Annotated in this window: 213 protein-coding genes, 3 tRNA genes and 1 pseudogene (1 of these 217 cut by a window edge); 116 read left to right on the top strand and 101 right to left on the bottom strand. The window is 69.4% G+C overall.

Annotated features, from left to right (window positions below; translation table 11 throughout):
* Positions 1 to 492 carry the 5' portion of a helix-turn-helix domain-containing protein gene (locus Ate02nite_RS39240; RefSeq protein WP_203812974.1) on the bottom strand. Its footprint begins 645 nt before the window's first position, so the window shows 492 of its 1,137 coding nt (coding positions 1–492); its start codon is at positions 490 to 492; its stop codon lies beyond the left edge, outside the window.
* 158 nt (positions 493 to 650) lie between these two features.
* Between Ate02nite_RS39240 and Ate02nite_RS39235 the strand changes: the two genes are divergently transcribed.
* Entirely contained in the window at positions 651 to 1,214 is a 564-nt protein-coding gene (locus Ate02nite_RS39235) for an NUDIX hydrolase (protein WP_203812973.1), read from the top strand.
* Between the two features lie 24 nt (positions 1,215 to 1,238).
* Here Ate02nite_RS39235 and Ate02nite_RS39230 read toward each other — a convergent pair whose 3' ends face one another.
* The 6 genes from Ate02nite_RS39230 to Ate02nite_RS39205 form a co-directional block, all read right to left on the bottom strand.
* Positions 1,239 to 1,478: a hypothetical protein gene (locus Ate02nite_RS39230; protein WP_203812972.1), complete on the bottom strand. Its 240-nt coding sequence runs from the start codon at positions 1,476 to 1,478 to the stop codon at positions 1,239 to 1,241.
* Between the two features lie 34 nt (positions 1,479 to 1,512).
* Positions 1,513 to 2,634, bottom strand: coding sequence for an outer membrane protein assembly factor BamB family protein (locus Ate02nite_RS39225; RefSeq protein WP_203812971.1), 1,122 nt, complete (start codon positions 2,632 to 2,634; stop codon positions 1,513 to 1,515).
* 118 nt (positions 2,635 to 2,752) lie between these two features.
* On the bottom strand, positions 2,753 to 3,355 hold the full coding sequence (locus Ate02nite_RS39220; protein WP_239148032.1) for a DUF305 domain-containing protein: 603 nt from the start codon (positions 3,353 to 3,355) through the stop codon (positions 2,753 to 2,755).
* Positions 3,340 to 4,137, bottom strand: a complete 798-nt coding sequence (locus tag Ate02nite_RS39215; protein WP_203812970.1) for a lytic polysaccharide monooxygenase — start codon at positions 4,135 to 4,137, stop codon at positions 3,340 to 3,342. Before Ate02nite_RS39215 ends, Ate02nite_RS39220 begins: the two co-directional genes overlap by 16 nt.
* A gap of 44 nt (positions 4,138 to 4,181) precedes the next feature.
* Positions 4,182 to 5,450 carry a sensor histidine kinase gene (locus Ate02nite_RS39210; protein WP_203812969.1) on the bottom strand — a complete coding sequence of 423 codons (1,269 nt, stop codon included), beginning with the start codon at positions 5,448 to 5,450 and terminating at the stop codon, positions 4,182 to 4,184.
* Positions 5,447 to 6,133, bottom strand: coding sequence for a response regulator transcription factor (locus Ate02nite_RS39205; RefSeq protein ID WP_203812968.1), 687 nt, complete (start codon positions 6,131 to 6,133; stop codon positions 5,447 to 5,449). Before Ate02nite_RS39205 ends, Ate02nite_RS39210 begins: the two co-directional genes overlap by 4 nt.
* 36 nt (positions 6,134 to 6,169) lie before the next feature.
* On the opposite strand from Ate02nite_RS39205, the gene Ate02nite_RS39200 reads away from it, so the two are divergent.
* On the top strand, positions 6,170 to 6,754 hold the full coding sequence (locus Ate02nite_RS39200) for a DNA mismatch repair protein MutL (RefSeq protein WP_203812967.1): 585 nt from the start codon (positions 6,170 to 6,172) through the stop codon (positions 6,752 to 6,754).
* A gap of 19 nt (positions 6,755 to 6,773) precedes the next feature.
* On the opposite strand, the gene Ate02nite_RS39195 is transcribed toward Ate02nite_RS39200, so the two are convergent.
* On the bottom strand, positions 6,774 to 8,675 hold the full coding sequence (locus Ate02nite_RS39195) for a carbohydrate-binding domain-containing protein (RefSeq protein WP_203812966.1): 1,902 nt from the start codon (positions 8,673 to 8,675) through the stop codon (positions 6,774 to 6,776).
* 215 nt (positions 8,676 to 8,890) lie between these two features.
* Here Ate02nite_RS39195 and Ate02nite_RS39190 point away from each other — a divergent pair, with 215 nt between their 5' ends.
* Entirely contained in the window at positions 8,891 to 9,301 is a 411-nt protein-coding gene (locus Ate02nite_RS39190) for a phage holin family protein (protein WP_203812965.1), read from the top strand.
* The gene (locus Ate02nite_RS39185; RefSeq protein WP_203812964.1) at positions 9,298 to 9,879 is read left to right on the top strand and encodes a DUF3618 domain-containing protein; all 582 of its coding nucleotides are present in this window, start codon (positions 9,298 to 9,300) and stop codon (positions 9,877 to 9,879) included. Before Ate02nite_RS39190 ends, Ate02nite_RS39185 begins: the two co-directional genes overlap by 4 nt.
* A 25-nt stretch (positions 9,880 to 9,904) precedes the next feature.
* On the opposite strand, the gene Ate02nite_RS39180 is transcribed toward Ate02nite_RS39185, so the two are convergent.
* On the bottom strand, positions 9,905 to 11,080 hold the full coding sequence (locus tag Ate02nite_RS39180; protein ID WP_203812963.1) for an acyltransferase family protein: 1,176 nt from the start codon (positions 11,078 to 11,080) through the stop codon (positions 9,905 to 9,907).
* Between the two features lie 173 nt (positions 11,081 to 11,253).
* On the opposite strand from Ate02nite_RS39180, the gene Ate02nite_RS39175 reads away from it, so the two are divergent.
* From Ate02nite_RS39175 to Ate02nite_RS39160, 4 genes are read left to right on the top strand one after another with little or no spacing between them, the layout of a single operon-like run.
* On the top strand, positions 11,254 to 11,820 hold the full coding sequence (locus Ate02nite_RS39175; protein ID WP_203812962.1) for a hypothetical protein: 567 nt from the start codon (positions 11,254 to 11,256) through the stop codon (positions 11,818 to 11,820).
* Positions 11,820 to 13,817: a flotillin family protein gene (locus tag Ate02nite_RS39170; RefSeq protein WP_203812961.1), complete on the top strand. Its 1,998-nt coding sequence runs from the start codon at positions 11,820 to 11,822 to the stop codon at positions 13,815 to 13,817. Before Ate02nite_RS39175 ends, Ate02nite_RS39170 begins: the two co-directional genes overlap by 1 nt.
* Positions 13,814 to 18,616 carry a DNA repair ATPase gene (locus tag Ate02nite_RS39165; protein ID WP_203812960.1) on the top strand — a complete coding sequence of 1,601 codons (4,803 nt, stop codon included), beginning with the start codon at positions 13,814 to 13,816 and terminating at the stop codon, positions 18,614 to 18,616. The genes Ate02nite_RS39170 and Ate02nite_RS39165 overlap by 4 nt, the downstream gene beginning before the upstream one ends.
* Before the next feature lie 24 nt (positions 18,617 to 18,640).
* Entirely contained in the window at positions 18,641 to 18,970 is a 330-nt protein-coding gene (locus Ate02nite_RS39160; protein ID WP_239148031.1) for a cupin domain-containing protein, read from the top strand.
* On the opposite strand, the gene Ate02nite_RS39155 is transcribed toward Ate02nite_RS39160, so the two are convergent.
* Entirely contained in the window at positions 18,958 to 19,341 is a 384-nt protein-coding gene (locus Ate02nite_RS39155) for a MerR family transcriptional regulator (protein ID WP_203812959.1), read from the bottom strand. The two genes, Ate02nite_RS39160 and Ate02nite_RS39155, sit on opposite strands and share 13 nt — an antisense overlap.
* Positions 19,342 to 19,401: 60 nt before the next feature.
* Here Ate02nite_RS39155 and Ate02nite_RS39150 point away from each other — a divergent pair, with 60 nt between their 5' ends.
* The gene (locus Ate02nite_RS39150; protein WP_203812958.1) at positions 19,402 to 20,097 is read left to right on the top strand and encodes an SDR family oxidoreductase; all 696 of its coding nucleotides are present in this window, start codon (positions 19,402 to 19,404) and stop codon (positions 20,095 to 20,097) included.
* Here Ate02nite_RS39150 and Ate02nite_RS39145 read toward each other — a convergent pair.
* A complete protein-coding gene (locus tag Ate02nite_RS39145) occupies positions 20,094 to 21,929 on the bottom strand; it encodes a glycoside hydrolase family 30 beta sandwich domain-containing protein (RefSeq protein ID WP_203812957.1) in 1,836 nt (611 codons plus the stop codon). The genes Ate02nite_RS39150 and Ate02nite_RS39145 overlap by 4 nt on opposite strands.
* Positions 21,930 to 22,026: 97 nt before the next feature.
* Here Ate02nite_RS39145 and Ate02nite_RS39140 point away from each other — a divergent pair, with 97 nt between their 5' ends.
* The gene (locus Ate02nite_RS39140) at positions 22,027 to 23,049 is read left to right on the top strand and encodes a LacI family DNA-binding transcriptional regulator (RefSeq protein WP_203812956.1); all 1,023 of its coding nucleotides are present in this window, start codon (positions 22,027 to 22,029) and stop codon (positions 23,047 to 23,049) included.
* A 107-nt stretch (positions 23,050 to 23,156) separates the two neighbouring features.
* Positions 23,157 to 24,419, top strand: coding sequence for a ThuA domain-containing protein (locus tag Ate02nite_RS39135; protein WP_239148030.1), 1,263 nt, complete (start codon positions 23,157 to 23,159; stop codon positions 24,417 to 24,419).
* On the opposite strand, the gene Ate02nite_RS39130 is transcribed toward Ate02nite_RS39135, so the two are convergent.
* From Ate02nite_RS39130 to Ate02nite_RS39065, 14 genes are all read right to left on the bottom strand, one after another.
* Positions 24,416 to 25,231: a phosphate ABC transporter ATP-binding protein gene (locus Ate02nite_RS39130; RefSeq protein ID WP_438871318.1), complete on the bottom strand. Its 816-nt coding sequence runs from the start codon at positions 25,229 to 25,231 to the stop codon at positions 24,416 to 24,418. The two genes, Ate02nite_RS39135 and Ate02nite_RS39130, sit on opposite strands and share 4 nt — an antisense overlap.
* 14 nt (positions 25,232 to 25,245) lie before the next feature.
* Positions 25,246 to 26,187, bottom strand: coding sequence for a sortase (locus Ate02nite_RS39125; RefSeq protein ID WP_239148029.1), 942 nt, complete (start codon positions 26,185 to 26,187; stop codon positions 25,246 to 25,248).
* Positions 26,188 to 26,192: 5 nt separating this feature from the next.
* Complete coding sequence (locus Ate02nite_RS39120) at positions 26,193 to 26,999, bottom strand: hypothetical protein (protein ID WP_203812954.1); 807 nt, start codon at positions 26,997 to 26,999, stop codon at positions 26,193 to 26,195.
* Between the two features lie 13 nt (positions 27,000 to 27,012).
* The gene (locus Ate02nite_RS39115) at positions 27,013 to 27,663 is read right to left on the bottom strand and encodes a hypothetical protein (protein ID WP_203812953.1); all 651 of its coding nucleotides are present in this window, start codon (positions 27,661 to 27,663) and stop codon (positions 27,013 to 27,015) included.
* Positions 27,656 to 28,633: a WxL protein peptidoglycan domain-containing protein gene (locus tag Ate02nite_RS39110; protein ID WP_203812952.1), complete on the bottom strand. Its 978-nt coding sequence runs from the start codon at positions 28,631 to 28,633 to the stop codon at positions 27,656 to 27,658. Before Ate02nite_RS39110 ends, Ate02nite_RS39115 begins: the two co-directional genes overlap by 8 nt.
* A 66-nt stretch (positions 28,634 to 28,699) precedes the next feature.
* A complete protein-coding gene (locus Ate02nite_RS39105) occupies positions 28,700 to 30,277 on the bottom strand; it encodes an Ig-like domain repeat protein (RefSeq protein ID WP_203812951.1) in 1,578 nt (525 codons plus the stop codon).
* Between the two features lie 22 nt (positions 30,278 to 30,299).
* Entirely contained in the window at positions 30,300 to 31,280 is a 981-nt protein-coding gene (locus tag Ate02nite_RS39100; RefSeq protein WP_203812950.1) for a hypothetical protein, read from the bottom strand.
* A gap of 103 nt (positions 31,281 to 31,383) precedes the next feature.
* Positions 31,384 to 33,795, bottom strand: coding sequence for a hypothetical protein (locus tag Ate02nite_RS39095; protein ID WP_203812949.1), 2,412 nt, complete (start codon positions 33,793 to 33,795; stop codon positions 31,384 to 31,386).
* Positions 33,792 to 35,411 carry a phosphate ABC transporter substrate-binding protein PstS gene (gene pstS / locus Ate02nite_RS39090; protein WP_239148028.1) on the bottom strand — a complete coding sequence of 540 codons (1,620 nt, stop codon included), beginning with the start codon at positions 35,409 to 35,411 and terminating at the stop codon, positions 33,792 to 33,794. The genes Ate02nite_RS39095 and pstS overlap by 4 nt, the downstream gene beginning before the upstream one ends.
* Entirely contained in the window at positions 35,404 to 36,564 is a 1,161-nt protein-coding gene (gene pstA / locus Ate02nite_RS39085) for a phosphate ABC transporter permease PstA (RefSeq protein ID WP_203812947.1), read from the bottom strand. The genes pstS and pstA overlap by 8 nt, the downstream gene beginning before the upstream one ends.
* A complete protein-coding gene (gene pstC / locus Ate02nite_RS39080) occupies positions 36,564 to 37,559 on the bottom strand; it encodes a phosphate ABC transporter permease subunit PstC (RefSeq protein WP_203812946.1) in 996 nt (331 codons plus the stop codon). The genes pstA and pstC overlap by 1 nt, the downstream gene beginning before the upstream one ends.
* A gap of 132 nt (positions 37,560 to 37,691) precedes the next feature.
* Entirely contained in the window at positions 37,692 to 37,994 is a 303-nt protein-coding gene (locus Ate02nite_RS39075) for a hypothetical protein (RefSeq protein WP_203812945.1), read from the bottom strand.
* Between the two features lie 149 nt (positions 37,995 to 38,143).
* The gene (locus tag Ate02nite_RS39070; protein WP_203812944.1) at positions 38,144 to 40,006 is read right to left on the bottom strand and encodes a primary-amine oxidase; all 1,863 of its coding nucleotides are present in this window, start codon (positions 40,004 to 40,006) and stop codon (positions 38,144 to 38,146) included.
* Between the two features lie 145 nt (positions 40,007 to 40,151).
* On the bottom strand, positions 40,152 to 41,597 hold the full coding sequence (locus Ate02nite_RS39065; RefSeq protein ID WP_203812943.1) for an aldehyde dehydrogenase family protein: 1,446 nt from the start codon (positions 41,595 to 41,597) through the stop codon (positions 40,152 to 40,154).
* Between Ate02nite_RS39065 and Ate02nite_RS39060 the strand changes: the two genes are divergently transcribed.
* From Ate02nite_RS39060 to Ate02nite_RS39050, 3 genes are read left to right on the top strand one after another with little or no spacing between them, the layout of a single operon-like run.
* Positions 41,579 to 41,821 (top strand): hypothetical protein, encoded by a 243-nt coding sequence (locus Ate02nite_RS39060; protein ID WP_203812942.1) that lies wholly within the window; start codon positions 41,579 to 41,581, stop codon positions 41,819 to 41,821. The genes Ate02nite_RS39065 and Ate02nite_RS39060 overlap by 19 nt on opposite strands.
* Before the next feature lie 10 nt (positions 41,822 to 41,831).
* Complete coding sequence (locus Ate02nite_RS49755; RefSeq protein WP_307873299.1) at positions 41,832 to 42,359, top strand: DUF2752 domain-containing protein; 528 nt, start codon at positions 41,832 to 41,834, stop codon at positions 42,357 to 42,359.
* A gap of 14 nt (positions 42,360 to 42,373) precedes the next feature.
* Positions 42,374 to 42,952 carry an RDD family protein gene (locus Ate02nite_RS39050; protein WP_203812941.1) on the top strand — a complete coding sequence of 193 codons (579 nt, stop codon included), beginning with the start codon at positions 42,374 to 42,376 and terminating at the stop codon, positions 42,950 to 42,952.
* 37 nt (positions 42,953 to 42,989) lie between these two features.
* Here Ate02nite_RS39050 and Ate02nite_RS39045 read toward each other — a convergent pair whose 3' ends face one another.
* The 4 genes from Ate02nite_RS39045 to Ate02nite_RS39030 are packed head-to-tail and all read right to left on the bottom strand — an operon-like array spanning position 42,990 to position 47,037.
* Positions 42,990 to 43,799 (bottom strand): carbohydrate ABC transporter permease, encoded by an 810-nt coding sequence (locus tag Ate02nite_RS39045; protein ID WP_203812940.1) that lies wholly within the window; start codon positions 43,797 to 43,799, stop codon positions 42,990 to 42,992.
* Positions 43,796 to 44,650, bottom strand: a complete 855-nt coding sequence (locus tag Ate02nite_RS39040; RefSeq protein WP_203812939.1) for a carbohydrate ABC transporter permease — start codon at positions 44,648 to 44,650, stop codon at positions 43,796 to 43,798. Before Ate02nite_RS39040 ends, Ate02nite_RS39045 begins: the two co-directional genes overlap by 4 nt.
* Positions 44,647 to 45,918 carry an ABC transporter substrate-binding protein gene (locus Ate02nite_RS39035; protein ID WP_239148026.1) on the bottom strand — a complete coding sequence of 424 codons (1,272 nt, stop codon included), beginning with the start codon at positions 45,916 to 45,918 and terminating at the stop codon, positions 44,647 to 44,649. The genes Ate02nite_RS39040 and Ate02nite_RS39035 overlap by 4 nt, the downstream gene beginning before the upstream one ends.
* Positions 45,919 to 45,927: 9 nt before the next feature.
* A complete protein-coding gene (locus Ate02nite_RS39030; protein ID WP_203812938.1) occupies positions 45,928 to 47,037 on the bottom strand; it encodes an LLM class flavin-dependent oxidoreductase in 1,110 nt (369 codons plus the stop codon).
* A gap of 147 nt (positions 47,038 to 47,184) precedes the next feature.
* Between Ate02nite_RS39030 and Ate02nite_RS39025 the strand changes: the two genes are divergently transcribed.
* The 10 genes from Ate02nite_RS39025 (at position 47,185) to Ate02nite_RS38980 (ending at position 57,962) form a co-directional block, all read left to right on the top strand.
* Positions 47,185 to 47,883: an energy-coupling factor ABC transporter permease gene (locus Ate02nite_RS39025; RefSeq protein WP_203812937.1), complete on the top strand. Its 699-nt coding sequence runs from the start codon at positions 47,185 to 47,187 to the stop codon at positions 47,881 to 47,883.
* A complete protein-coding gene (locus tag Ate02nite_RS39020; protein WP_203812936.1) occupies positions 47,880 to 48,215 on the top strand; it encodes a PDGLE domain-containing protein in 336 nt (111 codons plus the stop codon). The genes Ate02nite_RS39025 and Ate02nite_RS39020 overlap by 4 nt, the downstream gene beginning before the upstream one ends.
* Positions 48,212 to 48,961, top strand: coding sequence for a cobalt ECF transporter T component CbiQ (gene cbiQ / locus Ate02nite_RS39015; protein ID WP_203812935.1), 750 nt, complete (start codon positions 48,212 to 48,214; stop codon positions 48,959 to 48,961). Before Ate02nite_RS39020 ends, cbiQ begins: the two co-directional genes overlap by 4 nt.
* Positions 48,958 to 49,704, top strand: a complete 747-nt coding sequence (locus tag Ate02nite_RS39010; RefSeq protein WP_203812934.1) for an energy-coupling factor ABC transporter ATP-binding protein — start codon at positions 48,958 to 48,960, stop codon at positions 49,702 to 49,704. The genes cbiQ and Ate02nite_RS39010 overlap by 4 nt, the downstream gene beginning before the upstream one ends.
* A 113-nt stretch (positions 49,705 to 49,817) precedes the next feature.
* Positions 49,818 to 51,470 carry a DUF4331 domain-containing protein gene (locus tag Ate02nite_RS39005; protein WP_203812933.1) on the top strand — a complete coding sequence of 551 codons (1,653 nt, stop codon included), beginning with the start codon at positions 49,818 to 49,820 and terminating at the stop codon, positions 51,468 to 51,470.
* Positions 51,471 to 51,527: 57 nt separating this feature from the next.
* A complete protein-coding gene (locus tag Ate02nite_RS39000; protein ID WP_203812932.1) occupies positions 51,528 to 52,781 on the top strand; it encodes a tetratricopeptide repeat protein in 1,254 nt (417 codons plus the stop codon).
* A complete protein-coding gene (locus tag Ate02nite_RS38995) occupies positions 52,778 to 54,208 on the top strand; it encodes a hypothetical protein (RefSeq protein WP_203812931.1) in 1,431 nt (476 codons plus the stop codon). The genes Ate02nite_RS39000 and Ate02nite_RS38995 overlap by 4 nt, the downstream gene beginning before the upstream one ends.
* A gap of 128 nt (positions 54,209 to 54,336) precedes the next feature.
* Positions 54,337 to 55,191: an SCO6745 family protein gene (locus Ate02nite_RS38990; protein WP_203812930.1), complete on the top strand. Its 855-nt coding sequence runs from the start codon at positions 54,337 to 54,339 to the stop codon at positions 55,189 to 55,191.
* Between the two features lie 278 nt (positions 55,192 to 55,469).
* On the top strand, positions 55,470 to 57,083 hold the full coding sequence (locus tag Ate02nite_RS38985) for a glucuronyl esterase domain-containing protein (protein ID WP_438871322.1): 1,614 nt from the start codon (positions 55,470 to 55,472) through the stop codon (positions 57,081 to 57,083).
* A 198-nt stretch (positions 57,084 to 57,281) separates the two neighbouring features.
* Positions 57,282 to 57,962, top strand: a complete 681-nt coding sequence (locus Ate02nite_RS38980; protein ID WP_203812928.1) for a hypothetical protein — start codon at positions 57,282 to 57,284, stop codon at positions 57,960 to 57,962.
* 57 nt (positions 57,963 to 58,019) lie between these two features.
* Here Ate02nite_RS38980 and Ate02nite_RS38975 read toward each other — a convergent pair whose 3' ends face one another.
* Positions 58,020 to 59,099 (bottom strand): glycoside hydrolase family 19 protein, encoded by a 1,080-nt coding sequence (locus Ate02nite_RS38975; RefSeq protein WP_438871317.1) that lies wholly within the window; start codon positions 59,097 to 59,099, stop codon positions 58,020 to 58,022.
* 155 nt (positions 59,100 to 59,254) lie between these two features.
* Between Ate02nite_RS38975 and Ate02nite_RS38970 the strand changes: the two genes are divergently transcribed.
* Positions 59,255 to 60,961, top strand: coding sequence for a RyR domain-containing protein (locus Ate02nite_RS38970; RefSeq protein ID WP_203812927.1), 1,707 nt, complete (start codon positions 59,255 to 59,257; stop codon positions 60,959 to 60,961).
* Between the two features lie 3 nt (positions 60,962 to 60,964).
* Here Ate02nite_RS38970 and Ate02nite_RS38965 read toward each other — a convergent pair whose 3' ends face one another.
* Positions 60,965 to 61,504, bottom strand: coding sequence for a CueP family metal-binding protein (locus Ate02nite_RS38965; protein ID WP_203812926.1), 540 nt, complete (start codon positions 61,502 to 61,504; stop codon positions 60,965 to 60,967).
* A gap of 124 nt (positions 61,505 to 61,628) precedes the next feature.
* On the opposite strand from Ate02nite_RS38965, the gene Ate02nite_RS38960 reads away from it, so the two are divergent.
* Complete coding sequence (locus tag Ate02nite_RS38960; RefSeq protein WP_239148054.1) at positions 61,629 to 62,237, top strand: DUF6518 family protein; 609 nt, start codon at positions 61,629 to 61,631, stop codon at positions 62,235 to 62,237.
* Positions 62,238 to 62,266: 29 nt separating this feature from the next.
* Here Ate02nite_RS38960 and Ate02nite_RS38955 read toward each other — a convergent pair whose 3' ends face one another.
* Positions 62,267 to 64,006, bottom strand: a complete 1,740-nt coding sequence (locus tag Ate02nite_RS38955) for a hypothetical protein (protein WP_203812924.1) — start codon at positions 64,004 to 64,006, stop codon at positions 62,267 to 62,269.
* 101 nt (positions 64,007 to 64,107) lie between these two features.
* On the opposite strand from Ate02nite_RS38955, the gene Ate02nite_RS38950 reads away from it, so the two are divergent.
* Together Ate02nite_RS38950 and Ate02nite_RS38945 are read left to right on the top strand one after the other, a co-directional pair.
* Positions 64,108 to 64,488 (top strand): PPOX class F420-dependent oxidoreductase, encoded by a 381-nt coding sequence (locus Ate02nite_RS38950; protein ID WP_203812923.1) that lies wholly within the window; start codon positions 64,108 to 64,110, stop codon positions 64,486 to 64,488.
* Between the two features lie 116 nt (positions 64,489 to 64,604).
* Complete coding sequence (locus tag Ate02nite_RS38945) at positions 64,605 to 66,602, top strand: YncE family protein (protein WP_203812922.1); 1,998 nt, start codon at positions 64,605 to 64,607, stop codon at positions 66,600 to 66,602.
* Positions 66,603 to 66,624: 22 nt separating this feature from the next.
* Here the strand turns inward: Ate02nite_RS38945 and Ate02nite_RS38940 are convergent, their stop codons facing one another.
* A complete protein-coding gene (locus tag Ate02nite_RS38940) occupies positions 66,625 to 67,791 on the bottom strand; it encodes a WD40 repeat domain-containing protein (protein WP_239148025.1) in 1,167 nt (388 codons plus the stop codon).
* 118 nt (positions 67,792 to 67,909) lie between these two features.
* Between Ate02nite_RS38940 and Ate02nite_RS38935 the strand changes: the two genes are divergently transcribed.
* Positions 67,910 to 68,773 (top strand): alpha/beta fold hydrolase, encoded by an 864-nt coding sequence (locus Ate02nite_RS38935; protein WP_203812921.1) that lies wholly within the window; start codon positions 67,910 to 67,912, stop codon positions 68,771 to 68,773.
* Here Ate02nite_RS38935 and Ate02nite_RS38930 read toward each other — a convergent pair.
* Complete coding sequence (locus Ate02nite_RS38930) at positions 68,770 to 69,216, bottom strand: hypothetical protein (protein WP_203812920.1); 447 nt, start codon at positions 69,214 to 69,216, stop codon at positions 68,770 to 68,772. The two genes, Ate02nite_RS38935 and Ate02nite_RS38930, sit on opposite strands and share 4 nt — an antisense overlap.
* 239 nt (positions 69,217 to 69,455) lie before the next feature.
* On the opposite strand from Ate02nite_RS38930, the gene Ate02nite_RS38925 reads away from it, so the two are divergent.
* Positions 69,456 to 70,172 (top strand): hypothetical protein, encoded by a 717-nt coding sequence (locus Ate02nite_RS38925; protein ID WP_203812919.1) that lies wholly within the window; start codon positions 69,456 to 69,458, stop codon positions 70,170 to 70,172.
* An 88-nt stretch (positions 70,173 to 70,260) separates the two neighbouring features.
* Positions 70,261 to 72,561 (top strand): S8 family serine peptidase, encoded by a 2,301-nt coding sequence (locus Ate02nite_RS38920; RefSeq protein WP_203812918.1) that lies wholly within the window; start codon positions 70,261 to 70,263, stop codon positions 72,559 to 72,561.
* A gap of 50 nt (positions 72,562 to 72,611) precedes the next feature.
* Here the strand turns inward: Ate02nite_RS38920 and Ate02nite_RS38915 are convergent, their stop codons facing one another.
* The 5 genes from Ate02nite_RS38915 to Ate02nite_RS38895 form a co-directional block, all read right to left on the bottom strand.
* Positions 72,612 to 73,184 (bottom strand): hypothetical protein, encoded by a 573-nt coding sequence (locus Ate02nite_RS38915; protein WP_203812917.1) that lies wholly within the window; start codon positions 73,182 to 73,184, stop codon positions 72,612 to 72,614.
* Entirely contained in the window at positions 73,177 to 73,707 is a 531-nt protein-coding gene (locus Ate02nite_RS38910; RefSeq protein ID WP_203812916.1) for a sigma-70 family RNA polymerase sigma factor, read from the bottom strand. The genes Ate02nite_RS38915 and Ate02nite_RS38910 overlap by 8 nt, the downstream gene beginning before the upstream one ends.
* Positions 73,708 to 74,088: a hypothetical protein gene (locus Ate02nite_RS38905; protein ID WP_203812915.1), complete on the bottom strand. Its 381-nt coding sequence runs from the start codon at positions 74,086 to 74,088 to the stop codon at positions 73,708 to 73,710. It abuts the gene before it with no gap.
* Positions 74,089 to 74,617: 529 nt separating this feature from the next.
* A tRNA-Arg gene (locus tag Ate02nite_RS38900) sits at positions 74,618 to 74,690 on the bottom strand.
* Positions 74,691 to 74,726: 36 nt separating this feature from the next.
* Positions 74,727 to 74,817, bottom strand: a tRNA-Ser gene (locus Ate02nite_RS38895).
* Positions 74,818 to 75,451: 634 nt separating this feature from the next.
* On the opposite strand from Ate02nite_RS38895, the gene Ate02nite_RS38890 reads away from it, so the two are divergent.
* Positions 75,452 to 76,699, top strand: a complete 1,248-nt coding sequence (locus Ate02nite_RS38890) for a hypothetical protein (protein ID WP_203812914.1) — start codon at positions 75,452 to 75,454, stop codon at positions 76,697 to 76,699.
* Here the strand turns inward: Ate02nite_RS38890 and Ate02nite_RS38885 are convergent.
* The gene (locus Ate02nite_RS38885; RefSeq protein ID WP_203812913.1) at positions 76,696 to 77,463 is read right to left on the bottom strand and encodes a CPBP family intramembrane glutamic endopeptidase; all 768 of its coding nucleotides are present in this window, start codon (positions 77,461 to 77,463) and stop codon (positions 76,696 to 76,698) included. The two genes, Ate02nite_RS38890 and Ate02nite_RS38885, sit on opposite strands and share 4 nt — an antisense overlap.
* A gap of 133 nt (positions 77,464 to 77,596) precedes the next feature.
* Here Ate02nite_RS38885 and Ate02nite_RS38880 point away from each other — a divergent pair, with 133 nt between their 5' ends.
* Positions 77,597 to 78,712 carry a globin domain-containing protein gene (locus tag Ate02nite_RS38880; RefSeq protein WP_203812912.1) on the top strand — a complete coding sequence of 372 codons (1,116 nt, stop codon included), beginning with the start codon at positions 77,597 to 77,599 and terminating at the stop codon, positions 78,710 to 78,712.
* Here Ate02nite_RS38880 and Ate02nite_RS38875 read toward each other — a convergent pair.
* On the bottom strand, positions 78,709 to 80,241 hold the full coding sequence (locus Ate02nite_RS38875; RefSeq protein ID WP_203813097.1) for a peptide deformylase: 1,533 nt from the start codon (positions 80,239 to 80,241) through the stop codon (positions 78,709 to 78,711). The genes Ate02nite_RS38880 and Ate02nite_RS38875 overlap by 4 nt on opposite strands.
* A gap of 353 nt (positions 80,242 to 80,594) precedes the next feature.
* Here Ate02nite_RS38875 and Ate02nite_RS38870 point away from each other — a divergent pair, with 353 nt between their 5' ends.
* Positions 80,595 to 81,314 carry an IucA/IucC family C-terminal-domain containing protein gene (locus Ate02nite_RS38870; RefSeq protein WP_203813096.1) on the top strand — a complete coding sequence of 240 codons (720 nt, stop codon included), beginning with the start codon at positions 80,595 to 80,597 and terminating at the stop codon, positions 81,312 to 81,314.
* Positions 81,315 to 81,405: 91 nt separating this feature from the next.
* Here Ate02nite_RS38870 and Ate02nite_RS38865 read toward each other — a convergent pair whose 3' ends face one another.
* Complete coding sequence (locus tag Ate02nite_RS38865) at positions 81,406 to 82,386, bottom strand: aldo/keto reductase (RefSeq protein ID WP_203812911.1); 981 nt, start codon at positions 82,384 to 82,386, stop codon at positions 81,406 to 81,408.
* Positions 82,387 to 82,456: 70 nt separating this feature from the next.
* Here Ate02nite_RS38865 and Ate02nite_RS38860 point away from each other — a divergent pair, with 70 nt between their 5' ends.
* Together Ate02nite_RS38860 and Ate02nite_RS38855 are read left to right on the top strand one after the other, a co-directional pair.
* A complete protein-coding gene (locus Ate02nite_RS38860) occupies positions 82,457 to 83,002 on the top strand; it encodes a hypothetical protein (protein ID WP_203812910.1) in 546 nt (181 codons plus the stop codon).
* Positions 83,003 to 83,403: 401 nt separating this feature from the next.
* Entirely contained in the window at positions 83,404 to 84,102 is a 699-nt protein-coding gene (locus Ate02nite_RS38855) for a Crp/Fnr family transcriptional regulator (RefSeq protein ID WP_203812909.1), read from the top strand.
* Between the two features lie 8 nt (positions 84,103 to 84,110).
* On the opposite strand, the gene Ate02nite_RS38850 is transcribed toward Ate02nite_RS38855, so the two are convergent.
* Genes Ate02nite_RS38850 through Ate02nite_RS38835 form a run of 4 tightly spaced genes read right to left on the bottom strand, consistent with a single transcriptional unit; the run spans position 84,111 to position 89,619 of the window.
* Positions 84,111 to 85,490: a DUF4407 domain-containing protein gene (locus Ate02nite_RS38850; protein ID WP_203812908.1), complete on the bottom strand. Its 1,380-nt coding sequence runs from the start codon at positions 85,488 to 85,490 to the stop codon at positions 84,111 to 84,113.
* Entirely contained in the window at positions 85,474 to 86,892 is a 1,419-nt protein-coding gene (locus Ate02nite_RS38845) for a hypothetical protein (protein WP_203812907.1), read from the bottom strand. Before Ate02nite_RS38845 ends, Ate02nite_RS38850 begins: the two co-directional genes overlap by 17 nt.
* 11 nt (positions 86,893 to 86,903) lie before the next feature.
* Positions 86,904 to 88,991: a hypothetical protein gene (locus Ate02nite_RS38840; RefSeq protein WP_203812906.1), complete on the bottom strand. Its 2,088-nt coding sequence runs from the start codon at positions 88,989 to 88,991 to the stop codon at positions 86,904 to 86,906.
* Positions 88,984 to 89,619 (bottom strand): hypothetical protein, encoded by a 636-nt coding sequence (locus tag Ate02nite_RS38835; RefSeq protein WP_203812905.1) that lies wholly within the window; start codon positions 89,617 to 89,619, stop codon positions 88,984 to 88,986. Before Ate02nite_RS38835 ends, Ate02nite_RS38840 begins: the two co-directional genes overlap by 8 nt.
* Positions 89,620 to 89,961: 342 nt before the next feature.
* Between Ate02nite_RS38835 and Ate02nite_RS38830 the strand changes: the two genes are divergently transcribed.
* Entirely contained in the window at positions 89,962 to 90,552 is a 591-nt protein-coding gene (locus Ate02nite_RS38830) for a Pycsar system effector family protein (RefSeq protein WP_203812904.1), read from the top strand.
* Between the two features lie 102 nt (positions 90,553 to 90,654).
* On the opposite strand, the gene Ate02nite_RS38825 is transcribed toward Ate02nite_RS38830, so the two are convergent.
* Complete coding sequence (locus Ate02nite_RS38825) at positions 90,655 to 92,640, bottom strand: DUF6311 domain-containing protein (protein ID WP_203812903.1); 1,986 nt, start codon at positions 92,638 to 92,640, stop codon at positions 90,655 to 90,657.
* Positions 92,641 to 92,905: 265 nt separating this feature from the next.
* Here Ate02nite_RS38825 and Ate02nite_RS38820 point away from each other — a divergent pair, with 265 nt between their 5' ends.
* Positions 92,906 to 93,619, top strand: coding sequence for a class I SAM-dependent methyltransferase (locus tag Ate02nite_RS38820; protein WP_203812902.1), 714 nt, complete (start codon positions 92,906 to 92,908; stop codon positions 93,617 to 93,619).
* A 61-nt stretch (positions 93,620 to 93,680) separates the two neighbouring features.
* Here the strand turns inward: Ate02nite_RS38820 and Ate02nite_RS38815 are convergent, their stop codons facing one another.
* Positions 93,681 to 94,211 carry a YbhB/YbcL family Raf kinase inhibitor-like protein gene (locus Ate02nite_RS38815; RefSeq protein WP_203812901.1) on the bottom strand — a complete coding sequence of 177 codons (531 nt, stop codon included), beginning with the start codon at positions 94,209 to 94,211 and terminating at the stop codon, positions 93,681 to 93,683.
* A gap of 352 nt (positions 94,212 to 94,563) precedes the next feature.
* Here Ate02nite_RS38815 and Ate02nite_RS38810 point away from each other — a divergent pair, with 352 nt between their 5' ends.
* Positions 94,564 to 95,748 (top strand): GAF domain-containing sensor histidine kinase, encoded by a 1,185-nt coding sequence (locus Ate02nite_RS38810; RefSeq protein ID WP_239148023.1) that lies wholly within the window; start codon positions 94,564 to 94,566, stop codon positions 95,746 to 95,748.
* 88 nt (positions 95,749 to 95,836) lie between these two features.
* On the opposite strand, the gene Ate02nite_RS49220 is transcribed toward Ate02nite_RS38810, so the two are convergent.
* From Ate02nite_RS49220 to Ate02nite_RS38790, 4 genes are all read right to left on the bottom strand, one after another.
* Positions 95,837 to 96,616: a C40 family peptidase gene (locus Ate02nite_RS49220; protein WP_239148022.1), complete on the bottom strand. Its 780-nt coding sequence runs from the start codon at positions 96,614 to 96,616 to the stop codon at positions 95,837 to 95,839.
* 431 nt (positions 96,617 to 97,047) lie between these two features.
* Positions 97,048 to 98,010, bottom strand: a complete 963-nt coding sequence (locus Ate02nite_RS38800) for an NAD(P)H-quinone oxidoreductase (RefSeq protein ID WP_203812899.1) — start codon at positions 98,008 to 98,010, stop codon at positions 97,048 to 97,050.
* Between the two features lie 136 nt (positions 98,011 to 98,146).
* On the bottom strand, positions 98,147 to 99,556 hold the full coding sequence (locus tag Ate02nite_RS38795; RefSeq protein ID WP_239148021.1) for a ricin-type beta-trefoil lectin domain protein: 1,410 nt from the start codon (positions 99,554 to 99,556) through the stop codon (positions 98,147 to 98,149).
* A complete protein-coding gene (locus Ate02nite_RS38790) occupies positions 99,553 to 101,403 on the bottom strand; it encodes a ricin-type beta-trefoil lectin domain protein (RefSeq protein ID WP_203812897.1) in 1,851 nt (616 codons plus the stop codon). The genes Ate02nite_RS38795 and Ate02nite_RS38790 overlap by 4 nt, the downstream gene beginning before the upstream one ends.
* Before the next feature lie 217 nt (positions 101,404 to 101,620).
* Between Ate02nite_RS38790 and Ate02nite_RS38785 the strand changes: the two genes are divergently transcribed.
* Positions 101,621 to 101,705 (top strand) — tRNA-Ser (locus tag Ate02nite_RS38785).
* Positions 101,706 to 101,821: 116 nt separating this feature from the next.
* On the opposite strand, the gene Ate02nite_RS38780 is transcribed toward Ate02nite_RS38785, so the two are convergent.
* From Ate02nite_RS38780 to Ate02nite_RS38770, 3 genes are all read right to left on the bottom strand, one after another.
* Positions 101,822 to 102,109 carry a helix-turn-helix domain-containing protein gene (locus Ate02nite_RS38780; RefSeq protein ID WP_203812896.1) on the bottom strand — a complete coding sequence of 96 codons (288 nt, stop codon included), beginning with the start codon at positions 102,107 to 102,109 and terminating at the stop codon, positions 101,822 to 101,824.
* Between the two features lie 76 nt (positions 102,110 to 102,185).
* A complete protein-coding gene (locus Ate02nite_RS38775) occupies positions 102,186 to 102,419 on the bottom strand; it encodes a GntR family transcriptional regulator (protein ID WP_203812895.1) in 234 nt (77 codons plus the stop codon).
* Between the two features lie 353 nt (positions 102,420 to 102,772).
* On the bottom strand, positions 102,773 to 103,945 hold the full coding sequence (locus tag Ate02nite_RS38770) for an MFS transporter (protein WP_203812894.1): 1,173 nt from the start codon (positions 103,943 to 103,945) through the stop codon (positions 102,773 to 102,775).
* Positions 103,946 to 104,050: 105 nt separating this feature from the next.
* Here Ate02nite_RS38770 and Ate02nite_RS38765 point away from each other — a divergent pair, with 105 nt between their 5' ends.
* The 4 genes and pseudogenes from Ate02nite_RS38765 (at position 104,051) to Ate02nite_RS38755 (ending at position 106,282) form a co-directional block, all read left to right on the top strand.
* Positions 104,051 to 104,953, top strand: a complete 903-nt coding sequence (locus tag Ate02nite_RS38765) for a helix-turn-helix domain-containing protein (protein WP_203812893.1) — start codon at positions 104,051 to 104,053, stop codon at positions 104,951 to 104,953.
* A gap of 40 nt (positions 104,954 to 104,993) precedes the next feature.
* A pseudogene (locus tag Ate02nite_RS49900) lies at positions 104,994 to 105,164 on the top strand (NAD(P)-binding domain-containing protein); the annotation flags it as partial.
* A gap of 39 nt (positions 105,165 to 105,203) precedes the next feature.
* A complete protein-coding gene (locus Ate02nite_RS38760; protein WP_239148020.1) occupies positions 105,204 to 105,602 on the top strand; it encodes an NADPH-dependent F420 reductase in 399 nt (132 codons plus the stop codon).
* Positions 105,599 to 106,282 carry an SDR family NAD(P)-dependent oxidoreductase gene (locus Ate02nite_RS38755; RefSeq protein WP_203812892.1) on the top strand — a complete coding sequence of 228 codons (684 nt, stop codon included), beginning with the start codon at positions 105,599 to 105,601 and terminating at the stop codon, positions 106,280 to 106,282. Before Ate02nite_RS38760 ends, Ate02nite_RS38755 begins: the two co-directional genes overlap by 4 nt.
* A 4-nt stretch (positions 106,283 to 106,286) precedes the next feature.
* On the opposite strand, the gene Ate02nite_RS38750 is transcribed toward Ate02nite_RS38755, so the two are convergent.
* Both Ate02nite_RS38750 and soxR read right to left on the bottom strand, forming a co-directional pair.
* Entirely contained in the window at positions 106,287 to 108,167 is a 1,881-nt protein-coding gene (locus tag Ate02nite_RS38750) for a hypothetical protein (RefSeq protein ID WP_203812891.1), read from the bottom strand.
* 94 nt (positions 108,168 to 108,261) lie between these two features.
* Complete coding sequence (soxR, locus tag Ate02nite_RS38745) at positions 108,262 to 108,702, bottom strand: redox-sensitive transcriptional activator SoxR (RefSeq protein WP_203813093.1); 441 nt, start codon at positions 108,700 to 108,702, stop codon at positions 108,262 to 108,264.
* Between the two features lie 46 nt (positions 108,703 to 108,748).
* Here soxR and Ate02nite_RS38740 point away from each other — a divergent pair, with 46 nt between their 5' ends.
* On the top strand, positions 108,749 to 109,435 hold the full coding sequence (locus Ate02nite_RS38740) for a thiamine pyrophosphate-binding protein (protein WP_203812890.1): 687 nt from the start codon (positions 108,749 to 108,751) through the stop codon (positions 109,433 to 109,435).
* Positions 109,435 to 110,304, top strand: coding sequence for a transketolase family protein (locus tag Ate02nite_RS38735; RefSeq protein ID WP_203813092.1), 870 nt, complete (start codon positions 109,435 to 109,437; stop codon positions 110,302 to 110,304). Before Ate02nite_RS38740 ends, Ate02nite_RS38735 begins: the two co-directional genes overlap by 1 nt.
* Before the next feature lie 6 nt (positions 110,305 to 110,310).
* Here the strand turns inward: Ate02nite_RS38735 and Ate02nite_RS38730 are convergent, their stop codons facing one another.
* On the bottom strand, positions 110,311 to 110,748 hold the full coding sequence (locus tag Ate02nite_RS38730) for a hypothetical protein (protein WP_203812889.1): 438 nt from the start codon (positions 110,746 to 110,748) through the stop codon (positions 110,311 to 110,313).
* Positions 110,749 to 110,837: 89 nt separating this feature from the next.
* On the opposite strand from Ate02nite_RS38730, the gene Ate02nite_RS38725 reads away from it, so the two are divergent.
* The gene (locus tag Ate02nite_RS38725) at positions 110,838 to 111,290 is read left to right on the top strand and encodes a PH domain-containing protein (protein ID WP_203812888.1); all 453 of its coding nucleotides are present in this window, start codon (positions 110,838 to 110,840) and stop codon (positions 111,288 to 111,290) included.
* On the opposite strand, the gene Ate02nite_RS38720 is transcribed toward Ate02nite_RS38725, so the two are convergent.
* Together Ate02nite_RS38720 and Ate02nite_RS38715 are read right to left on the bottom strand one after the other, a co-directional pair.
* Positions 111,246 to 112,157, bottom strand: coding sequence for a rhomboid family intramembrane serine protease (locus Ate02nite_RS38720; protein WP_203812887.1), 912 nt, complete (start codon positions 112,155 to 112,157; stop codon positions 111,246 to 111,248). The genes Ate02nite_RS38725 and Ate02nite_RS38720 overlap by 45 nt on opposite strands.
* 15 nt (positions 112,158 to 112,172) lie before the next feature.
* Positions 112,173 to 112,703: a peptidylprolyl isomerase gene (locus tag Ate02nite_RS38715; protein ID WP_203812886.1), complete on the bottom strand. Its 531-nt coding sequence runs from the start codon at positions 112,701 to 112,703 to the stop codon at positions 112,173 to 112,175.
* A gap of 163 nt (positions 112,704 to 112,866) precedes the next feature.
* Between Ate02nite_RS38715 and Ate02nite_RS38710 the strand changes: the two genes are divergently transcribed.
* Positions 112,867 to 113,454 carry a hypothetical protein gene (locus tag Ate02nite_RS38710; RefSeq protein ID WP_239148019.1) on the top strand — a complete coding sequence of 196 codons (588 nt, stop codon included), beginning with the start codon at positions 112,867 to 112,869 and terminating at the stop codon, positions 113,452 to 113,454.
* Positions 113,455 to 113,531: 77 nt separating this feature from the next.
* Here Ate02nite_RS38710 and eccB read toward each other — a convergent pair whose 3' ends face one another.
* From eccB to Ate02nite_RS38695, 3 genes are all read right to left on the bottom strand, one after another.
* Positions 113,532 to 114,914, bottom strand: coding sequence for a type VII secretion protein EccB (eccB, locus tag Ate02nite_RS38705; RefSeq protein WP_203812885.1), 1,383 nt, complete (start codon positions 114,912 to 114,914; stop codon positions 113,532 to 113,534).
* Positions 114,915 to 114,957: 43 nt separating this feature from the next.
* Positions 114,958 to 116,079: a magnesium and cobalt transport protein CorA gene (locus Ate02nite_RS38700; protein ID WP_203812884.1), complete on the bottom strand. Its 1,122-nt coding sequence runs from the start codon at positions 116,077 to 116,079 to the stop codon at positions 114,958 to 114,960.
* Positions 116,080 to 116,176: 97 nt separating this feature from the next.
* Positions 116,177 to 117,271 carry an aminotransferase-like domain-containing protein gene (locus Ate02nite_RS38695; RefSeq protein ID WP_203812883.1) on the bottom strand — a complete coding sequence of 365 codons (1,095 nt, stop codon included), beginning with the start codon at positions 117,269 to 117,271 and terminating at the stop codon, positions 116,177 to 116,179.
* 125 nt (positions 117,272 to 117,396) lie between these two features.
* Here Ate02nite_RS38695 and Ate02nite_RS38690 point away from each other — a divergent pair, with 125 nt between their 5' ends.
* Genes Ate02nite_RS38690 through Ate02nite_RS38680 form a run of 3 tightly spaced genes read left to right on the top strand, consistent with a single transcriptional unit; the run spans position 117,397 to position 119,877 of the window.
* Complete coding sequence (locus Ate02nite_RS38690) at positions 117,397 to 118,128, top strand: phosphocholine cytidylyltransferase family protein (protein ID WP_203812882.1); 732 nt, start codon at positions 117,397 to 117,399, stop codon at positions 118,126 to 118,128.
* The gene (locus tag Ate02nite_RS38685; RefSeq protein WP_203812881.1) at positions 118,116 to 119,177 is read left to right on the top strand and encodes an iron-containing alcohol dehydrogenase family protein; all 1,062 of its coding nucleotides are present in this window, start codon (positions 118,116 to 118,118) and stop codon (positions 119,175 to 119,177) included. Before Ate02nite_RS38690 ends, Ate02nite_RS38685 begins: the two co-directional genes overlap by 13 nt.
* Positions 119,152 to 119,877 (top strand): CDP-alcohol phosphatidyltransferase family protein, encoded by a 726-nt coding sequence (locus Ate02nite_RS38680; protein ID WP_203812880.1) that lies wholly within the window; start codon positions 119,152 to 119,154, stop codon positions 119,875 to 119,877. The genes Ate02nite_RS38685 and Ate02nite_RS38680 overlap by 26 nt, the downstream gene beginning before the upstream one ends.
* 1 nt (position 119,878) lies before the next feature.
* On the opposite strand, the gene Ate02nite_RS38675 is transcribed toward Ate02nite_RS38680, so the two are convergent.
* The 3 genes from Ate02nite_RS38675 to Ate02nite_RS38665 all read right to left on the bottom strand — a co-directional run bounded on the left by Ate02nite_RS38675 (position 119,879) and on the right by Ate02nite_RS38665 (position 122,424).
* The gene (locus tag Ate02nite_RS38675) at positions 119,879 to 120,277 is read right to left on the bottom strand and encodes a DUF732 domain-containing protein (protein ID WP_203812879.1); all 399 of its coding nucleotides are present in this window, start codon (positions 120,275 to 120,277) and stop codon (positions 119,879 to 119,881) included.
* A gap of 269 nt (positions 120,278 to 120,546) precedes the next feature.
* Complete coding sequence (locus Ate02nite_RS38670) at positions 120,547 to 121,119, bottom strand: hypothetical protein (protein ID WP_203812878.1); 573 nt, start codon at positions 121,117 to 121,119, stop codon at positions 120,547 to 120,549.
* Between the two features lie 138 nt (positions 121,120 to 121,257).
* Positions 121,258 to 122,424, bottom strand: coding sequence for a glycosyltransferase family 4 protein (locus Ate02nite_RS38665; protein ID WP_203812877.1), 1,167 nt, complete (start codon positions 122,422 to 122,424; stop codon positions 121,258 to 121,260).
* Positions 122,425 to 122,449: 25 nt separating this feature from the next.
* Here Ate02nite_RS38665 and Ate02nite_RS38660 point away from each other — a divergent pair, with 25 nt between their 5' ends.
* The 3 genes from Ate02nite_RS38660 to Ate02nite_RS49895 all read left to right on the top strand — a co-directional run bounded on the left by Ate02nite_RS38660 (position 122,450) and on the right by Ate02nite_RS49895 (position 125,324).
* Positions 122,450 to 123,310 (top strand): Fpg/Nei family DNA glycosylase, encoded by an 861-nt coding sequence (locus Ate02nite_RS38660; protein ID WP_203812876.1) that lies wholly within the window; start codon positions 122,450 to 122,452, stop codon positions 123,308 to 123,310.
* 159 nt (positions 123,311 to 123,469) lie between these two features.
* On the top strand, positions 123,470 to 125,059 hold the full coding sequence (locus Ate02nite_RS38655) for a sugar transferase (RefSeq protein ID WP_203812875.1): 1,590 nt from the start codon (positions 123,470 to 123,472) through the stop codon (positions 125,057 to 125,059).
* A gap of 64 nt (positions 125,060 to 125,123) precedes the next feature.
* Positions 125,124 to 125,324 (top strand): SbtR family transcriptional regulator, encoded by a 201-nt coding sequence (locus Ate02nite_RS49895; protein WP_354263823.1) that lies wholly within the window; start codon positions 125,124 to 125,126, stop codon positions 125,322 to 125,324.
* On the opposite strand, the gene Ate02nite_RS38650 is transcribed toward Ate02nite_RS49895, so the two are convergent.
* Positions 125,315 to 126,193 carry a dienelactone hydrolase family protein gene (locus Ate02nite_RS38650; protein WP_203812874.1) on the bottom strand — a complete coding sequence of 293 codons (879 nt, stop codon included), beginning with the start codon at positions 126,191 to 126,193 and terminating at the stop codon, positions 125,315 to 125,317. The two genes, Ate02nite_RS49895 and Ate02nite_RS38650, sit on opposite strands and share 10 nt — an antisense overlap.
* A 149-nt stretch (positions 126,194 to 126,342) precedes the next feature.
* Between Ate02nite_RS38650 and Ate02nite_RS38645 the strand changes: the two genes are divergently transcribed.
* From Ate02nite_RS38645 to Ate02nite_RS38600, 10 genes are all read left to right on the top strand, one after another.
* A complete protein-coding gene (locus Ate02nite_RS38645; RefSeq protein WP_438871321.1) occupies positions 126,343 to 127,533 on the top strand; it encodes a sensor histidine kinase in 1,191 nt (396 codons plus the stop codon).
* Complete coding sequence (locus Ate02nite_RS38640; RefSeq protein ID WP_203812872.1) at positions 127,530 to 128,273, top strand: LytR/AlgR family response regulator transcription factor; 744 nt, start codon at positions 127,530 to 127,532, stop codon at positions 128,271 to 128,273. Before Ate02nite_RS38645 ends, Ate02nite_RS38640 begins: the two co-directional genes overlap by 4 nt.
* Before the next feature lie 248 nt (positions 128,274 to 128,521).
* Positions 128,522 to 129,202, top strand: a complete 681-nt coding sequence (locus tag Ate02nite_RS38635) for a response regulator transcription factor (RefSeq protein ID WP_275422990.1) — start codon at positions 128,522 to 128,524, stop codon at positions 129,200 to 129,202.
* Positions 129,199 to 130,209: a HAMP domain-containing sensor histidine kinase gene (locus Ate02nite_RS38630; protein WP_203812870.1), complete on the top strand. Its 1,011-nt coding sequence runs from the start codon at positions 129,199 to 129,201 to the stop codon at positions 130,207 to 130,209. Before Ate02nite_RS38635 ends, Ate02nite_RS38630 begins: the two co-directional genes overlap by 4 nt.
* A gap of 66 nt (positions 130,210 to 130,275) precedes the next feature.
* Entirely contained in the window at positions 130,276 to 131,937 is a 1,662-nt protein-coding gene (locus tag Ate02nite_RS38625) for a DUF4153 domain-containing protein (protein ID WP_239148018.1), read from the top strand.
* 30 nt (positions 131,938 to 131,967) lie between these two features.
* A complete protein-coding gene (locus Ate02nite_RS38620; RefSeq protein ID WP_203812868.1) occupies positions 131,968 to 132,351 on the top strand; it encodes a DUF485 domain-containing protein in 384 nt (127 codons plus the stop codon).
* Positions 132,348 to 133,970 (top strand): sodium/solute symporter, encoded by a 1,623-nt coding sequence (locus tag Ate02nite_RS38615; protein ID WP_203812867.1) that lies wholly within the window; start codon positions 132,348 to 132,350, stop codon positions 133,968 to 133,970. The genes Ate02nite_RS38620 and Ate02nite_RS38615 overlap by 4 nt, the downstream gene beginning before the upstream one ends.
* 81 nt (positions 133,971 to 134,051) lie before the next feature.
* Positions 134,052 to 134,711, top strand: coding sequence for an SCO2207 family protein (locus Ate02nite_RS38610; protein ID WP_239148017.1), 660 nt, complete (start codon positions 134,052 to 134,054; stop codon positions 134,709 to 134,711).
* Between the two features lie 33 nt (positions 134,712 to 134,744).
* A complete protein-coding gene (locus Ate02nite_RS38605) occupies positions 134,745 to 135,524 on the top strand; it encodes an ABC transporter ATP-binding protein (RefSeq protein WP_203812866.1) in 780 nt (259 codons plus the stop codon).
* Positions 135,515 to 137,113, top strand: a complete 1,599-nt coding sequence (locus Ate02nite_RS38600) for an ABC transporter permease (RefSeq protein WP_438871316.1) — start codon at positions 135,515 to 135,517, stop codon at positions 137,111 to 137,113. The genes Ate02nite_RS38605 and Ate02nite_RS38600 overlap by 10 nt, the downstream gene beginning before the upstream one ends.
* Here the strand turns inward: Ate02nite_RS38600 and Ate02nite_RS38595 are convergent.
* The 4 genes from Ate02nite_RS38595 to Ate02nite_RS38580 form a co-directional block, all read right to left on the bottom strand.
* Positions 137,097 to 137,468, bottom strand: coding sequence for a VOC family protein (locus Ate02nite_RS38595; protein ID WP_203812865.1), 372 nt, complete (start codon positions 137,466 to 137,468; stop codon positions 137,097 to 137,099). The two genes, Ate02nite_RS38600 and Ate02nite_RS38595, sit on opposite strands and share 17 nt — an antisense overlap.
* 19 nt (positions 137,469 to 137,487) lie before the next feature.
* On the bottom strand, positions 137,488 to 137,928 hold the full coding sequence (locus Ate02nite_RS38590; RefSeq protein WP_203812864.1) for a PIN-like domain-containing protein: 441 nt from the start codon (positions 137,926 to 137,928) through the stop codon (positions 137,488 to 137,490).
* Entirely contained in the window at positions 137,925 to 138,596 is a 672-nt protein-coding gene (locus Ate02nite_RS38585) for a DUF433 domain-containing protein (protein WP_203812863.1), read from the bottom strand. Before Ate02nite_RS38585 ends, Ate02nite_RS38590 begins: the two co-directional genes overlap by 4 nt.
* Before the next feature lie 152 nt (positions 138,597 to 138,748).
* Positions 138,749 to 138,976 carry a hypothetical protein gene (locus tag Ate02nite_RS38580; RefSeq protein WP_203812862.1) on the bottom strand — a complete coding sequence of 76 codons (228 nt, stop codon included), beginning with the start codon at positions 138,974 to 138,976 and terminating at the stop codon, positions 138,749 to 138,751.
* Positions 138,977 to 139,117: 141 nt separating this feature from the next.
* Between Ate02nite_RS38580 and Ate02nite_RS38575 the strand changes: the two genes are divergently transcribed.
* The 9 genes from Ate02nite_RS38575 to Ate02nite_RS38535 all read left to right on the top strand — a co-directional run bounded on the left by Ate02nite_RS38575 (position 139,118) and on the right by Ate02nite_RS38535 (position 146,927).
* On the top strand, positions 139,118 to 139,603 hold the full coding sequence (locus Ate02nite_RS38575) for a flavin reductase family protein (protein WP_203813088.1): 486 nt from the start codon (positions 139,118 to 139,120) through the stop codon (positions 139,601 to 139,603).
* Between the two features lie 120 nt (positions 139,604 to 139,723).
* Positions 139,724 to 140,086, top strand: a complete 363-nt coding sequence (locus Ate02nite_RS38570; RefSeq protein ID WP_203812861.1) for a DUF485 domain-containing protein — start codon at positions 139,724 to 139,726, stop codon at positions 140,084 to 140,086.
* Positions 140,086 to 141,768, top strand: a complete 1,683-nt coding sequence (locus Ate02nite_RS38565) for a monocarboxylic acid transporter (protein WP_203813087.1) — start codon at positions 140,086 to 140,088, stop codon at positions 141,766 to 141,768. The genes Ate02nite_RS38570 and Ate02nite_RS38565 overlap by 1 nt, the downstream gene beginning before the upstream one ends.
* Before the next feature lie 101 nt (positions 141,769 to 141,869).
* Positions 141,870 to 142,946 carry an LCP family protein gene (locus Ate02nite_RS38560; protein ID WP_203812860.1) on the top strand — a complete coding sequence of 359 codons (1,077 nt, stop codon included), beginning with the start codon at positions 141,870 to 141,872 and terminating at the stop codon, positions 142,944 to 142,946.
* Between the two features lie 21 nt (positions 142,947 to 142,967).
* On the top strand, positions 142,968 to 143,303 hold the full coding sequence (locus Ate02nite_RS38555) for a rhodanese-like domain-containing protein (protein WP_203812859.1): 336 nt from the start codon (positions 142,968 to 142,970) through the stop codon (positions 143,301 to 143,303).
* A complete protein-coding gene (locus Ate02nite_RS38550; RefSeq protein ID WP_203812858.1) occupies positions 143,300 to 144,082 on the top strand; it encodes a glycerophosphodiester phosphodiesterase in 783 nt (260 codons plus the stop codon). Before Ate02nite_RS38555 ends, Ate02nite_RS38550 begins: the two co-directional genes overlap by 4 nt.
* Before the next feature lie 84 nt (positions 144,083 to 144,166).
* On the top strand, positions 144,167 to 145,303 hold the full coding sequence (locus Ate02nite_RS38545; RefSeq protein WP_203812857.1) for a sensor histidine kinase: 1,137 nt from the start codon (positions 144,167 to 144,169) through the stop codon (positions 145,301 to 145,303).
* A 38-nt stretch (positions 145,304 to 145,341) separates the two neighbouring features.
* Positions 145,342 to 146,211, top strand: coding sequence for a DUF5926 family protein (locus Ate02nite_RS38540; protein ID WP_203812856.1), 870 nt, complete (start codon positions 145,342 to 145,344; stop codon positions 146,209 to 146,211).
* A complete protein-coding gene (locus tag Ate02nite_RS38535) occupies positions 146,208 to 146,927 on the top strand; it encodes a glycoside hydrolase family 16 protein (protein WP_203812855.1) in 720 nt (239 codons plus the stop codon). Before Ate02nite_RS38540 ends, Ate02nite_RS38535 begins: the two co-directional genes overlap by 4 nt.
* On the opposite strand, the gene Ate02nite_RS38530 is transcribed toward Ate02nite_RS38535, so the two are convergent.
* A complete protein-coding gene (locus Ate02nite_RS38530) occupies positions 146,920 to 148,116 on the bottom strand; it encodes an arginine deiminase (RefSeq protein WP_203812854.1) in 1,197 nt (398 codons plus the stop codon). The genes Ate02nite_RS38535 and Ate02nite_RS38530 overlap by 8 nt on opposite strands.
* A gap of 273 nt (positions 148,117 to 148,389) precedes the next feature.
* Between Ate02nite_RS38530 and Ate02nite_RS38525 the strand changes: the two genes are divergently transcribed.
* From Ate02nite_RS38525 to pheA, 5 genes are all read left to right on the top strand, one after another.
* Positions 148,390 to 149,124 (top strand): hypothetical protein, encoded by a 735-nt coding sequence (locus Ate02nite_RS38525; protein WP_203812853.1) that lies wholly within the window; start codon positions 148,390 to 148,392, stop codon positions 149,122 to 149,124.
* A gap of 90 nt (positions 149,125 to 149,214) precedes the next feature.
* Positions 149,215 to 149,673 carry a PAS domain-containing protein gene (locus tag Ate02nite_RS38520; protein ID WP_203812852.1) on the top strand — a complete coding sequence of 153 codons (459 nt, stop codon included), beginning with the start codon at positions 149,215 to 149,217 and terminating at the stop codon, positions 149,671 to 149,673.
* Between the two features lie 73 nt (positions 149,674 to 149,746).
* Positions 149,747 to 150,136: an ACT domain-containing protein gene (locus Ate02nite_RS38515; RefSeq protein WP_203812851.1), complete on the top strand. Its 390-nt coding sequence runs from the start codon at positions 149,747 to 149,749 to the stop codon at positions 150,134 to 150,136.
* Between the two features lie 25 nt (positions 150,137 to 150,161).
* Entirely contained in the window at positions 150,162 to 150,740 is a 579-nt protein-coding gene (locus Ate02nite_RS38510) for a hypothetical protein (protein WP_203812850.1), read from the top strand.
* 13 nt (positions 150,741 to 150,753) lie between these two features.
* Positions 150,754 to 151,701, top strand: a complete 948-nt coding sequence (pheA, locus tag Ate02nite_RS38505; RefSeq protein WP_203812849.1) for a prephenate dehydratase — start codon at positions 150,754 to 150,756, stop codon at positions 151,699 to 151,701.
* Here pheA and Ate02nite_RS38500 read toward each other — a convergent pair.
* From Ate02nite_RS38500 to Ate02nite_RS38490, 3 genes are all read right to left on the bottom strand, one after another.
* Positions 151,698 to 152,435, bottom strand: coding sequence for an AIM24 family protein (locus Ate02nite_RS38500; RefSeq protein WP_203812848.1), 738 nt, complete (start codon positions 152,433 to 152,435; stop codon positions 151,698 to 151,700). The genes pheA and Ate02nite_RS38500 overlap by 4 nt on opposite strands.
* A gap of 76 nt (positions 152,436 to 152,511) precedes the next feature.
* Positions 152,512 to 152,874 (bottom strand): metallopeptidase family protein, encoded by a 363-nt coding sequence (locus tag Ate02nite_RS38495; protein ID WP_203812847.1) that lies wholly within the window; start codon positions 152,872 to 152,874, stop codon positions 152,512 to 152,514.
* 92 nt (positions 152,875 to 152,966) lie between these two features.
* The gene (locus tag Ate02nite_RS38490) at positions 152,967 to 153,395 is read right to left on the bottom strand and encodes an OsmC family protein (protein WP_203812846.1); all 429 of its coding nucleotides are present in this window, start codon (positions 153,393 to 153,395) and stop codon (positions 152,967 to 152,969) included.
* A gap of 66 nt (positions 153,396 to 153,461) precedes the next feature.
* On the opposite strand from Ate02nite_RS38490, the gene Ate02nite_RS38485 reads away from it, so the two are divergent.
* From Ate02nite_RS38485 to Ate02nite_RS38470, 4 genes are all read left to right on the top strand, one after another.
* On the top strand, positions 153,462 to 154,247 hold the full coding sequence (locus Ate02nite_RS38485) for an MATE family efflux transporter (RefSeq protein WP_203812845.1): 786 nt from the start codon (positions 153,462 to 153,464) through the stop codon (positions 154,245 to 154,247).
* A 55-nt stretch (positions 154,248 to 154,302) separates the two neighbouring features.
* Positions 154,303 to 155,565, top strand: a complete 1,263-nt coding sequence (gene serS / locus Ate02nite_RS38480; RefSeq protein ID WP_203812844.1) for a serine--tRNA ligase — start codon at positions 154,303 to 154,305, stop codon at positions 155,563 to 155,565.
* 107 nt (positions 155,566 to 155,672) lie between these two features.
* Positions 155,673 to 156,485, top strand: coding sequence for an HAD-IIB family hydrolase (locus Ate02nite_RS38475; RefSeq protein ID WP_203812843.1), 813 nt, complete (start codon positions 155,673 to 155,675; stop codon positions 156,483 to 156,485).
* Positions 156,485 to 157,282, top strand: a complete 798-nt coding sequence (locus tag Ate02nite_RS38470) for a Cof-type HAD-IIB family hydrolase (RefSeq protein WP_203812842.1) — start codon at positions 156,485 to 156,487, stop codon at positions 157,280 to 157,282. Before Ate02nite_RS38475 ends, Ate02nite_RS38470 begins: the two co-directional genes overlap by 1 nt.
* Here Ate02nite_RS38470 and Ate02nite_RS38465 read toward each other — a convergent pair.
* Both Ate02nite_RS38465 and ddaH read right to left on the bottom strand, forming a co-directional pair.
* Positions 157,279 to 157,845, bottom strand: coding sequence for a bacterial proteasome activator family protein (locus Ate02nite_RS38465; RefSeq protein WP_203812841.1), 567 nt, complete (start codon positions 157,843 to 157,845; stop codon positions 157,279 to 157,281). The genes Ate02nite_RS38470 and Ate02nite_RS38465 overlap by 4 nt on opposite strands.
* A gap of 34 nt (positions 157,846 to 157,879) precedes the next feature.
* Positions 157,880 to 158,707, bottom strand: a complete 828-nt coding sequence (gene ddaH / locus Ate02nite_RS38460; protein WP_203812840.1) for a dimethylargininase — start codon at positions 158,705 to 158,707, stop codon at positions 157,880 to 157,882.
* Positions 158,708 to 158,774: 67 nt separating this feature from the next.
* Between ddaH and Ate02nite_RS38455 the strand changes: the two genes are divergently transcribed.
* Together Ate02nite_RS38455 and Ate02nite_RS38450 are read left to right on the top strand one after the other, a co-directional pair.
* Positions 158,775 to 159,233, top strand: a complete 459-nt coding sequence (locus Ate02nite_RS38455) for an Lrp/AsnC family transcriptional regulator (protein ID WP_203812839.1) — start codon at positions 158,775 to 158,777, stop codon at positions 159,231 to 159,233.
* Positions 159,234 to 159,267: 34 nt separating this feature from the next.
* Positions 159,268 to 161,013, top strand: coding sequence for a beta-propeller domain-containing protein (locus Ate02nite_RS38450; RefSeq protein ID WP_203812838.1), 1,746 nt, complete (start codon positions 159,268 to 159,270; stop codon positions 161,011 to 161,013).
* Here the strand turns inward: Ate02nite_RS38450 and Ate02nite_RS38445 are convergent.
* The 3 genes from Ate02nite_RS38445 to mobA are packed head-to-tail and all read right to left on the bottom strand — an operon-like array spanning position 161,010 to position 162,968.
* Entirely contained in the window at positions 161,010 to 162,095 is a 1,086-nt protein-coding gene (locus Ate02nite_RS38445) for a T3SS (YopN, CesT) and YbjN peptide-binding chaperone 1 (protein WP_203812837.1), read from the bottom strand. The two genes, Ate02nite_RS38450 and Ate02nite_RS38445, sit on opposite strands and share 4 nt — an antisense overlap.
* A 37-nt stretch (positions 162,096 to 162,132) precedes the next feature.
* The gene (locus tag Ate02nite_RS38440; protein WP_203812836.1) at positions 162,133 to 162,372 is read right to left on the bottom strand and encodes a DUF6457 domain-containing protein; all 240 of its coding nucleotides are present in this window, start codon (positions 162,370 to 162,372) and stop codon (positions 162,133 to 162,135) included.
* A complete protein-coding gene (gene mobA, locus Ate02nite_RS38435) occupies positions 162,369 to 162,968 on the bottom strand; it encodes a molybdenum cofactor guanylyltransferase (protein WP_239148016.1) in 600 nt (199 codons plus the stop codon). The genes Ate02nite_RS38440 and mobA overlap by 4 nt, the downstream gene beginning before the upstream one ends.
* 109 nt (positions 162,969 to 163,077) lie before the next feature.
* Between mobA and fdhD the strand changes: the two genes are divergently transcribed.
* Complete coding sequence (gene fdhD / locus Ate02nite_RS38430) at positions 163,078 to 163,905, top strand: formate dehydrogenase accessory sulfurtransferase FdhD (protein WP_203812835.1); 828 nt, start codon at positions 163,078 to 163,080, stop codon at positions 163,903 to 163,905.
* Positions 163,906 to 163,938: 33 nt separating this feature from the next.
* Here the strand turns inward: fdhD and Ate02nite_RS38425 are convergent, their stop codons facing one another.
* The gene (locus tag Ate02nite_RS38425) at positions 163,939 to 165,021 is read right to left on the bottom strand and encodes a DUF4192 domain-containing protein (protein WP_239148015.1); all 1,083 of its coding nucleotides are present in this window, start codon (positions 165,019 to 165,021) and stop codon (positions 163,939 to 163,941) included.
* 58 nt (positions 165,022 to 165,079) lie between these two features.
* Entirely contained in the window at positions 165,080 to 165,583 is a 504-nt protein-coding gene (locus Ate02nite_RS38420) for a GNAT family N-acetyltransferase (protein WP_203812834.1), read from the bottom strand.
* Positions 165,584 to 165,639: 56 nt separating this feature from the next.
* On the opposite strand from Ate02nite_RS38420, the gene Ate02nite_RS38415 reads away from it, so the two are divergent.
* Positions 165,640 to 166,521 (top strand): fructosamine kinase family protein, encoded by an 882-nt coding sequence (locus Ate02nite_RS38415; protein ID WP_203812833.1) that lies wholly within the window; start codon positions 165,640 to 165,642, stop codon positions 166,519 to 166,521.
* Between the two features lie 105 nt (positions 166,522 to 166,626).
* Here Ate02nite_RS38415 and Ate02nite_RS38410 read toward each other — a convergent pair whose 3' ends face one another.
* Positions 166,627 to 167,379: a class I SAM-dependent methyltransferase gene (locus Ate02nite_RS38410; RefSeq protein ID WP_203812832.1), complete on the bottom strand. Its 753-nt coding sequence runs from the start codon at positions 167,377 to 167,379 to the stop codon at positions 166,627 to 166,629.
* Between the two features lie 237 nt (positions 167,380 to 167,616).
* Between Ate02nite_RS38410 and moaA the strand changes: the two genes are divergently transcribed.
* From moaA to Ate02nite_RS38390, 4 genes are all read left to right on the top strand, one after another.
* Positions 167,617 to 168,624, top strand: a complete 1,008-nt coding sequence (gene moaA / locus Ate02nite_RS38405; protein ID WP_203812831.1) for a GTP 3',8-cyclase MoaA — start codon at positions 167,617 to 167,619, stop codon at positions 168,622 to 168,624.
* Positions 168,621 to 168,869 carry a MoaD/ThiS family protein gene (locus Ate02nite_RS38400; RefSeq protein WP_203812830.1) on the top strand — a complete coding sequence of 83 codons (249 nt, stop codon included), beginning with the start codon at positions 168,621 to 168,623 and terminating at the stop codon, positions 168,867 to 168,869. The genes moaA and Ate02nite_RS38400 overlap by 4 nt, the downstream gene beginning before the upstream one ends.
* A 125-nt stretch (positions 168,870 to 168,994) precedes the next feature.
* Positions 168,995 to 170,236 (top strand): metallophosphoesterase, encoded by a 1,242-nt coding sequence (locus Ate02nite_RS38395; RefSeq protein WP_239148014.1) that lies wholly within the window; start codon positions 168,995 to 168,997, stop codon positions 170,234 to 170,236.
* A gap of 105 nt (positions 170,237 to 170,341) precedes the next feature.
* Entirely contained in the window at positions 170,342 to 173,500 is a 3,159-nt protein-coding gene (locus Ate02nite_RS38390; RefSeq protein ID WP_203812829.1) for a UvrD-helicase domain-containing protein, read from the top strand.
* On the opposite strand, the gene Ate02nite_RS38385 is transcribed toward Ate02nite_RS38390, so the two are convergent.
* Entirely contained in the window at positions 173,486 to 174,175 is a 690-nt protein-coding gene (locus Ate02nite_RS38385) for a prepilin peptidase (RefSeq protein WP_239148013.1), read from the bottom strand. The genes Ate02nite_RS38390 and Ate02nite_RS38385 overlap by 15 nt on opposite strands.
* A 137-nt stretch (positions 174,176 to 174,312) precedes the next feature.
* Between Ate02nite_RS38385 and Ate02nite_RS38380 the strand changes: the two genes are divergently transcribed.
* The 4 genes from Ate02nite_RS38380 to Ate02nite_RS38365 all read left to right on the top strand — a co-directional run bounded on the left by Ate02nite_RS38380 (position 174,313) and on the right by Ate02nite_RS38365 (position 178,243).
* Positions 174,313 to 174,969 (top strand): LppU/SCO3897 family protein, encoded by a 657-nt coding sequence (locus Ate02nite_RS38380; protein ID WP_203812828.1) that lies wholly within the window; start codon positions 174,313 to 174,315, stop codon positions 174,967 to 174,969.
* Between the two features lie 100 nt (positions 174,970 to 175,069).
* Positions 175,070 to 176,275: an ATP-binding protein gene (locus tag Ate02nite_RS38375; protein WP_203812827.1), complete on the top strand. Its 1,206-nt coding sequence runs from the start codon at positions 175,070 to 175,072 to the stop codon at positions 176,273 to 176,275.
* A 28-nt stretch (positions 176,276 to 176,303) separates the two neighbouring features.
* Positions 176,304 to 176,849, top strand: coding sequence for a DoxX family membrane protein (locus Ate02nite_RS38370; protein WP_203812826.1), 546 nt, complete (start codon positions 176,304 to 176,306; stop codon positions 176,847 to 176,849).
* Positions 176,850 to 176,959: 110 nt separating this feature from the next.
* Positions 176,960 to 178,243 carry a glycosyltransferase 87 family protein gene (locus tag Ate02nite_RS38365; protein WP_203812825.1) on the top strand — a complete coding sequence of 428 codons (1,284 nt, stop codon included), beginning with the start codon at positions 176,960 to 176,962 and terminating at the stop codon, positions 178,241 to 178,243.
* Here the strand turns inward: Ate02nite_RS38365 and Ate02nite_RS38360 are convergent.
* From Ate02nite_RS38360 to moaC, 4 genes are all read right to left on the bottom strand, one after another.
* Positions 178,230 to 178,655 (bottom strand): molybdenum cofactor biosynthesis protein MoaE, encoded by a 426-nt coding sequence (locus tag Ate02nite_RS38360; protein WP_203812824.1) that lies wholly within the window; start codon positions 178,653 to 178,655, stop codon positions 178,230 to 178,232. The two genes, Ate02nite_RS38365 and Ate02nite_RS38360, sit on opposite strands and share 14 nt — an antisense overlap.
* Entirely contained in the window at positions 178,652 to 179,875 is a 1,224-nt protein-coding gene (locus Ate02nite_RS38355) for a molybdopterin molybdotransferase MoeA (RefSeq protein WP_203812823.1), read from the bottom strand. Before Ate02nite_RS38355 ends, Ate02nite_RS38360 begins: the two co-directional genes overlap by 4 nt.
* Positions 179,876 to 180,004: 129 nt before the next feature.
* A complete protein-coding gene (locus Ate02nite_RS38350) occupies positions 180,005 to 180,502 on the bottom strand; it encodes a MogA/MoaB family molybdenum cofactor biosynthesis protein (RefSeq protein ID WP_203813082.1) in 498 nt (165 codons plus the stop codon).
* The gene (moaC, locus tag Ate02nite_RS38345) at positions 180,475 to 180,963 is read right to left on the bottom strand and encodes a cyclic pyranopterin monophosphate synthase MoaC (protein ID WP_203812822.1); all 489 of its coding nucleotides are present in this window, start codon (positions 180,961 to 180,963) and stop codon (positions 180,475 to 180,477) included. Before moaC ends, Ate02nite_RS38350 begins: the two co-directional genes overlap by 28 nt.
* Before the next feature lie 505 nt (positions 180,964 to 181,468).
* Between moaC and Ate02nite_RS38340 the strand changes: the two genes are divergently transcribed.
* Genes Ate02nite_RS38340 through Ate02nite_RS38330 form a run of 3 tightly spaced genes read left to right on the top strand, consistent with a single transcriptional unit; the run spans position 181,469 to position 185,679 of the window.
* Positions 181,469 to 183,979, top strand: coding sequence for a putative bifunctional diguanylate cyclase/phosphodiesterase (locus Ate02nite_RS38340; RefSeq protein ID WP_354263802.1), 2,511 nt, complete (start codon positions 181,469 to 181,471; stop codon positions 183,977 to 183,979).
* A gap of 27 nt (positions 183,980 to 184,006) precedes the next feature.
* Positions 184,007 to 185,224, top strand: a complete 1,218-nt coding sequence (locus Ate02nite_RS38335) for a glycosyltransferase 87 family protein (RefSeq protein WP_203812820.1) — start codon at positions 184,007 to 184,009, stop codon at positions 185,222 to 185,224.
* A 23-nt stretch (positions 185,225 to 185,247) separates the two neighbouring features.
* Complete coding sequence (locus tag Ate02nite_RS38330; RefSeq protein WP_203812819.1) at positions 185,248 to 185,679, top strand: TFIIB-type zinc ribbon-containing protein; 432 nt, start codon at positions 185,248 to 185,250, stop codon at positions 185,677 to 185,679.
* Positions 185,680 to 185,737: 58 nt separating this feature from the next.
* Here Ate02nite_RS38330 and Ate02nite_RS38325 read toward each other — a convergent pair whose 3' ends face one another.
* Positions 185,738 to 186,892, bottom strand: a complete 1,155-nt coding sequence (locus Ate02nite_RS38325) for an SUKH-3 domain-containing protein (RefSeq protein WP_203812818.1) — start codon at positions 186,890 to 186,892, stop codon at positions 185,738 to 185,740.
* 213 nt (positions 186,893 to 187,105) lie between these two features.
* Between Ate02nite_RS38325 and Ate02nite_RS38320 the strand changes: the two genes are divergently transcribed.
* Together Ate02nite_RS38320 and Ate02nite_RS38315 are read left to right on the top strand one after the other, a co-directional pair.
* Positions 187,106 to 187,393 (top strand): hypothetical protein, encoded by a 288-nt coding sequence (locus Ate02nite_RS38320; RefSeq protein WP_203812817.1) that lies wholly within the window; start codon positions 187,106 to 187,108, stop codon positions 187,391 to 187,393.
* Positions 187,390 to 189,594 (top strand): toxin glutamine deamidase domain-containing protein, encoded by a 2,205-nt coding sequence (locus Ate02nite_RS38315; RefSeq protein ID WP_203812816.1) that lies wholly within the window; start codon positions 187,390 to 187,392, stop codon positions 189,592 to 189,594. The genes Ate02nite_RS38320 and Ate02nite_RS38315 overlap by 4 nt, the downstream gene beginning before the upstream one ends.
* A 1-nt stretch (position 189,595) precedes the next feature.
* Here the strand turns inward: Ate02nite_RS38315 and dnaB are convergent, their stop codons facing one another.
* Entirely contained in the window at positions 189,596 to 191,053 is a 1,458-nt protein-coding gene (gene dnaB, locus Ate02nite_RS38310; protein WP_203812815.1) for a replicative DNA helicase, read from the bottom strand.
* A 511-nt stretch (positions 191,054 to 191,564) separates the two neighbouring features.
* Here dnaB and Ate02nite_RS38305 point away from each other — a divergent pair.
* The gene (locus Ate02nite_RS38305) at positions 191,565 to 196,691 is read left to right on the top strand and encodes a hypothetical protein (RefSeq protein WP_203812814.1); all 5,127 of its coding nucleotides are present in this window, start codon (positions 191,565 to 191,567) and stop codon (positions 196,689 to 196,691) included.
* A gap of 79 nt (positions 196,692 to 196,770) precedes the next feature.
* On the opposite strand, the gene rplI is transcribed toward Ate02nite_RS38305, so the two are convergent.
* The 5 genes from rplI to Ate02nite_RS38280 form a co-directional block, all read right to left on the bottom strand.
* On the bottom strand, positions 196,771 to 197,220 hold the full coding sequence (gene rplI / locus Ate02nite_RS38300; RefSeq protein ID WP_203812813.1) for a 50S ribosomal protein L9: 450 nt from the start codon (positions 197,218 to 197,220) through the stop codon (positions 196,771 to 196,773).
* A gap of 14 nt (positions 197,221 to 197,234) precedes the next feature.
* Positions 197,235 to 197,474, bottom strand: coding sequence for a 30S ribosomal protein S18 (gene rpsR / locus Ate02nite_RS38295; protein ID WP_007073789.1), 240 nt, complete (start codon positions 197,472 to 197,474; stop codon positions 197,235 to 197,237).
* A gap of 36 nt (positions 197,475 to 197,510) precedes the next feature.
* Positions 197,511 to 198,077 carry a single-stranded DNA-binding protein gene (locus Ate02nite_RS38290; RefSeq protein WP_203812812.1) on the bottom strand — a complete coding sequence of 189 codons (567 nt, stop codon included), beginning with the start codon at positions 198,075 to 198,077 and terminating at the stop codon, positions 197,511 to 197,513.
* A gap of 65 nt (positions 198,078 to 198,142) precedes the next feature.
* Entirely contained in the window at positions 198,143 to 198,433 is a 291-nt protein-coding gene (rpsF, locus tag Ate02nite_RS38285; protein ID WP_202998188.1) for a 30S ribosomal protein S6, read from the bottom strand.
* A 291-nt stretch (positions 198,434 to 198,724) separates the two neighbouring features.
* The gene (locus tag Ate02nite_RS38280) at positions 198,725 to 199,693 is read right to left on the bottom strand and encodes a hypothetical protein (protein WP_203812811.1); all 969 of its coding nucleotides are present in this window, start codon (positions 199,691 to 199,693) and stop codon (positions 198,725 to 198,727) included.
* Between the two features lie 108 nt (positions 199,694 to 199,801).
* Between Ate02nite_RS38280 and Ate02nite_RS38275 the strand changes: the two genes are divergently transcribed.
* Together Ate02nite_RS38275 and Ate02nite_RS38270 are read left to right on the top strand one after the other, a co-directional pair.
* Complete coding sequence (locus Ate02nite_RS38275; protein ID WP_203812810.1) at positions 199,802 to 200,578, top strand: deoxyribonuclease IV; 777 nt, start codon at positions 199,802 to 199,804, stop codon at positions 200,576 to 200,578.
* Positions 200,579 to 200,809: 231 nt separating this feature from the next.
* Positions 200,810 to 203,113, top strand: a complete 2,304-nt coding sequence (locus tag Ate02nite_RS38270; protein WP_239148011.1) for a hypothetical protein — start codon at positions 200,810 to 200,812, stop codon at positions 203,111 to 203,113.
* 99 nt (positions 203,114 to 203,212) lie between these two features.
* Here the strand turns inward: Ate02nite_RS38270 and Ate02nite_RS38265 are convergent, their stop codons facing one another.
* From Ate02nite_RS38265 to Ate02nite_RS38255, 3 genes are all read right to left on the bottom strand, one after another.
* The gene (locus tag Ate02nite_RS38265) at positions 203,213 to 204,760 is read right to left on the bottom strand and encodes a glycosyltransferase family 87 protein (protein WP_203812809.1); all 1,548 of its coding nucleotides are present in this window, start codon (positions 204,758 to 204,760) and stop codon (positions 203,213 to 203,215) included.
* 132 nt (positions 204,761 to 204,892) lie between these two features.
* Positions 204,893 to 207,343: a transglycosylase domain-containing protein gene (locus Ate02nite_RS38260; RefSeq protein ID WP_239148010.1), complete on the bottom strand. Its 2,451-nt coding sequence runs from the start codon at positions 207,341 to 207,343 to the stop codon at positions 204,893 to 204,895.
* Positions 207,344 to 207,754: 411 nt separating this feature from the next.
* Complete coding sequence (locus Ate02nite_RS38255) at positions 207,755 to 208,222, bottom strand: DUF5318 domain-containing protein (protein WP_203812807.1); 468 nt, start codon at positions 208,220 to 208,222, stop codon at positions 207,755 to 207,757.
* A gap of 170 nt (positions 208,223 to 208,392) precedes the next feature.
* Between Ate02nite_RS38255 and Ate02nite_RS38250 the strand changes: the two genes are divergently transcribed.
* The 3 genes from Ate02nite_RS38250 to Ate02nite_RS38240 all read left to right on the top strand — a co-directional run bounded on the left by Ate02nite_RS38250 (position 208,393) and on the right by Ate02nite_RS38240 (position 210,800).
* Positions 208,393 to 209,022, top strand: coding sequence for a PadR family transcriptional regulator (locus tag Ate02nite_RS38250; RefSeq protein ID WP_203812806.1), 630 nt, complete (start codon positions 208,393 to 208,395; stop codon positions 209,020 to 209,022).
* A gap of 20 nt (positions 209,023 to 209,042) precedes the next feature.
* The gene (locus tag Ate02nite_RS38245; protein ID WP_203812805.1) at positions 209,043 to 210,122 is read left to right on the top strand and encodes an inositol-3-phosphate synthase; all 1,080 of its coding nucleotides are present in this window, start codon (positions 209,043 to 209,045) and stop codon (positions 210,120 to 210,122) included.
* 150 nt (positions 210,123 to 210,272) lie between these two features.
* Positions 210,273 to 210,800: a peptidoglycan-binding domain-containing protein gene (locus tag Ate02nite_RS38240; protein ID WP_203812804.1), complete on the top strand. Its 528-nt coding sequence runs from the start codon at positions 210,273 to 210,275 to the stop codon at positions 210,798 to 210,800.
* A 62-nt stretch (positions 210,801 to 210,862) separates the two neighbouring features.
* On the opposite strand, the gene Ate02nite_RS38235 is transcribed toward Ate02nite_RS38240, so the two are convergent.
* Both Ate02nite_RS38235 and Ate02nite_RS38230 read right to left on the bottom strand, forming a co-directional pair.
* Positions 210,863 to 211,318, bottom strand: coding sequence for a methylated-DNA--[protein]-cysteine S-methyltransferase (locus tag Ate02nite_RS38235; protein WP_203812803.1), 456 nt, complete (start codon positions 211,316 to 211,318; stop codon positions 210,863 to 210,865).
* Positions 211,319 to 211,327: 9 nt separating this feature from the next.
* Complete coding sequence (locus tag Ate02nite_RS38230; protein WP_203812802.1) at positions 211,328 to 212,758, bottom strand: CCA tRNA nucleotidyltransferase; 1,431 nt, start codon at positions 212,756 to 212,758, stop codon at positions 211,328 to 211,330.
* Between the two features lie 57 nt (positions 212,759 to 212,815).
* Between Ate02nite_RS38230 and Ate02nite_RS38225 the strand changes: the two genes are divergently transcribed.
* The 8 genes from Ate02nite_RS38225 to Ate02nite_RS38190 all read left to right on the top strand — a co-directional run bounded on the left by Ate02nite_RS38225 (position 212,816) and on the right by Ate02nite_RS38190 (position 221,575).
* Positions 212,816 to 213,688 (top strand): hypothetical protein, encoded by an 873-nt coding sequence (locus tag Ate02nite_RS38225; RefSeq protein WP_239148009.1) that lies wholly within the window; start codon positions 212,816 to 212,818, stop codon positions 213,686 to 213,688.
* Positions 213,689 to 213,737: 49 nt separating this feature from the next.
* Positions 213,738 to 215,504, top strand: coding sequence for a murein biosynthesis integral membrane protein MurJ (gene murJ / locus Ate02nite_RS38220; protein ID WP_203812801.1), 1,767 nt, complete (start codon positions 213,738 to 213,740; stop codon positions 215,502 to 215,504).
* Between the two features lie 153 nt (positions 215,505 to 215,657).
* On the top strand, positions 215,658 to 217,229 hold the full coding sequence (locus tag Ate02nite_RS38215) for a protein kinase family protein (RefSeq protein ID WP_203812800.1): 1,572 nt from the start codon (positions 215,658 to 215,660) through the stop codon (positions 217,227 to 217,229).
* Between the two features lie 23 nt (positions 217,230 to 217,252).
* Positions 217,253 to 217,906, top strand: coding sequence for an RNA polymerase sigma factor SigM (gene sigM, locus Ate02nite_RS38210; RefSeq protein ID WP_239148008.1), 654 nt, complete (start codon positions 217,253 to 217,255; stop codon positions 217,904 to 217,906).
* Complete coding sequence (locus Ate02nite_RS38205; protein WP_203812799.1) at positions 217,903 to 218,868, top strand: RsmA family anti-sigma factor; 966 nt, start codon at positions 217,903 to 217,905, stop codon at positions 218,866 to 218,868. The genes sigM and Ate02nite_RS38205 overlap by 4 nt, the downstream gene beginning before the upstream one ends.
* A 119-nt stretch (positions 218,869 to 218,987) precedes the next feature.
* Positions 218,988 to 219,947, top strand: a complete 960-nt coding sequence (gene trxB / locus Ate02nite_RS38200; protein ID WP_203812798.1) for a thioredoxin-disulfide reductase — start codon at positions 218,988 to 218,990, stop codon at positions 219,945 to 219,947.
* 15 nt (positions 219,948 to 219,962) lie between these two features.
* Positions 219,963 to 220,286 carry a thioredoxin gene (gene trxA, locus Ate02nite_RS38195; protein WP_203812797.1) on the top strand — a complete coding sequence of 108 codons (324 nt, stop codon included), beginning with the start codon at positions 219,963 to 219,965 and terminating at the stop codon, positions 220,284 to 220,286.
* A 140-nt stretch (positions 220,287 to 220,426) separates the two neighbouring features.
* Entirely contained in the window at positions 220,427 to 221,575 is a 1,149-nt protein-coding gene (locus tag Ate02nite_RS38190; protein WP_203812796.1) for an N-acetylmuramoyl-L-alanine amidase, read from the top strand.
* Here the strand turns inward: Ate02nite_RS38190 and Ate02nite_RS38185 are convergent.
* On the bottom strand, positions 221,572 to 222,240 hold the full coding sequence (locus tag Ate02nite_RS38185; protein WP_203812795.1) for a GNAT family N-acetyltransferase: 669 nt from the start codon (positions 222,238 to 222,240) through the stop codon (positions 221,572 to 221,574). The two genes, Ate02nite_RS38190 and Ate02nite_RS38185, sit on opposite strands and share 4 nt — an antisense overlap.
* 219 nt (positions 222,241 to 222,459) lie before the next feature.
* Between Ate02nite_RS38185 and Ate02nite_RS38180 the strand changes: the two genes are divergently transcribed.
* From Ate02nite_RS38180 to Ate02nite_RS38170, 3 genes are read left to right on the top strand one after another with little or no spacing between them, the layout of a single operon-like run.
* On the top strand, positions 222,460 to 223,770 hold the full coding sequence (locus Ate02nite_RS38180; protein WP_203812794.1) for an aminotransferase-like domain-containing protein: 1,311 nt from the start codon (positions 222,460 to 222,462) through the stop codon (positions 223,768 to 223,770).
* A gap of 8 nt (positions 223,771 to 223,778) precedes the next feature.
* A complete protein-coding gene (locus Ate02nite_RS38175) occupies positions 223,779 to 224,735 on the top strand; it encodes a D-alanine--D-alanine ligase family protein (protein ID WP_239148007.1) in 957 nt (318 codons plus the stop codon).
* Between the two features lie 40 nt (positions 224,736 to 224,775).
* The gene (locus tag Ate02nite_RS38170; protein ID WP_203812792.1) at positions 224,776 to 225,567 is read left to right on the top strand and encodes a class I SAM-dependent methyltransferase; all 792 of its coding nucleotides are present in this window, start codon (positions 224,776 to 224,778) and stop codon (positions 225,565 to 225,567) included.
* The last annotated feature ends 1,069 nt before the right edge of the window (positions 225,568 to 226,636 follow it).

Genomic DNA, 226,636 nt, shown 5'->3' with positions numbered 1-226,636 from the left:
CAGCGACAGGTCAGCGTGGCCGAGGTGCACGAGAGTGCACGCGGCGATCTGACATGCCTCGGCGAGCAGATCCTTCGAGGGCAGAGCCCGGCTACTGCCGATCACGCCCGGCAGGAACGCGGACAGCAGGTCGTAGTCGCCACTCCAATAGGCCGACCACGCCTCGCCGAGTTGGGCATGCAGGTCTTCCAGATCAGCCGGCTCTCCAGGTTCGTCGACGACCGGGGTCAGGGCTCGCCGCAATGCCAGCAAGCCACCGTCGACCGGCACCGTTTCCAAATGAGTCGGCTTGCTCAGCAGTGACGACAGGTCGACGTCGAGGGCCGTGGCGATCGCCGAAAGCGTGCGGATTCTCGCGGTGGCCTTGCGGCCCTGCTCCAGCTTCTGGATGACGTCGACGCTCACGCCAGCGCGCTCGGCCAGTTCGTGCTGGGTCAGGCGGGGGATGCGCTCGGTGCGCAGCTCGTGAATACGCTGCCCGATCTCGGACATCTGGGCTCCCTGGTAGCGCGGTCAGGGTAGGCCGCCAGTCGATACAACTGACGCCACTCGACGGTATCCCGATGCTGCGTCGACGCCGACCCCCGGTCGGCTAAGCGCCCTCGTTCGACGCGGCCGGGCCCACGAGGTTCAGAGGCTATGGTGCGAGCATGACCGCGGAGCCGAAACGGGCCAGCGAATGGACCATTCACGGCGAGCGGGTCATCGATGATTCGCGGCGGGCGGTTCTGAGCATCGCTGACGTGGAATTGCCCGACGGTGTGCGATTCGAGCAGTACGTTCTCCGCGTGCCCGGTGCCGCAATGGTCATCGTTGTCGACGATGACGAGCGGGTTCTGATGATGTGGCGGCACCGATTCATCGTGGATCGCTGGGTTTGGGAGTTGCCTGGCGGCTATCTCGACCCGGCTGAGGACGCTATGGCCTGCGCGACTCGCGAGGTCGAGGAGGAGACGGGCTGGCGTCCGCGCCACCTGGAAAAGTTGGTCACCTTCCAGCCGATGGTGGGCACCATCGACCAGGAGAACGTCGTCTATATCGCACGCGGAGCTGATTACATCGGTTCCGCCCCGGACATCAACGAGGCCGAACGGCTCGGGTGGATTCCGCTCGACCAGGTCCAGGAATTGACTGACGCTGGGGCGATCGTCGGTGCCGGCTCGATCTCCGGGTTGCTGGCCGTGCTCCTGCTGAAGGCGACCGGAAAGCTCTAGCACTCCAGCAGGAGTTCACGGGTTTCAAGGCAGGCGAGTCGGGTCGCCGGGTCCATTGGGTAGCGGCCAGAGGACGTCGTATGCGTCTTCGGTGCCTGGAGGGCACTGTCGACTGATGTCGATGAACACCGGGCCATACTGCGTTGCGACCCGCCAATGCTCGAACTGGTCCAACTCTTGGTCCGCGTAGCGCGCGAGCAGCCTGGCGAGTTGATGAAACTCCGCGTCGGTCATGCGATCTTGGGTGGTTTCCTCGGCGGCCATGCCGTCATTTTGCTTCACCAGATCGCGGTGAGCGCTACGGCGCGAAGTTCGACAGCGTTCCCTCTTTCACCGTGTAGAGGTGGCCGCCTGTGGGGATCTGGCGGCCGGCCAGGGGCTTGGCCTGGTTGAGCACGGCGCCTGAGGTCGGGGACAGAACTGGGCCGCCCGTGTAAAGCAGGCCACCTGCGCGGATGGGCTGGGCGCCCTCGGCGGGCAGGGCTCGGGACCACAGCGTGCGGCCGCTGTTGATGTCCAAGGCCTCGGCCGTGTGGTCGTCCATGCGGTAGATGCGGCGGCCGTCTGTGGCCAGCAAGTCGGAGGCCTTGTTGGGGGCGGTCCATAGGACGGCGCCGGTGGTGGCCTTGATTGCGGACATTGCGGTGCCGTTTGTCACCAGGAAGCGGTCGGCGTTCGGGGTTGCGGCCTTTGCCTGCCACAGCGATGGCTTTGTCCACAGCGGAGCACCCGTCGTGACCGAGACGGCTGACGTGGTGTTGCCCTTGTTTACCAGGACGTAGCCGTTTGCGGAGACGCTTGAGCCCTCGTAGTCGACCTTTCGCCAGGCCTGTTTGCCGTCTGCTACCCGGTAGGCGACTACGGCCTGCTCGTCTGACGGGGATTCGCCGGAAACGACGACCATGCCCTTGTCGACCACCACGGTGTAGATGGGCATATCCGAGTCCACCCACCAGCGCACCTTGCCGGTTGTCAGGTCTAGGGCCCGCAAGCTTCCGTCTGGGTCGCTGTTGGAGTTGCAGTCGCCGTTTGCGGCGATCACCGTGCTGCCTGACGCGGCCAGCACCGCCGTGTCCGCGTCGCCTGGGTCTGGCCAGTTGAAACTCCATGCGGGCGCGCCCGTTGAAGCCTGGTACGCCGAGATTCCCAGCTGGTCGGTCGCCACCACTCGGCCGCCGGTGACGATCGGGGCGCCGAAGCCGCCGCAGGAACCCTCGTGCTTGCGCAACGTCACTGACCAGCGCTTGGTCAGCTTCGCGATGGTGTTCGCGTTGATTACTGACTCGCCGGGGTTGTAGTAGCTGTCCTCGGCGTCGTAGCCGGGGTGGTCCCAACCTGCGGGGGCGGCGGCGGCCGAACCGCCCGAAAGACCAACGGCAAAGACAACGGCGATGCACAAGGTACGGCGTAAAGCAGTCACAGCGCGGCCCCCGGAATGTGGTGATTTGCGCACGTAACTTATGCATGTCGGGTGCGCAGCGGGTGGCGAAACGCCGAAAGGGTGGCCCAACGGGCTGGGCCACCCTCGAACGGAGGAACTAGCTGTTCATCAGCTTGAGCAGCTGCTGGACTTCGGCCTGGCGGGACTCTCTTACCCGTACGGCGAAGGCTTTGGCCTCTTTGTTCTGGCCCTGGGTTGTCTCCAGGTGGGCCATCTCGATGGCGTTGTGCTGGTGGGCCAGGAACAGGTTGAGGAACGCCGTGTCGAAGTCGGCCGCGGACGCGGTCTTCAGGGCCTTGATCTCGGCCGGGCCCGTCGCGGGCAGGCCGCCGTGGTCGGCGTGCAGCGACGCGGCGGTGTCGACCTCGGTGGCCTTGCCCCACTGGGTCAGCCACGCCTGCATCATCGACAGCTCGTCCTTCTCGGTGGCCTGCACGGCCTGGGCCAGCGTCTTCAGGTCGGCGTTCGTCGAGCGCGACCCCGCGGTCGCGGTCATCTCCAGGCCCTGCTTCTGGTGGTAGGCCAGCATCTGCAGGAACATCACGTCCGTGTCGTTGTAGTCGTCGCCGGCCTGGATCTCGGCGACGCTATTCGCGGTCACCGTCTCGGCCGGCGTCGGGGTGGCGGCCGTTCCGCAGGCGGCCAGCGCCAGCGGCACGATCAGCGCGACGAGGAAAAGGCGCTTCACAGCGGGAGCCACAGCGCGAGCGTGTAGATCGTCGGCTCCCAGGTGTTGATCGAGGTGTGCGACTGGCGGCACTGGTAGCGCACGCCCTTATAAGTCACCACATCGCCCGTTTTATACGAAACGCCAGCCGCCCAAGCGGAACCGGAAGCGGCGGGCGGCGCGGTGGTGGCGGGCGCCGTGGCCGTGGCCGTGGGAGCAGTAGGCGCGGTGGTGGCGGGCGCGGTGGTCGGCGCTGCGGTGGTCGGCGAAGTGGCCGGCGCAGAAGTCGGCGTCGACGCGCCGCCGCCCACGTTCAGGTCTACGCAGCTGTAGAAGGCGTTTGCCGTATCCCCGATGTTCCAGACGGCCAGGACCGTGTGCTTGCCCGGGAACTTGCTCAGGTCGATCGTGTGCGACACCACCGCGTCGGGCTGGGCATTTCCGCCGTCTACCGTCGCGATTTTGGTGCCGCCGATGAAGTACTGCCAGTCCGCGGTGCGGTGCCGGGCGGTCATCACCCAGGTGAAGGTCACCGACGAACCGACCGCCTTGGCCGGCCAGTTCCGCGACTCGTCCGACAGCACCGACCAGGTGGAAACTCCGCCGTCGCAGGACTGCCTGCCCTTCGGGGCCTCGACGCTCTGCGGCTCGAACTGGATCTGCCCGCAGTCGGTCACCGCCCCGGACGCACACAACGCCTGCCGGGACGGCGGCGTCGAGACGTATCCGTGCGCGAACGCGGGCGTCACCACCGCCAGGCTCGAGCCGACCGTCACGCCTAGGGCAACCAGGGGATAAGCAATTTTCCTGCGCATGCGGAGCACGGTAGGGAGCCCGACCATAAAGGCTCCTTAACGGATCATGAAACCGCGAAAAGAATGCCCACCCGGGCGCCGCCCAGCGGGGAGCGGGCGATCACCAACTGGCCGCCGGACTCGTCGGCGGCCCGGCGCACGATGTCCAGGCCAAGTCCGGTGGAGCCGGCCCCGCTGACCCCGCGCTGCACCGCCCGGGCCGGGTCCGCGATGCCCGGGCCGGCGTCATCGACAAGCAGGCCGTCCGGCGAGATGTGTACGCGGAACGCCGTCTTCTCGGGCGTGTGCGAGAAGACGTTGCCCAGCATCGCGTCGACCACCAGGATCAGCTCGCTGTGCGACTGGGGCAGCATCACCGGCACGTCGCCGCCGATGACCTCCCACGGCCGTTCCTGATCTTCGGCCAGCACCGACCAGAAGGCGAGCCGGTCGGCCAGCACCTCGACCAGGTCGGTTTTCTCCGGGCCGCGCGCCTGCGAACCCCTCCGGGTGCCGGTGATGATCGCTTCCAGCTCGGAATCGAGCAGGTCACAGGCCTGCCGCATCCGGTCGGCGACCGGGCCCGGCGGCATGGCTTCGGCGTCCAGGCGCAGGGCGGTCAACGGCGTACGCAAGCGGTGCGAAAGGTCGGCGGCCAGCTCGCGTTCGCGTTCCATCAGGCTGCGGAGGTCGTCGGCCATGGTGTTGAAAGCGTTCGCGGCGTCCTGCAGTTCGCGCGGGCCCATCGGCTCGACCCGGGTGGCCAGGTCGCCGCCGCCCAGCCGGCGGGTGGAGCCGGCCAGCTGCCGGGTGGCCTTGACCAGCTGGCCGCCCAGGCGGTCGGCCAGCAGCACCGAGCCGGCCACCAGCAGCACCGCCAGTCCACCCAGGACGAACCACGCGGTCAGGACACCGCGCTGCATCTCGGAATCCGGCACATAAACCTCGACCACCACGGTGCGGCCGTCGGTCAGGACCGTGGGCTGCAGGTAGGCGACGCCGTCGGGGGCCGGCGCCAGCACGGACCTTCGGTCCTGGGCGGCGATCGAGATCTGGCCGGCGTCGATGTGCGAGACGCCGATCGGGTCGGCCTCCGGCAGGTGTACGGCGAGCCGGCCCGCGCTACCGGCCGTGGTGCTGGCCACGGCGTTGGTCAGCAGGGTCGGATCGGCGTCCACGCCCAGCACCGTGACCAGGGACGTTGCCTGCTGCCGGGCGTCGCTAACGGCGCGGTCGTGGGCGATCTGGCGGGTGGCGACCGCCAGCGGTACGAGGAAGGCGAGCGCGACCATCGACGTGATCGCGAGCGCCAGCCGGTTGAGCGCCCACCTCACCGGGGATCGACCATCATCACGCCCACACCCCGTACGGTGTGCAGGAATCGGGGTTGGGCCGCCGTCTCCCCCAGCTTGCGGCGCAGCCAGGAGATGTGCACGTCGATGGTCTGTTCCTCGCCGATCCGGGCCTGGTTCCAGACCTCGTTCATCAGCTCGCGCCGGCTGATCACCTGGCCGACCCGTTCGGCCAGGTAGGCGAGCACGTCGAACTCGCGGCGGGTGAGTTGCAGCGGCTGGCCACGCAGTTCGGCCCGGCGCTGTCGCGGGTTGATGACCAGCTCGCCGACGACGATCTCGGGTGGGGCCTGGTCCACCGCGGAGCGGGCCCGGCGCAGCACCGCGTTGATCCGGGCCAGGATGTGCCCGCCGGAGAACGGCTTGGTCACGTAATCGTCGGCGCCGGCGCTGAGCAGGCTGATGATGTCGGCCTCGGAGCGGCGCGCGGTGGCCACGATGACCGGCACGTCCGAGACCGAACGCATCATCCGCAGCGCGTCGGTGCCGTCGATGTCGGGCAGCCCGAGGTCGAGAATGACCAGGTCGGGGCGCTCCTCAGTGACGATCTTCAGGGCGTCGGCGGCCCGGCCCACCGGCCGCACCACATGCCCGGCGTCGGTCAGCGCCCGGGACAGTGCGGCCGTGATGATGCGGTCGTCCTCGACCAGCAGGATCAGCGCCATGCGGTGCAGCATAGGTGTAGGTGAGATTATGGCCGCGTGCGATCTTCCCGGTGGGCTCCGATAGCGGGCTGGGCGGCCGCTACGGCGACCAGCATTGTGCTGGCCAGCGTGGCGATTCTTCCGGTGCTGCGCACCACCGCGCCGCAGGACGGCGCCCTGGCTCAGCTGCCGGCCGGCAAGACGGTCAGCTTCCCGGCGCCGCTGCCGGCGGTGACCGAGTCGAAAGCGCCGGAGGAAACCGCGCCGACGACGCAACGGCCGCGCACGACGGCTCCGACCAAGACCACCAGCAAGCCGGCCACCAACGCGCCGACCACGAAGGCGACGACCCCGCCGACCAAGACCGAGGACGGCTGGACGGTCACCACGGCCGACGACGGCCTGCGCACGTACGTGCGGTCATTCCAGGTGGAGGGCGGCCAGGCGGTCATCAAGATGACCTCCGACAGCGTGGTCACCCTGGTCACCGCAACCCCAGCCGAGGGGTACGCGGTGCAGAAGGTCCAGGATTCCCCGGACAACATGGCCGTCTACTTCAACGAGACGAACCACAGCTTCATCATTCACGCCACGTGGTGGGACGACCGCCCGTTCGCCGAGGTCAGCGAGATCGGTCAGTAAGCGGTCGCCCCACCGCAAATCAGCTGCTGGAAGGCACCGGCTCGCTGGGAACGGGATCCGGGCTGCTGGGCACCGGGTCGCTGGGCACCGGACCGCTCGGCCAGGGGCCGCTCGGCCACGGACCACTGGGCCGGGGACCGCTCGGGCGCGGACCTCCACCTCCGCCCGGGCCACCTCCCCCACCGGTGTTGCCGGCCGCGGTGCCCGAGGTCAGCTCGATGATCGGCGTCGCGCCGGTCAGGTCGCCGCCGCCGGACAGCCCCTCACCGAGCGGCGTCCCGGTGGCCGCGCCACCGGTGTAGAGCAGGTAGTGGGTTCCGGTCGCCACGTCGGCGGAGGAGAAGAGCACCGCCTGGAACGCCTTCGAGGTCTCGTAGGCCAGCAGCGGCGTCCCGTCGGCGGCGGCCAGCTGCACCAGCGTGCCAGCCGGCTGCCCGGCGGCGAAGCCGTAGAGCACCCAACCCTGCCCGGTGCTGGGCAACCGGCTGGTCACGGCACTGACCCCGGTCGACACGACAGTGCCACCGCTGAAGGTGAGCGCGCCGTTGGAGTCGAGACCGCCCTCGCCACCACCCCGGGTGGCTGAGCCCTTCACGACGACCACCCCGCCGGCGATGGTGAGCGCGCCGTTCGAGTCGAGTCCGTCGGTGCCACCGTCGACGATCACCGTGCCGCCGGTGATCTCGATGAGAGCGTTCGGCGCGGGTTCCATCTCGCCGACGCCCTCCTCGACCGCGTTGACCGCGTCGTCGGTCTGCGAGGTAGCTCGCACGATGCCCCCGCTGACCAGGATCTTCAGACCTTCGATCCCCTCGTACGAGCGGTTCACGCGGACCTCGCCCGCGCTGATCGTCACCACGCCGTCCGCGTGCACCCCGTCGTCGCCGCTGGCCACCGTGACGCTGCCGCCGTCGACGGTGACCGTGTCGTCCGAGTGCACGCCGTCGTCGACCGCGTCGATGGTGACCACGCCATCGCTGACCACCGCCGACTTGCCGGCGTTGAGGCCCTTGCCGGCGCTGCCCACGGTGATCGCACCGCCGTCGACAAGCACGTCGGTCTCGGCGTCGAGCCCGTCCCCGCCGGTCGAGGTGGCATTCACGGTGCCGCCGTTGACCGCGATGTAGCCGGCCGTGGCGTCGTCCTTGTTGTCGGACTTCAGGGCGTCGCCGCCGGACGTCACCGCGAGGGTGCCGCCATTGACCACCAGGTAGTCCTTGCCCCGCACCCCGTCGTCGACGGCCTGCACGGTGATCGCGCCGCCGTCGATGACCAGCCCGTCCTTGCTGGTGATGCCGTCGTAGGCGTTCCCGGTCACGGTCAGCGACCCGGACCCGCCGATGGTCAGGTCGGCCGCGCTGAACAGGGCCGCATTCGGCTCATCGACCCCCTCCGGGTAGACGTAGGTGGTCGCGTCGGACAGCACGTTCTGCGAGCCCGGCGCGAGCACCACCTCGGCCTCACCGGCCGCCAGGATGGCGATCGGCGCGCTGGTGGAGCTGCTGATGTCCACCCCGTCGAGGATCAGCCGGACCAGACCGGCGTCGGCGCTGTTCACCACGAGCTGGCCGTCGCTCAGCTTGCCGCTGATCCGGTAGGTGCCGGGCGAGCCGATGGTCACGGTCGCGCCGGCCACGGTGACGCCGGGGCCGGTCGCCCGGGCGCTGCCCCCGGTCAGCCGGATCCGGCGCTCGATCGGCCGAGGCCGGTGCCGGTCGTCCGGGCGGTGGCTGTCGTGGTCGGGGCGGTTGAGGGCTCGGGCCGCCGCCGCGGCGGTGCCGGGCGGGGCGGCCGAGTGGTGCGGTGCGGCGGCGGTTTTGGCCGGTGCGGCCGCAATCGCCACCGCCGAGGCGGCCACCAGGGTGATGGTGAACGCCACGGTCGCCGCGGGCATGGCGGCCCGCGGGATTCTGGGGGTCATGGATGGGTCCCTCCGTGAACGCCTGGTTACTCGAAGGCAAAATCGAAACCTATCAATGCATAAGAGCCGGGTACGGCGTTCCGAAGCTCAAGGTTTCCCGAGAGTTGACTATGAATTGACTGTGTTCGATCTGGATGCCTCGAAGCGGTGACTTCGCAGGTCAGGCGATTACCTGCGCCGCCTGCGGGTATGTGCTGGGCTAGGAGGGAGCACGCATGACGACGCATACCGAGCAACAGTCGACCGGTGATCTTGTCCGGCAGATGAGCGAACAGGTCTCCACCCTCGTACGGGAGGAACTCACCCTCGCCCGGATCGAGATGGTGGAGAAGGGCAAGCGGGCCGGGCTCGGCGCCGGCCTGTTCGGCACGGCCGGGGCTCTGGCGCTGTACGGGCTCGGCGCGCTCTTCGTCACCGTGGGTGCCCTGCTTGCCCTGGTCATGCCGGCCTGGGCGGCCGCACTGATCGTCACCGTGGTGCTGTTCGCCGCGGCGGGGGTGGCCGCGCTGATCGGCAAGAACCAGGTGAGCCAGGCACTGCCGCCCGAGCCGGAGGCCGCGATGGCCAGCGGCCGGCGTGATGTCGAGACGGTCAAGGACGCGATCCGGGAGGGACGGCACGCATGAGCGGCGATAACAGGACCGCTGACGAGGTTCGGGAGTCGATCGAGGAGACCCGGGCTGACCTCGGCGAGACGGCCGCCGCGCTGGCGGCCAAGGCTGACGTCAAGGCGCGGGTAAAGAACGCCGCGGCCGACAAGAAAGCCGAGATCAAGCAGGCGACCGTGGAGAAGACCCAGGAGCTCAAGGCCGTCACCACGGAGAAGGCCGCCGAGTTCCGGGAGTCCGCGGCGGAGAAGACGCAGGAGCTCAAGCGCGCCGCGGACAAGGCCAAGGAGGCCGCCGCGGTGAAGGCGGCCGAGGCGAAGGAAGCGGCCGCGATGAAGGCCGCGCAGGCCAAAGAGGCAGCCGCGGTGAAGGCCGCGCAGATCAGTGAGCAGGTGAGCGAGGTGCAGCAGACTACCGCGCAGGCCGCGGGCCGGGTGGCGAGCCAGGCCGGCGAGGTCGGCGACCAGGTCCGGCATCAGTTCACCGACGGTTCGCCGACCGACGTGGCCCGCCGGCCGATTCCGCTGGCCGCGGTGGCGGCCGTGGTTCTCGGTGCGGCCGCGATCGTGGCGACGGTGCTGCGCCGCCGGCGCTGACCAGCGACTCGGAAGACGGCACGCCCTACGGCGTGCCGTCTCCGGCTGTCCGGATGGCCACGGTGCTGGTCCGCCACTCCGCGACCAGTAGCGGCGCCGCGATCAGCAGCACGGCCATGGCCACCGTCAGTACCGGCCGCTGCAGGCTCCGGCTGTGCCGGATCGGGGCCTCCACCAGGAGGTACGTCACGATCGACAGCACGACGCTGACCAGCACCAGGGCCAGTCGGGTCCGGGCCGACAGCGGGCCGTACGACTGCTCGGCGATGATCAGCACCGGCCAGTGCCAGAGGTACAGCGGGTAGGAGATCCGGCCGATCCAGCGCAGCGGCGCCAGGCCGAGCAGCCCGTCCCCACGCCCGGCCAGCACCAGCACGGTGGCCAGCACCGGGAGCAACGCCGCGTACCCGGGCATCGGGGTGCTGTCGTCGAAACTTAGCGCGGCCACCACGATGCCGCCGAGCCCGACGCCGGCCAGCCCGGTGGACAGCGGGGCCGGGATCCGGTCGAGCCGGTCGGCTACCAGGGCGAGCAGGCAGCCGGCGCCGAGCTCCCAGCCCCGGGTGGCCGGCGAGAAGTACGACCAGGTGCCGGTCTGCCAGATCGAGCAGCCCACCGAGCAGGCGACGGCCAGACCGAGCAGCAGCGGGGTGGCATGCCGCAGGCCGAGCCAGATGAGCAGCCCGACCAGGGCCGGCCAGACCAGGTAGAACTGCTCCTCGACCGCGAGCGACCAGAGATGCTGCAGCGGCGAGGGTGCGGACTGTGACTGCAGGAAGTCGACGCCCTGGGCCGCGAAGTTGAAGTTGGCCGCGAACAGCGCCGCCCACCGGCCGTCCTCGGCGATCTCGTCGCCGCGCGCCGATCCGAGCCAGTGGTAACCGGCCAGCACCACGGTGACCAGCACCAGGGTGGCCGCCGGCAGGATCCGCCGGGCGCGCCGGCCCCAGAAGCGCAGCAGCGACAGCTCCCCGGTGGTGGCCATCTCGCGCATCATCAGCGAGGTGATCAGGAAGCCGGAGATGACGAAGAAGACGTCGGCGCCGATGTAGCCGCCGCCGACACCGGGCACCCCGGCGTGGAACAGGACGACCGCGATCACCGCGACCGCGCGCAGCCCCTCGATGTCGGGCCGGAACCTCAGGGACGGCCCGGCCGAGCGAGTCTCGGCCGGGCGTACCTCGGTTTTGGTCTCCGTCATCGAAACTGACGTTAACCGCTTCAACCAGACAAAGATCCCAAACGGGTACGGACCACGCGTTGAGCGGGAGTTTCCCGGAACCCGAGACGGGTGTCTGACATTTCTGGTAGCGGATTGACCTGGCCTGTCACCATGGCCCTGACAAAAACATGAAACGGGGGCGAGGCAGGGCGATGGACGGATTCGTCGGGGCCGTGCTGAGCTTCCCGACCGTCCTGTTCACCCCGTTGCTGATCCTCGTGATCGGGTTCTGGATCGTGGTGATCGCCGGCGGCGCCGACCCGGACGCGGGCGACAGCGGCGATCTGTTGAGTTTCGCGGGCCTCGGCGGCCTGCCGGTTTCCGTACCCGTCTCGCTTCTTGTCTTGTTTGCCTGGTTCGGCAGCCTGTCCGGCGCCGAATTCCTGCCGGTCTGGGTGGCGCTGGGCCTCGCCCTGGTGGTCGCCTGGATTCTCACCCGGCTCGCCGTCGTCGTCCTGCGGCGATTCGCCCCGGTGGGCACCGACCCGTCCCGCACCGACTTCGTCGGCCGCACGTGCGTCATCCGCACCGGCCGCGTGACCAGCACTTTCGGCCAGGCCGAGGTGCACGCCGAGGACGGCTCCTCCGCTATCGTCCAGGTCCGCCAAGCCGGCGACGACGACCTGCACGCGGGCACCGTCGCGGTCCTCTACGACTTTGACCCGAAGGGCGAGTTCTTCTGGGTCGTTCCCGCCGATATAGCCACAAAGGACGTTTGATGGACGTAATCTCGACAGGTCTGGGCATTCTCATCGCGGTCGTCGTTCTCATCGTTGTCGGGGTGCTGTTCTTCCTCAGTCGGATGTTCCGGAAGGTCGAGCAGGGCAAGGCGCTGATCATCTCCAAGGTGCGCCGGGTCGACGTGACCTTCACCGGTGCGGTCGTGCTGCCGGTGCTGCACAAATCCGAGATCATGGACATCTCGGTGAAGACGATCGAGATCGTCCGGACCGGCCGTGAGGGCCTGATCTGCCGGGACAACATCCGGGCCGACATCCGCATCACGTTCTTCGTGCGGGTCAACAAGACCACCGAGGACGTCATCAAGGTGGCCCAGGCGATCGGCACCGCCCGCGCCAGCAACGAGACCACGCTGCAGGAACTGTTCAGCGCGAAGTTCTCCGAGGCGCTCAAGACGGTGGGCAAGCAGCTCGACTTCGTCGATCTTTACACCAAGCGGCACGAGTTCCGCGACCAGATCATCGAGGTGATCGGCACCGACCTCAACGGTTACAGCCTCGAGGACGCGGCCATCGACTTCCTCGAGCAGACGCCGCTGATGTCGCTCGACTCCAAGAACATCCTCGACGCGCAGGGCATCCGGAAGATCACCGAGCTGACCGCGATCGAGGCGGTGCGCACCAACGACTTCCGGCGCACCGAGGAGAAAGAGATCACCCGGCAGAACGTCGAGGCCAAGGAGACGATCCTCGAGCTGCAGCGCCGGCAGGCCGACGCCGAGATCCGGCAGCGCCGCGAGATCGAGACGATCCGGGCCCGCGAGGAGGCCGAGATCGCCCTGGCCCAGGCCGAGGAGATGCTCCGGTCGGAGGGCGCGAAGCTCAAGACCCAGCAGCAGCTCGGTGTGCAGGAGGAGAACAAGGCTCGGGAGATCGCGGTCGCCGAGAAGAACCGCGAGCGGGTCATCGCGATCGAGACCGAGCGCATCGAGAAGGACCGGATGCTCGAGGTCATCTCCCGCCAGCGGGAGACCGAGCTGAGCACCATCGCCAAGGACAAGGAGGTCGAGGGCGAGCGCCGCTCGATCGCCGAGGTCATCCGGGAGCGGATCGCGGTGGAGAAGACGGTCGCCGAGCAGGAGGAGAGCATCAAGCGCCTGCGGGTGGTCGAGGAGGCCGAGCGCACCCGGCAGGCAGTGATCATCGCGGCCGAGGCCGAGGCGCAGGAACACCTGGTCAAGGACATCAAGGCGGCCGAGGCGGCCGAGACCGCGGCCAAGTTCAAGGCCCGCGAGGAACTGCTGCTGGCCGAGGCCCGCCAGCAGACCGCCGAGCTGGACACCCGCGCCAAGATCCGACTGGCCGAGGGCATCCAGGCCGAGGCGGCCGCGGCCGGGCTGGCCGACGTGCAGGTGCGCGAGCGCAACGCCGAGGTGGTGGAGAAGACCGGCAAGGCGGAGAACGTCGTCTCCCGGGAGAAGGCGCTCATCGCGGCCGAGTCGATCAAGGCGAAGCTGCTGGCCGAGGCCGAGGGCCTGCAGGAGAAGGCCGGCTCGATGGCGGCGATGGACAACGCCACCCGCGGCCACGAGGAATACCGCCTGCGGCTGGAGATGGAGAAGGAGATCCGGCTGGCCGGCATCAACGTGCACCAGCAGATCGCCGCGTCGCAGGCCGAGGTGCTCTCGGTCGGCCTGGCCAAGGCCGACATCGACATCGTCGGCGGCGACTCGATCTTCTTCGACAAGCTGCTCGGCTCGATCACGCTGGGCAAGAGCGTGGACGGCTTCGTGGAGAACTCGTCGGTGGCGCAGGCGTTCGGCTCCCGCTACCTCGACGGCGAGGGCGACTTCATGGGCGACCTGACCCGGGCGCTCGGCAACTTCTCGACGGCCGACGTGGCCAACGTCAGCCTGGCCGCGTTCCTCACCCAGCAGATCAAGTCGGGCCGCGGCGACACCGGCAAGCTGCGTGAGCTGCTCGCCACCGCCGAGAAGATGGGTATCGCCGACGCGAAGGTGCCGGCTGCCCGGTGACGCTCGACGCCGGAACATATGAGGTCCTGCGCGCCCGGCTGGGCGCGCAGGCCAAGGAGTTGGCCGCCCGCGCCGAGGCGCTGAACGACAAGCGGGTCGAGACGTTCGGCGGCCAGCAGCTGACTCTGCTCGGCACCGAGCGGGTGCGCACCGAGAACAACTGCGTGCCGCGGGACATCGCGCACGTGGGCGGCTCGATGCTGTTCGGCTACAACGTGTTCATCGGGCTGCGGGCCGAGACGTCGGTGGCCGACGTCTTCGCCGTGCACGAATACGTCGACGGCAAGCTGCAGCCGGCCGACCTTAAGAAGATCGACAGCCCGGCGTTCCAGAAGGACTTCGCCGAGCTGTACCGCTATTACAAGGACACCCGGCTGCTCCAGCTGCGGCGGCTCGAGGGGTTGCTGCTGGCGGTGTTCCAGACCGGGGCGCGCGGCGACGACCTCAAGGTGCTGCGCTGGCGGGTCGGGACCGACGGCACGGTGTCCTATCTCGACAACCGGGGCGAGCGCGACCACGTGTTCCCGCCGGCCTGGGACTTCGAATGGACGCCGACCACCCGCGAGCAGCACGTGCTCGGTCGGCACCCGCACGTCTCGATCGAGGATGCGGTCTTCGTCGAGACGGTCGGCGGCACCCTCACGGTCAAGGTGGAGAACAACACCGAGGACGGCGAGGGCATCTTCTCCGAACCGGTGGACGAGCCACTCCAGAGCCTGGCCGACGCTTCCATCGCGTACACCCGGATCGGGCCCTTGATCTTGCTCAAGGTTTTGCCCTACAAGGAGACCCGCGAGCGGTACCTCGTCTTCAACACCCGCACGCGGGATGTCAAGCGGCTCGACGGGATCGGGCAGGCCTGCCAGCGGCTGCCGGAGGACCAGGGGATCATCTTCCCGGGCGGGTATTACCTGGCCACCGGCCTGGCCCGGACGTTCGACGCGGACACCGCCGACCTGGAGTTCGAGCGGGTGCTGCGGTCGGTCAACGGCGAGGACGTGCTCTACGTCTTCCATGCCCGGGACGCCGGCCGCTACCTGCTGCTGCCCTACAACGTCATCCGCAAAGAGGTGGCCACCCCGATCACCTGCCACGGGTGGTCGCTGTTCGACGACGGCACGCTTATCGCGTTCCGGCACGACTCGGACGAACCCACCCGAGTGCACCCGATGCAGATCTGGCAGACGCCGTTCGTGTCCGACACGTACGCGGCGGCCCAGCCGATCGGCAGCGGGCCGCTCGACCGGATCGGCAACGCCGACCTGGTGCGGGGCATCGCCGACGCGCTGTCGGTGTCCCGGATGGTCGACGAGATGTCGCCGTCCGGGCCGGTCTTCGAGGCCATCATCGCGGCATGCTCGCGGCTGTTCGACAACTACTTCTGGCTGGCCGAGGCCGACCTGGACGACCTGGCCACCCCGCTGCGCGAGGTGCGGTCCACCGCCGAGCAGGTGCTCGACGAGTTCGAGTCGGTCCAGCAGCTCACCGCCCAGGCCGGCACCGCGGTCGAGGCGGCCGAGGCGGCCGCGACCGCGCTGATCCGGCGGGCCCGCGGCGAGGTGCCGACCGGCACCGACGGCTGGATCGGATTGCTGGCCTCGCTGCGCCAACAGCAGGGACACACGGTCACGCTGCGCGAGATGCGCTACGCCGACCTCGGCCGGCTCGACGCGCTCGAAGCGACCCTGGCCGGCGAGATCGATGAGACCGCCCGCCGGGCCGTCGAATTCCTGCGCCAGGAAGAAGCCTTCACCGGCTACCAGCGGGCGGTCGAGACGCTTGTCGGCGAGGCCGCGGCGATCGCCACCGTGGCGGCCGCGCAGCCGGTCGCCGACAAGCTCACCGAGCAGGCCGACGGCCTGCAGGTGGTGATCGACGTGGTGGGCGGGCTGGAGATCGCCGACGCCACCGTGCGGGTCGCCATCCTGGAACGCATCGGTGAGGTGCTCGGCGGCATCAACCGGGCCCGGGCCACCCTGGACGGGCGGCGCCGCGATCTGGCCGCGGTCGAGGGACGGGCCGCCTTCGCGGCCGAGTTCGCGCTGCTCGGGCAGGCCGTGACGGCCGGGCTCGCGGCGGCCGACACGCCGGAACGCTGCGACGAGCAGTCGGCCAAGCTGATGCTGCAGGTCGAGGCCTTGGAGACCCGATTCGGCGAGTTCGACGACTTCGTCGACCAGCTGGCGGCCAAGCGGGCCGAGCTCTACGAGGCGTTCGCGGGCCGGCGGCAGGGGCTGATCGACGAGCGGCAGCGGCGGGCCGACCGGCTTGTCGCGTCGGCCCAGCGCACCCTGGTCAGCGTGCAGCGGCGGGTCGCCGGACTGTCCACGCTGGACGAGGTCAACACCTACTTCGCCACCGATCCGATGGTCGCCAAGCTGCGGTCGGTCGCGGCCGATCTGCGTGAGCTCGGCGATGCCGTACGCGCCGAGGAGCTGGACGGACGCGTCAAGGCGGCCCGGCAGGAGGCCGGGCGCGCCCTGCGCGACCGCCTCGACCTGTATGGCGAGGGCGGCACCACGATCCGGCTCGGCCGGCACACCTTCGCGGTGAACACCCAGGCCATCGACCTGACGCTGGTGCCGGACGGCCCCGACCTGGCTTTCACCATCACCGGCACCGACTATCGGGCGCCGATCCGGGACACGTCCTTCATCGCCGACACCCGCCCGTTCTGGCCGCAGGCGCTGGCCTCGGAAAACGCGTCGGTCTATCGGGCCGAACACCTGGCGGCCGCGATCTTCGCGGCCGATCCGGCCGGTGCGGCGGTCGCGCTGGCCGATGGGTCCCTGCCCGATTTCGTACGTCGGGAAGCCGAGTCACGCATCGACGAGGGGTACGAGCGCGGCGTGCACGACGCCGACGCGGTGCTGATCCTGTCGGCGGTGATCCGCCTGCACGCCGGGGCCGGACTGCTGCGCTTCGAGCCGTCGGTGCGGGTCGCCGCCCAGCTGTTCTGGGTCTTCTCCACCACCGCCGAGCAGCGCACCGCCTGGACCGTGCGGGCGACATCGCTGGCCCGGGCCCGCACCGCGTTCGGCTCCGGCCTCCCGCTGGCCGAGCTGGCCGCCGAGATCTCCGCGGTCGCTCAGGAGCCCATCGGTGAGTACCTGGTCGAGGAGCTGGCCGGCGGGACGGCCGGGTTCGTCACCGCGGCCGGCGCCCGGACCTTCCTCGACAAGTTCCACCGGGCCGCCCGCGGCTACCTGGACGACCTCGCCGGGCTGCCGACCGTGGCCGAGCGGCGGCAGCTGATCACCGGCTGGCTGACCGCGTTCCGGTCGGCGGTTCCGGACGCCGGCAGCGAGGACGACCTTGTCGAGGCGGTCGCGATCGAACTCACCGGCACCCAGCTGACCCGGTACGACTCGGCGGCGGCCTTGGACGCCACGGTTGAAGGGCTGCTCGGCGTGCACCCCCGGATCACCGGCGGCCGGCTGGCGCTGCGGCTCGACCAGTTCCTGGCCGGGACCCGCTCGTTCCGCGAAGCGGCGGTGCCGGCTTTTAGGACGTACCAGAAACGGCGCAATGCCCTCGCCGCCACCGAGCGCGACCGTCTCCGCCTGGATGAATATCGTCCGGCGGTGATGACCGCCTTCGTCCGCAACCGGCTGCTCGACGAGGTCTACCTGCCGCTGATCGGCGACAACCTGGCCCGGCAGCTGGGCGCGGCGGGCGACGCCAAGCGCACCGACCAGTCCGGCCTGCTGCTGCTGATCTCGCCGCCCGGGTACGGCAAGACGACCCTGATGGAGTACGTCGCGAACCGGCTCGGCCTGGTCTTCGTCAAGGTCAACGGGCCGGCGCTGGGCCACGCGGTCACCTCGGTCGACCCGCTGGCCGCGCCCAACTCGACGGCCCGGCAGGAGATCGAGAAGATCTCGTTCGCGCTGGAGATGGGCAACAACGTCCTGCTCTACCTGGACGACATCCAGCACACCTCGCCCGAGCTGCTGCAGAAGTTCATCTCGCTGTGCGACGCGCAACGGCAGATGGAGGGCGTGTGGGAGGGCTCGGCCAAGCGGTACGACCTGCGGGGCAAGCGATTCGCGGTGTGCATGGCCGGTAACCCGTACACCGAGAGCGGGCAGCGCTTCCGGATTCCCGACATGCTGGCCAACCGGGCCGACGTGTGGAACCTCGGCGACGTGCTGAGCGGCCGGTCCGACGTCTTCGAGATGTCCTATCTGGAGAACGCGCTCACCTCGAACTCGGTGCTGGCGCCGCTGGCCACCCGCTCCCGGGACGACCTGCCGCTGCTCGTGCGGCTCGCCGCGGGCGACGAGACCGTCCGGCCGGACCGGCTCTCCTACGCGTATTCGGCGGCCGAACTTTCCCAGGTGCTGTCGGTGCTGCAGAAGATGCGGCGGGTGCAGCAGGTGGTGTTGCGCAACAACCAGGCCTACATCGCCTCGGCCGGGCAGGCCGACGACTCCCGCACCGAGCCGCCGTTCCGGCTGCAGGGCTCCTACCGCAACATGAACAAGCTGGCCGAACGCATCGTCCCGGCGATGAACGACGACGAGATCGAGGCGGTGCTCGACGACCACTACGCCGGCGAGGCGCAGACGCTGACCACCGGCGCCGAGGCCAACCTGCTCAAGCTGGCCGAGCTGCGCGGGCGGCTGACCCCGGCGCAGGCGTCACGTTGGGCCGAGGTTAAAGCGGCCTACCTGCGGTCGAAGGCGCTGGGCGGCTCCGGCGACGACCCGATGAGCCGGGCGGTGGGCGCGGTCGGCCTGCTCGCCGACCGGGTCGGCGACGTGTCCACGGCGATCGGCCGGCTGGGCTCTTCCTGATCTTGGCGGGTTAGGCTGCCGGTCATGGAGATCTTTCGCCTGGCCGACGTGGCCGTGGAACACTCACCGGCCGCAGACGACGAGGTGGTGTCGGGCGCGCCGACGCTCGGCAGCACCGCGATCACCACGCTCGGGTCGACCGGCGTCGAGGTCGGCGTCTGGGAGATGAGCGTCGGGGCGGTCCGGGACGTCGAGGTCGACGAGGTGTTCCTGCTGCTGGCCGGGGCCGCGACCATCACCGTCGACGGCGGCGACCCGGTCGCTGTTTCCGCTGGTGATCTCGTGCGGCTGACGGCCGGGACGAAGACGGTCTGGGAAGTCTCCGAGCCGCTGCGGAAGCTCTACATCGCGTAGCTGTCTTCCTTGATCACGCAGCCGCTCAGGTCGGGGCGGGTGGTGAGGTCGATGATCGCGTCGAGGCGGTCGCGGGTCTGGATCAGCTCGGTGATCTGCCGATCGATGCGGTCGCGCTCGGCGGACAGCGTCGCGCGGGACTCCGGTGTGCTGACCTGGGCGTCCACGCACGGGAGCAGCTCGGCGATCGTGCGGCTGGCCAGGCCGGCCGCGTAGAGGTGCTGGATGAGCTGGACCCGGTCGACCGCGGCCTCGACGTAGTGCCGCTGGCCGCTGGGGCTGCGCACCGAGCCGAGCAGGCCCTGCTCCTCGTAGTAGCGCAGGGCACGGACGCTCACGCCCGCCTGGGTGGCCAGCTCGCCGATCCGCATGGGTGACTCCGATCGCAGTTCTTGCCTCTGACGTCAACGTCAGGTTCTAGCGTATCCCTTATGCAGATTTCCGGAGCAATTGCCCTGGTCACCGGGGCTAACCGCGGCATCGGCCGCGAGTTCACCGTCCAGCTTCTCGAGCGCGGGGCCACCAAGGTGTACGCGGCGGCCCGCCGCCCGGAGACGATCGACCTCCCCGGGGTCATCCCGCTGAAGCTCGACATCACCGATCCGGCCTCGATCGCGGCCGCCGCTTTGGTTGCGAGCGACGTCACGCTGCTGATCAACAACGCCGGCGTCTCGACCGGGGCGAACCTGCTCGCCGGCGATCTCGACACCATCCGCCAGGAGATCGACACCAACTTCTGGGGTCCGCTCAACATGATCCGGGCGTTCGCTCCCCGCCTCGGCGGCGGCGCGATCCTGAACGTGCTGTCGGCGCTCTCCTGGTTCAACTACGACGGCGCCGGCGCTTACGGCGCGGCCAAGGCCGCCGCCTGGAACCTGACCAACGGCGTACGGCTGGAGCTGGTGGCGCAGAAGACGCTGGTCACCGGCCTGCACCTGGGTGCGGCCGACACCGACATGATGGCCGACTACGACGGCCCGAAGATCGCGCCGGCCGCCGTGGTGAAGGCCGCCCTGGACGGCATCGAGGCCAACCAGTTCGAGGTTGTGGCCGACGACTGGAGCGCCCACGTGAAGGCGTCCCTGGCCGCCGACCCCAGCCTCTTCTACACCCAGGCGGTGCTCTAGCGGTATGCGCGGACGTCGGCGACCGACCACCAGGCGTCGGCCGCCGCCGTCTGGGTGATCTTCACGAAGCGAACATTTCGCCCGCGCAGGTCACCCTCGACGAATTGTCCGGTTCCTTCGCTGCGCACCGACGTCCAACGCACTCCGTCGGCCGACGCGGTGATCGCATAGCCGCGCGGGTAGTCGCCGGTCGAGGCGCCGGTGTCGAAGACGATCCGCCGCACCGGCTGTGCTCGACCCAGGTCCACCTGCAGATATTGGCCCGGCTGCTGGGCCGCGCCGGTGCTGAAGCGGGTGCTGGCGTCGTCGTCGACCGCGTTGGCCGGGACGTCGCCGGTGCCGGTGGCGGTCCAGCCGGTCGGGGCGATCGGCCGGTCTTTTGAACCGTGGCCGCGCCAGACGAACGTGGCCAGCGAGCCGCCCGGCAGCGTGTAGCTGAACTGGCGGTCGCCGATCCGGACCGCGACCGCCTGCGGGTTGTCGTTCTCGTTGTGCGCGACAAGCACCGTGCTGCCGTCCGGGTTCACGAATGCCACGTCCATGACCTGGCCGTTCCAGCCGGTGGTGCCGAACGAGGTGCTGGCCACCCGGGTCGCGCCGGGCCGGACGAAGCGGGCCAGGTGACCGAGCGTGTAGTACTCGGCGTTTCGCGTCACGGTCGCGCCGACGGTGACGACGCCGGTGCAGGTGCCGCAGCCGCCGGTGTGCGGGCCGTTCGTCTCGTCGAGTGCGAGGTTCCAGTTGACGACGGTCTTCGCCCAGTTCCGGGTGTTGCCGATGATCAGGTTCCGGGCGTGCCACTTCAACGTGTCGGAGAAGGTTGCGCCGGACTGGCTGCCGGAACATTCGGTGAAGTAGATGTCCTTGGCCGGGAACTCGTTGTGCAGGGCGGTCATCGCGCTCGGGTCACCGGAGTAGCAGTGGTAGGCGGTGCCGGCGACCCAGCGGGCGGCCGGGGTCGACAGCAGCTCCTGCGGGTAGTGGTCGATGTCGGCGACCTCGTCCGGCGGGGTGTTGGCAGCGTCGTTCGGGTGCTCATTCCAGTTGTGGTCGTACCCCAGGATCTTGGTTTTCTCGAAGCGCAGCATCGGGCCGAGCTGTTCGATCACCTTGGCCGCCTGCCAGGACGGCAGGTCCATACCGGGGTAACCGGAGGGGGCGCGGTTCTGCGGCTCGTTCTGCAACGTCAGGTAGTCGACGCGGACGCCCTCGGCCCGGTAGGCCTGGACGAATTTCAGCAGGTACGAGGCGTACGCCCGGTAGATCGCCGGGCTGTCGATCAGTCGGCCGCCGATCAGCGACCCGTTGGTCTTCATCCAGGCCGGGGGCGACCACGGCGTACCCATGATCTGTAGTTCGGGGTTGAGTTTTGCAGCCTGGCGCAGCAGCGGCAGGATCTGCGCGCGGTCGTGCGCGATGCTGAAGTGCCGCAACGCGTAATCGGTCTGCCCGGCCGGCACGTCGTCGTAGGTGTAGGCCGGCTCGTCGGTGAAGTCGGAGGCCCCGATCGGCTGCCGCAAGAGGTTGATCCGGTCGTGCGCGAAGAGATCCACCATCACGGCGTCCCGCGCGGCCGGGGCAAGTCGATAGAGAACCGCAGCCGACGAGTCGGTAAGAGACGCCCCGAAACCGGTCATCGTCTGAAATTTCCGGGCGGGGTCGATCACGATCGTGGGAGTTGCGGTGTCGGCGGCCGCGCCGAAGTCGACGGTGCCGACGTAACTGCTGCCGTCCGGCGAGGTGACCCAGACGCGCGCGGCGCCGGGAGCATGCTGCGGCGGCGGCGCGGCGAGCAGGAGTACGGAGAGTAGGGCGGTTCCGAGGCCGGCCATGGGATCTCCCTGTAACAAGCTGAAACAATCATGGAATGTTTCTGATACAGGTAGGTAACCAGCCCGTTCGAAAGACGTCAATGTCTATGCTCGAGTCATGAAACAGGGGCCGGTAACAAGGGTCACCGTCCGCGACATCGCGGCCCACGCCGGCGTTTCCATCGCGACCGTCTCCCGGGTGCTCAACGAGCAGTCGCACGTCGCCCCGGAGACCCGCGACCTGGTGCAGCGCGCGATCACCGAGCTCGGCGGCCGAGCCGTCCCGCGCCGGCCGGCCCCGCCCGGCGCGATCTACGTCCGCTGCCCGTACGTGCTCACCGACTACTTCGGACTGATCGTCTCGTCGATCGCCGAGACGCTCGACCTGCACGACCGGCAGCTGGTGCTGAACGCGGGCGAGGCCGCCCAGCACAGCGACGTGCTGCCCACCCTGGCCGGCCGCACCGGCATCGCCGGAGCCATCATCGTGCTGCCGCCCGAGCCCGGCTCCGAACTGGTCGCGCTGCAGGCGGCCGGTTTCCCGTTCGTCGTGGTCGACCCGCGCGAGCAGGTGCCCCGCGACATCGCCGCGGTGTCGGCCGCGCACTTCGCCGGCGCCCGCAGCCTCACCGGCCACCTGGTCGAGCTGGGTCATCGCCGGATCGGCCTGCTGGCCGGCCCGGACAACTGGCTGGCCAGCAACGCGCGCCGGGCCGGGCACACGTCCGCGCTGGCCGACGCGGGCGTGCTGCCCGATCCGTCCCTGGCGCTGCCCGGCGAGCCGACGGTCCGCTTCGGCTACCAGGCCGCACAACGCCTGCTCGACCGGCCGGACCGGCCGACCGCGCTGCTCGGCTTCAACGACAAGGCCGCCTCCGGCGCGCTGGCCGCCGCGGCCGAGCTCGGTCTGCGGGTGCCCGAGGATCTGTCGATCGCCGGCTTCGACGACATCGACCTGGCCCAGGCGACCCGGCCGACGCTGACCACGGTGCGTCAGCCGCTGCCGGAGATGGGCCGGATGGCGGTCAGCCTGCTGCTCCGCCTGCTCAACCGGCACCGGCTGGACGCGCTGCACATCGAGCTGGCCACCGAGCTGATCATTCGGGACTCGACCGGGCCGGCCGCCAGGATCGAGAGTTAATTTAACTATTAGGGCTCTTAACCTTGTGGCGCGGGACATCGATGCCTGAGGATGTGGTCCAGCGGCGCCGCGTCCCCAACCGCTCTCTCATCCCCGAGGTTCTCACCGTGGCTCGAAAGCTGCTCAAACGCGCCCTCGTGGCGACGATTGCCCTGCTCACGACGGCCGCCACCGGTATTGCCGTCCGGTCGGCCGACGCCGCCGTCGCGGCGGCGCCGTTCAAGGTGCTCGCGTTCTACAACGGAACGTGGGACGCCGCGCACATCGACTTCGACAAGGAAGCCAAGGAGTGGTTTCCGGCGACCGCCGCGCAATACGGCTTCACCTGGGAGGCCACCACCGACTGGAGCCGGCTCAGCGCGAGCGGGCTGTCCGGGGTGCAGGTGGTGATGTTCCTCGACGACGGGCCGCCGACCGAGCGCCGGGCCGCGTTCCAGACGTACATGCAGAACGGCGGCGGCTTCCTCGGCTTCCACGTGAGCGCGTTCACCACCAGCGCGAACGACTGGAGCTGGTACTACAACACGTTCCTCGGGTCGGGGAACTTCGTCTCCAACACCTGGGGGCCGACGGCCGAGACGCTGAAGATCGAGGACCGCAACCACCCGTCCACCGCGGGGCTGCCGGCCACCATCCAGTCGTCGGTCAGCGAGTGGTACTCGTGGAGCAACGACCTGCGGAACAACAGCAACATCGACATCCTGGCCTCACTGGACGCCTCGACCTTCCCGGTCGGGGACGACCCCAACCAGCAGTGGCGCAGCGGGTTCTACCCGATCATGTGGACGAACAAGAACTACAAGATGCTGTACGCGAATTTCGGCCACAACGGCATGAACTACACAACCAATACGCGTACGTCGTCGACGTTCGCAAGCGCACAGCAGAACCAGTGGCTGATCAACGGCCTGCTCTGGCTCGGTGGAGGTGGCACCACCACGCCCCCCACTCCTGGGTTCAGCTCGGTGATCAACAAGAACAGCGGGAAGTGCCTGGACGCCCGATCGGCCGGCACCACCAACGGCACCGCCATCCAGCAGTACACCTGCAACGGCACCGCCGCCCAGAACTACCAGCTGGTGACCACCACCGGTAACTACGTGCGGGTCAACAACCAGGCCAACACCGCCCAGGCCCTGGACGTCACCGACGTCTCCACCGCGGACAACGCCAAGATCCAGACCTGGACCTACAGCGGCGGCCTCAACCAGCAGTGGCAGTCGGTCGCCGAGAGCGACGGCTACTTCCACCTGATCAACCGCAACAGCGGCAAGTGCCTGGACGTGCCGGCCGCCAGCACGGCCGACAGTGTCCAACTGGTGCAGTACACCTGCAACGGCACCGCCGCCCAGAGCTTCAAGCTGGGTTAGCCGAAACGACCGTTGACGTAGTCGGCGGTCCGGGGGTCGACGGGCGCGTTGAACATGTCGTCGGTGGGGCCGGCTTCCACGATGTGGCCGGGGGTTCCCTGCTCGGCGAGGAAGAACGCGCACTGCTGCGACACCCGGGCCGCCTGCTGCATGTTGTGCGTGACGATCACGATGGTGACCTCGTCGCGCAGTTCGGCGATGGTCTCCTCGATCCGGCGGGTCGACGTCGGGTCGAGCGCCGAGCACGGCTCGTCCATCAGCAACACCTGCGGGCGTACGGCCAGGGAGCGGGCGATGCAGAGACGCTGCTGCTGGCCGCCGGAGAGCGCGCCACCCGGCTGCCGCAGCCGTTCCCGCACCTCTTTCCACAGGCCGGCCTTGGTCAGACACTCCTCGACCAGATAGTCCTTCTCCCGGCGGGAGGCCCGGGTGCCGGTCAGCTTCAGCCCGGCGACCACGTTGTCGTAGATCGACATGGCCGGGAACGGGTTGGGCTTCTGGAACACCATGCCGATGTGCTTGCGGGCGTCGGTGACCTTGATGTTCGCGTCGTAGATGTCGGTGCCGTCCAGCCACACCTCGCCGGCCAGCGACGCGCTCGGGATGAGCTCGTGCATCCGGTTGAGAATGCGCAGAAAGGTCGACTTGCCGCAGCCGGACGGGCCGATCAGCGCGGTGACCATCCGGGCCGGCATGGTCAGCGAGACCCGGTCCAGCACCTTGTGCTCGCCGAACCAGGCGGAGATCGAATGCGCCTCCAGCGCCACGGCGTCGTAGGCCGACTGCTTCGGCATTACGGCGGTTTCGGTCATCGGGTGCTCCTCGATCAGATCAGGTTGGGCAACAGCTGGGTGATCTGGCCGGCGACCAGGACACCGAGGAGGCCGAGGACGGGTACGCCGATCAGCCAGGCGTGCCAGGGACCGAGCCGGTGCCGGGTCCAGGCCACCGACAGCGCGGCCGCGACCAGCAACTGTCCCCAGAGGACCAGCGGGATCAGCGCCATCAGGTCGATGCCCATCACGGCGTCCTTGGTCGGCAGGATGGCCGAGCCGATCGCCAGCCGCGGGGTGTCCTGCGCCGGGGTGACCAGCTTGGCGTCGGCCCGCAGCACGTCGGTCGGGGCATAGGCCTGCCCGTCCGCGGTGACCAGGGTGAGTCGTCCTTCGCCGGCGGCGAGCGCCGGTGGTTGCGGTTCACCGCTCCGGCGCACCCCCATGACCTGGTACGCGTGCTCGCCCTGCCCGTTGATCACAGTGATCTTGTCGCCGACCCGGAGGTCGCCGATCCGCGCGAACGGCCCGCCGAACGCGGCGCGCCGGGCCATCAGGACGCTGACCCCCTTCTGACCGGGGAAGACGGTGTCTCGTCGGTGACCCGGACCCCGGCTCAGGACGCCGCCGTCGGTGCCCTCGAAGACCACCTCCTGCACGCCGATCGCCGGGATGCTGATGATCGCGACGGCACTGCCCTCGGCCAGCGCGTCGGTGCCGGCCTCGTCGAAGTGGCTGACCGGGGCGGTGGCCTGGGCCAGCTCGGCCCGGAAGTTGGCGTAGGCGACCCGCTGGGCCCGCTCGTGCGAGAGCGAGCCGAGCACGGTCATCTGCGCCACGAAGCCGAGCGCGAGCGCAGCCAGGATGGTCAGCGCGGTCCCGACCGTGCTGCCACCGGTGAACCGCGGCCGGGGCGGCGGCGGTGGGGTGCGCGGGCGCGGCGCGGGCTTCTCTTCGACCGGCGCCGGCAGCGGCTCGGTGATCGTGGCGGTCACGGTGCTCACCACCGTGCCGGTTGTGGCCGGTCGAAGCGGCAGGTGCCGAGCACGACCGCGCCACCGAGGATCAGCAGCAGGATGCCGATGACGAAGAGCCCACCGGCCGGCGGGCCGGTGACCGGCAGCGTCGCGGCGGCCGCGGTGGTCGTGGCCGTCGCCGTCGGAGTCCGGGTCGCGGCCGGGCTGGTGGTGGCCGACGCAGTCGGACTCGTCGTGGTGTCCGTCGGGTCCGGGCTGGCCGACGCCGACGCCGACGCGGAGGCCGACGCGGACGCGGAAGCCGAGGCCGAGGCGGACACCGACGGCTTCGGCTCGGTCGTGCTGCCGGGATAGACGTTCGCGCCGGTGATGTAGGTGGTGGCGTCGGTGAACTTCATGTACCCGTTGAAGGTGCTCTTGACGACCTGCATGAACGAGTCGATGCAGGAGAGCGTGACCAGGTAATAGCCGGGCTCGACCGAGGTCCGGTTGAGGTCCTTGGCGGCATCCAGCATCGAGTTGCCGAGCACCGCCTCGAACGGCTCGGTGGTGCTGAAGTTCGCCGCCGACGGCTCGGTGATCAGGTAACCGTTGGCGAACTCGCCGGGCCCGGTCACCGTCACGTAGTACTGGTCCGACTCGGCGGCACAGCCGCCGGCCGTCCGCAGTTTCGGTGCGACCAGGTCGGTCTTGCTGTCCGGCTCGAAGGTCAGGGTGGTCTGGAACGCGTCGGCCGCGCGGGCGGGAGACGCGGAGACGAGCGCCATCGCCCCGGCGGCCATCAGGAATACGCCGAGCGTTGCCGCCCAGGCGCGCAAGGATCGCAGCACGGTATGTGCCTCCTCAGGGTCGGGTGGTGGCGGAGCGGCGCCCGATGCGCCGCCCGATCTCGAAGGCGAGCAGGATCGCGGCCACACCGCCGCCGATCCAGCCGACCGGAAGACTCTTCTTTTCCGCAGCGATGGGCGCGGCGACGTCCGCGACCGGCACCGGGGTGGCCGGCGGCGCTTCGGAGGCCGGCGCCTGCTCAGGGGTCGGGGACCCGCTGGCCGGGAGGTCCATGTCCTGGCCGCCCGGGACCGGGCGTTCCGACAGCGCCGTGGTCCGGCCGGACGACTTGTACTTCGTCGGGGACGAGAACGTCAGCTGCCCGGTGAACTCGGCGAACTTGGTGCCGGTGAACGAGTCGGCGCAGAAGACCGACACGTCGTACCGGCCCTGCAGGGTGGTGCCGTTGTCGGCCGCGAAGTCCTTCATCGTCTGCGCGAAGAAGACGTTGAAGCCCTCGGTCCGGGACATCCCGGCGGCCGTCGGCGCGGTCACCACCTGGCCGTCCTTTCCGAAGCCGTGACCGGTCGCGATCGCGTAGTAGGTGTCCGCCGTCGACGGGCAACCGGCCGAGGTCTGCACCACGATCGCGGCGGTGTCGATGCTGTTCGACGGGAAGAACGTGAGGCTGCCGCTCAGTGCGGCGGCGGCCAGGAAGCTAAGCACCGGCGGTCACCCGGCGGCGCCGCCAGAAGCGGAAGCCGAAGCCGCCCCCCACCAGCAGCAGAAGCCCGCCGACAATGGCCAGCAGCGTCCACGAGACGGCCCAGAAGCCGTGGTCCCGGGTGGTCGAGGAGAGCGGCAGCTTCTCGTCGCCGGCCTGGGCCAGGGGGTCGGCGGAGACCGAGCCGGTCAGCCAGATCGCCGGGAGCGCGCCCTTGACCTCGGCGACCATGTCGACCGCGTCGCCGGGCAGGATCTCCGGCACGTCGGCGACGCCGTTCGCGGTCTTCCTGGTGCCCCACAGCGTCTTGACGACGACCTTCTGGTGGGCGCCGAGCCGGACGTTCCCGGTGTTCCGCACGCGGTAGGTCAGCGTGGTCTTCCCGGACGAGAACGGGTTGCGGCTCGGGTGGTAGGCGGCGGTCAGGCCCTCGACGGTCAGCCGCGGTTCGAGCGTGCCGCTGATCCGCAGGTAGACCCGGGAGCCGACGCGCTGGTCGACGGCGACCTTGTTGCCCTTGGCGTCGGTGCCGATCGAGGTGAGCGTCGCGACGATGCCGGCGCTGTGGTCGCCCGGCGTCGCGGTGGCCGGCACCTTCAGGGTGAACGGCACGATGACCTTGCCGCGGGCCGGGACCTGAACCGAGGACCGGGACACGGTGATCCAGGTGCCCGCGTCGTCCGACTTCTTACCGGCCGCCAGCAGGTCGAACCCGCCGGTGCCGGGGGTGAACGCGTCGTTCGCGTACACCTTGAGGGTCAATGGTTTTGTTCCTGGGTTGGAGATCTCCACCTGGTCGGTGAAGACGCCGCCCGGCGTCGCCGCGTAGGCGAACGTGGACCGGCCATCCGGGGCGGTCTTGCCGGTCGGGCGGACACCATAGGTCGCCCGTCCACCGGAGTTGTCGGCCGCGGCCGGAACAGCCGGGACAAGAGCCAGCAGAACACCGAACAGTGCTGCCGTACGCCGCATGGTGACCGTCCTTCGTGGAGCTTTGGGTGTGCGGGGCGGGTGGCGGCCCGCCCCGCACGAGGTGAATCAGATGGCGGTGATGGTGAGAGTGGCCGTGTAGGTGCCCGCCACGGTGGTGGTCGGCGCCTGCAGGGACACGGTCGCGTTCAGGTGCGCGGTGCCCACGCCCTTGCCGGCCGCGGCCGAGGCGAGGGTCCGGCTGGTGGCCAGGCCACGGTCAGCCGGAGCGGCCGCACCCGGGGCGATGGCGTTGGCCGGGTCCACCTGCGGGCCGGCGGTGACGGCCTGGGACGCGCCCTGGTCGACGACCTTCGGCGCCCAACCGAGGTTGGCCGCGTTGATGGAGTGGTTCTTGCCGTCCGAGAAGTCGGACACCTGGCCGGCGACGTTCCAGCCGGCGTTGCCGGCGCGGAGGTCGGTGACGGTCAGCGAGTTGATCGTGCCGCCGGTGGTCAGCTTCGAGGCGTCCGACGTGAGAGCCGGGGCCGGAAGAACAACCGGGGCACTGCTGCCGACGCTGATGGTCAGGGCGCCGCTCTCCACGGTGGTGGAGAGAGTCTGCGACGCGGTGCCACCGCTGAACGCGGTCACGGTGACCGCGACCGAGTCCGACTCGCTGGCCGCGTAGGCCGTCGTGCTGGCCGGCACGAAGCGCGCGGACAGCGCGTGGCTGCCGGCACCGAGGCTGCTGGTGACGAGGCTGGCGGCCCCGTCGGTGACGGTCACCGGCAGGCCCAGGTTCTGGCCGGCGTCGATGAACTGGATCTTGCCCGCGGCGCCGGTCGGGAGGACCGAGGCGCTCAGGGTGATCGGGGTGAACTGCTCGACCGAGCCGCTCGGGTTGACGACCAGCGCCGTGGTGGTGGCGGTGGCGGCCGGCGGGTTGACCACGAGCTGCGAGGCAGCCGAGGTCGAGCCGTTGACGCCGGCCGAGGTGCTGCTGAACACCGCGGTGATGGTGTGCGTGCCGGCGGTCAGCGCCGCGGTCGGCAGGGAGGCCACGCCACCGCTGACGGCAACCGCGCCGCCGAGGTTGTCGGCGCCGTCCTTGAACTGGACCGTGCCGGTGGCCGTCGACGGAGCGACGGTCGCCTTCAGGGTCACGGTGTCGCCCACGTTGACCGGACCGGCCGGCGTGATGTCGAGCGAGGTGCTCGACGGCTGCGACGCGTTCGGGTCGGTGGACTGCCACGCGGTCGCCGAGGTGAAGTACACGGCGGTGGTGAAGTTGCCCTTGACCTCGGTGGTGAAGGCGTCCAGGCAGTTCAGCGTGACGTCGTACTCACCGGCGACGATGGTGGTGCTCAGGTCCTTGGCGGCGTCCGCGAAGGTCACGTTGAACGCCGCTTCGAAGCCACTCTCGGTGGAGAAGTTGGCGGAGGTCGGCGCGATGATCTGGTAACCGGCCGCGAAGGCACCCGGGCCGGTGATCACGGCGTGGTAGGAGTCCGAGTCGGCGGCGCAACCGGCCGACGTCGTCACCCGCGGCGCCACCAGGTCGGTGCCGGAGGTCGGGTTGACGGTCAGGGTGCCCAGGGAGCCGGCCGCGGGAGCGGCCTGCGCCGCACCGACACCGGCGGTGAGGACGGTCGCGGCAGTCGCAACCGTGACGAAAGCGGCGCCCGCGATACGGGAGAGCTGCATTTTTCTATCGCCTTCAGATCGATTACGGCGTGCGGATGGTGGTGTCGCCACACGACGCGTGCGGCGCGAAGCCGTACTTCTTGATCGTGTTGGCGTTCTGGCAGACCTTCGACGTCGAGCCGACGAAGACGCTGGACACGGTGCCGTCGGTGAGCTTCGCGGTCGGCACGACGTTGTAGACGTCGCGGACGCCGATCGAGGAGGTGTTCAGCACGGTCGGCGCGATGCCGTCGAGCTGGCCGAGAACCGACTTGCCGTGCACGTCGCTGACCACGCCGGTGGTCTGCGAGAGGTACTGGGCGATCGAGTAGGGCACGATCTGCTTGGTGTCGGTCAGCAGCGCGCCGTTGTTCTCCTGCAGCGGAGCGCCGGTCGAGTCGACCTCGCCGATGCAGGTGTGGTTGGTCTGCGAGGTGAAGTTCGCGGCGTCGGTGAAGCCGAGGGTCTTCAGGAAGAAGGACCGGGTGCCCGAGCCGAACTGCGGCAGCAGCGGCTTGTAGGCCGTGGTGACGCCACAGTTGTAGATCGTGGTCAGCTGCGCCTTGGTGAGCGTGCGGGACAGGGTCCCGTCGCCACGCACCGCGTAGGTGACCGCGTCCACCGCGAACGGGATGTAGGTCAGGTTCTTACCGGCGTACGACGCGGAGTTGTTGCTCGACGAGCGCGCGAAGTCGAGGCAGTTGTTGTTCGCGTCCACCGACGCCACCAGAGCGGTGACACCGTTACCGGACCCGGCGGGCCGGTTGATGACGCAGCCGGTCTCCTTGGTCTGGATCTGAGCCGAGCCGAACGCGTCGTAGGAGGCGATCTGCTTGACGTTGCTAGCGTCGACGACGACCTGCGAGAGGCCGTTCATGACGCCCTCGGTGGTGTCCGAGCCAACGCCGGCGAGGACGCGGAAGGTGGGCGTCCCGCTCGGGTCGGCCGATGCCGGGGAAGCGGTGAACGCGAGGGCGCCCACCAGCCCGATCCCGATGACAGCCAGGAAGCGTTTGTTCAGCACTGCGGCTATCCTTTTCTGTGCGATGAAGCGCGCCGGGCGGATGCCCGTCGCATGCTGTGGCCAGGAGTAGGCGCTCCTGGCCACAGGCGTCTCGATCGGTGTTTCACCGACCTGTTCTCCGGGCCCGACCGGCCCGCAGCAGGAAGATCGGCCCGGCCAGGGCTGCTACCAACCCGACGGCCAGGGCGATGATCAGGGCATAGCGGAGGTTCCCGACCGGATGTCCGGGGGTCGGGTTGGTCTGGGCGACCGGCACCGGCGAGCCGTGGCCGGACGGCGTGACCGCCGGGGCGGCGAGGCTCGGCTGACTGCCGGTGTTGGGCACCGCCGCAGCCGTGGTCTTGGCCGGGGCCGGCACGCCGGTCCCGCTGCCGCCGCCGACCGGCGGGGTGGTCGGGGTGGCCGCCGGGGTCACCGCCTTGCCCGCGGCATCCTCGATCTGGGTGGCGGCCCGGACGGTCAGCGCCCGCAACGCCTCCGGCAGCGGCGCGTAGCCGTACGGCAGGGTGCCGGGCTGGACGCCCGGGGTCTGCCCGCCGGCCGCCGCGTACCGCAGCAGGTCGGCGTAGTCCGCGCCGGCCTCGGCGGTGATCGCCGACGGCACGGTGCCCGCGTACAGCACGGTGGTCAACGGGTACGCCGCCGCGTTCGGGCTGGTCATGCTCGGTTCGAGCACGTTCGGCACGGTCGCCGACTGGGTCATCGTGGTGACCCCGGCGACCAGGCCGGCGGTGGTGGGCGCGACGAACGCCCCGGTGTGGTTACGCAACTGGGCCATCGGCAGGCCGTACCGATCGGCGGTGGCCACGTCGGTGACCGCGAGGACCGCGCGCTTGCCGGGGGCCTGCGGGGTGCCCTTCTTCCAGCCGATGACCGCGCCGACCGCGTCCCGCGAGGTGGCGTTGCGCACCAGGGTGTCGCCACGGGCCGCGTACCGGGCGGCGTCGTGCATGTTGTTGGCGTACGGGTGCATGTCGAGCGTGCACCAGTCGTGTTCCTGCTGGTCGTCGGCGCGCAGCGGGATGCAGTACAGGTCGCTCTTGGGGAAGTTGTCCTGCGGCCAGCTCTGCGACGAGTAGACCGGGTTGACCTTCATGCCCCACGGGTCGGGGCTGCCGGTCAGGAACGCCCGGGCCTCGGAGTCGGCGAGGATCCACAGCCACAGCCGGGTCGCCAGGTCGCTCTGGCCGAGCGGCACCAGGATGTCGCCGATCGGCAGGTCGAGCTGCTTGGCGTAGTCCGGGTTGAGCGCCTTGAACTCCGGGTCGGCGCTGATCGTCTGCGGGTTGTTCCGGACCGTCGTGCGGGTGATGTCGGCGCCGGACCGATAGGACTGGGTGAGCAGCTTGGCGATCAGCCGCGGGGTCAGCTTGAGGTCGGATAGTCGCCGGCCCTCGCGTAACCGGTCCTCGTCGGTGGCGTCGAAGCCGGACTGCCACTCGATGTTCAGCGCGATGGCCAGGCCGGAGACCGCCACCGGCGCATAGACCTGCGGTGCGGTGGTCGAGGGCGCGGCCGGCGAGTTGACGAAGACCATGCCCGGATCGGTGCCGGTCAGGCGGGTGCGGGCCATGTCGTCGGTGACCTGCGAATATCCGTACACCGTGGCGCTCGTCCCGGCGCAGAGCGTCGGCTGCCAGCGCAGCATGGCCTCGGTCATCGCCTCGGCGCCGACGGTCCGCCGCTCGGCCGTACCGATCGGGCAGGCCTTGCCGATGGTCTGGAACTGCAGCGGTACGACGATCTTGTTGGCCCAGTTGGTGGCCTCCAGCGGCGACGAGTCGAGCCAGTTGTGCGGCCGCTTGTCGCCGGTGCTGCCGTTGATCTCGGTCTCGCCGCGCGGCACGATCACCAGGAAGCAGGGCCGGGCGGTGCCGTCGGTCAACTCCTCGCCACAGCCCAGGCCGGGCGCCTCGGTGCCGGTCTGCACCTCGAAGAACTCCTGGCCGGTGCCGTTGGCCAGGGTCCGGCCGTACGGGATCTCGTTTGTCGTGCCGGCGTCGAAGAACTCGCCGCCGTTGCCGGCGGTGACCGTGCCGCCGGTGACCGAGCTGAACGGCACGAACGCGTTCTCCCCGGCGGCCGGTTTGATCGGCTCGTTGGGGTCGGTCCAGTCCTTGTCGACCCCGTTCTCGTCCTTCACCTTGCCGAAGTTGCCGCCGTAGCTGACCTGCCGGGTGCCGGTCCAGACGCCGCCGCGGGTGTCGGTGAACAGCGCGCCGTACTGACACTGGGTCCGGTCCGGGCCGGTCTTGACGTCGCCCCAGCACTGCATGATCTGCAGGTAGTTGAGGAAGACGCTGGTGTCCACGGTGGGCTTGCCGCCGGTCCAGGAGACCGTGACCACCTGGTTGATCAGGTTGGTGGTCTGGCCGACCGTGACCTTGAGGTCGGCGAACTCGCCGGTGCCGGAGACGGTGACCGCCGTACCGTCATCGGCCTGTGCCCCGGCCTGCGGGAAGACGGTAAGGGTGAGTGCCACGGCGATGATCGCCGCGATCCAGCGGCGGGTCATGGCCGGCCTCCACGATTGAACAAGCGGGCCACCAGCGGCGGGCCCACGGTGAGGCCGAGCAGCAACCCGCAGGCCACCACGATCAGCACGGTCTTGAGGGTCGGGTCGAGTTGCGAGGTCAACGAGACCGGGATGGCCGTCGCGGTGTCGGTGCCGCCGCCGTCGCCGCCACCGATCGCCTGGCCGGTATCGGGGTCGACGGCGCCTCCGCCCGAGGTATCAGTAGCGGTGGCGGCAGACGAGACCGACGACGACGGTTTCGCACCCGGCGAGGTGGTCGCGGTCGTCCCTTTACCCCCGGTGTTCTTGGTGCCGCCGGTTGTCGGGGTGTTCGCCGTCGCGCCGCCGGTTCCGGTGGCGCACTGGGTGGTGCCGACCTTGTCGCAGGCCTGCGGGAACGGCGCGGTCTTGGCCAGGGTGTTCGACCCGTCCTTGGAGAAGGTCGGGTTGTTGCACTTGGCGATGTTGACGTTCTGCGCGTCCACGCCCGGGATCCGCCGCACCTGCTCGAGACCGGCCTGGACCAGGTTGATCGGCAGCGGCGAGTAACCGAGCTGGTCAGCCTGTTGCTGTCCCTCGCAGAGGAAGTAGTAGGAGAAGTCGCCGAGGGTCTTGCCCTTGGCCACCTTGAACCGGGTGTTCTCCTGGTCGACCGGGATCAGCATGTAGCTGTAGCTGGACAGCGGGTAGGTGCGCGCGTCGGTGTTGTTGTAGACGCCGCTCAGATCCTGGGTCAGGTAGTCGCCCGAGTTCTTGTCGGTATTGATCTTCGCGGCCAGCAGGGCCACCGCCACCGAGCGGGCGGTCGGCTCGACGAAGTAGTCGCTCTTGTTCCGCAGCTTCGCGACCGGGAAGTGCAGGTTGAGCGCGTAGGAGTACTCGACGTAGGTGATCGCGCCGACGCTGGAGGCCTGCGAGACGTACCCCGCGACGCCGGTCGAGCTGGACTGCGCGGTGGTCGCGCTGCCCGGGATCACCGGGTAGAGCGAGGTCACCCCGCACGGCGTCTTGCGGCCGGCCTTGGCGCAGTACGCGTTCCAGATATCCGGGTACTGGTTGACCAGCCAGGTGGTGAGCTGGGCCGTCGTACCCGAACCGTCGGACCGGACCACCGGCACGATTTTGCGGGCCGGCAGGACCAGGCCCGGGTTGTCGGTCTTGATCGCCGGGTCGTTCCAGTTGGTGATCACGTTCGTGAAGATCTTGGCGAGCGTCTCGCCGGAGAGCCGGAGGTTCGTCACCCGGTTCTTGCCGATCGTCAGGTTGTACATGAACGACGTACCACCGGCGACGATCGGCATGTAGGCGAACGGGAACTTCGGCCGGGCCTCGGTGGCGGCGCCGTCGTCCTTGCCGTACGGGATCTCGGACACGCCGAAGTCGATGAGGCCGCTCGCGAACTGGTTACGACCGCTCGTCGAGCCGACGCCGTCGTAGTTGATCCGCATGCCGTACTGCTCGACGTTGGACGCCCACTGCCGGATCGCGTTCTCCGACCAGGTCGAGCCCGCGCCGTTGATCGGCACGTAAGCCGCGGCCAGCGCCGGCACCTGGCCCGAGAACACCAGGGCCAGCACCGCGACCGCCGCGAGGACGACCCGGATTTTCCTACTCACTGTTGTTCTCTTCCTGCTGTAAGCGCGGGGCGCGCTTCGTGAACCGGGTGACATCCCGCGCCGACGCCCGGGTCCGCGCTCGCTGCTGACGCTTGGACAGGTCCTGCGGGCCGCGGCCGCCGATCAGCCGGGCGATGATGAACAGCAGCAGCACCAGGCCGAGCAGCAGCGCCGCCGTGCCGAAACCGCGTGCCACCACGCTGGGCTGCGGCGACTTGATCAGCGTGAAGGTGGCCAGCGGCAGCGACACCTGCGGTCCGTGGAACGGGTCGGTGTTCAGCGCCGCCGAGTAACCGGCGGTCAGCAGCACCGGCGAGGTCTCACCGATACCGCGGGCGGTGGCCAGGATGACCGCGGTGGCGAGACCCGGCCGTGCGGTCGGCAGCACCACCGTGCGTACCGTCTGCCAGCGGCTCGCGCCCAGCGCGAGCGACGCCTCCTTGAGGTTGCCCGGCACCAGCCGCAGCACCACGTCCGAGGCCCGAATCATGATCGGCAGCATCATCACGCTGATCGCCAGCGAGGCGGCGAACCCGGACTTCTCGAAGCCGAGGATCAGCAGCACTGTCGCGTAGATGAACAGACCGGCCACGATGGACGGCAGCGCGGTCATCGCCTCGACGATGGTCCGCACGAAGCGGGTGAAGCCGCCGCGCAGCTCGGAGAGGAAGAGCGCGCAGAGCAGACCGAGCGGGACCGTGATGATCAGGGCCAGGCCGATCTGCTCCAGGGTGCCGACCACCGCGTGCAGGCCGCCGCCGACGGTCAGCGGTTCGAGCGGGCCGGCCTTGGTCAGGTCCTGGGTGAAGAAGTTCAGGTGGACAAGCGCCTTGTAGCCCTTGAACAGTGTGAACGTGACCACAAAGACCAGCGCCATGATCAGCAGCGCGGCGATGCCGTGCACGATCGCGCCGACCAGCCGGTCACGCACGGCCGGGCCGTCGCCGTCCAGCCAGACCAGGGCGGCGTAGAGCGCCAGGAACATCACGAACGAGACCAGGACGAAGCCCAGCAGCCCGGAGAACGGCGCCAGCCAGAAAAAGATCAGCGCGGTGATGCTGACCCCGGCCGCGGCAGCGCCGAGCGCGACCAGGATGTCATCGCTCGCAATGGTGCGGGTGTCCCGTCGGACCTCCGGGGTTTCCGTCGACATCACGCCTCGCTTTCGGCGCCGGAACGGGACCGGGCCACGATCGAGCCGGCCGCGAAGTTGACCACCAGGGTCAGCAGGAAGAGCGCGACACCGGCGGCCATCAGCGCGGAAAGCGCCATCGGCCCGGACTCGCCGTAGCGCAGCGCGATCAGGGCGGACACCGAGTTGGCGCCGTTCTGCAGCACGTGCGGCTGGATCACGAAGACCGGCGAGATGATCAGATAGACGGCGATGGTCTCGCCGAGGGCCCGGCCGAGCCCGAGCATGGTGCCGCCGATCATGCCGCCCTTGCCGAACGGCAGGACGACCGAGCGGATCATGCCCCAGCGGGTGGCGCCGAGCGCGTACGCGCCCTCCCGCTCACCGATCGGGGCCTGGGAGAACGCCTCCCGCATGATCGAACAGATCACCGGCGCCACCATCAGCGCAACGACCAGCCCGGCGATGAACGTCGACGAGGTGTAGACGGTCTCGGTGGCGAGCGGATCGCGCGGGTCCGACCCGGTCACCTTGAACAGCGGGAACCAGCCGAGGTAGGTGGACAGCCAGCGGGCCAGGCCGATCACGTGGGCCTGCAGGAAGGCAAACCCCCAAAGGCCATAAACCACGCTGGGTACGGCCGCCATCAGGTCGATCATGTTGATCAAAATGCGACGCACCCGGGCCGGCGCGTACTCGGAGACATAGAGCGCCATCCCGGTGGCGAGCGGCACGGCGATGCTGATCGCCACGGTCGCGATCAGGATGGTTCCGGTGAGGACGGCGGCGATGCCGAAGCGGCCCGAGTCCGGTTCCCATTCCTCGGTGGTCAGGAACGACCAGCCGGCGGCGCGCAGCGCGCTGATCGCCTTGGTGAACAGGAACGTACCGACCATCGCCATCAGCACCAACACGGCCGTGCCGGCCAGGCGCAGCACCACGCGGAAGACGCGGTCCTGCCCGCCGGACGGCCGGAGTCGGCGTCGCTGTTCCGGCGCTACCAAAGCGTCGGTCATTACCTGTCCCGCCCTCTGTGACTCAGGAGTAACTCTGTGCGGGCTCAGCGAAACGAGGCCGGTTGGACACAGGACCGGGCTTCGGTGAACGACGGACGAATGCGAACCATGGTTTGCCGCCGTAACGGGCAATCAGCGACGGGACTGATCCATACCGGCCAGTTCGGCATCCGGAATCAGGACGACGACAATCGAGGCAGCCTGTTCGGCCTGGATGCGACGCTGATAGGCGCGGCTGGAGAGGGCGACGACGGTCTCCCCGGCGGCGATGCGCCAGCTCCAGGTGGACGGCCCGGCCCGATGGATCGAAACCCGCAGATCGCCGGCGTGCTCCTGGAGCCAGCGCACGGCGGCTCGACAGGCGGCGGCATCGGCGTACGCGCTGGCGGCCCGGCCCAGGTCACGATTGTTGGTCGCCAACAGGCGCCAGCTCATCGAGCCGTCCGTCCGGTGTTTCAAGATCCTAAAGCGCGCTGCAGCCACCCGCCGGATCTTCAGGGCTTTCCGTACACAGCCGAAACACAGTGAGTTAACAGCAGACTTTAACCAAGAGAAGAGCCCGCATGCGGGCTCTTCTCTTCACCTCAGTGACAGTGCCGGGCCGCCGACTTGGGGACGTCGAGGGCCGGGTTGCGATCGAAGAATCCGTACGGCTTGAGGGTGAAGCCGGCGTAGTCGACCGGCATGATCGGCCAGTCCTCGGGCCGCGGGAAGTGGGTCAGGCCGAAGGTGTGCCAGACGACGATGTCCTCGCCGTCGAGCGGCCGGTCGGCCGCCGTCCAGGCCGGCAGCCCCGCCCCGGCGAGGCTCTGATTGACCAGGTCACCGGCCGGATAGCGCTCGTCCGGCGCGTACTGCGTCACCCACAGGTGCTTGGTCGCGAACGTCGCTCGCTGGTGGATCGACGACGAGTCGTCGGCGAGCAGCACCGGCAGACCGGCCGGGTGCAGGGCATAACCCACCGGCTGGCCGAGCCGGTTCTTGACCTCCGGGTTGACGATGTGCCAGACCCGGCCGGCGGCCGGTTCGGCCAGCCGCTGCGCCGCCGATTCGCTGGCCAGGCGGGTGGTACGGCGAGCGAAGGCGTTGCCGTACGGGTTTTCCGGCCCGACCGGCACCCGCACCGCGTCCACCTCGTCGACCGCGTTCCGCACCCCGTCCACCGTCATGTCCAGGCGGGCCGAGAAAAGATGCTGATGGAACGGAGCGCCGAGACCGGGCGCGATTTCCGTGGCGTACGGGTAACCCTCGCCCGGATAGGCCGAGGTGAATACCACTCCGGTCGCCTTGCATTCGAGCTGAATGGTCCCGTCGAGGTACAGGTACCAGTAGAAACCGTAGTCATAGTTGCCGATGGTCACGAAGAACGAGATCACCAGCCGGCGCTGACGACGGGTCTCGGCCATCTCGTTGAACAGGTCGGTGTGCTTCCACAGCACCCCGTAGTCCTCCTCGTGCATGCAGATCGCGTTGCGGATCTCCCGCGGCGCGCCCTGCTCGTCGGCGAGGGTGGCGTCGAAGTAGTGGATTTCGCCGAGGCAGTCGCAGCCGAGCTCGAGCGAATTCGTGTACCGCGCGAACAGGTATTCGCCGGTGTCGAAGTAGTTCTGCCAGAACCGGGCCGGCGACGGGTCCGCGTACGGGACCACCATCTCGGCGATCGAGGCGCGGTAGACGATCGGCCGCCCGTCGAACGAGATCTCGTTGAGGATCAGCCCTTCGCGCATGTCGAAGCCGATCCGCAGCCGCCACTTCTCCCAGGTCACCACGTCGTCCTCGACCGCGAAGCTGGGCCCGTCCGGCTGGGTGATCTCGATGGCCTTGAGCGTGTCCCGCGGCGGGACGTCCCACTCGGCCTTCTCCCGCGGAATCGGGTGGTCCTGGTGGTCGTAGACGGCGTGCGCGGTGCGCGCGGTCAAATCCACATAGGCGACAAGACCATCGATCGGGTACGCCCAGACCAGCTCTTTCGGGTCGGGCTGGTGGAAGGCCAGCACCCGGATCATCCGCTTGCCGACCTCGTCCTCGTAGTCGAAGTTGCCGGCCGACAGCGGACAGGCCCGCACCTCGTCGACCGGCAGGTTGCGCTTGACCAGGGCGGCCAGCCACTCCGGCGACTCGGCCAGGATCTCCTCGATGACCATGAACTCCTCGTCGAGGATCGGCATCTGGCCGCCGAGCTCCGCGTCCGCCTCGGTGATCGAGGCGATCGCGCCGGCCGTGAGGTCGACCAGGCAGTCCCGCCCGAGGCCGGTGGCCCGGTCGAGCAGCAGCACCCGCACCTGGCGCGGCACCGCCGTACCGGCCAGGACCAGGCGCTTGTCCGGCTCGGCGAGCCCGACGTAGGCGAATCGCGTGCTCTCGGCCAGCGCGCCGGCCTCGGCCAGCACCTCGCGGGTCCGGTCGATCTCGGCGGCGGTCAGCCGGGCGAGGGGGTGAGAACTCATGACGCGGCTACCTCCAGTGTGGGCAGTGAGCTGCGTCAACCTATCGCCCCGCCCGGCCCGCCCGGAAGATCAGACAGTGCGCAGCGCCTCGGTCGGCACCATTACCCGCCATCCCTTGTTCTGGCCGGTCCATGAAGCGGGCTGGTCATCCGTCGCCGCGCCGCGGAATGCCCCACGGATTCGCCCGCCGCAGCGCCGGGGGCAGCGCCGCGTCCGGGGCGTCCTGGAACGTGACCGGACGCAGGAATCGTTGCAGGGCCTCGCTGCCGACCGAGGTGTGGGCCGGCGCGGTGGTGGCCGGCCAGGGTCCGCCGTGCTGCTGGGCCCAGCCCACCGCGACGCCGGTCGGCCAGCCGTTGACCACGACCCGGCCGCATCGCCGGGACAACCGGGCCACTAGCGCCGGGAGGTCGGGGTCGTCGGCCGCGGCGTGCACGGCGGTGGCCAGGCTGCCCGGCAGCACGTCGAGGACGGCGTCCCGCTCGGCCACGTCGGCATATTCGGCGACCAGGGCCACCGGCCCGAAGACCTCCTCCAGCAGGGCGGGATTCCGGCGCAGGCGGTCCGGTGTGACGGCCAGGACGGCCGGTTGCGCCTGCCATCCAGATCCAGTTCCGGGCGTACGGGCAAGAAGGCGTGCCCCGGCACCTTCCAGCCCGAGCACCCCCTCGCCGAAGGTCGCCGCGATCTGCTCGGTGAGCAGCCAGCCCTGAGGTTTCGCCTGGTCCAGGGCTTTGGCCACACGTTCGGCCAGCCCGGCGGGCGCCAGCAGGAGGCCGGGTTTGGTGCAGAACTGTCCCATCCCGAGGGTGAAGGAGCCGACAAATCCGGCGGCCACCTCGTCCGGGTCGGCGGTTTCGGTGACCACCGCCGCGTTGACCGTGCCCATCTCGGCGAAGACCGGAATCGCCTGCTCCCGGGTCGCCGCCTGCCGCCACAGGGCCAGCCCGCCGCGCTGCGAACCGGTGAACGCCACCGCCCTGATCTCCGGGTGGGCGACCAGCTGCGAACCGGCCGCGAACCCGGCGACCAGGCTCAACGCCCCGGCCGGGGCGCCCGCGCCGTTGAGGGCGTCCCCGGCCAGAGCCGCCAGCGCGGCCGACAGCCGCGGGTGCGCGGGATGCGCCTTGACCACGACCGGGCAGCCGGCCGCGAGGGCGGTCGCCGTGTCGTGCCCGAGCACCCCGAACCCGAACGGAAAGTTGCTGGCCCCGAAGACGGCGACCGGCCCGAGCGGCACCCGCATCCGCCGCAGGTCGGGTCGCCCGGCCTCGATGGTCGCGCCGAGCCAGCCGCCCTCCCGCACGACCGACGCGTAGAACCGGATCGTCTCGGCCGCCCGCCCGGCCTCCCCGGTGAGCCGGGGCATGCCGAGCCCGACCTCCTCGTCGGCCAACTCCGCGAGGTCGTCCCGGTCGGCCGCGAGGGCCGCCGCGATGGCCTCCAGCCAGGCGGCGCGCTCGGCCGGCCGGGCCGAGGCCACCTCGTCGGCGGCGGCGACGGCCGCGGCGACCGCGTTGTCGACCTGACCGGGGGTGGAGTCGGGTGGGGCCGCGACGGCGACACCGGTGCGTGGGTTCCAGGAGCTCATCCGCCTACCTTGCGCACGGCCTCGGTGAGCACGTCAAGGGCATCGTCGAGCAGATCCGGGGTTTGCGGTCGGCGGTCCTCGGCGTACTCCTCGGGGGTGATCTTCCCGCGGGTGTCGCGGAGCGGCCCTTGCGGTTCTTCGGCTTCGCACCGGACGATCGCCTGGCGTCCGCTCAGGACCGCACGGCTCTGCTGCTGGCCCTGCTCTCCCGGAAACTAACTTGAAGAATGTCTAATTAGTCGGAAAATTGGCCTGTCGGTTGGCCGTCACCTGCGCTTTTGGGGCTCGCGCGGTGCGGAATCCGCCGATTACTATCTCCGGGCCATCGAAATTGGAGATCACGGGGGTGTCTTCCTGCGTACCTTCTCCGTCCCGGAGCGAGTCGGCGGATTCGGCCTGCTCGTCGGGGTCGGTGCTGCGGTCTGGCCGGTCCTCACCGACCACACCGGCGCCTCCCTGCCGTGCCCGCTGCGCACGCTGACCGGCGTGCCGTGCCCGGCCTGCGGTCTCACCACCGCCGCCATCGCCCTCGTGCGAGGCGAGGTCGGGGCGGCGTTCGGAGCAAATCCTTTGATCTTTGGCCTGGCGGCGCTCGTCGTCGCCGTGGTTCCGCTCGTGGTGTTACGTGCCGCGGGCGTCCTGGGGCCACCACGACCGTGGTCGCCGAACAGGCGACGGTGGGTCGCACGGCTCATCGGGCTGCTCGCGGTCGCGAGTTGGCTCTTCCAACTGCATCGGCTCGGCTTCGGCCGGGCCACGTAAAGGATCAGCGAGAGATGACTTACCCACCGAACAATGACCCGTACGGCAACCAGCAGCCCCAGTACGGCCAGCAGCCGCCGCAGTACGGCCAGCAGCCGCCGCAGCAGCCCTATGGCCAGCCGCAGCAGCCGCAATACGGTCAGCCGCAGTACGCCCAGCCGCAGTACGGCGCCCCGGCGGGCTACGGCGCGCCGGCGGTCAACCTCGCCGGTTGGGGCCCGCGTGTCGGCGCCTTCCTCATCGATGCGCTCTGCGCGGCTCCGTTCTACATCCTGGCCGGCGTGCTCGGCACCGGGGACAACGGTCTCAACGCCTTCTACTTCATCTTCTGGCTGCTGGGCCTGGCCGTCCAGGGCTACAACCGCTGGTTCCAGGCCGGCAAGACCGGGCAGAGCTGGGGCAAGAAGGCTCTTGGCCTGCGCCTGGTCGGCGAGCAGAGCGGTCAGCCGATCGGCGCTGGCCTGGCGTTCGGTCGCGACATCACGCACATCATCGACGCCCTGCCCTGCTACATCGGCTACCTGTGGCCGCTGTGGGACGAGAAGAAGCAGACGTTCGCCGACAAGATCCTGAAGACGATCGTCGTCAAGTAATTGCCTGAGGGTGCCGGCCGGGGTCGGCCGGCACCCCTCAGCCCTTGACCGAGCCGGCCGTGATGCCGGCGACGAAGTGCCGCTGCAGGAACGCGTAGGCCAGCACCATCGGCACCGACGCGACCACCACGCCGGTGAACAGCAGCGGGTAATCGGTGAGATATTCGCCCTGGAAGTCGAGCAGGGCCAGCGGCAGGGTCCGCTTGGCCGGGTCGTCGATGAACAGCAACGGGTACAACAGGTCGTTCCAGTGCATGACGACCAGGAAGATCGACGTGGCGGCCAGCGACGGGAACGACAGCGGCACCGCGATCTTCCGGAACGTCGTCCACGCTCCGGCGCCGTCCAGCTCGGCGGCCTCGTAGAGCTCTTGCGGCAGGGTCCGCATGAAGCCGGTCAGGATGAACACCGCCACCGGCAGCGTCACCACCACGTTGATCAGCATCAGGCCGGTCAGGCTGTTGCGCAGGCCGAGCCGGTCGAACTGGACATACTGCGGGATCATCATGGCCTGGGCCGGCACGGCGAGACCGGCCGCGAAGATGCCGAAGACCACTCGACCCCACCAACCAGGCAACCGCGCCGCGGCGTACGCCGTCAGGCTTGCCAAAATCAGCGTGACCGGCACCGAGACCGCGACCACCGTGATGCTGTTGCCCAGCACCCGTAACAGATTCTGCTGGCGCAGCACGGTGTCGTAGTTGTCCAGGGTCGGGTGGGTGGGCAGGCCGAACGGCGAGTCGAACAGCTGCTGGGTGGTCTTGAACGAGCCGCCCACCACGACGAGCAGCGGGACGATCACGATCAGCGAGTAGAAGCCGAGCAGAGCGCGGCGGCCGGTCTTCATCGGTGTGCCAATCGCGTGGCCCGGTTCTGCAACCACGTCACCAGCGCGATCGCCAGCATGAACACGACGGATTCGGCGGCCGCGTACCCGAGCTGGTTGTTGGCGAAGGTGGTGTAGATCCGGGTGGAGAGGATGTCCAGCGCGCTGCGCGGCGGGTTGCCGGCCAGCCCCAGGATCAGGTCGAACGCCTTGAACGACTGGATCGTGGTGTACGCGACGACCAGCGCGGTGGCCGGCGCGACAAGCGGCCAGGTGATGTGCCGGAACTGCTGCCAGCGGCCGGCGCCGTCGGTGCGAGCGGCCTCGTACAGCTCGGCCGGGATCTGGTTGATCCCGGCCAGGTAGATGATCATCATCTGCCCGGCGTGGAACCAGATCTGGGCGAACCCGACGAAGAAGACGGCCTTCTGCTCGTCACCGAGGTAGGAGCTGGTCACCCCGAGCGGGCGGAGCAGCTGGTCGGCCAGCCCGAAGTTCGGGTCGTAGATGAACTTCCAGACGAACGCCACCGACACCGAGGACAGGATCGTCGGCAGGAAGAACAGCCCGCGCAGCCAGGTCGACCCGCGACTGCGGGCGGCCAGCAGCACCGCCAGGAACAGCGCCAGCACGGTCTGCCCGAGCACCACGGTGAGCAGGAACTTCAGGTTGTTGCCGAGCGCGTTGCTGAACTGGTCGTCGGCCGTCACCACCCGCCGGAAGTTGTCCAGCCCGACGTTCTGGAACGACGGGCTGTAGCCGTCCCAGTCGGTGGTCGAGTACTGCAGGCCCTGCACGGCGGGAAGAACGAAGAACGCGCCGTACAGGACCAGAGCCGGAACCGGGAACAGCAGCAGAGCCTTTTGCTTCACTTCTTCTGGTCGATCACGCGCTGTGCTGCCTCCGCCGCCTTCGCCGGGTCGGTGCCGCCGACGACCTGCACGGTGGCGTTCTCGATGGCCGAGCGCACGTCCAGGTTGTTGAACTGGAAACGCGGCGCGAGCAGCGTCTTCTTGGTCAACCAGGGCGCGAACGACTTGAGGTCTTCGTTGGTGTACTCGACGTCCTTGACGGTGACGTGCTGCGAGGTGCCGTTGGCGTAGAGGGCGGCCACGGCCGGGTCGGCGAGGTGCTTGAGCCAGGCCAGGGCGGCACCCTGCTTGCTGGACTTCGCGTTGATGCCGAGGATGAAGGTCGCGTTGAAGACGCCCTCGTACTTGGCCTTGTCGGCGGTGGTGGTGATCGGGGCGTACAGGCCGAGCGGGAACTTCGCGCCCAGCTTGCGCACCGCACCGGCCTGGAACGAGCCGGTGGCCAGCAGCGCGGCCTTCTGGGTGGCGAACAGCTGCGCGGCCGCCTCGGCCGAGGTGCCGTTGGCGCCGTTCTGCACGTACGGGCGCAGCTGCGCGTACTGCTTCAGGGTGTTCACGAACCACTCGTCGGTCGCCTTGACCTCGCCGGTCTCGAACTTGCCGAGCGCGTCGTCGGTCGGGATGTTGTTCATGACCATGGTGTTGAGCAGCTGACCGGCGTTCGCCGCGTCCCCGCCCGGCCAGGCGATCGGGGTGACGCCCTTGGCCTTGAGCCCGTCCAGCAGGCCCAGGAAGCCGTCCCAGTCCTTCGGCAGGTCGGTGTAGCCGTACTTGGCCAACAGGTCCACGTTGGTGACCGGCATGTTGAAGACCAGCTGGTAGGGCAGGCCCAGTTGCTTGGTTTTGTCGTTTCCGGCCGCGATCAACTTGCCGTCATATTTGCTCAGGAGATCGGCTTGCCCTGACAAATCAGCAAAAACGCCCGCGCCGGCGATCTGGGTGAACTGAGCACCGCGGAACGCGGTGAACGCGTCGCCCACCGCACCGCCGCGGATCTTCTGCAGGGCGGTGGTCTGGTAGTCGTTCGACGGCGAGATGTCCTGCCGCACGGTGACCTTGGGGTTCTTCGCCACGAAGCTCGCGATGATCTGCTCGAGGACGTCCTTGTCCTCGGCCCGCCAGTGCGCGAACGACAGCTGCCCCTCGACCGGGCCGTCGAAGCCCTCGGTGCTTGTGGACTTCTCATCGTCGCCGCCCGGGCCGGCACAGGCGGCGAGGGCACTGCCGGCGGCGGCGAAGAGCAGACTTCTTCTCGACAAATTGGACATAAGTATCTCCTAGTCAAAGGCCAGCAGGCCGCGGGAACGCAATACGGGAAGAAGGCCCTCGCCGACCCGGTACGCCTCTTCGAGGTGCGGGTAGCCGGAGAGGATGAATTCGTCGATGCCGAGGTCGTGGTATTCGGCGATCCGGTCGGCGACCTCGTCGTGGCTGCCGACCAGGGCGGTGCCGGCCCCGGGGCGCACCAGGCCGACCCCGGCCCACAGGTTGGGTGACACCTCGAGGGCGTCGGTGCGCCCGCCGTGCAAGGCGAGCATCCGCTGCTGACCCACCGAGTCACCCTTGGACAGCGACTCCTGCGCCCGGCGGATCTCCGCCGGGGACAGCGCGGCGAGCATCCGGTCCGCCTCGCCCCACGCCTCGGCGGAGGTGTCCCGGGTGATCACGTGCAGCCGGATGCCGAACCGCAGGGTGCGGCCGTGCGCGTCGGCCCGCTCGCGCACCGCGGCGATCTTCTCGGCCACCGCCTTGGGCGGCTCACCCCAGGTCAGGTAGACGTCCACGTGCTTGGCCGCCACGTCCAGGGCCGGCTTCGAGGAGCCGCCGAAGTACAGCGTGGGCTGCGGGTCGGGCGGGACCGAGACGGTCGCGCCGGCCACCGTGTAGTGCTCGCCGTCGAAGTCGTACGGCCGGCCGGACAGGGCACCGCGCAGCACGCTGAGGAACTCGTCGGTGCGCGCGTACCGCTGGTCGTGATCGAGCCAGTCACCGAACCGCCGCTGCTCGACCGCGTCGCTGCCGGTGACGATGTTCAGCAGCAAACGGCCGCCGGAGTGCCGCTGATAGGTGGCCGCCATCTGGGCGGCGAGCGTCGGCGTGAGCGACCCCGGGCGGAACGCGACGAGGAACTTGAGGCGCTTGGTCTCGCGCAGCAGCGCGGCCGTGGTCAGCCACGCGTCCTCGCAGTAGGTGCCCACCGGGGTAAGCACGCCGGTGAATCCGCTGCGCTCCGCCGCGATCGCCACCTGGGCGAGATAGTCCAGGTCAGGCTGCCGCAGCCCGGCATCGGCGGAGCGATGGGTGCTGCGCCCGCCACGCTCGTCGACGCCCACCACGGTGCGGCTGTCGCCGGTGGTCGGTAAGAACCAGTGCACGTGCACAGACATGACTGGGAATATCCCACACAACCCATAGGTAAGGTCAACTGGTCCGTTTACTGAGATCGATGCCCCGGTGTCGTTGTTGCCACCTCTATGCAATAGCCATTGATCCCTAATATGCTGACGGCTCCGAGTGGCCAGCGGGAGGCAGCAATGAACGTGCAGGCGATGCACATCGCCAACGGGATCGTGAACGGACCGGTTTCCGCGATCTTCGCGGTGTTCGCGGTGGCGGCCCTCGCCTACTGCGTGCGACGCGGGCGGGCCGATCTCGACGAACGGCTCGTGCCGATGGCCGGGCTGGTCGCGGCGTTCATCTTCGCGGTGCAGATGCTCAACTTCCAGGTCCTGCCGGGCGTCTCCGGGCACCTGCTCGGCGGCACCCTCGCGGTGATCCTGGTCGGGCCGTGGGTCGGCGCGCTGTGCGTCTCGACCGTGCTGATCGTCCAGTGTCTGCTGTTCGCCGACGGCGGCCTCACCGCGCTCGGGCTGAACATCACGAACATGGCACTGCTCGGCACCGCGGCTGGATATCTCCTGGTGGCAGGCCTGCTCCGGGTGCTGCCGAAGAACCCCGGCGGGCTGGGCGCCTCGGCGCTCATCGCCTCGATCGTCAGCGTCGTGGTGGCGTCCCAGGGCTTCGTCCTGGAGTACGCACTCGGCGGCACCACCCAGCTGTCCCTGCCGGCGATCTCCGGCACCATGGCCGGCGTACACATCCTGATCGGCATCGGCGAAGGCCTGATCGCGGCGACCACGGTGGCTACGGTCGCCCGGGTCCGGCCCGACTTGGTCTATGCGCTGCGCCGGTTCCGCAAGCCCGCGGTGTTGCCGGTGGAGGTGGCCGCATGAAGAGGAAGTGGTTCTGGTTCGCCGGACTGTTCGTCGCGCTGGTGCTGGCCGGCGTGGTCAGCAACTTCGCCTCGTCCAGCCCGGACGGCCTCGACGCGGCCGCCCGCCAGGGCTGCACGTTCAACGCCGACGACGAGATCACCGGCGGCACCTGCATGGCCCAGCAGGAGAAGGGCCACCAGCTGGGCGGTTCGCCGCTCGCCGACTACGGGATCAAGGGCATCGACAACCCGTACCTGTCGACCGGTCTGGCCGGCGTAGCCGGGGTTCTGCTCACCTTCGCGATCGGCGGTGGCCTGTTCTGGGTGGCCCGGCGCCGCACCCCGGCATGAACAACACGCTCCACCTGGACCGGCCGAGCCCGGTGCACCGGCTGGCGCCCGAGGTGAAGATCGCGGCAACCGTGCTGTTCACGATCGTCGTGGTGGCGACGCCGCGAACCGAGTTCGTGGCGTTCGCCGGTTACGCCCTGCTGCTCGCGGTGGCCGCGGTGCTGGCTCGGGTCCCGGCTCCCTGGCTGCTCCGACGCGCGACGATCGAGCTGCCCTTCGTACTCCTCGCGGTGTGGTTGCCCTTCGCCGGACACGGCGAGCGCATCGATTGGCTGGGCCTTTCGCTGTCGGTCGACGGTCTGTACGGCGCCTGGAACATCTTCGCCAAGGGCACCCTCGGTGTGCTCGCCTCGCTGTTGCTGGCCGCCTCCACCACCAGCCGCGACCTGATCCTCGGCCTCGACCGGCTGCACTGCCCGTCGGTGTTCACCCAGATCGCCACGTTCATGCTGCGCTACCTGGACGTCCTCGCCGACGACGCCCGCCGGATGCGGATCGCCCGGCTGTCCCGCGGCTACGACCCGCGCTTCCTGTGGCAGGTCAAGGCGTTCGCGGTCGGCATCGGCTCGCTGTTCCTGCGCGCCTACGAGCGCGGCGAACGGGTCTACCTGGCCATGGTGTCGCGCGGCTACACCGGGCGGCTGCCCGCTCCCGAACAGGGCCGGGCCCCGGTCGCACAGTGGGTGGCGTCGGCGGTGCTGCCGGTCGCATCGGCGGGGATCGCGCTGGTTACCGTTCTGTCATGACGCCGACGCTGCGGATCACCGGACTGCACTACGCCTACCCCGACGGGAGCGTGGCGTTGCAGGGGGTCGACCTCACCGTCGCCGAGGGTGAGCGGGTGGCGCTGCTCGGGCCGAACGGCGCCGGCAAGACCACCCTGGTGCTGCACCTCAACGGCATCCTGCACGGCGGGTCGGGGTCGGTGGAGATCACCGGCGTCCGCGTCGACCCGGCCGACCGCGCCCGGCTCGCCGACATCCGGCGCCGGGTCGGCATCGTCTTCCAGGACCCGGACGACCAGCTGTTCATGCCCACGGTCGCCGAGGACGTCGCGTTCGGCCCGGCCAACCTCGGTGTGCGCGGCCCGGAGCTGCAGCAACGCGTCGACGAGGCGCTCGGCGCGGTCGGCATGGGCGATTACCGGGACCGCGCCCCGCACCATCTTTCGTTCGGCCAGCGCCGCCGGGTCGCCGTCGCCACCGTCCTCGCCATGCACCCCGAGGTGCTGGTCCTCGACGAACCGTCGTCCAATCTCGACCCGGCCAGCCGCCGCGAGCTCTACGAGATCCTCACCGGGCTGCCGATCACCATCCTGATGGTCACCCACGACCTGCCGTACGCGTTGCAGCTCTGCCCGCGCGCGGTGATCCTGGACGGCGGGCGGATCGTCGCCGACGCTCCCACCGGCGAACTGCTCGCCGACCCGGCCCTGATGGAGACGCACCGGCTCGAGCTGCCGTTCGGCTTCAATCCCGTTCGTTCGTAGCTCGAGGCGACCCGGATTGGTCGCCGACGGCAATCTCACAACCACCAAGCCACCGCCCGTCCCGGGGCGAATTCCGTGCCGAGAGCAACGTCCCGGCACGGAAGGACACCACCATGACGCTCAGCAAGCGGTTGGCGGCCACGCTCGGCGTGGGCGCCCTGCTCGCCGGCACGGTGTACGGCCTCGGCCCCGGCACGGCCACCGCATCGAGCCACCGGGAAGCGCCGCTCATCGCGGCCGACCCGGCCGTCGACAACACCGACCTGTACGCGTTCGTCAGCCCCGAACGCCCCGGCTATCTCACCTTCATCGCCAACTGGCAGCCGTTCGAGGAGCCCAACGGCGGCCCCAACTTCTTCCCGTTCGCCACCGACGCCACCTACCTCATCAAGGTCGACAACGACGGCGACGCCAAGCCCGACGCCGTCTTCCGCTGGAAATTCCAGAACATCGACAAGCGGGGTACGGGCACCTTCCTCTACAACAACGGCCCGGTCACCTCGCTCGACGACGAGAACCTGCTGTTCCGGCAGACGTACACGCTCGAGTCGTCGTTCAACGGCGAACCGTTCAAGACCCGGGCCCAGGGTGTGCCGGTCGTGCCGTCCCGGGTCGGGCGGGCGTCGATGCCCGACTACGGCAAACTGCGGGACCAGGCCACCCGTACCCTGCCTGGGGGTTGGAAGACTTTCGCCGGTCAGGCCGATGATCCGTTCTTCCTCGACCTGCAGGTTTTCGACCTGCTCTACGGCGGCGACCTGAGCGAGACCGGCACCGACACGCTGGCCGGTTACAACGTCAACACCATCGCCCTGCAGGTGCCGTTCTCCGACGTGGCGCTGCGTGGCGACGCCACCCGCAACCCGGTGGTCGGCATCTGGACCACCACCGAGCGCGACCGGATCCGAGCGGCCGACGGCTCCTCCGCCGGCGGTGGCAAGGTGCAGGTCTCCCGGCTCGGGAACCCGCTGGTCAACGAGGTGGTCGTGCCGGCCGGGCTGAAGGACACCTTCAACGCCACCCCGCCCGAGCGGGACGCGAAGATTCCCGCGCTGGTCAAGCGGGTCACCAACCCCGAGGTGCCGCAACTGCTCCAGCAGATCTACCAGATTCCGGCGCCCGCGACGCCACGCAACGACCTGGTCGAGATCTTCCTGACCGGCATCACCACCAAGGCCGGCGGACCGATCAAGGCCGACCTCAATTCGCAGCTCAACAACGCGGATGTACGAGCCGGGAAGTTCCAGCCCTCCGAACAGCTGCGGCTCAACCTGTCGGTGCCGGTGACCGGGCAGCCGAACCGGCTCGGGGTGCTCGGCGGTGACCTGCAGGGGTTCCCGAACGGGCGGCGGCTCACCGACGACGTGGTCGACATCGAGCTGCAGGCCCTGGTGGGGGCGGCGCAGACCGGCAAGCTGGTCGACGCACTCGCCGCCGGGGACGGGGTGGATGCCAACAACACCGGCTTCGGCGACCGCTTCCCGTACCTGGCCCTGCCCAACGCGGTCGCGGTGAACTCCCAGGGCGGCGTTGCTCCCGCCCCCACCGCTACCTCTACTGATCCTGTTGGCGCCGGTCTCCCGGCCACCTCACAGTCGCTTGCTGCCTCGGAAACCACCGACACCTGGATGACCAAGCCCGTCGCGTATGCGACCGGCGCGACCGGCTTCGGCGCCCTGATTCTCGCCTTCGGCCTGTTCGCCTTCATGCGGCGCCGCCGGCGCCCGCGGGTCGTCGCCGACCCGGATCAGACGCTCCCGATGTGAACCACCCCGGGTGGGCGCCCCCCGCGTCCACCCGGGGTCTGTCTGTGGAGGATCACCGTGCGCCGCATCCTGCTCTGCCTAGGCCTCGTGGCCGCCCTGCTGACCGTGGCCGGCATCGTGGCCCGGCCCCGCGACACCACTCCCGTTTCCGCTGCTCAGGTCCCTGATTCCCGGGCTGCCCGGATCGCCCGGGCCCAGCAGCATCTGCGCGACGTGCCCGGCGACTGGGCCGGCTGGGCCGCACTCGGCGGCGCCTATCTGGAGCAGGCCCGGATCACCTCCGATCCCGCCCTCTACCCGCAGGCCGAACAGGCCGCCCGCAAGTCGCAGGCGCTGCGGGCGAACGGTGACGCGCTGGTGGTGCTGGGCGCGCTGGCCAACGCCCGGCACGACTTCAGCACCGCCCGTGACCAGGCCCGGTCCGCGCTGCGGCTCGAACCCAACGACGGCGACGCCTACGGTGTCCTGGCCGACGCCCTGACCCAGCTGGGCGACGGCGCGGGCGCCACCGAGGCCGTACAGAAAATGCTCGACACCCGGCCCGGCCTGGCGGCGTACGCCCGCGCCTCCTACGACCTGGAGCTACGCGGCAAGATCGCTTCAGCGGATTCCCTGATGCGGCGGGCCCTCGCGGACGCGGTGGACCCGCACGACGCCGCGTTCTGCCGCACCCAGCTGGGCGACCTGGCCTTCGGCCGGGGAGACCTGCGGTCCGCCGCCGACGAGTACGCGGCCGCGCTGACCGCCGACCCGTCGAGCACCGCCGCGCAGCGCGGCCGAGCCCGCGTCCGGGCCGCGCAGGGTGACCTGGCCGGCGCCCTGGCCGATTACGCCGACCTGACCGCCCGGCTGCCCAGCCCGTCCTACCTGATCGAGTACGCCGAACTGCGCAACCTCGCCGGCCGCCCGGCCACCGATCAATTGTCCCTGGCCGCGGCCGCTCAGCAGCTGTTCACCGCGAACGGCGGCCGGGACGGCCTGACCACCGCTGCCCTGGCCCTGGCCACCGGACGCCCGGCCGACGCGGTGGCCGCGGCCCGGGCCGAGTGGTCCCGCCGGCAGCACCCCGACGTGGCCGACACCTTGGCCTGGTCACTGCACGCGGCCGGGAACGACACCGAGGCCCTGCGGTACGCGACCCGGGCCGGCACCCACCCCGCCTCCTACGCCTATCACCTGGGCGTCATCCACCTTTCGCTCGGCCACACCGCCGAGGCCCGCACCGAGCTGACCCGCGCCCTGGCCACCAACCCGTACTTCTCGCCCGTCGACGCCCCCAACGCCCGCCGCGCACTCGGAGCCCTCCGATGAAACTTCGCCGCCCGCTGATCGTGCTCGCGCTGACCGCCGCCGTCGTGTCGCTCCTGGCCACGCCGGCCCAGGCCCATCCGCTCGGCAACTTCTCGATCAACCAGTACGCCGGTCTCACGCTCAGTCCGTCCCGGGTCGACGTGCTCGCGCTGGCCGACATCGCCGAGATCCCGACCCTGCAGGAGAAGCCGCAGATCGACACCGACGGCGACGGTGCGTTGTCGCCCGCCGAGACCTTGGCCTACGCGGCGTCGGAGTGCGGGCGTTACTCTTCCGGGCTTGCCGTCACCGTCGGCGACGGGCGGCTGAGCTGGGCGGTCACCGCTCCCACCTACGAGATCAAGCCGGGTGCGGGCGGCCTGGCCACCAGCCGCCTCTCCTGCCGGCTGAGCGCGCCGGCCTCGCTGTCGGACCGGGCCACCCTGCGGGTGTCCAACGATTACCGGTCCGGCCGGGTGGGTTGGCGCGAGCTGACCGCGGTCGGTGCGGGCGTACGGCTTAACTCAGCGTTACCGGCCGTCAGCCTCAGCCACGAGCTCACCGACTATCCGCGGGACCTGCTCGCCTCTGCACCTGACGTCCGGTCCGCCACCATCCAGGTTGGCGAGTCCGGCGCGGCCGCGGCCGGCACGCCCAGCCTCAGCACCGCCGCCCCCGACTGGCTCGCCACCGCGCAATCCCGGGTGGAGGCGGCGGTCGGCGGCCACCTGACTCCGGTGGTGGTTTTCCTGGCGTTTTTGCTGGCCCTGCTGCTGGGCGCCGGTCACGCGGCCCTCCCCGGCCATGGCAAGACGGTGATGGCCGCGTATTTCGCCGGGCGGAAGGGCCGCATCCGGGACGCCCTGGCCGTGGGTGGCACGGTGACCCTGGCCCACACCGGCGGAGTCCTGGTCGTGGGCCTGCTGCTGACCACGTCGACGGCCCTGGCCGGCGAGCAGGTCCTGTCCTGGTTGGCCGCCGCCAGCGGCGTACTGGTAACCGCCGTAGGCATAGCGATGCTGGTGACCGCCCTACGCTCCCGCCGCGCCGGAACCATCCACCACCACGGCGACCACTCACACTCACACGGCCATGATCACGGCGGGCACCCGCACTCCCACAGCAAGACGGGTGGGCGGCTTGGGCTGGCCGGGATCGGGCTGGCGGGTGGGCTGGTGCCGAGCCCTTCGGCGCTCGTGGTGCTGCTCGGGGCGATCGGGTTGGGCCGCACGATGCTCGGCGTTTTGCTCGTCCTCGCGTACGGCATCGGGATGGCCGGCACCCTCACCGCCGTCGGCCTTCTCCTGGTCTTCGCCCGGCGGAAGCTGGGCGGCTTCGCCGCCCGCGCGGGCCGAATCACCCAGCGTCTGTCGGCCGGCGCCCCCACCGCCACCGCGGCCCTGGTCGTCCTGGTCGGCCTCGGCATGGGCCTCCGCGCCGTGACCTGACCGCCTCCGCTGCTGCCGCCTCAAGCCTGTCGATTTCCCGCGCGGACCGAACAGCGGATCAACAAGATCGGCGCAGGACGGCGCGCCGAAGGTTGACCAAGGGGTGGGTGGGCGCGTTTGCTGCGGGCATGAGTGAAGCCAGCGTTGAGCGGCGGCTGTGGTCGCTGTTCGAGCCCCTGCATGCCGTCACCTACTTTGCGCCGGAGGGTGGGGCGGCCTTTGAAGCCGCCGGGCTTCGCGGGTATTGGCGGCGATATTTCGCCGGGCGGGCCGCGCCGCTCGGGGCGATCGGGTCCGGCCCGGTCATCGCCACGTTCTTCGGTTTCGCGCCCGGCATGGTCACCCGGGCGCTACCGGATGTCTGGACCCGGATCACGCCGCAGGCCGCGCTCGACGCCCGGCGGGAGGGCACCCGCGCCGCGCTGGAACCGCTGCTCGACGGCATCCCGATCGATGAGGTCGCCGACCTGTTGGAGGCCGCCGCGCACGCCGTTGACCTGCCCGGACGGCCGCTCGGGGCGGCCAACGCCGACCTGCCGTGGCCGACCGACGCCCTCGACCGGCTCTGGCATGCCGCGACGATTCTGCGCGAGCACCGCGGCGACGGGCACGTGGCCGCGCTGCTCACGGCCGGGGTCGACGGGTGTGAGTCGCTGGTGTTGCGGTGTGGCCGGGACGCGGTCCGGGAGGTCATGCAGCCGGCCCGCGGCTGGACCGACGACGAGTGGGACGCGGCCGCCGGGCGGTTGCGGGAGCGGGGCTGGCTCGCCGCGGACGGTTCGGCCACGATCCTCGGCGAGGAAGCATCCGTCGAGGTGGAAGCGGTCACCGACCGTCTCGCCGGGCGGCCGTGGCGGCAGCTCGGCGCCGAGTCGACCGAGCGGTGCGCGACGCTGCTCGAGCCGATCGCGAACCGGCTCCTGCCGCTGCTGCCCATGCACAACCCGATCCCGTTGCGGTCGCAGGGGCAGGGAGCGCGGTAAACGTACGCGACGCCGGCGTCAGGGCGGCGACGGCCGGCGTCGCGTACGGGGCAGGCCGGCGCGGGGTGGCTCCGGCTGCTTCCCGGAGTCTGCGAGCACTTCTGGTCGCCGGCCTCCTATCTCGTGGCGGAATGATCACCGATTCGGCCGATGGCCGAAACTCTCGGCCTTGATATGCCGATAGTTTCCGAAACTTATTGACTCCTTTCGATGGACTGGCCAAGACTGGGAAAGCTCCCCGGGAGCGCTCCCAAACCGTCCATGAAGGAGCCCCTGTGATCACCCGAAGAATCGGCTCGGCCCTCGTCGCGTTGGCGGCGGCGGTCGCGGCCCTCTCCATCCCCGCCCTCACCACCCCAGCCCAGGCCGCCGTCGGCGTCGAGGACGAGGGCGCCGGCTGCGCGGTTCCCGCCCTGCCCGACGCCGGATCCCTGCCCACCAACGCCAAACTCCCCGACCCGTTCAAGAAGATCGACGGCAGCCGGATCACCAACGTGGCCGACTGGACCTGCCGCCGCGAAGAAATCAAAAAACAGGCCGAGAAGTACGTGTACGGCGAGAAGCCCGCCAAGCCCAGCAGCGTGACCGGCACGGTGTCGTCCACCAACATCACCGTGAACGTGTCGCACCAGGGCAAGAGCTCCAGTTTCTCGGCGAGCGTCTCGCTGCCCAGCGGCACCGGCCCGTTCCCCGCCGTCGTCGTCCTCGGCGGATTCGGGGCGGACACCAACACCATCAAGGCCGCCGGCGCCGCGGTCATCAACTACGACCCGTACGCGGTAGGCAAAGAAGGCACCGCCCGCACCAACAAGCAGGGCGCGTTCTACAGCATCTACGGCGCGACCAGCCAAACCGGCCTGCTGATGGCCTGGGCCTGGGGCGTCAGCCGGATCATCGACGTGATCGAGCAGTCCGGCGGCAACATCCTGCGCGCCGACGCCACCGGCGTGACCGGCTGCTCCCGGTTCGGCAAGGGCGCCTTCGTCATCGGTGCGTTCGACCAGCGCATCGCCCTGACCATGCCGATCGAGTCGGGCAGCGCCGGCGCACCGATCTTCCGTGGCATCCCCGGCGAGGGCGCACAGAGCCTGAGCAGCGCGTACGGCGAACAGCCCTGGCTCGGCGACGCGTTCAGCCCGTTCGTCAGCGCGCCGACCAAGCTGCCGATCGACACCCACGAGGTGGTCGGGATGTTCGCACCACGCGGTCTGTTCATCATGGACAACCCGCACATCGTCAACCTGGGACCCAAGTCGGCCAGTGTGGCGGCCCTGGGCGGAGCCGAGGTCTACAAGGCGTTGGGTGCCGGCAGCAACATCACTTACTGGTCTGACATCACCGACGGCAACCACTGCGCGAACCGGGCCGAGTGGACCACGCCACTGCAGCAGAACATCAAGAAGTTCCTGCTGAAGACCGGCAACGACCCCGGCACCATCCGCATCTCCAGCAAGGCCCAGGGCAGCCTGTCGACCTGGGTGGACTGGACAACCCCGGTTCTGGGCGCGGGCCCGTCGACCCCACCCTCGACCCCGCCGTCCACACCGCCGTCCACCCCACCGTCGACGCCGCCCTCCACCCCGCCCACGTCGCCGCCGGCCGGTGGCTGCTCAGCCTCCGTCGCCCTCAATTCATGGACCGGCGGATTCGTGGCCACGATCCGGGTGACCGCCGGCGCGTCCCCGATAACCGGCTGGTCCGTGGGCCTGACCCTGCCCACCGGCGCCACCATCACCAACGCCTGGAACACCAACCGCAGCGCCACTACTGGCGCCGTCCAGTTCACCAACGTCGCCTACAACGGCCAGCTCACAGCCGGCGGCTACACCGAATTCGGCTTCCAGGCCACCGGCAACAGCACCCCGCTGACCCCCACCTGCACCGCAACCTGACCCTCTCGCCGACCGGGCGGCGGCGATGCGTCGTCGCCCGGCTCATCCATTTGGTCACGCACAACTAGACACTTTGTACGTATTTGTACTCACAGCTCGAAACGCACGCTTCCTGCTGCGGCGCAACGCGATAGGTCCGTAATGTCCGACCTATCGAGAGCGGACTTCCCCCTCCGCTCGTCTACGCAGGAGGACCTCATGAAGAAGACGATGGTTCGGATGATCGCGGCGGTTGCACTGGCCGGCGCGGCTGGGTCGGTGGCGATCACGCTGGCTACGGCCGGGTCCGCTTCGGCGGCCGGGCGCGGCCCGCAGCCGGTTTCCAACCGGCTGACCACGGTCAAGGCCAACACCCCGAGCTGGGTCAACATCTTCTGGCGTACGGACCGGCCGGTGTGCGACGTTCAGGTGTCGGTCGACGGTGGCCGCGAGGTCGCCGTTGCGTACCCGGGCATGCGTCGCACCACGACCTTCACCAGCGGTGACTCGCTGCGTCCGGGCCGCACCGCGGTCACCCCGATCCGGGTCACCCCGATGCGCCGGGACAGTGGCGTCTCCGTCCTACGCGCCACGGTTTCCTACACGAACTGTGACCGCAAGAGCCGCACCCAGTTCACCCGGTCCACCCTGGCGCTGCCGGTGATCCGCACCGGCCGCCCGATCGGCCAGCAGTTCCCGGGCCAGCAGTTCCCGGGCCAGCAGTTCCCCGGCCAGCAGCACCAGATCCCGGGCCAGCAGCACCAGGCCCCCGTTCAGCACATCCCCGGCCAGCAGCACCAGGCCCCGGTTCAGCACCTCCCGAACCAGCAGCACCAGCAGCACCAGGCCCCGATTGCTCCGGTTGCGCCGGCCGACGCGGTCGCCCCGGTTCGTCGTTGATCTTCTGGTGACGCCGCTCCCCTGGATTCCGGGGAGCGGCACCGCCGTTTGTAGAGCTCAGCAGGTCAGGTTGCCACCGGTGGAGACGCCCAGGATGCCGGTGAACTGGGTGTAGAGGTTCACCCGGCTCTGCACCTGGGCCGGGTTTCCGCCGTTGCACTCGATGCTGTTGATCGCCCGAATCGTGGTGCCGAAGCCCTGGCCGTTGACCATCGCGTTGTGCGACGTGGTGCCGGCCGCGCCGGTGCCGGTCATCCAGTACCAGAGCCCGGTCTGCCAGGAGATCGACGAGTTCGTGGCGACCAGGTTGGGGTTGTTGAGCAGGTCGACGCCGAGCGCGTTACCGGCCGCGTAGTAGTTGAAGTTCCAGCTCAGCTGGATCGGACCGCGCCCGTGGTACGCCGATTGCCCGGCCGGGCACCCGTACGGCTGCGAGGTGTCGCAGTAATGCGGCCAGTTCGCGGTGTTGATCTCGTCGATGTAGACCAGACCTCCGGTCTCGTGCCCGACGTTGGCCAGGAAGGCCGCGGCCTCCTGCCGCTTCACCGCGTCGCTGCCGGAGGTGGCGAACGCCGGGTACTTCTTCATGGCGTCAACCAGACCGGCGTACGTGTAAAAGCCGTTCCGCCCCGGGAACATCGAGTTGAACTGCGCCTCGGTGACCACGAACCCGCTGGTGTTTCCGCCCCCGGTGTCACCGCCGCCGCCTCCGGTGCAGGTGTAGGGCGACCAGAACCAGGTGCTGATGATCGGGTCGTAGCCCGGGTTCTCGTGGGTGGCCTGATAGAACTGCCCGTTCGTGTAGCGCACGATGGCGCCGACCGCGTAGTACTGCCCCGCGACCCAGGCCGGGTAGTCACAGGTTGTCCCGCCGCCACCACCGCTGCCGCCACCGCAGGAGCCGTTGTCCTGCCAGACTCCCGAGCCGCCGGTGCTGGGTGATTCGCCCTGGGTCCACCACTTGGCGGTCCAGTTGTGGCTGTTGTAGGACGCGGTCATCCCACCGGTGTACACCGCACTGTTGTTGTAGGGGGTTACACACGCGGCAGCGGCCTCGGACGCCAGCATCGGCGCCACCGCGCCGGCCAGACCCAGGCCGATCACGGCGAGCAGGATGAGCAGACGGTTTCTCTTCACGCATCGACGCAACCAAATGCCTACAGGCCCGTCAATATTTGTAAACAAACTTAAGTAGTTCGGGCAACCACACGTACCCCAAAGGGGACCGTCCAGTTGATGTGTTCCGTCACCCCGATACCGGTAAACCTTGAAGGGTGACTGAGTCCGGCAGGATGTCTTGGATCGCTCGCATCTTCTTCGCTCTCGTCGCCGTCGGCGCGGTCGTCTGCGGCATGGTCGGCTTCCATGCCTACCTCAAAGACTTTCCGCAGTACGGCAGTAGCTTCCTCGACCTCGGCTACTACAGCCTTCAACTGTTCGTCCTGGACGCCTCGCCGCTGCAGAACGCCGACGGACTGCCGCTGTTGCTCCAGATCGCCCGGTTCGCCGCCCCGATCGTGACCGTCTACCTGATCATCTTGGCCACCCAGGCGCTGCTCCTCGGCCGGCTGCAGCAGGCCCGGATCGCCGTGATGCGCCGGCACTCGATCCTCTGCGGACCGCCCGAGCTGACCCGCCGGCTGGCCGAACAGATCAGCGCCGAGAAGGGCAAGGTCGTGGTGATCAGCCCAGACCCGGCGAAGCCGTCGGTGCGCGGCCGCGAGCTGCACATGATCGGCGACCCCCGGCGACCCGCGGTGCTCGCCCGGGCCGGGCTGGCTCGGGCCCGTGAGGTGATTACCGTCGGGTTGGACAGTGTGCGCAACGCCGAGGTGGCGATCGCCGTCGACGCCGTCAACCAGGACAAAAACACAAAGGTCGTCTGCTACGCCGAAGCGCAGGACCGCGGCCTGTTCGAGGCGGTGATCCGGCAGGAGACAGGCTCGGAGGGTCGCCGGGTCGACTTGTTCTCCCGCCACGACCGGACCGCTCAGGGCCTGCTCGACCACGCACCCCCGGCCGAGCCGGGTGCCCCGGTGTTGGTGATCGGGTACGCCGGGCTGGGCCGGATGCTCGTCGACCGGTTGATGCGGTTCTGGGCGGAGGCGGAGGGTGCCGCCGAGAGTCTCCGCGTGCTCGACTTGGGTCTGTCCGGGACCGCTCTCACCGCCCGCCATTCCGACCCTCAGGGTCGGATCACGGTGACCGCCGCCGACCACGACCCGGCCTGGCTCACCAGCATCGACCAGTTGCAGGTGCCCGCCGCCGACGGCACGCCGCAGGTTCCCGAGCGGGTCTACGTCTGTCTCGACGACGACGCGCAGGCCATCGCGGTCGGCAACCTCGCGCTGCGGCTGCTGGCCGGCCACGAGTCCACCGTGGTGGTGGCGATGGCGCACAGCGATTCCCTCGGAGCGGCCGCAGTGCGGCGCGAGGTGGACGCCGACGAGTCAGTCGCGGCGCCCAGCCCGGTCCGCGAACTGGAGAAGGCCAAGCTGGTGCTGGTCAGCGTGATCCGCACGGTCTACGCCATCGCGGCGATCCGCACCGGCACGAACGAGACGCTCGCTCGGGCCATCCACAACACCTACCTCGAACGGGAGTCGCACTCGGGCGCCCCCAGCCCGTCGGCCGTTCCCTGGAAGGACCTACGCCCCTACCTCCAGGACTCCAACCGGGAACAGGCCTGGGATATCGCCCCCAAGCTGGCATCGATCGGCTACACCGTCATCCCGGCGACCGGCCCCATCACCCCTCTGGCGATCAGCGACCACGACGCGGAGAAGCTCGCGGAGGTCGAGCACCGGCGGTGGATGGCCGAGCGCATGGCTAAGGGCTGGAGTTACGGCGCGGAGTACGGCAAGGACAGCAAGGTCCACCCCGACTTGGTCCCATGGGCCGAACTGCCGAAGGACCGACGCAAGATCGACCGCGACTTCGTACTCGCCACCCCGAGCCAGCTGGCCGCCGCCGGTCTGATCATGGTGCGCACCCGGTGACGCTCAGGCCAGCTGCAGGGTGGTCAAGCAGGTCGGCGCGTCCGGTCCGGTGCTGAACGCCGACTCGGCGGTCTTGCCGGCGTAGGTGACCCGCACCGTGCCGGTGATCCCACGCGGCAGCCAGAACCCGACGAACCCGTTGGCGAACGTGGTGCGGGCCCCCTCGACCAGGACCGCACCGGCCTGGTCGACGATCCGCACCTCGAGCGCAGCCGCGGCCAGCTCGCCCTTGCAGGTGGTCAGCGAGTGGTGGAAGCACTCGTGGGTGTGCTCCACGTACGGCGCCAGCGACAGGTAGAACTTGTCGTCCGGGATGGCCAGGCTGCGCTCCTCGCCATCGGCGGTGACGAGAAGCGCGTCCGGCCGGACCGACGCCTTCAGATCGGCCGGCCGCTCCGCCAGGGCCAGCCGGTCCAGCCGGTCGATGACCTCCACGGCACTCTTGCCGGCCAGGCCGAAGCGAGCCAGCGGCTCCACTTTGGCCTCGGCACAGCCCGCCAGCATCAGCACCGACATCGCCACCGCAAGGAGCGTTCGTCTCATACCGGCCATGCTGCCGACCCCGCCTTGAGCCGAACAGGGCCGAAAGGCGGGTCACCCGGATCCGGTGGTCTATCCGCAGGCCGATGCGGGCCGGGCCGCGCCGTCCCTACGATCAGCCACCGTGATGATCAAACGGAACGTCGCCGTCGTCGCGCCGGTGGCCGGCGTTCTGCTCGGCGTACTCGATTTCGTCTGGATTCGGTTTGTGCCGTTTCCGTTCGGCGAACTCGGCAACTCCATCGCGACCTGGGCGGTGGCCGCCTTCCTGCTGACCTTCTACGGCCGCTGGGGCATCCGAGCCGGCCTGACCGGCGCCGTGCTGTGCCTGGTCCTGGCGGTCCCGAGCTACTACCTGGCCGCCACCGCGATCCAGCACGACGACCTGGCAAACGTCTACGCCACGACGTCGCTGCTGTGGATGGGCCTGGCGGTGGTCGCCGGAACGGTCTTCGGCGCGGCCGGCGTGCTGGCCCGCACCTCGGGCCGGGTGCGAGACGCGGCGCTCGCGGTGCCGGCGTCGGTGCTCTTCGCCGAGGCGATCCTCAACCTGCTCCGGATAGGCGACAACAACCACAAAACCACAAGCCTCACCGCGTACGCGATCCTGCTGATCGTCCTAGGCGTGCTGATCACGACTTGGCTGTCCCGAACCCGAACCGGCATCGTCTTGCTGTACGCGGTCCCCCTGACCGCGCTGGGCACAGCCCTGCTGACCACCACCGGCTTCCACTGAGAGGCGGTCGAGCAGGGCTGGCCGGGACGCTACTTCTTGAAGGTGAAGTACTGCCAGGGGCTGTAGTTCGTGTAGTTGGCGCTGTCGCCGGAAGTGCCCTTGAGGTAGGCGGCCAGGACGCGGAAGCGGCCGTTCAAGGGGTGGGCGCCGGTGAACTTGGCGTAGGACTTGCCGCTTGTGTTGACCGTGACGAAGCTTGTGCTCCAGTTTCGCCAGGCGCCCTTTGAGTAGTACTGGACGGTCAGCTTCTGCTTCCGCCCCGGGTACGCGGTCATCGTGGTGGTGAACTGGGGCGTGGTCTTCTGGTGGAAGTAGGCGTACTTCGTGGCGCCGATCTTGCCGGTTGTGTAGTGCTTTGAGACGGCTGTGCTTACCGCGGCCTTGGTCCAGACCACCGAGGACACCGACCGCGCTACGTACTTGTCGTCGCCGGCGAACTTGGCGGTGACGTTGGTGTTGCGGGTCAGCCGGAAGCTTGTGCTGAGCAGGCCCGCGCTGTCCACGGTGGCCTTCTTGAGCAGGCGGTTCGGCTGGTCGGCGCCGCTCGGGTCGGCCCAGATCTCGACGACCCGGTTGGCGGCGGGAGAGCCCAGCTTGGCGGTGAAGGTGACCGTGGTGCCGTTGCCGACGACCCAGCCGTTCCGGTTCAGGGTCAGGTCCGGGGTCAGGCTCGGCACCGGAGTCGGCGTGGGGGTCGGCGTCGGGTCGGGGGTCGAGGCCGGCTCGTTGTAGACCCAGAGCCGGTAGGCACGGTTGTACATGCCGACCGCGAAGAGCCGCGAGCCGCCCGGCTCCCAGGCAATCCCCCGCTCCTGAATCCCGTCCTTGCTCGGCTCCCCCAACCCGGGCACGTCCGCGCTGGGCGGCTCGGGCGTCCGAATCGTCTGCGAGGCAACGGTTTCGTCGCCCTGGAAGACGTAGATGTCGTCGCCGGTCGCCTTGTTCGCCACCGAGATCGCAATCCGGCCGTCCGCGGCGACGTCGACGGCGTTGGCCCGGGTCAGGCCCGGATAGGTGACGGCCGTGCTCAGGTCGCCGGTCCGGTACTGCCAGGAGCCACCGGTGCTGACCCGGACCAGACGGCTGCCATCCGGGGTGAGCGCCGACCCCGGGACCTCCCAGTAGGTCAGTCTTGCGGCGTGCAGTTCCAGGCTCGCGGTGCCCGACGAAACGTCGAACACCTTGACGTCGTCGTCAGTCTTGGTCCAGCCCTCGGCCACCACGATCTTGCCGGGTAGCGCGGCGCTGGCGTAGACGGTCGGATCACCCGAGTACTGGTGGGCCTCCGCGCCGGCGTAGAGGTAGACGGACCCGTCACCGAGATCCAGCGAGCCGAAGTTGCCGTCGTCGCCCGACATGTAGCCGAACCAGAGCTTGCCGCCGACCGGCGTGACTTTGCCGGGGTAGACCTCGTCGCCGAGCGGATAGCGGGCCGCCTGGGTGATCGTGCTGGTATCCACCGCCACGATCGCGTGCGACATCCACAACGAGGTGTAGAGCCGGCTGGAGTCGGCGGAGAGAGCGAGGCCGTTGACCCCAGTCAAGCCCGGCACCTCACCGACCACTGTGCCGCGATAGTCGGTCGCGATGATCTTGCCCTCGACCGGGTCGCTGATGAAAATGCGATCGTGCACGCCGTCAACGGCGATGTCACCGAACCCGGTGACCGGCAGCGACGCCTGAGTGTCGGCCAATGCCGGGGCGGCGGAGACAAAGACGGAAGATCCAGCCAGAACCAAGGCCGCGAGCGCGGCCCGAGACGTACGCATGCATTCCCCCATGATCAAGTTCGAGGTCGCAGCGTACTTCGAGGACCACCAAGGTTCCGATAGGCCGAATGGCCCGTTGAACGTAGTTGCATACTTCCCACATGAGCGTCCCCGGCGAGATCGCCGCCAGCAAGCAGATCAGCCTTACCACCTTCCGGAAGGACGGCACCCCGGTGCCGACCGCGGTCTGGCACGTGGCCGCGGGCAACACCGTGACCACGGTCTCGGCCGCCGACGCCGGGAAGGTCAAGCGCATTCGCCGGAACCCCGAGGTCGAGATCGTCGCCTGCGACATCCGCGGCAAGGTCACCCCGGGCGCCCAGCCGGTCCGGGGCACCGCCGTTCTGCTGCCGCCCACCGAGACCGAGACCGCTCGCCGCCTCCTGGAGCGCCGTTACCTCTCGGCCCGCATCGGTGGCGGGCTCTCCCGGCTCCTCCGGATCAAGCGGCCGCCCGGCATCGGCATCGTGATCACCCTCTGACCGCTCCGGTGAACAACGCGGGCGCCGCCGCGACCCAACCTTTCGGATGATCAACTTCTCCGAAGATCGAATTAGGCTGCGAGCTCGATACCGGCCTGATCGATTACGGGGTTTCCATGCGCCCATTGCGCGTCGTGCTGACGGCCGCCACGCTCGCGAGCTCCGTCCTGATCGGAATGGCGGTGTCCGTCGGCACCGCGGCGGCCGACACCTACGCGAAGCTGCCGATCACCTCCTTCGGCGACCTCGTCGTCGACTCGGTGCACCAGCGGGTCTTCGTCAGCGACCCGGGCTCCGGAAAGATCGTCGCCACCGACTTCCAGGGCCGGTTCGTCGCCGAGTTGACCGGCCTGCCCGGGGTGCGGGGCCTGGTGCTGTCCGCCGACTCCAGCCGGCTGTACGCCGCGGTGACCAGGGCACGTGCGCTCGTCGCGGTGAGCACCGCGACGGTCACCGAAGCCGCCCGCTACCCGGTGGGCGACGAGGTGTACCCGGGCGAGGTGGTGACGCTCGGCGACCGGCTCTGGTTCGGCTACGACACCAGCGAGACCTCCGACGACTCGGGCGACTTCGGCTCGGTGGACCTCGACACCTCCGACGTCCACCTGCACGACTACGCCGCCGACCTGTCGGCCGGCCTGTACTACGGTCCGCCCCGGCTCGCGGTCAGCCCGTCGCGTCCCGGCGTGCTCGTGGCCTCCGACGTCACCTCCTCCGCCGCTGCGGTGAACGTCTACGACGTGTCCACCGGCACCGCGAAACTGGCCGGGCGGTGGCGCGCGGCGTCCGGCCTGACCACCACGGACATCGCCTTCACCGCGGACGGCACCCAGCTGATCCGGGTCGACTACCGGAGCCGGCAGAGCATCGACGTCGACACGCCGGTCGGCACCGAGATCTACCGCTCGTGGACGTCCACGTACGCGATGGGCACCTCGAGCGACGGCCGGATCGCGGTGGCGACCGACGAGGGCGTCCAGATCTACGCGCAGGGTGCGACCGAGCCCACCCAGAAGGTCTCGATGCCGCTCGTGGAGGGCGCGAACCCGGCAACATGGGTCCGGAGGCACGGACTGGCCTGGGAGCCGGGCGGGAACCGCCTGTTCACGGTCGTGGACGGGTTCTGGCTGCTGGTGCTCAACGACCCGTCGACGAAGGTGCCGACGTCGAGCCCGCCGACGAAGCCGGCCATCACGCTGAACCAGCCGTCGTTCAACTACGCGCGCCCGGGCACGCCGTTCACGATCACCGGAAAGAGCGCCGGCCTGCCCGCCGGTGCCGCCCTCACCGTGACCCGGATCAGCAGTGAGTCGCCATCGGGTCAGGAGATCGCGACCGTCGTGCCGGACAGCACCGGGGCGTTCAGCTTCACCGACACCCTGACCGTCGAGGGGCAGGCCACCTACCTCGTCCGGTACCCCGGAACCGGTAACTGGGACCGGCTCGAGACCAGCCTGAGCATCTATGCCTACAAGCAGTCGGTGACGCTCAGCATCAACGGGAACGGCTGGGTCAGCGCGTACGGGGCGACGGTCACCTTCACCGCCTGGCTCCGCGCCTGGGACACCAACCGGACCGTAGAGATCTGGGCCGACCCGGCCGGCAACGACCAGCCGAAACGCCTGGTCAAGAAGGGTCCCGTCGACGACGGCGGCAAGATCAGCGTGAGCCTGCGACTGACCCGCAACACCGTGCTGAGCGCTACCTACGCCGGCGACGGCGTGTATGCCGCCAGCGTCACCGCGGCCACGACGTACACCCGGGTGGCGGTCAACACCGCGATCACCAGACACTTCAAGACCAAGAAGATCGGATCCCAGACCTACTACGTCGTACGCACGACGAAGGATCCCTACTTCACCACGACGATGACCGCCTACCCGAACCGGTTCTACCGCCTCGTCGTCGAGAAGTACTCCGGCGGCAAATGGAAGTCGTACAAGACCGCGCTGCTCGGCCTGGACTCCAAAGGCAAGTCGATCGCCACGATCACTGGTTACTACCCGGCCGGCACCAGGTTCCGGGTGCACTCCGAATACGGCGTCACCGCCAACACCGACACGGTCAACGCCAAGACGTACGGCGCGTGGCGGTACTACACCTACGCGAAGTAGAGCCACACGCCGTACGCCCGGGTCAGGTCCTAGTTTTTGGGAGGCGCCACAGCCGGACCTTGTCGTCGTCGCCGGCGGTGATCAGGCGTTTGCCGTCCGGGCTGATCCGCAGGGCCCAGACCGGTCCGTCGTGTCCGGCCAGCGGCATGCCGACCTGGTTTCCGGTCGTGGTGTTCCACAGCCGGGCGGTCCCGTCGTCGCTGCCGGTGGCCAGCAGCCTGCCGTTCGGGCTGAAGCGCATGGCACGCACCGGACCGGTGTGACCGACCAGCGGCTCGGTAGCCGGCCGGCGGGTTGCCGTGTCCCACAGCTGGACGGTGTTGTCGCCGCCGGAGGAGGTGGCCAGGAGCGTTCCGGTCGGGTTGAACGTGAGGGCGTACACCGGGCCGGTGGTGGCGGTGAGCGGCGGGCCGGCGGGCCGGCCGGTGGCCGCGTCCCACAGCCGTACGACGTTGCTGCCGTCCGAGGTGGCCAGCAGGCTGGCGTCGATGCTGAAGCTCAGCGCGTACACCGGGGCCGGGCTGGCCGGCAGCGCCGTGCCGATCGGAAGGCCGGTGCTGGTCTCCCACAGCCGCACGGTGTTGTCGGCGCCGGCCGTCGCCAGGCACGCGCCGTCCGGGCTGAACACGACGGAGGTGGCTGCGCCGACGTGCCCGGTCAGGGTGCGCAACACATCACCGGTGGCCGGATTCCACAGCCGGACCGTGCCGTCCTCGCCGGCGGTGGCCACCAGTTGCCCGTTCGGGCTGAAGGCCACCGAGCGCACCGTCCCGGTGTGGCCGCCCAGCGGCGCCCCGTACCGCTTCCCGGTAATGGTGTTCCACAGCGAGATCTCCAGGTCACCGGCGACGGCCAGCAGCCTGCCGTTGGCGCTGAACCCGATGGAGTGGATGGGCCCGGTCTCCGCGGCGAGCGTCGGTCCGCCCTTGCGTCCGGTAGCCGTGTTCCACTGCCGCACCGCATCGTGGAAGACGGTGGCGAACACTTTCCCGTCCGGGCGCACGGCAATGATCCCGTCCGTACCGGGCACGACGGTGCGAGGGCGAGCCTCCGCCTGGTTTCCCGCGACGTGTTCAGCCGGCTTGACGCCCGCGGCGGTGGTGGCGGCGAGTGCGAGCAGCCCGATCAGGGCCACGGCAACGGCTCGCCCGACACTGTGGGTTCCGTTTCGATCTCTCTCGGTAGTCACGCTTGAACCGTAATGACCGTGCTAGGAGCATTTTCGGCCCGTTCGCCACGGTTCATCCGGCCGAGTTGCCCGATCGGCGCTCATTCGCTGCTCATTCGGGCCCCGGAAAGTGAGTCCCATGAACTTCGACTACGTACGCGTTCCCGGGGCCGACGGCGTGGAAATCAACACCGCGGTGACCGGGTCGGGCAGCCCGATCGTCCTGTTGCACGGCTTCCCGCAGACCCACCTGATGTGGCGGCACGTCGCCGCCGACCTGGCCGCCGAGCACACCGTGATCTGCCCGGACCTGCGCGGCTACGGCGCCAGCGACAAGCCGGCCGAGGCCGGTCCGGACACCTACTCCAAGCGGACAATGGCTGCCGACGTGGTGGCCGTCGCGAAGGCGCTGGGCCACGACCGGTTCGCGCTGGCCGGGCACGACCGGGGTGCGCTGGTCGCCATCCGGACCGGCCTCGACCACCCGGCCAACATCACCCACCTGGCGTCGCTGGACGTGCTGCCGACGCTGGACATGTGGGACGTCATGCACGGCGTCACCGCCGCGGTCGGCTTCCACCTCTACCTGATGGCCCAGCCGCCCGGCCTGGCCGAGAAGATGATCGCCGGCGCCTCCGACGAGTTCTTCGGCTACTTCCTCGACCTGTGGACCAACGACCCGCAGGCCATCCCGGCCGACATCCGCCGCGCCTACCTGGACGCTTCCCGGGACGCCATCCCGTCGATCGTCGCCGACTACCGCGCCTCGGCCGGCATCGACGTCGAGCACGACCAGGCCGACCGGGCCGCCGGCCGCACCCTGGCCATGCCGGTCACCGTCCTGCAGCAGGACTGGGGCTCGATGCTCGGCTTCGACGCCGCCGGGCTGTGGAAGGCGTGGGCCCCGAACCTGAACCACGTACCGGTCAAGTGCGGCCATTTCATGGCCGAGGAGGCCCCGGACCTGGTGGCCCGGGAGATCCGCGAATTGCTGCGCCGTTAGCCGACCGGGGTCTGCTGGAGGACCTGGGCGAGGGCTTCCGCGTTCTTCCGGTCAACCCGCGGGAAGGTCAGCGCGATGCCGTCGCCCTGGTTGCCGAAGGCGATCCGGACCAGGCTGACCACGCCCATCTTCACCTCGGCCAGCCCGACGACCTCGCGGGGCACGTCACCGAGGATCGTCTTGCCGGGCCCGCCCAGGAAACCCTGCGGGATGAAGATCAGCCGGCGGTTGGTGACGATGACGAACTGCTTCTTCGACTGGAGCAGCTTGTGCGTCGCGACCGAGCCGACGCCGGCGTTGAGAAGGCCCTGCTTCGCGACCGCGCCAAGGCGGCTGGAGGCGAACTTGCCGACCATGGCGCGGGCCGCGACGACCGGCACCTCACCGGGCTGGAGGATCGGCGCAACCACGTCAAAGGCGCGGGTCTGGAGCTTCTGGTTCATGGCGGTCCCCGTTCGGATCTGTACTGAACAACCGCCGCGAGGTTAGTCCCGCCAGGGCCCCCCACAAGATCAACTGAAAGGTCAGATCACAGCTGTACGTCGTGGCAGTCAACACTCCACCGCGCCGACCGCTGACTCCCCCGTTTCTGCCAGGAACGGGGGCGCGACCGGATCGAGGTGGGCAATTCCGGAAAGGTGCTCAGCAAGCAAGCACCTTCACGTCGTTACAGGAGCTATTCGTGCGTACCCCCTCTCGTGTCCTGGCCGCCGCGACTGTCCTCTCCGGGTTGCTGTTGAGCTCCGCCTGCGCAAACGACTCCGTGGACGCGGCCGCCACTACTCCCACCTCGGCCGCGCCGTTGCCCTCCTCGGCCGCCCCGTCGCCGTCGTCGGCCGCTCCCAAACCGTCTGCGACCACCTCGTCGCCCGCCGCCGGTGGCGGCAGCAACACTGGTGGCGGTGGCGTCTTCAGCGGCACCCGGCAGATCTACCTGCTGCCCAAGAACAGCGAGGCGACACTCGGCGTAGTCCAGGACGGCAAGATCGGCCTGTCCGAGAAGTTCGGCGACGCGGAGCTGTTCGTGCTCACCGCGGCAAAGCCCGGCGGCGACCAGTACCTGATCCGCACGGCCAAGCTGCGCAAGGGCGGCGAGCCGCTCTGCCTGTCGGCCAAGCTCGGCGCCGGCGGCAAGCCGGCCGCGGTGCTGACCACGGCCTGCGACGCAGCGGCGGCCGACCAGCTGTTCCGCTTCCGCAAGACCGGCACCTCAAACGGCAAGCCCACCTACACCATCCGAACCGGCACCGACACGTACGTCATCCAGGACCCCACCGGCGAGATCGCCTCAACCGGCACGGGCGTGGCCGCGATCACGATCGGCGAGGGCACCCCCGACATCGACACCCCGTTCGTACTGGCCGACAAGGGTGCCGCCTCGCTGCCCGCCCTGGACTGACGCGCGCACGTTTACGGCGTGACGGGACCGTACCGTTGCGACTAAGCTCCGGCTCGTCCTTTATGGATCTGTGGTTCGGGGGCCATCGGTGCGCGTTCTCTCTTTCAGCCTGACGGCCGTGCTGCTGGCCGTTATCGGGGCGCCGCCGGCGGCTCGGGCCGGCGACGCCGCGGTGCGCCTCGACGTGGGCCTGGCCACCGGTGCCGACGCGGCGGCGGTCGTCGGACGCCTCACCGGTCCATCACTGGACTGGGACACGGTCGCCGGGCTCGACGCGATCACCATCGACGTCGCCGCGTCCGACCGCGACACCGTCCTGGCGCAGCTGGCGGCCGATGCGGGTGTCCGCTACGCCGAGGCGGGCTCGACCGTGCATGCCGATTCCCCACATGTCGACATTCCCCAGTACGCCTACGACCCCACCGGGTCCAACTATCGCTGGCTGGAGATGTCGCAGATTCCCCAGGCCTCGACGTGGACCCTGGGCAGTTCGTCGGTGACCGTGGCCGTGGTCGACACCGGCGTGACCGGCAACGCCGACCTCGGCCCGGACCGGCTGGCGGCGGGCTGGGACTTCGTCGACGGTGACGGTGACGCTTCCGACGATGACGATCACGGCACTCAGGTGGCGAACCTGATCGCCGGTGAACTCAAGAGCGGGCCCGGCGATGCCGGGATCTGTTCGAAGTGCCGAGTCCTACCGGTACGGGTTCTCGGCCACCGTGACGGACGCGCGGCCGAGGGCACTTCGGCGGATGTCGCCGCCGGCATCGTCTGGGCGGCCGATCACGGCGCGGACGTCATCAACCTGTCGCTGAGCACCCCGACTCGCAGCCGGCTGCTGGCCGAGGCCGTCGAGCACGCCGACCGCCGCGGTGCACTGATCGTCGGGTCGGCCGGGCAGACCGCGACGACCGCCCGGCAGTTCCCGGCCGGCTTCGACCAGGTGCTGGCCGTCGGGTCGATCAACGAGTACGGCGCCCCGTCGATCGGTTCCAACCACAACTCGGCGACCGATCAGTGGATCGACGTGCTGGCCCCGGACCGGACCTGGGTCCTCGGCCGTGACGGCACTGTCCAAATAGCTCAGGGCACGTCGGCGGCGACCGCGATCGTCTCCGGCACCGCGGCGCTGGCACTAGCGGTACGGCCGGCGGCGACCCCCGAACAGGTGCGCACCGCGATCGTCAGCTCGGCCGAGTCCGGCATCGGTCTCATCCGGGTCGAGCCGTACGACGCCCGGATCCTCAACGCGGCCCGCCTGGTGCACGATTTCGGCGGCCTGCCGGACGCCGAGGCGCCCCAGGTCACCGGGGTGGGCCTGGTCGACGGCCAGGTGCTCGGCGGCGGGAACGCCGACACCGTGCGAGCGGTCAGCGTCACCGACGACCACGGCATCGCCCGGTTGGAACTCGTGGTCGGCGGCCAGGTCGTCGACTCCACCCACGCCGCCGGCTGGGCGCGGGACCTGATTCTCAACCCGCCTGACGGCTTCGACGGAGACCTCCCGGTCACCGTCCGCGCCGTCGACTACGCGGGCCGTCAGGGCGAAAAGACGGTGACCGTACGCGTAGACAGCACCGGCCCGGCCGGAACCATCACGTCACCGCGCGAAGGCGAACACGTCGGCGGAAACACCAAGGTCATCTTCACCGCGGCCGCCGCCGATGACGTCGCCGGCGGCCTGGTCAACGGCTTCCCGCTGACGCGGATCGCCGGAACCAACCAGTGGACCGCCTCTTCCCCGCCCCAGCAGCTCGGCGCGAACACGTGGGGCTTCGTCCTGGATGTCAGCGATCACCTGGACAACCACACCACGCTGCGCCGTCTGGTGGTCAATGACGGCGAAGGGCCCACCGCCACCTCCATCAGCCCGACCGAGAACACTCGTGTCCGAGGCACTTTCACCAGCACCATCAACGGCGTCCAGGACGCCGCCGGCGTCGCCCGCGCTGACCTCTGGGCCGGCGGCACCTACATAGGCCGAGACACCACCGCGCCGTACTCCCTGAAGGTGCCCACCCGCACCGCGAACGGCAACCTGGTCCTGTGGTGGAACCTGACCGACAAGCTGGGCAACCTAAGCACCTTCCGGCGGACCGTCATCGCCGACAACAAGGCCCCCACCGTCTCGATCACCAAGGCCCCGAAGAACGGCGCCAGGGTCTCCGGCACGGTCAAGGTGAGCGTCAACGCAACCGACACCAGCGGCATAGCCCGAGTAGAGCTACTGATCAACGGCAAGGTAGTAGCCACCGACACCAGGGCCGCCTACGTCCTGACCTTCAAGGCCAAGACCCAGAAAAAGACCATGAAGATCCAGGTACGCGCGTACGACAAGCTAGGCAACGTCAAATACACAACCACCCGAACCTGGAAGCGCGCCTGAACAGCCGTGCGGCCCGGCGGACCCTCTGGTCGCGCGTACGAAGAGGTTGTTCAGGGGTTGTTGATCTGGATCGGGACGGACTGGGTCAGCAGGTTTGTGGTGTCCGGTGCCGGGCAGCGTGCCCACAGGGTCGGTGTACGGATCGTGACGTCGGCGGGGATCGTGGCGTTCGCGGTGAAGGTTCCGGTGGCTAGGGCGGTCGTCGTGGTCAGGTCGCGGCTGCCGGCGGTAGGGGCGGTGGCCGGTGGGTTCAGCTGCTCTTTTCGTTGCGTCATCGTCGGGCTCAGCGGGGCGCCGGCGTCCCAGCGGAGGCCGAGCGACACGGTCCGGCCCGGGGTGCAGCCGGCACCGGAGATCGTGATGAGGCCGCCGGAGACGGTCTTCGCCGGATCGGCGGCCAGCGTCCGGGGGGCGGCGGTTGTCGCCGGAGCGGGCTGGTGATCATGGCGGCGGGTCAGGGGAAGAGCGGCACCGGCCGCAGCGACCAGGACCACCGCGATGGTGGCGGCGCGGACCGTGCGGCGGCGTTGAGCACGGCGGCGCAGGCTCGCCGGCGGTGGCTGCCGGGCGGCGAGAGCTCCCTCCTCGACCAGGCGGTGGAGGCTGTCGCGAGGATCAGACATGGCGGGACACCGGTCCTTCCGCATCGGTATCGGTGGCGACGTGCCGGGCGAGGATCGCGCGGGCCCGGGCGAGGCGACCACGGACGGTGCTGACGCGCAGGTTCAGCTGGGCGGCCACCTGCTCCAGCGGGAGGTCCAGCACGTCATGCAGCAGCAGAACGGCGCGCTGGTTGGCCGGCACCCGCCGCAGCAATGCGGCGAGATCGGCGATTTCGGGCGACAGCACGGCCGGCGGCCGCTGGGCACCCAGCCGAAGCAGGGCTGTGGCCCGCCGGCGTAACCGGCGCAGGTCGCTCACCGCCAGGTTGATCGCCACCCGGCGGACCCACAACTCGGGGACGTCGTAGGCCTGGATCCGCGCCCAGCGGCTCAGGGCGCGGATGAACGCCTCCTGCACGACGTCCTCGGCCTGCTCGACACTGCCGGTGACCGAGAACAGCTGACCGACCAGCCGCGAGTACGCGGACCGGTAGAACTCGTCGAAGTCCGGCTGTTCCCGGTCACCGGTGTGCTGGTGCTCCACTCAGTTACGACCCACCGGGGCGGCGTTCTCAAGCTTCTCGGCGGGCGTCAGGGCGAGCCAGGTGAGCTGTTCCGGCGTGGCCTTGCCGTCCACCTTCAACTGCTCCACCAGCCGGTTCATCTCGGCGACCTGTACCGAGGTCCACGGCCCGCCTAGCTTGATCTTCTCCTCGAGCCGGAGCAGCTCCTTGTTAGCCGACGACCCGGCCTGGGCCTGGGTGACGGCATGGTGGGACACGGGCTGCTGAGCCTGTACGGGTGCGGCAGCGGCCACCGGCTTGGTTTCGTCACCGGTAGCGGCGATCGCAGCGGTGGCCAGAGCGCCGCACAGGCCGGTAGCTACGGCACTGACGGCGATGGCGGTGAGCAAGGGCTTTCGCATATTGGGGTCCTTTGTCCCGGGGGCGTTGACGAGACTTCCACGCCCCCGCCCACCGCGACGGCACACGACCATGAGCTTCGTTACCTACCCGTTACCTTCATCGTCGCCGGCCGGCGGCGGAAAGTGGATGCGGCCGCCGGGTGACTCTGGCTGACGTCCGGGCGTGGACGGCGACGGATGTGGCGATCGGTGATACTGCCAAAGGGAGCCCAGGCTCGGTTCTGTCTCGCAAAGGTGACCGGACAAGGCCGCCGCCATACGGGTCATGGCGAGACGAGACCAGACGACGGCACGGCGCGAACAGCCGTCCGCCGAATGTCACTCTCAGTAGTCAGCCGGGATTTGCGATCCGAGCGTGACCGAGTAGAAAAGTCCGGCTCAAACTTCGAATCCACTGTGGAACAACACGGCGGCGACACAGAATCGCCCACCGATCACCCAGCTTCCACAAAGTGGGAAGGCTTGGCAGAATCCGGGAAGCAAAAGGGCCATGACCCTTGTTTCCGCAGGTCACGGCTCTGATCTTTTGTGCGCCCGAAGGGACTCGAACCCCTAACCTTCTGATCCGTAGTCAGATGCTCTATCCATTGAGCTACGGGCGCCCGGTGCTTCGCCAGCATACACACCGGCTTTACACGCGGAGACTCCGGGATTCGAACCCGGGAGGGGCTATAAAACCCCAACCGCATTAGCAGTGCGGCGCCATAGACCGGACTAGGCGAAGTCTCCCCGATGGCCCTTGCAGGCCACCGACGGTTGAGGATACCCGACCCGGTCTGGCGCGCACAAAGAGGTTGCCCCCTCGCGCGCGGCGCGGCCGGCTTAGCCGACTCCAGCAGGTGAAATGGTCTCGTTGCGGCTAGGCTGCCACGGCATGGAGGAGAAGCCGCCCACTGAGCGCCGTGGTGCTCGTCCCGCTGGGCCTGCGTTCAGTGCGCCTGAGCCGGCCACGCCTGAGAAAAAGCCTTCCGCGCCGGCTCCGCGCCGCGCCGCCAAGGCGGCTCCGCCGGTCACCTTCCAAGCTCCCAGTGCCGAGGATCACCCGGTCGTGGGTCCGGCATCTGCCCCCACACCGGGCCGTTCTTCGCAAAGGCCCCCATCCCGTACGGGAACCCGCCCGCCCACCCAACCCACGAGCCAAACTGATCACGCCGGCGGGCACCCGACCCCTCCGCCGGGCCAGCCTGATCAGGCTGGCGGACGCCCGACCCCTTCGCGCAAGGCACGCCCGACCCAGCAGGCACCCACGCCCGAGCCGACGCCCACGCCGAAACCCGAGCCGAAGTCCGAGTCGACGCCCACGCGAACGGCCGAACCTGTGTCCCCGGCCGAGCCGCCCAGCGCTCCGGCAGAGCCCACGGCAGTGACCCCGCGTCCCGCCAAGCGCGCCCCGGTAAAGAAGGCCGCCCCGCCGAAGAAGGCCGCCCCCGCCAAGCGCACACCCCGCAAGACCACGCCGCCGAGCGCGGCCGCCACCCCACCACCCGCGCCTCCGGCCGCCACAGAACCAGCCGTCGAGCCGACACCTTCATCGGCGACCGACGCGGCGGCACTGCCCGCCGTTACCGACTCGCTTGCCCCGTTGCCCTCCCAGCCGGCTCCCCAGGCTGACGCAGCCGTCCCGGAGCCGGACCGCACGGTGAGCGCAGAGGCAGAGGTAGAACCGGCCGCCCCAACCTCCGGTGAAAGGCCCGGCCCGAGCCCGGAAGCAGCGCCGATCCCCAGCGCCCAGGCCGCCATCGAATTGCCCGCCGCGCCAGCGCCCGCCGCGACCGCGAAGGCCGAACCGGCCCCAACTGCGCCAGCCAGCCCGACGGCCGCCGAAGCCCCAGCCGACCCGCCGACCGCCGCGAACCCTGAGGCCGAGTCGGCCCTTGAGGTCCCAGCCAGCCTGGCCGTCGTTGAGGCGCCCGCCGAGCTGTCGCCCTCGGCGATCGCGGAGGACAAGCCCGCCGCCGTGGAAACGGCGGCCGGCTCGGTGCGGCAAGAACCGGCGAGTGAGCGCACCGACCCCTGGGCCAAGCTCATCGCTGACCCGGGCCACGCTCCGGAACTGCTCGCCCTGGCCGCGGTGCAGACCTTCGGGCCGAAAGCCCAGGACTGGGCCGCGCAAACCCGGGAGTCCTACCCGGCCGCCGACGATCGGGCGTTGGCCCGGCTCGCGAAGCAGCAATTCACCCGGTTCGGCAGTCTGGGCGGGATCGTGGGGGCGGTGGCCGGGTCGTACGCCCCGATCACCCTGCTCGGCACGGCCGCGGTGACGCACGCTGAGGTGGTGTTGCACCTGGCTGCCGCGTACGGCTTGGATCCGACGGACCCGGAGCGGGCCGCCGACCTGTTGGTCATCACCCGCGTGCATCCGACTCGGTCGGATGCGGAGGTGGCGCTGGCCGCCGCCCGGCGGCCGGCCTATGAGGACGGTGGCCTCAGCGACGCGGTGTGGCGTTTCGGCCGCATGGTCGCCGCGCAGGCCGGCGGCTGGACTGCGCTGCGGCTGGCGAGCCGGTTCTTCCCGGGCACCAGCCTGCTCGCCGCGGTCCTGACCAGCACAGCGTCGGCCCAGAGCGTGGCCGCCCGCGCCGAGGCCTACTACAAGAAGGCGCGAGTCTAGATCCAGGTCAGCCAGGACGCGGGCAACAGGGTGTAGCCGACGAAGGCGGCTATATCCAGGATGCTGTGCGCCACGATCAGCGGCATCACCCGCTTGAAGCGCAGGAAGAACAGGGCGAACACCACCCCCATCACCGCGTTGCCGATGAACGCCCCGAACCCCTGATAAAGGTGGTACGACCCGCGCAGCACCGCGGACGCGGCCACCACCCAGACCACCTGCACCGACATCGCCTTCAGCCGGGTCATCAGGTAGCCGACGACGATGACCTCTTCCAGCACCGCGTTCTGCACCGCCGACAGCACCAGCACCGGCACGGCCCACCAGACCGACTGCAACGCGGCCGGCACAATCGTGGCGTTGAGGCCGAGCAGTTTGGCGACGTACACCAGGCCGAGCCCGGGAATTCCGATGCCGGCGGCCAGCAACGTGCCCCAGCCGAGATCGAAGCCGGGTCGATCGGCCGTCAGGCCGAGGGTGCGGCGCACCGGAATTTGGTCGCGCATGAGCAGGTACAGCACCAGCGCGACCGGGATCAGCGAGAACCCGATCTCCAGCAGCTGGTAGGTGAGGTCGAGGTAGGGCCGGGGTGACCGGGACGCGTTGAGGACCGCGGACTGCGAGGACAGCGGCTTGCCGGCGGTCAGCTTGGCGATCAGCGACACGACCGCGTAGACCGCCGACTGTCCGAGGGACAGGAACAGCACGATGACGATCTCGCCGGTGAGCACGCGATTACTGGGTGCCACCCGATCTGAAGTCACCCGGAAACGATAGTCCGCTAAGCACAAACGGACCTATCCGGGCAAGCGACGCGCCGGTTACCAGGGTCCGCACTGAGACGAGTCGCACTTTTCGTGCGTCGGGTTAGCGACTGACGTGACCACCCTGAAGGGCATGGGAGACCTCGCTCGCTTGCTCAAGGAGAGTTGGACACTCGTCGAGGAGCATCAGGACAAGGTCGCCGGCTATTTCTACGCCCGGATCTTCCTGTCTCATCCGGCTCTACGGGACCTGTTTCCGGTGCATATGGACGTGCAGCGCTCCCGCCTGCTGAACGCGATCGTCACCGCGGTGCAGACCCTGGACGACCCGGAGAAGTTCGACGAGTACCTCAAGGCTCTCGGTCGTGATCACAAAAAGTTCCACGTGGAACCAGAACACTACGAGGTGGTGGGGGGCGCATTGATCGAGGCGATGCGGGCGCACGCGGGTGAGGAGTGGGGCGTCGAGTACGACCAGGCGTGGGCGGACGCGTACGCGGTGATCGCCTCGCGCATGATCGCCGGCGCGGACGCCGACACCAACCCGCCCTACTGGTACGCCGAGGTGGTGGCGCACGAGCGCCGGGGGCGCGACCTCGCCGTGTTCACCGTGCAGCCGATGCAGCAGCTCGAGTTCCGGGCCGGGCAGTACCTCAGCATCGAATGCACGAAGTACCAGCCGCGGCTGTGGCGCACGTACTCGATGGCGAACGCACCGCGCCGGGACAACACGCTCGAGTTCCACGTGCGGTCGCTGGGGGCCGGCTGGGTGTCCAGTGCCCTGGTGCGCCGGCTCCAGGTCGGCGACATGATCAAGCTGGCCGCCCCGATGGGGACGATGAACCTGGATCGGCGGTCGACCCGGGACGCGGTGTTCATCGCCGGCGGTACCGGCCTGGCCCCGGTGAAGTCGCTGCTGGAGGAGCTCACCCGGTACAACCGGACGCGCTGGGTGCACGTCTTCTTCGGCGCGAAGAGCCGGGACGACCTCTACGACCTGGCCGACCTGAACCGGCTCGCGGCTCGTTACCCGTGGCTGTCGGTGGTGACGGCGTGCAGCGAGGACCCGACCTTCCCCGGTGAGCAGGGCAACATCTCGGATGTGGTCGCCCGTTACGGCCCGTGGAACAACCATGACTTCTTCGTGTCCGGCTCCGGGCCGATGGTCAAGTCGACCCTGAAGACGCTGGCCGAGATGCAGGTGCCGTCGGTGCGCATAAAATATGACAGCTTTACGGATATGAACTAGTAATCCCAGGGTCGGCCGGTCTGCTGGTAGTTCGCCACCGGCACCAGGTTGGATTCCGCGTGCATCCGGTCCACGTACAGCCGGCCCTCGAGGTGGTCGATCTCGTGCGCGACCAGCCGGGCCATCGCCCGGTCGAACGACGTGATCACCCGGGCACCGTCGAAGCGGGCGTGTTCCACCTCGATGCGCAGCGGCCGCCGGACGAGGCCGCGGTAATCGAAGAAGGACAGGCACCCTTCGTACTGTTCGTCGCGGTCGCCGGACTCGTCGACGATCCGGGGGTTGAGCAGCACCACCGGCTCGGCGGCCCGGTCCGGCGGGCGCACCACCGCGGCCGCCACCGAGCGGCCGATCTGCGGCGCGGCCAGACCGACGCCCTTGCTGAAGTCGTGCAGTTCCTCGAGCCGGCGCAGCGAGGTGAGCAGCGTGCTGACCGCTTCCCGGGCGTCGGCCGCCTCACGCGGCAGCTGGAAGTGCCGGGCCCGCTGCCGCAGCAGGTCGGAGCCGCGCTGCACGATGCCGATGCCGCGCATCGCGGACGAGGCGCGCGGCTTGCCGTTCTCCTCGCCGGGGGCGTACTCGGCGTAGGACGGCGCACCCGGCCCGCGGAACCGCCATTCCAGCCGGTAGCGCGCGTTCAGCAGCGGCGCGTCGGTGGTCCACTCGAAGATCGCCCGGTCACCGTCCTGGTGCCGCTCGAGCGGGGTGCGCACCGGCACCTCAGCGGCCAGCGACGTCTCGACCCCCCACACCTGCGGGTCGAACGTGGCCGGGAAGTTGAGCCGGACGGTGATGCGCCGGGTGGGCAGGCGCACGGCCCGCTGGAACCACTGGCCCCACTTCTCGACGCCGACCGTGTACGCGTACTCGATGGTCGTGCGCTCGCCTGGGTAGAGCGGGAACTGCCCGCGCTCGTTCGCGAAGAGCAGCCACACCTCCTTGGCCGCGTCCCGGTCGAGCTTGACCCGCCACTGCATCGCCTCACCGGCGGCACCCTCACCCGCGAGCGCCTCGATGTTCATTTCCTCGAAGGTGAGCGGGTGCCGGCGGTGATGCCGGTTGGAGCCGGTCGGGTCGTGCGGGTACCGGTCCACCGAGATCTTCACGAGGTACCGGGTGACCGGCTCGGAGCCGGCGTTGTAGAGGTTGCGCCGAACCCGGCAGCGGTAGGCGCCGTCGGCGTAGGTCAGCTCGGCGACCTCCTGCTCGACGATCACGCCGGTGCCCGGCGGCATCCACTGAACCGGCACGGGCGGATCGCGGTGCAGGGTGGCACCCCGCGCGTGACGCAGTTCGTCGTACTCCTGGAAGCGCTGCCAAATCAGCCCGCCGGCGCCGAGGACGGCTTCCGCCCGACGGGCGAAGTCCTCGGTGGGTTTATGTCGACGACCCTCGACATGGCTGACGTAGGAGGGGTCGAAGCCCATGCGTGCGGCCAGTTGCTTCTTGCTCATGCCGCGCTCGACCCGCCAATGCGCCAGCGCCGTTACGAATTGATCAGCGGCCCGCTCGACGGGCGAGGTGGTCATCATCGATGTCCCCTTCGCGACGAGAGTTTCAGTGTCGCCGCCGCCCATGTCCTCAAGGTGCTAGTAGCACTTAGCCGACAGATACCTTGACGATTCCGCCAACGTCTCGGGCAACGCGGGAACGCACGGTTAGGCAACCCTTGCCGAGGGTATTCGTCCGAAAGATCGGGTTGGGCGCGTTGGTTAGGCTAGCCTTAGAGGTGTACGGTGAGTCGTCTTGGAGAGCCCGGGTAGACGAGGTACGGCGAGGTGAAAGCGGTTATGTCGCTTCGGAGCGGTAGCGGTCAGTGACCACTGCTCTGACGACCCCCGTCCTCGCGCCCCTCACCCCGGTGACCGCGACGCTGACCACGATGTTCGGCACCAGCACCGAGATCGCCGGCCTCGCTCCCGATCTCCTGGTCCACGATCAAACCAACTGGACCCCCGCCTCCGAGCTGGCCGAAACGAAGCTCGACCTCCTCCTGGCGACCGCCGGCCGCCGCTGGAACGCCCAGCCGCACGCCGCCGCCGCGCTGGCCTGGAAGGCTTACACCTACTGGTCGGCCCTGCCGGCCGTCCTCGGATACGCCTCGGCCCGCCGCGTCCCCCTGCTGAGCAGCGACAACGTGCTGGTGCACTTCAACGACCCGCGCCCGCTGCTCACCCTGGGCCTGCGCGCCGGCATCCCGGTGGCGGTCCTGCCGAACGACCCGCTGGCGCTCACCGCCGACCCTCGGGTCCGGGTGGTCGCCGACGAAGAGGCGCTCCTGGCCGAACTGCGCCGCTCGCTGCTCGACAACCACCTGACCCCGCTGCTCAACGCCATCCACGGGCGGGTCCGGCTGGGCAAGCGCACCCTGCTCGGCTCGCTGGCCTCGGGCGTCGCCTACGGCATCCTCCGCTCGGCCGACGCGGTCCCCGGATCCTCCGCCGACACGATCACGACGCTGCACCGCGCCCTCGGCGTCGAAGACCTGACCGAACTGGTCACCGACCAGAACGGCCAGCTCGACGTCCAACGCAAAACCTGCTGCCTGGCCTTCACCCTGCCGAAGCCCAAGGTTTGCAGCGGCTGCTGCATCAAAAACTAGAGGTACGCCCTCCGAACAGTCCCCGGATACCCAGCCCGGCAACCGTCGTTGGTCACCCCCGGTGCCGCGGCCGCCGGGCGGGCCCGCGGGGCTAGTAGCGGGTGCCGGCTGGGGCCGGCAGTGAGTCCAGTTCGGCCAGGTCGGCGTCGCGTAGCGTCAGGTCGGCGGCGCCCGCGTTGTCGGCCAGGTACTTCGGGGTCTTCGTGCCCGGGATCGGGATCACGTACTCGCCCTGGGCCAGCACCCAGGCCAGCGCCACCCGGGCCGGAGTCACGCCCAGCCGGTCCGCGATCGAGCGCACCCGGTCGACGATCGCCTGGTTGGCCTCGAGTGCCTCCTGCTGGAAGCGCGGCAGCCGACGCCGGAAGTCGTCCTCGGGCACGTCGTCCAGCGAGGCGAAACGCCCGGTCAGGAAGCCACGGCCGAGCGGCGAGAAGGGCAGGAAGGCGATGCCCTGCTGCTCGCAGTACGGCACCACCTCGGCCAGCGCGTCCCGGGTCCACAGCGACAGCTCCGACTGCACCGACGCCACCGGGTGCACCGCCTGCGCTCGCTTGATCTCGTCGACGGTCACCTCGGACAGGCCGATCGCCTTCGTCTTGCCGGCCGCGACCGCCTCGGCCATCGCACCCCAGGACTCCTCGATCGGGACCTCGTCGTCGACCCGGTGCAGCTGATAGAGGTCGACGTGGTCGGTCTGCAAACGGCGCAGGCTGTCGTCGATCGACGTACGGATGTAATCGGGTTTGCCGTTTTTGATCGCGCCGGAGGAATTCTTGTTCGGCGTGCCGCCCAGCGCGCTGACCAGGCCGACCTTGGTCGCCAGCACCGCTCGATCGCGGTAGCCGCCGGTGGCCAGCGCCCGCCCGACCAGCTCCTCGTTGGTGTGCGGCCCGTAGACGTCGGCCGTGTCGATGAGCGTCATCCCGAGATCGATCGCCTCGTGGATGACCGCGATCGAGGTCGCGTCGTCGCGCTCGGCGGCCATGTCGTAGGCGTGCGTCATGCCCATGCAGCCCAGTCCGATGACGCCGACCTCGGGCCCGCCGCTGCCCAGTGTGGTCTTGCGCATGTTCTTCCCCTTTCGGTCGCACATAGCTAACCGCTCTCTTACCCCGACAATTTTTGCCTAAGGTCCCGGTATGGGGTTGGGCTGGCGCGAAGGTGCGGTGACGGTCTCGGGCCTACTGGTCCTGGCCAGCGCCTTTCTGCCCTGGTGGGCGGTAAGCGTGCAGGTGCGCGACGCCGGCGGCACCCACGTGGCGACCTACTTCGGCTCGGCCTGGCAGATGTCGTCCCGGTGGACGGCCGCCGTGTTGATCGTCTTCGGCGCGGCCGCGCTGTGGCTGGTCTGGCGGCTCGTCCGCGGGCGGGTCCCCGGACCGGTCTGGGCGGTGCTGCTGGCCGCGGTCGCCATCGCGGTGTTTCTCACCCTGGACCAGCGGGACGCGTCCGGCGAGTGGCTGTCGGCCCCGACGATCGAGCTCAGCCTAGGTCCCGATCCCGACCCGGCCGGTTCGCTGGCGGCGGCTTGGATGCAGCGGGACGACCTCAACGCGTACGCCAGCGACGGCCTGAACATCGGCCTCGCCTGGGGCTTCTGGACCGGCTTCACCGCGATGATCCTGACCGGCGCCTCGCTGGCGCTGGCCGGCCCCGAGGGCACCCGAACACCCTGGCGGATCTAGGCCTGAGCCGACGCATCGTAGGGCGGGCATCGGCGCCGCGTGGACACTACGAGGGAATTGGCCTGATTTGTTGGATCTTCAGGTCTTTCGTCATATCGAGACGGACCGTTTGCCTCTGTCCGTTATGCGTGTTTTGCGGCGAAGATTTACCCAGTCCCGGATGTTGGCACCTGCACCCTTCGAGCGAAGGCTGGACCACGGTCGACGGCTTGTCGATCGGCATTTGTCGGCATCCGGGGCGCCATCCACACGTGGACCACGTGCGTAGATTGCCCCGATCCCGGCGCTACCCGGACGCAATCATCCAGCCGGGTAACGCTATGCGCCCAAATCCCGATGGGACCACCAGCCGGTTGAGACAACCCTTTGACTCAGCTACGTCTGCGCATTGGGGGTCCGGCATGGTGTCTCAGCAGTGGGGGCCGAAGACGCTCCTGGCTCGGCTCCCGGCGCAGACACGCGAGGAGGTGATCGGGCTGGGGGTGGAGCGCCGATACCGCACCGGCGACGTGCTCCTCAAACAGGGCGCGGCCACGCGCGAGACGCTGCTGTTGCTGACCGGCTTCGTCAAGGTCATCGCGGAGGACGGCACGGAGCCGGTGCTCCTGACGATCCGCGCGGCCGGCGACCCGGTGGGAGACCTCGCCGCCATGAGCGGTCAGTTGCGGTCCGCGACCGTCATCGCCTGCACGCCGATCACGGCTCGCTTCATCCTGCCGCAGACGTTGCGCACCTTTCTCCGTGATCGGCCGCAGGTGGCGGAGTTGCTCAATGCCCTGGTCGTCGACCAACTCTCCGTGGCGAACCGGCGCCGGGTGGAGATGGCCACCCGGCCGGTGCTCGATCGGCTGGTCAGCGTCCTGCTCGATCTCGCTGAAATCTGCGGCGAGCCGCAGGAGGACGGGTCGACGGCCCTGCCGAACTGGTTCAGTCAGGCCGAGCTGGCGGCCCTGGTCGGCACGTCCTCGGTCGACACCGTCCAGCGGTCTCTGCGCAACCTGCGCGAACAGGACCTGATCGAGAACGGGTACCGGCGAATCACCATCCTGGATCCGGACGGGCTCGCCGCCCGGAGAGTCCGTCCGGATCACGAGGGATAGTGCGGGCATCAGGCCATCTCGGCGGCGTACCGCTGCGCTCGACGGTCGATCTCCGCGTCCACGTCCTCATCGTGATGCTCGCGGACCCGCCGGCTCTGATCGTCGACCTCGTCCATGGCGGCTTGCGTAGAGGCTTGGACGGAGTGCTCGGAACAGTCGAGGTTCAGCCCGTGGAAGGTCTGCCCCGTGCGGAGCTGGCGGTTGACCAGCTTGTCGTAGAAGGTCGAGCCGCCGAGGATCTTGGCCAGCACCGGCAGGCTGTCCAACATGATCAGTAGCGCTCGCACCAGCCACTGCGCTCCCCAGACGAAGTTACTGTCGTGCGACAACCGTTCCAGCCCATTCGCCTGCTCGATGATGTCGACCCGGCCGAAGGTCTTCTTGTACTCGGTCACCTGGTCCGCGATGCCCTTCTCGACCACCTGCTGATAGCTCTGCCGGTCGGTGCCCAGGGTGCCGGTGAGCTCCTTGATCTTGAGGTCGAGGGCGTCGATGTTCTTCTTCATGCCCGGCAGGTTGATCTGTCGCTCGAAGGCGGTCGCGACCTGCCACGCCTGCCGGCATCGCCGCCCCCAACCCTCCTGACCGCTGGTCCCGCCCACCTTGACCCCGGCGCACTCCTTCTCGGCGAAACTCTGCTTCTCGTCCCGCTGCGCGGTCGCCTTCTCGTAGTCACCGTTGAGCTTGGTGCGCTGCTGCTCGAGTCCGACCAGGGTGGCCTGCGTGGCCGCCGGCCCGGAGCTGCCGAGCTGATGGCCGGCACACTCGGGCCGGCCGGTCGTGTCGCTGCCGTCCGTCGGGTTGCACTTCGTCCAGAGCCCGGTCTCCTTCTCGATCAGCTTTTCCCGGTACTGCGCGACGTTGGTGTCGATCGCCGGGTGGAAGATCCAGAGCACCAGAGGTTCGGCGATGACCGCACCGAGAAGGACAGCCATCGCCAGTCGCGGCAGAAACATGAGCCAGCGCCCGGACCCGAGCGCACCGTGCGTGCTGGCCACCATCCAGCTGTCGATCGTGATGACGAGCAGGGCCCAGAACAGCGCGATCGGAATGACTACCAGCCACGGGACATCGAGCACCCGTAGCAGCGCCGTGAAGAGGGAGATCGCGGCCATCATCCCGGTGTTCAACACGATCAGGCCGAGTCTCGTGTACCGTGCGCGCTCCTCCGGCACCCAGGACAGGACCTCCTCGCGAACTCCGATGAGGCGCCGGGCAAGCAGGGAGACGGTCGTACGGTCAGCCTCGACCGGGCGGCTGTAGAGCGTTCCGCCGAGCCGGACCGAGGCCCGCCCGGATGTCGGCGCGGGTTCCCCCGCCGGGGTGCGGTTGTCCTGGGAGATGCGTGGTTTCGGCAGTTCGGCCGTGATGTCAGCGCCCGGGGTCATCGTCCTCGTCCTTGGATTCGATGTCGATCTCGACGGGGTCGTTGTCGTTCTCCCCGTCGTCCGTGCCGGTCTCGGACGACGCCGACTTCTCGGCCTCGATCGGTGCGGGCTGGTCGGCCTCGGGCAGCGCCCCGCGGTCCGGGTTGCTTACCGCCGGTGTCCCGCCGTAGATGTCCGTGACGAGCTTGTCGACCTGCACGTTGATCATGTCCAGGTGTCCGCGTTTGGCGAGCTCGCGCAGGACGTCCAGCTGCATGTCCAGCTGCTTGTGCCGGTCCTCACGATCTTCCTGGCGACGGTCCCGTATCTCCTGGCGCTCAGCCCGTACGGTCTCGAGCTCCATCAGCCGCCGGTGGTTCGACGCCTCCCGTTGCTCGTCCCGGTCGGAGGACAGTGCCTTGGTCCGCTCGTCGTGCGTCCAGGAGATCTGCATGCGGTCGTCATCGCGGTCCAGGTCCCCCTGCCGGCGGGTGTACTCGACGCGATCGCGTTCGTCGGCCACCATGCGTTCGGCCAGTTCCTTGGCGTCGATCTCACCCTTGGCCTGCGCGAAGATCAGCGCCTTCAAGGGGTCGCCGCCGAACGACTCGAACGCGTACTCGACCTCGCGGCGGGCGAACGCCAGCTGCTCGGCCTGCACCTGCTGGATATGCTGCTGTTCCTTGCGCGCCTGCTGGTGGGAGTGCTCCTGGTCGACCCGGTCGGCGGCATGCTTGCCACCGCGCCGGCGGCCCTCCAGACCCTGCGTGTGCCGCTCGGCGTCCAACTCGTCGTCCTGGTGGTAACCGACACGCTGCCGCTGAAGGGTGTGTTCGGCCTCGGCCTCGCGGCGTCGTTTCTCGAACTGCTCGAGATCCGGCGGAGTCAGCACCTCCACGCCCAGGAATCGCAGGTCCAAACCGTGCACATCGGGTGGTTTGACCTCGGTGTAGGCGCGAATTCGCGCGGTGGCCTCACGGCGCAGTTGGTTGAGGTGGGCCATCCGCAGGCCGAGGGCGAGGTGCCCCAGCTTCCCGTCCCGCTGGAGGTACGCCAGGATCGCCTCGGAGGCCTGCACGTTCTCGCGGACCACCAGCGCCGGATCGGTCACCGTGCAGGAGAAGGTGATGCGCATGATGAAGTTGCTCGCCTCGGCCGACGGGATGGTCATCTCGACGGTGATCGGCATACCCCGGCTGATGTTGACCAGGGAAACGCAGTCGGCGCGAACCACATTGTCGTCGTCGCGGGCGAGCTCGCCGCGGTTGACGACGTAGCGGCCCTCCACCCGGTACACCCAGACCTCATGGGCACCGGCCTTCGGCAGTTCATCGGCGTCGCGCCGCTTCTTTCCCAGGCCGAGGAGTCCGCGGCTGGGGGCGTCCTTCAAGAATTCCGTACGGACTACGGGGTAGCCGGGCATGGGAACCTCTTTCAACTCGCCTTGCGGCGGTAGTGCCGTTCGATGACGTCAAGCAGCACCAGGGCCGGCGAACGCTGGCCCTTGGCGCGAGTGCGAGTGGTCGCGTCGACGGTCCGCAGATGCTGGTAGAAGGGGGTTACCTCGTCGGCCGGCAACGCCTTTACCAGTGCCTCACCCAGCCGGGAAGCGAACTCGATGGGCTCGTCAGTGATGTGTCCCAGCCGGTTGAGCCCGTGCCAGAGAGCGTCGAGGACGAGAGGCCGGCCGGGCCGGTAACGAATGCCCTCCGCCCATAGCCTCGCCACCAGCTCCAGCCGATGCGGGTACTTCTCCAGGTAGAGGAAGGTGGCGGGCACCCGCGGACGGTTCTCCCGCATGATCAGCACTTCGACCAGCACGTGCCGGGCCCGGAGAACCGCGTTCCGGTCGGCCGGACGGGTCGGCTCCCGATGTAGCTGCTGATCGAGCGTCGAGAGCACCTTGCCCGAGAAGCCGGTCTCCAGCAGCGTGTCGAACAGCACGGCCATGGCTCGGCACGCCTGGTCGAAGCCCTTCGTCGCACTCACGATCAGCTGCCAGAGCTGCCGGATCGCCTGAGCCGGATCGCTTGCTCCGAGCACTCCGCTGTACGCCATGGCCGCCGACCACCGTTGCTCCGGATCCCCGTGGTTGGCCCAGTAGTTGGCGATCCTCAAGGCGCTCGGCTGGGTGTCGTCCCGGAAGCACATGGCCCACAGCACGAAGACGGCGGTGACCTGCCCGGTCGGGCCGATCTTGCCGCGCGACCAGGGCGACAGGTAGGTCATCTGGACCTCGTCGAAGTCGCAGGCGGCCAGGTCCGCGAGTCCGAACGCGATCTCCGAGTCGGCGTCGCTCACCACCAGTTCGGTCAGCCAGTCCGCCACCGCGTTCCAGAACGGCGTCTGACAGCGCCGGCTCAGTTCGGCGAGGACGTGCCGCCGGTAACCGTCGCTGCGAAAACCGAGCACGCGCCGGGTGCTGGTCGGGCCGGCCACCTGACGCTCGACAATCAGGCCGTCGTCGCAGATCAGCCGGTTGCGGCCGGCGAGCACATGTTCCCCCGGCTCGGCCCCTTTCGGACGGCCGCTGCGGGTGCGTGGTGGCTTGATCGCCTCGTGCCGGTGCAACGCCGCCTCGAAGCCCTTGCGCAACGACTCAAACTCGCGATAGATCACCTCGCCGAGGAAGGCGAGGGTGGCCACGTCGACGATTGCCCGCGCGTCACTCTCGTGCTTGTCGAACCAGTCCCGAACCCGCTGAGCCGATCGCTCGGACAGCTTGTCGATCGCCGCCTCCGGCTCCTCGCCACCGCGGATCGATCGCAGGACCGCGGCGACATCGGCCATCGAGCAGTCCGGCGGGAGTCGGTCGCCGACGAGTTCGATCGCCTCGGGCTCGATGTCCTGGTCCACCAGGTACGAGCCGGCCAGGGTCCGCATGTCCGGCCGGTTCCAGGCGATCTGCCCGACCAGCTCGACGTGTGGATCGATCGCCGCGACGGTGGTGATCACCAGGTAGGCGCGACAACGGCGCACCCGGTCGCGCACCCGCCGCCACGCGAAGTCGACGTCGTCGACCCGGCTGTCGTCGACCCGGTTGACGACCAGGTAACCCTGGCCCGGGCGATAGTCGGTCCGGGACAGCTCCTTGAGGTCGCCGGCCGAGATGACCACCAGGCGGTCGGTGGTGACCTCGCGGAGCAAGTTGATCCCGCCGGTTCGCTTCCCGACGCCGGTCGGTCCGCACAGCAGCACGACGTGGTCGCTGATCAACCGCCCGAGCGCCTCGTCGAACGTCACCGGCCTGGAGTAGAACTCGGTCTCCGCCTTCACCTCGTCATCGTCGAGCCGGCCGGTGAGCACCCGAGGCGCGGCGGTCCGGCCGCCCCGGCCGTCCCCCATCCCGATCGTCCCGGCCATGACCATGCCGGTGAAGTTGTTGACGACCTCCGCGATCTTCTTGGTGCTTCGGTCGGACCGACCCGGACCGTCGTCCTTGTCCTCGTCGGGCGGCCGCCTGGTCGAGGCCTCGTCGCCCTCCGGTTCAGCGGGGACGTCCTCCACTTCGGACTCAGCCATAGTGGTTCTCCTGGATCCCGATCACCCCGGCCGTAACCTCACCGTGGAAGTTGTTGGTCATGCTCGGCCGGGCCGGCCCGGCCGATTCATTCCCCGGCGGCGGGTCCGGGGCAGGCTGGGCGCCGGGAACGGGGCCACCGGTCAGGTCCACGTCGCGCAGGTCGAAGCCGGGAGCATGCAGCCAGGCCTCATCGCGGTATTCCTTGACCTGGACGGCAACCTTGCGGAAGCGGTGTGCCCGGATAGCGGTGTGCCCGGACGCAACGGTGTCGAGGAAGACCCGGTTCGAGAGGATCACTACCAGGCCGGCCTCCGGCAGCGCGTCCTGAACGGCTCGCGCCGCGTCCGCGTTGACCAGGCGGCTCACCACGACGACCCCGGCACCGGCGTAGCCGTTCGCACCCGGCTCGACCACGCCGTTGTGGATGGCGAGTCGCAGTCGCAGCCGGGCACCGGCGACGCGGTCCTCGTTGTAGTCGGCGATGTTCTCGGCCAGGATTCGGCAGAAGTCGTCGATCAGGACGTTCTCCGGCTCGTCGGGCGGCAGGATCGCCAACTCCCCGTCGCCCGCCTTCTGGCAGTCCCAGTCCTGGCGCCGCAGGCCCGCCGACTTCGCGCTCGACGCCATCAAGTCGACAAGACCCTGCTGATAGGCCAGTTGGCGCCTACCGTTTCCCTCGCTGTAACCGCGAGCGTCGGCGGACAGCAATGGGTGGCGCCCAACGGCGCGTCTTGTCATCTCGTTCTCCCGTTTCATCATTTCGGCGCAGATCATGACAGCCAACTACAAGATCAGTATTTCGATCACCGCAAAAGGCGGAATGCCGTGTCACAGATCCGCAGTCCAGGCCACTTGCGGCCCACCCGCACAATCACAGTGCAACACGGGTGCAAACGCCGGGGCCGATGAAAAGATCAACGCGATAAACGCTATTGAACGGGGTGGCGGGCGGGTGATAACTCTACGAATATGAGTCGACGACAATCTGCTGCGACCCGGCCCATGCCCGCACCGAGGACGACCAGGGCGGCGGACGAACGCCGACAGACGGGGCTGGAGCAGGGCAAAATCAACCTGGAAGGCGCGTGGCGGGCACACGCCGCCCAGGAGGGCTGGGTGGCCAGGATTGACGCCAAGGCTTCTATTTTTCTGGCGGTGGACGGAGTCGCGCTGAGTGCGCTACTGACTGCCCGAAGTCAGAACGGAAACATTCTCGCGAATTTGGAAGGCTGGCGATCCGGCGCGTTGACCGGCGCTTTACTGCTATGCGTACTGGCCGGCCTGCTGACCACCGCGGTCGTCTTTCCGCTCCTCGGCGGCAGCCGAACGATGCGAAAGAATCGGGGAACGATCTACTTCGGCGATCTCCGCCGCCGGCAAGCGGGCGAATTGGCCCATCAGCTCGCGCATCTAACTCTCGAGGACCAATTCGCGCAGGTGTCCCGGCAATTGGTGGCCATGGCCCGGACGACTTGGATCAAGCATCGGCTGCTTCAGGTCGCGCTGGTGGTGGCGCTGGCCGGTTTCCTCACGATCATCGGGGTCCTGACGTTCCGATAGGCGCCCCGTCGGCGCAGATGCTGGAGGAACAACACCAGCATCTGGACGGTCACGATCGGGGCGCCGGAGAACCGGGAGGGGGCGGTCAGGCGACCGCCCCGCTCAGCTGATGTCGGGGCCGGTGAGAACCGCGTTCGGGTCGTCGACCAGGTGGCGGACGTCCCAGATCCAGGCGCCGCCGGTCCAGGTGGGCTCGAAGCCCAGCAGGTCGATCATCGCGCGCAGCATCTCGACGTCGCGCACCTGCGGGGTCAGCATGACCACGCCGGCCTTCCAGTACCGCAGGTCGGCGAGGGTCATCTCGCGACGGGTGTCGGTGATCTCGGGGATCGGGTTGCCCTGCCGGATCGACGCGATCAGGCCGCTTGTCGGCCGCCACGGCGGCGAGAAGATCGCGGTGCGGTCGCTCGGGTTCAGCGGGTTCTGGTTGGGCAACAACGCGTACGCGCTGGCGATGCGCATGTCCTGTCCGGTGAGCGCGCTCCACCGCAGCGGGTCGGGGTAGCTCGAGTCGGGCAGCGGCAGGGTCACCACGGTGTGGTTGTCGTCGACGTACTGCTTCCAGGCGCCGGAGGTGACGAACTCGGGCGTGGGCGCCATCTTCTTGGTGGCCAGCGGAGTCGGCGCGAGCGGCACCAGCGCCATCGCGACCGCCGTGATCATCGCCACTCGAACCGGGCCGCGGGCGGACGGCTGCGTCCTGATCAGCTCGGTGGCGCGCTGCACGCCGAGGGCGATCAGGATGCCGACCACCGGGGCGATAGCCATGGCCCAGCGGGTCGGAACGGCCGAGTTGAGCACCGGAACGCTGTGCAGAACTGCCCAGATGCCCGGAACGCCAGTGTTGATCCCGTTGAGGAAAATTCGCGGACCGAGTGACATCGCCCCGAAGAGAAGTGCCACCGCGCCGAGCATCAAGACGGCCGCGGAGCGTCGCATCCAGACGAGCAAGCCGAAGAACAGAATGACCAGTCCCCAGCCGAAGAATGCGTTCTCTTCCTGCGCATTCTGGGAGAGCCGCTCGGCCAGGACCGAGTTACCGGCGAGCGATCGGCTGGAATACGCGGTGAACGAACCGAGATCAGCTCCGAAGTTCCGGACGAACTGCGGCAGGCCGTGATAGCTCTGCGGTCCGAAGAACTGAACCGACAGCGGATAGGCCAGCACGGCCAGCGTGACCGACCCGGCCACGAGCAGGCCGCGGACGAATCCGCGCACCTCACCGGGGTGCCGCTTGCGTCGGACCACCGCCATGACCGCGCAGAAGAAGCCCAGGCCGACCGCGGTCATGAAGAGGATCTCGAGGTTGATGAAGGCCTGCCAGATCAGCAGTCCGGACAGGATCAGCCCGTTTCGCAGAGCCCGTCCGTCGCGCAACCGCAGCGTCCGCCAAATGATCAGCGGGACCAGGAATTGCGAGACGATGTTCGGATGACCGCCGGCGTGCGACACCATGCTGGGCGCGAACGTGCAGAACAGCGCACCCACCCAGGCGGCCAGCCGAGAACTGACGAACTGGCGGGAAAGAACGAAATACCACGAGATGCCGGTGAACGCCAAAGCCAACGTCAAAAATACGTTGTAAGTCACGTGCGGGCCGAACAGCAGAGTCACCGGCGCCAAGGGCAAGGAAACGGCCAACACCGAGGTGTTGGCCATCATGTTCACCCCATCGGGGTAATTCATGCGATCGGAGAAGAACGGATAGACGCCGTCGGTGAACACCCGTGCGCCGTGCGCCAACATCCACTCAAAGAATGCCTGATCCTGTGGATCGTCGAGCGACTCATGATCAAGATTGAGCCACAACGGCGATGTCAGGTAGAGGGCTACAGCGATGAATGTCGCTATCGCAAGAACGTCCCGCCAGTTGAGCCAGCGGGGTCGGCGGCGGGGTCTGGCCGCCTCCCGTTCCAGCTCAGGGGCGGCTTCGACCTCGGGAAGGACGGAGACCGGCGCAGCCGTCTCGACGCCCGTGTCGAGGGCACGTAGCTCCGCGTCCAAGTCCTCGGTGTCGGTCACTTGACGCGGCGGCAGAACGTTCCCGCCGGCCGACTGGCCTGTCGAGTCAATACCCGTAATCGTCATAGCATCGGCGAGCCTAACCGAGGTTGGTAACAGTGTTGTGTCGAGCGGCCGAGGCGTGATCGAGCCGATATGAACGGTGTATTCCGGGTATCCGCAGCCAGCAAGGCATGGAGTGCAACGAAGCACAGTACCCAGCCTGGCTATGTCTCAATCAGGCAAATAATGGGTGGCCGGAGGCGCCTCAACTTTCGGTTCGGCGCGCCGGATGGTTAACTCGTTCGGTCCCGCTGTCAGCTTCGATCGGCAAGACGAGGGAACTCTACTTATGGCAGACATCACTGGAGACCAGCGGATCCAGTCCGAAGTGCTCGAGGGCCTCGCCACGGCCGTGAACCACCGTCGGTGGTTCGTCGAGCTCGCTCTCCCCTATCTCGGCGACAACCCGATCGAGATCGGCAGCGGTCTCGGCGACTACGCGATCGAGTGGGCTGAGCACCTTCCGCGGTTCACGGCGACCGAAGCCGACCCGGACCGGCTCGTGCTGCTCAAGGAGCGCATGGCCGACTACCCGAACATCGACGTACGGCAGATGCTCCTGCCGGCCGCCGACGCCGCGGGTGAGTACAGCGCCGCGGTGTCGTACAACGTGCTGGAGCACATCGAGGACCATGTCGGCGCGCTGCGCAGCATGGCCGAGCTGGTCCGCCCCGGCGGCCGGATCATCCTGATCGTGCCCGCGTTCATGTTCGCGATGAGCCAGGTCGACATCGCGACCGGCCACATCCGGCGCTACACCAAGAAGTCGATGAAGGCCGCGATGAGCGAGGCCGGCCTCGAAATCGAGAAGCTGCACTACGCCAACGCGCTCGGCCTGATCGGCTACTACGGCGCGACCAGCATCTTCAAGCTGGCGCCCAAGGAAGGCCCGATGGTCAAGGTGTACGACTCGGTCGTGCTGCCGGTGACCAAGGCCGCCGAGTCGATCATGAAGCCGCCGTTCGGCCAGTCGGTCTTCGTGGTGGCGCGCACCCCAGCCTGACGTACAGCACGGGACACAGAAAAGCCGCCGGGCAAGCCCGGCGGCTTTTTGCTGCACAGAATCAGCCGCGGACCTGGAAGGTCGGCCGGATGGTGGCCCGGGCCAGGGTGTGGAAGGCCAGGTTGAAGCCGACGTACGCCGGGGAGGCGGCCGGCCCGACCTCGAGCGCGTCCACGTCGATCGCGTGCACCGCGAACACGTACCGATGAGGGCGGTCACCGGGCGGCGGCGCGGCCCCGCCGTAATTGTTGTCGCCGTAGTCGCTGCGGACGCAGAACGCGCCCTCCGGCAGCTGCTCGATGCCGCGCTCCAGCTCGGTGACGCTCGCCGGGAGGTTGACCAGCACCCAGTGCCAGAAACCGCTTCCGGTCGGCGCGTCCGGGTCGAAGCAGGTCACCACGAAACCGCGGGTCTCGGCGGGGAAACCCGACCAGGCGAGCTGGGGTGACAGGTTCTTGCCGCCCACGCTGGTGTGTACGAACAAATCGTCGAGCGGCTGCCCATCCGTGACGTCCGTGCTGGTCACCGTGAAGGACGGGACCGGGGGCAGGATGTCGTACGGATCCGGGGCTACGGCGCGGTCGAGACTCATGGCGATGTCCTCCGGCGAGATGGTGAAAACCTTCTTTTCATTCCCACTCGAAGTGAGCCTAACCGCCCGAGATGACGCGTGGCTTGCGACCCCGTTGCCGCCCACCGTCACCCGAAGAGGGGAAACGCACAGTTGGTGCGGGACGGAAAGAGGGCACCGGGTGATGCTTCTGTTCGACATCAGATCGGGTGCGTGTGGCAGAGATCCCCGCGCCTGGTTGTGATCGGTCGCCTGCGCGATCAGAGGTGGCCAGCAAGTCGGCACTCGCCCACGGGGCGGGTGCCGACTGCTGTATCCGGAACGTAGCGTGATGGACCGCCCGGAATGAGACTATTTGGGGGTGAGAGCCCCAGTGCCCGTCGATGAGCCGGCCCGGTTGGCGGCGCTCCACGACGCCGGGGTTCTGGACACGGCTCCGGAAGAGGACTTCGACGACATCGCGCTGCTCGCCTCGGAGATCTGCGGCACCCCGATGGGGCTGGTCAGCCTGGTCGACAGCGACCGGCAGTGGTTCAAGGCCAAGGTCGGGCTGGAGATCGCCGAGGTGCCACGGGACCTGTCCTTCTGCTCGCACGCCATCAACGGGCACGATCTGCTCGAAGTGCCGGACGCGACCACCGATGCCCGGTTCGCTGACAACCCGTACGTGCAGCAGGGTTTGCGGTTTTATGCCGGTGCCCCGGTCGTGCTGGACGGCACCTATTCGGTCGGCACCGTCTGCGTGGTCGACCTGGAGCCGCGCGAGCTGACCGAGGCCCAGCGGCGGGCCCTGCGCAGTCTCGCCCGGCACGCCGCGGTGCAGCTGGAACTGCGGCGTTACGCCCGGCACGCCGGCGAGATCGCCGACCGGATGCGGCAGCTGGACCGGATGAAGGACTCGTTCCTGGCCACCGTGAGTCACGAGCTGCGCACACCGCTGTCCACCATTCGCGGCTACCTGGAAATGCTGCTGGAGGGCGACTTCGACGGCGAGACGTCGCATCGGTTCCTGTCGGTGATGGCCCGCAACTCCGACCGCCTGCTGCGGCTCATCGACGAGCTGCTGCTGGTGGCCCGCTTGACCGACGAGGCGATGGAGCTCGACATCACCGAGCTGGACCTGGCCGACCTCACCCACCAGGTGACCACCGGATGCCGCGCGCTGGCCGAGCACAAGAACGTCCAGCTGCGCGACCGCACCCAGGCACCGGTGCCGGCCCGGGGCGACGCGAAACGGCTCACCCAGGCCCTCAACCATCTGGTCGTGAACGCCATCAAGTTCACCGGCGAGGGCGGCCAGATCATCGTGGGCGCCTCGGCCGACGGCGAGCCGGAAATGACCATCACGGACAACGGGGTCGGTATTTCCAGCGAGGATCTGCCGCACGTGTTCGACCGGTTCTACCGCTGCGCGTCGGCCGATCTGATGGCGGTGCAAGGCCCCGGTCTGGGCCTGGCGATCGTCAAATCAATCATCGAGGCACATCACGGCAGCGTGCACCTCTCCAGCGAGCCGGGCGTCGGCACGACCGTCCGCCTCACGCTCTCGAGCCGATAGACATTTCCCGGCGGCGATCTCGCCCAGCTCGGCGAGCTGGGCGAGATCGGGCAACGGTTATTGGAACTGCGGCCAATTGTCGAACCGCCTATAGACGCTCCACGCTCAGCCCCGAATAGAGCTTGCGGAAGACCACTCCGGTGCGGCGGTTACCCGCGTCGATCATCATGCCGTTGCCCATGTAGATACCCACGTGGCCTCGCCCGACGACCAAGTCGCCGGCTCGGGCCTGGCTGCGGGAGATGCGCCGGGCCCGGGCGGCCTGAGCCCCGGACGAATGCGGGAGGGCGATGCCGGCTCGGGCGTACGCCTGCTTGGTGAGCCCGGAGCAGTCGAATCCGGCCGCCCCCTCACCGCCACTGACGTAGCGCCGGCCGACCTGCGACTTGGCGTACGCGACCACGGCGGTCATGTTGCCCAGCCGCATCACCCGCTGCTGCCGTGGCGCCGCCGCGTGCCGGGTGACCGACCGGGTCACCGCCCTGGCCCGGGTCGTTCGTTCGGTGCGTACCCGCAGGCTGCGGGTGGTCTTGCGAACTTCCTGCTGGTTGTCGGCGGATGCTCGCGCGCTGCGGGCCGCTGGGCGAGCGGCCGGACGAGCAGCGGGACGAGCGGGACGGCGGGAGGCGGACGTGGCAGCCGGGCGGGCACCCGACGGACGAATCGCGACGGCGTACGGCCGTATCGCCGCCCGCCGGATCGGCGCGCGCGAGGCACGCTGGGCCAGCACCGCCCGCGCGGTGAATTCGGACTCTGGGTCGAGGAGGGCCGATTCGGGACGTACCCGGTCGTCACTGACCGGGTATGCCGCCGGTGTCGCCGGAAGGGCGACAGCCTGCTCGACGGGCTCTAGGGCCGGGGTGACCACGGCCAGCGCAATGGCGCCAGCGGTCAGTGCCCGGCTCGCGGACGGACGGTGCAGCGTTGCCTCCGAAATCGGCCCGGGGCACTCGCGCGAATCCCATGAGTACGGCTTATAACGTCAAGCCGCACCCGTACCGACCGACGATGGGCGGCAATTGGGAACCCGGACAACTCGTCATTTCCGTGGACCATGCCAGCACACAACCGGAATGCTTCGCGGGCGAATTCACACAATCAACCTCGCCCAATCGAGGAAAAGAATCGTTTTTAAGCTGTCGATAGTCACGCTTCGATTTCCTAATTCGCCCCGCTGTCGGGCGTGTCGGATGCATGACTCGAACCCCGGCTCGTCGCGGGCAGGCGGGCGACTCGCCGGACAACGCACGTATCCCCGCCTAAACGACCTACCACTGCCCTCGGGAGTGCTAGGTTTCGCTACGGCAGCAGCAGGATCTTGCCGAGGTGGTCGCTCGACTCCATCAGGTCGTGGGCCTCGGCCGCCGCGGACAGCGGTCGCGTGGTGTCGATGATCGGTTTGATCGCGCCGGCCTCGACCAGCGGCCACACCTCACGCTGCACGCCGGCCACGATGCGGGCTTTGTCGCCGATCGGGCGGGCGCGCAGCGACGTCGACGAGATCGAGCCGCGCTTGGCCATCAACCGGGTCAGGTCGAGTTCGGCCGTGCGGCCGCCCTGGAAGCCGATCACGCTGATCCGGCCGTTCGGCGCGAGGACCTCGATGTTGCGGCTCAGATACTTCGCGCCGACGATGTCGAGCACCACGTCGGCGCCGGCGCCATCGGTGAAGTCCTTTGTGGCCTCGACGAAGTCATCGGTGGTGTAGTCGACGACCAGGTCGGCGCCCAGCGCGCGCAGCTTGTCGTGCTTGCCGGCCCGGGCGGTGGTGATCACCGTCGCGCCGAGCGCCTTGCCCAGCTGCACCGCGAACGTGCCGATGCCACTGCCACCACCATGCACCAGCAGCGTCTCACCCTTGCGCAGGCGGCTCAGGTCGACGACGTTGGACCACACCGTGCAGGCGACCTCGGGCAGCGCGGCCGACTCCTGCAGGGACAGGCCGGTCGGCACCGGCAACAGCTGCCCGGCCGGGATCGCCACCTTTTCCGCATAGCCGCCGCCGGCCAGCAGGGCGGACACCCGCTCGCCCACGTGCCGGCCGGTGACGCCCGGGCCGACCGCGCTGATCACGCCGGCGCACTCGAGGCCCGGATAGGCCGAGGCGCCGGGCGGGGGCGGGTAGAAACCCTGCCGCTGAGAGACGTCGGCCCGGTTGACGCCGGCCGCGGTGACGTCGACGACCACCTCGCCGTCGCCGGCCACCGGGTCGGGCACCTCGCGCAGGACCAGCTGCTTGTCTTCGATCACGATCGCGTGCATGGCTTTAGCTTGCCCGAGGGGTGTGACAAAAAGACGAGTCTTCAGTCCGGTCAAGGGCGGCGGCGGGGCGGCGGATGGTGAGGAAGGCTCGCGAGCAGCGCCCACCGCTGCTCGCGAGCCTCCTGATCAGGGAAGATCAGCCCTTGTAGGCGCCGATGATCTTCGTGAACTGGTACGCCGACTGGGACACGCCACTGCACGTGTCGTCATTCGGGTATCCGCCCGAGCACTGCCGGTCCCGGTTCAGCGACCAGAACGTCAGGCGAGCGATGGTGTGCTGTTGCGCGTACGCCGTGATGGTCTGCATGTCCGCGAGGGTGACCACCGCGTTCTCGTCGGTGATGCCGTTCATCGAGGAGATGCCGACGTGCTTGTAGGCTTCCGCGTCCGACCACCCGTACGCCGTCTTGAGCCTGTTCTTGAGGCCGTCGGCGGCCTGGATGGTCAGCGCACCCTGGTTGTTGCCGGTGCTGCCCCAGTCGAAGGTCATGATGCCCCAGCCGTCGACCACCAGGCCGGCCGCGGCCGCCCGGTTGATCAGCGAGGCGTCCGGCCCGGTCGTGTAGCTGCCCAGCGTGATGTAGGTGGTGATGCCGGGGTTGTTGGCCTTGATGGTCTTCAGCGCGTCGACCGTCTTCTGCTGGTCGGCCGCCGTGTTGTACGGGGTGCCCTCGATGTCGATGTCGATGGCCTTGAGCCCGTACGCGTTGATGACCTTCTGGTACGCCGCGGCCAGCGCCGCCGCACTCGTGCAGGTGTGCTCCAGCCACGGCCCGGCCGCGCCGCCGAACGAGATGACGACGTCACCGCCGTTGGCCCGGATCGTGTTGATCGCGGTCTGGTCGGCACCGCCGGTCAGCGCCCGGCTGCCGTCCCACTTGGGGTCGCAGTTGCCGCTGTTCAGCATGAACGCCATGGTGTACCACTTGACCCCGGTGGTCTGGGTGACCGTGGTCAGGTTCGGCGGGTTGCCCCAGCCGGTGTAGTAGTACGGCGCGACCGCCTTGATGCCCGGGCCGCCGGTGGACGGCGGGGTGGTGGTCGGACTGGTCGGCGGCGTGGTGGGTGTCGTGGTCCCGCCGAAGGTCCACTTCTGATTGGACGTACCCGTGCAGGTCCAGATTTGAAGTTTTGCGCCGTTGGCGGTGTTTTTGTCCTTGATGTCGAGGCACTTGCCCGACGCCGAGTTGATCAGCGTGCCGTTGGAGAGCGTCCACTTCTGCGAGGCCACCGTGTCGTAGCAGTCCCAGAGGTGCACGACCCCGCCGTCGGTGGTCGCGTTGTTGGCCACGTCCAGACACTTGCCCAGGCCCTGCACCGAACCGTTGTCGGCGAACGTCCACTGCTGGTTGGCGCTGCCCGCAACGCAATCCCACAGCTGCGGCTGGTTGCCGTTGGTGGTGGAACCGCCGGTGACATCGAGACACTTACTGTTCAGCGAGCTGACCAGGGTCCCGGCGGAGGCCGCCGAGGCGGTGGTGATGCCGACGATGCCCATGGTCGCGACGACTGCCGCGCCGGCGATCGTGATGAGGAGTCGCTTCATGCCGGAACCTGCCATTTCTGATTGGCGGCGCCGGTGCAGCTCCAGATCTGCAGTTTGGCCCCGTTGGCGGAGTTGTTGTCCTTGACGTCGAGGCACTTGCCCGACGCGGAGTTGATCAGGGTGCCGCCGGAAGCGGTCCATTTCTGGGTGGCGACGGTGGAAATGCAGTCCCACTGGTGCACGGCGGCACCGTCCGCAGTGGAGTTGTTGGCCACGTCGAGACATTTGCCGAGGCCCTTGACGGTGCCGTCGGCGCCGAGCGTCCACTGCTGGTTGGCGCTGCCGGCAACGCAATCCCAGAGCTGGGGCTGGTTTCCGTTGGTGGTCGAGCCGCCGGTGACGTCGAGGCACTTGCCGCCGAGCCCGGTGATCGCACCGGTTTTGTCAGTGCTCCCCGAGGTCGTCCCGCTCCACGTGAAGGTGGCCGACGTCTTGGTGGGCAGCGAGTACGTGAACGACTGCCCGCCCCAGTTGACCTTGACGGTCTGGGTGCTGCCGCTGGTGTTGTAGGCGATCAGCGCCTTCGACCCGTCGCTGTTCTTGAAGGCGACGTTGGGGACGGTCGAGTTGGCACTTGAATCGATCCGCACCGCGCCCGGCTTCACGAACTTGGTGAGGTGACCCATCGTGTAGTACTCGACGGTGTAGTCGACCTGACCGCGACGGCTGTCGTTGCGGTGCACGGTCACCAGGCCGGTGCACGTACCGCAACCGCCGTTGTGCGGCCCCATCGCCTCGTCGACGGCGAGCGACCACTTGGTCCAGCTACGACCCCAGTTGCGGAAGTAGTCGATCAGGTCACCCATGTCGTCGGCCTGCTGGTTGCCGACCCAGGTGCCACCCGAGTGCTCGGTCATGTACGCGTTGACCGACGGGTACTGGTTGTGCACTGTGGTCGCCGTCGACGGTGACCCCGCGTAGTCGTGCCAGGCGATCCCACCGAAGTTGGGGTGGTTACGGATCGCGGTGTCGGCGAGCAGCGGTGCCACCCACGTGTCGTACGTGTCGAAGTTCCAGTCACCGACCAGCAGCTTCGTGCTCAGTCCCGCACTCTGCAGCGCCGGCAACAGGTTCGTCTTGGCGAAGTACTGCAGGCCGGAGGTGGTCCACTGCATCGACGGGTAGCCGGCGCAGCAACCGGGCTCGTTCTGCTCGGTCACATACCGGATCGGCACGCCCTGGGCCTGATACCCCTGGATGTACTTCACGAAATACTGCGCGTAGGCCGCGTAGTACTGCGACTGCAGATAACCCTGGCTGTACGCGTTGTTGTCCTTCATCCACGTCGGCGCCGACCAGGGCGACCCCATGACGAACATGTTCGGATTCAGGGCGTACGCCTGCTTGGTCAACGCCAGGATGTCGGCGTCCCGCGACAGCGAGAAGTCGTTCACGTCGCAGCAGGTGGTGTCGTACGAGTAGCTGTTCTGCGCCAGGTCGGACGACCCGATGACGTTACGCAGCGCGCTGACGCCGATGCCCGCGCTGTTGCTGAACAGCTTGGTCAGGACGTCGCTCTGGGTGGCCGCGGGCAATGTTTTGAGGTCGAAGGCAGCGGTGTCGGTCATCGACGCGCCGGCGCCCTCGAACGGCTGGTAGGTGGTGTTCTCGTTGACGGTGATGGTCTGGTTGGCACTGCCGCTGCTGCCGGCGAACAGAATGGGGGTCTGTTGCTGCAGCCCACGGGTGACGGTGCGGCCACCGCTGTCACTGGTAGTGGTCAGGAAGACGTTGACCGTCTCACCGGCCGCGAAGGCCTGCGGCGCCGAGACCACAATGGCCGCCGCGAGAACCGTCGCGGACGCGGCAACGATCAGCGTCCTTCTTCGGGGATGGGGGATGGACATGTTGGGGACTCCCTTGCCGTGGTGGGGGCCGTGGCCGGGATTGGTAAGGTCGGTGAACAATAAACACCTGGGTCGATGCCTTGTCAACCGGCAAGTGAGCCGCTTTAGGTAGTGTTTTCCCAGCTCAGATGCCTGTTAAGACTCTTAATACAAGTTTCGGTTAAGAGGTCCTGCCAGACCCCGTGACCCGATCTGGCAAACTGGGAGCGCAGCACCGGGAGGGCTCGCCTAGTGGCCGATGGCGCCGGTCTTGAAAACCGGTATGGGGAAACTCATCGTGGGTTCGAATCCCACGCCCTCCGCACAACCCTGAACAGCAAAAGCCCCCGCCTGCCTGCGCGATCGCAGGGCGGCGAGGGCTTCGGCCTCCTATCGATGAGCCTCGCTCGATCTCAGTCCGGACTAGCCCGGACCTCGGTCAGGCGACGGCCGAGGTGTGTGGGCGGAACGCGATCTCGAGGTCTGCATCCAGTGCCACCGCTAGGCGGGCCAGCGGCACTGTAGGGGTAGCTCCGCCGGATTCCAGGCGGGAGAGTTGCGGCTGCGTCATGCAGGCGCCCTCTGCGAGTTCGGCCTGAGTCAGTCCGAGTTCGGTGCGCCGGTCGTGGACCATTTGGCCGAGCAGCAGCGTCGCGCAGGCTTCTTCGTACGCGGCGGCGTGTTCGTCAGCGCCAGCACTCTCCCAGCGCATGTGACGGGGTGTCATCGTCTGCTCCTCAGCGCGTTTTCGATGGAATCGCTCGGCGCAAGGCTGATCGACTGGGACCGCCGGCAGCCGAGCGCTACTCCTCTTCGGCTGCCTCGCGGACGTAGACGCCTACGCCGGAGAGGGTCTCGGTGATTCCCTTGACCCGGAGGATCAACATCGCGCGGTCGATGACTGGCTCGGTGACCTCGTACTGCTCGATCAACTCACGTCGACTCGGCAGGCGAGCGCCAGGTGGAAACTCTCCACCATCGATCCGCTTCTGCAGATCTATGGCGATTTCTTCGTATCGGTAGCGCGGCGGCACCATATCTCCTCAGTTGGCACCACGAGTAGACCACCAATAACCACCCCTTGACTACCCAACGATGGTTGGCACTAGGCAACCTCAGTTGGCACTTGGGTCGCCAGGTAGCGCGGTAGGCCTTCGAGCAGGATGCCTACCCGTGGTCGAGACGGAAGCCCGGAGCAAAGGAGGTAACTCGTCGAGTGACTATCCTCAGACGCGCCGAGACCTGGCCGTCTGCTACGAACAGACCCATCTCTTGGTCAAGGAACTCAGGATGTCCGGCGTCGGCTTGTCCGTCAGCTGTAACGGGTGATCGGGGCCACGATCGTCCCGCCCCTAGAGCCGCGGGAAGCCGACACCGACGCGAGAAACCATCAAACACGTTGGCGCAGGCTCGTGAGCAGTGCGGCGCCGGTGATCGCGGCTATGCCTCCGACCAGTAGCGGCACGTTGGCTGCGACCTCGTCGACCAGGACGCCGCCTGTGATCGCGCCGATGGCTATTGCGATGTTGCAAACCGTCACGATGGCGCCGCCTATCTGCTCCAGCCGGGTTGGCTCGGCTCTGGCGCCCCAGCTCAGCACTGTCGTCGGCACTCCGCCGAAGCCGAAGCCCCATACCGCGGTGGCGGTGAACAGGCCGACGATCGAACCGCCGGTGATGTGCATGGCTAGCATTCCGACGCCCAGCACTGCGGGGAACAGGAAGACACCCGTACGCGGTGAGCGGTCTGCCAAAGGGCCGGCCAAGGCCGTGCCGAGGAAGTTCGCTACGCCGAATACCAGGAGCAGGGCGGCGAAGCCGCCTGCGTCGATCCCCGACATGCTCTCGGCGGCCGGGCGGATGTAGGTGAAACCGCTGAAGTGGCCGCTGAAGACCAACAAGATCGCGAACAAGCCGGCCAGGACCACCCCGGAGCGGAGCACCGAACCCAGCGCCCGTAGGCCGCTTGCGCCGGTGGGCGTGACGCTTGGCAGGGTCGTCGCCTGCGCGATCAAGGCGAGCAGCGCAACCCCGGCGCCGAGCAAGAACACCGGGCGCCAACCCCAGACATCGCCCAGCCAGGCGCCCAGAGGGACGGCCGCGACCGTGGCTACCGCTACGCCGGAGTTGATCACGGTCAGTGCTCGGCCTAGATGATGAGCGGGCACCAAATGTGCGGCCATCGCCGTTGCCATCGCCCAGAAACCGCCCAGCGCTACCCCGAGCAGGAGCCGCGCGGCCAGGAGCACGTAGAGGTTCGGGGCCAGGGCGACGATCAGGTTGGAGATGATCGCTAGCAGGGTTAGGCCGATCTTCACTCGCCGTCGGTCGGCTCGGGGCAGGACCACCGAGATGAGCAGGGCCGATAGAGCGGCCGCGAAGGCGGTCACGCTGACGGCCTGGCCTGCTACGCCGGCCGATACCTCCAGGTCGTCGGCGATTCTTGGGAGCAGGCTGGCGGGTAGGAACTCCGACATGACTATGGCGAAGATGCCCAAGCTCAGGGAGACGACCGCGGGCCAGGAAGCTGTCGGTGCCTTGGCTGGTGTGGTTGTAGTGGTCACGAGATTTGACGCTAAGCATGGCCTTGATGGCGCCCCAGAGCCCTCTGGAGCCGGGGGTCCAGCAGGACCCCCTCTCCTCGGCTGGCCTGGGGATAGCGTGGATTTGTGAGCGAGAAATCTAACGAACTCGGTGAGTTTCTTAGCGCCCGCCGGGCGCTGGTTACACCGCAGCAGGTTGGCATCCCGGACGTTGGCGTACGGCGCGTGCCTGGGCTGCGGCGGGAGGAAGTGGCGATGCTCGCTGGGCTCAGCGCCGACTACTACCTTCGGTTGGAGCGGGGGCGTGATCGCAACCCGTCCGTGCAGGTGCTCGAGTCCATCGCGCGGGTGCTGCAGCTTGACGATGAACACCTCGCCTACCTGCTCGCGCTGGCCGCGGCCACTCCGCGGAAGCGGCGGCGTCGGCCGCGCAAGGAGGTTGTGCCGGCCGGGGCGCTCAAGCTTCTGCACTCGCTCGCGCAGCCCGCCTTCATCGAGGGGCGTTACTTCGACATTCTGGCCTCTAACAGCCTTGCCCAAGCCCTCTCGTCCGGCTTTGGTGAGGGCGGGAATCAGCTTCGCGATCTGTTCCTGAATCCGGCTCAGCAAGCGCTTCACCCGGATTGGGAGAACATCACCGAGTGCTACATCGCTAGCCTGCGGCAGGCGGTGGGTACCGACATCGACGATCCGCGGTTCATCGAGCTCACCGGGGAGCTTTCGCTGGCCAGCGACCGATTCCGGCGGCTGTGGGGTCGCCATGAGGTACGCGGGCAGACCGGGACACCGATTCGGCTCGATCACCCGCAGGTCGGGGAGCTGGTGCTCAACCGGGAGCGGCTGAGCATCGGTGGCGCGGACGGCCTGATGCTCGTCGTTTACCACGCCGACGCCGGGTCCAGCGACGCCGAGAAACTGGCTCTCCTCGCCTCGGCCGGCCTACCCGTAGCCCGCGAAACACAAGGCCGCGAAACACAAGGCCGCGAAACACAGGCCCGGGAGACGCAACAACCGGCTCAGCCCCGATGACCACCATCGGGATCATCGGGCCGGCGAGGTCGGCAGCCAGATCGCTCGGGCGGCGATAGCGAACGGGTACAACGTCGTAATTGCCAACTCACGAGGACCCGAGACCCTCAAAGGACTGGTCGAGGAACTGGGCCCGCAAGCCCGGGCCGGGTGGCCGGCGGAGGCCGCGGCGGCCGGCGACTTCGCGATCGTCGCCTATCCGTACAAGCCCGGCGACAACCTGCCCGTCCAGGAACTCGCCGGCAAGGTCGTGCTGGACACCAACAACTACATGGCCTGGCGCGACGGCAACTTTGCGGTGATCGACGAAGGCCGGAAAACGGAGCACGAGCTGCGGCAGGAGCAGCTCCCCACGTCGAAGATCGCCAAAGCCTTCACCCACATCCAGGCTCCGCGGCTGTTTCAGCTGGCTCGGCCGGCCGGCACGCCCGACCGCCTGGCGCTGGCAGTGTCGAGTGACTACCCGGAGGCCGTCGAGCTGGTCACCCGGCTCTACGACCAGTTCGGGTTCGACACCGTCGACCACAGCCCGCTGCACGAATCCTGGCGGAGCGGTCCCGGCACCCCCACCTGGCAGCACCACGTCTACGGGCAGAGCCGCGAGCAGCTCGTCGCCAACCTGCAACAAGCGAAACGAGGATCGGAATGACCGTCACGCTGATCACCGGGGCCAACAAGGGCATCGGTTTCGAGACCGCCCGGCAGCTCCGCGAGCTGGGCCACGACGTCTACATCGGCGCGCGCGACCCCGAGCGGGGCGAGAAGGCCGCCGCCGAGCTCGGGGTGCGGTTCGTACAGCTCGACGTGACCGACGACGACTCGGTCAGCGGCGCGCTGGCCACGATCGACGCCGCCGAGGGACGGCTCGACGTGCTGGTGCACAACGCCGGCATTCTGGAGACCGGGCTGGACGGCCCGGCCGCGCTGCGATCGTTCGACACGAACGCGGTGGGCATCGTGCGAGTCACCGAGGCGGCCCTGCCCTTGCTGCGCAAATCGGCCAACCCCAACGTGGTCACCGTTTCGAGCAGCGCCGGCTCGTTCTGGGCGGTGAACAACCCGGAGCGGGTGGAGTTCGGTCTGCCGCTCGCCCTGTACTCGGCGTCGAAGGCGGCGGCCACCATGCTGACCGTGCAGTACGCCAAGGCTCAGCCGGGCATCAAGTTCAACGCCCTCGAGCCGGGCCCCACCGCCACCGACATGACCGCCGCCTTCGGGATCGGCCGGCCGGTCGAGGAGAGCGCCCGCCAGGTCGTACGCCTGGCGACTCTTGATTCGACCGGACCGACCGGGACCTTCCAGGACGAAGCCGGGGTTCTGCCCTGGTGAGTGGCTACTTGGTGAAGGTGAAGTAGCGGTAGGCGCCGTACGTCGTGGCGTTGATCGTGTCGCCCGACTTGCCGGAGATGTAGGCGGCCCGCACCCGGTACTTCACGCCGACCTTGTGGGTGCCGTTGAAGGTCACCGACATGCCGAAGTAACCGGCCTTGGCGACCCGCCACTTGCCGCCCGAGTAGTACTCGACCGTCAGGTACTGCTTCCGTTTAGCTGAAGACGTCATCGTGGTGGTCAGCACCGGGTTGCTCTTCTTGTGGAAGATGTACGTCGAGCCGCTCTTCTTGTAGTACTTCGTCACTGCGGTGGACACGCTGGCCCGGGTGTAGACGGTGACCGCGACCGAGGCCGGCTTGAACCAGGTGTCGCCGGTGAACACGGCGCTCACCACGGTGTTGCGGGTCAGCCGGAGCGGCGCGGTCACGTTGCCCTTGGCGTCGACCTTCTTGGTCACCAGCAGGCGCTTGCCCTGGTCAAAAGAGGCAGCGTAAAGAGAGACCGTCCGGTTGGTGTAGGTGCTGCCCAGGTGCGCCGTGAAGGTGACCGTCGTACCGAAGTTGTAGGTCGTGCCCTTGGGGGTCAGCGTCAGCGTCGTCGGGTAACCGGTGATCACGCTGGAGGTCGCGGTCGCCGTGAAGGCGTTGATGTCGGCGTCCGCGGGGATGGTGAGCCGGTAGCTCAGCGTCCCGGCGGTGGCCGGCGCCTTGTCGGTGAAGGAGAAGACGCCGTCCGGGACCGTCGTCGGTCCGACCCGCACGCCGTCCGAGCGGATGATCTCCACCGGGCGCCCGATAGCGGCCACGGTCGAGAAACCGACCTCCACCACGAAGCTGGCATTGACCAGGAGCGGATTCGACTCGATCGTGATCGAGCCCGTCAGGGTCGTCTTGGCCGGCTGGTCGAAGACCTGCAGCGAGATCACCGGCGTGCCGACCAGGTTCTCCACGACGCCGAACGCCCGGCTGCCGCCCGGCTCGAGGGCGAACCCGGCGAGCTGATCCCCACCATAGAAGCCGTTGTAGAGACCCACCCGGCGCACAGTGCCGCCGACCGGGAAGTAGTCGATGCCGGACGGGTCCGGGCCATACGGGTCGCCGATCACGACCGTCCCGTCGGCGGTGGCCGCCACTCCCTTGGGCAGCGAGCCGACGTCGTAGCTGGCGGTCTCGGTCAGGTCCGAGGTGCGGAGCTGAACGGTCGGCAGCACCGAGAAGCCGGAGGGCTGCACCAACACGCCGGTGCCGTCCGGCGTCAGCGCGGTGCGGACCTTCTGGCCGGCGACCGCCTTCTCGACAAGCACGTCGGGCGTCTCGCCGGTGACGTCAGCAACCGCCACCTCCCCGGAGCCGGCGATCACCAGGCGGCTGTTGTTACCGGACAGGTCGGAAATGCTCGACCAGTTCCCGTTCTCGCTGGTGAAGTACACGGCTTCAGAGGCGGCCAGGTTAAGAGATCCCAGGTCCCCGGCGCCGTACGAGAACCAGATCTTGCCGCCCGCATAGGCGAGCCGGTCCGGCTTCCCGTCCAGCAGATACGAAGTCACCGGCGCCAGCGTCGCGGTGTCGTAGGCGATGATCGCCGAGGAGGCCGGCGCGGCCACGTAAAGCCGGTCGCCGTTGACGAGCAAGCCCGCTGAGGAAGGCACGTCGAGCAGCGCCACGGTGGCCCCGGCATAGTCGGTGACCAGCAGTTTCCCGTCGGTCCGGTCGCTGATGAACAGGTGCTTGTGCGCACCGTCCGCGACGATCTCGTTGAAGGCCCCGATCGGCAGCACCTTCGAGGAGCTGGCCTTCGGAGTGGCGGCGGAGACGGCCGGCGCGGGCAGAACCGCGGCCGTTCCACCAAGAGCAACGGCAACGGCAAGAAACGCTTTCAACACCCGCGCAGCGTACGGCGAGGAAAAGGCGAAGTTGATCATCCGAACAGACGAGCCGACACCGGATCGTCGCTACGGAGAAGTCACGACGAAGAAGTCACGACGGCGGATTAATGATCATCTGCGGCCCCGAACCCCGCGCCGCGAGCCGATCCGCCGGGTTGATCAGGCTGCATCGCTGCAGCGACAGGCACCCGCATCCGATACAACCGGTCAGCTGATCACGCAGTCGCTCCATGATGGAGATGCGCTCCTCCAGCTTGCGCCGCCAGTGCGCCGACAACCGCGCCCAATCGGCCTTGGTCGGCGTGCGGTTCTCCGGCAGTTCGGCGAGTGCGTCGCGAATCTCCTCAAGGGACACCCCGACCTGCTGCGCGATCTTGATGAAGGCCACCCGCCGCAGCTCCGAACGCAGGTATCGCCGCTGGTTACCGCCGGTTCGGGTGGACCGGATCAGGCCCTCGCGCTCGTAGTAGCGCAGGGCCGACGGGGCCACCCCGCTGCGCGCCGCGAAGTCCCCGATCGGGAGCGTCTCCATGCCAAGCCCTTGAGTTGAAGTGAACTTCAAGTTGCAGCCTATCGTCATGACAGTCACCGCACCGCCTGCCGACCCGCTCCGGCCGCTGATCCGCCGGCTGACGGGTGACGAGAAGCACGACGCCAGTTCGCACTCGACGCTCGACGTGCTCTGGGTGCTCTACGACCGGGTCCTGCGGATCACCCCGGAGACCGCCGACGCCCCGGACCGCGACCGCTTCCTGCTCTCCAAGGGCCACGGCCCGGCCGCCTACTACGCCGTACTCGCCGCCAAGGGTTTCTTCCCGGCCGAGTGGCTCGATGACCTGGGCGGCTGGGACAGCCCACTCGGTCATCACCCGGACCGCGTACGCATCCCTGGGGTGGAAGTCGGCACCGGATCTCTCGGCCATGGCCTGGGCCTCGCCGTGGGCGTAGCCCTCGGCCTGCGCGCCCAGGGCGAGCAGGCCCGCACGTTCGTCCTGGTCGGCGACGCCGAGCTGGACGAAGGATCAAACCACGAGGCCATCGCGTACGCCGCGGCGATCCGCCTTCCGCTCACCGCCATCGTGATCGACAACCAGTCGGCCACCCATGGTTGGCCCGGCGGCATCGCCGCCCGCTTCCCCGGATGGGACGCCGCGCTGGTCGACGGCCGGGATCGCGAGCAGATCGAGTACGCCCTGGTCAAGCCCCACCACGACCGGCCCAACCTGGTCCTGGCCGCGGTCGAACCGAAGTGGAGCAACCGATGATGCGGCAGACCTTCGTCGACACCACCACCGAGCTGCTGGCCGCCGACCCGCGGACCGCGGTGGTGCTGGCCGATATCTCCGCCGACGCGTTCGCCCCGGCGATGCGCCGACACCCCGAGCGGGTGCTGAACGTCGGGATCCGCGAGCAGCTGATGACCAGCGTGGCCGGCGGGCTGGCGCTGACCGGGCTACGGCCGTTCGTGCACTCCTACGCGCCGTTCCTGGTCGACCGCGCGTACGAGCAGATCAAGCTGGACCTGGGCCACCAGGACGTGGGCGCGGTGCTGGTCAGCATCGGCGCCTCCTACGACGGCTCGGCCGAGGGCTACACCCACCAGTCGCCGGGCGACGTGGAGCTGCTGGACACGCTCGACGGCTGGACCGTGCACGTGCCGGGGCACGCCGGTGAGGTGGCCGCCCTGCTGCGGGCCGCGGCCGGGCACGACGACCGGGTCTACGTGCGGCTCAGCGAGCAGGAGAACAGCCAGGCCTACCCGGACGGTGGCCGGCTGCGGGTGATCCGCCAGGGCGGCCCGCTGGTGGTGGCGGTCGGCCCGATGCTCGATCCGGTGCTGGAGGCGACCCGCGACCTGGACGTCACGGTCGCCTACACCAACACGCCGCGGCCGCTGGACGCCGAGGGACTGCGCCTGATGGCCGAGGGCGAGCTCGTCCTGGTCGAGCCCTACCTGGCCGGCACGTCGGCCCGGCAGGTCGCCGAGGCGCTCAACGGCATCCCGCACCGGGTGCTGCACCTGGGCGTCGGTCGCGCCGAGGTCCGCCGGTACGGCAGCTGGCAGGACCACGCCCGGGCGCACGGCCTGGACGCGGCCGGCCTCCGCACCCGGATCGCCGAGTTCCTCTGGTGAGGAACTTCAAGCAGCGATCGCGCGAGTCGGCCGGAACACGTGCTCCAGCAGCGAGTTGCAGTGCCACACCGCGTCCGGCTCGGCGAGCCGCATCCGGAAACGCTCGCGGACCCCGTCCACCGCCGTCGCCGCCATCTCGACGGCGGAGTGGGCGACATCCGGGTTCCAGCTGACGTTGCTCAGATGTCGAAGGTTGGCATTGAGATGCAGCCGCAACCGATGGAAGACCATCGTCTCCTGGGTGACGACGAGCCGCCGGTAGGTCAGCACCATCATGAATTCGCCGGACATCGGCGCGTCCGGCCGATAACAGCGGCTGACCAGCACGGTCTTGTCGTCCGGGTCGACGCAGCGGCGAAAAATCGGCATGTGCCGGCTGACAGTCGGGATGCCCACGCCGGCTTCGGCGGCGGCCGGGAGGAACGTACGCGAGAACACGTCCATGTGGCGTTCAACGGGCGCCCGGGCCGGGAAGCATCGGCCACTACGAGATGAATGTCGAATTACAAAAGTTTCACCGGCATAGTGGTCGCATGCAGTGGCGTATCAGGCCGGTCCTGCCGGTCACCAAGCTGATGGTCGCGGTCGCGATCGTGGTGCTGGCAGCCGCTTTCGGCGGCAACGACCCGATCCGGTGGGCGATCGCCGGGGTGGCGGCGACCGGCGTACTCGTCTGGGCGACTCGAGATCTTTTGGCGCCGGTCCGCCTCGCGGCGGACCCCGACGGAGTGACAGTCGTGGCGGGCTTTGCCCGCCGCCGGCAGCTGCCCTGGTCGGCCATCGAGAGGGTACGGGTGGACCGCCGCACCCACCGAGGCCTGCGCAGCGAGACCCTGGAGCTGGACGCCGGTGACGCCATCTACCTGTTCAGCGCGAACGACCTGGGCGCCCTGCCGGAGGACGTGGCCGCCGTCCTGGCCGACCTGCGGATCGCCCCGGGCTCAAGCGAGCAACGCTTGAGTACGCACCACAGCCCCGATCAATAGCACCAGGAAGATCACCGCGCAGCCGATCGCCTGGACCTGAGCCCGTCGGGTGGCCGGAGCGTAGGCCAGCACCGCCGCCACCGCACCGCCCCCGATGAGCCCGCCGAGGTGGCCGGCCACCGAGATGTTCGGCACGGTGAAGGTGAAGAGCAGGTTGATCACCAGCAGCGGGATCAGCGCGGTGACGTCCAGCTTGAGCCGCTTGTTGACGATGAACATCGCCGCGACCAGGCCGAACACCGCGGTGGAGGCGCCCGCCGCCGGTTGGTTCTGCGGGGTGAAGACGTACGCCGCGACGTTGCCGCCGAGACCGGCCAGCACGTAGAGCGCGGTGAACCGGATCGGGCCCAGCTGCGCCTCGAGATAGCGGCCCAGCTGCCACAGCAACATCATGTTGAGCAGCAGGTGCAGCACGCCGTAGTGCAGGAACATCGCGGTGAACAGCCGCCACCACTCGCCGGCCGCGACCCCGTGGACCTCGCCGTTCATCACATAGGGCGCGTAACCGAGAACCTCACCCCACCGGGTCACCGAGGTCTGGGCGCCACCGAGGCCGAACCAGCCGCCGGAGCCGGCGATCGCCTTGGCCCCGCCCAGGAGCGCCGAGAGGACCATCACGGCCACGTTGATGCCGACCAGGGTGCGTGTCGCATAGCCCGCTCGGCCGGCGTGGGTCCCACCAAAGGCGGTCCGCGCCGGCCGCGTTGTCTTCCGGCCCTCGGCCACGCATTCCGGGCACTGGTGGCCGACCGACGCCTCGTGCATGCACTCGGGGCAGATCGGCCGGTCACAGCGGGTGCACTGGATGTAGGTCTCCCGCGACGAATGGCGATAGCAGACCGGTGCCGTCGAGGGAGCCTCACTCATGCGTACAAAGGTACGTCAGTCCTGCACGCGCTCGATTTCCACGCGCTCGATCACGACGTCCTCGACCGGCCGGTCGCCCGGGCCGGTCTTGGTGTTCGCGATCGAGTCCACGACCTTCGCGGACGCCTCGTCGGCAACCTGGCCGAAGATGGTGTGCCGGCGGTTGAGGTGCGGGGTCGGCGCGACCGTGATGAAGAACTGCGAGCCGTTGGTGCCCGGGCCCGCGTTCGCCATGGCCAGCAGGTACGGACGGTCGAAGCTCAGCCCCGGGTGGAACTCGTCGGCGAACTTGTAGCCCGGACCGCCGGTCCCGGTGCCGGTCGGGTCACCGAGCTGGATCATGAAGCCGGCGATGACCCGGTGCGAGATCGTGCCGTCGTAGTACGGGCCGCTGCCGGCCTGACGGGTGCGCGGGTCGGTGTACTCCTTGCTGCCGTCCGCGAGCTCCACGAAGTTGCGCACGGTCGCCGGGGCGTGGTCCGGGAACAGCTGGAGCCGGATCGGGCCGTGGTTGGTGTGCAGGGTGGCGTAAAGAGTCTCAGCCACGGGTACTCCTGTCGTTGTCGCGGTCGTCCCCCGGTACCTCTAAGGGGCGATGGGACAGTTCTCTTGCAATTCGGATCCTCCCCCATGTGTCTGATCCGGCAGCGACGGGGTACCGATAGAGGGCACCATGACGTGGGAGAGAACCACAGGGAGGTGGGCACTGGTGTTCGCAACTATGCGCCGCAAGCGCCGTAGCCGGCGGATGAAGACCGAGCTCGGGCAGAGCGTTGATCACTTCAAGCGCGCGGCATCGATCGCGGCTCAGGAGACCAGCGCGACCGTCGGCCCGACCTTCGCCGCCGCGGTCGACCGGGTTCAGCCGGCCGCCGCCAAGGCCAAGGGCGCGGCGTCGAGCGGCTGGGACAGCGCTCTCGCCACGCTCACACCGCTGGTCAGCGCCGCGACGGACAACGTCCGGCAGGCCGGCAAGGTGAGCAAGCGGCAGGCCAAGAAGACCGCCAAGCAGAACAAGCGCAACGCGCAGAAGCTGCAGAAGCGGGCCAACAAGGCGATCGGCCGCAAGCAGGGCCGGAGCAAGTCACGTCTGCTGGGCTTCGCGCTGCTCGGCACCGCAGTCGGTGTCGGCGCGGCGTACGCGGCGAAGCGCCGCAAGGCCGCCCAGTGGGATGAATACGACCCGGCCTCGCAGGTTGGCGGGGCCGACGACGCCGCGTTCGAACCGGGCGAGCCCTCGGCGTACACCACGCCGAACGGCACCGTGACGGACCCGGCTCAGCAAAGCCCCCGGTAAAACAGGTTTTTGCACGACAGGGCGGGCGCCGCGAGGCGGCCCGCCCATCGTCGTGTTCCTAGGACTGGCGTCGTGTTTTAAGACTGGCTCTGGCCGGCCTTCGCCGGGTCGAGGGACGCGCCCTGCGGGAGCAGCGAGATCAGCTCGGACGGGACCTGCCGCGGCTTGACCCCGGCGTACCCCAGCTTGGTCAGCAGTTCGCGGCTGGCCAGCGGGTAGATGCGCCCGGTGTCGGTGACGACGCTCACCGTCCCGCTGCCGGCCGGTGCGGTCGCCGAGGCGACGCCCTCGGCCACCACGCCCTTGCCCCGGGCCACGTGCACGAAGTCGGCGAGCACCGTGCCCGGCGCGGCGCCGTTGGAGTCGACCGCGAACCCGGCCGGCACGGTCGGATCGATCCGGATGCCGTCGCCCGACTTGGGGTCGGCCGGCAGCGTTATGCACACCTGGCTGGGGTTCGCGTCGCGCAGCTTGGGCACCTCGGCGGGCAGCCCGTTCGGGTCGTTGGTGTCGCTGAGCCTGGTCTTCGAGGCCGGCATGGTGAGGAAGTCGTTGCCCAGGTCGATCGGCGCCCCGGCCCCGGCGACCTGCATCAACTTGCCCTGCATCGGGGTCAGGTCGGCCGCGCCGTCGGCCAGGATGATCGCGACCTGCTTGTCCGGCCCGGTCACCAGCCGGCCCACCTTGAGGTCGCCGACCACCGAATCGTCACCCGAGTTGGGGATCGGCGGCGGAAGCAGGTCGACGCCGCGCGGCACGGCGTTGAGCCAGGCCGTCGAGACCTGCCAGGACTCCTGCGCACCCCAGTTGAGGATGCGCTTGGTCGCGGTCAGCCGGTCGGCCGGGACGAAGAACCGGCGGTTGTTGTAGATCATGAAGTTCTGGCCGTCCGGGTCGCGGACGAGCAGCGCCTCGCCGGTGCCGGTCGTGCCGTCGGTGAGCTTGTCGCCGATCAGCAGGGTGCTGCGCGGCCGGCCCTCCTCGCCCTTGTTGTCGGTGCAGATCGACCAGCGCTCGGTGAGCAGCGCGTCGGCGTCCGGCAGCGAGTCGGGGGCCTCCGGGATGCCGAGCGTGGGACCGAGCCCCACGGTGGCCAGTTTGTCGGCCGCGATGCTCTTCAGCTTGGGGGTCTCCCCCTCGGCCAGCAGCAGGCCGGACGTGTAGTTGAGCACCGGGTGCAGCTTGTCGTCGGACTTCAGGTAGACGTAGCGGGCGCCGGAACCCTTCTCCTGGAACACCACGCTCGCGTCTTTCGGGTTCACGTTGCTCTGTCCGGTGAGGACGCCGTAGATCGTGGCGCCGACCACCGCGAGACTCGCGATCAGCAGGCTTACCAGCGCGGTTGTGCCGGCCCGGCGCAGCGGCGACCGGGACGGATCGGGGTCGTGCGTGACCAGCGCGGCCACCACCCGCTGAAGCGAGTACTGGTACGAATGCAGCTGGTCCTGACGCGACGGCACCCTGTCACCTTAGGGGTCCGCGTCGATGTGCTGGGGGCAGCCCTCACAGCCAGCCGTTGCGGCGCAGCGCGCGGTACAGCAGAACCGAGACGCCGAGGATGATCGCCCACCACGCCGGGTAGCTGTACAACCAGTCCAATTCGGGCATGTGCTTGAAGTTCATGCCGTACACGCCGGCGCCCGCGGTCCAGACCGTGGCGATGGCCGCCCACGCCGCGATCTTGCGCATGTCGTTGTTCTGATCGACCGTGACCTGCGCGAGCCGGGCCTGCAGGATCGAGTTGAGCAGGTCGTCGTAGGAGGAGACCTGCTCGACCGTCCGGGTCAGGTGGTCCTGCACGTCGCGGAAGTACTTGCCGATCCGCTTCGGCACGATCGCCACGATGGTGGCCAGCGGCCGCTGCAACGGCACGACCGCGCGGCGGAACTCCACGAGTTCCCGCTTCATCTGGTAGATCGCCTGAATCGGGCTGCCCGCACCGCGGGTGAAGACGCCCTCCTCGATGATGTCCAGGTCGGCCTCGACCTGGTCGGCGACCAGAAGGTATTGGTCGACCACCCGGTCGGTCACCGCGTAGGCCACCGCCCACGGACCCTGCTCCAGCAGGGCGGCCCGCTCGGTCTGCAGGTCGGTGCGCACCGAGCCCAGCTCGGACGCGTCGCCGTGGCGCACGGTGATGACGAACTGCTCACCCACGAAGATCATCATCTGGCCGGTCTCGACGACCTGCGAGTTCTCGGTCAGCTCGCCGTGCGGCACGTACCGCGCGGTGCGCATGACCAGGAAGTGCACCGAGCCGAAGTTCTCCAGCTTGGGGCGCTGCTCGGCCTTGACCGCGTCCTCCACCGCCAGCTCGTGCAGGCCGTAGGTGCGGGCGATCGCGGCCATCTCGTCCTCGTCCGGCTCGTGCAGGCCCAGCCAGACGAAGGCGTCGTCGCGGGAGCAGGCGAGCTGCAACGCCTCGTCGGGGCTGAAATCGCCGGGCAGGCGCACGCCCGCCGCGTACACCCCGCAGTCGACCACCGCGCTGCCGTGCGCTCGCGGGCCGGCGTCGGGGTGGCCGTCGGTGGTGCCGAGGAAGCGGTTCATGGCCCGCACCGGGGCGGCCAGGGCTCGCGACAACGGCCTGGTCCGGCTCCACGTTCCGTTTTCACGCTCGCTCATGCTGACCTCCCCACACACCGCACGACGGGGAGCAGGCTAGCTCACCACGAAGCTTGCGCCGGACGGGATCGATGCCCCGCCCGGCGCCTCGAAAACCTTAGGCGCGTACCTCTTCGATCGCCTCGGCCAGACGGCGGACGCCCTCGTCGATCTGGTCGACGGTGACCGCGGAGAACGCCAGGCGAACCGAACTCTTCCCGCCGTCGAGCAGGAAGTCCGTCCCCTTGACGATAGCCACACCCTTCTTCATCGCGGCCGGGAACAGCTTGTCGACGTCGACGTCGCTGGGCAGGTCGACCCAGAGGAAGTAACCGCCGTCCGGCTCGGTGAAGACCGCGCCGGGGATGTGCTTACGCAGCGAGTCGGCGAGAACCGTGGCCCGCTCGGCGAGCGCGGCGCTGACCGTCTGGATCGAGCGGTCGATGTCGCCGGAAACACAGAACTGGTGCACGATCGCCTCAGACACCATGCCGGGCGAGATGTACAGGTTGGTGGCCTTCTTGGCGATCGCGTCGATCAGCGCGGCCGGCCCGACCAGGTAACCCACCCGGACGCCCGGGCACACCGTCTTGGTGAAGCTGGAGGCGTGCACCACGACGTTGTCCGAGTCCAGCGACAGCATCGAGGGCAGGGCGTCGCCGCGGAACCGGATGTCCACGTACGGGTCGTCCTCGAAGATGGTGAAGCCGTACTCGGCGGCGAGCGCGAGCAGGTCACGCCGCTTCTGCGCGGACAGCGTGATGCCGGCCGGGTTCTGGTAGTTCGGGATGATGTGGGCGAGCTTGGGGCGGACACCCGATTCGAGCAGCGCGCGCAGCTCGGCCACGTCGATGCCGTCCTCCTGCAGCGTGACCTGGTGCACCTTGGCGCCGAGGTTCTGCAGGCTGAGCAGGGTGCGGTCATAGGTCGGCTTCTCCACGACCACGGTGTCGCCCGGCTGCACGAGGTGGTTGAAGAGGAACGCGTCGGCCTGAAGCGACCCGTTCGTCACGATGACCTGGTCGGCCGAGACCCCGTGCTTCTCCGCGATCCACTTGCGGAGCGGGACATAACCGACGGACGTGCCGTAAGCGGTAATGCCGGCCGGGTCGGCGTCGAAGGCGCGCGCGGCGGCGGCCTTGAGACCCTCAACGTCGATGATGTCCAGCGACGGAGCGCCACGGGCGAAAGAGATCAGCTGCTCAGCGGTCATGGTTTCCAGCTTACGAGCAGCCTCTATAGGATTTTCTTTTGCCTCGTGCGGTCCGGCCAATGAGACAGCGGCCGTTATCCTCGCGGGGCTAGTGCTGCACGCCCCTCGACAGGAGACAAGACCCCATGATCGGACTCGTACTCGCGGCCGGAGCCGGCCGTCGGCTTCGCCCGTACACGGACACGCTGCCCAAGGCGCTCGTCCCGGTGGACGGCGACACGACGATCATGGATATCTCGCTGCGCAATCTGGCCGCGGCCGGACTCACGGACGTCACGATCGTGGTCGGCTACTGCGCCGGCGCCGTCGAGGAGCGGGTGTCCGCGTTCCAGGAGAAGTACGGCGTCAAAATCAGCCTTGTGCACAACGACAAGGCCGAGGAGTGGAACAACGCCTATTCCCTCTGGCTCGCCCGTGACCACTTCGCGCAGGGCGCGTTGATGGTCAATGGCGACACCGTGCATCCGGTAAGCGTCGAGCAGACCCTCCTGGAGAATCGTGGACCGAGCATCCTGCTTGCCATCGACAATCTGAAGAAGTTGGCTGACGAGGAGATGAAGACCGTCTTCCGCGCAGATGGCCAGCTCGCCAAAATCACGAAGCTGATGGATCCGGCCGAGGCGTTCGGCGAGTACATCGGCGCCAACATCATCGAGGCCTCGGCCGCCTCCGCGCTGGCCGACGCGCTCAAGACGACCTTCGAGCGCGACCCGAACCTCTACTACGAGGACGGCTTCCAGGAGTACGCGAACCGCGGCGGCGAGGTGCGTGCGGCCACGATCGGCGAGGTCAGCTGGGTCGAGGTCGACAACCACGAAGATCTGGCCAAGGCTCGGGACATCGCATGCCACTACTAGCCCGCAGCATCCAGACGCCGCTGCACATCGACGTACGCCGGGGTGCGGTGGCCGATCTGGGCCGCATCCTGGCCGACGGCCGGATCTCGGCCGGCGGGGACGTCGCGGTTGTGGTCGGACCTGGTCTGGGTGAACGCGTGGTTAACCTGATCCGCCCGACGCTCGGCTCGGCCGACGTCTACACCACCACCGGCGGCACCCTGGACGCCGCGCTGGAGCTCTCCGGCAAGCTCCGGGCCCGCCGGTACGACGCGGTCGTCGGCATCGGCGGCGGCACCACGGTCGACACCGCGAAGTACGCGGCCAACCGCTGGGGCCTGCCGATGATCTCGGTGGCCACCAGCCTCGGCAACGACGGCATCGCCTCCCCGGTGGCGAGCCTCATCCACGACGGCATCAAGGGCTCGTACGGGGTGCACATCCCGTTCGGCGTGATCGTCGACCTGGACTTCGTCGAGAACGGCCCGGAGCGGGTCAACCGCGGCGGCATCGGCGATGTGATCAGCAACATCAGCGCGCTGGCCGACTGGGAGCTGGCCCGCGAGGTGCGCGGCGAGCCGGTCGACGGCCTGGCCGCCTCGCTGTCCCGGATGGGCGCCGAGGCGGTGCTCACCATGCCGGGCGATATGTCCGATGACGCCTTCGTCACCGTACTCGCCGAGGCTTTGATCTCCAGCGGCCTGGCCATGGCGGTCTGCGGCAGCAGCCGCCCGTCCTCGGGCGGCTGTCACGAGATCATGCACGCCGTCGACTCGCTCTTCCCCGGCACCGCCTCGCACGGCGAGCTGGCCGGGCTGGGCGCGCTGTTCTGCACGTTCCTGCGCGGCGACGAACGTCGCTTCGCGCAGATGGCCGATTGCCTGGCCCGGCACCAGCTGCCGCGGGTGCCCGCCGACGTCGACCTGGACGCCGACCAGTTCGTCGAGGCGGTCGAGTTCGCTCCGCGCACCCGCCCCGACCGCTACACCATCCTGGAGCACCTGGCCATGAGCCCGGACGAGATACGCCGAAAGCTGGCCGAATATGTCGAAGCCGTCGCAGACCGCTGATTCCGTCCCCGGTGCCGCCGAGTACTACGCGGTCAACCGGGGCGGTGGCCTCTTCAGCGAGGCCGTGAGCCAGCACGTCGGCGCCCGGATCGCGGTCATCGCGCGGAAGCGCGGCATCGCGCCGACCGTCCTGACCGTCTTCAACCTCGGCCTGGGCTGCCTGGTCTCGTTCGTGGTGATCGCGGCGGCCACCCCGGTGGCCGAGGGCCGGGTGTGGGCCTGGCCGATCGGCCTGCTGGCGCTGATCGGTTGGCAGTTGGCGTACGCGTTCGACTGCGCCGACGGTCAGTTGGCCCGGGTGACCGGGCAGACCTCGCTGGCCGGCGGCCGCCTCGACGTGCTCTGCGACGTGGCCGTGCAGATCTCCCTGGTCTCGGCCCTGGCCGCCACCGCCCAGGCGCAGGTGAGCGACACCCCGGCCTGGTTGCTGGCCGCGTTCGCCGGCACCTGGATGGTCAACCTGGTCACCTCGGTGATGCAGGGCGGTGAGCAGGCCGCCAGCATGGTGACCAGCCGGTCGATGCCGATCCGGCTGGTCAAGCTGGTCCGCGACTACGGCGCCGTGATCGCCCTGGCCGGCCTGGTGCTGATCGTGGCCCCTCAGTGGACGATCTGGTTCATCGGCCTGTTCACGCTGGTCAACGCGGCCTTCCTGGCGGCCAGCGTGATCTTCTCGGCCCGGGCGGCGCTGCGGCCCTGAGCTACCGCTTACCCGGGCACAGGGCCGTCTTGGTGGCGGTCACGACCTTGAGCGCCGCCGCCTGGTCGACACTGAAATTCAGGGCGACATCCGTCGCGACCTGGGCGTCGGTCTTGCCCTGGGCCGCCTCCTGGCAGATGCCCTTGCCCATGTCGACCGCGGAGACCTGATCCTTGACCAGCTTCGGGTCGATCGCCTTGATCGCGGCGACATAGGAATCGACGTCCCCCGCTGCCTCGGCCCGCTTCGACGCGGCCACCGACGCCTCGATCGGATCGGGCGCCTGCGGCGTCGCCGCGATGGGGACGGCGCCGTTTCCGCTGCTACTGGTACTGGTGCTGCTGCAACCGGCCAGCGCAACGAGCGCGGCCCCCACGATGACGAATTTCCGTGCCCGCACCAACGCCTCCGAACTCCCATGTGGACGTGCTGGAGGCACCGTACGCGTCCACACCGGCCGGGCGATCATCCCGTTTGGGGCATTGCACTTCACCGAGTACGGCTATCGTGGCCCCGTTGATCTTCTACGGGGGAGATTTTTCATGAAGTCGCAGTTGCGCGAACTCGGCGCCGTCCTGCTGGCCGCCGGCCCACTCTCCGGACCGCAACCGCGGCCACCACGGCAGCGTCGCCCACGCGCGATCCGCCCGTCCCGGGCCCGAGCATTGTTCAGTGCTTCGCGATTTTGATGACGATGTCGTGGTTGGCGCAGGCTCCCTGCATGCTCGTCAGGGCGTCCGTCATCTGACCGACGAACGGCAGCGCCTCCAGGCCGGGGTTCTCGCCCAGCTGCGTGACCTGCCACAGCACGTCCATCAACCTGGTCCCGGCCTGCTCGATATCGTCGTACCGCGAGCCTTTGAAGATCTTCCGCAGTTGCAGATATTGCGCACTTGTCATCTTGCCGTCGGCCTTGGTGTCGATGGGCGCCCCGTCGACCTTCGTGCCGTCCCGGAACGCCTCACACGCCTTGATCCCCGAATCCTTGAGGATCAGATTCTTGCTGTACCCGGTCCAGACTCCGCCGGCCAGGAAGAGGACGGCCGCCGCGAGCAGCACGTACGGCCAGCGCGGACGGGTGGCGGCCGGCGGTGGCGGCACCGGAGTGGGTTCGGGCAGGTGCTGGGTACCCGGAATGATCGGGACCTGCGGTGTTCGCACGTTTCCGTACAGCTGACCGCTGACGAACGGCGGTTGGTTACTGGCGCGCTTGTGCGGCGGCCGATAGGGGTCGTACGACATGGGTACTCCATGCGGGCCGGTACAGAGCTGGTGTGCGGACAGCCACCAGCCCTGGAAGGACCGACCGCGACACGAACCCAACGACCACCGGTGGGTGACCGCAGTCACCCGGACGGCCTGGAGCCATCGATGATCGGGCTACCTCGGCGTACGGCTGGCTATTTCGCGGTAGATGTCGACCAAGCGAGCCGTCAGCACGTCGGGATGGAATTCCCGCAGGTAGCGGGCTCGGGCCGGCTTGGCCAGGCCGGGGGCCTCGTCGCGGGCCACCGGCAGGGCGGCGGCCAGAGCCGCCGGGTCGGGCTGGACCAGCCAGCCGGCCTCTTCCCCGATCAGGTACGGCAGGCCGCCGACCGCAGTGCCCAGGACCGGGCGGCCGTCGGCCATCGCCTCCAGGATCACCGTGGGCAGCACGTCGTTCCAGGTCGGCACGGCCACCACGACCGCCGCCGCGCGCCGCTCCGCCGCCATCTGGGCGCGATCGAGGATGCCCAGGTAGGTGACGTCGGAGCGGGACGCCGCGGCCTTCTCGGCGAGCGGGCGTAGCTCGCCGTCGCCGGCGATCCGCAGCGGGCCCAGCGAGCCGTCGGGGTGCCGCAGCCAGGCGTCCAGCAGGAGCTCCAGGCCCTTCTCGGGGGAGAGCCGGCCGCCGTAGAGGAAACCCTCGCCGATCGGGTCCGGCGCACCCGGATCGGGATAAGCGTTCGGCTTCACCACGATGCGGTCGGCGGGGATGCCGTAGTCGCGCAGGTGGGCGGCGATCTGGTCGGTGAGCGCAACATACGTCTCCACCGACCGCCAGGTGGGCCGGTGCACGGCCAGGGTGGTGGCCATCAGAGCGCTCTGCGCGGCCGAACCGCGGTAGCACCTGTGCTTCACCGCCGGCCAGCCGACGACCTTGCCGCGACAGTCCTGGCAGTTGTGGCCGTCCCGGAAATACAGCCCGGAGGAGCAGACCTGGCGGTAGTTGTGCACGGTCTGCATCACCGGCACGCCGTGGGCGTGCGCGGTGCGAATAACCCAGGGCGACAACAGGGGGTACGGGTTGTGCAGGTGCAGCACGTCCGGGCGCTCGTCGGCCAGCAGTCTGGCCAGGTCACGCTGGGCCGGGCCGCCGTAGATCGGGGAGATCGGCAGCAGCGCCTTCTGCACGGCCGGGAGCTCGCCGATCGAGTCGGAGCTGCGCTGGAACGGCAGCACCTCGACCCCGGCCGCCCGCAGCTGGGCGATCTCGGTGTCCACGATGACGTTCTCCCCGGAGGGGATCGCCTCCCGGTACCGGTTGTGCGCAACCACGACCTTCATGCCGAGAAACGCTACCGTTGACACCGTGCCCGAACTTCCTGAGGTCGAGGCGCTCGCGGCCTACCTTCGCGAGCGGGCCGTCGGCCACACCGTGGAGCGCCTCGAGGTGTCCTCGTTCAGCGCGCTGAAGACCTACGATCCGCCGGCCTCGGCCGTCGCCGGGATGAAGATCCGCGACGCCGGGCGGCACGGCAAATTCCTCGATCTAGGGCTCGGCGACGACCTGCACCTGGTCGTGCACCTGGCCCGCGCCGGCTGGCTGCACTACCGCGACGCGTTCAAGTCGCCGGCGCCGCTCAAGCCGGGCAGTGGGCCGATCGCGCTGCGGATGCGGCTCGACGACGGCTCCGGCTTCGACCTGACCGAGGCCGGCACCCAGAAGTCGCTGGCCGCCTACCTGGTGCGGGACCCGGCCGAGGTGCCCGGCGTGGCCCGGCTCGGGCCGGACGCGCTGGCCGTCTCGGAAAACGAGTTCGCCGAGCGCATCCGGTCGCGCAACGGGCAGATCAAGGGCGTGCTGGTCGACCAGGAGGTGTTGGCCGGCATCGGCAACGCGTACTCGGACGAGATCCTGCACGTGGCCAAGATGTCGCCGTTCGCGCTCACCGGGAAACTCACCGACGAACAGATGGGCGAGCTCTACCGGGCGATGCGCGAGGTGGAGACCGACGCGGTGGCCCGTTCGGTCGGACAGAAGGCCGCCACGCTCAAGGGGGAGAAGCGGGCCGGGATGCGGGTGCACGCTCGTACCGGTCTGCCCTGCCCGATCTGCGGGGATACGGTCCGTGAAGTTTCGTTCGCCGACAAGAGTCTGCAGTATTGCGCTACGTGCCAGACCGGTGGCAAACCGCTGGCCGACCGGCGCCTTTCCAAGCTGATTCGATAGCGCTCTCTCGTTACGCTGCGTGCACAAGCCACTCGGCCCGGTACAGGGTGCGCAACGTCCACTCCCTTCCACGCGTTCCATCGGTATAGTGGCCCGGTCCCAGGCAAGCCGCGCGGGGTCGAGACCCGAGATCTCGTGGCGGTGCGTAATCTTTTCCGGATGCGGGAGGACGTAGGCGACGTGACTACCAGCCTGCGTCGCCCGGTTACCGACAGCAGCCGGAGCAAACCCGTGCCGTACGACAGCTTCGAGTGGCAGCAGGATCAGCCGCCGAGCAACGGCGTACCCCGATCGGCCTGGAACCGGACGCACAAGCGCCTGTCCCGCTGGCACCGGCCGTACACGTTGGCCCTGGTCATTCTTGATCTTCTGGCCGTGTTGCTGGCCAGTTTCCTGGCGTCGACCCTGCTGGAGAAGTCCAAGTCCGGCTTCACCGGGAAGAGCCTGTGGTTCCTGCACGACGCCGACCTGTTCTCGGTCTTCGCCTACGTCGTGCTGCCGCTCGGCTGGCTGATCCTGCTCTGGGCCAACGGCACCTACGACCGCCGTTACCTGGGCCTGGGCAGCGAGGAATACAAGCGGATCGTGCGCACGTCGGTCACCGTGGTGGCCGCCGTCTCGCTGCTCGCGTTCGCCACCAAGACCGGGCTGTCCCGCGGCACGGTCGCCATGGTGTCGGTGAGCGCTCTCGCGTTCCTGCTGTTCGACCGGGTCGCCGCCCGGCAGGTGCTGCACGTGACCCGCCGGCGCACCGGCCACGGCGCGCACCGGATGATCCTGGTCGGCACGCTGCCCGAGGCGCTCGAGGTCTACACGGCGGTCACCCGCTCACCGGCGGCCGGGCTGATCCCGGTCGCGATCCACCTGACCGACGGCTACGCGGCCGCCCGCGGCATCGAGACCCCGGTCCCGGTCTACGCCACCCGCGACCTGTTGTCGCTGGTGCGCGAGGTGGGCGCGGACACCATCGCGGTCTGCGGCTCGGCCAGCGCCGAGCCGGGCGAGCTGCGCCGGCTGGCCTGGCAGCTCGAGGGCACCGGCGTCGACCTGGTGGTCGCGCCGCAGCTCACCGACATCGCCGGCCCCCGGGTGCACATCCGCCCGATCGAGGGCCTGCCGCTGCTGCACGTCGAGGAACCCACCCTCTCCGGCCCCGGCTGGCTGGCCAAGAACCTGCTCGACCGGGTAGCGGCCGGCCTCGGCCTGCTGGTGCTCAGCCCGTTCCTGGCGTTCATCGCGCTCGGCATCAAGCTCTCCGACCGCGGCCCGGTCTTCTTCCGGCAGCCCCGGGTCGGCCATGAGGGCCGCACCTTCCGGGTGTGGAAGTTCCGGACCATGTACGTGGACGCCGAGGAGCGCAAGGCCACCCTCGAGGAGCTCAACGAGTCCGACGGCATGATGTTCAAGATGAAGGTGGATCCGCGGATCTTCTCCTTCGGGCAGAAGCTGCGGGCCAGCTCGATGGACGAGCTGCCCCAGCTGATCAACGTGCTGAAGGGCGAGATGTCGCTGGTCGGCCCGCGGCCGCTGCCGGCCGACGACGGCGACTACCTGGGCGACGTGCGACGCCGGCTGCTGGTGCGACCCGGCATGACCGGCCTCTGGCAGGTGTCCGGCCGCTCCGACCTGTCCTGGGACGAGGCGGTCCGGCTAGACCTCTACTACGTAGACAACTGGTCACTCACCTACGACCTGGGCATCCTCTGGCGCACGATCTGGGTGGTCCTCAAGCGCAAGGGCGCTTACTGACCAAAGCCTGGCGGCTTTGACCGGATCAAGAGCATAGGAAGCCACCCCACGGCGTACGCCTGGCGTGTGCACAGAAGCAATCCGCTTTCCCACCCGGGAGGCCTTGCTGCTGGCGAGCGATCAGGCCGTACGGCCGGGAATTGCTCCTGATGATCTTTTGATGTCCCTCGGCGGGATCGCGTTGATCGCCGCCGAGGAACGTCAGCGAGAACTTGCCTCACGCCTGCTGGATCTGCTTACCGAGGGGTTGCGAGGTCAGGAGTAAGGGCAGTTGCTGCGCCACTCCTGGATCGCGGTGCCGGACGGGTTGGGGCAGAGGAACTGGTCGTAGCGGGTGTCGTCGTCGATGAACCGCTTGAGCCAGGAGATGCTGTACTTGGCGATGGTCACGTTGGCCGAGGTCGGCGCGCTGTGGGTGGCGTTGTTGAGCAGCAGGTACGCCCGGTCGGTGGTGGTGGGCAGGCTGTTGTAGAACGGCGACGCGTGCGACGACGGCGGCGCGGTGGTGTCGTTCTCGCCGGCGATGATCAGGGTCGGCGTCTTCACCGTCGACCAGGACTTGGTGCCGTGGTACGGCGCCATCGGCACGCTGGCCTTCAGGGTCGTCCGGGTCCGGGTGGCCGAGAGAGCGCCACCGCCACCCATCGAGTAACCCATGACGCCGAGCCGGGCCGCGTCGATGCGGCTCTTCACCGTGCTGGTCTTGGTGAGGTAGTCGAGCGCGGCCAGCAGCTGCGTGCCGCGCGAGTCGGGCTGGTCGAGGGTGCTGTTCGTGTCGATGATGAACACGACGAAGCCCTGTGACGCGATGCGCGGGCCGAGCCAGGCGACCGCCGACTGCACGTTGGTGAAGCCCGGCACGATGGCGATCGCGCCGAACGTGCCGGCCGTGGTGCTGGTCGGGTAGTAGATGGTGCCCCCGCCGAAGCCGGTGACGCTGGACTTGGCCACGGTGAGCTTGGTGGTCGCAAAGTAGCCGGTGGTGGCTTCGATGCTGGCGGTCGTCGGGGCGGGGCCACGCTCGTACGGGTTCGCGGCCAGAGCGGGAGCGGTGGGTGCCGCCACGAACGCGAGGATCATGGCGAACATGGCGATCAGGGCGTTAGTCCTGCTTCGCCGGACGGGTGTGGACATCTAGCTCTCCCCAGGGTGTGGGTGTTGCTGTGACCTCGTTGTATCGAGGCATCTCTATGCTGTTAAAAATTGTTACCGCCTGGTAATCCCAATTGGCTCCCTGCCAACAAGTTATGGCCGTGTTTCCGGGCCATAACATCTGTCGCGTGATGGGACAGGTGGGGAGCGCTCTCGCGGTGGTTGCGGTGATCGCCGCGCTGGCCGCCGCGGTGGTCGCCGTGGTGCGGTTGCGGGCACGCCGCGGCATCGCCACCGCCATGCAGCGAGCGACCTACGACGTGCTGCACACCGCCGCCCTCGCGGCCGAGCCACTGCGCGGCGGCCTCACCCCGGCCAGCGCCGGCAAGGCGGCCCGGCACCTGCGGGCCCTGGTCGGCGCGGTCGGCCTGGCCGTCGACGACGGCGAACACTGCCTGGCCTTCGACGGGCGCGGCAGCCACCACCGGGAACAGTTCACGGCCGCCGCCCAGCGCGCCCTGACCACCCACCGCTCGGTCGTGCTGGCCCCCGCCGACCTGCCCTGCGACCGGGTCGACTGCGTGGTCCGCGGGGCCGTGGTGGCGCCCCTGTCCGGTCCGGACGGCCGGGCCACCGCCGCCCTGGTCGCGGTGGCCGACGCCCAGCCCGCCCCCGGGCTGGTGCAGGCCACCGGCGAGGCGGCGCGCTGGGCCGGCTCGCAGATCGCGCTGGCCGAGCTCGATTCGTCCCGGGAACGGCTGGCCCGGGCCGAGGTGCGGGCGCTGCGGGCGCAGATCAGCCCGCACTTCATCTACAACGCGCTGACCGCGATCGCCTCGTTCGTGCGCACCGACCCGGAACGCGCCCGCGAACTGATCCTCGAGTTCGCCGAGTTCACCCGGTACTCGTTCCGGGCGCACGGCGACTTCACCACGCTCGCCGAGGAACTGCGCTCGATCGACCGCTACCTCACCATCGAGCGGGCCCGGTTCGGCGACCGCCTGCAGGTACGCCTGCAGATCGCCCCCGAGGTGCTGCCGGTCGGCCTGCCCTTCCTGTGCCTGCAACCGCTGGTGGAGAACGCGGTCCGGCACGGCCTGTCCCGAAAGCCCGGCGTCGGTATGGTGAGCATCGAAGCTCGTGATGCGGGCGCCGAGTGCCACATCACGGTCGAGGACGACGGTGTCGGGATGGATCCGGCGGTGTTCGCCCCCGGCCTCGCGGAGAACGACGACGGCCAGCACGTCGGCCTGACCAATGTGGACGAGCGTCTGCGGTCGGTCTTCGGCGATCGCTTCGGCCTGGTGGTGGAGACCGCGCCCGGCGCGGGAACGAAGGTGAGCATGCGAGTGCCGAAATTCCATCCGGGGGTACGCGCGTGACGCTTGTCGTGCTGGCCGTGGACGACGAGCCACCCGCCCTGGACGAGCTGGCCTATCTGCTCAACGCGGACGGGCGGGTCGCGCACGTGCACCGGGCCGGCGACGCCACCGAGGCGCTGCGGGTGCTGCGCGACACCGAGGTCGACGCGGTCTTCCTGGACATCCGGATGCCCGGCCTGGACGGCATGGAGTTGGCCCGCATCCTGCGCCGGTTCGCCCGCCCGCCGGCCATCGTCTTCGTGACGGCGTACGACGACGGCGCGGTGGACGCCTTCGACCTCGGGGTGACCGACTACGTCCGCAAGCCGGTGCGCGCCGAACGGCTGGGCGAGTCACTACGCCGGGTGGCCGGCTCCCGCCTGACCGCGACCCCCGCGCCAACCGCTCCCGGGGACGAACCGGCCATCCCGGTCGAGCTGGCCGGCACCACCCGGATGCTGCCCCGCTCGTCGGTGCGCTGGGTGGAGGCCCAGGGCGACTACGCCCGGCTGCACACCTCGGACGCCTCCCACCTGGTCCGGGTGTCGCTGGCCACGCTGGCCGAGCGCTGGGCGGACGCCGGTTTCGTCCGCATCCACCGGTCCTACCTGGTGCAGATCCGCCTGATCTCCGAGCTGCGCCTGACCAACTCCGGCTACGTGGTAGCGGTCGACGGCGTCGAGCTCCCGGTAAGCCGCCGGCACACCCGAGAACTGAAAGACCGCCTGATCAGGTCGGCAAAACACGACTGGACCCGCTAAATCCACACCCTTGTCCACAGCTTCACCGGGTTCTCCACAGAGTTATCCACAGGCAGCCCATCTCCACAGTTTGTTCACAAGCTCCGCGCCGGGTCTGCACGGGTGATCAATAAGCTCCCCTTCGCAAGCTCGGCCGGTCAGGCAGGGGGGCTGACCGGCCGGGCTTGCGCATACTCGGTTAGATCGCGGGCGGGCTCGGTTGGATCGCGGGCGGGCTCGGTTGGATCGCGGGCGGAGAGGTGGCATCGGTGGAGAAGCGGGTGCTCGTCGTGGAGGACGAGCGGACCATCGCCGAGGCTGTCGCGGCGCGGCTGCGGGCCGAGGGCTTCACCGTTGAGGTCGCCGGGGACGGGCCGGGGGCGGTGGCCGCGGCCCGGCGCACCCCGCCCGACGCGATCGTGCTCGACGTGATGCTGCCCGGCTTCGACGGCCTCGAGGTGTGCCGGCGCATCCAGGCCGAGCGGCCGGTGCCGATCCTGATGCTCACCGCCCGCGACGACGAGACCGACCTGCTGGTGGGCCTGGCCGTGGGCGCCGACGACTACATGGTCAAGCCATTCTCGATGCGCGAGCTGGCCGCCCGGGTGCACGCGCTGCTGCGCCGGGCCGCCAAGGGCGTGCCGGTGCCGGTCGGGCCGCCGACGCTGCGGTTCGGCGACCTGGAGATCAACCAGGCCGAGCGGCGGGTGCTGCGCAGCGGCGTCGAGGCGCACCTCACCCCGACCGAGTTCGACCTGCTGGTGCACCTGGCGGCGCATCCGCGCACGGTGCTGCCTCGTGAGCGGCTGCTCGCCGACGTGTGGGGCTGGGCCGACGCCTCCGGCACCCGCACGGTCGACAGCCACATCAAGGGGCTGCGCCGGAAGCTGGGTTCGGATCTCATCCGTACCGTGCATGGGGTCGGTTATGCCCTTGAGGTCGAACGATGAGGAGCCTGCCCCGGCCGCTCGACCCGGTCCGGTCTATCAAGATCAAGATTGGGTTGATCCTGATCGGCGCCGGGGCGGCCGGGATGACCTGGTTCTCGCTTTGGCTCGGCTGGTTTCCGCTCTGGACCTCGGTCACCGCGATCATCGTCGCGCTGACCACGCTGCAGTTCCTGGCCCACGGCATGACGTCGCCGCTGCGCGAGATGACCACCGCGGCCCGGCGGATGGCCCAGGGCGACTACAGCTGGCGGGTCCGGGCCTCCTCCCGCGACGAGGTCGGCCAGCTGGCCGAGGCGTTCAACCAGATGGCCGCCGACCTGGCGGCGGCAGACCGGCAGCGGCGCGAGCTGATCGCCAACGTCTCGCACGAATTGCGTACGCCGATCACCGCGCTGCACGGACTCCTGGAGAACATCGTCGACGGCGTGGCCGAGGCCGAACCGGCGATGATGCAGACCGCCCTGGCCCAGACCGAACGGCTCGGCCGCCTGGTCACCGAGCTGCTCGACCTCTCCCGGGTGGATGCCGGGGTGGTGGCGCTGGCCCGCGCCCCGATCAACGTGCCCGACTTCCTCGACGACGTGGTCGCCGAAGCCCGGGTCAACGCGGCCGGCGCCGGCCGCGACGTCCGCTTCCAGATCGCCGCCCCGCACGTGGTGGTGCCGGGCGACCGGGAGCGGCTGCACCAAGTTTTCGCCAATCTGCTCGACAACGCGGTCCGGCACAGCCCGCCCGGCGGGGTGGTGCTGGTCCGGGCCGAACGCCACGACGACCACCTGCTGATCGCGGTGGCCGACCAGGGCGCCGGCATCCCGGCGGGCGAACGCGACCGGGTCTTCGAACGCTTCACCCGCGGCGAGCGACCGACCGGCGGCGGTACGGGGTTGGGCCTGGCGATCGCCCGCTGGGTCGTCCAGCTGCACCGCGGCACCATCGCCGTGGTCGACCCGGAACCGGACCGCGGCGGCTGCCACATCCACGTGACGCTTCCCCTGCAAGCCGCCTGACCTAGCTCTTCTTGCACCGGCCCGGACTCCCCGGGCCATCCAATGCTGCCCACCGGAGGTTTCACCGTGCCCGAAAATCCTCGATCGCCGGAAAAGCGACCCGCCGATCCGACCTGGTTCCAGGCTCCGACTCCGGCCGCGGCCGGTCCGGCGAAGGCCGGTGTCCTGGCCGCGCCTCCGCGCACGCCACCGCCGCCGGGCTGGCCGCGCAGCGCGGTGCAGGGCCCTTGGCAGTCCATCTCGCCGTGGGCTCGGCAGTGGCCCGGGGCCGGGCGACCGGCCGGCGCCGCCACCCTCGCCGCCGTCGTCGCGGCCGCCGTCATCGCGGCGATCAGCCTGCCGCTCGACCGGGCCGGCGTCGGCTGGCTGGTCACCGCCGTCGCCGGGACCGTGGCGCTGATCGTGAGCACCACGGTCCCGGCCCGGCCGCTGCCGAACACCCCGGAACCGCTGGTCAAGCGGCCCGGGCCCAGGCTTCGCCCGGACCGCTACGGCTGGGCCGCCGCGACCGTGGCCCTGCTCGCCGTCGGCACGTTCCGGTCGGCCGGCTGGCTGTTCGCGCTGTGCCTGGTTGTCGCCACCCTGACCGGCGCGCTCGCGCTGGCCGGCGGCGGCTCGATGCGGGCCATCGCGGCCGGCTACACGATGCCGTCGCTCGCCGCTTTCCGGTCGGTGCGGTGGCTGGGCGGCGGCGCGGCCCGGCTGCGCGGGCGGGCCGAGGCGGCCGCCAACGTCCGGGTCGCGGCCACCATCGCCGTCTCGGTCGCGCTGCTCGTCGTGTTCGGGGCGCTGTTCGCCTCGGCCGATGCCGCGTTCTCGGACGCGATCTCGCACCTTGCCCCGGCGGTCAGCGCGCCCACCGTGGTCCGCTGGATCTTCGTCTTCGTGGTGGCCGGACTCGCGCTCGGCGGGGCCGCCTTCCTGCGGGCCGCGCCGCCCGACCTGACCAGCCTCGACGGCACCGAGGGTCGCAAGGTCGCCCGGTTCGAGTGGGCCGTACCCCTCGGTCTGCTGGTTCTGCTCTTCGCCGGTTTTGTCGCGGTGCAGCTCGCGGTCCTGTTCGGCGGCAATCGGCACGTGCTGGAGACCGACGGGCTCACCTACGCCCAGTACGCCCGGGGCGGCTTCTGGCAGCTCTCCTTCGTCACCGGCCTCACCCTGGTGGTGCTGGCCGGGGCGGCCCGCTGGGCACCCCGGGAGAAGCCGGCCGACCGGCTCCTGCTGCGGATCGTGCTGGGCACCCTGGCCGGGCTCACCCTGATCATCGTCGGTTCGGCGCTACATCGGATGAACCTGTACGCCGACACGTACGGCCTCACTCGGCTGCGGCTGCTGGTCGCCTGCTGCGAGGCCTGGTTCGGGCTGGTTCTGCTGCTCGTGCTCGGGGCCGGTCTGCGGATCCGGGCGCCCTGGCTGCCCCGGGTGGCGATCGCGGCCGGGGTTCTCGCCCTGCTCGGCCTGGCCGCCGCCAACCCGGACCGGCTGATCGCCGAGCACAACATCCGCCAGGACCACAACCTCGACCTCGTCTACCTGGGCGAGCTGTCGCCGGACGCGGTGCCGGGGCTGGCCGGTCTCGACCCGGCCCGGCGCGGCTGCGTGCTCGGCCACCTCGACCTGGCGCTGCGGGACAGCCCGGACGACTGGCGGGGCTGGAACCTCGGCCGCGAGCAGGCTCGCAAGATCATTGCCCGCGATCTATCCGGTTCGAACTGGAGTTGTGCTTGACATCGGAGTCAGGATCGCGAGACTCCGGTCATGGACGGCGACCAGGCGCAACGGCGTACCCGGGTGGTGCTCGGGGAGGTCGCCGCCCGGCGCCGCCCCACCGACCGCACCCACGCCGACCTCGCGGAGCAGACCCCGGTGGGTGAGGCGCTGGTGAAAGGCCTGGTCCGGGCCCAGCTCGCGCTGGCCCTGCGACTAGCGCTGGTGGTGGTGACCGGGCTGGGCGCGCTGCCACTGCTGTTCGTGGCCGCGCCCGGGGTCGGGTCGATGAAGGTGCTCGGGATCAACCTGCCGTGGATGCTGCTCGGGGTGCTGTCGTTCCCGTTCCTGGTCGGGGTCGGGTGGGCCTACGTGCGCTGGGCGGAACGCAACGAGCAGGACTTCATCGCGCTGATCCGGAAGCCCGAGCAGTGAACCCGTACCTCGTCCCGGGTTTGATCGCGGTGGTCCTGGTGACCGTCGGCATCGGCGCGTACGGGCTGCGGTTCGCCCGCACCACCTCGGACTTCCTGGTCGCCTCCCGTTCGGTGAGCCCGTCCTGGAACGCGGCCGCGATCAGCGGTGAATACCTGTCGGCCGCGTCGTTCCTCGGGGTGGCCGGGCTGGTGCTGCGGTACGGGGTGGACGTGCTCTGGTACCCGGTCGGGTTCGCGGCCGGCTATCTCGCGTTGCTGCTGTTCGTGGCGGCACCGCTGCGCCGGTCGGGGGCCTTCACCCTGCCCGACTTCTGCCAGGTGCGGTTGCGGTCCCGGCTGTTGCGGCGGCTGGCCAGCGTGTTCGTGCTGTTCATCGGCTGCCTCTACCTGGTGCCGCAACTGCAGGGGGCGGGGCTGACCTTCACCACGGTGACCGGCGGCTCGTACGCCTGGGGTGCGCTGCTGGTGGGGGCGGTGGTGACCGCGAACGTGGCGCTCGGCGGGATGCGGGCGATCACCTTCGTGCAGGCGTTTCAGTACTGGTTGAAGTTGACCGCGCTAGCCGTACCGGTGATCTTCCTGGCCCTGCAGTGGCAGTCGGATGGCCGCCCGCCGGTCACCCCGCCGGCCGGGGCCACCTTTCCGGTCGCGACGGCGGTGGTGATCGAGCAGGACGCGGTGATCGACGGCCGCGAGGTCCACAAGGGAGACGAGCTGCACTTCGACGCCGGCGATCCGGTGCCGCGGGTGAGCACGGTCGACGCGACCTTCGGGGCGGACTGGCTGCTGCCCGGCGGCGACATGACGCTCTTCGCCACCTATTCGCTGATATTGGCGACGTTCCTCGGCACGATGGGGCTGCCGCATGTGCTCGTGCGGTTCTACACCAATCCCGACGGGGCCTCGGCCCGGCGCACGACGCTGGTGGTGCTCGCGCTGGTCGGGCTGTTCTATCTGCTGCCGACGCTGTACGGGGTGCTCGGGCGGATCTACACGCCGCAACTGCTGATGACCGGGCACACCGATGCCGTCGTGCTGACCCTGCCGGAGGCTGCGCTGGGCGGCGGGCATGCCGGAAAACTGCTCGGGGCGCTGGTCACGGCGGGTGCGCTGGCCGCGTTCCTGTCCACCTCATCGGGGCTGCTCACCAGCGTGGCCGGGGTGGTCTTCACCGATGTGCTGCACGCCGGGCGTACCGGATCGGTGCGGGATTTCCGGGTGGCGACGGTGCTGGCGGCGTCCGTACCCATCGCTTTGTCGCTCTATGTCTCTAATATGGATGTTTCCCGGGTGGTGGGGTTGGCCTTTGCGGTCGCCGCCTCTAGTTTCTGTCCGCTGCTCGTGCTGGGCATCTGGTGGCGTGGGCTGACCGACTACGGCGCGGCGGCCGGCCTGCTGGTCGGCGGCGGTTCGGCGGTCGCGGCCGTGCTGATCACCGTGCTCGGGCCGCCGCTGAGCGGATGGCCGGCCCAACTGATCGGCCAACCGGCGGCGTGGACCGTGCCGCTCGCGTTCCTCGTCATGATCATCGGATCGCTGCTGACCAGCCGACGAGTGCCGGCCGACGTCGGCGCGACGATGCTCCGGCTGCACGCGCCCGAGTCGCTCCGCATTTAAGGATGTTTAAGGTACGACCCCCATCCCCCGGTCGAGGTAGCTCCGTAGTTCACGGCAGCCACCGAAACGAGGAGCGGGTTGATGAAGCGTTACCGGCGCAGCGGGCAGATGAGCGGACGTACCCGGAAGCTGATGATCGGCGGAATCGCCGTGGCGATCGCCGGTGGGGCGTTCGCGATCAGCACCGGAGTGAGCAGTGCCGGGGAGAACTGTGTCGGGCTCGACCAGGCGCTTCGGCAGAACCTGCAGTTCATCGCCGGGCAGCGGTCCGCGCCCGACGCGCTCTCCGATGCCCGGATCGCCAACCGCCAAGCGGTGGTCGACCTGATCAACCAGCGTCGGGCGGTGGCCGGCTGTACCGCGAATGTGGCGGCCGAGGTGCCCGGTGCCGCGGCGCCCGCTACTAAAAAGCCCACCAAGCGGCCGACGACCAAGCCCCCGACGGCGGCAACAACCGCGCCGGCCGCGCCACCGGCTGCCGGAAACGCTGCCGGCGAGGTCGTCTGCAAGGGCTCGACCGTCACGCTGTCCGGTGAGGCCGGCGCGCCCTTCGCGTCCAGCGGCACCTTCCCGATCGGCACCACGCTCAAGGTCACCAACCTGGACAACAACAAGAGCATCACGGTCAAGGTCGCGACCCCGTCCGGCAGTTGCGTCCTGCTCAACAACGCCGCATTCGAGCAGGTCCGCGAGCCCGGCAAGTTCCTTATCCGGCGGGCCGTCATCGAACGAGTGGGGTAGTCCGGGCTGGCCGCGTACCGCTACCTTCGGCTCATGACGGTGCCGAGGCAACGCGCGGATGACCAGGTCGCGGCCATGTCGCTGCGCGGCCTGGTCAAGCGGTTCGAGACCAAGCTCGCCGTCGCCGGGGTCAGCCTCGAAGTCCCCGCCGGGTCCTTCTACGGCCTACTCGGCCCCAACGGGGCCGGCAAAACCACCACGCTGTCCATGGCCGTCGGCCTCCTGCGCCCGGATGAGGGCCGGGCTTTCCTGCTGGGGTACGACGTTTGGACCGACCCGGTGGCGGCGAAATCCCGGCTCGGCGTGCTGCCCGACGGCGTACGCCTTTTCGACCGGCTCACCGGTCCGGAGCTGCTCGCCTACCACGGTCTGCTGCGCGGCATGGACGCCGCCACCGTCGACCAGCGGGCTCGTGAGCTGCTCGAAGTCCTCGAGCTCGGGGCCGGCAACCGCACCCTGGTGGTCGACTACTCGGCCGGCATGAAGAAGAAGATCGGCCTGGCCTGCGCCCTGCTGCACGCCCCGCGGCTGCTGGTCCTGGACGAGCCGTTCGAGGCGGTCGACCCGGTGTCGGCCGCCCTGATCCGCGACATCCTCCAGCGGTACGTGGCCGGCGGCGGCACGGTGGTCTTCTCCAGCCACGTGATGGAGATCGTCGAACGCCTCTGCGACCACGTCGCGATCATGTCGTCCGGCGTCCTGCGCCTGCACGGCACCCTGGCCGAGGTGCGCGGCGACAAGTCGCTGGAGGAGGTGTTCGTCCAGGTGGTCGGCGGCCGGGTGGCCACCGGTTCCGAGCTGGCGTGGCTGTGACCGGGAAGGTCGGCGCGTGGCCGTTCGTACGCCTCAAGCTGCGCCTGACCGCCAACGGCCTGCGCGGCCGTTCCACTCGGATCGCCCTGTTCGTGCTGGGTGTGGTGTTCGCCGGTTTCTTCGCGATCGCCGGCTACTCGTCGTTCGCCATTCCCGGCGTGCTCGACAGCCTCTTCGCCGCCGAGTCCGCACTTCCGCTGGGCGGCGCCACCCTGATCCTGGGCTGGCTGTTCCTCCCGCTGGTCTTCTTCGGCGTGGACGAGTCCCTCGACCCGGCCCGCTTCGCCCTGCTCCCGCTGCCCCGCCGCACCCTGATCACCGGCCTGTTCGCCGCGGCCCTGGCCGGCCTCCCGGCGCTGGCCACCCTGGCCGCCAGCGCCGGCATGGTCGACACCGTGGCCCGGCTGGGCGGCCCCGCCGCGGCGGCCGCGCAGGCCGTCGGCATCCTGCTCGGCCTGCTCCTGTGCGTGGCCGTGAGCCGCGCGGTGACCAGCGCATTCGCCACCGCGTTGCGCTCGCGCCGGTCCCGCGACCTGGCCGCGATCTCACTGGCCCTGCTGGCCGCCGCGATCGGTCCCCTGCAGCTGGCGGCTCTGGCCGGAGCCCAGCGCGCCGACTGGGACACGGTCGCGGCGGTGTCCCGAGTGGTCGCCTGGACGCCACTGGGAGCGCCGTACTCCCTCGGTCTTGATGTGGCCGCCGGCCGGGCCTGGCAGGTCCCGCTGAAGCTGCTGATCAGCCTGGCGGCAATCGCCGCCCTGCTGTGGTGGTGGAGCCGGACGGTGGAGAGCGCGATGGTCGGCATCGCCGGCGCCAGCAGCCGCCGCACCTCGACCAGCACCCGTTCCCCGGTCGACCTGCTGCTGTTCCGCCGGGCCCCACGCACCCGCTTCGGCGCCCTGGTGTCCCGCGAGATCCGTTACTGGTGGCGCGACGCCAAACGCCGGGCCAACCTGATCACCTTCTCGGTGGCGGCCCTGTTCCTGCCGATCTCCCTGGCCGTGAGCGCAAGCGCGCCGGGCGGCATGACCATCTTCGTCGGAGTCCTGGCTGCCCTGGCCCTGGCCAACCAGTTCGGCTTCGACGGCACGGCCTACGCCGCCAACATCACCACCGGCGTCCCCGGCCGGCTGGAGATCAACTCCCGCGCGCTGGCCCACGCGATCTACACGATCCCGATGCTGCTGGCGACGGCCGTGCTGATCACGCTGCTGTCCGGCAACCCGGCCCGGCTGCCCGGCACGCTGGGCCTGCTGCTGGCGGCCTACGGCGTAGGCCTGGGCCTGGTTCTCCCGCTTTCCATCCGAGCCGCGTACGCCCTACCCGACACCCCGAACCCGTTCGCGATGTCCTCGGGCGGCGGCGCCACCAAGGGTTTCCTGGCCCTGGGCGTCCTGCTGGCCGGCGTGCTGATCAGCCTCCCGCTGCAGGTGATATCCCTGTTCATAGCCCCGATCTGGCTGTGGATAGGCCTCCCGGTAGGCATCGCCTACGGCACAGCCGCCTACTTGATCGGCTCCAACGTGGCCGCCACCCAGCTAGACAAACGAATGCCCGAGCTCCTGACCGCCATCACCCCAAACCGCTGACGTCGACTTGGCCCGGGCGACTGCCCTTGGTCAGGTCGAGGATGGCTATGGGGTTGGTGAAAGGGTCCTCGAGGATGGCGCACCAACCCACCTCTATCTCGAACGGCGGGGTTCGGACTCTGCCTGGCCAGGTGGCTGCGGCCTCTCGGGCGTCGTCCACCAGGTAGTGGACGGGGCAGTCGGGTGGGAGGTGCAGGGTGTGCAGGACCAACTCGGCGTCTGTCTCCGGGAAGCCCAGGCCCACCGAGGTCTCGTCTCGCCACAGCTCCTGCAGGCCCATCGAGTCGACATAGAAGGCCACGCCGGCGTTCAGGTCTGGCACTCGGAGCATTACGCAGTCGATCTTTCGGAGCACGTGTCCTCCTTATGCCGGACTAATCGAGGCTGACGGCTTTGAGGCTTGTCCTGGTGGCGGTGTAGATGAACGGGCCCGGCTTCGTCAGTAGATCGGTGAATGACCGCCACTGCGACATGACGATTTCGAGCTGTTCGAACGTTCCTCGGGCATCCCGGCCGGACAGCGCGACCATGCGCGCGCCGTTGTCACGTACAGCGACGATCTCGCGGCGGTTCTCTTGGATATGCCGGTCTCGGGAGATGATCAGCCACCGGTTCCGGGCAACGACCGGGATCCACTCGGTGTCTTTGGCGTGCGGTGACGCGATTGGACATGGCGGCCGCTCACGCTTGTGGATCAATCGTCCGGGATCGCCGGGATAGGTCAGGTCCGCGCGAAGAGTCGCGAGAAGGTGCGCGAGGCCGAGAACGTCAGCGTCCAGGTAATAGGTGACCTCGGCCGGCTTGACCCGACTCACGCCGCGGCTCGCTGCGCGTTCTCGTACGACAGTGCCCAGCGCACGTCGGCGACCTCGAGCCGGTAGTCATCAGCGATCGACTCGACGTCTTCGCCTGCGTCGTCGTGCTCCCAGATCACCTCGGTGCTGATGCCCTTGATCGCCGGCTTGCCGAATCTGACATCCGGATCGATCCGCACCGGGGACCGCGGGTTGGGGTCGGGCCGGTAAGCGACTGCCACGTCACCATCCCACTCGACGCGCTGGATGAACGCCTCGCCGGGCAGAGTCAGCATGGCTTGACCGTTGATCACGGAGACGAGATAGAACTCAGCGCCGAGTTGGGCGGAGGTCTGTGCGTCGTAGACGAGACTGCGACCCGAGACGAGCGGGCGCCGGTCGGCGAGCGGGTAGGGCACGCCGAATTGCTCGCGAAGCTCGTCGATGAACTTGCGGAGTTCCGCCATGGGTACGTTGCGGTTGCGATATTCGCTGAGCCAACCAGCTTCGACAAACTCGGCCCACGTAACGACACGCTGGCCCCGCGGTTCCGGCCGGATGATCGGCTTGTAGGCCACGCCACGACGAGTGCCGCCCTCAAGCCAGTAGTGCAGCGTCGACTGCGGAACCGCCAGCAGCCTTGCTGCCATCGCTTCCGAGTACATCTCGCGGTCCAGAACGCTCGCCACGGAAGCATCCTTGCATCACTCGCTAAATCCTGGGTTCGGTTATCCACAGGGGGCCGCGTGGCCGGATGGCGGGGGACGGTCCGGTGTTGCAGGAGGCTTGTCCCCTGGGCGGGACGGTGTTCCTGCGGTTGAGGGCTGGGATGCCCGTACCTTTATGGGCGTTTTCTCAAGCCTTCTCGGCGGACGAAGATGACTCTTCGCTCTATCGCGTCGCCGGATGGGCCCAGGACGTAGCCGTCTATCCACAGCCAGCCGTCGTAGGTGATGCGGGGGTCTACCCGGATCACGCGGAAGGTCAGGGAGCGTTCGCCCTGGAACTGGACGCTGGCGGCACCGCCTACGTAAAGGACGTCGCCCGGCTGCGGCAACGCCTCAGTCATCCCGGTGACTCCCCATGTTGGCCTGTACGTACGTGTGCATGGAGGGGATTAGGTTACACAAAGAGTGTAAAAAGTTGTAACCGAAAGTGGCCGTACCAGAATGGCCTGGTGACCAGTGACGGGCCGGGCGGCCGGATTCATATGAGCGACCCCTTCGCCACGCCGGAGGAGGAGAAGTCGGCGGTTCGGCGGCTGCGTGGGCGGCTCGCCTCGCCGGTCACGCTGTGGACGGCGCCGGGGCCGGCCGGACTCACCGTGTCGTCGATGCTCGTTGCGGACGGCGACCCGGGGCGCGTTCTCGGGCTGATCGACGAGGAGAGCGAGCTCTGGGATGCCGTCGAAATGTCCGGAAAATTCGCGGTAGCGCCTCTCGCGCCGGCCGATCGGCAGCTGGCTGACCGATTTGCCGGCCTGATGCCCTCGCCGGGTGGGCTCTTCGTCGGCCAGACCTGGCAACAGACCGACTACGGGCCGGTGCGCGCCGGGCTGTGGGCCGGTTGTCGCCTGGTCAGCAGCCGGCCCTGCGGGTGGGCGCTGCTGGTCGAGGGGGTGATCGAAACGATCTCCGCCGATGCGCCGACCGCGCCGCTGATCCACTACCGGGGGCGGTACCGCGAGCTGGGCTGAGTGCCCACTCGGCGCAGTCAGACCACCACTCGGCGCAGGGTCCGACCGGGCTCTGCCGTGATGCCGCAGGTCTTCGTACGTTCCCGGAAAAGTCCGCCCCCACGAAGGTGGTGAATCCCGGTGACGACAGAAGTTCCTGCCTCGTCTTCCACCGAGAGATACCGGGCCGTTCAGCAGTCCGAGGAATTCCAGCGCCTGCGGCGCAAGCTGCGCAACTTCATCTTCCCGATGACCGTCGCGTTCTTCCTCTGGTACCTGCTGTACGTCCTGCTCTCCGCATACGCCCGCGGTTTCATGAGCGTGAAGATCGTCGGCAACATCAACATTGCCCTGGTCTTCGGCCTGTTGCAGTTCGTTTCGACGTTCCTGATCGCCTGGTACTACTCGCGCTACGCCAACCGCGAGCTCGACCCGATCGCCGATGAGATCAAGGCCAGGTTGGCCCGCGAAGACGCCGAGTCCGGCACCGGGAGCGCCGAGTGATGCAGAGCCACACCTCTCTCCTGGCTGCCGAGGCCACCGCCTCCGGCTCCCGCGGACTCACCATCACGCTGTTCCTGATCTTCGTGGCGATCACCCTGGCGATCACCATCTGGGCCAGCCGGCAGACCAAGACCGCCACCGACTTCTACGCCGGCGGCCGGCAGTTCACCGGCTTCCAGAACGGCATGGCGATCGGCGGCGACTACATGTCGGCGGCGTCCTTCCTGGGCATCGCCGGCCTGATCGCGCTGTACGGCTACGACGGCTTCCTCTACTCGATCGGCTTCCTGGTGGCCTGGCTGGTGGCGTTGCTGCTGGTCGCCGAGTTCCTGCGGAACTCGGGCCGCTACACGATGGCCGACGTGCTGGCCTTCCGGATGCGCCAGCGCCCGGTACGCACCGCGGCCAGCGTCTCCACCATCGTGGTGTCGATCTTCTACCTGATCGCCCAGATGGTCGGCGCGGGCGCACTGGTCTCGCTGCTGCTCGGCATCAAGCCCGGCCAGACGTTCCTGGGCATGGACGCCGACACCGCCAAGGTCGCCACGATCATCCTGGTCGGCGCCCTGATGATCGTCTACGTGGTCGTCGGTGGCATGAAGGGCACCACGTACGTGCAGATCGTGAAGGCGTTCATGCTGATGATCGGCGCCTTCGTGATGGTCATCCTGGTGCTGGCGCACTACAAGTTCAACCTGTCCGCCCTGCTCGGTGACGCCGCCGAACAGTCCGGCAAGGGAGCCGCCTTCCTCGAACCAGGCCTGAGATACGGCGTGGAGACGGCCGGCGACGCGACCAAGACCTTCTACAGCAAGATGGACCTGATCTCGCTGGGCATCGCGCTGGTGCTCGGCACGGCCGGTCTGCCGCACATCCTGACCCGCTTCTACACGGTGCCGACCAGCCGGATCGCCCGTAAGAGCGTGCTCTGGGCGATCGGCATCATCGGCACGTTCTACCTGTTCACCCTGGCCCTCGGCTTCGGCGCGGCGGCTCTGGTGGGCGGCAAGAACATCACCGCGCAGGACAAGGCCGGCAACACCGCCGCGCCGCAGCTGGCCCAGGCGCTCGGCATCGACTACCTGGGTGGCAACACCGGCGGCTCGATCCTGCTGGCGATCATCGCGGCGGTCGCGTTCGCCACGATCCTCGCGGTGGTGGCCGGCCTCACGCTGGCGTCGTCGTCGAGCGTGGCGCACGACTTCTACGCCAGTGTGATCAAGCGGGGTGCCGCTTCCGAGCGGGACGAGGTCCGGGTCGCCCGAATCTCCGCCCTGGTCATCGGCGCGGTCGCGATCCTGCTGTCGATCTTCGCGCAGAGCCTGAACGTGGCGTTCCTGGTGGCGCTGGCGTTCGCGGTAGCGGCGTCCGGCAACCTGCCGGCGATCCTCTACAGCCTGTTCTGGAAGAAGTTCAACACCTCCGGGGCGCTGTGGGCGATCTACGGCGGCCTGATCAGCGCCGTGGTGCTGGTCTTCTTCTCGCCGGTGGTCTCCGGCACGCCGACGGCCATGTTCCCGCACGACGACTGGCACTGGTTCCCGCTGAACAACCCGGGCATCATCTCGATCCCGATCGGGTTCCTGTGCGGCTGGATCGGCACGGTGATCTCGAAGGAGGACGACACCGACAAGTACGCCGAGCTCGAGGTCCGGTCCCTGACCGGGCACGGAGCGCACTGACGTTCTTGAAGAAGGGGGGAGTCACTGGGTGACTCCCCCCTTTGTGCCGTTGGAGTGTCGATCAACGGGCGAACCGGCGCGCGGTACGTAACCTTGGGACCATGTCGACGACCACCGGAAGAGCTGCCGTTCCCGGTGGCTCTCAGCAAATCCCGCCCCGCGGCAACCCCTACAGCGGCAAGAAGAAGCTTCGGCCCAAGTGGGGCCGCATCGCGCTGCTGGCCGGCCTCGCGGTTCTGATCATCGCGACCATCGTCGGCATCTCGCTGTACGGATACGCGGCCAACCTCGACGGCGACCTCAAGCGCACCGACGCGTTCAACGGGATCACCGGCGACCGGCCGGGCAAGTCCGTCGAGGGCGCGCAGAACATCCTGCTGGTCGGCAGCGACTCGCGTGATCCGGACGCCAAGGAGGACACGGCGAACGCCTGGCGCGCCGACACGCTGATCCTCATGCACGTCCCGGCCGACCATAAGTCGGCCCAGCTCATCTCGATCCCCCGGGACCTGTGGGTGGTCGTGCCCAAGAGCAACGGCGCCGCGTGCAGCGACGGCAGCCGCGCCAAGATCAACGCCTCGTTCGCGTTCGGTGGCCTGCCCCGGGCGGTGCACACCGTCGAGTGCCTCACCGACGTGAAGATCGATCACGTCATGGCGATCGACTTCGGCGGCTTCAAGGAGGTCACCGACGCGCTCGGCGGCGTCGACCTCAAGGTGGACAAGACCATCACGTCGATCCACAAGCCGCACCGGGTGTTCACCAAGGGCATGATGCACATGAACGGCGAGCAGGCGCTGGACTGGGTGCGTCAGCGCTACCAGTTCCCCCGTGGTGACTTCGACCGCCAGCGGCACCAGCAGGAGTTCCTGAAGGCCCTGATGGAGAAGGCCACGACCAGCGGCACGATCACCAACCCGGGCAAGCTCAACGACTTCCTCAAGGCGATCACCGCGGCCGTCACGGTCGACAACGACTTCTCGCTCACCGACGCCGCGACCCAGTTCCGCGACCTCCGGGGCAACAACCTCACCTTCATCACCAGCCCCAACAAGGGCAGCGAGACCATCTCCGGCCAGTCGGTGGTGGTGTCCGACCGGGACAAGGCGCTCGCCCTCTACAAGGCGGTGGCGGCCGACAAGATGAGTGACTGGATGGCCTCGAACCCGACCAAGTAACCGAACCCCTAAGCTGAAAGCGTGTTCGGACCACAAGTACCCAGCGTGACCGCTCCCGAGGTTTCGGCCGATGCCTACCTGCTCGACGTGCGTGAGCCCGACGAGTGGGCGGCCGGCCACGCGCCCGGCGCTCACCACCTGCCGATGATGGAGATCCCGCCGCGGATGGCCGAGGTGCCCAACGATGTCGAGGTCGTGGTGGTGTGCCGTTCCGGCGGCCGCTCCGGCCAGGTCGTCTCGTACCTGATGAACAACGGCTGGGACAACGTCCGCAACCTCGACGGCGGGATGCAGTCGTGGGCCGCGGTCGGCCGCGAGGTGGTCAGCGAGAACGGGCAACCGGCCCGGGTGCTATGAACAGACCGTTCGTCTTCGCGCACCGTGGGGGCGCGGATGCTCTGCCCGAGCACACACTCGGGGCGTACATGCGCGCCATCGAAGAGGGTGCCGACGGGCTGGAGTGCGACGTCCGGCTCACCCGCGACGGTCACCTGGTCTGCGTGCACGACCGCAACCTCAAGCGCACCAGCAACGGCCGTGGCCTGGTCAGCGCGAAGACGCTGGCCGAGCTCGAATCGCTGAACTTCGGCTCCTGGCACCCCGCCTACCCGGAGAACGAGGATCTGCCCGACCTCGGCCGGCTGCTCACCCTCGACCGGCTGCTGACGGCGGTGCGTGACTGCGGCCGGCCGGTGCACCTACTCATCGAGACCAAACACCCGTCACGCTACGGCGCCGACGTGGAGCGCAAACTGGTCGCGATGCTGCGCCGGCACGGCCTCGCCGACAACCGCCCGGACAACCTGGTCCAGGTCACCGTGATGTCGTTCGCGGCCCTGGCGCTGCGGCGCATCCGGGCGCTGGCGCCGGCCATCCCCACGGTCTACCTGCTGGAGATCCTGCCGCCCGGGGTGGGCCGTGGACGGCTGCCGTTCGGTGCCCGCGTCGCCGGGCCGGGCGTCGGCCTGGTGCGGTCCAAACCCGGCCTGGTGCCGGCCCTCAAACAGGCCGGCCATCGGGTGTACGTGTGGACCGTCAACGAGCCCGACGAGCTGGAACTGGTGCTGGAACACGAGGTCGACGGTGTGATCAGCGACCGCCCGAAGTTCGTGCTGGACCGGCTGGCCCAGGTGTGACGTCCGCCACGGTACGGTGAATCCGAGCAAGATCCGCGTCTCCCCATCTGCCGAAAACGAAGGAAGCGAGGCAGACTCGCAGACATGCCGGACCGTCCCGACTACACCGCGCTGACCCGGGGTCAGATCGCGGTCCTCGATCGGCTCAACGCCGGCGAGACGGGCCTGCCCGTGGTGCAGCGCATCGTTCGTCTCGCCGAAGAGGTGCTGGGCGGCCTCGGGGCCGGCTTCGTGGAATATTCGCCCGGCCACGGCCGCGTGGTGGCCGCCAGCGGCACCTGCGTCCCGGCGGTCGGCCGCCGCGTCGCACCCACGTCGGTCGACGAGCTCAACGAGGTCTTCGGCGACCCGAGCCGGGTGATCGGCGTCCGCTGCCAGGCCGGCAGCACCGCCGTCGGCTCCCTGCACGTCTATTTCGGCGAACAGAACGACAAACCCGGCCCGGAGCATCGCGGAGTGCTCGAGCTGCTGGCCGCCCTCCTCGGCCGGCTCTACGCCGCGCAGCGCGAACTCGCGGCCGGTGGCGACCAGGCCCGCCGGCAGGAGAACCGCGACCTGTGGGTGGCGGTGACCAGCCACGAGCTGCGCACCCCGGTGACGGTTATCAAGGGCTACGCGGACACCCTCACCAACCACTGGGAGACCCTCGGCGAGGCCGGCCGTCAGGAGGCCGTCCGGGTCATCGGCACCCGGGCCGGCGAGTTGGCCCGGCTGGTCGACCGGCTGCTCTCGGCCACCAGCGAGGACGGCGAGATCGGCGGGACCGAGGCCGGGCCGTTCGACCTGCCCGAGACGCTGCGCGGGGCCGTCGACGAACTGCCCGCCGATCTGCGCCGGCGGATCAAGCTGGGCGATCTGCCGGCCGAGCTGCCCAAGGCGTACGGGGATCGCGACTCGATCGCCACCATCCTCACCGAGCTGGCCACCAACGCCGAGAAGAACTCGGCGCCGGACACCCTGATCGAGCTGTGCGCGGCCGTCGACGGGGAAACCCTGCGCTTCCGGATCGCCGATCGGGGCATCGGCATCCGCCCGGAACACGTCGAGCGGGCCTTCGAACGCTACTGGCAGGCCGAGGGCGGCGAGCGACGCCGTCATCCGGGCGCGGGCCTGGGCCTCTACCTGGTGCGACGGCTGGTGGAACGGCAGCAGGGCTGGGTTTCGCTGCGCCCGCGCGAGGGCGGCGGCACCACCGCCGAGGTCCGCCTGCCGCGCGCCTGAATTTCTCTTTGCGGGCGTAACGCCTAGGCTGTCTCGCCGTGAGCAAGCGTCGCCAAACGGCACCCAAACGTGAAAAGGTCCGCGACATCTTCGTGGCCCGTCCGTTCGAAGGCCTAGCCGACGAGCCGGAGTGGATCGCCCTGCGTGAGCTGGTCCCGGCCGCCTCGGCGCCGCTGACCCTCAAACCCGAGATCATCGAGGAGTACGGCGACCGCCCGGTCACCCTGTCGACCGTGCTGCCGATGGCCTGGCCGGCGATGACCCGCAGCGACGGCCGGGTGTTCATCGGCCTCCAGCGGCACGTGCAGTCCGGCGATGTCTCCCGCGACCTGACGGTGGCGATCCTGGCCGCGCTGGGCACCGAGCCCGGCGGCACGGTGTCGGTGCCGGCACTGCCCGGTCAGGGCCCGCGCCTGCAGGACATCCTGGTCGACGGCCCGCTCGAGATCACCATGCACGACGGCTTCGAGTACTGGCTGGACGCCGACCAGGCCGAGGACCCGAACGTCAAGGCGTCCCTGGAACGGGCCAACGCGTCGATCTACCCGACCGTCCGGCTGGCCGCCGGCCGCGCCGCGTACTGGTGCCGGGTGGCGCCGGACAAGGGTCACGTGCGCTGGGTGCTGCCCGAGGCGGAGGACCAGGCGCTGGACGCCCTGGCCCGGCTGTCCGCGGCCGGCGACCTGCTGCTGGGCGAGAAGACCAAGTTCGCCGGCATGTTCCGGGCGCACGGTCTGCTGGTGCCGGTCTGGGACATCCCGGGCGAGCCGGAGGCGGCCGACTGGGAGGCCCCGCTGGCCGATTTCGCCAAGCGGTACGCCGACATCCTGGCCGAGACCGGCCCGCTCGACGCCGACGCCCGGCGCGCCAAGCAGGGCCTGATCGGTCGCCAGCTCACCCTGCGATGACCTTCCGGTTCGACGGCGACGAGCTGGACCGTTCCGTCTGGGTGCCCTGGTACCTGCCACATTGGAGTTCACGCGCGCAGTCCGCCGCCACCTACTCGGTCGGCGGCGGCTCGCTGCGCCTGAGTATTCCTGCGGACCAGCCGTTGTGGGCTCCGGAGGTGCATCCGACACCGCTGCGGGTGTCCGGCATCCAGAGCGCCAACTTCTCCGGGCCGGTCGGCAGCACGCTCGGCGGGCAGCCGTTCCTCGACCACCAGCAGGTGCGCGAGGAGCAGCCGGAGTTCTGGGGCTGCACGCCGCTCTACGGCGACATCTCGATCCGGATGCGCGGCGTGATCTCGCCGCGCACGATGGTCGCGTTCTGGCTCTCCGGCGTCGAGGACGTGCCCGAACACTCGGGCGAGATCTGCGTGATGGAGGTCTTCGGCAGCCGCCCGCAGGGCATCGGGATGGGGCTGCACCGCTTCCGCGACCCGAACCTGACCGAGGACTGGTCGGTGGTCGATCTTCCGATCGACGTTTCCGCCTTCCATACGTACGGGGTCAGGTGGCGGCCGGGATCCTTGGAGTTCACCGTCGACGGCGAGCTGGTCAAACGCGTCGACCAGGCGCCTTCGTACCCCGTACAGCTCGAGATCGCGGTCTTTGATTTTCCGGACAAGCCGGGCCCGTTCGAGGTTCCCGAGTTGATCGTGTCCGAGGTCTCGGTCAGCTGACCAGCGGGGCCCGCTCGACCGGGCAGCTCATGCAGCGTGGGCCGCCGCGGCCGCTGCCGAGTTCCGAGCCGCTGATCCGGACCACTTCGATGCCGGCCCGTTCCAGCTGGGCGTTGGTCTCGATGTTGCGCTCGTAGGCCACACACAGCCGCGGCGCGATGGCCAGGGTGTTGTTGCCGTCGTCCCACTGCTCGCGCTCGGCGGTCACCGGGTCCAGACCGGTATCGATTATCCGCAACCGCTCGATCCCCATCGCCTCGGCGGCGGCCTCCAGGAACGGGCGCGGGGCCAGGGCCCGCGGTTCGCCGCCGGCGTCCGGCTGCACGGTGTACGCCCGGAGCGTGTCGGCGATGTTCGGGTACATCACCACCGCGTCGATGTCGACCATCGTGCAGACGGTGTCGAGGTGCATGGTGGCCCGCTCCTGGGCGATCGGCACCACCAGGATGGTGTGCGCGAGCCCGGCCGCGAAGACTCGCCGGGCCAGCCGCTCGGCACCGGCCGGCGTGGTGCGCTCGCCGACCCCGATGGCCAGCACGTCCGGCGCCAGCACCAGCACGTCCCCGCCCTCGACGTGCTCGAGCGCCGGGTCGTAGAGCAGTTCCACCCCGGCGAACCGTGGGTGGTAGCGGTAGATGGCCCGGGTCAGCGTGGTCTCCCGCTGCCGGGCCGGCATGGCCAGGCTGGTCACCGCCACCCGGTCGCGCACCCACACCGACGAGTCCCGGGTGAACAGCAGGTTGGGCAGCGGATCGATGATGAAGTCGTGGTCGTCCATCAGCTCGTAGACCAGGCCGCCCGGCCCCGGCTTCAGCTCCTGGTGCGCCAGGCCGGCCATCAGCACCTCAGCCAGCCGGCGGGGGTCCTGGTCGGCCAGGTAGCGGCCGACCGAAGAGCGCAGGGTGTCGCCGAGCCGGCGGTCGTCGAGCACGGCCGCGGTGAGCTCCTGCCGGGCGTCCGCGACCGCCAGGGTCTCGGTCAGCAGATCGGCGAGATAGAGCACCTCGACGCCGCGTTCGCGCAGCGCGTCGGCGAACCGGTCGTGCTCCTCCTGGGCCCGGCCGACCCACGGGATCCCGTCGAAGAGCAGCGAGTCGTTGTTCCGCGGAGTGAGCCGGGCGAGCTCCGCGCCGGGCCGGTGGAGCAGGACGGTACGCAGCGGGCTGACTTCACTGTCGACGTAGTTCACCCCGGTACTCCTCGCGTTCGTCTGATGACGTTCTGACTAGATCATGAGACATCGGTGCGCGCGAGCGTAGGTGAGGCTAACTTTGTGCTTGAAGCTGCCGAACCGGGGAGAGAACGCCGCTATGCACTATCCGCAAGAAAAATTTGCGCGTGAATGCGGCATTCATCCCCACTCACTCGTCTCTCTTTCGCCCCGATGTCTTGCCTCCGTGTGGGGTCGTACACGTACGGTAGTGAAAAGAGAGCCCGAAGAGACCTTTTGCCGGAGGTCGCAGTGACTGTCTTCCCGCGCCCAGCCCTACCAGTGTCGACGAAGGCGCTACCTACCCTCGATCGCCCCGTCGTCCCAACCTCACCACTTGACGGAACGGCTCGCCCGTCTCCCGCCGAGTGGGCCCGTCGCCGTCGAGCCGACCGCGACGCCCGCCGCCTCGAAGCTGCCGGGAACCGGGCCTTGACCCGTCTCGACCGCCTCGGACCCAACTGGCACATCGTGGACTGGCCGCGCACTGATGCGCAGGGCTTCTACGAACCCGACCTCGCCGACGACCGCGCCGGCTTCCTGGCCATCGGGCCGGGCGGCATCTACGCGGTAACCGTTGCCGATCACGGCCGTTCCCGGGTGCTCATCGCCGGTGACGTCGTGCAGATCAACGGCAAGCGCCCGGCCTACATCGCCGAGGCCCGCCGCGAGGCTCGCCGCGCCAGCAAGGCACTCTCCGCCGCGGTCGGCCTGTCCGTGCCGGTCACCCCTGTGCTGACCTTCGTCGGCAACGGCGTGATCAGCGTGCATGGCCTGCCGAAGGAGGTCCTCGTCTCGACGGACAAGGAACTCGACCGGCTACTCATCGCGGGTGGCGCGCGCATCTCGCCGGCCACCGCCAGCAAGCTTTCAGCCGTCGCACATCACCCCGGGACCTGGGCAAATGCGCCCTATCGCCCGGCCGGTGACTACCGGTGGCACCCCGACGGACAAACGGCCGCTGACAAGCGTCCGGCACGCCGGTAACGTTCCTTCAGTGCAGTCGGCGGGTTGACGCCGCGGCCCCGTGATTCACGGCCGTGGCGTCCGCCCCCGCGAAGGAGCGAGGAGGACGGGGTGGGACACATCGAGCTCTCGCTCTCGGGAGGGTTCGTGCCCCAGGCACGCACGCCCGCCGAGGCCGAGTTCGTCCCGAGCGTCGAGCGGTGGACGTCGACGGTGGCCACGGCTCCCGAGCCGTGTCTGGTGATCGACTCCGCCGCCAAGATCCTGGCGATGTCGGCCTCGTGCAGCGAGCTGTTCGGGCTGGGCAAGCCGGCCGAGGTGGTCGGCCAGACGCTCGGTGAGGCACTTCGCCTGATCGACTTCACGGCCGTCGCCAGCCGGCTGGACGAGTCGGACGTGGAAAAAATCCCGCCTCTGCTGGCCATCCGCAGCGAGCGCCTGGCGCGCGGTCTGTTGCGCGTGGTGCCGAGCCCGGGTGAGCCGCCGCTGACCGTCGACGCGATCACGACGCCGCTTCTGCACAACGACCGGGTCGCCGGTTCGTTGACGTTCTTCTCTCCGGTGCGCTGAAATCCGCTGGTGTGGCGTTTGCCGCACCGGTGGGGGTTGGGCAAGGCACGATGCGGAAACGTAGTCTGCCAACATGCTCGATCTAGATCTGCTACCAGAGGAGTACGCGGTGTGTCGGCTGCCGGCCGGCTCGCCGATCCCGGCTTCGCTGGCCGCGGGTCCGGACGACAAGAGCGTCATCTCGCTCAGTTGGGCGCCCGACGAGTTGTCGATCATCTGCCCGGCCGACCGGGTGCCGGAGGGCGCGACGGCCGACACGGCCTGGCGATGTCTGCGCGTGGTCGGGCCGCTCGACCTGGCGCTGACCGGGGTGCTGGCCTCGCTGATCGGGCCGCTGGCGGCGGCCCGGGTCAACATCGTGACGTTCTCGACGTACACCACGGACTACCTGCTCGTGCCGACCGTCCGGCTGACCGAGGCAGTGGACACCCTCACGGCAGCGGGGCACCGCATCGCCTCCTGAGACATTCGAGCCCTACCATGTCCGCGTGTCCCCCCGCACACTCCGGTTGATCCCCATCGGCGCTCTGCTGCTGCTGAGCGCCTGCGGCACGCCGCCCAAGCCGCCGCTGAAGTCGCCGCCGCTCTACGTGAGCCCGAGTGCGGCTCCCATTTCGCTGAATCCGTCGGCGGTCGGCATCCCCGGCGTGACCTTCCCGACGCCCACCTTCGCCGCGCCCGGACCGACGTATCCGACCTATACCTACCCGACGGCGACGAGGACCACGGCCGCGCCGGAGACCGTTCCGGCCACCCCGACGCCCTCACACGCGTCCCGCTGCACCGGCTCGCCCACCGGTGACCAGATCCTCACCCTGGTCAAGGAGAAGTCCGCCATCCCCACCAACACCACGCTGCGGGTCAGCGACGGGCCGTACTGCTCCGGCGACTGGTCGTTCAGCCAGGTCGAGAGCAGCGGCACGACCGCCGATCAGGATCCGCTCCAGGTGGTGACCACCGGCCAGGACGCCGCGCTGGCACTGGTCGCGGCCGGCTCCGAGGTGTGCACCAACCGGGTCTTCACCACGGCACCACCGGGCATCCGGGTGCTGGCCTGCGGGTCCTGACTAGAATTCCGGCATGCCCGGAACGCCGCCGACTCGCTTCGTTTACCTCGGTCCGGAGGGCACCTTCACCGAGGCCGCCCTGCGCACCCTGCCCGCCGCCGAGCGCGGGATGCGCACTCCGGCCCGTAGCGTGCCCGAGGCGTTGGAGGCGGTGCGCTCCGGCGATGCCGACGCGGCCCTGGTCCCGCTGGAGAACTCGGTGGGCGGGGCCATCCCGGTCACCCTGGACGAGTTGGCCACCGGCAGCCCGCTGGTGATCACCCGAGAGGTCGTGATCCCGGTCGAGTTCCGGCTCGCGGCCCGGGAACTGATCCCGCTCGCCCGGATCCGTACGGTGGCGGCCCACCCGCAGGCCTCGGCCCAGTGCCGCAACTGGCTGCTCGCCCACCTGCCCGACGCCACCGTGGTGGACGTGCTGTCCAACGCGGCCGCCGCGATCGCCGCGGCCGCCGGGGAGTACGACGCGGCGCTGTGCGCGCCGATCGGGGTGCCCCGCAACCGGCTGACCGTGCTGGCCGACAAGGTCGCCGACCACGCCGACGCGGTCACCCGCTTCGCCCTGCTCACCCGGCCCGGCCCGGTCGGCGAGCCGACCGGCGACGACGTCACGTCGCTGGCCGTCTCGATCCGGCATGACCAGGTGGGCGCGCTGCTCGCGGTGCTGACCGAGCTTTCGGTACGCGGGATCAACCTCTCCCGCATCGAGTCCCGGCCGACCGGCGAGCAGCTCGGCACGTACGTCTTCTTCCTCGACTGCACCGGGCACGTGGCCGAGACCCGGATGGGCGAGGCCCTGCAGGGCCTGCGTCGCATCTGCGCCGAGGTGCGTTTCCTCGGCAGTTACCCGCGGCACCGGCTCACCCGCGAGGACCCGGTCCCGTCACCGCCGGGCCTGTCCGACAGCGATTTCGCCGACTCGGCCGCGTGGCTTTCCCGCCTCCGAGCCGGCGAGATCCACTAATTCCCCAGCAGGTTGCCCAGCAGACCGCCCTGCTGCTGCTGGCCGCCGCTGCCGGTGCCGGCCAGGCCGGCCGGGGGCTCCTCGGAGGGCTGGACGACGACGAAGCCCTGACCGGCGAAGCTCATCGTGAAGCGCTCGCCGGTGCTGCGGCCCAGCAGGGTGCCGAGGCCGAGCTGCTCGGCGCGGTGGTAACCGGTCTGCAGGTTGGCCGACCAGCAGATCGCGGCCTGCGGGTCGACGTAGGTGGGCTGGTCGACGCTGAGCACCACCGGGGTGCCCTTGGTGGTGACCGCGATCCGGCCGTGGCCACTGAAGACGCAGTTGAACAGGCCGGCGTTGGACATCATGCCGGCGCCGCCGACCATCTTGATGTCGTAGTTGAGGGTCGAGTCGAATGCCAGCACGTTCGTCCCGTTGATGGAGAGGGCGTCGCCCGGCTCCAGGTCGATCAGGTGGACGTCGGCGGCCGCGTTGGCGAGGAAGACATCGCCGGTGCCGCGGACCTTCATCAGCGGCACACCTTCGCCGGTGAGCTTGGACTTGATGAACTTGCCGATGCCGCCGGACCCGAGCGCCTCGAACTGGACATTGCCCTGGTAAGCGACCATCGAGCCCTGACGGGCCATGAACTCGCCGTTCAGTTCCGCCTTGAGCAGCTTGGAATTCTGCAGACGCAAACCGGGCTGGGCCGACTCCTTCTCGAGGTTCTCGGCCGAAAAGAGCTCGCTGCGCATGAACGTCCTCCTGTGTGCGATGTGGCACCAGGGTAGGACCCCCCACCAAGTCGGTGACCGGCCTTTCAGCCGGATTTCATCCCCATCCGAGCTCGTGCAGACGGTGATCGTCGATGCCGAAGTGGTGGGCGATCTCGTGCACCACGGTGATCGCGACCTCGTCGATGACGTCCGTCTCGGTGTCGCAGACCTTCAACGTGGGCAGGCGGTAGATGGTGATGCGGTCGGGCAGCACGCCCGCGTAATCCCAACCTCGATCGGTCAGCGCCGTTCCCTCATAGAGGCCGAGCAGGTCATCGCTGCCGTCGGCCGGTGCGTCCTCGACCATGAAGACCACGTTGTTCATCATCGTCAGTAACTCGACGGGCACCTCGTCGAGCGCCTCACCGACGAGTTCCTCGAAGCGTTCGCGACTCATCTCGACCGGCACAGGACCCATTGTGCGCCAGATCGGCGGGCACGCCGGTGCTGCCGATGCGGTCAGGGATCCGACAGCAAGCCCTGCCCGCACCGGCGGGTGTGTCCGGCCGGTCAGGCCAGCTTCGCGGAGAGCGTGATCTCGGTGCCCGGGGCGAGCAGCCGGGAGATCGGGCAGCCCTCCTTGGCGGCCTGGGCGATCTTCTGGAACTCGGAGTCGTCGATGCCGGCCACGGTGCCGACGGTCTCCAGGTCGATCCGGGTGACGCTGAAGCCGGCGTCGGTCTTGTCGAAGTGGAGCTTGGCGACGGTCTCCACCGAGGTGCCGGTGTAGCCCGCGTCGGCGAGCGCCTTCGAGAACGCCATCGAGAAGCAGCCGGAGTGCGCGGCGGCGATCAGCTCCTCGGGGTTCGTCCCCTCGCCCTCCTCGAAGCGCGACTTGAACGAGTAGTTCCCCTGGTAACCGCCCTTACCGGTCTTGATCGTGCCGGAACCTTCGGTGAGGTTCCCATCCCAGTGGGCCGTAGCAGTGCGAATAGGCATATCCGAAACGCTAGTCCATCGGACGGCCGGTGGCCGCTCGACCGGGTACGGGCCATCATGGTTCACATGCCACCGGAGCGCGGTCCGATCGACTTAGACCCATCGCCGCCCACTGGATCTCCTACCGACGATGTTGTTGAGTTCGGCGCGGAGACGACACCTCGCCGACGTCGCTGGAACGCGACCGGCATCGGCCAGCACCTGGCCGGTGACCGGCGGCTGGTCCCGGTGGCCGCGGCGCTCGGCGCGGTCGCCCTGCTCGCCTCGCTGGTCTCCGAGTGGCAGGTCACCACGGTCGACGCGGCGGTGTTCGGCTCCGAGAACGACGTCGGCGACAGGCTGGTGCCGACCGACCTCACCGACCTCGGCGCCTTCGGGGCCGCCATCCTGGTCGGCCTGTTCCCGCTGGTGGTCAGCGTGGTGCTGACCATGTTCGGGCCACCGGCCGGGCGCCGCTGGGCGCGACTCGCCGGGCTCAGCGTGGGCGGCACCCTGCTCGGCCTGCTCTTCGCGCTGGCCGTCTCGCTGGGCGGCCAGAGCCGGGTGGTGCCCTACCTCTATTCCATGTCGATGAACCCCGACCAGATGCAGATCGGGTACGGGCGTGGCCTGTGGTGCGCGTTCGCCGGCGTCGGCTTCGCGGTGCTCGCGCTCTACCTGGCCGATCGGCACACCCCGGCCCCGGTCGCCGATGAGCCGGCCGCGGAAGAACCGCCGGCCGTGTGGTCGTGGCGCCGGCCGTCCGGCGCAGACGAGCAGGTGGTCCCCGATGCTCCACTGGAGCTGACGGTCGGACCGGCCAAGCCGTTCACCCTGCTCCGCGACGACCGCGACAAGCCCAGCGGATCGTGACGAGAGGGGATACTCGGGTGCTGACCGGGACGGGTCGCCGGTAGGCTCGGCAATCGTGATTGACCTGCGTCTGCTCCGCGAGGACCCCGAGCTGATCCGTGCCAGCCAGCGAGTGCGCGGCGAGTCCACCGAGCTGGTGGATTCCCTGCTGCGCGCCGACGAGGAGCGCCGAGCCGCCACCCAGCGGTTCGAGACGATCCGGGCCGAGCAGAAATCGCTGAGTAAGCAGGTGCCGAAGGCCTCCGGCGACGAGAAGGTGGCGCTGCTGGCCCGCACCAAGGAGCTGGCCGCCGAGGTCAAGACGACCGAGGCCGCCGCATCGGCCGCTGCTGAGACGCTGCGCCTGGCCCACCTGGCCGTGCCCAACATCGTGCAGGACGGCACGCCGCCCGGTGGCGAAGACGACTTCGTCGTGCTGCGCGAAGTCGGCGACCGGCCGGCCATCGACAACCCGAAGGACCACCTCGAGATCGGCGAGGCCCTCAAGGCCATCGACACCGAGCGTGGCGCCAAGGTGTCCGGCTCGCGGTTCTACTTCCTCACCGGGGTGGGCGCGCTGCTCCAGCTCGGCCTCCTGCAGATGGCGATCGCCCAGGCGGTGGAGTACGGCTTCACTCCGTCGATCACCCCGTCGCTGGTCAAGCCGGAGTCGATGGAGGGCACCGGCTTCCTCGGCGCGCACGCCAGCGAGATCTACCGGCTCGAGGCCGACGATCTCTACCTGGTCGGTACGTCGGAGGTAGCCCTGGCGGCGTACCACTCGAATGAGATCTTGGATCTCGAAGCCGGACCGAGCCGCTTCGCCGGATGGTCGTCGTGTTACCGCCGGGAGGCGGGGTCCTACGGCAAGGACGTGCGCGGCATCCTCCGGGTGCATCAGTTCGACAAGGTGGAGATGTTCTCCTTCTGCAAGCCGGAGCAGGCCGCCGACGAGCACCTGAAACTCCTGGCCATGGAGGAGGAGATGCTGGCCAAGGTCGAGATTCCGTACCGGGTGATCGACGTGGCCGGCGGCGACCTCGGGTCGAGTGCCTCGCGCAAGTTCGACTGTGAGGCGTGGGTGCCGTCGCAGGGCCTCTACCGCGAGGTCACCTCGACGTCGAACTGCACGACGTTCCAGGCGCGGCGGCTCAACATCCGCTACCGCGACGCGGACGGCAAGCCGCAGACCGCGGCGACCCTGAACGGGACGCTCGCCACCACCCGCTGGCTGATTCCGATCCTGGAGAACCACCAGCAGCCGGACGGTTCGGTGCGGGTGCCGAAGGCGCTGCAGCCCTACCTCGGCGGCCGCGACATCCTCGAACCCGTTCGCTAACGGTTAATACACCCGCCCGCTACCGGAAGTAATAGCAGCAGGTAGTTGGGCGGGTGTAACGTTTTCCTTCCGCCCTCCGCGGGGGTTCACACCCTCGGAGGTGACCGATGGTCAAGCCTGGACTCCCCAAGCTGATCGCGACGGATCTCGACGGCACGCTGGTGCGCAGTGACGACACCGTGTCCGCCTACACCCATGAGGTTCTCGAACGGGTCCGGGCCGCCGGCATCCGGATCGTGGGTGCCACCGGCCGCGGGCCGCGTCTCACCTCGCTCACCCGTAACGACATCCGGGTGGCCGACTTCCTGGTGCTGGCCCAGGGTGGCTGGGTGCTCGACCAGGCCGAATCGGCCTACCTGCTGCGGTCCCGGCTCGCCGGCCCGGTGCTGTCGACCGTGCTGGCCGATCTCGAGGCCGAGGTCGGTGCGCTGTCGGTGATGGTCGAGGCGCTCGAGCACGACGATTCGCCGCTGTGGGGCGACTACGACCCGACCTGGCGCTACCCGGTGGTGGTCGAGCGGCGCGAGCGCGCCGACTGCCTCACCGGCGACGTGATCAAGGCGTTCGCCCGGTCCTTCGACTACCACGTGGACGACCTGCTCGAGGTGGCCCGGCGGATCGTGCCGCCGCACGTGGCCTCGGTCACCCAGGCGGGCCTCAACTACGTGGAGATCTGCCCGGCGAACGTGGACAAAGGCACCGGTCTCTCGGTCGTGGCCCAGGCCGTCGGCGTCGATCCGCGGGACGTCCTCGTCTTCGGCGACATGCCCAATGACCTGCCGATGTTCGCGTGGGCCGGGTGGAGCCGAGTGGCGGTCGCCAATGCCCATCCAGCCCTGATGGCGGTGGCCGACGAGGTGACCCTGTCGAACGACGAGGATGGGGTGGCCGTCTATCTCGACAAGTTACTGTCGAGGTGATGCACCCCTTTCGGCTTGTCGCCTCCGACATCGACGGCACCCTGATCCACAGCGACGGCACGCTGAGCAAGGGCACCCTCGACGTGATCCACGCTCTCCCCGTCCCCTTCGTGCTGGTGACCGGCCGTCCGGTCCGCTGGCTTCGGCAGCTCTACGACCAGATGCCGGAGCCGGTTCCGGCGATCTGCGCCAACGGCGCGGTCGTCTACGACCCCACCACTGACACAGTTCTGCGCGCCGACCCGCTCGATACCGAGCTGCTGACCGACGTCATCAAGCGCCTTCGTGATGCCATCCCCGACATCACGCTGGCGGTGGAGGTCGAAGAAGGCAGATCTTTCTGGTACGAGGAGGCCTGGCCGCTGAACTGGGCCGGTAAGGATCACTCGCTCCGGGCCATCGCGGCCCCGGACGAACTGACCTCGGTGCCGGCCGTCAAGCTGCTGGTCCGCTCGGCCAACCACGGTGCCGACGAGTTCCACGAGCTGGTCAGCGGCGTGCTGGGGGAGCTCGCCACGGTCACCCACTCGTCCCGCAGCGCGCTGGTGGAGATCTCGGCGGCCGGGGTGACCAAGGCGGCCGGGCTGGCCTGGCTGTGCGAGCGCGAGGGGATCGACGCGAGCGAGGTGCTGGCCTTCGGCGACATGCCGAACGACATCCCGCTGCTGTCCTGGGCCGGCCGCTCGGTGGCGATGGCCAACGCCCACCCCGCCGTCCGCGCGGTGGCCGACGAGGTGGGACTCACGAACGACGAGGACGGGGTCGCGCGTTATCTGCGCGACGCCTTCGACCTCTAGAGATATTGCCCGGTGGGGGCTTCGCCGGGGTTCTGCGGCTGCCCCGGCATGGCCGGGAGGCGACCCATCGGTAACGCCGGCCGGCCACCGGCGCCGCCACGCATCTGCTCGAGCTGGAGCCGGGCCGCCATCTGCTGGGCGACCAGCGCGGCCTGAATGCCGTGGAAGAGGCCCTCGAGCCAGCCGACCAGCTGGGCTTGGGCGATGCGCAGCTCGGACTCGCTCGGCGGGGTGTCGCCCTCGAACGGCAGCGACAGCCGCTCCAGCTCCTCGCGCAGCTCCGGAGCGAGACCGTCCTCGAGCTCGATGATCGACCGCTGGTGGATCTCGCGCAGCCGGCCACGGCTCGCCTCGTCGAGCGGAGCGGCCCGCACCTCCTCGAGCAGCTGCTTGATCATGCTGCCGATCCGCATGACCTTCGCCGGCTGCTCGATCAGGTTGCCGGGCTCCTCGGGGCTCAGGGTGCCGTCGGACTCGATCGTGCCCATCGGACGCCCATCGGGTCCGACCACGATGACGGAGCCGTCTTCCTGCTTCTCCGCGGTGCGATTGTCATCGGTCATGCGTTCCATCTTCCCGCACCGGTTTGAGTACTCGTCACCGGCGTAGCTCGGCCACCGCGCATTTGACGCTGCCGCCGCCCCGCTTCAGCTCGGTCAACTCGACGTGAACCGGGTGATATCCGGCCGCCCGCACCTTGGCGCCCATCGCGGTCGCCTCGGTGTTGAGGATCACATGCCGGCCGTCGCTGACCAGGTTGAGCCCGAACGCCTCGGCGTCGACCCGGTCGGCCAGTACCGCGTCCGGGAAGAGCTGGGCGAGCACCCGCTGCGAGGCGGGCGAGAACGCGTCCGGGTAGTAGGTGACGTTGTGGTCGTCGAGCGCGGCCAGCGCCGTGTCCAGGTGGTAATAGGCGGGATCGACCAGGCGGAGCGAGACAACCGGACGGCCGAGCATCTCCTGGGCCTCGGCGTGCGCGGCCGGCTCGGTGCGGAATCCGTAGCCGGCCAGGATCACGCCGCCGTGCGCTCCCGGGAGGTAGGTGAAGTCGCCTTCGCCCTCGTTGACGTGCTCGGGTGTTTTGTACGTCCAGGCGGACCGCGTGTAGAAGGCGCGGTGGGCGCCGGCCTCGTCGGCACGCTGCGGGTAGCGGAAGCGTGCGCCGTAGACGGTGCCGTCGACCGAGAAGGCGCCGTTGGCCGCGTAGACCATGTCGGGCAGGCCGGCCACCGGCTCGAGCACGTGCACGGTGTGGCCGAGGTCGACGAGGGTGTTACGCAGCAGGTCCCACTGTTTGACGGCCAGCGCGGCATCGACCGGGACGGTGATGTCCATCCACGGGTTGATGGCGTACTCGACCGTGAAATGCTCCGGGGGACACATGAGATATGTCCGGGTTCGCGGCAAGCGCTCCGTCTGGCTCATGAGGTAAAGCGTAGGTACGCTCGGGTGCACGAAACAGCGCGAAATCTTGTGTTCTGGAGGCGAATCGTTGCAGATGGACCCGGTCGACCAGCGAATCATTGCGTTGCTGGTTGCTGATGCACGAGCGTCGTACGCGGAGATAGGGTCCAAGGTCGCTCTTTCCGCCCCGGCCGTGAAACGGCGGGTGGATCGGCTCCGCGCCAGCGGGGTGATCAAGGGATTCACCGCGGTCATCGACCCGGCCGCCGTCGGCTGGACCACCGAGGCCTTCGTCGAGCTGTTCTGCACCGGCCGCACCACCCCGGCCCAGATCACCGTGGCCACCCGCCGGCATCCCGAGGTGATCGGCGCCTACACGGTGTCCGGGCAGGCCGACGCGCTCGTCCACCTGCGGGCCGCCGACATCGGGCATCTCGAACAGGCCCTCGAACGACTGCGGGCCGAACCGTTCGTCACCTCGACCCGCAGCATGATCGTGCTGTCCCGGCTGGTGGAGACACCGACGGTGGTGCCCGCTCCGGAGTAGGAACCTTTCGGTTTCCGCCCGCGTCCAAGCGCCCATGCGCCGTCGAATTCTGCTCTGCGCCACGATCCTCGTGCTGGCCGGCTGCTCGGAAGCGCCGCCCAGCCCGCCACCTCGGAAGGCCCCGGTGCTCAACCTGGTTGCCTTCGACACCTGCGACCGACTCCTCACCGACCTGCGAGCGGCCACCCGGCTCAGCGTCGGACCCTATGGACTGCCCGGGAGTGGCTCCTTCCCGGAGAACGCCGCGGTCTTCGGCGCCCGGGCCGACTCGGCGATGCCCGCCGCCAAGACCCAGGCCTACTCCGGGACCAACGTGCACGAGGCCGGCGCCGACGAGCCGGACGTCGTCAAGACCGACGGCCGCCGGATCGTCGCCGTCAGCCGCGGCACCCTCCGGGTCATCGACCCGGCCACCCGCGCGCTGACCGGACGACTCGACCTCGGCACGGGCGCGGCGGCACAGGTGCTGTTGTCCGGCGACCACGCCCTCGTGCTCTCCGCCCGGTACTCCTCCTCCATCGACGGCCGCGCCTACGAGATGGCGTCCGGCGACGCCGAGGTGATCCTGGTGGATCTCAGCGGGCCGCCGCGCATCATCAGCCGATACCGCGGCGTGGGCCGGGTCGTCGACGCCCGGCAGACCGGCAGCGTCGCCCGCGTGGTCCTCAGTTCCACCCCGCGGATCGATTTCCCGTACGCGACAGACAACACCGACGACCTGCTGCGCGACAACCGGCAGGCGATCACCGCGGCGCCGCTCGACGCCTGGCTGCCGTCGTGGCAGGTCATTACGGGTACGGCGATCAGCTCGGGGCGGGTCGACTGCTCAGCGGTGAGCCGGCCCAAGACGTACTCCGGGGCCGGGATGCTCACCCTGCTGACCTTCGACCTGGCCGCCGATGCGCTCACCGACGGCAGCCCGGTCGGCGTGGTCAGCGACGGCGACCTCGTCTACGGCACGCCGACCAGCCTCTACGTGGCCAACCAGGACTGGCAGGGCGGTGACTCGGCGGATACCGAGATCTTCAAGTTCGCGCTCCCGGATGTGGGCAAGCCGGAGCTGGCCGCCTCGGGCCGGGTTCCCGGGTCGCTGCTCAACCAGTACTCGATGTCCGAATGGGACGGTCGGCTGCGGGTCGCCACCACCGCCGGGTCGGCGTCGGCCGTCCGGGTGCTCACCGACAGCGGCGGCAAGCTGGTGCAGACCGGGGTGGTCGACGGGCTCGGCAAGAACGAGCAGATCTACGCCGTACGGTTCATCGGTCCGCGCGGTTACGTGGTGACCTTCCGGCAGACCGATCCGCTCTACAGCCTCGACCTCAGCGATCCGGCCGCCCCGCGGGTCACCGGCGAACTCAAGATCACCGGCTATTCGGCCCACCTGCAGCAGGTCGGGGACGACCTGCTGGTCGGCGTCGGCCAGGAGGCCAGCACGTCAGGCGTACGCCAAGGTATGCAGGTCTCGCTCTTCGATGTGAGCGCCTCGCCCCGCCGCGTCGGTCAGCACGTGGTGCCGCAGAGCGTGTCGGATGCCGAGTTCGATCCGCACGCCCTGCTGTGGTGGCCGGCGACCTCGCTGCTGGTCGTGCCGGTCAAGGGCGCCTCCGAGGGCGCCCTTGCATACCGGGTCGACGCCGGCGGCCTGCAACTCGCCGGCAAGATCAGCGGGTACGTCAACCGCTCCCTGGTGATCGGCAACGACCTCTGGACCCTCGGCGACAACGAGATGACCGCTTACGATCTGTCCACCCTGGACCGGATCAAGGCGCTGAACTTCTAGAGGTACATCCCCGTGCGGTGGTCGTCGGTGGGCTGCTTCGCCGGCGTGGGCTTGTCACCCTCGCCGAAGAAGCGCTTGCCGCCGAACTCGCCGTGCAGCCGGTCGTCCAGCTCGTCGGCCAGGCCGGTCATCACCTGCACGGCGAGCATGAGGTGGGTGGCCTGGAAGTTGCGGCCGAAGACCGGGATCGACGCCCACACCGTGTCCTGCGCGCAGTACAGCCGGCCGATCGGCATGCGGTTGGTCAGCTCGGACAGCTTGACGTACAGCTCCTCGGTCGGCTCGACCTCGGTAAGGATCGGCGAGAAGACGTCCACCAGCGGCGGATTGTCTCGGACCCGGACAAACACCATGGCCGAGCCGGCCCGGATGCCGATGTCACCGTCCGTGTCGACCTGCAGCTGGTCCACCGGCGTCTTCGACATCGTGGCGACCACGGTGCGCACCCGCTCCTCTAGCGGAACCACCTCCTCGGCCGCGCCGGCCAAAGCGGCCGTCAGCGCGCCGTCGCCGTTGAGATCGTCGAGGTGGAGCACCTGGCCGATGCTGGGCTCGTGCCGGGCCGTGCCCAGCGGAGCCGTCTCGATCGGCTCGTCCTCCTCGTCGTGCACGAGGTAGACCAGGAAGGCGGGGTGCGGCGCGCCATAGACGTCACGCAGCGTGCGGGTGACGCTCGTGGCCAGGGCGCCGGCCTTCTCCAAGGACGACCGAATGCCGAACGAGTCGCCCGAGTCGGGCAGCACTCCCGGCGGCGACCAGCCGAGCGCGACCATGTCGGCGACCGCGGCACGATCCATCCGGTAGCCCTCGGGCAATTCGGCGTTGCCGACCGCGAGCGCCTCGACCACGGCGTCGGGCAGCACCCGGATGCTCACCGAGTAGACCGCGGTGCCGGTGCCCGACGCGGTCGGGTCGAGGGTGACGTCGATGTGCCCACCCGCCGCCAGCGTGGGCAGCAGCGCCGCCAGCGCACCGGCGAACTCCCGCCAGGCCTCGGTCACCTTGGCCCGCAGGTCGGCCGTGGTCGGCTCGTCGAGCAGGATGTTGTCGTTCGACCCGCCTGCGGCGTTGTCTGCCGTCATGATCGCACCTCCGTCTCCGCCACCCTATCGAGAGACTTCAGGGGGTGGGTTTCGGCCAGGAAAGCGCGAGCTGACTGAGACGTTCGGCGGCGTCCGCGGGGTCCGCTCCGCGACCCACCGCCAGCCCCATGAGGTACGCCGTGACCGGCGCCGCCGGTCGGACGACCCCGTGCGCCGTGTCTCTGGCCAGGTCGAGCACCGTCGTGACCGGCACGTCGGCCGGCTCGACCCCCAGCTCCGCACCGGCCGCCACGATCCACGCGTCGAGGTCGCTCATCGCGCCCATTCCTCGGCCGTGCGCAGGTCGTCGTCGGTGTCGCAGTCGAACCACGGGGGCGGTCCGGGGCGGCGCCAGGAAACTTCGGCCACCCGCAGGAATTCCATCAACTCGCGGACGGACGCGCCGTGCAGGTCACCGCGCTCTTCCAGCAGCCGCGTCACCGCCCCACGCAGCGCCGCGGTGCGCCACACCCCGCACAGCATCTGCCGGCGCCCCTCCGCGTCGCGGTAGACAGCACCCTGCATCGGCGACGACTCGACGGTCAGCCGCAGGACGTCGATCGCCTCGCCGGTCAGCAGCGGCAGGTCGGCGGCGAGCAACGCGGTGTATGTGATGTCGTCGGGCACCAGCGCGAGACCGGCCGCGGTGGCCGCGACCGGGCCGCCGCCGAGCGGTTGCTCCCGGGTGGAATGCACGGGCACGGGCAGGTCGGGCGGCACCGGGCCGACCACGATCCTCGGATCGGCGTCGTGCACCGCAGCCAGGACACGGGTCAGCATGGACTGACCACCGACGGGAAGCGTCGGCTTGTCCGCGCCACCCATCCGCCGAGCCGCACCACCGGCCAGCACCACCGCCGCAAACCCTCCCACGTACGTACCGTATCCCGAGCGCGTGTCGAGCGTGACCGCGCGCTCACTTCGCGGACGTGGATCACTATCGGTCTCGGGCCTTCCAGCGTTTCCGGCATAGGCTCGGCGGATGGCGCGTACGTCGGTCCGGCGACCGGTTCTGAAGATCAACTTGGACGCGACGGGCGCTCCCCGCCGCGGCCCCGACGAGCTCGCAGCCGAGGAACCGCTGGAGATCCGGGTGCGCAAGCGGCCGCTCGCGGTCACCATGCGCACCCCCGGGCAGGACATCGATCTCGCCATGGGGTTCCTCCTCACCGAGGGCATCATCGGCTCGGCCGGCGACGTGGTCACCGCCCAGCTGTGTGCGGGCACCGACACCCCGAACACGTACAACGTGGTCGACGTGGTGCTCGGCGCCGACGTGCCGCCGCCGGTCACCGACCCGACCCGGAACTTCTACACAACCAGTTCCTGCGGGGTGTGCGGGAAAGCCAGCATCGATGCCGTGCGGACCAGGTCGCGGTTCGACGTGTCCACCGACCTCGGGACGGTGCCGGCCCGCACGCTGGCCGCGCTGCCCGACCGGCTTCGCGCCGCGCAGCGCACCTTCGACCGCACCGGCGGCCTGCACGCGGCCGGCCTGTTCACCGCGGACGGCGAACTCCTGGTGCTGCGCGAGGACGTGGGCCGGCACAACGCGGTCGACAAGGTGATCGGCTGGGCACTGCGGGAGGGCCGGTTGCCGCTCACCGGGCACGTCCTGCTGGTGTCCGGCCGGGCCAGTTTCGAGCTCACCCAGAAGGCGTGGATGGCCGGCATTCCGCTTCTCGCGGCCGTGTCGGCACCCAGCACGCTGGCTGCGGAGCTGGCCGACAAGGCCGGCATGACGCTCGTCGGCTTCCTTCGCGGATCGACCATGAACGTCTACGCCTCGCCCCAGCGCGTAACCATCTGAACGCCCCTGGTCGCGCCCGGCCGGATGCCCCGATCACACCGACCGGCGGCGGGTGCTGCGGCGGGCCTGCCGATCGCTGCCGGGTCTCCTCCGCCCTTGGCTCGCCCGCACCGGTGATCGCAGTTCCACCAGGGCATGTGGCGCGATGCCCAGGCCCAGCAGGCGGTCGAGCATGCCGGCCATGCGATGCGCCGGCTCCTGTTTGAGTGCTCGGTCGATGGCCACCCGAGCCAGTGCTCCGTTGCCCGACTGCCACGCCGCGAAGGCGAGCAGGCAGGCCGGCCCCGGCACGAATTCCGGCTCGACGAGGCGCATCACCTCACCCCACAGCCGCTCCCGCCAGTCATCCGGGCCGCATCGGTCCAGCGCGTAGTCGAGCACCACCGGTCGCACCAGCAGGACCCCGAGCCAGGCGATGCCGCCGTGCGACGGCATGCCGCCGGCCCGCGTGGCCCGTTCCGCCTCCCGGACTGCCTGCCGGCCGGCCTTGCGGATCAGTTGCCCGCCCCGGCCGGCCTCAAGGTCCTCACCGGTCAGATCGGCGAACCGGGCCCGCGCACGCTCGGTGGCCGCCGCCATCTCCCGCCGGATCGGGCCGGTGGCCGGCGCCACCTGAGCCACCAGCGCCTTGCGGTCGGGCAGCGCCACCATCCCGCGATAGACCGCCTCCGCGGCGAGGTCGGCCCGGCACGGTGTGCCCTCGGCGGGGCAGCACGTCTGGTCGGAGCACGAGTAGGACCACCAGCGCCCGTCGGTGACCCGCAGCGCCTCGCGCACCCGCACGCCCACCGGCGCGAGCGCGGCCACCAGGCCCAGCACCGCCGACGTCACCAGCCGTGGTGGCCCGTAGCCGAGAACCACGACCTCGGGTGCCCCCTGCTGCGCGATCATCTGCGCGACCTCGTCGAAGACCGCAGCCGGCGGTGGCAGGTCGTAGCGCACGCCCACGACCACGAGTTTTCCGGCGAGGCCGAGCACGACGAGGCTGTCGGTCGGATGGAAGCCGAGGACATAGGGGGTGAAGGCGACGGCTTCGGCGGGGGAACGAACGATGATCGAGCAGTCCGGGGTCATGCCGCCGAGCTTGGCGGGCGGCACCGCTCCGGGAAGTGCCAAAGAGTGAGCCTGTGGACAACGCTTCCGTTATCCACAGGCTCAGAAAATCTTGCGCGTCCTACGAGCGGAACTGCATATCGTGCAACTCCAGCCCCTCCTGGTGCCGCGCGTTCGGGTGCCGGCCCAGGTCGAGCGTCAACTCAATAGAGGAAAGAACGTCGTAACCCGCGGCGTGCAGGCTTCGGATGGCGTCCACGTTCCGCGAGTCCGGCGAGATCGTCAGGGCGCTCATGTTCCGCTTCCGGGCCTCGTTCGCGACATGCCGCAGCAGCTTGCGCCCCACGCCCTTGTGCCGGTGAGAGATCGTGACGACGATCGGCTCCACCACCCCGGCCCGGCCCCGCATGATCAGCCCGACCAGCCCGATCACGCCGTCGTCCGCGTGATCGGCCACCCAGAGCCCGCTCAGATCGAGCCGGGTCAGATATTCCTCGAAGCCCACGCCGGCGTCGTCAGCCGGCTGCCCGTACATCTGGTTGTGCTCGTTGGTCAGCTCGGACCACAGTCGACGACCCGCGGAGTGGTCACCCGGACGGTACGAACGCACTGTGACAGGGCTCATGCCGACATTTTGACTCCGATTTCGGGCGGCCGTAAGGCGAAGTGGAAGATAACCCAGTGGACCAGGCGTACTTACGCGCGCACCCCGAGCATCTCCCGACATTTCTCACCCACCAGCGCATCCGCGAGACCCCGGTGGGCGGTGGCCACGTCTCCACCGCCAGCCGCCTCACGCTGGACGACGGCACCTCCCTGTTCGCCAAGACCTGGTCGGCCGGCGAGCCACCGGAGGGCTTCTTCGAGGCCGAGGCGAACGGCCTGCGCTGGCTGGCCGAAGCCGGCGCCCCCACCCCCGAGCTCCTGGTGGCGCTCCCCCAGATGATCGCGCTGGAATGGATCGACACGGCCCCCGCGACGGCCCGGGCGGCCGAGCACCTGGGCCGAGCCCTGGCCGCCCTCCACGACACCCCCGCCGAGACGTTCGGCGCACCGTGGGCCGGCTTCATCGGGCCCCTTCCCTTGGACAACACGCCGCACCCGGGCCCATGGCCGGCCTGGTTCGCCGAGCACCGTCTGCGGCCCTACCTGAGGGCGTCGGCCGACAGCGGGGCACTCGACGCCTCGGACACCGCCGTCCTGGACCGCGTCCTCGACGCGCTCGCCCACGCGCCGGGCGGTGAGCCTCCGAGCCGCACCCATGGCGACCTGTGGCCCGGCAACATCATCTGGGCTGCCGACGACCGGCCCTACCTGATCGACCCGGCGGCCCAGGGCGCACACCGGGAGACCGACCTGGCCAACCTCCACCTGTTCGGCGGCGCGCCGCACCTCGAGCGCCTCCTCGCGGCCTATCAGGAGGTGCGTCCGCTGGCCGAGGGCTGGCGCGCCCGCATCCCGCTGCATCAGCTCCACCTGCTGCTGGTCCATACGGCGGCCTTCGGCGCCGCCTATCGGAACGCGGTGGTCACGGCCGCGACCGACGCTCTGCGGGCTTTCTGACGAGGGAGTACGCGGCGACACCTCCCCAACCGCACAGCCGCGAACCCGCCGCGGCGGCAGGCTTTCCGCATCTCCAGGCCGTCGCGATCCATCCGGCCGGGGGAGTCAGGCGAGCTTGCGGGCCTCGATCAGGAAGCGCTGGGAGTGCGCCACGAACGGGCCGTGCTCGGTGATGTGGGCGTGCATGGCCTTCAGGCGGTCGTAGTAGGCCGGGATCGTGAAGCTCGGGACGGTCCAGATGACCTTGCGGAGGAAGACGATCACCGCGGCGACGTCGGAGAACTCCATGCGCAGCGCCTCGGAGCGCAGGCCGAGCACCGTGAGGCCGGCCGCGGTGGCCGCGGCGCGAGCGCGCTCCGGATCCCGGACCGGGCTGACCGGCTGCGGGCCCATCATGAAGTCGATCAGCTCGCGCAACGAGCCGGCACCGACCTGCTGCGAGAAGTAGGTGCCCTGAGCCGCCAGCACTCGCGCCACCTCATCCCACCGCACCGAGACCGGGTGCCGGCTCACCACCAGGTCGAATGTGCCGTCCTCGAAGGGCAGGTCGTCGTTTTCCCCGGCCTCGACCACCCGCCCACCGAGCGGGGCCAGGTGCGCCCGGGCCAGCTCCGCGTTCGGTGGCCATCCCTCGGTGGCCACCAGCACCTCCGGCGCCTGGGGGATCCCGGCCAGCACCTCTCCGCCGCCGGTCTGCAGATCGAGTGCCCGTCGCGCCCGGGCCATCCGCTCGCCCATCAAACGCGCGTATTCCCACGACGGCCGTTGCTCGGTGGCTCGCCCGTCGAACCAGGAGAAGTCCCAGCCATCGACCGGGACGGCAGCGCCCTCGGCCACGTGTTCTTCGAACGACACCATCCGCCGACCCTCCCAACGACCACGGCCTCGATCAACCGGTTTCCGGTCCGGCCGGGCGCGCTCGCTGGGCGCGCTGGTCGGGTGCACTGGCTGGGCGTGCTGGTCGGGTGCGCTGGCTGGGCGTGCTGGTCGGGAGCGTTGTCCACGGCACGAAATCCACAAGAGCAACGACGGGAAACAGCGACTAGATTCAAACCATGGGAAACGCGAGGAGATCAGGAACGGTGGGTTCCGTCCGTGCTTGAGCTCGCTGACCAGTTCGGGCGCGTGGCTACTGATCTTCGGGTGTCGCTGACGGATCGGTGCAATCTGCGCTGCACCTACTGCATGCCGGAGGAAGGGCTCGCCTGGCTTCCCCGGGAGGAGCAGCTCACCGACGACGAGCTGGGGCGGCTCATCCGCATCGGGGTCACGATGCTGGGGATCACCGAGGTGCGGTTCACCGGGGGCGAGCCGCTACTGCGGCGCGGGTTGACCGGGATCGTCCGGGCGGCGGCCGAGCTGTCCCCACGGCCGCGGCTGATGCTGACCACCAACGGGATCGGGCTGGAGCGAACGGCCGGGTCGCTGCGGGAAGCCGGGCTCGATCGGATCAACGTCTCGCTGGACACCCTTGATTCGGAGCGGTTCCAGGCTCTGACCCGGCGCGACCGGCTTGACGACGTGCTGCGCGGGCTGGCGGCGGCCGCGGCGGCGGGGCTGACGCCCGTGAAGATCAATACCGTGCTGATGCGGGGCATCAACGAGGACGAGGCGCCGGAATTACTGCGTTTCGCGCTGGCGCACGGTTACCAGTTGCGGTTCATCGAGCAGATGCCGCTCGACGCCCAGCATCAATGGGACCGGCACACGATGGTGACCGCCGAGGAGATCCTCGCCTCGTTGGCGCCCTTCGGCCTCCAGCCGGATTCGGTTTCACGTGGAACAGCGCCGGCCGAGACCTGGCTGGTTCCGGGGTTTGTGGACGCCGGCGGGGAACCAGCCCGGGTCGGCGTGATCGGCAGCGTGACCAGGCCGTTCTGCGGTGACTGCGACCGCACCCGGTTGACCGCGGACGGCCAGATCCGGAACTGCCTGTTCGCCACCGAGGAGAGCGATCTGCGCAAGCTGGTTCGCACCGGCGCCCCCGACGAGGAGATCGCCGAGGCATGGCAGATCGCGATGCGCGGTAAGCGGGCCGGCCACGGCATCGACGACCCCAGCTTCCTGCAGCCCGCGCGTCCGATGTCTGCGATCGGAGGATGACCGTGCCGACCGTCCGCTACTTCGCCGGTGCCCGGGCCGCCGCCGGCGGCGTCTCCAGCGAGCCGGCCGAGGCCGCCTCGCTGGACGAACTGATCCAGCTGCTGACCGACCGCCACGGCGAGCGCCTGGGCTTGGTCCTGAAGTCCGCAAGCTTCCTGGTCGACAGCCTGAGATGCCACGACCGCCAGGCCCCGCTCCCCACGGACGCAACCATCGACGTGCTCCCTCCTTTCGCCGGCGGCTGACCCGCCACCCAACGCCTCACCACCCTGAGCGCCCCACGCGGACGCACCGGAAATGTGGGTTGGTGGTGGAGCTTGGGATGGCGGCAGGGAGACTTAGTGTCTGGGTCGTGGGCTGAGGAGCGGGTTTGCTGGCTTTTGTCGCATTAGTCTTTCTCGTCATTGGGCTGATTCATTTCTATCTGTACAAGCGGCTTCTCCGAGATCCACTACGGCCGGGACGGGCCCAGCAGGTCGGTGCCGTCGTGGCGACGGGGCTGGGGCTGCTGCTGCCGGCGACGCTCATCGGCACGCGGACCGGTCACTTAGAGTGGCTGGCCTGGCCGGGGTATCTGTGGCTGGCGCTGATGTTCTATCTGCTGGTCGTCTTAATTCTGCTCGAGATTCCGCGCGCGGCGGTTTTGCTTTCCTGGAGGACGGCGTCGCGTACGAAAGAAGTCGCTCGGAATAAGACGGACGGTAGCCAAAGCGTCACGGAAAGCGATATCTCCGAGACGGGTTTGCTGGAAAGTCCCGACCCATTGGCCGAAGCGGCCAATGACGACGACGGGGTCGCGCGCCGGCTGGTCCTGGCCCGCGGAATGGCGATCTTTGCGGGGCTTACCGCGGCAGGGATCACCGGCTACGGGATGAAGACCGCGCTCGGCGGGCCTCAGCTCGACCGGGTTTCGATCCCGCTCGCGAAACTGCCGCGGGGGATGGACCAGACCCGGCTGGCCGTGGTGTCCGACATCCACCTCGGACCGCTCACCGGCACCCGGCATGCGGGGCGCATCGTCGACCTGATCAATTCGGTGCAGGCGGACATCGTGTGCGTCGTCGGTGATCTGGTTGACGGCAGCGTGGCGGAACTGGGGCGGTTCGCGGCGCCGCTGGCCGACATCGAGTCGCGGTACGGGGCGTTCTTCGTGACCGGGAACCACGAGTACTACTCGGGGTTCGAGCCCTGGTTGGAAGAGGTGACACGGCTGGGAATGCGGCCGCTGCGCAACGAACGACTGGAGATCAATGGGCTTGACCTGGCCGGGGTCAACGACCTTGGCGGCGCGCAGCATGGGGACGCACCCGACTTCGGCAAGGCCCTCGGGGACCGGGACACCTCGCGGCCGGTCGTGCTGATGGCGCACCAGCCCGCGGCGGCGCACCAGGCGGCACCGTACGGGGTTGATCTTCAGGTTTCCGGGCACACGCACGGCGGCCAGATGGCACCGTTCAACCTGCTGGTCAAGCTGGAACAGCCGGTCGTGTCCGGCTACGGCAAGGTCGATGGCGTGCCGGTCTACGTGACAAATGGCGCGGGTTTCTGGGGACCACCGGTCCGGGTTGGCGCACCGCCGCAGGTCACGGTGGTCGAGCTACGGACGGCGTGACGGAACCCGGCAAAAATCCAGGGAAACCGGGTCGATTTCCAAGTATCAAGATCCGTAAGTTTGTCGAGCGTGGCGATTGGTGAGGGAACCGGAGGGCGTGACAGGATGCAGCGCGTGCCCTCGGACAACGCAGGGTCCTCGGTCGCCGCGGACGCATACGTCGCGGACCTGCACATCCACTCCCGGTTTTCGCGCGCCTGCTCCCGTGATCTGACGCTGCCGAACCTCGCGTGGTGGGCCCGCCGCAAGGGCATCGCGCTGCTCGGCACCGGCGACTTCACGCACCCGGCCTGGTTCGATCACCTGCGGGAAAGCCTGACCGACGGCACCGACGGCCTCTACCGGTTCAAGGACGAAGCCGAGGTAACCAAGCGGCTGCCGGGCTCGCTGCAGGCGACGACGCCGGCGAAGTTCATGCTCAGCGTCGAGATCTCGACCATCTACAAGCGGGACGACCGCACCCGCAAGGTGCACCACCTGATCTACATGCCGGATTTCGCGGCCGCGGCGAAGTTCAACACGGCCCTCGGCCGGATCGGCAACCTCACCGCCGACGGCCGGCCGATCCTCGGTCTCGACTCCCGCAACCTGCTGGAGATCACCCTCGACGCCGGCGGCTACCTGGTCCCGGCGCACATCTGGACGCCGTGGTTCTCGGCGCTCGGTTCCAAGTCCGGCTTCGACGCGATCGCCGACTGCTACGCCGATCTGGCCGAGCACGTCACCGCGGTGGAGACGGGCCTCTCGAGCGACCCCGAGATGAACTGGCGGGTGTCCAGCCTGGACCGTTATCGCCTGGTCTCGAACTCCGACGCGCACTCGCCGGCCGCCCTGGCCCGGGAGGCGACGCTGTTCACCGGCGAGCCCGACTACGAAGCGGTCAAAACCGGACTGGGCCTGGCCGGCACCCTCGAATTCTTCCCGGAAGAGGGCAAATACCACGCCGACGGCCACCGGGCCTGCGGCGTGAACTGGGAGCCGCAGCGCACCCGCGAGGCCGGCGGCCGCTGCCCGGAGTGCGGCAAGCCGCTGACCGTGGGTGTTTTGAGCCGGATCGAAGATCTCGCCGACCGGCCGGCCGGATTCCACAAACAAAGCCATGTCGAGCACCTGATCCAGCTGCACGAGGTGCTCGGCGAGATCAACGGCGTCGGCCCGAAGTCGAAGACGGTCGAGGGCCAGCTCAATCACCTGGTCGCCACGCTCGGCGCCGAGCTGGACATCCTGCGCAAGGTTCCGCTCGACGAGATCGGCCAGGCCGGCGGCGACGAACTGCGCGAGGCGATCACCCGCCTGCGCCGGCAGCAGGTCCGCCGGGTCCCCGGCTACGACGGTGAGTACGGCGTGATCACCCTGTTCGAGCCGGGCGAGCTGCGCCACAAGTCGGCCGCTCCGCAGGTCGAAACCCTGTTCGACATCCCGGCCTTCGACGTGCCCCAGCAGCGCAAGCCGGACAAATCGCCCAAAACTAAGTCGGCGGCGAAAGCCGCCAAAGAGCCGAAAAGTCCCACGCCGCCTCCCCTGACCACCCCGGTCAGCCCGCACGAGCCGTTCGAGCCGATGCTGGCCGGCATGGAAGAGGTGGGCACCGGCCTCCTCGACCGCCTCGACGCCATGCAGCGAGTGGCCGCGAGCGCCCCTGGCGGCCCGCTGCTGATCGTGGCCGGCCCGGGCACCGGCAAGACCCGCACGCTGACCCACCGGATCGCCTATCTCTGCGCCGAGCTGGGCGTCTTCCCGCACCGCTGCCTGGCCATCACCTTCACCCGCCGGGCCGCCGCCGAGCTGAAGGAGCGCCTCGACGCGCTGCTCGGCGACGTCGCCGACGACATCACGGTCGGCACGTTCCACTCGATCGGCCTGACCATCCTGAAGGAGAACGCCAAGGCGGCCGGGCTCGGCGCCAACTGGCGGATCGCCGACGACCGCGAGGTGGCCGAGGCCCGGGATCAGGCCGGCGACGACGAACTGGCCTACAAGAAGCTCCTCCGCCAGCAGGACCTGGTCGACCTCGACGATCTGATCGAGCTGCCGGTGAAGGCCATGCGCGACGAGCCCGCCCTGGTCGAGAAGTACCGCCGGCACTGGCAGTGGATCTTCGTGGACGAGTACCAGGACGTCGACGAGGTGCAGTACGAACTGTTGCGCCTGCTCAGCCCGGCCAACGGCAACCTGTGCGCGATCGGCGACCCCGACCAGGCGATCTACTCGTTCCGCGGCGCCGACGTGAAGTACTTCCTGCGCTTCAACGAGGACTTCGTCGACGCCCGCCTGGTGCGACTGACCCGCAACTACCGGTCGAGCGCGCCGATCCTGGCCGCGGCGGTCCAGGCGATCGCCCCGAGTTCGCTGGTCAACGGCCGCCGTCTGGACCCGGCCCGGCTCGACCCGGAATCCCCGCTGGTCGGCCGCTACCCGGCGGCGAGCGTCGCCGACGAGGCCGACTTCGTGGTCCGCACCGTCGACGAGCTGGTCGGCGGCCTCTCGCACCGGTCGCTGGACTCCGGCCGGATCGACTCCCGCGCGGTCGTCGCCGGCAACCTGTCCTTCTCCGACATCGCGGTCCTCTACCGCACCGACGCCCAGTCCGGCCCGATCGTCGAGGCGCTGTCCCGGGCCGGCGTGCCGGTGCAGAAGCGTTCGCACAACCGCCTGCGCGACCGGGCCGGCGTGCAGGTCATCGCCCGCGAGCTGCGGCACGCCGGCGGCCTCGACGGATCACTCGCGGCCCGGGTGAAGCTGACCGCTCAGGTGCTGGCCCAGCGCTACGCGGCGCCGACCCTGGATGCCGAACAGCTGGCCCCCGAGGACATCTGGACGGCGGCCGACCTGCTCACCCCGCTGGCCCAGCGGATCGGTGACGACCTCCCGCGCCTGCTGCAGGAGATCGAGACCGGCGCCGAGGTCGATGCGCTGGATCCGCGGGCCGAGGCGGTCAACCTGCTGACCCTGCACGCCGCCAAGGGCCTCGAGTTCCCGGTGGTCTTCCTGGTCGGCTGCGAGGACGGCCTGCTGCCGCTGCGCTGGCCGGGCTCCACCCCGAGCGACGACGAGATCGCCGAGGAACGCCGGCTGTTCTTCGTCGGCCTGACCCGCGCCCAGGACCGCCTCTACGTCAGCTACGCGGCCCGGCGGTTCCGGCACGGCAGCGAACGCGAGCAAATTCCGACCCCGTTCCTCGACGCGATCGACTCCGGCCTGTTCGAGCGGCTCGGCGACACCGTGCCGTCCCGGCCCAAGGATCGCCAGCTAAGGCTGCTGTAACGCCAGCCCGGCCAGGGCTCCGGCCAGCAGCGCCGGGCCGAAGGCGATCGGTCCGCGACGCCCGGTGAGCAGCCGGAACACCGCGATCGGCCCATTGATCAGATGCGCCGCCAGCACGCCGACCACCACCGCCGGCCAGCCGGCGAAACCCAGGATCAGGGCGAGCACGGCGGCAAGCTTCACGTCACCGAGACCCAAACCCCCAAGAAAAGCCAAGAGTGTGTACGTCGTGAGCACCGCGACCGCCGCCACGAGTGCGAGCCCGATCCGTTCCGGTCGCAGGATCGCCAGCGGCACCGCGACGACCACCGCGAGCGTTCCGACCAGCGGGTCGGGCAACCGCAGGCACCGCCGGTCGATCATCGCGAGGAGCAGCCCCGGCACCGCCGCCAGCAGGTAGAACGGCAGCTCCGGCACCGGCCCCACCGCGATCGCCAGGACGGCCGCCACCGTGCCACCGCCGAGCAGGGCTGACGCGTACCCGCCGGAGCAGGAACACGCCGCCCCCGCCCGTACCCAACCGGGGAAGCCCTGCGGAAACGGCCGTGCGCAGTTCGCGCAGCTCAGCCTGGTCGGGTCGGCGAAGCCGACGGCGAGCCGATAGGCGAGTCGCGGCAGGAAGGCCGCAGTGGCCGCGCCGAACGCGGCCGCGATGATCACGAGGGGTGGTGCCACGACCGTGGACCGTATCGGCATCGGGCACGTGACGGTCGTCGTGTTGCCGACAACGGCGGCGATTCCGTACGGGTTTGTGACACCCCCGCACGCTACGGTGGCATGCAGCGCAGAGCACGCATCCGGAGGAATCCCCCATGTCGCAGAACGGCCCGCATTCCGGCCCGCCGTGGTCGCACGGGAGCTCCGACGAGCCCTATGCGGAACCCGCCGATCCGTGGGGTGACCAGGGTGCCCACGAGCCGTCGTGGGGCGCGCATCCGCCGTCGATCCCGCAGCAGCCGGTCTCGTCGTCCTATCAGCATTCGCCGCCGCCGTTCGGTAACAGCGGCTCGATGTGGGGTCAGACGCCACCGCCGGCACCGTCCAAACGGAACACTCCGATCATCGCGCTCGTGGTGACGCTGGGCGTGCTGATCTGCATCGGTCTCGGCACCACGGCCTGGATGCTGAAGTTGCGCAACGACAAGAAGGCCTCGCCCACGGCCACCACGTCGGACGCCGCCGCCAACCCCGGCGCCGTGCCGCGGGGCAGCGAGGACGCCCGCTTCAACGTGAAGAAGGGCGACTGCGTGGTCAACGAGGGCACCGACGACGTGCCGGAGATGCGGGCGACCGCGTGCACCTCCGGCACCTACCAGGTGCTGGAGCGGGTCGACGGCAAGACCACGGGGGAGAAGGACGCCGAGTCCAAGTGCTCCAAGGTCACCGGCTACACGAAGTGGTACTTCTACGACAGCGCCCTGGATGACCTCGACTTCGTGCTCTGCCTCAAGGAACATAAGGCGCTCTAGCCCGGTCTAGCAATTTTGGTAGAACCGGCTAGATGAGACACGACAGCAATCCATAGCCATGTCTAGCGTTTTAGCTAGATGACCCGATACGGTGCTATCCGTGGATCCGGTGCGGAACCCCTACGCCCCCGGCGCCGGTCAGCGTCCCCCTGAGCTGGCCGGGCGCGGCCGCGAGCTCGATGCGTTCGACGTCGTGCTGGAGCGGGTCGCCCGCGGCCGGCCCGAGCGCAGCCTGGTTCTCACCGGCCTGCGCGGCGTCGGCAAGACCGTCCTGCTCAACACGCTGCGCTCGGCCGCGATCGGCCGCCTCTGGGGCACCGGCAAGATCGAGGCCCGGCCCGACCAGTCGCTGCGCCGCCCGGTCTCGGCCGCCCTGCACATGGCCATCCGCGAGATCGCCGCGCACCACCGCGACCCGGACCGGGTCGACGAGGTGCTCGCCGTGCTCAAGGCGTTCGCGCTGCGCTTCAACGACCCGAACGGCAAGATCCGCGATCGCTGGACGCCCGGCATCGACGTCCCGCCGGCCCGCGGCCGGGCCGACTCCGGCGACATCGAGATCGACCTGGTCGAGCTGTTCACCGACGCCGCCTCGCTCGCCACCGACGTGGGCACCGGCATCGCCCTGTTCATCGACGAGATGCAGGACCTCGGTCCGGCCGACGTCTCCGCGCTCTGCGCCGCCTGCCACGAGTTGTCGCAGCTCGGCGCCCCGCTGATCGTGGTCGGCGCGGGCCTGCCGCACCTGCCGGCGGTGCTGTCGGCGGCCAAGTCCTACTCCGAGCGGCTGTTCCGCTACCAGCGGATCGACCGGCTCGACCGGGTCGCCGCCGACCTCGCGCTGTGCGCCCCGGCCGCCCGCGAAGAGGTGGAATACGAGGCGAAGGCCCTCGACCTGCTCTACGAGAAGTCCGGCGGCTATCCCTACTTCGTGCAGGCATACGGAAAAGCCACCTGGGACCACGCCCCACAGTCCCCGGTGACCGACGCCGACGTGCGGGTGGCCGCCCCCGAGGCCGAGGCCGAGCTGGCCGTCGGTTTCTTCGGTTCCCGCTTCGAGCGGGCCACCCCGGCCGAACGGGAGTACATGCGGGCCATGGCCACCCTCTCCGGCGAGACCGACAACGACATGGACGCGGCCGTGCCCACCTCGGATATCGCCACCGCGCTCGGCCGCAAGCCGGCCAGCCTCTCCCCGGCTCGCGACGCGCTCATCAAGAAAGGCCTGATCTATTCGGGCGAACGAGGCACGGTGGCCTTCACCGTGCCGCATTTCGGCCGCTACCTTCGCACCCAGCCGGTGTGAGGCCCGTTCGGCGGGTATAACCAGATTCATGAAGCCGGTACGCACTGCCGCTCGCGCCATGCTCGCCTCGGTCTTTGTGATCAGCGGCGTCCGCATTTTGATCAATCCGGGTGACAATCGGGTGGAAATCGCCCGCCGGGTCACCGATCGGGTGGGCCCGCTCCTGGAGAAGGTCGATCCGCGCATACCCAGCGACGCCCGCAGCCTCGTGCGCATCAAGGCGGCCTCCGACGTGGTGGCCGGCCTGGCGCTGGCCACCGGGCATCTGACCCGCCCGGCCGCCGCCGTGCTCGCGGCCGGCCTGGTGCCGACCACGATCGCCGGCCACCCGTTCTGGAGCGTCGGCAAGCCCGAGAGCGAGGGTCACCAGACCCAGTTCCTCAAGAACCTCGCCCTGCTCGGCGGCCTGCTGCTGGCCGCCGCCGACACCGAGGGGCGGCCCGGCCTGCGCTACCGCACCAGCCACGCGGCCGCCCGCTCCAAGCACGAGGTGAAGCGCGCGGTGAAGACCGCCAAGCGGGAAGCCAAGATCGCCGCGATCTCGGCCGCCGCCGCACGCAAACTGCCCGGATGACAACCTTGTCGCGGCCCCGGCGTTAAAGCGGACGAGGGGCCGCGCGGTTTGGTCTGCGCCTTCTAAGCTCGCGTCCCGTGCCCGGGGACGAGAGCGACGGGGGTCGCGGCATGCGAAGAACCGCTGTGGTCGCGCTGGGGTGCTTCGGCGCCGGCTTGCTGATCATTTGGCTATTTGGCCGGTACGGCCTGAGCACGGCCGCCGTGGATCGCGCGGCCGTGCACGACTGGCTGTCCGGGGAGGACCTGTATCCCGGCCGGGTCGGCACGGTCCTGACTCCACCGGCCGCCATCCTGTTCACGCCGGCCGCCTTCCTGCCGCTGCCGACCGTCGGCTGGCTGCTCGCCGCGGCCGGGGTGTCGGCACTGGCGCTGGCCCTGATCGCCCTGGTCGGTCCGGTCGCCCGTCGCTACGGCAAGCCCCGTGGCCCGGCCGTGGCGGTCGCCGTGACGCTGGCCCTGGCCGCCGAGCCGGTGCGCGCCACCCTCGGGCTCGGCTGCCTCGACCTGCTGATGTTCGGCCTGATCACGGCGGATGTGGTCGCGCTGCGCCGGGCGGCCTGGGCAAGCCGCCGGGCGGCCTGGTGGCCCGGCCCACCCGCCTCTCAATCCCCGCAGGGCGGCCCGAAGCTGCGGCGCTTCTGGGCGACCGGGGCGTGGGCCGGGGTCGGGGTGGGCCTGGCCACGGCGCTGACGATCAGCCCGGTGCTGTTCATCGGCTACCTCGTGGTGAGCCGGCAGCGGCGCGCCGCCCTGACCGCGGTGGCAACCACCACGACCCTGCTGACCGGTGCGTTCCTGCTCGCGCCCGGCCCGACCAGGACGTGGTTCGGCTCGGTGCTGCCGCGGCTGGACCGGGGTGGACCGCTCGACGAGATCACCAACCAGTCCCTGGCCGGGGTGCTGGCCCGGCTCTACGACTCGGCGACCACGCCGGCCCTGATCTGGCTGTCCTTCTCCGTGCTGCTGGTGGCGGTCGGCATGATCCGGGCCCGGTCGGCGCACGCGGACGGCGACGAGATCGCGGCGTTCACCCTGGTCGGGCTGACCAGCGCGGCGGTCGGGCCGGTCAGCCGGATCCACGAGCTGGTGTGGGTGCTGCCCGCGGTGTTGATCCTGGTGGACGCGGCGGCCCGACGGCGGATCACGGTGCGGCGGTTCCGGCCGGGACGGTTCCCAGGCGCTCGGTACGCGAGCGCGGCCGTCCTCGTCTACCTGCTACTCGTCCTCGATCCACGGTGGACGGCCGGCTGGGACGCGTACGCCATCGTGGTGATCGTCCTGCTCAATACCCTGCCCTGGCGTCCCGGCGTGGCGCCGGCCGGGCCGGCTCGCCGGCCTCCGCAGCCGGTGGCCCGGCGCGCGCCGGCCATCCCGGGGCCTAGGGGCAGTTGACCCATTCCTCGGTGCCGTCCGCGAAGACCTGCCGCTTCCAGATCGGCAGCCGGGCCTTCACCTCGTCGACCGCCCGCGCGCAGGCCGCGAACGCGGCGCCGCGGTGGGCGGTGCTGACCGCCACGACCAGCGCGACGTCACCGATCTCCAGGGTGCCGATGCGATGCGAGACGGCCACCGCGAAGACGTCCGGGTCGGCGGCGATCTCGGCGGCCACCTCGTGGAGGATCCCGGCCGCGCTGGGATGGCCCTCGTATTCCAGCAGGGTCACCCCGCGCCCGTGGTCGTGGTCGCGGACCACGCCCTGGAAGGTGACCACCGCACCGGCCCGCGGATCGGCCACCGCCTTCTCGTGCGCGGCGAGGTCAAGAGGCACGTCCAGCACCTCGGCGATGGCCACGGTGCCGGTCATGGCCGCTCCCCGGGGGTCAGCGGCAGCGGCAGGAACGGAACCAGGTCACCGGCGGTGGCCCGGGTGCCCGGGCGGATCACCAGGAAGCCCTGGGCGTTGGACAGGCCGCGCAGCATCGCCGAGCCGACGTGGCCGACCGGGGTCGCCGACCGTCCACTTCGGTCGAGCCGGGCCAGGACCAGGTGCGTGAAGTTGCCTCGGCCGGGAACGTCGGTGGCCGCCTCGACCAGCGGCAGCTCCGGCATCGGGCGGCCCTGCAGCCCGGCCAGCAGCGGCGCGACCAGGGTGAACAGCGCGATGATCGCGGACTGCGGGTTGCCCGGCAGGCCGGCCAGGAAGCGCGGGCGGCCGTCGGCGTCCGGGATGCGGGCCAGCAGCATCGGGAAGCCGGGCCGGACTGCCGCAGTGTTCACCAGGTATTCCGCACCCAATTTCGCGAGGGTCGGATGCAGGTGGTCGACCGGGCCGTGCATCGTGCCGCCGGTGGTGCAGACCAGGTCGGCGCCGGTCAGCGCGGTGCGGACGGCCGCGAGGTGCGCCTCGAGGGTGTCCTGCACCGGGCCTGTCACCGCGGCCGCGTCGACCGTGGCGCCGTAGCGGCGCAGCCAGCCCGGCACCTGCGGGCCGAGCGAGTCACGCACCCGGCCGGCGCCCGGCGTGCCCGCCGTGAGCAGTTCGTCGCCGAAGACCAGCAGCGCGGCTCGCGGTCGCGGGCGCACGCTGAGCGCCTCATAACCGCAGGTGGCAGCCACCCCGATGACGGCCGGGTCGATCGCCGTGCCGGCCGGCAGCAGTTCCTCGCCCCGGTGCGCTTCCTCACCCGGGATCCGCCACTCCGGCGTTGCCCGGGGCACGCCGCTGACCAGGCCGGCCGCGTCGCGGGTGGACTCCTCGATGCGCAGCAGCGCGTCGGCGCCGGGCGGGACCATCGCGCCGGTGGCGATCTCCACGCAGGTGCCGGCCTCGTCGAGCGGCGGCGCGATGCCGCCGGCCAGCACTCGGCCGACCGGGTGCCACGGCTGCGGGCCGCGGGTCGCCCAGCCGTCGATGCTCGAGGTGGGGAAGGCCGGTAGGTCGGTGAGTGCCCGCAACGGCTCGGCGAGGGTGCGGCCGTCGGCGTCGGGCAGCGAGATCAACTCGGTCGGCCCGGCGGCTCGGCGGCCCGCCTCATAGGCCAGGGCGCGGGCCTGCTCCCAGTCGACAGGGGTGTCTTCACTCACCGGTTGAGCCTATCCACCGCGATCGCTCAGGTCTCGTGACGCCCTTCTTCCCACTATGTGGACAGCGAGCAGTGTCCGACTTTGCAGCATGCGTCTAGGACTTGCTGCGTACGCCCATGGGTCTAGTACTCACGGTTTATGGTCTCCGCCGTTGATCTGGTCGACAACGTGCTTGAGCAGGGGCGCGAGCACCGCGAGGCCGTCCTTGGCGCCCCCGGTGGAGCCGGGCAGGTTCACGATGAGTGTGCGACCCGCTACCCCGGCCAGGCCACGGGAGAGGGCCGCGGCCGGCACCCGATCACGGCTGTACGCCCGGATCGCCTCGGCGATACCGGGGACCTCGAAGTCGAGCAGACCACGGGTGGCCTCGGGCGTGCGGTCGGTCGGGGTGACCCCAGTTCCGCCGCTGGTCAGCACCACGTCGAACCCGTCGGCGACCGCCTCGCGCAGCGCCTGCGCGACCGGGTCCCCGTCCGGCACCACGACCGGGTCGCCGACCTCGCAGCCCAGTTCGCGCAGGCCACTGACGAGGCGCGGGCCGCTGGTATCGGCGTAGACGCCGGCGGCCGCGCGATTGCTGGCGACGATCACCCGGGCCCTCACGGACGGTCCTCCGGGCGCACCCAGGTCCCGGTCTTGCCGCCCTCTTTCCGCAGCACACGCACCGATTCCAGGCTCGCCGCCGGGTCCACCGCCTTGATCATGTCGATCATCGCGAGGCCGGCCGTCGCGACGGCGGTGAGCGCCTCCATCTCTACGCCGGTGCGGTCGGCGGTCTTCGTGATCGCGGAGATCTCGACGGCCGTGTCGGTCACCGTGAGCTCGACCTTCACCCCGTGCAGCCCGATCGGGTGACAGAGCGGGATGAGGTCGGGGGTGCGCTTGGCGCCCATGATTCCGGCGAGCCGCGCCACCGCCAGCGCATCGCCCTTCGGCATCCCTTCTCCACGCAGTAGCGCGACGACCTCTTCAGTGGTGACGACACGTCCGGCGGCGATCGCCCGGCGGGTGGTGATCGTTTTCTCGGAAACATCGACCATGCGCGCTGCGCCCGTATGGTCGACGTGGGTAAGGGATTCCTCGGGCATACCGGGAGTTTATAGAAGGTTCCCCGGAACTCGGGTTAGGACATTCGCCGGAGTGGGAACCACAATTCGTTCATGTACTACAAATGTTCATGATCTATGCCCAGTTCAGCGCGCATGCTGACCTGCAGATACGGTAATCGACTAAACAATCCGGAGGGTTAGCGAAACTGTACGGAGTGCTACGCACCGAGTCCTAGCCTCGGACGATTCCGAAGTAGCAGAGAGTTCTCTTTCGAAGACGCCCCGTAACGGCGTTTCCGACGATTCTCGCTTTCTGCGCATACCGACATAAAACGGTTCCCAGTACCTCCAAGCGTGCATAACGTCTCTCCCGTCGCGACGAACAAAAAGATCCCCCCGAGGCCGCCGAAATGTTTCGGCCTCACACCGCGAGGAGAGACAATGCGAAACCACGTCTGGGAGTGACTTAGTGCGCGAACTGGCGCGCATGAATACGCTTGAGCCCGGGACGAACCCCGTAGAGCTCGGCGACAGGACAACTCCGTTGCACACGCGAAGCTCCAACGACGACGCGACCGATCGGCGGCTCAAGCTGCTAATCGGTCTCGTCGTCGTTCTGGCGGCCGGCGTCGCGACCATGGATGTCTGGCATGCGATCGCCACTCACGCCGCAGTACCCCATCCACTGGTACTGGTTCTGATCTACGCAATCTCGTTGATTTCGTTCCGGATCAAGATCGTGATTCGGGTTCGGTCCAACCAGAGCGGCTTTACCTGGGTGGGCGTCCCGATCATGGCGGGCTTGGTACTGCTACCGGTGCCGTGGGTCGTGCTTTGCGTCACGGCCGGAATGGCCACCGTCCGCATTCTCAATCGCGCCGATCCACTCCGGGCGGTCTTCGCGATCGCCAAGGAAGTCCTGGTCATCAGCGCTGCGGGAGCGGCTTTGCTGCTGCTCGGGGCCCAGCCCAGCATCGATCAGCCGCAGGCGTCGGTCGCCGCGGTGGTCGTTGCCTTCCTTGCCTCGTGGCTCGTTGACGACCTTGTGTTCTATCCGGTCATTGCCGTCGCGTCGCGGTCGACCATCGGCAAGCTCTACCGCAACGACATCAGTGAGCAGGTCATCTTCCGGGCCGCCACGCTGGCGACGATCATCTACATCAACGAGGTGCTGGTCATGGGGGCCAGCCTCGTCCTGCTCGCCTTCGTGCCGGCGCTCGTCGGCTGCCTGCACCTGTGGCGGCTGCGCCGGCTGCGCACCCAGCAGGAGCGCGAGGCGTGGCGGCAGCTCGCCGACACCACCGACGAGCTCAGCTCGGTCGACCTCAATCAGGTGCTGCACATCGCCGCGGCCCAGGGCTCGAAACTCTTCTCGGCCGGCGAGGTGGAGATCGACCTGACCGCGTCCGGCGTCGACCGGGTGGTGCGGGCCGACACCGACGGCGTGACCTACGACGGGCCCGGGCCACGCAAGTTCGACGGCGATCTGTCGATCACCAACGAGCTCGAGACTCGAGACCGCAGCTATCAGGCCGGCCTACTGGTCCTCGACTTCGGCGGCAAGGTCAAGCTGACCGAGTTCGAGCAGTACAAACTGAAGACCTTCGGCTCGGCCCTGTGCACCGCCATCCGCAACGCCGCGGCCTACGCGGAACTGCAACGGATCAACGAGCAGAACGCGTACGACGCCGCGCACGACCCGCTCACCGGCCTGGCCAACCGCCGCGAACTGTACGAACGAGCCGACGAGTACTTCGCCGGCCGCACCGACGACGGCGTGGTCGCCCTGCTGCTGATCGACCTCAACCACTTCAAAGAGGTCAACGACACGCTCGGGCACGCGGCCGGTGACGCGGTGCTGCGCGAGGTGGCCCGCCGGCTCGACGACGCCGCGGCCCCCGGCGACCTGGTCGCCCGGCTCGGCGGTGACGAGTTCGCCGTCCTGCTGGTCAACCTGCTCACCCCGGCACTGGCGACGCACCGGGCCGAACAGATGCTCGGCGCGCTCGAGACCACCCTCGAGGTCGAGGGCATGCAGATCACGGTCGAGGCGGCCGGCGGCATCGCGCTCGCCCCCGGCAGCGGCGGCATCAACGAGCTGATGCGACGCGCCGACGTAGCTATGTACCAAGCGAAGCGGGCCGGTCAGCCGACCGCCACCTACGCGCACGCCCAGGACACCGCCGACGTCGAGCGGCTCATGCTCGGTGGCGAGCTGCAGCGGGCGGTCGCCGAGCAGGAGTTCGTGGTCGACTTCCAGCCGATCGTCGACCTCGGCAGCGGCGAGGTGATCTCGGCCGAGGCCCTGGCCCGCTGGCAGCACCCCGAGTACGGCTACCTCACCCCGATGCAGTTCCTCGAGACGGTCGAGCGCTCCGGCCAGTTGCCCGCGTTCGCCGACGCCGTGCTCGATCAGGCGCTCGCCGCCTCCAACGTCTGGCGCGCGGCCGGCTTCGACCTGCCCGTCGCCGTCAACGTGTCGCCGCGCAGCCTGCTCGACCCGCGTTTCCCGGCCACCGTGCTGACCCGGCTCGCCCGGCACGACGTACCGCCGGAGCGTCTCGTCCTCGAACTCGCCGAGACCCTGACGATCAGCCAGCTCGACACCGTCAGCCGGGCCCTCGACGAGCTGCGCGAGGCCGGCGTCCGGCTGGCCCTCGACGACTTCGGCACCGGCGTCTCGCCGCTATCGGTGCTGTCACACATCCCGGTCAACCAGCTGAAGATCGACCGAGGCTTCGTCACCGCCCTGGAAACCTCCTCCGAGGCGGCCGCGGTGGTTCGGTCGACCGTCGACCTGGCTCGCAGCCTTCATCTCACGGTGATCGCCGAGGGCGTGGAAAGCGAACCGCAGCGGCACGCCCTCTGGGAGCTGGGTTGCGTGGCCGGTCAGGGTCACCTCTTCGCCCGCCCGATGTCGTCGGTCCGGCTACTCGGCACGCTGCAGCGCGGCACCGGCGGGCGGCCGGGCGCGCTCGCGTCGGCGCTGCACGACGCCGGCGCGGTGGTCCGCATGCCGCGGCGGCGCACGACCGGGCCCGGCCGCACCGGCTGATCGTCCGGCTCTGCGACACTTGGCGGCGTGACCAACCTGCTCACGCGCATCGACCGGGCGGGCGGCGGCCGTACGGCTGACCTGTTTCTTTATGTCTTGTCGGCCCTCTTCGCGTTGGTCACCGCGCTCACCTCGACCCTGCTGCCACATCGTGCCTGGGGTTGGATCGCCGCTTTCGGGTACGCGGCCGCCGCTGTCGGCGTCTTCCTGCTGCGTCGCCACCTGCTCGTCTGGCTCACCTGGGCGGCGGTGGCCCTGCTGCCGCTGATCGTCGAGGCGGTGCAGCGGTCCGGCGGGCGCACCGACCGGGCTCAGGAAGAGGTGCTTGTCGTCGAGCGGATGGGGGCGCGGCTCCTGCACGACGGCACGCCCTACCTGGGCCGGGATTCGCTGCTGGCGCTTCCGGCCGATGATCGGCTGATGGGGTACAGCCCCTACCAGCCGGGGATGGCGATCTTCGGCCTGCCGCGAGCCGTCTTCGGGGACTTCTGGTGGACCGACGCCCGGGTCTGGTTCGCGGTCGCGACCGCGGCCGCGTTGATCGCCGCCGCACGTCTGCTCGGCTCCTCTTCGGCGCTGGTGCGCGGGTTGCAGGCCGCGACCGTGTTCCCGATCTGCGCGCTCACCCTGGCCACCGGGGGCGACGACATCCCGGTCATGGCGCTCTGCCTGCTGGCCCTGACTCTCGCCGCCGCCGACCGCTACGGGTGGGCCGGCGTGGCCGTCGGGGCCGCCGCGGCCTGCAAGCTGTTCGCCTTCCCGGTCGTCGCGGTGCTGATCGTGCTGGCCATCGCCAACCGGCGGTGGAGGTCGTTGCTGCCCGGCGCGATCGGACTGCCGCTGCTCGTGCTGATCCCGCCGTTCCTGGTCGACGCGGACGCGTTCGTGGAGAACGTGCTGCGCTTCCCGCTCGGCCACGGCGTGGTGACCAGTCCGGCGCAGTCGCCGTTCCCCGGTTACCTGATCGCGCAAAACTTGCCCGGCGGCCGGTACGTTGCCTCGGCCCTGCTGGTCGCGGTGGCACTGCTGATCGGTTTCCGGCTGCTGCGGTGGCCGCCCCGCACCGCCCGGGCCGCCGCCCTGATCAGCGGATGGGGTCTGCTCGCCGCGATCTTGCTGATGCCCACGACCCGCTTCGGCTACCTTCTCTACCCCGTGGCGCTCCTGGTGTGGGCGCCCGCTCTGGCCTCTCCCGCCGCTGTGCACACACAGGAAGCACACAGCCGGACGCCGCCCGCAAGGTGACACAGCCTTGTACCGTCAGTGAGATGCAGATGACCTGTCCGAAGTGTCACGGCGAGATGCGAGTGTACGAGCGCAGCGGCGTAACGGTCGATCAGTGCACCGAGTGCCGGGGCATCTTCCTCGATCGTGGTGAGCTGGAAAAACTCTTCGAGGCCGAGTCGAACTGGAACAGTCGGCAGGCCCCGTCCCGCCCGGCCGCACCCACAGCACCGCCGCCGGGCGCCTACGCCCCGCCGCCGCCCCCGCCGGCCCACGGCGGCGGTTACGCGGCTCCCCAGCCCGGTTACGGCCAGCCCGGTTACGGCCAGCCCGCTTACGGTCAGCCGGCCGCGCACGGTTACCCCGCTGCCGCCCCGCAATATGGGCATCACGGCCACTACCGGCAGCATGGCGGCCACCATGGCCACTACCGCAACAAGCGTAAGAAGAGCTTCCTGAACGAACTCTTCGACTGATCCGTCCCGCCGTTGTCCGTCCGCCGCGCCGACTCATCAACCGGGTCGGCGCGGACGGTCACGGCCACGAGCCGTCGTCGTGCAGACGGTCGGCCGGGCCGTCGCCGGTGAGCAGGCCGATCACGGCCTCGTCCACGGTTTCGCCGACGAACCAGTCGCCCGCCTGGTCCAGGATGAAGACCCGCGAACGCTCGTCGATCACCACGAGCGCGTCGCCGCCCTCCACCGCCAACGGGAAAACCGGCACACCGAGCACCTCGGCCAACTCGACCAGGGCCCGGTGCTGGCGGGCCGCCGGGAGCGGGTCGAAGGTCAACAGCCGGATCGCGCGCCGACGACCCGGGCCGCGGCGGCCGCAGCGCACCCCGGCGAATTCGGACAGTGCCCGCCGAGCGGCCGGGAAGGCGGGCAGGCCACTGAGCCGCTCGGCCTCCTCGATCGCGGCGACCAGCGGCAACTCGACTCCCAGCCAGCCGCCACCGGCCAGGACCCGGGACACCTCGGGCGGGAAACGACCGGCCGGGCCGTCGACACCGTGGTGCCACTCGGCGGCATAGCCGAGGTCGGACGGCGGCAGCAGACCCAGATCGACAAGCACCGCCAGGCAGGTCTCGCAGGGCCGAACCGGTGCGCCCGCGTCGGGGTCGCCCTGGTCGCGGACGAGGAAGGTGCCGAAGCCACCACTCCGCAGACCGTCCCGGCCGACCTCGTGCAGGGCGTCCGAGGCGGCGATCAGCTCGGCGTGGCGCTCGGCGCCGCGCACTCGGGACGCCACCGGCATCGTGCCCAGCCTGCCCTCCACCAGCGGATGGTGGCTGATCGTCTGGTCGCCCTTGGCGCCCTGGGCCCGGAACAGCCGGCCGTCGACGACGAGCTCGGCGACCGTGGCCGGGCTGGGCCGTCGGCGGACCGACCGGCGGAGCGTCGCCCACGCGTCGACCGTCGCCGAGGGCTGCGGCCGGCGCTCCCGATAGAGGGTGGCGATGTCGTCCGGCGGGATGGCCGGCCAGGTCGACAGCACGCCCGTCTCCCGGTCGATCACCGTGCGGGCGCCATCGCCGGGAACCGGCAGCACGTCGGGCGCCGGCCGAGTCCAGATCACCCAGCCGAGATCGAACTCGGCGAGGGCCGGCACACATCCGTAACCCCGCTGATCGGCCTCGCCACGCGCCCAGCGTGCGGCGATCTCCTCGGCCTCACCCCGAGTGATCATTGTGGATTTCCCTCCTTGTGCGGAATGAAGTTACCGGATCGCCCAACGTGACGACGCCCGGTAAAGTCACGACGTTCGATGGCGGCGAACGGGAGTCAACACCGTGGTAGACCAGGCGTTTTGCAAACGACGGTCCGATCAGGACGGTCCCCTCGGTCGGGCCAGCTATCCGGAACCCGACAGTTCCTTCCGGGCTACCCGGGACGATCTGCGGTGAGCGACGACGACGAGCTCGACTTCGACCCGGCGTGGCAGGGGGCGCGACTACTCAGCGCCGCCGGTCGCGAGCTGGGTGCACAGCGTGACGGTCCCGGCGCGGCGGTCGCCGCCGTGTCGGCCGCGCCGCCGTGGGGTGGCGACGAGGCCGGGCAGGCTTTCGAGCAGCGCTACCGCCCGGTCGAGACCCAGGTCCTCACCGCCTGGCAGCAACTCGCGGCGTATGTGGAAAGTCTCGGCGACGCCGCCGCCCGCGCCGCTCAGGACAGCCTGGAGCAACCGTGACGGCGCTGCCCAGCCCGATCCCGCACCCCCTCCAGCAGCTTCCGTTCGACGTGCCGCGCTGGGTTCACGAGACACTCGAGTGGGTGGTCGGTCCCGACTGGCCGGCCGGTGACGAGGCCGCCACCTGGGACGTCGCGGACCGCTGGTTCGCGGTGGCGGCCGCCCTGGCCGCGCCGCACGAGGCGGCCTTCGCCGGCGCGGCCCAGATCATGGCCGGTTACCGCAACGCCGGCTTCCAGGACGCCTGGCAGCGGCTGGCCGGCGATCCGGCGGCGCCGCTCAATTCACTGATCGAGATCGCGCACGAGCTGGGCGGACTGGTCGAGGAGTGCGGCCGGGACCTGGAGGCGGCCAAGCTGGAGGCCTGGATCGAGGTCGGCCTGCTGCTGACCGAACTCCTCGGCACGATGGTCGCGACGGCGCTCACGCTGGGCGCGTCCGCGCCGGCGGCCGGTGGGCTGCTGATGGCGACCAGGTTCGCCATCCGGGAAAGCTCCGGACGCCTGACCGACCGGCTGAGCGCCGGGCCGGCGGCCTCCGCCCCGCCTGCGCCCGGGCCTGCGGCCCCAGCCGACGTCGCCCAGCCGCAGCCCAGGCGCGCGGCTTCCGCTGACGTAGCCCAACCCCAGTCTGGGCGTGCGGCCTCCGCCGAGGTCGCCCAATCCCCACCCGGGCGTACGGATGAGAACGCCACCCGCCGCCTGTTTCCGCCGGCGGATCGGGTTGGCTCCGGGGCTCCGCGCGTGATCAGTGCCGCCGGGGTGCTGCGGCACGCCAATCGCCCCGCGGCCACCCGGCCGGTTGCCGAGAATGGGCTGCTCGAGGTCGGCGCCGAACCGGGTGCCATCACCCGGCGGATCCCACGGTCCGAATTGGAGCGGATCGTCGAAGCGCTCGGGCATGAGGCACCGCGGCCCGCGGTCCCCGATCTTGTCGAGCCGCCGTCGGCATCTGCCCGCATCGACGCGGCGGAGCCGGGCATCCGAACCGTCGCGATCATCCCGCCACGCCCGGCGGCCCTCCCGGTGCCGCCCGCGGAGCCTCTCCGGCCGCTGGAACATTCCGGATATGCCGCTGATATACGAGGCGCGGAATATGCCGGCTTCCTGGCGGCCGTCGCCGACGACACCCGGGTGCGGATTCGGGACCTGGGCCGACTCGCCGACCAGGAGATCCTCACCGGTTCTACCCGGCGCGGTGAGGAACTGCGAACTCGCTCGACGGACCTTCGAGCCCTGCTGGCCGAGATCGAGTCGGGTCAGGCGCGGGTCGCCGCCGGCAAGCTCGATCCGGCCGTGGTCCGGCTCGATCCGGCCGTAATCGGGCTTGATCCGACCGCCGAACGGGAACTGCTCGGCGGCGAGCTCGCGCCGGGCGGGATGAACAGCGGCGAGCTCGCGCCGGGCGGGATAAATGGCGACGAGCGATCCGCGCTGACCGGGAAGGACGAGCCGCCGCCGATCGACCGGACTCGTCGCTACGGCACCTACGGGGGTTTGCGCACGCCCCTCGCCGCACATCAGAGGGCGCTGGAAGACGCGATGCCGCAGGACGGCGACGGCCGGGCGGTGCGCCTGGCCGATCCGCGATCCGGGCGATGGTTCAGCCTGGCCAACGCCGACGGGCCGGCGGGCGACCCGACACGGGGGCTGAACTGCCTCGACGGGGTGCTGGCGCTCTTCGACACCTATGTGCACGGACGGCCGCGGGTGGCGGCGGCGCGCACGTTCGACGCCTACGCCGCCGGCGATCCGGACCGGCCGGTCGGCGCCGAATGGCACGGTTTGCGGCGGGTTGAGCTGGCGACCGGCACGACGTTTCAGAACCTCTGCCCGTTCCAGGGCGGTGCCGACCCCGACGCGGCCAAGCCGGCGGTCGACGCCGCTATGCGAAACCTGTCGAACCACCTGCACAATTCCGGCCACGGCGCGTTCGCCTTCATCCTGACCGACCTGGAGGAGGGCGGCTGCCACGCCTGGGCCGCGGCGAACCACGACGGCGCCATCCTCTTCCTCGACCCCCAAGTGGGCCGGATCAGCGAAGAGGTTCCCCTTTACCGCCATCACGGCGTGCCATCGACCGCCAACGTCGTCTCAGTGGACGCCCTGGTCGTCGACGGCCAGGGCCACCCGGCGCCGTTGCCGTACCACGGGCCGGGTCAGTGGAGCACCGCGTCGGTGCTGGTCGCCGACTCGGAATGAGTCAGACGATCGCCATGTCGACGAAGCGGGACAGGTGCAGCTGCGCCGCCACCGTGATCGTGTCGGTCGGGCCGTTTCGGTGCTTGGCCACGATGAAGTCGGCCTCACCGGCCCGGGGTGACTCCTTGTCGTAGTAGTCGTCACGGTGCAACAGGATGACGACGTCGGCGTCCTGCTCGATCGAGCCGGACTCGCGCAGGTCGGACAGCTGGGGGCGCTTGTCGGTGCGCTGCTCGGGACCACGGTTCAGCTGCGACACCGCGATCACCGGACACTCGACCTCCTTGGCCAGAAGCTTGAGGCCTCGGGACAGCTCGGAGACCTCCTGCTGACGGCTCTCGGTCTTCTTCGGCGAGCTCATCAGCTGGAGGTAGTCGATCACCAGGAGCTTGAGGTTGTGGCGCTGCTTGAGACGGCGGGCCTTGGCCCGGATCTCCATCAGGTTCATGTTCGGCGTGTCGTCGACGAAGATCGGGGCCTCGCTGATCTCGCCCATCCGGCGGGCCAGCTTGCTCCAGTCGTCATCGGTGAGCTGGCCGGAACGCAGCACGTGCAGCGGCACCCGGGCCTCGGCGGAGAGCAGCCGCATGACCATCTCGATCTTGCTCATTTCCAGCGAGAAGATGGCACTGGCGCAGTTGTGCCGGATCGCCGCGTTACGCGCGAAGTCCATGCTGGCGGTCGACTTACCGAGACCGGGTCGCCCGGCCACGATGATCAGCTGGCCGGGGTGCAGGCCGTTGAGCAGCCGGTCGAGGTCGGAGAAGCCGGTCGGCACACCGCTCATGCCACCGCCCGCGGCGCCGACCGCCTCGATCTCGTCGAGGGTGGGCTGCAGCATGTCGCCGAGAGCCGCGAAGTCTTCGCTGACCCGTTTCTCGGTGACGTCGTAGATCGCCTGCTGGGCCAGGTCGACGATGTCGTCGACATCGCGGCCGCCATTGCCGCCGGCGCCGTAGCCGAGCTGAACGATCTTCGTGCCCGCCTCGACGACCCGGCGCAGGATGGCCCGCTCGGAGACGATGCGCGCGTAATAGGAAGCGTTGGCCGCGGTGGGCACGCTCTCGATCAACGTGTGCAGGTAGGGCACGCCACCGATGCGCTGCAGGTCGCCCGAGTCGGACAGGGCCGCCGCCACGGTGAGCGCGTCGGCCGGCTCACCCCGCCCGTAGAGATCGATGATGACGTCGAAGATCGTGGCGTGCACCGGACGGTAGAAGTCGTGCACCTTGAGAATCTCGACGACGTCGGCGACGGCGTCCTTGGACAGCAGCATGCCGCCGAGCACGCCCTGCTCGGCCGCGACGTCCTGCGGCGGGGACTTGTCGAAGCCACGATCGGGCGGGCCGTCGTTGTTGGTCGGGCCACCGCCGCCCGGGCCACCATTGCGCGGCGGTCCGTTTCCGCCGGATTGTGCCGGTGGTCGTGACTCCGGCCGTGCGTCGTCGGTGATTGACACCCGGAGACTCCCTCCACTCGGCGGTGCGGTTCAGGTGATCAAACAACTCGGGTATGACACTTTTGGTGGAACCCGGCCACGATCGAGAAAAAATCTCTCCGATCAAGGCGGCCCCACTCTACGAACCCGCCTGCCACCTGCCCAACTGCGTCGGTGGATGAGTCTCGGGACAACCTGTGGACATCCCGCCCCAGGCTGTGGGCAGTCCTGTGCACATCCTGGGGACAACCCTCGGAGTTTGTGCCACATGTGCCTTATCCAGCAGCGATAACACTGTCCCCACCTGTGGAGGAGGAAAAAGCTGCCCCGCGTGAGCAAGCCGTCGCCCGGAGGCGTTGCGGTTCGGTCTCGCGCACGTCACGCTTTCTGGGTGGACCAACGGGAATGGGACTACGGCGCCCGCATGCCGCGGGATCGCCGCGCGGCACAGCCGTGGCCCTCCCCAAGTCCGGAAAATACTGATTCGGCAGAGCCTGAGCCGAAATGGTCATCGCTGACCGACACCGGGAGCATGCAGCCCAGCCCCGAGGCACTCACCTGGCAGCGCCGCGCCGACGCGTGGGCGCAGCAGGCCGAGTCCGACCAGTCCCAGGCGGTCGAGCCGGTCAACCGATACACCGACGTCGCCAAGGGCCGGCCCGCGTTCCCGGCCGACGGTGTCGGCTGGCGCACCGAGACCTCTGAGTGGCGTGCCACCGGCGCGCGCTGGCGACAGACCACCGAGTGGCGCTCCACCACCGGATCGCACGGCTGGCGCTCCACCACCGAGGCCTGGCAGGCCGGCGGCAACCGGTCCTACGAGACGCCCGCCGAGACGCCGACGTCTCAGCCGGCCATCTCGAGCACCCCGTGGTCCGCCCCCGACGACGCCGAGCCCCGCCCGGCCTGGCAGCAGTTCACCTCGCCGACCGCCGCACCGGCCCCGGAAAACTCCTGGCAGCAGCCGGCGCCACGGCCACCGGCCGAGAGCTCACCGTCCTGGCAGGGGTTCGTCGACCCGAAGCCCGACCAGCCGGCCCGGAACGGCGGCGGCCGCCAGCCATGGCAGCGTGACTCGATCGAGGGCACCGCGACCTGGAGCGATCTGACCGACAACCGGTCCGCGTCGGCCGGCGCCCAGCAAGACCCGGAGTCCATCTCCAACTGGCTGCGCATGGACGACCCGGCCGAACGACCGAGCTGGCAGACCCCCCGCGACGACGGACGCCATCTGGTCCGCGAGGACGACCGCGCCGCCTGGCGGCGAGACGCAGACTCCGGCGATGGATCACCGCAGGTCGGGCGCCGCCGGGCCCCCGAGGGCGGATCAAGACCGTCCGGGGGTACGGGTTGGGCCACCCGCTCCGACTCGGACAACTGGGCCGGCCACACCGACACCAGCAGCATGCCGGCGTTCACCGACCCCACGACGTCGACCTGGTCCACCGGCGCCGATCCCGCCACCACCGGCCGGCACGACGCCTCCACGGGCCGCCGTGCCCTCCCGTCGGCGCCCTACGAAGACTCCGGCCAGCGAGCCAACCCCTATGACCAGCCCAGCCGCCGCTCCCGCCGCGACGACGCCGGCCGCCCCGATCCCAGCCGCACCGACTCCGGCGCCCGCAGCGCGGCCGCGCCGATGCCGATCAGCTACGACGACCGGCCGGCCGGTCACGCTGCGGAGGCCCCGCCCGCGCCGCGCCGCAATCGCTACGCGGACGAGGCGCCCGCGGCCGACGCCCCACGCGGGTACGCCGGCGACCCGCCCGCATCCGCCCCTACCACCGGCTACGGCCGCGGCAGCTACTCCGCCGACCCGCAGCCGGCCGACGGCCGCGGCACGCGCTACCCGACCGAGCCACCATCCTCGGCACCGACCACCGGCTTCGGCCGCGGCGCCGCCTATGGGGCCGACCCCCAGTCGGCTCCGGGCCGCAGCGCCTACCCCGCCGAGCCACCGGCCGCCGCTCCGACCACGGGCTTCGGCCGCGGCAACTACCAGGCCGACCCGCAATCGGCCGGCGCTCGCGGCACGAACTACCCCGCCGAGCCACCATCCTCGGCGCCGACCACCGGCTTCGGCCGCGGCGCGGCCTACTCGGCCGACCCGCAGTCGGCCCCCGGCCGTAGCGCTGGCTACCCAGCCGACTCGCAGTCGGCCCCAAGCCGCAGCGCCGGCTACCCGGCCGATCCGCAGTCGGCCCCTAGCCGCAGCACCGGCTACCCGGCCGACTCGCAGTCGGCCCCCGGCCGCGGACCCGGCTATCCGGCGGACTCGCAGTCGGCTCCCGGCCGCGCCGCCTACCCCGCAGAGCCTCCGCCGGTCGCGCCGACCACCGGGTTTGGCCGCGGCGCCGCTTACCCCGCCGACCCAGCGACCAACGGTCGCGGGGCCTACCCCTCGGAGCCGTCGGCCGCTGCGCCGACCACCGGTTTCGGGCGTGGCGCCTATTCAGCCGACCCGCCGGCCAACGGCCGCGGCGCCTACCCGTCGGAGCCGCCCGCTGCCGCTCCGACCACCGGCTTCGGCCGCGGTTACCCGGCTGACCCGCCGGCCTCGGCGCCTACGACCGGCCTCGGCCGCGGCGGAGCTTCGGCGGAACCGGGCGGATTCGGGCGCGGCGCAGGCCCCGCCGACCAAAACGGCTACGGCCGCAACGGCGCACCCAACGACCCACCCGCATCCGCCCCCACCACCGGCTTCGGCCGCGGTTACCCAGCTGACCCGCCAGCCTCTGCGCCCACAACCGGCTACGGCCGCGGCGGGTCTTCGGCGGAGCCAGGCGGATTCGGGCGCGGCGCAGGCCCCGCCGACCAAAACGGCTACGGCCGCAACGGCGCATTCACCGACCCACCGGCCTCGGCGCCCACGACCGGCTACGGTCGCGGCGGAGCTCCGGCCGAGCCGGGCGGATTCGGGCGCGGCGCAGGCCCCGCCGACCAAAACGGCTACGGCCGCAACGGCGCACCCACCGACCCACCCGCATCGGCCCCCACCACCGGCTTCGGACGCGGCGGATCTTCGGCTGAGCCGGGCAGCTACGGCCGGAGCGCTGGCCCCGCCGATCAAACCGGCTTCGGACGCGACGCCGGACCTGGCGGATTCGGGCGCGGTGCGGGCCCGGGTGAGCAGGCTGGCTACGGCCGCGACGCTGGGCCCGGCGAGCCTGGCGGACTCGGGCGCGGCAGCGGACCGGGCGACCAAGGCGGCTACGGCCGGGACGCCGGACCAGGCGAGCCGGGTGGATTCGGGCGCGGTGCTGGGCCGGGCGAGCAGGCTGGCTACGGCCGCGACGCCGGACCAGGCGAGCCGGGTGGATTCGGGCGCGGTGCTGGGCCAGGTGAGCAGGGCGGGCCGGGATTCGGCCGGGGTGCTGCCGGTCCCGGTCAGGCTGCGATTTCGTCGACCGGCATCGGTCGGCGGCGCAGCCGGGGCGAGGCCGAGCCGACCGACGACCCGCGTTTTGCCGGGGACGACCGCGGGGACACCGGTGCGCCGAGCGGGCCCGCAGGTCCGGGTGGCCGCCGAGGCGGACGGCCGGATGGTTCGCCGCGGCCTCCGTCACGTGGCAAGGCGCGTTACAACGAGGTCAAGGACGACTGGCGCGAGCACACCGGCTCCTGGGCTGCCGAACCGGACACCAGCAGCTGGACCCGCGACCCCGACACCGGCCAGTGGACCCGCTCCGACGATGACCCGCGCGTGCAGGCGTGGCGTGACGAGGCCTCCCGCCGCGAGTCCGGGCAACCGCCGCAGCCCCCACGTCGCGAGTTACCGGCCGGACCATCTACACCGGACGATGGCGGCCGCGCGGCACGCCGCCGGCCGGAACCCGACGACGACTGGCGCACACCTCCCGGCCAGGACGGCGGCCCGGGCCCCGCACCGCGCAGTGCCATGCCCTCGAGTGCACCGCGCAGCGCGATGCCGTCCAACTCCCCGCGCAGCGCGATGCCGTCCAGTGCACCGCGCAGCGCGATGCCGTCCAGTTCGCCGCGCAGTGCGATGCCCTACGGCACGCCGCCCGGTGACGATTTCGACTACCCCGCTCCGGGTCGTGGCGAGGGCGGCCCGTCGAGCGCGCCGCGCAGCGGTCCGGCCTACGGCAGCACTCCGCGGCGGGCTCTGCCCAGCGGCCGCGCCCGCCCGGACGACACCAGCACCTACGGTGGCGGTGGCTCGGCCGGCGGGCCCGTGTATGACGACGGCCCGGTCTATGGTGCGGGTCCCGGCAACGGCGGTTCGGCGGGCGGGCCGACCTACGGCAGCGCCGCCCCCGCGAGCGGCCCGGCCTACGGCGGCAGCGCCGCCCCCGCGAGTGGTCCCGCCTACGGCACCCCGCGGCGCGCACTCCCGAGCGGTCGCACCCGTTCCGACGACGAAACCACGACCTTCGGCGCGGCCCCCACCAGCGGCCCGGCGTACGGCGGCGGCCCGGCCTACGGCAGCAGCGCCTCCGCGGGTGGCCCCGTCTACGGCGGCACCGTCATCCCGGCGAGTGGCCCGGCCTACGGCGGCAGCGCCGCTCCCGCGAGCGGGCCGGCCTACGGCTCGCCGCGCCGCGAGCTGCCCAGCGGCCGCGCCCGGGTGGACGGGCCCGCCGCCCCGAACAGCCTCGTTCCGTACGGCGGTCCCGGCAACGCGCCCCGCAGCGGCGTTCCCTATGGCGCACCCGCGAGCGCCCCGCGCAGCGGCGTTCCCTACGGCACCCGTCGGCGAGCCGACGAGGCGCCGCCCGCGGCGGATGACTGGCGACTCGACCTCGATCCGTCCGGTGCCGGGCGCCGGGCGGTCGAAGAACCGCCGGGGGCCGATGACTGGCGCCGTGACCTGGACCCGTCCGGTGCGGGACGGCGGCGGGTCGAGGAACCGCCCGGCGCGGCCGACTGGCGACGTGATCTCGATCCGGAGAGCGGCCGGCGACTCGAGGCCGCCGCGGAAGCTCCTTCGTGGACGCTCGGCGATCCGGCCAGCAAGGATCTCAGTTCCTGGCGGCTCGACGAGAGCACCGACACCGGCCGCGGTTCGGCCGTCTACCGGGAGAGCGGCGGCGACGACTGGCGCCGAGATCTCGCTGATCCCGCCGACCTGGCCGACGGTGAATCCCGGCGCTTCGGCACCTCGGATTACGTGCCCTTTCGGTCGGGCGGCTCAGCCGCCGTACCGCGATCGTCGAACTTATCCTCCACCTCCACCTCGCTGATCTCGCCGGTCCCGCGCGAACAGCGGGACCCGATGTCGCGTGGCTTCCAGAGCGGCATGACCGGCTCGTACGAGCGACGGCCGGTCACCGGCAGCTTCCCGACGATCCGGAAGAGCGACCTGCTCGACCCGGACGACGAGGAGACTGATGAGGAGTCGGGCGGCCCACTAGCTGCGGTCGGCTACACGGTGATCTGGTACGGCGTACCGATCGTCCTGTTCATCATCTACATGCTGGTGGCCAACTCCGGTTCGCAGTCGCACGCGCTGGACACGCTGGCCAGCGCGGCTCCGCAGTTCCTCGTCTCGCTGGTGCTCAGCGTGCTGGTCGCGGTCGGCATCCGGCGGTTCAGCAGTTCGTGGAAGGCGATAAGCGTGGGCCTCGCGGCCGCGGTCGTCGGTGGCGGCTTGGCCACCGTGCTGGCCTCCGCGATCACCGGCAACAGCCTGAGCTGACCGCCTCAAACCCGCCGCAAGCCCCCGGAACGCCATCGGCGCGCCGGGCCGAAGCCCGACGCGCCGATGAAAAAGTGAATTACTTGGCGGCTACCACGTTCACCGGGAACGTCGCGGTCACCTCGGGGTGCAGCTTGACCTGCACGTTGTACGAGCCGGTGGTCTTGATGTGACCCGGCAGCTCGAGACGACGGCGGTCCAGCACCGGGCCGCCGGCGGCCTTGACCGCGTCGGCGATCTCGGCCGGGGTGATCGAGCCGAACAGACGCCCACCGTTGCCGGAACGCGCGTTCAGCGTGACCTTGAGGCCGGACAGCTGCTCCTTGACCTCGTTGGCCTGACCCAGGTCGCGGATCTCCCGGGCGTCACGCGCCCGCTTGATGACGACGACCTGCTTCTCGGCACCCTTGGTCCACAGGATCGCGAAACCCTGGGGCAGCAGGTAGTTACGGCCGTAGCCGTTCTTGACCTCGACGATGTCGCCGGGAGTGCCGAGACCGGACACTTCCTGAGTGAGGATGATCTTCATTTCGCAGACCTTCCTCAGCGCGCCGTCGCCGTGTAGGGCAGAAGTGCCATCTCGCGGGCGTTCTTGACCGCGCGGGCAATCTGCCGCTGCTGCTGGGACGTCACTCCGGTGACCCGGCGGGCACGGATCTTGCCCCGGTCGGAGATGAACTTCCGCAGCAGGGCGGTGTCCTTGTAGTCGATGTAGGTGATCCCGTCCTTGTCGAGCGGGTTCACCTTCTTCTTCGGCTTGCGAAGCGCCGCAGCCTTAGCCATTGCTCTTACTCCTGAACTCGATGCAGCCCTCACGGGCTAGAAGGGAGGCTCGTCGTCGAACGAGGAAGTGCCGCCGCCGGAGCGGGCGCCACCTGGGGCCGGAGCGGCAGTCGCCCACGGGTCGTCGAAGTTGCCTCCGCCGCCACCGCTGCTGGTGCTCGTGCTGGGCTGCTGCCGGTTGCCACCGCCACCACCGCCGTTGGAGGCGCCGAAGCCGCCGCCCCCGCCACCGCCGGAGCGGTTCATCCGCTGCACCTTCGCCGTGGCGTAGCGCAGGGACGGGCCGATCTCGTCGACCTCGAGCTCGTAGACGGTGCGCTTCTCTCCCTCGCGGGTCTCGTAAGACCGCTGGCGCAGCCGACCCTGCACGATCACCCGTGAACCGCGTTGCAGCGACTCGGCGACGTGCTCGGCGGCGTCACGCCAGATGTTGCACGCAAGGAACAGTGGCTCGCCGTCTTTCCACTCGCCTGACTGACGGTCCAGGGTCCGCGGCGTGGACGCGATGCGGAACTTGGCAACCGCCGCACCCGACGGGGTGAAGCGCAGCTCGGGATCGTCGGTGAGATTTCCGACGACCGTGATAACGGTTTCTCCTGCCATGATCTACTCCTCGCCGCTGTTCTCGTTCGTAGGAGGTTCTCAGAACCCCCTGACAAAAACGAGGATCAGCGGGTCTCGGGCCGAATGACCTTGGTACGCAGGATGCTCTCGTTGAGCCGCAGCTGACGGTCCAGCTCGGCGACAGCCTCGGGGGTCGCCTGAAGGTCGACGACAGCGTAGATGCCCTCGGCCTTCTTGTTGATCTCGAACGAGAGCCGGCGACGGCCCCAGACGTCGAGCTTCTCCACCGAGCCACCCGCGTTCGTGATCACCTTCAGGTACTGATCGAGCGACGGGGCGATGGTGCGCTCCTCGAGCGAAGGATCGAGGATCACCATAAGTTCGTAATGACGCAAGACATTCACCTCCTGTGGGCTATGCGGCCACGGTCTCTCCGTGGCAGGAGGTCTTGTGTCGCTCGCAATGAAAAGCCGTGGACGGGAAAGCCCACGGCCACACTGCGAACCGAGCAAGCATACCCAGGCGGGTCGACCTGCCCAAATCGAAAGGACCCCGTCCACCGACGGGGTCCTTCTCGCTTCAGCCGCGGGGCGCCCGATCCGCTTTCGCTGGGTGGGACCTGGGGAGGAACGACCACACCGATGAGGTTGGACGCGGCCGCCCCGCGGAGCTTGTTGACGACTACGTTACGCCACGTTTGCCCGGTTTGCACGCTGCGACACGATTGACCGAATTGCCGCAGCACCCACTCCCATCACGCACACCGCGGCGATCACCGCGAGCATTCCGATCGGCCGGGACTCGCTCATCGGCGCCATCGCCGCCACCGGCTCGGCCGCGGCGATCTCGGTGGGCGGCGGGCTCACTGACGCCAGCGCGGCATCCTGCGTGGCCGGGGTCAGATCAAGCTGCGTCGGTACGCCGGTGTCCAGCGTCTTCTGGTCACCCGGAGGCATGCCCGCGAACGCCGGATCGACGCTCCCCGCCGTACTCGCCGGAGTCTTGGTCTTGATCTTTTGATCGGCGCCCGGCTTGGCGGGTCGGTTGGCCGTCGAAGTCCGCCGGGCCGGGCCCCGATCCCCGACATGACCAGCCGCTCCGGTCCGGGTGGAGCGGGTCGTCGCCGGCGCCGAGTTCGGCTTCGTCGTGCCCGCCGCCGACCCGGAGGCCGCCCCCGACGAACCCGACGGCGCCGTGGTCGAATTGCTCGAATTGTCGTCGCTGGGCACCGGGCCCGGATCCGGCATCATCATCGTGGTGGCCGACGGCGAGGCTGTGACCAGCAGCGGCGCGGTGTCCTCGCCGAGCGGGCAGTTCGGATCGACGGTCACCGACGTGGTTCCGCGCCGGAACACCACCTCGGCCGAACCCTCGTCCGGCAGCATGCCCTGGGTCTCGCCGGACAGTTCCAATCGCGCGTTGTAGCCGGTCCGGTTGACCACCCGCACGATGCTGTCGGCCGGAATCACCAGCGACTCGACGTCGGGGTGCGAACGGCAGGAGAGGGCAAACCCCCCGCCGCCACCGAAGGTCACCTGGCGGCCACGCTCGGCCTGCTGCTCGGCACTCGCCGTTCCGTTGGTCAGCAGCGGCGCCCCGAAGATCAGCCCGCCCAGCGCCAAAGCTGTGATCCGGTATCGGAACTGCCGCGACATGAACCATCTCCCAGTTCGATGAAAGCCTCGATTGGGGACAACGAGGTCCGGCGCGGGCCGGTGACGCGGGGAGCGAAAGCGTCGTACCCGCGTCGTAGGCTCTTCCCCATGCGCATCGGAGCTCATGTTGATCCGACCGATCCTCTGGAGGCGGCCGCCGCCCGCGGTGCCGACGCCGTCCAGTTCTTCCTCACCGACCCGCAGGGTTACAAATCGCCTAAACCGCGTGAAGATGCCGCGGCCCTGCGCGAGTCCGAGGTGGACATCTACATCCACGCGCCCTACATCGTGAACGTCGCCTCACCCAACAACCGGATCCGCATCCCGAGCCGCAAGCTGCTCATGGCGCATGCCCGGGCCGCGGCCGAGTTGGGCGCGAAAGGCCTGATCGTGCACGGCGGCCACGTCGGCAAGGACGCCGATCTGGCGGCCGGCTTCGACAATTGGCGCAAGGCCTTCGAATACGCCGAGAAGGACGGCGGGCTGCCGCTGCCGATCCTGATCGAGAACACCGCCGGTGGCGACAACGCGTGCGCTCGCCGCTTCGACGACCTGGCCCGGCTCTGGGAAGCGGTGGCCGGTTTCGGCGCCGGTTTCTGCCTCGACACCTGCCACGCCTTCGCCGGCGGGGAAGACCTCGTCGGCATCGTCGACCGGGTCAAAGCGATCACCGGACGCATCGACCTGATTCACGCCAACGATTCGAAGGGCGGATTCGACTCCGGGCAGGACAGGCACGACAACCTCGGTAATGGCAAGATCGACCCGGACTTGGTGGTGGCCGCGATCCGGGCCTCCGGCGCTCCGGCCGTCGTCGAGACGCCCGGCGGCACCGAAGGTCAGACCGCCGACATCGCCCTTCTGCGGGAGCGGGCGGGCCGCTGACGCGCCCGGTTACTGGGGAGGACCATGACCACCGACCAGCCGAGGCAGCCCACAGCTCCCGGGCCGCCTTCGCAGCGTGCCCCGGAGAAACCGCCCCCGGAGAGTTTGGCGCCGCCTAAGCCGGCTCCGGCTCCGGCTCCGGCTCCGGCTGCGGCTCCGGCTCCGGTCAAACCGGCCGTTGAGGTGCCGAAACCGGCTTCGGCGAAGCCGACCGTCGAGGTCAAGCCTCCGATGTCCGAGGCTGCTCGGGCGGCCCTGATCGATCGGGCGGCCTCGCCGAGCCCGACCCCGACCCCGACCCCGACCCCGACATCGACATCGGCCCAGCCGGCCGTGGCCGAGGCCGGACCGGCGCCGGACAAGCCCGGAAGACGACGCTTTCTCTTCTTCGGTAAACGATCCGCGCCGGTAGCCGCGCCACAGATCCCGGCACAGGTGACAAATCCCCCGGTCGGCGCCCTGGCTGCCGCGGCCGGCCTGAACGGCATTGCCGCCGCACCGTCCGATGTGGCCGCCGCGCCGGGCGTAAAGCTCAAGGAACCGCTGCCCAGCGACCGCCCCGCGCACGCCCCGCCCGACCCGTGGAAAGCCTTCGCCAGCACCGCCGAGCGTCCCCCCGGGCGGATCCGCCGCGGCATCCGGGCCGTCGGCCGCGGCCTGATCCACGAGTACGCCGTGGTCACCTACCTCGCCCTGGCCATCGCCGTGGCGCTGACCTGGCCCACCCTGCAATATCCGCTGCACACGCTGCCGCAGGACCTCGGCGATCCGGCCCGGCAGGCCTGGCAGATCGCGTGGAGCGGGCACATCCTGCTCACCGACCCGGTCCAGCTGTGGCAGTCCAACGCGTTCTTCAACCAGCCCAACAGCTTCGCGTACGGCGACAGCCTGCTCGGTTACGCGCCGGCCGGAATGCTCGGCGAGGGCCCGCTGGCCGCGACGCTGCGCTACAACATCCTCTTCGTGCTGGCCCACGCGCTGCTGCTGATCGGCTCGTACGCCCTGGTCCGCCAGCTGGGGGCCGGCCGCACCGGTGCGGCGGTCGCCGCGGTCGCCTTCGCGTCCGCCCCGTGGCGGCTCGCCCAGGAGGGCCACCTCGACATCATCTCGGCCGGCGGCATCCCGCTCGCCCTGGCCATGCTGGCCCGCGGGCACGGCTGGTCGATGCGGCGCGGGTTCCGCCGCAAACATCGCAACGCCGGCTGGGCTGCGGCCGGCTGGCTGGTCGCGGCCTGGCAGGTCAGCCTCGGCTTCTCGCTGGGCCTGCCGTTCCTCGGCGTGCTCGGTCTCATCCTGCTGGTGCTGCTCGTCCGGGTGCCGATCCGCTGGTTCCGCCGGCCCACCGAGCGACCGGTGCTGGGCTGGCGGCTGCTGGTCGCCGACGTTCTCGGTCCACTCATCGTCGCCGGGATCGCCGCGCTGATCGCCATTCCCTACTTCAAGGGCTCCGGCACGGCCACCGCCACCGCCGAGATCAAGTTCTTCTCGCCGCCACTGCGCAGCCTGCTGATCGGCCCGGCCGAGTCGCGTGTCTGGAGCGGCGCGCACGCCGTGCCCCGGTCGTCGCTGACCTGGCCGGCCGAGATGTCGCTGCTGCCGGGCTTCGTCCTCTACGCGCTGGCCCTGGCCGGGCTGGCCTTCTCCATCTGGACGCTCTGGCAGCGGCTGTTCCTGCTGGCCGGCCTGGCCACGACGATCATCCTGACCCTGGGCACCAACTTCTTCGACGGCAAGTGGACCTACCTCCCGCTCTTCGGCCACCTGCCGGCCTCACTGGGCACCCGGATTCCGGGCCGGCTCATGCTCTGGGTGACACTTCTGCTCGCGGTGCTGGCCGCCGGTGCGGTCGCCGAGTTCGTCCGCCGTGCCGACCACTGGGCCGAGTCGCGCATCCCGCCGTGGCCCGGCCCGTGGCTGCGCACGGCCACGCTGATCCCGCTGGCCCTGGTGCTGGTCGAGGGCTGGAACTCCACCGCCCACCCGGTCGTCCCCGACCAGCCGGCCGCGATGCGCACGGTCACCGGCCCGATGCTGGTGCTGCCGACGGCCGAACTGACCGACCAGATGACCATGCTGTGGTCCACCACCCGGTTCCAGGAGATCGCCAACGGCTCCGGTGGTTTCGCCGCCGGTCGCCAGGCCGACCTGCGGCGCAACGCGACGACGTTCCCCGATCAGGCCAGCGTCGACTACCTGCGCGGCCAGGGCATCACGACGGTCCTGTTGCTGCGCGACTACGTGGCCGGCACCCCGTGGGAACGAGCCGGTGACACCCCGGTCGACTCGCTGGGCATCACCCGCGAGGACCTGGACGACGCCGTCCTCTTCCGCCTGAGCCAGCCCAGCACCCAGCCGACCGATCCCGCCCAGCCGGGCCAGGGCACGTCACCCACGCAACCGCCCGGCCAGGGCACCTTCCCCACCCAACCCGGTCAGGACCTCTTCCCGACCCAGCCCGACCAGATCACGCCGGGCCAGACCTTCCCGACCCAGCCGATCCAGCCCACCGTTCAGGCGCAGGCCCTCGCGAGGTAACGGTGGCCGAGCGCAAGCCCGCGAGGCCTGGTGGGAAGCAAGATATGCAAACGGCCGCCCGGCGCAGGTGCGCGGGCGGCCGTTATTGACGCTCGAGGGTCAGGTGCCGGCTGCGGCCGGCTCCGGGGTGGGTGGGGTTTCGTCGGCGGTGGCCGGCTTCGGGCGGTCCAGGCGAAGGCGGCGGCGCAGGGTGCCCACCGCGGCGATGTCCGGCCGGTTGAGGACACCGCCGTCCGGGTCCTCGTCGCCGTAGGTCTGGCGCACCGCGTCGAGCTCGGGCCGCCAGATCTCCCGGACCACCAGGCCGCACAGGACCGCGACGGTGACCAGACGCAGCGTCGCCGCCAGCACGAACGTGCCCTCGGGGATCACCGCCTTACCACCGGCGCCCAGCAACTCGGCGTAGAACGCGGTGAAGTAGCCGAACTCGGCCACGGTCCAGGCGATGATCGCTCCCCAGCGGGGGCGGGCCAGCACGATCAGCGGGAGCAGCCACAGGACGTACTGCTGGGACCAGACCTTGCTGAAGATCAGGAAGGCGGCCACGACCAGGAACGCGAGCTGGGCCAGGCGTGGCCGCTTGGGGGCGGCGAGCGCCAGGATCCCGATCGCGACGCAGGACAACCCGAACAACCCGTAGGTGACCCAGTTGAGCGTGGGCACGTGGTTGCTCAGCCACTGGAACGGACCCTGGTCGCCGTCACCGCCGCTGTGCCACTTGCCGTCCAGATATCGACCCACGTACCAGAGCGTGCCCCAGTCGATCGGCCGCTCGGTGTTGAGCTGGAAGAAGCGCAGCCAACTGTCGTGCCACAGGTACCAAACCGGGAAGTTGACCGCGATCCAGGTCGCGCCGGTGGACAGGAACGCCCAGAACCACTTGTCGACGGTCCTGGATCGCAACGCGAGCACCAGCAACGGCCCGAGGATGAACAGTGGCCACAGCTTCGCCGCCGCGCCCAGCCCCAGGAAGATGCCGGCCCACACCGGATGTCGTTTGGCCCAGAGATAGAGGCCGACCGCGGCCAGGCCGATCGCCAGGAAGTCCCAGTTGACGGTCGCGGTGAAGAAGATGATCGGGGATAGCGCGAAGATCGCCGCGTCCCATGGTCGTCGTCTCCGCAACGCGAGGATCACCGCCGCAGTGATCACCGCCAGCGCCGAGAGCACCAGCGCGTTCACGTTGTAGAACCACTGACCCTGGTTGATCTCCGGGTGCTTGACCCCCCACGAGTGCACCGGCAGCCCGAGCGCCCCCATGAAGTAACCGGTGACCACCGGGTATTCCACGGCGTGGTCCTTGTAGGGGACCTTGCCGTCGTTGAGCCCCTCCGCGTAGTACAGAGCGAGCACGTCGGTGTAGCAGAAGCGCGTGTACTGAATGTTCTTCTGCCAGTCACCGGTCTGGCACGGCGACTTCTGCACCCAGGAGAACGCCAGCGTGATGCACGTCAGCGCCAGGATGATCCGAGCCGCCGTCCAGAACCGTCCGGTCCGCGCTTCCGGCCGCACGGCGTGCGAGCCGAGCGGGCCGCCGATCGCCTCGGAGAGCCCACGAACGAACCCGTCCCCGGTCGCCGGAGCGCTGGTGGCCGGAGCGTCAGGACCATCGGGGCGGTCAATGTCCTCGGACGGTTGCGTGCTCATGACAACGCATCATGCCCTAAGAACCTCAACGGACGTACGCCCGCTCACCAGTGGGTCGCACTGGGACAAAAAGAAACCGGCGCCCGCCCCGAAAGGGGCGCGCGCCGGTCCTAGGTAAAGCGGCTGATCCGGCTAAGTGCCGTCGGTTTGTGTCCCGGCAGTCGGCAAGATGGTGGTCCCTGGGTCGGTGTTACCGGTGTCGGTACCACCGTTGCCGTTACCGTTCCCGTTGTTGTTGCCGTTGTTGTTGCCGTTCCCGTTGTTCTGGCCGTTGTCCTGGCCGTTGTTCTGCCCGGTGTCACAGCCGAGGCCGATGACCGCGAAGGCGCAGTCGCTGGCCGGCACTTCCGGCGGCTTCTCACCGTTGCCGAACTTGGCCGGGTCACCGGTCTTCTGGCGAGCAGGGAAGTCTTCCTGCTTCATGTCCAGCGCCTTGGTCACCGAGTCGATGAACATCTTCCAGATCCGCGACGGGGTGCCGGCACCGAACATGTCCCCGCCGCCGGCTTCCTTGAGCTCCACCTTGTTGGTGGCGCCACCGACCCAGACCGTCGCGGCCAGCTGCGGAATGCCGCCGACGAACCAGCAGTCACCGCTGCCTTCCTTGTACTCCCAGGTACCGGACTTGGCGATGCCCTCGCGGCCGTTGCGCAGATCCCGCTTGTCGACGTCGACGATTTCCTTCATCACGGCCGACAGGTTGGACATCTCGGCCTCGCCGAAGACCCGGTTGCCGTCGGTCTTCTCCTGGCCGATCACCGACGACTTGCCGTTGTCGGGATCGACCCGCTTGACCGTCTTGATGAAGTGCGCCGCGTGGTGCACACCCTGGTTGACGATCGTGGCCACACCCTCGGCGTGCTCGAGCGGCACGACACGGTACTGACCGAAGCCGACCTCACGGTCGAAGTAGCCGGCGCTCGACCACGTCGACGCGTCGGTCTTGGCCAGGTCGACCTGCTCGCCGTTCGGGAAGCCCTTCTTGACGTCGGTGTAGATGTGCCGGATGCCGGCGGCCTTGGCGGCCTCCAGCACCTTCGGCACGCCGATGGTGTCGGTGATCCAGTAGAACGGGAAGTTGTACGACTTGATCGTCGCCGTCTCCAGATCGCAGTACTTGACCTTCCCCTTACAGATCTTGCCCGGGTCGGCGCCGGCGTTGCTGATCTCCGTGCCGTTCTTACGCTTCAGCGTGCCGTCCCAGACGCTGTCGAACGAGACGCCCTCTTTGAGGCCGGCCGCCAGCGTGTAGATCTTCATGGTCGAGCCGGGCGACTGGCCACCGATGATCTCGGTGCCGGTGCCGTTGAGATAGCCGCCGTAGTCGGTTCCGGAGGAGTTGTCACCGCCGTAGTAACCGAGCACCCGCCCGGTCTTCGGATCGATGCCGATCACCGCCGCCTGGTACGACTTGGGCCGGCCGTGCATCGGCGAATCGGCGCTGTTGCGCGAACCGGCCTCCTCGGCGGCCTTCTGCACGTCCGGGTCGATCGTCGTCTGGATGGTCAGACCACCCTGGTCGATCTCCGACTGGGAGATGTTCATCGCCAGCAGCTCGGCCTTGACGTGCCGGATGATCATGCCGACCGGCTTGTTCTCGGCGCAGGTCTTGCAGGCGTCCGAGTTACGCGGCTTGACCTTCGGGTAGACCCGCTTGTTGTACACGTCCTGAGTGACCCAGCCCATGTCGAGCATGTTCTTCATCGTGTACTCCCACCGCGCCTTGGCGTCGGTGAGGTTGTAGTTCGGGTCGTAACCGGCGTGCGCGTCGGTCGGGTAGGGCTGCTTGATGATCGAGGCGATGACCGCAGCCTCGTACGGCGTGATGGCGTTCTTCTGCCCGGCGGCCGTGGTGACCGACTTGCCGAAGTAGCCCTGCGCCGCGGCCTCGATGCCGTACCTGCCTTCGCCGAAGTCGACGTAGTTCAGGTACATGCCCATGATCTGGTCTTTGTTGTACTGCGACTCGAGCTTGCGGGCGATGACCGCCTCGCGCAGCTTCCGGTTGATGCTGATGGCCTTCAGGTCGGCCGCGTGCCGCGCGTACTGCTGGGTGATCGTCGACGCACCCTGCGTGGCACCACCGGTGAAGTTGTTCCACGCGGCGCGGACGATGCCCTTCATGTCGATGCCGTGGTGCGAGTAGAAGTTCTTGTCCTCGGCGGCGGCAACGGCGTGCTCGACCACCTTGTTGATCTTCTCTTCCGGCACCACCGTGCGGTTGGCCTCGCCGAGCTTGGCCAGCACCGTGCCCTTGGAGTCGAGGATCACGTTCGACTGGTCCTCGGTGACCGGCGGCGGAAGCGCCACGTCATCGAAGAAGTAGGTGCCGCCGACGACGCCGGCACCGAGCATGATGACCAGCACGGCCGCCGCAGCCGTAAGGATGTTGGTGCGGCGGCGGCGCTTGGCGGCCTTGGACTTGTCCTTGCCGGAGGGCGCGGTGGGCGGACCACCCGGACCCCCGGGGGGAGCGGGCGGCCCTGGCCGGACCGCGGCCCGGGCCACCGACGCCCGAGCGCCGACCGAGCCGGTGCCGGCCCCGACCGAGGCGCGCGCGCCGACCCGGGCCGACCCGGTCACGTTGCCCACCGAGGCGCGCCCGGGAGTGGCCGCGCCAACTGAGGCGGCACCCACTGAGGCAGCACCCACCGAGGCGGCGCCGACGGAGGCACGCCCCCCGGTTCCGCGGCGGTATGCGTCGGGGGCGGGACGACTGGAAGGTTCGTCACCAGGCGCGGAGGCACCGGACCCGGGCACGCTGGCCCGGGCACGCGGAGACTGCGAATCGCCGTACGAGTTCATGCGGTCACACCTCGGTCGCGGTGGCGCGCGCCGAAAGAGCCCTGGAGGGGCCCCCGCCGACAACGCCACGTGCGGACGATTTGGGCTGCATCCCGGCAGCCGCCCTGTCGAATGTGATGAATGACCGAATACGGCGCTGGATGCCCGGGTCGGTCGGGGTCGTCCCCACGGTAGAGGGATCAAGCCACGTCATCCGCGGCCCTCCCGTCGATGTGACGACGACCCGATCTCGCGGTGGCGGCCCGCGGCGGACGAGGCTACCGCCTCGGCCAGATCAAGCTCGTCGGCGTTCAGCGCGTCCCGGCCCAGTACGTACTGCTGGATCAGGTGATTCCACGCGCAGGAGCGGCACACCTCTACGACGAAGACCTGAAACTCACGCAGAGTCATCGCCATGACGGGAAGCTCGGCCAACTTGCGGGCCTGTCCGGCGGACTGCTTCAGCTCATCGCCATAGATGTAGTGCACCAGAGTGAGATTGTCGCGGCGGCAGATCGGACAGCGGTCGTCCGTCGGCTCGCCGTGGAAGCGAGCAGCGTTTTTCAAGTACGGCGAGGCATCGCAGACCTCAAGGGTCCCGACCCGCCCGTTGTGCACGTCACGCAGCACTGCCCGCTTCTGTAGCGAGTAGTCGACCACCTGCCGCTGCGTGCGCATGGCGAAGAGAGTACGCGGTCCGCGCCGGTGCGGCGACAGCCATCACACAGCGTGGCGCGGCCGTTGCGTAACCGGCAACACTTTCCGTTTTCCTTGCGTCCACCGGATCGTGGATCTACGGTAGCGATGTATCGGGCCGATACATCGGGGCACAGGGAGGAGACGCCGGGATGTTGGACTTGGCGATCCTCGGTCTGCTCCAGGAGACCCCGATGCACGGTTACGAGCTCCGCAAGGAACTCGCCACCAAGCTGGGCACAATCCGAGCTGCGATCAGTTACGGCACGCTCTACCCGACGCTCAAGCGCCTGCAGGCGACCGGCTGGATCACGGAATCCGAGTCGGATCCGTCGATGATCCCCCCGATGACCAGCAAGCGGGGCCGGGTTGTCTACAAGATCACTGCGGAAGGCAAGGAACGCTTCGCCGACCTGATCGCACAGGCCGGCCCGGAGACGTACGACGATGCCGGCTTCGGAGTGCACTTCGCCTTCTTCTCCCGCACCGACCAGGCGACCCGCCTGCGGATCCTCGAGGGCCGTCGCCGGCGGATCGAGGAGCGCCGCGAGGGTCTGCGCGACGTGCTCTCCCGGGCCGGTGAACGGCTCGACGCGTACACGCTTGAACTGCAACGTCATGGCCTCGACGCCTGTGAGCGCGAGGTCAGATGGCTGGAAGAGCTCATTACCAATGAGCGCTCCGGCCGCGCGCCGGCTACCCCCGGCTCGTTCGACATCCCAGCCGACCCGGCTAGGGACGCATCCCCCGAAGTCCCGCGTCCTCATCAGGACCGGCCGTGATGAACAAGGAGGCAAACGCGATGGGTTCCGTCCGCGTCGCCATCGTCGGTGTGGGTAACTGCGCCTCGTCCCTCGTGCAGGGCGTGGAGTACTACAAGGACGCCGACCCGAACGACCGCGTTCCGGGTCTCATGCACGTCAAGTTCGGCGACTACCACGTCTCCGACGTGCAGTTCGTAGCGGCGTTCGATGTGGACGCCAAGAAGGTCGGCATGGACCTGGCCGAGGCGATCGTTGCCAGCGAGAACAACACGATCAAGCTGACCGACGTTGCGCCGACCGGCGTCACGGTCCAGCGTGGACCGACCTTCGACGGTCTGGGCACGTACTACCGCGAGATCATCGAGGAGTCGTCGGCCGAGGCCGTCGACGTGGTGCAGGCGCTGCGCGACGCTCAGGTCGACGTGGTCGTCTCCTACCTTCCGGTGGGCTCCGAGCAGGCCGACAAGTTCTACGCCCAGGCCGCGATCGACGCCGGCTGCGGCTTCGTCAACGCCCTGCCGGTCTTCATCGCCTCGAACCCGGAGTGGGCGCAGAAGTTCATCGACGCCGGTCTGCCGATCGTCGGTGACGACATCAAGAGCCAGGTCGGTGCGACGATCGTGCACCGCGCGCTGGCCAAGCTGTTCGAGGACCGCGGTGTCGAGCTGCTGCGCACGTACCAGCTCAACTTCGGCGGCAACATGGACTTCATGAACATGCTGGAGCGCAACCGCCTGGTCTCCAAGAAGATCTCGAAGACCCAGTCGGTGACCTCGCAGATCCCGCACGAGATGGTCAAGAGCGACGTGCACATCGGCCCGTCGGACCACGTGCCGTGGCTCGACGACCGCAAGTGGGCGTACATCCGCCTCGAGGGCCGCTCGTTCGGCGACACCCCGCTGAACGCCGAGCTCAAGCTCGAGGTGTGGGACTCGCCGAACTCGGCCGGTGTGATCATCGACGCAGTGCGCGCCACGAAGATCGCCCTGGACCGCGGCATCGGTGGCCCGATCCTCTCGGCGTCGTCGTACTTCATGAAGTCCCCCCCGGTGCAGTACAACGACCACGACGCGAAGGACGCCGTCGAGGCCTTCATCCGCGGTGACGTGGAGAGCTGACACCCGAACCGATAAAAGGCCGGACCGCATCGCGGTCCGGCCTTTTACGTGCCCCGAATTAGAGGGGTGGACGACCGATAGACGATCGCATATATTCGTGCCACGACGACGGACGACTTCGATCCGCGTCTATCACGGGGAGAATTTCATATGCGTTTCAGGTCCATGCTGGCGTCCCTTGCCGCCGTGGCGAGTGTGGCTGCCGGTCTGACGGTCGCCGCCGACCCGGCCTATGCCAACACCGCTGCCGGTTACATTTCCGGCGGCGGTGTCGTGACGGACGATCTCAACGACGAGGGCACCCTCTCGACCACCACCAACAACTTCAACGGTGCAGTCTGGCTCTGGCAGCAGATCCTGATCGCCGACGGGTTCCTGACCACGGCCGGCCGGGACTGCCAGTTCGGCGCCGGCACCAAGGCGGCGACCAAGCTCTGGCAGGCCGCGCACGGCCTCACCGGCAGCGCCGCCGACGGCATCGTCGGCCCGCAGACCTTTGCCAAGGCCGGCCTGAACTGGGAGCTCTACTCGTACGACTCGGAGAACCAGATCTACACGGTCCGGTACTACGGTTCCAAGTCGTCCTTCCCGGCCGAGCGGATGCTTAACGGCCGCTACCAGTCGGCCGCGTTCGCCATGTACTTCTCGTACACCGGTTACAACACCGATTACTGCTGAGAATTGAATCGAAATAGGGCCGGCCCATTGGGGACCGGCCCTATTTCCAATGGGAAAAACATTCAACCCCAGGAACGGGTCAGTGCCACCCTCGCCTCGAGTTCGAGCAGCTTGCGCTTGCGGTCGAGGCCACCGCCGAAGCCGACCATCTTGCCGCCGGCCCCGACCACCCGATGGCACGGGACGATCACCGGGACCGGGTTGTGATTGCAGGCCGTGCCGACCGCTCTTGCCGCCCCCGGATCGCCCAGCGCGGTGGCGATCGCCCCGTAGGTGATCATCTCGCCATAGGGGATCTTGGCGATCTCGGCCCACACCGCCCGCTCGAACTCGGAGCCGCCGGGCATCTCGACCGGCACCGCGAACTCGGTGAGCTCGCCCGCGAAGTAGGCCGCCAACTCCTGGGCCGCCGGATGCGTGCCGGCCGGCCCGGGGCGCACCCCGAAGCGCACTCCGACGACCGTGTCCTCGACCACGGAGACACCGAGCGGCCCGATCAGGGAGTCGACGACGAACATGCCCACGGCCTAGGAGACGTGGCCCTGGTCGCGGGCCCACTTGTAGAGCTCGGCCTCGGCCTCGTCCCGGTTGAGCGGCCCCCGATCGAGGCGCAGCTCCTTGAGGTAGCGCCAGGCCTGACCGACGATCGGGCCGGGCGGCACCCCGAGCAGTTCCATGATCGCGTTGCCGTCCAGGTCGGGCCGCACTCGGGCGAGGTCTTCCTCGGCCTGCAGCCGGTCGATCCGTTCCTCGAGCGCGTCGTAGTCGGCGGCGAGGTTGGCGGCCTTACGCCGGTTGCGGGTGGTTACGTCGGAACGGGTGAGTTTATGCAGCCGGTTCAGCAGCGGTCCGGCGTCGGTCACGTACCGCCGCACCGCCGAATCGGTCCACTCTCCCCGCCCGTACCCATAGAAGCGCAGGTGCAAAGAGACCAGCTCGACCACCTCGGACGTGATGTCCTTGGGGTATTTCATGGCCTTCATGCGCTGTTTGGTGAGCCGGGCGCCGACGATCTCGTGGTGATGGAAGCTGACCCGGCCGTCCCGGCCGACGGCCTTGGTGGCCGGCTTGCCGACGTCGTGCATGAGCGCGGCCATCCGCAGCACGAAGTCGGGCGCGTCGGCGTCCTCGAGCCGGATGGCGTTGGCCACCACGATCAGGGTGTGCTCGTAGACGTCCTTGTGCTGGGCGTGTTCGTCGATCTCGAGCTTCAGCCCGGAGATCTCCGGCAGGAAGCGGTCGGCCAGGCCGGTGTCGACGAGCAGCCGAAGCCCGGTGATCGGGTCGGCGCCGGACATCAGCTTGGTGAACTCGTCCCGGACCCGTTCTGCGGTGATTCGGTCGAGATCAGCGCACATATCGGTCATCGCGGTGATGACGGATTGATCCACAGTGAACTGCAGCTTCGCCGCGAACCGCGCGGCCCGCAGCATCCGAAGTGGATCATCGCCGAACGACTGCGACGGCGCGGCCGGCGTCCGGATCACTTTGGCCGCGAGGTCGGCCAGCCCGCCGTACGGATCAGTAAAGACGTGCTCGGGCAGCGACACCGCCATCGCGTTGATGGTGAAGTCGCGCCGCTCGAGATCTTCCAGAAGCGATTTCCCGTATTGCACGATCGGGTTACGGGTGACCCCGTCGTAGGCTTCCGCCCGGAATGTGGTGATCTCCAGCCGAAGCCCGTTCTTCTGGACACCGATCGTGCCGAAGTCGCGGCCGGTCTCCCAGATCGCGTCGGCCCAGCCCTGCACCAGCTCGAGGGTCTGCTCGGGGGTGGCGTCGGTGCAGAAGTCGAGATCGTCACCGAGCCGGAGCAGCAGCGCATCCCTGACCGAACCGCCCACAAGGTGCAACTCATGACCGGCGGCGCCGAAACGGCGCCCCAGTTCGTCGGCGACCGGGGACACGCGCAGCAGCTCGGCGACCGCGTTCTGCTGGGCGGCATTGAGAACAGACATGGGGTTACCAGGGTATAGGTCGTGGCAGCGTGATTCCTAAACGGGCAGGATGGACACGTGCCCGTTTCCGAGGCGCTGCGTCACCTGGCCGAGGACCCTGGGTTCTGGATGGGCGACGCCGCCGAACCCGACTCCCCCGAGCTGCGCACCACCTTCCCGGTGACCGGCGGCTATTCGCTCGTTCTCGATCTCGACCCGGCCACCGGGGAACGCACTCTCGGCCTCCGCGTCCCGGCCCACTCCGAGCCGGTGCAGCTGGGCTGGGCTCCGGCCGGGGGTCCCTATCCGGCGGCTCTACGCTGGTCGGAGCTCGATCTCTTCGCCCGGGTGATCGCCCTGGACGATCCGATGCTGCCGCATCCGGGCCTGGTGGTGGCGCTGCTGTCGCCGTTCGCGCCGCCGACACCGGACGACGACGAGGCGGCGATCGCCGCGGTGCGCACGGCCGCGTACCTTTCCCTGCGCCGGGACGTCCCGGCGCCCGCGCCCTCCGGGCCCGAACAGGCGCCCCTGCCGCTCTTCGCGAGCGACGACTGGTGGCCGTCTCCACCAGCGGCTTCGCCGCAGGTGCTCGACGAGGCCGCGATTGCCGAGCTGATCCGTCCGCCCGACCGCTTTTCCGAGGTACGGGTGGGGAAACGCTTTCCAAGAGAAGACCTGGCCGATCTCGTACGCCGATCGACAGCTCTCCTGGACGACGTGCCACGCCGCTCCTGGTACGCGCAGACCCGCCCGCTCGCCCGCCGCATCCTCGACGCCGGTGACCTGGCACCCATTCCTGCCCTGCTGGGTGCGCTCACCGAGGCCGGCTGCGATCATCCGACCGTGCTGGACGCGCTGAGCGAGCCCCTGGTCCCGCTGGAGGCGTACTGGATGGTGGAGACGCTGGCCGGGGCCGAGCCGGGCACCCTCCTGCGCCGCCGGATGTGACGCGCCCCTTTATGGTGACTGCATTATCGGGAGAAGTCGGGAGGCACGGGTGAACAGCGGCCTGTACCGGAGTGCACACGCGTCACCGGACGGTGTGCCGCCGCAGGCCGAGGAGGGTGTCACCCTGATCTCGGTCGACACCGACGCCACCGGCCAGGACCAGGCACTACCGCCGGAACAGTTGCCGCCCGGAAACGACGGCACGACCGGCGACGGCGGCACGGCCGGCAACAGCGCGGTCATGGCGATCGGCAGCCTGGTCAGCCGGATCATCGGGTTCGCCCGGAACGCCCTGATCGGCATGGCCCTGGGCGCCGGCGTCGGCGATGCGTACACCAGTGCCCAGTTCCTGCCCGGCCAGATCTACGAGCTGCTGCTCGGCGGCATCCTGTCCAGCGTGCTGGTGCCGCTGCTGGTGCGCCGGCGCAAGGCCGACCCGGACGGTGGACTCGAGTTCACCCGGAAGCTGCTGACCTTCGCGGCGGTGTCCCTCGGCATCGCGACCGTCCTGGTGGTGGTCGCGGCGCCGCTGATCACCTGGATCCAGTCCGGCGACGACACCACGCCGGCCTACCGCAACCTGGTCACCCACTTCGCGTACCTAATTCTTCCGATCATCTTCTTCACCGGTCTGTCCGCCCTGATCGGCGCGGTGCTGAACGTGCGCGGGCACTTCGCCGCGCCGATGTGGGCACCGATCCTGAACAACGTCGTGGTGATCGCCGTCTGCGGCGTGTTCATCGTGTTCTTCTCGAACGACGACCTGTCGGTGACCAACATCAGCAGCGGCGCGATCCTGGTGATGGGTCTCGGCACCCTGCTCGGCATGATCGTCCAGGCGCTGGGCCTGCTGCCCGCGCTGCGCAAGGTCGGCTTCACCTGGAAGTGGCGCTGGGACCCGCGCTCGCTCGGCCTCGGCGAGATCGGCCGGCTGGCCGGCTGGATGCTCTGCTACGTCGCCGCCAACCAGGTCGCGGTCTTCGTCGTGGTCCGCATCCTCAACCAGGTGGCCGGCAAGGGCAGCGCCAGCACGCTGGCCTTCAACAACGTGTTCCTGCTGACGATGATGGCGCACGGCATCGTCGGCGTGTCGGTGATGACCGCGCTGCTGCCGAAGATGAGCGCGGCCGCCGCCGAGGGCCGGTTCTCCGAGGTCAGCGCCGACCTGAGCCGCGGCATCCGGCTGGTCTCGGCCGCGCTGGCCCCGATCGCGGTGGTCTACGGCGTGCTGGGTGCGCCGATCGCGGTGATGCTGTTCCAGGGCGGCAAGTTCACCAACCACGACGCGCTGGCCACCGGTGACGTGCTGGTGGTGGCCGCGTTCGCGGTGCTGCCGCTGTCGATCAGCTACCTCTGCACGTACGCCTTCTATTCTCTGCAGGGCAACAAGACCGCCGCGCTGATCAACCTGCCGGTCGTCGCCGTCCGGATCGGCGCCTACTTCGCGCTGGCCGCGATCCTCGACAAATCGCTGTCGGCGGTGGGCATGACCGCCGGTAACGCGATCTCCTATCTGGTCTCGGCCCTCATCTCGCTCGCCGTGCTGCGCCGCCAGATCGGCCGACTCAACCTCGGCACGGTCGCGGTGTCGCTGGTCAAGGTTCTGGTGGCGGCCGCGATCGCGGCGGCACTCGGCGTTTTGGTAGTGCATCTGCTGCCCGGAGCCGGCGCTCCGGACGGGCGGGGACAGGCGATCATCCAGTTGATCGCGGGCGGCGCGGTCATCCTGCTGGCCTATCTGATCGCCGCCACGGCACTCCGAGTTCGTGAAGTAAGTGACGTGGTGGGGATGGTCCGGCGCAAGCTGGGCCGTTGACCTGGGGATTTTCCCCCTTTCCGGCATTTCGGGCAGTAGTCCAACTGGACAGGTCTCGGTGCCGCGCCGGGGGGACGACCTGCCATGAGGTGGCCGGGGACGGGTATGGTCGGTGTCGGCATGTGCTGATCGCACGTCGCTATTTGCACCAGCATGGGCAACCGTGCGAGGAGCACCGAGGGAGGACGGGTGACCCAGGTCGGCGAAGGCCACGAGACCGCGGCCGATGCGGACGGGCCGGTCATGACCTTCGGTGCACCCACCGTCGGTGAGATCCTGGCCGAGCGTTATCAGCTCGAGGAGCACGTCAACAACGACAGCGCGGGCCGGCAGGTCTGGCGCGGTATTGACGTCGTGCTCCGCCGCCCGGTCGCGGTGGTGTTGCGCTACCCCGGTGGCGACTCGGCCACCGAGATGCTGCAGGCGGCGGTCGATGCTAGCCGCGTGATCCACCCCAACCTGGTCGGCGTCTACGACGCGATCGACGAGGGCTCCCGTTCTTACGTGGTGCGTGAGTGGGTCGATGGCGAGTCGCTGCGCGAACTGGTCGCCGAGGAGGGTCCGCTCGACCCGGCTCGGGCCACCGCGATCGCCCACTCGATCGCCGACGCGCTGGCCGCCGTGCACGCGACCGGCATGGTGCACGGCAACGTGCACCCCGGCACGACCCTGATCGGCGACGACGGCCGGGTGGTGCTGGCCGACGCGCGTGCCGACTCGGCCGACAGCACCGAGGCCGACATCCGCGCGGTCGGTGGCCTTCTCTACTTCGCGATGACCGCGCACTGGCCGCACACCGAGATCGGCCGGTCCACGCTGCCCGACGCCAACCGCGACGGAGCCGGCAACCCGGCGGCGCCGCGGCAGATCCGCGCCGGCGTCCCCGCCTACCTCGACGACCTGACGATCGACCTGCTCGACAAGCGGGTCACGGCCCCCGAGGCCGACGCACTCGCCGCCGAGCTGGCCCGGCTGGACGCGGCCGACGACGACTACGACGACGTCGGCCCGCTGCGGTTCACCCAAGGTGGCACGCCGTCCGAGCCGTCCCGGAACAACTCGAAGATCGTCATCGGGGTCGCCGCGCTGGTCGTCATCGCGATCATCGGTCTGGTCTTCGGCATCCGCGCAATCACCAGTTCGGGCGACCCGGCGACGACCAAGACCACCGAGGCCAACGCCGGCGGCGACACGTCGACCGGCGAGGACAGCCAGGCCCCGGCCCCCACCCCGCAGCCGATCAAGCTGACCGCCGACATGGTCCGCATCGTCGACCCGCCGCCCGGCGACCGCAGCGACGCCGACGAGGCGAAGAACGTGGTCGACGGCAACCCGGACACCGCGTGGGAAACCCACCGGTTCAACACGGCGAAGTTCGGCAACCTCAAGCCCGGCATGGGTGTGCTGATCAACCTGGGCAGCGAGCGCAACCTGGCCGACGTCCGGGTGGAGACCTCCTCGCCCGGCGTGGGCATGGAGATCCGCAGCGGCACGTCCGACCCGGGTGACTCGAGCACCGGCGACGGGAAGGTCGCCACCACGTTCAAGAAGCTCGGCGAGGCCGACGCGGAGAGCAAGGGCGACGGCACCAACCGGATCTTCAACGTCTTCGACGCCAACACCAAATACCAATACGTACTGGTGTGGATCACCGAGCTGCCGCGCGCCGACGACGGCGATCGGTACCAGGTGAGCGTCAACGAGATCTCGGTGTACGGCTACTAGACCGCCACCGATAGATTGCTCTGGTGACTTCCGGGGACGGTGCGCCGAGCGACGCCGACCTCCTGCGCGCCCATCTCGACGGTGACGCGCAGGCGTTCGGCGAGATCGTCCGCCGGCATCGCGACCGGCTGTGGGCGGTCGCCCTGCGCACCGTCGGCGACCGCGAGGAAGCCGCCGACGCGGTGCAGGACGCGCTGCTCAACGCGCATCGCAACGCCGCCAAGTTCCGCGGCGACGCGGCCGTCACCACCTGGCTGCACCGCATCGTGGTGAATGCCTGCCTCGACCGGATCCGCCGCCGCCAGGCCCACCCGACCGTCCCGCTGCCCGACGGCACCCGCGCCGACGACGACCGGCCGGCCGCACCCGAGCCGGCCGCACCGACCGAGGACCACGACACCGCCCTGGTGGTGCGGCAGGCCCTCGCCGATCTGCCGGTCGAGCAGCGCGCCGCGATCGTGCTGGTCGACGTGCAGGGCTACCCGGTGTCCGAGGCGGCCGAGATCCTCGGGGTGGCCGAGGGCACGATCAAGAGCCGCTGCGCACGTGGCCGGGCCCGGATGGCAGTGGCCCTCGGGCACCTGCGCACCGGGGGAGACGGGAGTCACGGGAACCACAACGCCGCGCAGACCGTCCCATCCGGACCAGCGGCGGGCGAACGGAGGGACCAGAGGTGACCGGGGCCGAGTTCCGCGAGGTCGACATCGACCTCCTGGCGGACTACATCGGTGGCGCTCTGTCCGGCACGCCGGACGAGTCCTCGGTGGCTGCCCTGATCGCCGACGACCCGGCCTGGCGAGCCGCCTACGAGTCGCTCAGCGGCGGCATGGCGACGGTCGGCGCCCAGTTGGGCGCGCTCGAACCGATGGTGATGCCCGACGACGTGGTGGCCCGGCTGGAAGCCGCGCTGGCCTCCCCGATCGCCGCGCCCGACCCGATCCCGGCCGAGCTGGCCGCGCCCCCGGTTCCGCACCTCGCTCTGGTTCGTGGTGACCATGCTCACGACGTACCGCAAGAAAGAACGACGGCGCGGGAGCGCGGCAGCAAGCCCGGCTCCGCGCGCAGATTGCGCTGGGCCACCCCGATCGCCATCGCCGCCGGCGTGATCGCCTTCGTCGGCTTCGGCCTCGACTATCTCGCCGGCCGCGAGTCCAATTCCTCCGACATGGCCTCGTCCAGCGCCGCCGGCGAAGCCCAGGCCCGGCAGAACTCCGCCGCGATGCCCGGCGGACCCCAACTGCTGGCCTCGGGCACCGACTACACCGCCTCGACGCTGGCCACCGGGCCGCTGGAGCCGTTCGCCGCGTCCGCGAAGTCGTCCTCTCGGGCCACCGACCCGAGCGTTCAGTCCGAGAGCGCTCCGATGGCCGCGCCCGATCAGGCCGGCTCGATCAGCGGCGACGACCCCCTGGCCCGGCTGCGTAACCCGGCGGTCCTGCAGGAGTGCATCGACGCCATCGCCGCGGAAAACTCCGATGGGCCGATTTACCCCCAGTCAGTGGATTTCGCCCGCTTCGACGGGTCTCCGGCCCTGATCGTCCGATTCAGCGCCACGCAGGGCTCGTGGGCGTGGGCGGTCGGGCCGTCCTGCGGCACGGGCGGCAAAGCGAACACTCTCGACACCGCCCCGGTACGCTGAGCGACACTCCCGGTGAGGTCGGCCACGGGCCGAGCGCACGGGAATGGCGTGTGCCTAGCATGGCGTTCTAGCCTGCAGTGTCGCCGCGTCTCGGCGAATACAGACGACAGGAGTCGGCAGTGGACGAGGTCCGCAATCTGATCATCATCGGTTCGGGACCGTCCGGCTACACCGCGGCGTTGTACGCGGCCCGGGCCAACCTCAAGCCGCTCGTGATCGAGGGCGTCCAGTCCGGTGGCGCGCTGATGACCACCACCGAGGTGGAGAACTTCCCCGGTCACCGCGACGGCATCATGGGCCCCGAGCTCATGGACAACATGCGTGCGCAGGCCGAGAAGTTCGGCGCTGAGTTCCTCACCGACGACGTGACCCGCGTCGAGCTGGGCGACAAGCCCACCGAGGCCGGCACCGAGGGCCTCAAGACGGTCTGGGTCGGCGACAAGCAGTTCTTCGCCCGTGCCGTGATCCTCGCCACCGGTTCCGCCTGGCGGCCGATCGGCGTGCCCGGCGAGCAGGAACTGCTCGGCCACGGTGTCTCGTCCTGTGCGACCTGTGACGGCTTCTTCTTCCGCAACCACCACATCGTCGTCGTCGGCGGTGGCGACTCGGCGATGGAGGAGGCGACCTTCCTCACCCGCTTCGCCGAGACGGTGACGATCGTGCACCGGCGTGACTCGTTCCGGGCGAGCAAGGTCATGCAGGTACGCGCGTTGAACAATCCCAAGATCAAGGTCGAGTGGGACTCGGTCGTCGAGGAGATCCTCGGTTCCGACGGTGCCGTTGTCGGCGCCCGGCTGAAGAACATCAAGACCGGCGAGACCAAGGTTCTGGACGTGACCGGCGTGTTCGTGGCGATCGGCCACGACCCGCGCAGCGAGCTGTTCAAGGGGCAGGTCGAGCTCGACGACGAGGGCTACGTGAAGGTCGACTCGCCGTCGACGCGCACCAACATCGCCGGCGTCTTCGCGGCCGGCGACCTCGTCGACCACACCTATCGTCAGGCCATCACGGCCTCCGGCACGGGTTGTGCCGCGGCGCTCGACGCCGAGCGTTTCATCGCGTCATTCGTAGAGCTTTAGACCGGGAGGGTCCTAGTGGGAGCAGGCAAACCAGTCACCGACGCCACTTTTGTGAGCGACGTACTGCAGTCCGACAAGCCGGTGCTGGTCGACTTCTGGGCGGAGTGGTGCGCGCCCTGCAAGAAGGTGGACCCGCTGCTCAGCGAGATCGCCAAGGAAATGGGCGACAAGGTGGAGATCGTCAACATCAACATTGACGAGAACCCCGAGACCACGCGCGCCTACCGGGTGATGTCGGTGCCCACGCTGACCATCTTCAAGGGCGGCGAACCGGTCAACTCGGTCACCGGCGCCAAGCCCAAGAGTGCCCTGGTCAACTTCATCGAATCGGCTATCTGACGCGGTCTCCCGACGCGGTTTTCTGACGCCCCGCATTCGTACGGATGCGGGGCGTTTGCATGGTTTTGCCAACGGGTACTGGCGGCGCCCGGGGAGTACCCTCCGAAGTCGTCCTTCCTTTCCTCACCAGGGAGTCGCGCGTGCGTTCCATCCGACGTGGAGACAACGGCCCGGCCGTTGCCGAGATCCGATCCATCCTGGTCGGGCTGGAACTCCTGGACACCGCGTCCGACGTCTTCGACGACGACCTGGACACGGCGGTGCGCGCCTTCCAGCAGAGCCGCGGCATCGGCGTCGACGGTCTGGTCGGCGACGAGACGTGGGGCGCGCTCGACGCGGCCCGGTGGCGGCTCGGCGCCCGCACGCTCTTCCACTCGGTGTCCAACGCGCTCGTCGGCGAGGACGTCCGCACCCTGCAGGAGCGCATGCTCGAGATGGGCTACGACGCCGGTCGGGCCGACTCGATCTACGGCCCGCGCACGGCCCGCGCGGTCGCTCAGTTCCAGCGCGAGGTCGGGCTCACCCCCGACGGGTCGTGCGGACCGCAGACCATGAAGGCGCTGCGCCGGCTGGGCCGCAAGGTCGTTGGCGGCCGCCCGCAGTGGCTGCGCGAGTCCGAGGCGTTCCGCCAGGCCGGCACCAACCTGATGGGCAAGACCATCGTGATCGACCCGGGTCACGGCGGCGGCGACGATCTCGGCGTCGTGGTGCCGGAAGGTCCGCTCCGCTGGACCGAGGCCGACCTGGTGTTCGACCTGGCCGCCCGGCTCGAGGGCCGACTCGCCGCGGCCGGCATGCGGGTGCACCTGACCCGTGGCCCGCAGCCCGCGGCCACGCTGACCGGGGCCGAGCGGGCCAACCTGGCCAACAGCCTCGGCGCCGACCTGCTGATCTCGCTGCACCTCGACGGGCACGAAAACGAGGCGGCGCACGGGGTCGCGACCTACCACTACGGCACCGGCAGCGGCCTGAGCTCGACGGTCGGTGAGCGCCTGGCCAATCTGGTGCAGCGGGAGATCGTGGTGCGCACCGGCATGCGCGACTGCCGCGTCCACTCCAAGACCTGGGAGCTGCTCCGCCTGACCAAGATGCCGGCGGTGCGCGTCGACCTCGGTTACCTGACCTCGCCGGTCGATCGGGACCGGCTGGTCAACCCGCTGTTCCGGGAGCAGATCGTCGAGGCGATCCTGGCCGCCGTGCAGCGGATGTACTACCCGGTTGAGATCGACGTGCCGACCGGCTCGATCGACGTGCGCCAGCTGCGGGTCGCGCTGGCCAACAAGGGCTAGTTTTCGACGCTGCGCGTTGCGGCGGCCGGGCGGACCGGTCGCAGCAGCGTTTCCGGGCTCATCGAGCCGAGGAGTTTCTCCAACGCGTACTCGACGTCGGACTTCCACGACAGGGCGGTGCGGAGCTCCAGCCGCATGCGCGGGTAGCGCGGATGCGGACGGACCGTCTTGAAGCCGACGGAGAGGAAGAAATCGACCGGCGCGACACAGCCGGACGGCTGCTCCTCGTCGGCCTCACCGAACTTCGCGTCGCCGAACGCCTCGATCGCCTTCACCCCGCGCTTGGTCAGGTCGCGCGCCACTCCCTGCACCAGCATCCGGCCGAGGCCGCCGCCGGCGAACGCGGCCACCACGTGTGCGGTCATCAGCAGGGCCGCGTCGGCGCTCACCGGAGAGGTCGGGAAGGCCATCGAACGGGGGACATAGGCCGGTGGGGCGTACATCACGAAACCGGCCGGCATGCCGTCGACATACGCCAACTTGCCGCACGAACCCCACTCCAGCAGGGTCTGCGACACCCACGCTTCCTTCTCGAGGCCGGGGTCGCCGGAGGCACAGGCCCGCTCGGCAGAAACTGGGTCGAGTTCCCAGAAAACGCACTGGCGGCAGGGCCTCGGAAGGTCCTCGAGGGTGTCCAGCGTGAGATTGACCAGGCGACGCGACACGGAATCCCCCCAGAGCAGGCGACCAGTCCCGGGCTACGGTCCTGTTAGTCGTTCTTCGCCCGCGCCCCGCGGTGGATCCTACGCCGCAAAATCCATGAACGGGCCCAGGACGGGCATCCCCCCACATCCACCCTGTGGATAACTTGCGGCCCTCGTCGCCCTCCCCGACTACGATCGACCTACTTCCGATCGCCGATCCGATTCGCCGAGGAGGGCCGCATGACCGGCACCACCCAGGACGACTACACCGACGTCTACGCGCGCCGAGTGCGTGGCATGACCACCTCGGAGATTCGCGCACTGTTCGCCGTCGCCAGTCGTCCCGAGGTCGTGTCGCTGGCCGGCGGTTCGCCCTACATCGCGGCACTGCCGCTCGACGCGGTCGGCGAGATGCTCGGCCGGCTCGGCTCCGAGCACGGCGCGGTGAGCCTGCAGTACGGCATCGGCCAGGGCACCGTCGACCTGCGCGAACGCATCTGCGAGGTGATGGCGCTCTCCGGCATCCACGGCGCCTCCCCCGACGACGTGGTGGTTACCGTCGGCGGTCAGCAGGCGCTCGACCTGCTGGCCCGGCTCTTCCTCGACCCGGGCGACGTGGTGCTCGCCGAGGGTCCGAGCTACGTCGGCGCGCTCGGTGTCTTCCAGGCCGCTCAGGCCCAGGTTCACCACGTCCCGATGGATGACGAGGGCCTGATCCCCGCCGCCCTCGAGGAGGCCATCGCCGCGGTGGCTCGCTCGGGCCGGCGGGCCAAGTTCCTCTACACGATCCCGACCTTCCAGAACCCGGCCGGCGTCACCCTTTCGGAGGAGCGCCGCGAGCAGGTTCTCGACATCTGCGAGCGGGCCGGTCTGCTGGTGGTGGAGGACGACCCGTACGGCATGTTGTCCTTCGAGGGCGACGCCCCGCTCCCGCTGCGGGCCCGCCGGCGCGAGGGTGTCTTCTACGTGAGCACCTTCTCCAAGACCTTCGCCCCCGGCCTGCGGGTCGGGTGGATCCTCGCCCCGCACGCGGTGCGGGAAAAGCTGGTCATGATGAGCGAGGCCAACGTGCTGTGCCCCAGCGCGTTCGCCCAGGCCGCCGTCACCCAATACCTGACCACCATGCCGTGGCGCGAGCAGGTCAAGTCCTACCGCGAGATCTACCGCGAGCGTCGCGACGCCCTGCTGACCGCGATGCGTGACCTGATGCCGGCCGGCACCACCTGGACCAACCCGACCGGCGGCCTGTTCGTCTGGGTCACCCTCCCCGAGGGCCTCGACTCGAAGGCGATGATGCCCCGCGCCATCGCCGCCCGGGTGGCCTACGTGCCCGGCACCGGCTTCTACGCCGACGGCACCGGCACCGGCAACATGCGGCTGAACTTCTCGTTCTCCAGCCCCGAACGGCTCCGCGAGGGCGTCCGCCGCCTCTCCGGCGTCATGGAGCAGGAGCTGGCGATGCGTGCCGTCTTCGGCGCCGCCGCGGGCCACCCCCACCATCGTCGCCGCGGCAATGCCGCCGCCGACGCGCCCGGCCCCGACTTGGCATGATCCTTCCCATGGCTACTGGTGACGATGTGCGAGTAATGGTTCTGGCCGGCGGCCTGTCCTACGAACGAGACGTGTCGCTGCGCTCCGGCCGTCGCGTGCTCGACGCCCTCAAGGCGGTCGGCGTGCACGCCGAGATGCACGATGCTGACGTCTCCCTGCTGCCGGCCCTTCAGGCCGACCCACCCGACGCCGTGGTGATCGCACTGCACGGCGCCACCGGCGAGGACGGCTCCCTGCGCGGCGTCCTCGACCTCTGCGGCATCCCGTACGTCGGCTGCGACGCGCGGGCCTCCCGGCTGGCCTGGGACAAGCCGTCCGCCAAGTCGATGCTGCGCGAGGCCGGCATCCCCACCCCCGACTGGGTGGCACTGCCGCACGACCGTTTCTCCGAGCTCGGCGCCGTCGCGGTCCTCGACCGCATCGTCGACCGCCTGGGCCTCCCGCTGATGGTCAAGCCGGCCCAGGGTGGTTCCGGCCTGGGCGCGGCGGTGGTCCGGGAAGACACCGACCTCCCACCCGCGATGGTTGGCTGCTTCGCCTATGACTCGACCGCGCTGGTGGAGAAATTCGTCCCCGGCAAGGACGTCGCGGTCTCCATCATCGACCTCGGCAACGGCCCCGAAGCTCTGCCGATCGTCGAGATCGTCGCCCGCGACGGCCTGTACGACTACGCCGCCCGCTACACCGCCGGCCTGACCACGTGGCACGCTCCCGCCCGCCTCGACGCCGAGGTCGCGGCCCAGGTCTCCGAGACGGCCCTGGCCGCTCACAAGGCCCTGGGTCTGCGCGACCTGTCCCGAGTCGACCTGATCGTCGCCGAGGACGGCTCACCCCAGGTTCTGGGCATCAACGTGTCCCCCGGCATGACCGAGACGTCCCTGCTGCCGCTGGCGGCCCAGGCGGCCGGCCTGGACTTGGGCAACATCCTGGCGACCCTGGTGACGAGGGCCGTGGCCCGCGCGTAATTCGATCGCCGATGATCAGTCGGCTGACCACCATGGACTGATGAGCGGCGAACTGATCGAGCATTACGGCACCGACGGCCTCGAGGACACCCGACTGCGGCGGTCACCGCACGGCCGGCTGGAATTCCTGCGCACGCAGGAACTGATCCGGCGCTGGCTGCCCACCGCCACCGGCCTGACCGTGCTCGACGTGGGCGGCGCCACCGGCATCCACGCCGAGTGGCTCGCCGCCGACGGCCACCACGTGCATGTGGTCGACCCGGTGCCGGCGCACGTGCTGGAGTCCGCCCGGCTTCCGGGCGTGACCGCCGAGGTGGGCGACGCCCGCATGCTGGACGCCGCCACCGACAGCGTCGACGTGGTTCTGCTGTTGGGCCCGCTCTATCACTTGACCGCGCCGGCCGACCGCGCGCTCGCCGTCGCCGAGGCGGTGCGGGTGCTGCGTCCGGGCGGCCTGCTGGTTGCCGCCGGGATCAGCCGTTACCTGTCATTGCTGGAACTGGGCACAAACGGCCGTTTGACGGCCGACACCGAGCCGTCGCTGCAAACCCTGATCGACACCGGTTCCTACGACGGCCACGTCGGTTTCGTGTCCTCCCACTTCCACACCGCCGACGAGCTAAGGGCCGAGATCATCACGGCCGGCCCGTCCGAGGTGACGGTCTACGGGGTGGAGGGCCCTGCGTGGCCGTCCTTGGACTACGCCGGCACCGACGCCTTCAACGATCTGGTAGACGCCGCCCTGCGCTGCGCCCGCCTGGTCGAACAGGACCCCCAGCTGATCAACGCCAGCGCCCATTTCCTGGCGTTCGCCCGCACGCCGCAGCCCTGATCTTCCATCCCTCCGCACCCCTGCCCGGTAGGAGGTTCGGAGGGCCCGCTGATTGCCGGATCCCGCACTGGCCGCCACAGGCCCACACCAACGGTTTCGCACGTCGGCCGTAGGGCCGGCAATGACGCTGCCGCCGCCGGCTGGTCCCGTTTCTGCCGCCGATCGCCACCGCTTCCCGGATGCCATTAACCGCCCGCTGCTAACCGCCCGCTGCCGGATGCCTGCCGCATGATGCGGCCTGCTCCGCCAGGGTGGCACCGGCCGTTCACCGCCGGGTACCGCCTTCTGCCTCCGGTTGGCCGCCTACAGCGGATCTGCTATCCGAGCCGTCAGAAGGGCATCGACCGCCCGTCGCCGGAAGAGATCTGCGCCGCCCGCCGCCGGCCGGGGACGAGGCCGGGGCCACTCGCCGGGGCCGGGATCACCCGCCCTGCCGCCGCCTGCCGAGGCCACCCCCTGCCGGACGAGGCCGACCCGCCCGCCGAGCCCAACCTGCCTACGGCCGGCCGAGACCGACCCGCCCGCCAGGCCCAACCCGCCTGCTGCCGGCCGGGGTTAACCTGCCTGCTGCCGGCCGGGACCGGGACGCCCGCCAGGCCCAACCCGCCTACTGCCGGCCGGGGTTAACCTGCCTACTGCCGGCCGGGACCGGAACGCCCGCCAGGCCCAACCCGCCTACTGTCGGCCGAGGCCAATCCGCCTACCGAGGCCGACCCGTCGTAAAAGTCGCCGGTGTCGATCAAGGTGACGCCCGCGTCCAGCGCGGCGGCACAGTGGCGATGCTCTCTCCGCGGTCGACCGGCCTACCGAGGCCGGGACCACCTGTCAAAGCCGGGCCGTCCGCCGGGCCAGCCGCCCATTGCCCGCCGATACAGCGGACCACGTGCCGGCCCCAACGCCCGCCGCCCACTGGCCGCCGGGACCGGGGCCGCCTGTCGGCACCGCCGCCTACTGCCGGACCGGGACCGGGACCGCCTGCTGGTCTCGCCGCCCGCCGCCCACTGGCCACTGGGACCGGGGCCGTCTGTCGCCGCCGCCGCCCACTGCCGGACCGGGACCGGGACCGCCT

This window comes from Paractinoplanes tereljensis (genome assembly GCF_016862435.1).
In the GTDB taxonomy this organism is placed as follows: Bacteria; Actinomycetota; Actinomycetes; order Mycobacteriales; family Micromonosporaceae; genus Actinoplanes; species Actinoplanes tereljensis.
This window is presented reverse-complemented; position numbering and strand designations above follow the sequence as displayed.

Coding starts and splice junctions, on each gene's coding strand:
- Ate02nite_RS39235 (WP_203812973.1), top strand. CDS start 651: ATGACCGCGGAGCCGAAACGGGCCAGCGAATGGACCATTCACGGCGAG.
- Ate02nite_RS39230 (WP_203812972.1), bottom strand. CDS start 1,478: ATGGCCGCCGAGGAAACCACCCAAGATCGCATGACCGACGCGGAGTTT.
- Ate02nite_RS39215 (WP_203812970.1), bottom strand. CDS start 4,137: ATGCGCAGGAAAATTGCTTATCCCCTGGTTGCCCTAGGCGTGACGGTC.
- Ate02nite_RS39205 (WP_203812968.1), bottom strand. CDS start 6,133: ATGGCGCTGATCCTGCTGGTCGAGGACGACCGCATCATCACGGCCGCA.
- Ate02nite_RS39195 (WP_203812966.1), bottom strand. CDS start 8,675: ATGACCCCCAGAATCCCGCGGGCCGCCATGCCCGCGGCGACCGTGGCG.
- Ate02nite_RS39190 (WP_203812965.1), top strand. CDS start 8,891: ATGACGACGCATACCGAGCAACAGTCGACCGGTGATCTTGTCCGGCAG.
- Ate02nite_RS39185 (WP_203812964.1), top strand. CDS start 9,298: ATGAGCGGCGATAACAGGACCGCTGACGAGGTTCGGGAGTCGATCGAG.
- Ate02nite_RS39180 (WP_203812963.1), bottom strand. CDS start 11,080: ATGACGGAGACCAAAACCGAGGTACGCCCGGCCGAGACTCGCTCGGCC.
- Ate02nite_RS39175 (WP_203812962.1), top strand. CDS start 11,254: ATGGACGGATTCGTCGGGGCCGTGCTGAGCTTCCCGACCGTCCTGTTC.
- Ate02nite_RS39170 (WP_203812961.1), top strand. CDS start 11,820: ATGGACGTAATCTCGACAGGTCTGGGCATTCTCATCGCGGTCGTCGTT.
- Ate02nite_RS39160 (WP_239148031.1), top strand. CDS start 18,641: ATGGAGATCTTTCGCCTGGCCGACGTGGCCGTGGAACACTCACCGGCC.
- Ate02nite_RS39155 (WP_203812959.1), bottom strand. CDS start 19,341: ATGCGGATCGGCGAGCTGGCCACCCAGGCGGGCGTGAGCGTCCGTGCC.
- Ate02nite_RS39150 (WP_203812958.1), top strand. CDS start 19,402: ATGCAGATTTCCGGAGCAATTGCCCTGGTCACCGGGGCTAACCGCGGC.
- Ate02nite_RS39145 (WP_203812957.1), bottom strand. CDS start 21,929: ATGGCCGGCCTCGGAACCGCCCTACTCTCCGTACTCCTGCTCGCCGCG.
- Ate02nite_RS39140 (WP_203812956.1), top strand. CDS start 22,027: ATGAAACAGGGGCCGGTAACAAGGGTCACCGTCCGCGACATCGCGGCC.
- Ate02nite_RS39130 (WP_438871318.1), bottom strand. CDS start 25,231: ATGACCGAAACCGCCGTAATGCCGAAGCAGTCGGCCTACGACGCCGTG.
- Ate02nite_RS39110 (WP_203812952.1), bottom strand. CDS start 28,633: ATGCGGCGTACGGCAGCACTGTTCGGTGTTCTGCTGGCTCTTGTCCCG.
- Ate02nite_RS39105 (WP_203812951.1), bottom strand. CDS start 30,277: ATGCAGCTCTCCCGTATCGCGGGCGCCGCTTTCGTCACGGTTGCGACT.
- Ate02nite_RS39095 (WP_203812949.1), bottom strand. CDS start 33,795: ATGACCCGCCGCTGGATCGCGGCGATCATCGCCGTGGCACTCACCCTT.
- pstA (WP_203812947.1), bottom strand. CDS start 36,564: ATGTCGACGGAAACCCCGGAGGTCCGACGGGACACCCGCACCATTGCG.
- pstC (WP_203812946.1), bottom strand. CDS start 37,559: ATGACCGACGCTTTGGTAGCGCCGGAACAGCGACGCCGACTCCGGCCG.
- Ate02nite_RS39075 (WP_203812945.1), bottom strand. CDS start 37,994: ATGAGCTGGCGCCTGTTGGCGACCAACAATCGTGACCTGGGCCGGGCC.
- Ate02nite_RS39070 (WP_203812944.1), bottom strand. CDS start 40,006: ATGAGTTCTCACCCCCTCGCCCGGCTGACCGCCGCCGAGATCGACCGG.
- Ate02nite_RS39065 (WP_203812943.1), bottom strand. CDS start 41,597: ATGAGCTCCTGGAACCCACGCACCGGTGTCGCCGTCGCGGCCCCACCC.
- Ate02nite_RS39050 (WP_203812941.1), top strand. CDS start 42,374: ATGACTTACCCACCGAACAATGACCCGTACGGCAACCAGCAGCCCCAG.
- Ate02nite_RS39045 (WP_203812940.1), bottom strand. CDS start 43,799: ATGAAGACCGGCCGCCGCGCTCTGCTCGGCTTCTACTCGCTGATCGTG.
- Ate02nite_RS39035 (WP_239148026.1), bottom strand. CDS start 45,918: ATGTCCAATTTGTCGAGAAGAAGTCTGCTCTTCGCCGCCGCCGGCAGT.
- Ate02nite_RS39030 (WP_203812938.1), bottom strand. CDS start 47,037: ATGTCTGTGCACGTGCACTGGTTCTTACCGACCACCGGCGACAGCCGC.
- Ate02nite_RS39025 (WP_203812937.1), top strand. CDS start 47,185: ATGAACGTGCAGGCGATGCACATCGCCAACGGGATCGTGAACGGACCG.
- Ate02nite_RS39020 (WP_203812936.1), top strand. CDS start 47,880: ATGAAGAGGAAGTGGTTCTGGTTCGCCGGACTGTTCGTCGCGCTGGTG.
- cbiQ (WP_203812935.1), top strand. CDS start 48,212: ATGAACAACACGCTCCACCTGGACCGGCCGAGCCCGGTGCACCGGCTG.
- Ate02nite_RS39010 (WP_203812934.1), top strand. CDS start 48,958: ATGACGCCGACGCTGCGGATCACCGGACTGCACTACGCCTACCCCGAC.
- Ate02nite_RS39005 (WP_203812933.1), top strand. CDS start 49,818: ATGACGCTCAGCAAGCGGTTGGCGGCCACGCTCGGCGTGGGCGCCCTG.
- Ate02nite_RS38995 (WP_203812931.1), top strand. CDS start 52,778: ATGAAACTTCGCCGCCCGCTGATCGTGCTCGCGCTGACCGCCGCCGTC.
- Ate02nite_RS38990 (WP_203812930.1), top strand. CDS start 54,337: ATGAGTGAAGCCAGCGTTGAGCGGCGGCTGTGGTCGCTGTTCGAGCCC.
- Ate02nite_RS38980 (WP_203812928.1), top strand. CDS start 57,282: ATGAAGAAGACGATGGTTCGGATGATCGCGGCGGTTGCACTGGCCGGC.
- Ate02nite_RS38970 (WP_203812927.1), top strand. CDS start 59,255: ATGTCTTGGATCGCTCGCATCTTCTTCGCTCTCGTCGCCGTCGGCGCG.
- Ate02nite_RS38965 (WP_203812926.1), bottom strand. CDS start 61,504: ATGAGACGAACGCTCCTTGCGGTGGCGATGTCGGTGCTGATGCTGGCG.
- Ate02nite_RS38960 (WP_239148054.1), top strand. CDS start 61,629: ATGATCAAACGGAACGTCGCCGTCGTCGCGCCGGTGGCCGGCGTTCTG.
- Ate02nite_RS38955 (WP_203812924.1), bottom strand. CDS start 64,006: ATGCGTACGTCTCGGGCCGCGCTCGCGGCCTTGGTTCTGGCTGGATCT.
- Ate02nite_RS38950 (WP_203812923.1), top strand. CDS start 64,108: ATGAGCGTCCCCGGCGAGATCGCCGCCAGCAAGCAGATCAGCCTTACC.
- Ate02nite_RS38945 (WP_203812922.1), top strand. CDS start 64,605: ATGCGCCCATTGCGCGTCGTGCTGACGGCCGCCACGCTCGCGAGCTCC.
- Ate02nite_RS38935 (WP_203812921.1), top strand. CDS start 67,910: ATGAACTTCGACTACGTACGCGTTCCCGGGGCCGACGGCGTGGAAATC.
- Ate02nite_RS38930 (WP_203812920.1), bottom strand. CDS start 69,216: ATGAACCAGAAGCTCCAGACCCGCGCCTTTGACGTGGTTGCGCCGATC.
- Ate02nite_RS38915 (WP_203812917.1), bottom strand. CDS start 73,184: ATGTCTGATCCTCGCGACAGCCTCCACCGCCTGGTCGAGGAGGGAGCT.
- Ate02nite_RS38905 (WP_203812915.1), bottom strand. CDS start 74,088: ATGCGAAAGCCCTTGCTCACCGCCATCGCCGTCAGTGCCGTAGCTACC.
- Ate02nite_RS38880 (WP_203812912.1), top strand. CDS start 77,597: ATGGGAGACCTCGCTCGCTTGCTCAAGGAGAGTTGGACACTCGTCGAG.
- Ate02nite_RS38875 (WP_203813097.1), bottom strand. CDS start 80,241: ATGACCACCTCGCCCGTCGAGCGGGCCGCTGATCAATTCGTAACGGCG.
- Ate02nite_RS38870 (WP_203813096.1), top strand. CDS start 80,595: ATGTTCGGCACCAGCACCGAGATCGCCGGCCTCGCTCCCGATCTCCTG.
- Ate02nite_RS38865 (WP_203812911.1), bottom strand. CDS start 82,386: ATGCGCAAGACCACACTGGGCAGCGGCGGGCCCGAGGTCGGCGTCATC.
- Ate02nite_RS38860 (WP_203812910.1), top strand. CDS start 82,457: ATGGGGTTGGGCTGGCGCGAAGGTGCGGTGACGGTCTCGGGCCTACTG.
- Ate02nite_RS38855 (WP_203812909.1), top strand. CDS start 83,404: ATGGTGTCTCAGCAGTGGGGGCCGAAGACGCTCCTGGCTCGGCTCCCG.
- Ate02nite_RS38850 (WP_203812908.1), bottom strand. CDS start 85,490: ATGACCCCGGGCGCTGACATCACGGCCGAACTGCCGAAACCACGCATC.
- Ate02nite_RS38845 (WP_203812907.1), bottom strand. CDS start 86,892: ATGCCCGGCTACCCCGTAGTCCGTACGGAATTCTTGAAGGACGCCCCC.
- Ate02nite_RS38840 (WP_203812906.1), bottom strand. CDS start 88,991: ATGGCTGAGTCCGAAGTGGAGGACGTCCCCGCTGAACCGGAGGGCGAC.
- Ate02nite_RS38835 (WP_203812905.1), bottom strand. CDS start 89,619: ATGGCGTCGAGCGCGAAGTCGGCGGGCCTGCGGCGCCAGGACTGGGAC.
- Ate02nite_RS38830 (WP_203812904.1), top strand. CDS start 89,962: ATGAGTCGACGACAATCTGCTGCGACCCGGCCCATGCCCGCACCGAGG.
- Ate02nite_RS38825 (WP_203812903.1), bottom strand. CDS start 92,640: ATGACGATTACGGGTATTGACTCGACAGGCCAGTCGGCCGGCGGGAAC.
- Ate02nite_RS38820 (WP_203812902.1), top strand. CDS start 92,906: ATGGCAGACATCACTGGAGACCAGCGGATCCAGTCCGAAGTGCTCGAG.
- Ate02nite_RS38815 (WP_203812901.1), bottom strand. CDS start 94,211: ATGAGTCTCGACCGCGCCGTAGCCCCGGATCCGTACGACATCCTGCCC.
- Ate02nite_RS38800 (WP_203812899.1), bottom strand. CDS start 98,010: ATGCACGCGATCGTGATCGAAGACAAGCAGCTGGTCCTGCGCGAGGTG.
- Ate02nite_RS38795 (WP_239148021.1), bottom strand. CDS start 99,556: ATGAAGCGACTCCTCATCACGATCGCCGGCGCGGCAGTCGTCGCGACC.
- Ate02nite_RS38790 (WP_203812897.1), bottom strand. CDS start 101,403: ATGTCCATCCCCCATCCCCGAAGAAGGACGCTGATCGTTGCCGCGTCC.
- Ate02nite_RS38780 (WP_203812896.1), bottom strand. CDS start 102,109: ATGACACCCCGTCACATGCGCTGGGAGAGTGCTGGCGCTGACGAACAC.
- Ate02nite_RS38775 (WP_203812895.1), bottom strand. CDS start 102,419: ATGGTGCCGCCGCGCTACCGATACGAAGAAATCGCCATAGATCTGCAG.
- Ate02nite_RS38755 (WP_203812892.1), top strand. CDS start 105,599: ATGACCGTCACGCTGATCACCGGGGCCAACAAGGGCATCGGTTTCGAG.
- soxR (WP_203813093.1), bottom strand. CDS start 108,702: ATGGAGACGCTCCCGATCGGGGACTTCGCGGCGCGCAGCGGGGTGGCC.
- Ate02nite_RS38740 (WP_203812890.1), top strand. CDS start 108,749: ATGACAGTCACCGCACCGCCTGCCGACCCGCTCCGGCCGCTGATCCGC.
- Ate02nite_RS38735 (WP_203813092.1), top strand. CDS start 109,435: ATGCGGCAGACCTTCGTCGACACCACCACCGAGCTGCTGGCCGCCGAC.
- Ate02nite_RS38730 (WP_203812889.1), bottom strand. CDS start 110,748: ATGGACGTGTTCTCGCGTACGTTCCTCCCGGCCGCCGCCGAAGCCGGC.
- Ate02nite_RS38725 (WP_203812888.1), top strand. CDS start 110,838: ATGCAGTGGCGTATCAGGCCGGTCCTGCCGGTCACCAAGCTGATGGTC.
- Ate02nite_RS38720 (WP_203812887.1), bottom strand. CDS start 112,157: ATGAGTGAGGCTCCCTCGACGGCACCGGTCTGCTATCGCCATTCGTCG.
- Ate02nite_RS38700 (WP_203812884.1), bottom strand. CDS start 116,079: ATGAGCGAGCGTGAAAACGGAACGTGGAGCCGGACCAGGCCGTTGTCG.
- Ate02nite_RS38695 (WP_203812883.1), bottom strand. CDS start 117,271: ATGACCGCTGAGCAGCTGATCTCTTTCGCCCGTGGCGCTCCGTCGCTG.
- Ate02nite_RS38690 (WP_203812882.1), top strand. CDS start 117,397: ATGATCGGACTCGTACTCGCGGCCGGAGCCGGCCGTCGGCTTCGCCCG.
- Ate02nite_RS38685 (WP_203812881.1), top strand. CDS start 118,116: ATGCCACTACTAGCCCGCAGCATCCAGACGCCGCTGCACATCGACGTA.
- Ate02nite_RS38680 (WP_203812880.1), top strand. CDS start 119,152: ATGTCGAAGCCGTCGCAGACCGCTGATTCCGTCCCCGGTGCCGCCGAG.
- Ate02nite_RS38670 (WP_203812878.1), bottom strand. CDS start 121,119: ATGTCGTACGACCCCTATCGGCCGCCGCACAAGCGCGCCAGTAACCAA.
- Ate02nite_RS38665 (WP_203812877.1), bottom strand. CDS start 122,424: ATGAAGGTCGTGGTTGCGCACAACCGGTACCGGGAGGCGATCCCCTCC.
- Ate02nite_RS38655 (WP_203812875.1), top strand. CDS start 123,470: ATGCGGGAGGACGTAGGCGACGTGACTACCAGCCTGCGTCGCCCGGTT.
- Ate02nite_RS38650 (WP_203812874.1), bottom strand. CDS start 126,193: ATGTCCACACCCGTCCGGCGAAGCAGGACTAACGCCCTGATCGCCATG.
- Ate02nite_RS38645 (WP_438871321.1), top strand. CDS start 126,343: ATGGGACAGGTGGGGAGCGCTCTCGCGGTGGTTGCGGTGATCGCCGCG.
- Ate02nite_RS38630 (WP_203812870.1), top strand. CDS start 129,199: ATGAGGAGCCTGCCCCGGCCGCTCGACCCGGTCCGGTCTATCAAGATC.
- Ate02nite_RS38620 (WP_203812868.1), top strand. CDS start 131,968: ATGGACGGCGACCAGGCGCAACGGCGTACCCGGGTGGTGCTCGGGGAG.
- Ate02nite_RS38610 (WP_239148017.1), top strand. CDS start 134,052: ATGAAGCGTTACCGGCGCAGCGGGCAGATGAGCGGACGTACCCGGAAG.
- Ate02nite_RS38605 (WP_203812866.1), top strand. CDS start 134,745: ATGACGGTGCCGAGGCAACGCGCGGATGACCAGGTCGCGGCCATGTCG.
- Ate02nite_RS38580 (WP_203812862.1), bottom strand. CDS start 138,976: ATGACTGAGGCGTTGCCGCAGCCGGGCGACGTCCTTTACGTAGGCGGT.
- Ate02nite_RS38575 (WP_203813088.1), top strand. CDS start 139,118: ATGAGCGACCCCTTCGCCACGCCGGAGGAGGAGAAGTCGGCGGTTCGG.
- Ate02nite_RS38565 (WP_203813087.1), top strand. CDS start 140,086: ATGCAGAGCCACACCTCTCTCCTGGCTGCCGAGGCCACCGCCTCCGGC.
- Ate02nite_RS38560 (WP_203812860.1), top strand. CDS start 141,870: ATGTCGACGACCACCGGAAGAGCTGCCGTTCCCGGTGGCTCTCAGCAA.
- Ate02nite_RS38550 (WP_203812858.1), top strand. CDS start 143,300: ATGAACAGACCGTTCGTCTTCGCGCACCGTGGGGGCGCGGATGCTCTG.
- Ate02nite_RS38545 (WP_203812857.1), top strand. CDS start 144,167: ATGCCGGACCGTCCCGACTACACCGCGCTGACCCGGGGTCAGATCGCG.
- Ate02nite_RS38535 (WP_203812855.1), top strand. CDS start 146,208: ATGACCTTCCGGTTCGACGGCGACGAGCTGGACCGTTCCGTCTGGGTG.
- Ate02nite_RS38515 (WP_203812851.1), top strand. CDS start 149,747: ATGCTCGATCTAGATCTGCTACCAGAGGAGTACGCGGTGTGTCGGCTG.
- pheA (WP_203812849.1), top strand. CDS start 150,754: ATGCCCGGAACGCCGCCGACTCGCTTCGTTTACCTCGGTCCGGAGGGC.
- Ate02nite_RS38500 (WP_203812848.1), bottom strand. CDS start 152,435: ATGCGCAGCGAGCTCTTTTCGGCCGAGAACCTCGAGAAGGAGTCGGCC.
- Ate02nite_RS38495 (WP_203812847.1), bottom strand. CDS start 152,874: ATGGGTCCTGTGCCGGTCGAGATGAGTCGCGAACGCTTCGAGGAACTC.
- Ate02nite_RS38490 (WP_203812846.1), bottom strand. CDS start 153,395: ATGCCTATTCGCACTGCTACGGCCCACTGGGATGGGAACCTCACCGAA.
- Ate02nite_RS38485 (WP_203812845.1), top strand. CDS start 153,462: ATGCCACCGGAGCGCGGTCCGATCGACTTAGACCCATCGCCGCCCACT.
- Ate02nite_RS38475 (WP_203812843.1), top strand. CDS start 155,673: ATGGTCAAGCCTGGACTCCCCAAGCTGATCGCGACGGATCTCGACGGC.
- Ate02nite_RS38470 (WP_203812842.1), top strand. CDS start 156,485: ATGCACCCCTTTCGGCTTGTCGCCTCCGACATCGACGGCACCCTGATC.
- Ate02nite_RS38465 (WP_203812841.1), bottom strand. CDS start 157,845: ATGACCGATGACAATCGCACCGCGGAGAAGCAGGAAGACGGCTCCGTC.
- ddaH (WP_203812840.1), bottom strand. CDS start 158,707: ATGAGCCAGACGGAGCGCTTGCCGCGAACCCGGACATATCTCATGTGT.
- Ate02nite_RS38450 (WP_203812838.1), top strand. CDS start 159,268: ATGCGCCGTCGAATTCTGCTCTGCGCCACGATCCTCGTGCTGGCCGGC.
- Ate02nite_RS38445 (WP_203812837.1), bottom strand. CDS start 162,095: ATGACGGCAGACAACGCCGCAGGCGGGTCGAACGACAACATCCTGCTC.
- Ate02nite_RS38440 (WP_203812836.1), bottom strand. CDS start 162,372: ATGAGCGACCTCGACGCGTGGATCGTGGCGGCCGGTGCGGAGCTGGGG.
- fdhD (WP_203812835.1), top strand. CDS start 163,078: ATGGCGCGTACGTCGGTCCGGCGACCGGTTCTGAAGATCAACTTGGAC.
- Ate02nite_RS38420 (WP_203812834.1), bottom strand. CDS start 165,583: ATGAGCCCTGTCACAGTGCGTTCGTACCGTCCGGGTGACCACTCCGCG.
- Ate02nite_RS38410 (WP_203812832.1), bottom strand. CDS start 167,379: ATGGTGTCGTTCGAAGAACACGTGGCCGAGGGCGCTGCCGTCCCGGTC.
- Ate02nite_RS38400 (WP_203812830.1), top strand. CDS start 168,621: ATGACCGTGCCGACCGTCCGCTACTTCGCCGGTGCCCGGGCCGCCGCC.
- Ate02nite_RS38390 (WP_203812829.1), top strand. CDS start 170,342: ATGCAGCGCGTGCCCTCGGACAACGCAGGGTCCTCGGTCGCCGCGGAC.
- Ate02nite_RS38380 (WP_203812828.1), top strand. CDS start 174,313: ATGTCGCAGAACGGCCCGCATTCCGGCCCGCCGTGGTCGCACGGGAGC.
- Ate02nite_RS38370 (WP_203812826.1), top strand. CDS start 176,304: ATGAAGCCGGTACGCACTGCCGCTCGCGCCATGCTCGCCTCGGTCTTT.
- Ate02nite_RS38365 (WP_203812825.1), top strand. CDS start 176,960: ATGCGAAGAACCGCTGTGGTCGCGCTGGGGTGCTTCGGCGCCGGCTTG.
- Ate02nite_RS38360 (WP_203812824.1), bottom strand. CDS start 178,655: ATGACCGGCACCGTGGCCATCGCCGAGGTGCTGGACGTGCCTCTTGAC.
- moaC (WP_203812822.1), bottom strand. CDS start 180,963: ATGCCCGAGGAATCCCTTACCCACGTCGACCATACGGGCGCAGCGCGC.
- Ate02nite_RS38330 (WP_203812819.1), top strand. CDS start 185,248: ATGCAGATGACCTGTCCGAAGTGTCACGGCGAGATGCGAGTGTACGAG.
- Ate02nite_RS38325 (WP_203812818.1), bottom strand. CDS start 186,892: ATGATCACTCGGGGTGAGGCCGAGGAGATCGCCGCACGCTGGGCGCGT.
- Ate02nite_RS38305 (WP_203812814.1), top strand. CDS start 191,565: ATGCAGCCCAGCCCCGAGGCACTCACCTGGCAGCGCCGCGCCGACGCG.
- rplI (WP_203812813.1), bottom strand. CDS start 197,220: ATGAAGATCATCCTCACTCAGGAAGTGTCCGGTCTCGGCACTCCCGGC.
- rpsR (WP_007073789.1), bottom strand. CDS start 197,474: ATGGCTAAGGCTGCGGCGCTTCGCAAGCCGAAGAAGAAGGTGAACCCG.
- Ate02nite_RS38290 (WP_203812812.1), bottom strand. CDS start 198,077: ATGGCAGGAGAAACCGTTATCACGGTCGTCGGAAATCTCACCGACGAT.
- Ate02nite_RS38280 (WP_203812811.1), bottom strand. CDS start 199,693: ATGTCGCGGCAGTTCCGATACCGGATCACAGCTTTGGCGCTGGGCGGG.
- Ate02nite_RS38275 (WP_203812810.1), top strand. CDS start 199,802: ATGCGCATCGGAGCTCATGTTGATCCGACCGATCCTCTGGAGGCGGCC.
- Ate02nite_RS38270 (WP_239148011.1), top strand. CDS start 200,810: ATGTCCGAGGCTGCTCGGGCGGCCCTGATCGATCGGGCGGCCTCGCCG.
- Ate02nite_RS38265 (WP_203812809.1), bottom strand. CDS start 204,760: ATGAGCACGCAACCGTCCGAGGACATTGACCGCCCCGATGGTCCTGAC.
- Ate02nite_RS38255 (WP_203812807.1), bottom strand. CDS start 208,222: ATGCGCACGCAGCGGCAGGTGGTCGACTACTCGCTACAGAAGCGGGCA.
- Ate02nite_RS38250 (WP_203812806.1), top strand. CDS start 208,393: ATGTTGGACTTGGCGATCCTCGGTCTGCTCCAGGAGACCCCGATGCAC.
- Ate02nite_RS38245 (WP_203812805.1), top strand. CDS start 209,043: ATGGGTTCCGTCCGCGTCGCCATCGTCGGTGTGGGTAACTGCGCCTCG.
- Ate02nite_RS38240 (WP_203812804.1), top strand. CDS start 210,273: ATGCGTTTCAGGTCCATGCTGGCGTCCCTTGCCGCCGTGGCGAGTGTG.
- Ate02nite_RS38235 (WP_203812803.1), bottom strand. CDS start 211,318: ATGTTCGTCGTCGACTCCCTGATCGGGCCGCTCGGTGTCTCCGTGGTC.
- Ate02nite_RS38230 (WP_203812802.1), bottom strand. CDS start 212,758: ATGTCTGTTCTCAATGCCGCCCAGCAGAACGCGGTCGCCGAGCTGCTG.
- Ate02nite_RS38215 (WP_203812800.1), top strand. CDS start 215,658: ATGGGCAACCGTGCGAGGAGCACCGAGGGAGGACGGGTGACCCAGGTC.
- Ate02nite_RS38180 (WP_203812794.1), top strand. CDS start 222,460: ATGACCGGCACCACCCAGGACGACTACACCGACGTCTACGCGCGCCGA.
- Ate02nite_RS38175 (WP_239148007.1), top strand. CDS start 223,779: ATGGCTACTGGTGACGATGTGCGAGTAATGGTTCTGGCCGGCGGCCTG.
- Ate02nite_RS38170 (WP_203812792.1), top strand. CDS start 224,776: ATGAGCGGCGAACTGATCGAGCATTACGGCACCGACGGCCTCGAGGAC.